Origin of the sequence: Agrobacterium sp. NPDC089420 (assembly GCF_044900305.1) — a bacterium.
Classification (GTDB): Bacteria; Pseudomonadota; Alphaproteobacteria; order Rhizobiales; family Rhizobiaceae; genus Agrobacterium.
In genome coordinates, this window is record NZ_JBJDMY010000002.1 from 1 (window position 1) to 224,175 (window position 224,175).

The 224,175-nt window shown below is 60.0% G+C and carries 222 protein-coding genes, 2 tRNA genes, 1 other RNA gene and 1 pseudogene (1 of these 226 only partly in view); 98 read left to right on the plus strand and 128 right to left on the minus strand.

All coding sequences use genetic code 11. The features are described from left to right. From pnp to rimP, 8 genes are all read right to left on the minus strand, one after another. On the minus strand, positions 1 to 1,209 hold a 1,209-nt coding region (gene pnp, locus ACI2KA_RS02550), incomplete at its 3' end, for a polyribonucleotide nucleotidyltransferase (RefSeq protein ID WP_404498944.1). 267 nt (positions 1,210 to 1,476) lie between these two features. Continuing rightward, positions 1,477 to 1,746 carry a 30S ribosomal protein S15 gene (gene rpsO, locus ACI2KA_RS02555; RefSeq protein WP_003492949.1) on the minus strand — a complete coding sequence of 90 codons (270 nt, stop codon included), beginning with the start codon at positions 1,744 to 1,746 and terminating at the stop codon, positions 1,477 to 1,479. A 224-nt stretch (positions 1,747 to 1,970) separates the two neighbouring features. Next, positions 1,971 to 2,918, minus strand: a complete 948-nt coding sequence (gene truB / locus ACI2KA_RS02560; RefSeq protein WP_404498946.1) for a tRNA pseudouridine(55) synthase TruB — start codon at positions 2,916 to 2,918, stop codon at positions 1,971 to 1,973. A gap of 3 nt (positions 2,919 to 2,921) precedes the next feature. Next, the gene (gene rbfA / locus ACI2KA_RS02565; protein ID WP_004439055.1) at positions 2,922 to 3,338 is read right to left on the minus strand and encodes a 30S ribosome-binding factor RbfA; all 417 of its coding nucleotides are present in this window, start codon (positions 3,336 to 3,338) and stop codon (positions 2,922 to 2,924) included. A 75-nt stretch (positions 3,339 to 3,413) separates the two neighbouring features. After that, a complete protein-coding gene (infB, locus tag ACI2KA_RS02570) occupies positions 3,414 to 6,146 on the minus strand; it encodes a translation initiation factor IF-2 (protein WP_404498948.1) in 2,733 nt (910 codons plus the stop codon). Between the two features lie 102 nt (positions 6,147 to 6,248). Further along, the gene (locus ACI2KA_RS02575) at positions 6,249 to 6,950 is read right to left on the minus strand and encodes an RNA-binding protein (RefSeq protein ID WP_404498950.1); all 702 of its coding nucleotides are present in this window, start codon (positions 6,948 to 6,950) and stop codon (positions 6,249 to 6,251) included. After that, on the minus strand, positions 6,947 to 8,551 hold the full coding sequence (gene nusA, locus ACI2KA_RS02580) for a transcription termination factor NusA (protein WP_404498951.1): 1,605 nt from the start codon (positions 8,549 to 8,551) through the stop codon (positions 6,947 to 6,949). The genes ACI2KA_RS02575 and nusA overlap by 4 nt, the downstream gene beginning before the upstream one ends. A 64-nt stretch (positions 8,552 to 8,615) precedes the next feature. Then, positions 8,616 to 9,212, minus strand: coding sequence for a ribosome maturation factor RimP (rimP, locus tag ACI2KA_RS02585; protein WP_404498953.1), 597 nt, complete (start codon positions 9,210 to 9,212; stop codon positions 8,616 to 8,618). Between the two features lie 286 nt (positions 9,213 to 9,498). On the opposite strand from rimP, the gene ACI2KA_RS02590 reads away from it, so the two are divergent. After that, positions 9,499 to 11,127 carry an MFS transporter gene (locus tag ACI2KA_RS02590; protein ID WP_404498955.1) on the plus strand — a complete coding sequence of 543 codons (1,629 nt, stop codon included), beginning with the start codon at positions 9,499 to 9,501 and terminating at the stop codon, positions 11,125 to 11,127. Between the two features lie 108 nt (positions 11,128 to 11,235). On the opposite strand, the gene ACI2KA_RS02595 is transcribed toward ACI2KA_RS02590, so the two are convergent. Both ACI2KA_RS02595 and recR read right to left on the minus strand, forming a co-directional pair. Further along, positions 11,236 to 12,558, minus strand: a complete 1,323-nt coding sequence (locus ACI2KA_RS02595; RefSeq protein WP_404498957.1) for a lytic murein transglycosylase — start codon at positions 12,556 to 12,558, stop codon at positions 11,236 to 11,238. Positions 12,559 to 12,596: 38 nt separating this feature from the next. Continuing rightward, positions 12,597 to 13,202 carry a recombination mediator RecR gene (gene recR / locus ACI2KA_RS02600; protein ID WP_077983270.1) on the minus strand — a complete coding sequence of 202 codons (606 nt, stop codon included), beginning with the start codon at positions 13,200 to 13,202 and terminating at the stop codon, positions 12,597 to 12,599. Between the two features lie 58 nt (positions 13,203 to 13,260). Here recR and ACI2KA_RS02605 point away from each other — a divergent pair, with 58 nt between their 5' ends. After that, positions 13,261 to 13,875: an MOSC domain-containing protein gene (locus tag ACI2KA_RS02605; RefSeq protein ID WP_404498959.1), complete on the plus strand. Its 615-nt coding sequence runs from the start codon at positions 13,261 to 13,263 to the stop codon at positions 13,873 to 13,875. A gap of 99 nt (positions 13,876 to 13,974) precedes the next feature. On the opposite strand, the gene ACI2KA_RS02610 is transcribed toward ACI2KA_RS02605, so the two are convergent. The 3 genes from ACI2KA_RS02610 to ffs all read right to left on the minus strand — a co-directional run bounded on the left by ACI2KA_RS02610 (position 13,975) and on the right by ffs (position 16,372). Beyond that, positions 13,975 to 14,298: a YbaB/EbfC family nucleoid-associated protein gene (locus tag ACI2KA_RS02610; protein ID WP_065114501.1), complete on the minus strand. Its 324-nt coding sequence runs from the start codon at positions 14,296 to 14,298 to the stop codon at positions 13,975 to 13,977. A gap of 24 nt (positions 14,299 to 14,322) precedes the next feature. After that, positions 14,323 to 16,197 (minus strand): DNA polymerase III subunit gamma/tau, encoded by a 1,875-nt coding sequence (locus ACI2KA_RS02615; protein ID WP_404498961.1) that lies wholly within the window; start codon positions 16,195 to 16,197, stop codon positions 14,323 to 14,325. 78 nt (positions 16,198 to 16,275) lie between these two features. Next, positions 16,276 to 16,372, minus strand: an RNA gene (ffs, locus tag ACI2KA_RS02620) — signal recognition particle sRNA small type. A gap of 65 nt (positions 16,373 to 16,437) precedes the next feature. Between ffs and ACI2KA_RS02625 the strand changes: the two genes are divergently transcribed. Both ACI2KA_RS02625 and nudC read left to right on the plus strand, forming a co-directional pair. Further along, positions 16,438 to 16,866, plus strand: coding sequence for an HIT domain-containing protein (locus ACI2KA_RS02625; RefSeq protein WP_404498963.1), 429 nt, complete (start codon positions 16,438 to 16,440; stop codon positions 16,864 to 16,866). Continuing rightward, entirely contained in the window at positions 16,866 to 17,828 is a 963-nt protein-coding gene (gene nudC / locus ACI2KA_RS02630) for an NAD(+) diphosphatase (RefSeq protein ID WP_404498965.1), read from the plus strand. Before ACI2KA_RS02625 ends, nudC begins: the two co-directional genes overlap by 1 nt. Positions 17,829 to 17,843: 15 nt before the next feature. Here nudC and ACI2KA_RS02635 read toward each other — a convergent pair whose 3' ends face one another. Together ACI2KA_RS02635 and ACI2KA_RS02640 are read right to left on the minus strand one after the other, a co-directional pair. Beyond that, the gene (locus ACI2KA_RS02635; RefSeq protein WP_404498967.1) at positions 17,844 to 18,707 is read right to left on the minus strand and encodes a prephenate dehydratase; all 864 of its coding nucleotides are present in this window, start codon (positions 18,705 to 18,707) and stop codon (positions 17,844 to 17,846) included. 11 nt (positions 18,708 to 18,718) lie between these two features. Beyond that, positions 18,719 to 19,474 (minus strand): 3-deoxy-manno-octulosonate cytidylyltransferase, encoded by a 756-nt coding sequence (locus ACI2KA_RS02640; RefSeq protein ID WP_404498969.1) that lies wholly within the window; start codon positions 19,472 to 19,474, stop codon positions 18,719 to 18,721. Positions 19,475 to 19,624: 150 nt separating this feature from the next. Here ACI2KA_RS02640 and ACI2KA_RS02645 point away from each other — a divergent pair, with 150 nt between their 5' ends. Further along, complete coding sequence (locus ACI2KA_RS02645) at positions 19,625 to 20,200, plus strand: c-type cytochrome (protein WP_404498971.1); 576 nt, start codon at positions 19,625 to 19,627, stop codon at positions 20,198 to 20,200. A 90-nt stretch (positions 20,201 to 20,290) separates the two neighbouring features. Here the strand turns inward: ACI2KA_RS02645 and ACI2KA_RS02650 are convergent, their stop codons facing one another. The 3 genes from ACI2KA_RS02650 to ACI2KA_RS02660 form a co-directional block, all read right to left on the minus strand. Then, on the minus strand, positions 20,291 to 21,019 hold the full coding sequence (locus ACI2KA_RS02650; protein ID WP_404498973.1) for a sugar transferase: 729 nt from the start codon (positions 21,017 to 21,019) through the stop codon (positions 20,291 to 20,293). Positions 21,020 to 21,308: 289 nt separating this feature from the next. Then, entirely contained in the window at positions 21,309 to 23,609 is a 2,301-nt protein-coding gene (locus ACI2KA_RS02655) for a transglycosylase domain-containing protein (RefSeq protein ID WP_404498975.1), read from the minus strand. Between the two features lie 143 nt (positions 23,610 to 23,752). Further along, on the minus strand, positions 23,753 to 24,211 hold the full coding sequence (locus ACI2KA_RS02660) for a YbaK/EbsC family protein (protein ID WP_404498977.1): 459 nt from the start codon (positions 24,209 to 24,211) through the stop codon (positions 23,753 to 23,755). A 477-nt stretch (positions 24,212 to 24,688) separates the two neighbouring features. On the opposite strand from ACI2KA_RS02660, the gene ACI2KA_RS02665 reads away from it, so the two are divergent. Next, complete coding sequence (locus tag ACI2KA_RS02665) at positions 24,689 to 24,898, plus strand: cold-shock protein (RefSeq protein WP_003492998.1); 210 nt, start codon at positions 24,689 to 24,691, stop codon at positions 24,896 to 24,898. 413 nt (positions 24,899 to 25,311) lie between these two features. Here ACI2KA_RS02665 and ACI2KA_RS02670 read toward each other — a convergent pair whose 3' ends face one another. Together ACI2KA_RS02670 and ACI2KA_RS02675 are read right to left on the minus strand one after the other, a co-directional pair. Then, positions 25,312 to 26,703 (minus strand): dipeptidase, encoded by a 1,392-nt coding sequence (locus tag ACI2KA_RS02670; protein ID WP_404498979.1) that lies wholly within the window; start codon positions 26,701 to 26,703, stop codon positions 25,312 to 25,314. 217 nt (positions 26,704 to 26,920) lie between these two features. Further along, positions 26,921 to 27,355: a MarR family winged helix-turn-helix transcriptional regulator gene (locus ACI2KA_RS02675; RefSeq protein WP_404498981.1), complete on the minus strand. Its 435-nt coding sequence runs from the start codon at positions 27,353 to 27,355 to the stop codon at positions 26,921 to 26,923. Between the two features lie 415 nt (positions 27,356 to 27,770). Here ACI2KA_RS02675 and polA point away from each other — a divergent pair, with 415 nt between their 5' ends. The 10 genes from polA to ACI2KA_RS02725 all read left to right on the plus strand — a co-directional run bounded on the left by polA (position 27,771) and on the right by ACI2KA_RS02725 (position 39,457). Further along, positions 27,771 to 30,770, plus strand: a complete 3,000-nt coding sequence (gene polA / locus ACI2KA_RS02680; RefSeq protein ID WP_404498982.1) for a DNA polymerase I — start codon at positions 27,771 to 27,773, stop codon at positions 30,768 to 30,770. 76 nt (positions 30,771 to 30,846) lie between these two features. Continuing rightward, entirely contained in the window at positions 30,847 to 31,566 is a 720-nt protein-coding gene (locus tag ACI2KA_RS02685; protein WP_404498984.1) for a DUF1868 domain-containing protein, read from the plus strand. 192 nt (positions 31,567 to 31,758) lie between these two features. Continuing rightward, positions 31,759 to 31,944: a 50S ribosomal protein L32 gene (rpmF, locus tag ACI2KA_RS02690; RefSeq protein WP_003507205.1), complete on the plus strand. Its 186-nt coding sequence runs from the start codon at positions 31,759 to 31,761 to the stop codon at positions 31,942 to 31,944. 184 nt (positions 31,945 to 32,128) lie between these two features. After that, on the plus strand, positions 32,129 to 33,931 hold the full coding sequence (locus ACI2KA_RS02695; RefSeq protein WP_404498986.1) for an ATP-binding protein: 1,803 nt from the start codon (positions 32,129 to 32,131) through the stop codon (positions 33,929 to 33,931). Further along, a complete protein-coding gene (locus tag ACI2KA_RS02700) occupies positions 33,928 to 35,274 on the plus strand; it encodes a sigma-54-dependent transcriptional regulator (RefSeq protein WP_404498987.1) in 1,347 nt (448 codons plus the stop codon). The genes ACI2KA_RS02695 and ACI2KA_RS02700 overlap by 4 nt, the downstream gene beginning before the upstream one ends. A 197-nt stretch (positions 35,275 to 35,471) precedes the next feature. Continuing rightward, entirely contained in the window at positions 35,472 to 36,455 is a 984-nt protein-coding gene (locus tag ACI2KA_RS02705; protein ID WP_404498989.1) for a tripartite tricarboxylate transporter substrate-binding protein, read from the plus strand. 99 nt (positions 36,456 to 36,554) lie between these two features. Beyond that, positions 36,555 to 37,016: a tripartite tricarboxylate transporter TctB family protein gene (locus ACI2KA_RS02710; RefSeq protein ID WP_404498991.1), complete on the plus strand. Its 462-nt coding sequence runs from the start codon at positions 36,555 to 36,557 to the stop codon at positions 37,014 to 37,016. A 9-nt stretch (positions 37,017 to 37,025) separates the two neighbouring features. Then, positions 37,026 to 38,531 (plus strand): tripartite tricarboxylate transporter permease, encoded by a 1,506-nt coding sequence (locus ACI2KA_RS02715; protein ID WP_404498993.1) that lies wholly within the window; start codon positions 37,026 to 37,028, stop codon positions 38,529 to 38,531. Positions 38,532 to 38,679: 148 nt separating this feature from the next. Next, entirely contained in the window at positions 38,680 to 38,892 is a 213-nt protein-coding gene (locus ACI2KA_RS02720) for a SlyX family protein (RefSeq protein ID WP_404498995.1), read from the plus strand. A 13-nt stretch (positions 38,893 to 38,905) separates the two neighbouring features. Then, positions 38,906 to 39,457 carry a DUF924 family protein gene (locus tag ACI2KA_RS02725; protein ID WP_404498997.1) on the plus strand — a complete coding sequence of 184 codons (552 nt, stop codon included), beginning with the start codon at positions 38,906 to 38,908 and terminating at the stop codon, positions 39,455 to 39,457. Positions 39,458 to 39,522: 65 nt separating this feature from the next. On the opposite strand, the gene dnaJ is transcribed toward ACI2KA_RS02725, so the two are convergent. The 3 genes from dnaJ to ACI2KA_RS02740 all read right to left on the minus strand — a co-directional run bounded on the left by dnaJ (position 39,523) and on the right by ACI2KA_RS02740 (position 43,041). Continuing rightward, positions 39,523 to 40,659 carry a molecular chaperone DnaJ gene (dnaJ, locus tag ACI2KA_RS02730; RefSeq protein ID WP_004439156.1) on the minus strand — a complete coding sequence of 379 codons (1,137 nt, stop codon included), beginning with the start codon at positions 40,657 to 40,659 and terminating at the stop codon, positions 39,523 to 39,525. A gap of 89 nt (positions 40,660 to 40,748) precedes the next feature. Further along, complete coding sequence (gene dnaK, locus ACI2KA_RS02735) at positions 40,749 to 42,653, minus strand: molecular chaperone DnaK (RefSeq protein WP_404498999.1); 1,905 nt, start codon at positions 42,651 to 42,653, stop codon at positions 40,749 to 40,751. Positions 42,654 to 42,951: 298 nt separating this feature from the next. Then, positions 42,952 to 43,041 (minus strand) — tRNA-Ser (locus tag ACI2KA_RS02740). A gap of 221 nt (positions 43,042 to 43,262) precedes the next feature. On the opposite strand from ACI2KA_RS02740, the gene ACI2KA_RS02745 reads away from it, so the two are divergent. The 10 genes from ACI2KA_RS02745 to deoA all read left to right on the plus strand — a co-directional run bounded on the left by ACI2KA_RS02745 (position 43,263) and on the right by deoA (position 52,505). Continuing rightward, on the plus strand, positions 43,263 to 43,580 hold the full coding sequence (locus ACI2KA_RS02745) for a hypothetical protein (RefSeq protein ID WP_404499000.1): 318 nt from the start codon (positions 43,263 to 43,265) through the stop codon (positions 43,578 to 43,580). Between the two features lie 75 nt (positions 43,581 to 43,655). Further along, a complete protein-coding gene (msrA, locus tag ACI2KA_RS02750; protein WP_404499711.1) occupies positions 43,656 to 44,306 on the plus strand; it encodes a peptide-methionine (S)-S-oxide reductase MsrA in 651 nt (216 codons plus the stop codon). A gap of 215 nt (positions 44,307 to 44,521) precedes the next feature. Beyond that, the gene (locus ACI2KA_RS02755) at positions 44,522 to 45,514 is read left to right on the plus strand and encodes a BMP family protein (protein ID WP_404499002.1); all 993 of its coding nucleotides are present in this window, start codon (positions 44,522 to 44,524) and stop codon (positions 45,512 to 45,514) included. Between the two features lie 83 nt (positions 45,515 to 45,597). Beyond that, positions 45,598 to 47,103 (plus strand): ABC transporter ATP-binding protein, encoded by a 1,506-nt coding sequence (locus ACI2KA_RS02760; RefSeq protein WP_404499713.1) that lies wholly within the window; start codon positions 45,598 to 45,600, stop codon positions 47,101 to 47,103. A gap of 7 nt (positions 47,104 to 47,110) precedes the next feature. Continuing rightward, positions 47,111 to 48,214, plus strand: a complete 1,104-nt coding sequence (locus ACI2KA_RS02765) for an ABC transporter permease (protein ID WP_404499004.1) — start codon at positions 47,111 to 47,113, stop codon at positions 48,212 to 48,214. A 6-nt stretch (positions 48,215 to 48,220) separates the two neighbouring features. After that, a complete protein-coding gene (locus ACI2KA_RS02770; protein ID WP_404499006.1) occupies positions 48,221 to 49,192 on the plus strand; it encodes an ABC transporter permease in 972 nt (323 codons plus the stop codon). A gap of 4 nt (positions 49,193 to 49,196) precedes the next feature. Further along, positions 49,197 to 49,616 carry a cytidine deaminase gene (locus tag ACI2KA_RS02775; protein WP_404499008.1) on the plus strand — a complete coding sequence of 140 codons (420 nt, stop codon included), beginning with the start codon at positions 49,197 to 49,199 and terminating at the stop codon, positions 49,614 to 49,616. Next, positions 49,616 to 50,416, plus strand: a complete 801-nt coding sequence (locus ACI2KA_RS02780; RefSeq protein WP_404499010.1) for a purine-nucleoside phosphorylase — start codon at positions 49,616 to 49,618, stop codon at positions 50,414 to 50,416. Before ACI2KA_RS02775 ends, ACI2KA_RS02780 begins: the two co-directional genes overlap by 1 nt. A 2-nt stretch (positions 50,417 to 50,418) precedes the next feature. Then, positions 50,419 to 51,192 carry a deoxyribose-phosphate aldolase gene (gene deoC, locus ACI2KA_RS02785; RefSeq protein ID WP_404499012.1) on the plus strand — a complete coding sequence of 258 codons (774 nt, stop codon included), beginning with the start codon at positions 50,419 to 50,421 and terminating at the stop codon, positions 51,190 to 51,192. Then, the gene (gene deoA, locus ACI2KA_RS02790) at positions 51,189 to 52,505 is read left to right on the plus strand and encodes a thymidine phosphorylase (RefSeq protein WP_404499014.1); all 1,317 of its coding nucleotides are present in this window, start codon (positions 51,189 to 51,191) and stop codon (positions 52,503 to 52,505) included. Before deoC ends, deoA begins: the two co-directional genes overlap by 4 nt. Here deoA and ACI2KA_RS02795 read toward each other — a convergent pair. From ACI2KA_RS02795 to cyoA, 9 genes are all read right to left on the minus strand, one after another. Further along, a complete protein-coding gene (locus tag ACI2KA_RS02795) occupies positions 52,498 to 53,019 on the minus strand; it encodes a TIGR02281 family clan AA aspartic protease (RefSeq protein WP_404499016.1) in 522 nt (173 codons plus the stop codon). The genes deoA and ACI2KA_RS02795 overlap by 8 nt on opposite strands. A gap of 134 nt (positions 53,020 to 53,153) precedes the next feature. Beyond that, entirely contained in the window at positions 53,154 to 53,783 is a 630-nt protein-coding gene (gene upp / locus ACI2KA_RS02800; RefSeq protein ID WP_279654594.1) for a uracil phosphoribosyltransferase, read from the minus strand. A gap of 94 nt (positions 53,784 to 53,877) precedes the next feature. Then, on the minus strand, positions 53,878 to 54,855 hold the full coding sequence (locus ACI2KA_RS02805) for an adenosine deaminase (RefSeq protein WP_404499018.1): 978 nt from the start codon (positions 54,853 to 54,855) through the stop codon (positions 53,878 to 53,880). Continuing rightward, the gene (locus tag ACI2KA_RS02810) at positions 54,852 to 56,072 is read right to left on the minus strand and encodes a phosphopentomutase (protein WP_404499020.1); all 1,221 of its coding nucleotides are present in this window, start codon (positions 56,070 to 56,072) and stop codon (positions 54,852 to 54,854) included. The genes ACI2KA_RS02805 and ACI2KA_RS02810 overlap by 4 nt, the downstream gene beginning before the upstream one ends. 114 nt (positions 56,073 to 56,186) lie before the next feature. Further along, positions 56,187 to 56,948 carry an SURF1 family protein gene (locus tag ACI2KA_RS02815; protein WP_404499022.1) on the minus strand — a complete coding sequence of 254 codons (762 nt, stop codon included), beginning with the start codon at positions 56,946 to 56,948 and terminating at the stop codon, positions 56,187 to 56,189. Between the two features lie 177 nt (positions 56,949 to 57,125). Beyond that, the gene (gene cyoD, locus ACI2KA_RS02820) at positions 57,126 to 57,521 is read right to left on the minus strand and encodes a cytochrome o ubiquinol oxidase subunit IV (protein WP_003514416.1); all 396 of its coding nucleotides are present in this window, start codon (positions 57,519 to 57,521) and stop codon (positions 57,126 to 57,128) included. Beyond that, on the minus strand, positions 57,521 to 58,147 hold the full coding sequence (cyoC, locus tag ACI2KA_RS02825; protein WP_404499025.1) for a cytochrome o ubiquinol oxidase subunit III: 627 nt from the start codon (positions 58,145 to 58,147) through the stop codon (positions 57,521 to 57,523). Before cyoC ends, cyoD begins: the two co-directional genes overlap by 1 nt. A gap of 6 nt (positions 58,148 to 58,153) precedes the next feature. Beyond that, a complete protein-coding gene (gene cyoB / locus ACI2KA_RS02830) occupies positions 58,154 to 60,157 on the minus strand; it encodes a cytochrome o ubiquinol oxidase subunit I (RefSeq protein ID WP_404499027.1) in 2,004 nt (667 codons plus the stop codon). 72 nt (positions 60,158 to 60,229) lie between these two features. Beyond that, complete coding sequence (gene cyoA, locus ACI2KA_RS02835) at positions 60,230 to 61,303, minus strand: ubiquinol oxidase subunit II (protein WP_404499029.1); 1,074 nt, start codon at positions 61,301 to 61,303, stop codon at positions 60,230 to 60,232. Between the two features lie 307 nt (positions 61,304 to 61,610). On the opposite strand from cyoA, the gene ACI2KA_RS02840 reads away from it, so the two are divergent. From ACI2KA_RS02840 to ACI2KA_RS02850, 3 genes are all read left to right on the plus strand, one after another. Further along, positions 61,611 to 62,939: an MFS transporter gene (locus ACI2KA_RS02840; RefSeq protein WP_404499031.1), complete on the plus strand. Its 1,329-nt coding sequence runs from the start codon at positions 61,611 to 61,613 to the stop codon at positions 62,937 to 62,939. Positions 62,940 to 63,347: 408 nt separating this feature from the next. Then, positions 63,348 to 68,852, plus strand: a complete 5,505-nt coding sequence (locus ACI2KA_RS02845) for a glutamate synthase-related protein (RefSeq protein ID WP_404499033.1) — start codon at positions 63,348 to 63,350, stop codon at positions 68,850 to 68,852. Beyond that, positions 68,849 to 70,618, plus strand: coding sequence for a sulfite reductase subunit alpha (locus ACI2KA_RS02850; RefSeq protein ID WP_404499035.1), 1,770 nt, complete (start codon positions 68,849 to 68,851; stop codon positions 70,616 to 70,618). Before ACI2KA_RS02845 ends, ACI2KA_RS02850 begins: the two co-directional genes overlap by 4 nt. Before the next feature lie 40 nt (positions 70,619 to 70,658). Here ACI2KA_RS02850 and ACI2KA_RS02855 read toward each other — a convergent pair whose 3' ends face one another. The 5 genes from ACI2KA_RS02855 to fabA form a co-directional block, all read right to left on the minus strand. Beyond that, complete coding sequence (locus tag ACI2KA_RS02855; protein ID WP_404499037.1) at positions 70,659 to 71,246, minus strand: TadE/TadG family type IV pilus assembly protein; 588 nt, start codon at positions 71,244 to 71,246, stop codon at positions 70,659 to 70,661. After that, on the minus strand, positions 71,246 to 71,845 hold the full coding sequence (locus ACI2KA_RS02860; RefSeq protein WP_404499039.1) for a TadE/TadG family type IV pilus assembly protein: 600 nt from the start codon (positions 71,843 to 71,845) through the stop codon (positions 71,246 to 71,248). The genes ACI2KA_RS02855 and ACI2KA_RS02860 overlap by 1 nt, the downstream gene beginning before the upstream one ends. A 182-nt stretch (positions 71,846 to 72,027) precedes the next feature. Next, positions 72,028 to 72,834, minus strand: a complete 807-nt coding sequence (gene fabI, locus ACI2KA_RS02865) for an enoyl-ACP reductase FabI (protein ID WP_404499041.1) — start codon at positions 72,832 to 72,834, stop codon at positions 72,028 to 72,030. A 6-nt stretch (positions 72,835 to 72,840) separates the two neighbouring features. Further along, the gene (gene fabB / locus ACI2KA_RS02870; protein ID WP_404499043.1) at positions 72,841 to 74,064 is read right to left on the minus strand and encodes a beta-ketoacyl-ACP synthase I; all 1,224 of its coding nucleotides are present in this window, start codon (positions 74,062 to 74,064) and stop codon (positions 72,841 to 72,843) included. Positions 74,065 to 74,139: 75 nt separating this feature from the next. Further along, positions 74,140 to 74,655, minus strand: coding sequence for a 3-hydroxyacyl-[acyl-carrier-protein] dehydratase FabA (gene fabA, locus ACI2KA_RS02875; protein ID WP_003507274.1), 516 nt, complete (start codon positions 74,653 to 74,655; stop codon positions 74,140 to 74,142). 316 nt (positions 74,656 to 74,971) lie between these two features. Between fabA and irrA the strand changes: the two genes are divergently transcribed. Then, positions 74,972 to 75,391: an iron response transcriptional regulator IrrA gene (gene irrA / locus ACI2KA_RS02880; RefSeq protein WP_003493135.1), complete on the plus strand. Its 420-nt coding sequence runs from the start codon at positions 74,972 to 74,974 to the stop codon at positions 75,389 to 75,391. Between the two features lie 75 nt (positions 75,392 to 75,466). Here irrA and ACI2KA_RS02885 read toward each other — a convergent pair whose 3' ends face one another. Further along, positions 75,467 to 76,105: a trimeric intracellular cation channel family protein gene (locus tag ACI2KA_RS02885; protein ID WP_404499045.1), complete on the minus strand. Its 639-nt coding sequence runs from the start codon at positions 76,103 to 76,105 to the stop codon at positions 75,467 to 75,469. A gap of 77 nt (positions 76,106 to 76,182) precedes the next feature. Here ACI2KA_RS02885 and ACI2KA_RS02890 point away from each other — a divergent pair, with 77 nt between their 5' ends. Next, entirely contained in the window at positions 76,183 to 76,701 is a 519-nt protein-coding gene (locus ACI2KA_RS02890; RefSeq protein ID WP_404499047.1) for a hypothetical protein, read from the plus strand. Between the two features lie 12 nt (positions 76,702 to 76,713). On the opposite strand, the gene ACI2KA_RS02895 is transcribed toward ACI2KA_RS02890, so the two are convergent. Next, a complete protein-coding gene (locus ACI2KA_RS02895; protein ID WP_404499049.1) occupies positions 76,714 to 77,424 on the minus strand; it encodes a YoaK family protein in 711 nt (236 codons plus the stop codon). 205 nt (positions 77,425 to 77,629) lie between these two features. Between ACI2KA_RS02895 and ACI2KA_RS02900 the strand changes: the two genes are divergently transcribed. The 8 genes from ACI2KA_RS02900 (at position 77,630) to ACI2KA_RS02935 (ending at position 84,980) form a co-directional block, all read left to right on the plus strand. Continuing rightward, positions 77,630 to 78,571 (plus strand): ABC transporter substrate-binding protein, encoded by a 942-nt coding sequence (locus ACI2KA_RS02900; RefSeq protein WP_404499050.1) that lies wholly within the window; start codon positions 77,630 to 77,632, stop codon positions 78,569 to 78,571. Positions 78,572 to 78,708: 137 nt separating this feature from the next. Beyond that, positions 78,709 to 79,482 (plus strand): ABC transporter permease, encoded by a 774-nt coding sequence (locus tag ACI2KA_RS02905; protein WP_404499052.1) that lies wholly within the window; start codon positions 78,709 to 78,711, stop codon positions 79,480 to 79,482. Then, a complete protein-coding gene (locus ACI2KA_RS02910) occupies positions 79,482 to 80,267 on the plus strand; it encodes an ABC transporter ATP-binding protein (RefSeq protein WP_404499054.1) in 786 nt (261 codons plus the stop codon). Before ACI2KA_RS02905 ends, ACI2KA_RS02910 begins: the two co-directional genes overlap by 1 nt. A gap of 35 nt (positions 80,268 to 80,302) precedes the next feature. After that, a complete protein-coding gene (gene hutC / locus ACI2KA_RS02915; RefSeq protein WP_404499056.1) occupies positions 80,303 to 81,040 on the plus strand; it encodes a histidine utilization repressor in 738 nt (245 codons plus the stop codon). Between the two features lie 193 nt (positions 81,041 to 81,233). After that, positions 81,234 to 82,427 carry a tonB-system energizer ExbB gene (gene exbB, locus ACI2KA_RS02920; protein ID WP_404499058.1) on the plus strand — a complete coding sequence of 398 codons (1,194 nt, stop codon included), beginning with the start codon at positions 81,234 to 81,236 and terminating at the stop codon, positions 82,425 to 82,427. A gap of 6 nt (positions 82,428 to 82,433) precedes the next feature. Next, positions 82,434 to 82,919, plus strand: coding sequence for a TonB system transport protein ExbD (gene exbD, locus ACI2KA_RS02925; protein WP_404499060.1), 486 nt, complete (start codon positions 82,434 to 82,436; stop codon positions 82,917 to 82,919). Further along, positions 82,916 to 83,839: an energy transducer TonB gene (locus tag ACI2KA_RS02930; RefSeq protein ID WP_404499062.1), complete on the plus strand. Its 924-nt coding sequence runs from the start codon at positions 82,916 to 82,918 to the stop codon at positions 83,837 to 83,839. The genes exbD and ACI2KA_RS02930 overlap by 4 nt, the downstream gene beginning before the upstream one ends. 151 nt (positions 83,840 to 83,990) lie before the next feature. Then, positions 83,991 to 84,980, plus strand: a complete 990-nt coding sequence (locus tag ACI2KA_RS02935; RefSeq protein ID WP_404499064.1) for an Ldh family oxidoreductase — start codon at positions 83,991 to 83,993, stop codon at positions 84,978 to 84,980. A gap of 315 nt (positions 84,981 to 85,295) precedes the next feature. Here the strand turns inward: ACI2KA_RS02935 and ACI2KA_RS02940 are convergent, their stop codons facing one another. The 16 genes from ACI2KA_RS02940 to phnG form a co-directional block, all read right to left on the minus strand. Further along, positions 85,296 to 85,541 carry a transcriptional regulator gene (locus ACI2KA_RS02940; RefSeq protein ID WP_404499066.1) on the minus strand — a complete coding sequence of 82 codons (246 nt, stop codon included), beginning with the start codon at positions 85,539 to 85,541 and terminating at the stop codon, positions 85,296 to 85,298. A gap of 465 nt (positions 85,542 to 86,006) precedes the next feature. After that, a complete protein-coding gene (locus tag ACI2KA_RS02945) occupies positions 86,007 to 87,047 on the minus strand; it encodes an AraC family transcriptional regulator ligand-binding domain-containing protein (protein WP_404499068.1) in 1,041 nt (346 codons plus the stop codon). An 85-nt stretch (positions 87,048 to 87,132) separates the two neighbouring features. Further along, complete coding sequence (phnN, locus tag ACI2KA_RS02950; protein ID WP_404499070.1) at positions 87,133 to 87,726, minus strand: phosphonate metabolism protein/1,5-bisphosphokinase (PRPP-forming) PhnN; 594 nt, start codon at positions 87,724 to 87,726, stop codon at positions 87,133 to 87,135. Next, complete coding sequence (locus ACI2KA_RS02955) at positions 87,723 to 88,859, minus strand: alpha-D-ribose 1-methylphosphonate 5-triphosphate diphosphatase (protein ID WP_404499072.1); 1,137 nt, start codon at positions 88,857 to 88,859, stop codon at positions 87,723 to 87,725. Before ACI2KA_RS02955 ends, phnN begins: the two co-directional genes overlap by 4 nt. Then, positions 88,856 to 89,554, minus strand: a complete 699-nt coding sequence (locus ACI2KA_RS02960; RefSeq protein ID WP_404499074.1) for a DUF1045 domain-containing protein — start codon at positions 89,552 to 89,554, stop codon at positions 88,856 to 88,858. The genes ACI2KA_RS02955 and ACI2KA_RS02960 overlap by 4 nt, the downstream gene beginning before the upstream one ends. A gap of 289 nt (positions 89,555 to 89,843) precedes the next feature. After that, a complete protein-coding gene (gene phnE, locus ACI2KA_RS02965; RefSeq protein ID WP_404499076.1) occupies positions 89,844 to 91,193 on the minus strand; it encodes a phosphonate ABC transporter, permease protein PhnE in 1,350 nt (449 codons plus the stop codon). Further along, positions 91,193 to 92,179 (minus strand): phosphonate ABC transporter, permease protein PhnE, encoded by a 987-nt coding sequence (gene phnE, locus ACI2KA_RS02970; protein ID WP_404499078.1) that lies wholly within the window; start codon positions 92,177 to 92,179, stop codon positions 91,193 to 91,195. The genes phnE (ACI2KA_RS02965) and phnE (ACI2KA_RS02970) overlap by 1 nt, the downstream gene beginning before the upstream one ends. A gap of 70 nt (positions 92,180 to 92,249) precedes the next feature. Beyond that, the gene (gene phnD / locus ACI2KA_RS02975) at positions 92,250 to 93,155 is read right to left on the minus strand and encodes a phosphonate ABC transporter substrate-binding protein (RefSeq protein ID WP_404499080.1); all 906 of its coding nucleotides are present in this window, start codon (positions 93,153 to 93,155) and stop codon (positions 92,250 to 92,252) included. Between the two features lie 85 nt (positions 93,156 to 93,240). Then, entirely contained in the window at positions 93,241 to 94,101 is an 861-nt protein-coding gene (phnC, locus tag ACI2KA_RS02980; protein ID WP_404499082.1) for a phosphonate ABC transporter ATP-binding protein, read from the minus strand. A 235-nt stretch (positions 94,102 to 94,336) separates the two neighbouring features. After that, positions 94,337 to 94,954 (minus strand): DapH/DapD/GlmU-related protein, encoded by a 618-nt coding sequence (locus ACI2KA_RS02985; RefSeq protein ID WP_404499084.1) that lies wholly within the window; start codon positions 94,952 to 94,954, stop codon positions 94,337 to 94,339. After that, on the minus strand, positions 94,951 to 95,658 hold the full coding sequence (gene phnL, locus ACI2KA_RS02990) for a phosphonate C-P lyase system protein PhnL (RefSeq protein ID WP_404499086.1): 708 nt from the start codon (positions 95,656 to 95,658) through the stop codon (positions 94,951 to 94,953). The genes ACI2KA_RS02985 and phnL overlap by 4 nt, the downstream gene beginning before the upstream one ends. A 4-nt stretch (positions 95,659 to 95,662) precedes the next feature. Continuing rightward, entirely contained in the window at positions 95,663 to 96,439 is a 777-nt protein-coding gene (gene phnK, locus ACI2KA_RS02995) for a phosphonate C-P lyase system protein PhnK (protein ID WP_035219536.1), read from the minus strand. Further along, entirely contained in the window at positions 96,436 to 97,338 is a 903-nt protein-coding gene (locus ACI2KA_RS03000; protein ID WP_404499088.1) for an alpha-D-ribose 1-methylphosphonate 5-phosphate C-P-lyase PhnJ, read from the minus strand. The genes phnK and ACI2KA_RS03000 overlap by 4 nt, the downstream gene beginning before the upstream one ends. A gap of 133 nt (positions 97,339 to 97,471) precedes the next feature. After that, positions 97,472 to 98,581 carry a carbon-phosphorus lyase complex subunit PhnI gene (locus tag ACI2KA_RS03005; protein WP_404499090.1) on the minus strand — a complete coding sequence of 370 codons (1,110 nt, stop codon included), beginning with the start codon at positions 98,579 to 98,581 and terminating at the stop codon, positions 97,472 to 97,474. Between the two features lies 1 nt (position 98,582). Beyond that, positions 98,583 to 99,191 carry a phosphonate C-P lyase system protein PhnH gene (gene phnH, locus ACI2KA_RS03010; RefSeq protein ID WP_404499092.1) on the minus strand — a complete coding sequence of 203 codons (609 nt, stop codon included), beginning with the start codon at positions 99,189 to 99,191 and terminating at the stop codon, positions 98,583 to 98,585. Next, a complete protein-coding gene (phnG, locus tag ACI2KA_RS03015) occupies positions 99,191 to 99,652 on the minus strand; it encodes a phosphonate C-P lyase system protein PhnG (RefSeq protein WP_404499094.1) in 462 nt (153 codons plus the stop codon). The genes phnH and phnG overlap by 1 nt, the downstream gene beginning before the upstream one ends. An 82-nt stretch (positions 99,653 to 99,734) precedes the next feature. On the opposite strand from phnG, the gene phnF reads away from it, so the two are divergent. Continuing rightward, positions 99,735 to 100,472 (plus strand): phosphonate metabolism transcriptional regulator PhnF, encoded by a 738-nt coding sequence (phnF, locus tag ACI2KA_RS03020; RefSeq protein ID WP_404499095.1) that lies wholly within the window; start codon positions 99,735 to 99,737, stop codon positions 100,470 to 100,472. A gap of 7 nt (positions 100,473 to 100,479) precedes the next feature. On the opposite strand, the gene dapB is transcribed toward phnF, so the two are convergent. The 4 genes from dapB to mepA form a co-directional block, all read right to left on the minus strand. Further along, positions 100,480 to 101,307 carry a 4-hydroxy-tetrahydrodipicolinate reductase gene (gene dapB / locus ACI2KA_RS03025; RefSeq protein WP_404499097.1) on the minus strand — a complete coding sequence of 276 codons (828 nt, stop codon included), beginning with the start codon at positions 101,305 to 101,307 and terminating at the stop codon, positions 100,480 to 100,482. A 126-nt stretch (positions 101,308 to 101,433) separates the two neighbouring features. Then, positions 101,434 to 102,456 (minus strand): glucokinase, encoded by a 1,023-nt coding sequence (locus tag ACI2KA_RS03030; protein ID WP_404499099.1) that lies wholly within the window; start codon positions 102,454 to 102,456, stop codon positions 101,434 to 101,436. Between the two features lie 23 nt (positions 102,457 to 102,479). Beyond that, complete coding sequence (locus tag ACI2KA_RS03035; protein WP_404499101.1) at positions 102,480 to 102,863, minus strand: methylglyoxal synthase; 384 nt, start codon at positions 102,861 to 102,863, stop codon at positions 102,480 to 102,482. Between the two features lie 101 nt (positions 102,864 to 102,964). Next, positions 102,965 to 104,020 (minus strand): penicillin-insensitive murein endopeptidase, encoded by a 1,056-nt coding sequence (gene mepA, locus ACI2KA_RS03040; protein WP_404499103.1) that lies wholly within the window; start codon positions 104,018 to 104,020, stop codon positions 102,965 to 102,967. 204 nt (positions 104,021 to 104,224) lie between these two features. On the opposite strand from mepA, the gene ACI2KA_RS03045 reads away from it, so the two are divergent. The 7 genes from ACI2KA_RS03045 (at position 104,225) to ACI2KA_RS03075 (ending at position 114,463) form a co-directional block, all read left to right on the plus strand. Then, positions 104,225 to 106,069: an extracellular solute-binding protein gene (locus tag ACI2KA_RS03045; RefSeq protein ID WP_404499105.1), complete on the plus strand. Its 1,845-nt coding sequence runs from the start codon at positions 104,225 to 104,227 to the stop codon at positions 106,067 to 106,069. A 243-nt stretch (positions 106,070 to 106,312) separates the two neighbouring features. Then, positions 106,313 to 107,407, plus strand: a complete 1,095-nt coding sequence (locus ACI2KA_RS03050; RefSeq protein WP_404499107.1) for a microcin C ABC transporter permease YejB — start codon at positions 106,313 to 106,315, stop codon at positions 107,405 to 107,407. Continuing rightward, positions 107,407 to 108,552: an ABC transporter permease gene (locus ACI2KA_RS03055; RefSeq protein WP_404499109.1), complete on the plus strand. Its 1,146-nt coding sequence runs from the start codon at positions 107,407 to 107,409 to the stop codon at positions 108,550 to 108,552. The genes ACI2KA_RS03050 and ACI2KA_RS03055 overlap by 1 nt, the downstream gene beginning before the upstream one ends. Before the next feature lie 5 nt (positions 108,553 to 108,557). Further along, positions 108,558 to 110,198 carry an ABC transporter ATP-binding protein gene (locus ACI2KA_RS03060; RefSeq protein ID WP_404499111.1) on the plus strand — a complete coding sequence of 547 codons (1,641 nt, stop codon included), beginning with the start codon at positions 108,558 to 108,560 and terminating at the stop codon, positions 110,196 to 110,198. Between the two features lie 101 nt (positions 110,199 to 110,299). Next, entirely contained in the window at positions 110,300 to 111,547 is a 1,248-nt protein-coding gene (locus ACI2KA_RS03065) for an NAD(P)/FAD-dependent oxidoreductase (protein WP_404499113.1), read from the plus strand. A 251-nt stretch (positions 111,548 to 111,798) separates the two neighbouring features. Further along, on the plus strand, positions 111,799 to 113,160 hold the full coding sequence (locus tag ACI2KA_RS03070) for a glutamine synthetase family protein (RefSeq protein WP_404499115.1): 1,362 nt from the start codon (positions 111,799 to 111,801) through the stop codon (positions 113,158 to 113,160). Between the two features lies 1 nt (position 113,161). Continuing rightward, positions 113,162 to 114,463, plus strand: a complete 1,302-nt coding sequence (locus ACI2KA_RS03075; RefSeq protein ID WP_404499117.1) for an NAD(P)/FAD-dependent oxidoreductase — start codon at positions 113,162 to 113,164, stop codon at positions 114,461 to 114,463. A gap of 54 nt (positions 114,464 to 114,517) precedes the next feature. On the opposite strand, the gene ACI2KA_RS03080 is transcribed toward ACI2KA_RS03075, so the two are convergent. From ACI2KA_RS03080 to rirA, 7 genes are all read right to left on the minus strand, one after another. Further along, entirely contained in the window at positions 114,518 to 115,006 is a 489-nt protein-coding gene (locus ACI2KA_RS03080) for a gluconokinase (protein WP_404499714.1), read from the minus strand. Between the two features lie 108 nt (positions 115,007 to 115,114). After that, positions 115,115 to 115,855: an ABC transporter permease gene (locus tag ACI2KA_RS03085; protein ID WP_404499119.1), complete on the minus strand. Its 741-nt coding sequence runs from the start codon at positions 115,853 to 115,855 to the stop codon at positions 115,115 to 115,117. Continuing rightward, positions 115,852 to 116,790, minus strand: a complete 939-nt coding sequence (locus ACI2KA_RS03090; protein WP_404499121.1) for an ABC transporter ATP-binding protein — start codon at positions 116,788 to 116,790, stop codon at positions 115,852 to 115,854. Before ACI2KA_RS03090 ends, ACI2KA_RS03085 begins: the two co-directional genes overlap by 4 nt. Next, positions 116,787 to 117,953, minus strand: a complete 1,167-nt coding sequence (locus ACI2KA_RS03095; protein ID WP_404499123.1) for an ABC transporter permease — start codon at positions 117,951 to 117,953, stop codon at positions 116,787 to 116,789. Before ACI2KA_RS03095 ends, ACI2KA_RS03090 begins: the two co-directional genes overlap by 4 nt. A gap of 82 nt (positions 117,954 to 118,035) precedes the next feature. Next, entirely contained in the window at positions 118,036 to 118,947 is a 912-nt protein-coding gene (locus ACI2KA_RS03100; protein ID WP_404499125.1) for an ABC transporter substrate-binding protein, read from the minus strand. A 130-nt stretch (positions 118,948 to 119,077) separates the two neighbouring features. Beyond that, positions 119,078 to 120,124 carry an AbrB family transcriptional regulator gene (locus ACI2KA_RS03105; protein WP_404499127.1) on the minus strand — a complete coding sequence of 349 codons (1,047 nt, stop codon included), beginning with the start codon at positions 120,122 to 120,124 and terminating at the stop codon, positions 119,078 to 119,080. A 168-nt stretch (positions 120,125 to 120,292) separates the two neighbouring features. Beyond that, positions 120,293 to 120,763, minus strand: coding sequence for an iron-responsive transcriptional regulator RirA (gene rirA / locus ACI2KA_RS03110; protein ID WP_404499129.1), 471 nt, complete (start codon positions 120,761 to 120,763; stop codon positions 120,293 to 120,295). Between the two features lie 173 nt (positions 120,764 to 120,936). Between rirA and ACI2KA_RS03115 the strand changes: the two genes are divergently transcribed. Beyond that, positions 120,937 to 121,986 carry a Fe(3+) ABC transporter substrate-binding protein gene (locus tag ACI2KA_RS03115; protein ID WP_404499131.1) on the plus strand — a complete coding sequence of 350 codons (1,050 nt, stop codon included), beginning with the start codon at positions 120,937 to 120,939 and terminating at the stop codon, positions 121,984 to 121,986. Positions 121,987 to 122,037: 51 nt separating this feature from the next. Here ACI2KA_RS03115 and ACI2KA_RS03120 read toward each other — a convergent pair whose 3' ends face one another. The 3 genes from ACI2KA_RS03120 to ACI2KA_RS03130 all read right to left on the minus strand — a co-directional run bounded on the left by ACI2KA_RS03120 (position 122,038) and on the right by ACI2KA_RS03130 (position 125,906). Further along, complete coding sequence (locus ACI2KA_RS03120) at positions 122,038 to 123,126, minus strand: M48 family metallopeptidase (protein ID WP_404499133.1); 1,089 nt, start codon at positions 123,124 to 123,126, stop codon at positions 122,038 to 122,040. Then, positions 123,116 to 124,186 carry a YjgN family protein gene (locus ACI2KA_RS03125; RefSeq protein ID WP_404499134.1) on the minus strand — a complete coding sequence of 357 codons (1,071 nt, stop codon included), beginning with the start codon at positions 124,184 to 124,186 and terminating at the stop codon, positions 123,116 to 123,118. Before ACI2KA_RS03125 ends, ACI2KA_RS03120 begins: the two co-directional genes overlap by 11 nt. Positions 124,187 to 124,409: 223 nt before the next feature. Continuing rightward, complete coding sequence (locus ACI2KA_RS03130; protein WP_404499136.1) at positions 124,410 to 125,906, minus strand: CoA-acylating methylmalonate-semialdehyde dehydrogenase; 1,497 nt, start codon at positions 125,904 to 125,906, stop codon at positions 124,410 to 124,412. 105 nt (positions 125,907 to 126,011) lie between these two features. On the opposite strand from ACI2KA_RS03130, the gene ACI2KA_RS03135 reads away from it, so the two are divergent. The 7 genes from ACI2KA_RS03135 to pncB all read left to right on the plus strand — a co-directional run bounded on the left by ACI2KA_RS03135 (position 126,012) and on the right by pncB (position 132,883). Then, positions 126,012 to 126,893 (plus strand): LysR family transcriptional regulator, encoded by an 882-nt coding sequence (locus ACI2KA_RS03135; RefSeq protein WP_404499138.1) that lies wholly within the window; start codon positions 126,012 to 126,014, stop codon positions 126,891 to 126,893. 122 nt (positions 126,894 to 127,015) lie between these two features. Beyond that, positions 127,016 to 127,933 carry a DMT family transporter gene (locus ACI2KA_RS03140; protein ID WP_404499716.1) on the plus strand — a complete coding sequence of 306 codons (918 nt, stop codon included), beginning with the start codon at positions 127,016 to 127,018 and terminating at the stop codon, positions 127,931 to 127,933. A gap of 292 nt (positions 127,934 to 128,225) precedes the next feature. Beyond that, a complete protein-coding gene (locus ACI2KA_RS03145) occupies positions 128,226 to 129,332 on the plus strand; it encodes a DUF475 domain-containing protein (protein ID WP_404499140.1) in 1,107 nt (368 codons plus the stop codon). A gap of 366 nt (positions 129,333 to 129,698) precedes the next feature. Then, positions 129,699 to 130,043, plus strand: coding sequence for a MarR family transcriptional regulator (locus ACI2KA_RS03150; protein ID WP_404499142.1), 345 nt, complete (start codon positions 129,699 to 129,701; stop codon positions 130,041 to 130,043). Between the two features lie 18 nt (positions 130,044 to 130,061). Continuing rightward, complete coding sequence (locus ACI2KA_RS03155; protein ID WP_404499144.1) at positions 130,062 to 130,913, plus strand: C40 family peptidase; 852 nt, start codon at positions 130,062 to 130,064, stop codon at positions 130,911 to 130,913. A gap of 95 nt (positions 130,914 to 131,008) precedes the next feature. Further along, complete coding sequence (locus tag ACI2KA_RS03160) at positions 131,009 to 131,368, plus strand: hypothetical protein (protein ID WP_404499146.1); 360 nt, start codon at positions 131,009 to 131,011, stop codon at positions 131,366 to 131,368. 210 nt (positions 131,369 to 131,578) lie between these two features. Continuing rightward, positions 131,579 to 132,883, plus strand: a complete 1,305-nt coding sequence (gene pncB, locus ACI2KA_RS03165) for a nicotinate phosphoribosyltransferase (RefSeq protein WP_404499148.1) — start codon at positions 131,579 to 131,581, stop codon at positions 132,881 to 132,883. A 62-nt stretch (positions 132,884 to 132,945) separates the two neighbouring features. On the opposite strand, the gene ACI2KA_RS03170 is transcribed toward pncB, so the two are convergent. After that, complete coding sequence (locus ACI2KA_RS03170) at positions 132,946 to 134,340, minus strand: leucyl aminopeptidase family protein (protein ID WP_404499150.1); 1,395 nt, start codon at positions 134,338 to 134,340, stop codon at positions 132,946 to 132,948. Between the two features lie 142 nt (positions 134,341 to 134,482). Between ACI2KA_RS03170 and ACI2KA_RS03175 the strand changes: the two genes are divergently transcribed. Next, a complete protein-coding gene (locus ACI2KA_RS03175) occupies positions 134,483 to 135,307 on the plus strand; it encodes a tetratricopeptide repeat protein (protein WP_404499152.1) in 825 nt (274 codons plus the stop codon). A gap of 63 nt (positions 135,308 to 135,370) precedes the next feature. Here ACI2KA_RS03175 and ACI2KA_RS03180 read toward each other — a convergent pair whose 3' ends face one another. The 9 genes from ACI2KA_RS03180 to ACI2KA_RS03220 all read right to left on the minus strand — a co-directional run bounded on the left by ACI2KA_RS03180 (position 135,371) and on the right by ACI2KA_RS03220 (position 144,254). Next, positions 135,371 to 136,357, minus strand: coding sequence for a type II secretion system F family protein (locus ACI2KA_RS03180; protein ID WP_404499154.1), 987 nt, complete (start codon positions 136,355 to 136,357; stop codon positions 135,371 to 135,373). A gap of 9 nt (positions 136,358 to 136,366) precedes the next feature. Beyond that, on the minus strand, positions 136,367 to 137,371 hold the full coding sequence (locus ACI2KA_RS03185; protein WP_404499156.1) for a type II secretion system F family protein: 1,005 nt from the start codon (positions 137,369 to 137,371) through the stop codon (positions 136,367 to 136,369). 15 nt (positions 137,372 to 137,386) lie between these two features. Further along, positions 137,387 to 138,850, minus strand: coding sequence for a CpaF family protein (locus ACI2KA_RS03190; RefSeq protein ID WP_404499158.1), 1,464 nt, complete (start codon positions 138,848 to 138,850; stop codon positions 137,387 to 137,389). A 33-nt stretch (positions 138,851 to 138,883) separates the two neighbouring features. Further along, positions 138,884 to 140,167 (minus strand): CpaE family protein, encoded by a 1,284-nt coding sequence (locus ACI2KA_RS03195; protein ID WP_404499160.1) that lies wholly within the window; start codon positions 140,165 to 140,167, stop codon positions 138,884 to 138,886. Positions 140,168 to 140,201: 34 nt separating this feature from the next. After that, positions 140,202 to 140,879: a CpaD family pilus assembly protein gene (locus ACI2KA_RS03200; protein ID WP_404499162.1), complete on the minus strand. Its 678-nt coding sequence runs from the start codon at positions 140,877 to 140,879 to the stop codon at positions 140,202 to 140,204. Between the two features lie 56 nt (positions 140,880 to 140,935). Continuing rightward, on the minus strand, positions 140,936 to 142,519 hold the full coding sequence (locus ACI2KA_RS03205) for a type II and III secretion system protein family protein (RefSeq protein ID WP_404499164.1): 1,584 nt from the start codon (positions 142,517 to 142,519) through the stop codon (positions 140,936 to 140,938). Beyond that, positions 142,516 to 143,322 (minus strand): Flp pilus assembly protein CpaB, encoded by an 807-nt coding sequence (gene cpaB / locus ACI2KA_RS03210; protein ID WP_404499166.1) that lies wholly within the window; start codon positions 143,320 to 143,322, stop codon positions 142,516 to 142,518. Before cpaB ends, ACI2KA_RS03205 begins: the two co-directional genes overlap by 4 nt. Positions 143,323 to 143,446: 124 nt before the next feature. Further along, complete coding sequence (locus ACI2KA_RS03215; RefSeq protein ID WP_404499168.1) at positions 143,447 to 143,959, minus strand: prepilin peptidase; 513 nt, start codon at positions 143,957 to 143,959, stop codon at positions 143,447 to 143,449. 106 nt (positions 143,960 to 144,065) lie between these two features. Continuing rightward, the gene (locus tag ACI2KA_RS03220) at positions 144,066 to 144,254 is read right to left on the minus strand and encodes a Flp family type IVb pilin (RefSeq protein WP_154961362.1); all 189 of its coding nucleotides are present in this window, start codon (positions 144,252 to 144,254) and stop codon (positions 144,066 to 144,068) included. A gap of 416 nt (positions 144,255 to 144,670) precedes the next feature. Here ACI2KA_RS03220 and ACI2KA_RS03225 point away from each other — a divergent pair, with 416 nt between their 5' ends. Beyond that, complete coding sequence (locus tag ACI2KA_RS03225) at positions 144,671 to 145,081, plus strand: pilus assembly protein N-terminal domain-containing protein (protein WP_404499170.1); 411 nt, start codon at positions 144,671 to 144,673, stop codon at positions 145,079 to 145,081. A gap of 205 nt (positions 145,082 to 145,286) precedes the next feature. Here ACI2KA_RS03225 and ACI2KA_RS03230 read toward each other — a convergent pair. Together ACI2KA_RS03230 and ACI2KA_RS03235 are read right to left on the minus strand one after the other, a co-directional pair. After that, positions 145,287 to 145,373: transfer RNA gene (locus tag ACI2KA_RS03230), tRNA-Leu, on the minus strand. A 119-nt stretch (positions 145,374 to 145,492) separates the two neighbouring features. After that, positions 145,493 to 145,798: a SelT/SelW/SelH family protein gene (locus ACI2KA_RS03235; protein WP_404499172.1), complete on the minus strand. Its 306-nt coding sequence runs from the start codon at positions 145,796 to 145,798 to the stop codon at positions 145,493 to 145,495. A 132-nt stretch (positions 145,799 to 145,930) separates the two neighbouring features. Between ACI2KA_RS03235 and ACI2KA_RS03240 the strand changes: the two genes are divergently transcribed. The 4 genes from ACI2KA_RS03240 to ACI2KA_RS03255 all read left to right on the plus strand — a co-directional run bounded on the left by ACI2KA_RS03240 (position 145,931) and on the right by ACI2KA_RS03255 (position 148,766). Further along, entirely contained in the window at positions 145,931 to 146,380 is a 450-nt protein-coding gene (locus tag ACI2KA_RS03240) for a DoxX family protein (RefSeq protein WP_404499174.1), read from the plus strand. A gap of 137 nt (positions 146,381 to 146,517) precedes the next feature. After that, positions 146,518 to 147,216, plus strand: a complete 699-nt coding sequence (locus ACI2KA_RS03245; protein ID WP_404499176.1) for a type 1 glutamine amidotransferase — start codon at positions 146,518 to 146,520, stop codon at positions 147,214 to 147,216. A gap of 83 nt (positions 147,217 to 147,299) precedes the next feature. Beyond that, a complete protein-coding gene (locus ACI2KA_RS03250; RefSeq protein ID WP_404499178.1) occupies positions 147,300 to 147,488 on the plus strand; it encodes a YegP family protein in 189 nt (62 codons plus the stop codon). Positions 147,489 to 147,668: 180 nt separating this feature from the next. Then, the gene (locus ACI2KA_RS03255; protein ID WP_404499179.1) at positions 147,669 to 148,766 is read left to right on the plus strand and encodes a GH25 family lysozyme; all 1,098 of its coding nucleotides are present in this window, start codon (positions 147,669 to 147,671) and stop codon (positions 148,764 to 148,766) included. An 11-nt stretch (positions 148,767 to 148,777) separates the two neighbouring features. Here the strand turns inward: ACI2KA_RS03255 and ACI2KA_RS03260 are convergent, their stop codons facing one another. Further along, complete coding sequence (locus tag ACI2KA_RS03260; RefSeq protein WP_404499181.1) at positions 148,778 to 149,653, minus strand: DMT family transporter; 876 nt, start codon at positions 149,651 to 149,653, stop codon at positions 148,778 to 148,780. A 146-nt stretch (positions 149,654 to 149,799) separates the two neighbouring features. Between ACI2KA_RS03260 and ACI2KA_RS03265 the strand changes: the two genes are divergently transcribed. Both ACI2KA_RS03265 and ACI2KA_RS03270 read left to right on the plus strand, forming a co-directional pair. Further along, complete coding sequence (locus ACI2KA_RS03265; protein ID WP_404499718.1) at positions 149,800 to 151,191, plus strand: PLP-dependent aminotransferase family protein; 1,392 nt, start codon at positions 149,800 to 149,802, stop codon at positions 151,189 to 151,191. Positions 151,192 to 151,271: 80 nt separating this feature from the next. Beyond that, positions 151,272 to 151,589: a hypothetical protein gene (locus ACI2KA_RS03270; protein ID WP_404499183.1), complete on the plus strand. Its 318-nt coding sequence runs from the start codon at positions 151,272 to 151,274 to the stop codon at positions 151,587 to 151,589. A gap of 78 nt (positions 151,590 to 151,667) precedes the next feature. Here ACI2KA_RS03270 and ACI2KA_RS03275 read toward each other — a convergent pair whose 3' ends face one another. Continuing rightward, complete coding sequence (locus ACI2KA_RS03275; RefSeq protein WP_404499185.1) at positions 151,668 to 152,126, minus strand: Rrf2 family transcriptional regulator; 459 nt, start codon at positions 152,124 to 152,126, stop codon at positions 151,668 to 151,670. Positions 152,127 to 152,279: 153 nt separating this feature from the next. Here ACI2KA_RS03275 and ACI2KA_RS03280 point away from each other — a divergent pair, with 153 nt between their 5' ends. Beyond that, entirely contained in the window at positions 152,280 to 153,167 is an 888-nt protein-coding gene (locus tag ACI2KA_RS03280; RefSeq protein ID WP_404499187.1) for an NAD(P)/FAD-dependent oxidoreductase, read from the plus strand. Here the strand turns inward: ACI2KA_RS03280 and ACI2KA_RS03285 are convergent, their stop codons facing one another. Continuing rightward, entirely contained in the window at positions 153,168 to 153,944 is a 777-nt protein-coding gene (locus tag ACI2KA_RS03285; protein ID WP_404499719.1) for an AraC family transcriptional regulator, read from the minus strand. Between the two features lie 94 nt (positions 153,945 to 154,038). Between ACI2KA_RS03285 and ACI2KA_RS03290 the strand changes: the two genes are divergently transcribed. Further along, positions 154,039 to 154,446, plus strand: a complete 408-nt coding sequence (locus ACI2KA_RS03290; RefSeq protein ID WP_404499189.1) for a DUF2000 family protein — start codon at positions 154,039 to 154,041, stop codon at positions 154,444 to 154,446. A 70-nt stretch (positions 154,447 to 154,516) separates the two neighbouring features. Here the strand turns inward: ACI2KA_RS03290 and lepA are convergent, their stop codons facing one another. From lepA to ACI2KA_RS03305, 3 genes are all read right to left on the minus strand, one after another. Then, complete coding sequence (lepA, locus tag ACI2KA_RS03295) at positions 154,517 to 156,355, minus strand: translation elongation factor 4 (RefSeq protein ID WP_404499721.1); 1,839 nt, start codon at positions 156,353 to 156,355, stop codon at positions 154,517 to 154,519. Between the two features lie 61 nt (positions 156,356 to 156,416). After that, the gene (locus ACI2KA_RS03300; RefSeq protein ID WP_404499191.1) at positions 156,417 to 157,286 is read right to left on the minus strand and encodes a carbon-nitrogen hydrolase family protein; all 870 of its coding nucleotides are present in this window, start codon (positions 157,284 to 157,286) and stop codon (positions 156,417 to 156,419) included. After that, a complete protein-coding gene (locus ACI2KA_RS03305) occupies positions 157,283 to 157,891 on the minus strand; it encodes a GNAT family N-acetyltransferase (RefSeq protein WP_404499193.1) in 609 nt (202 codons plus the stop codon). The genes ACI2KA_RS03300 and ACI2KA_RS03305 overlap by 4 nt, the downstream gene beginning before the upstream one ends. A gap of 73 nt (positions 157,892 to 157,964) precedes the next feature. On the opposite strand from ACI2KA_RS03305, the gene ACI2KA_RS03310 reads away from it, so the two are divergent. The 3 genes from ACI2KA_RS03310 to ACI2KA_RS03320 all read left to right on the plus strand — a co-directional run bounded on the left by ACI2KA_RS03310 (position 157,965) and on the right by ACI2KA_RS03320 (position 159,582). Further along, positions 157,965 to 158,366, plus strand: a complete 402-nt coding sequence (locus ACI2KA_RS03310; RefSeq protein ID WP_404499195.1) for a ketosteroid isomerase-related protein — start codon at positions 157,965 to 157,967, stop codon at positions 158,364 to 158,366. A 95-nt stretch (positions 158,367 to 158,461) separates the two neighbouring features. After that, on the plus strand, positions 158,462 to 159,043 hold the full coding sequence (locus ACI2KA_RS03315; RefSeq protein ID WP_404499197.1) for a helix-turn-helix domain-containing protein: 582 nt from the start codon (positions 158,462 to 158,464) through the stop codon (positions 159,041 to 159,043). A gap of 20 nt (positions 159,044 to 159,063) precedes the next feature. Further along, the gene (locus ACI2KA_RS03320; RefSeq protein ID WP_404499199.1) at positions 159,064 to 159,582 is read left to right on the plus strand and encodes a GNAT family N-acetyltransferase; all 519 of its coding nucleotides are present in this window, start codon (positions 159,064 to 159,066) and stop codon (positions 159,580 to 159,582) included. A gap of 6 nt (positions 159,583 to 159,588) precedes the next feature. Here the strand turns inward: ACI2KA_RS03320 and ACI2KA_RS03325 are convergent, their stop codons facing one another. Further along, on the minus strand, positions 159,589 to 160,662 hold the full coding sequence (locus ACI2KA_RS03325; RefSeq protein WP_404499201.1) for an alpha/beta hydrolase family protein: 1,074 nt from the start codon (positions 160,660 to 160,662) through the stop codon (positions 159,589 to 159,591). Between the two features lie 143 nt (positions 160,663 to 160,805). On the opposite strand from ACI2KA_RS03325, the gene ACI2KA_RS03330 reads away from it, so the two are divergent. Then, positions 160,806 to 161,900: a helix-turn-helix domain-containing protein gene (locus ACI2KA_RS03330; protein ID WP_404499203.1), complete on the plus strand. Its 1,095-nt coding sequence runs from the start codon at positions 160,806 to 160,808 to the stop codon at positions 161,898 to 161,900. Positions 161,901 to 161,906: 6 nt separating this feature from the next. Here the strand turns inward: ACI2KA_RS03330 and ACI2KA_RS03335 are convergent, their stop codons facing one another. Both ACI2KA_RS03335 and ACI2KA_RS03340 read right to left on the minus strand, forming a co-directional pair. Then, complete coding sequence (locus tag ACI2KA_RS03335) at positions 161,907 to 163,010, minus strand: TRAP transporter substrate-binding protein (RefSeq protein WP_404499205.1); 1,104 nt, start codon at positions 163,008 to 163,010, stop codon at positions 161,907 to 161,909. A gap of 188 nt (positions 163,011 to 163,198) precedes the next feature. Beyond that, positions 163,199 to 163,672 (minus strand): group III truncated hemoglobin, encoded by a 474-nt coding sequence (locus tag ACI2KA_RS03340; RefSeq protein WP_404499207.1) that lies wholly within the window; start codon positions 163,670 to 163,672, stop codon positions 163,199 to 163,201. A 138-nt stretch (positions 163,673 to 163,810) separates the two neighbouring features. Here ACI2KA_RS03340 and mbfA point away from each other — a divergent pair, with 138 nt between their 5' ends. After that, positions 163,811 to 164,794 carry an iron exporter MbfA gene (mbfA, locus tag ACI2KA_RS03345; protein ID WP_404499209.1) on the plus strand — a complete coding sequence of 328 codons (984 nt, stop codon included), beginning with the start codon at positions 163,811 to 163,813 and terminating at the stop codon, positions 164,792 to 164,794. A gap of 60 nt (positions 164,795 to 164,854) precedes the next feature. Here mbfA and ACI2KA_RS03350 read toward each other — a convergent pair whose 3' ends face one another. Together ACI2KA_RS03350 and ACI2KA_RS03355 are read right to left on the minus strand one after the other, a co-directional pair. Beyond that, on the minus strand, positions 164,855 to 165,469 hold the full coding sequence (locus ACI2KA_RS03350; RefSeq protein ID WP_404499211.1) for a transglutaminase-like cysteine peptidase: 615 nt from the start codon (positions 165,467 to 165,469) through the stop codon (positions 164,855 to 164,857). A 118-nt stretch (positions 165,470 to 165,587) separates the two neighbouring features. After that, positions 165,588 to 166,376: an alpha/beta hydrolase gene (locus tag ACI2KA_RS03355; protein ID WP_404499213.1), complete on the minus strand. Its 789-nt coding sequence runs from the start codon at positions 166,374 to 166,376 to the stop codon at positions 165,588 to 165,590. Between the two features lie 187 nt (positions 166,377 to 166,563). On the opposite strand from ACI2KA_RS03355, the gene infC reads away from it, so the two are divergent. From infC to pheT, 6 genes are all read left to right on the plus strand, one after another. Then, complete coding sequence (gene infC / locus ACI2KA_RS03360; protein WP_078051391.1) at positions 166,564 to 167,100, plus strand: translation initiation factor IF-3; 537 nt, start codon at positions 166,564 to 166,566, stop codon at positions 167,098 to 167,100. Positions 167,101 to 167,288: 188 nt separating this feature from the next. After that, entirely contained in the window at positions 167,289 to 167,492 is a 204-nt protein-coding gene (rpmI, locus tag ACI2KA_RS03365) for a 50S ribosomal protein L35 (protein WP_003493355.1), read from the plus strand. 40 nt (positions 167,493 to 167,532) lie between these two features. Next, positions 167,533 to 167,937: a 50S ribosomal protein L20 gene (rplT, locus tag ACI2KA_RS03370; protein ID WP_003493358.1), complete on the plus strand. Its 405-nt coding sequence runs from the start codon at positions 167,533 to 167,535 to the stop codon at positions 167,935 to 167,937. Positions 167,938 to 168,111: 174 nt separating this feature from the next. After that, positions 168,112 to 168,990 carry a phosphotransferase gene (locus ACI2KA_RS03375; protein ID WP_404499215.1) on the plus strand — a complete coding sequence of 293 codons (879 nt, stop codon included), beginning with the start codon at positions 168,112 to 168,114 and terminating at the stop codon, positions 168,988 to 168,990. Next, the gene (pheS, locus tag ACI2KA_RS03380; RefSeq protein WP_404499217.1) at positions 168,983 to 170,065 is read left to right on the plus strand and encodes a phenylalanine--tRNA ligase subunit alpha; all 1,083 of its coding nucleotides are present in this window, start codon (positions 168,983 to 168,985) and stop codon (positions 170,063 to 170,065) included. The genes ACI2KA_RS03375 and pheS overlap by 8 nt, the downstream gene beginning before the upstream one ends. A gap of 24 nt (positions 170,066 to 170,089) precedes the next feature. Then, a complete protein-coding gene (gene pheT, locus ACI2KA_RS03385) occupies positions 170,090 to 172,513 on the plus strand; it encodes a phenylalanine--tRNA ligase subunit beta (protein WP_404499219.1) in 2,424 nt (807 codons plus the stop codon). A gap of 52 nt (positions 172,514 to 172,565) precedes the next feature. On the opposite strand, the gene ACI2KA_RS03390 is transcribed toward pheT, so the two are convergent. Continuing rightward, complete coding sequence (locus ACI2KA_RS03390; protein ID WP_404499220.1) at positions 172,566 to 173,567, minus strand: aldo/keto reductase; 1,002 nt, start codon at positions 173,565 to 173,567, stop codon at positions 172,566 to 172,568. 118 nt (positions 173,568 to 173,685) lie between these two features. Here ACI2KA_RS03390 and ACI2KA_RS03395 point away from each other — a divergent pair, with 118 nt between their 5' ends. Continuing rightward, positions 173,686 to 174,576 (plus strand): LysR family transcriptional regulator, encoded by an 891-nt coding sequence (locus ACI2KA_RS03395; protein ID WP_404499222.1) that lies wholly within the window; start codon positions 173,686 to 173,688, stop codon positions 174,574 to 174,576. Here the strand turns inward: ACI2KA_RS03395 and ACI2KA_RS03400 are convergent, their stop codons facing one another. The 4 genes from ACI2KA_RS03400 to ACI2KA_RS03415 all read right to left on the minus strand — a co-directional run bounded on the left by ACI2KA_RS03400 (position 174,577) and on the right by ACI2KA_RS03415 (position 177,625). Further along, on the minus strand, positions 174,577 to 175,020 hold the full coding sequence (locus ACI2KA_RS03400) for a GNAT family N-acetyltransferase (RefSeq protein WP_404499224.1): 444 nt from the start codon (positions 175,018 to 175,020) through the stop codon (positions 174,577 to 174,579). A 1-nt stretch (position 175,021) separates the two neighbouring features. Next, positions 175,022 to 175,972, minus strand: a complete 951-nt coding sequence (locus ACI2KA_RS03405) for an aldo/keto reductase (RefSeq protein ID WP_404499226.1) — start codon at positions 175,970 to 175,972, stop codon at positions 175,022 to 175,024. Positions 175,973 to 176,081: 109 nt separating this feature from the next. Beyond that, complete coding sequence (locus ACI2KA_RS03410) at positions 176,082 to 177,065, minus strand: GlxA family transcriptional regulator (RefSeq protein ID WP_404499228.1); 984 nt, start codon at positions 177,063 to 177,065, stop codon at positions 176,082 to 176,084. After that, complete coding sequence (locus ACI2KA_RS03415; RefSeq protein ID WP_404499723.1) at positions 177,065 to 177,625, minus strand: isochorismatase family protein; 561 nt, start codon at positions 177,623 to 177,625, stop codon at positions 177,065 to 177,067. Before ACI2KA_RS03415 ends, ACI2KA_RS03410 begins: the two co-directional genes overlap by 1 nt. Before the next feature lie 179 nt (positions 177,626 to 177,804). Between ACI2KA_RS03415 and ACI2KA_RS03420 the strand changes: the two genes are divergently transcribed. After that, positions 177,805 to 178,788, plus strand: a complete 984-nt coding sequence (locus ACI2KA_RS03420) for a Gfo/Idh/MocA family protein (protein ID WP_404499230.1) — start codon at positions 177,805 to 177,807, stop codon at positions 178,786 to 178,788. Here the strand turns inward: ACI2KA_RS03420 and ACI2KA_RS03425 are convergent. Next, the gene (locus ACI2KA_RS03425; protein WP_404499232.1) at positions 178,785 to 179,156 is read right to left on the minus strand and encodes a hypothetical protein; all 372 of its coding nucleotides are present in this window, start codon (positions 179,154 to 179,156) and stop codon (positions 178,785 to 178,787) included. The genes ACI2KA_RS03420 and ACI2KA_RS03425 overlap by 4 nt on opposite strands. A gap of 12 nt (positions 179,157 to 179,168) precedes the next feature. Continuing rightward, a complete protein-coding gene (locus ACI2KA_RS03430) occupies positions 179,169 to 179,411 on the minus strand; it encodes a hypothetical protein (protein ID WP_404499234.1) in 243 nt (80 codons plus the stop codon). Between the two features lie 190 nt (positions 179,412 to 179,601). On the opposite strand from ACI2KA_RS03430, the gene xseA reads away from it, so the two are divergent. Then, positions 179,602 to 181,200 carry an exodeoxyribonuclease VII large subunit gene (gene xseA / locus ACI2KA_RS03435; protein ID WP_404499236.1) on the plus strand — a complete coding sequence of 533 codons (1,599 nt, stop codon included), beginning with the start codon at positions 179,602 to 179,604 and terminating at the stop codon, positions 181,198 to 181,200. On the opposite strand, the gene ACI2KA_RS03440 is transcribed toward xseA, so the two are convergent. From ACI2KA_RS03440 to ACI2KA_RS03450, 3 genes are all read right to left on the minus strand, one after another. Further along, complete coding sequence (locus tag ACI2KA_RS03440) at positions 181,201 to 182,403, minus strand: mandelate racemase/muconate lactonizing enzyme family protein (protein WP_404499238.1); 1,203 nt, start codon at positions 182,401 to 182,403, stop codon at positions 181,201 to 181,203. Between the two features lie 51 nt (positions 182,404 to 182,454). Beyond that, positions 182,455 to 183,162, minus strand: coding sequence for a FadR/GntR family transcriptional regulator (locus ACI2KA_RS03445; RefSeq protein WP_404499240.1), 708 nt, complete (start codon positions 183,160 to 183,162; stop codon positions 182,455 to 182,457). Between the two features lie 108 nt (positions 183,163 to 183,270). Continuing rightward, entirely contained in the window at positions 183,271 to 183,771 is a 501-nt protein-coding gene (locus ACI2KA_RS03450; RefSeq protein WP_404499242.1) for a MarR family winged helix-turn-helix transcriptional regulator, read from the minus strand. An 81-nt stretch (positions 183,772 to 183,852) separates the two neighbouring features. Between ACI2KA_RS03450 and ACI2KA_RS03455 the strand changes: the two genes are divergently transcribed. Further along, positions 183,853 to 184,713, plus strand: coding sequence for an EamA family transporter (locus tag ACI2KA_RS03455; protein ID WP_404499244.1), 861 nt, complete (start codon positions 183,853 to 183,855; stop codon positions 184,711 to 184,713). Between the two features lie 5 nt (positions 184,714 to 184,718). Here the strand turns inward: ACI2KA_RS03455 and ACI2KA_RS03460 are convergent, their stop codons facing one another. From ACI2KA_RS03460 to ACI2KA_RS03470, 3 genes are all read right to left on the minus strand, one after another. Then, positions 184,719 to 185,957, minus strand: a complete 1,239-nt coding sequence (locus ACI2KA_RS03460) for an aminopeptidase (protein ID WP_404499246.1) — start codon at positions 185,955 to 185,957, stop codon at positions 184,719 to 184,721. 89 nt (positions 185,958 to 186,046) lie between these two features. After that, on the minus strand, positions 186,047 to 186,523 hold the full coding sequence (gene ybaK / locus ACI2KA_RS03465; protein ID WP_404499248.1) for a Cys-tRNA(Pro) deacylase: 477 nt from the start codon (positions 186,521 to 186,523) through the stop codon (positions 186,047 to 186,049). 11 nt (positions 186,524 to 186,534) lie between these two features. After that, the gene (locus tag ACI2KA_RS03470; protein ID WP_404499249.1) at positions 186,535 to 186,882 is read right to left on the minus strand and encodes an ArsC family reductase; all 348 of its coding nucleotides are present in this window, start codon (positions 186,880 to 186,882) and stop codon (positions 186,535 to 186,537) included. A 235-nt stretch (positions 186,883 to 187,117) separates the two neighbouring features. On the opposite strand from ACI2KA_RS03470, the gene ACI2KA_RS03475 reads away from it, so the two are divergent. Further along, complete coding sequence (locus ACI2KA_RS03475; RefSeq protein WP_003503889.1) at positions 187,118 to 187,285, plus strand: hypothetical protein; 168 nt, start codon at positions 187,118 to 187,120, stop codon at positions 187,283 to 187,285. Positions 187,286 to 187,484: 199 nt separating this feature from the next. On the opposite strand, the gene ACI2KA_RS03480 is transcribed toward ACI2KA_RS03475, so the two are convergent. From ACI2KA_RS03480 to ACI2KA_RS03490, 3 genes are all read right to left on the minus strand, one after another. After that, positions 187,485 to 188,201, minus strand: coding sequence for a 2'-5' RNA ligase family protein (locus ACI2KA_RS03480; protein WP_404499251.1), 717 nt, complete (start codon positions 188,199 to 188,201; stop codon positions 187,485 to 187,487). Between the two features lie 305 nt (positions 188,202 to 188,506). Continuing rightward, positions 188,507 to 189,109 carry an NADPH-dependent F420 reductase gene (locus ACI2KA_RS03485; RefSeq protein ID WP_404499253.1) on the minus strand — a complete coding sequence of 201 codons (603 nt, stop codon included), beginning with the start codon at positions 189,107 to 189,109 and terminating at the stop codon, positions 188,507 to 188,509. 74 nt (positions 189,110 to 189,183) lie between these two features. Then, positions 189,184 to 189,918, minus strand: a complete 735-nt coding sequence (locus ACI2KA_RS03490) for an SDR family NAD(P)-dependent oxidoreductase (RefSeq protein ID WP_404499255.1) — start codon at positions 189,916 to 189,918, stop codon at positions 189,184 to 189,186. A gap of 88 nt (positions 189,919 to 190,006) precedes the next feature. Between ACI2KA_RS03490 and ACI2KA_RS03495 the strand changes: the two genes are divergently transcribed. Continuing rightward, positions 190,007 to 190,408 (plus strand): winged helix-turn-helix transcriptional regulator, encoded by a 402-nt coding sequence (locus ACI2KA_RS03495; protein WP_404499257.1) that lies wholly within the window; start codon positions 190,007 to 190,009, stop codon positions 190,406 to 190,408. Positions 190,409 to 190,426: 18 nt separating this feature from the next. On the opposite strand, the gene ACI2KA_RS03500 is transcribed toward ACI2KA_RS03495, so the two are convergent. After that, positions 190,427 to 191,047, minus strand: coding sequence for an NADPH-dependent F420 reductase (locus ACI2KA_RS03500; protein WP_404499259.1), 621 nt, complete (start codon positions 191,045 to 191,047; stop codon positions 190,427 to 190,429). A gap of 29 nt (positions 191,048 to 191,076) precedes the next feature. Between ACI2KA_RS03500 and ACI2KA_RS03505 the strand changes: the two genes are divergently transcribed. Then, complete coding sequence (locus tag ACI2KA_RS03505) at positions 191,077 to 191,727, plus strand: TetR/AcrR family transcriptional regulator (RefSeq protein WP_404499261.1); 651 nt, start codon at positions 191,077 to 191,079, stop codon at positions 191,725 to 191,727. Positions 191,728 to 191,840: 113 nt separating this feature from the next. Here ACI2KA_RS03505 and guaA read toward each other — a convergent pair whose 3' ends face one another. From guaA to ACI2KA_RS03570, 13 genes are all read right to left on the minus strand, one after another. Next, positions 191,841 to 193,418 (minus strand): glutamine-hydrolyzing GMP synthase, encoded by a 1,578-nt coding sequence (guaA, locus tag ACI2KA_RS03510; RefSeq protein WP_404499263.1) that lies wholly within the window; start codon positions 193,416 to 193,418, stop codon positions 191,841 to 191,843. Positions 193,419 to 193,501: 83 nt separating this feature from the next. Further along, the gene (locus ACI2KA_RS03515; protein ID WP_404499265.1) at positions 193,502 to 194,140 is read right to left on the minus strand and encodes a 5'-methylthioadenosine/S-adenosylhomocysteine nucleosidase; all 639 of its coding nucleotides are present in this window, start codon (positions 194,138 to 194,140) and stop codon (positions 193,502 to 193,504) included. Then, positions 194,137 to 194,586 (minus strand): PaaI family thioesterase, encoded by a 450-nt coding sequence (locus ACI2KA_RS03520; RefSeq protein WP_404499267.1) that lies wholly within the window; start codon positions 194,584 to 194,586, stop codon positions 194,137 to 194,139. Before ACI2KA_RS03520 ends, ACI2KA_RS03515 begins: the two co-directional genes overlap by 4 nt. A gap of 84 nt (positions 194,587 to 194,670) precedes the next feature. Continuing rightward, positions 194,671 to 195,123 (minus strand): TspO/MBR family protein, encoded by a 453-nt coding sequence (locus ACI2KA_RS03525; RefSeq protein ID WP_404499269.1) that lies wholly within the window; start codon positions 195,121 to 195,123, stop codon positions 194,671 to 194,673. A gap of 51 nt (positions 195,124 to 195,174) precedes the next feature. After that, positions 195,175 to 196,269, minus strand: a complete 1,095-nt coding sequence (locus ACI2KA_RS03530) for a DUF1513 domain-containing protein (RefSeq protein WP_404499271.1) — start codon at positions 196,267 to 196,269, stop codon at positions 195,175 to 195,177. Positions 196,270 to 196,273: 4 nt separating this feature from the next. Continuing rightward, a complete protein-coding gene (locus tag ACI2KA_RS03535) occupies positions 196,274 to 197,395 on the minus strand; it encodes an imelysin family protein (RefSeq protein ID WP_404499273.1) in 1,122 nt (373 codons plus the stop codon). Further along, a complete protein-coding gene (locus ACI2KA_RS03540; protein ID WP_404499275.1) occupies positions 197,395 to 198,918 on the minus strand; it encodes a di-heme oxidoredictase family protein in 1,524 nt (507 codons plus the stop codon). Before ACI2KA_RS03540 ends, ACI2KA_RS03535 begins: the two co-directional genes overlap by 1 nt. 57 nt (positions 198,919 to 198,975) lie before the next feature. Beyond that, on the minus strand, positions 198,976 to 200,253 hold the full coding sequence (locus tag ACI2KA_RS03545) for an imelysin family protein (protein WP_404499277.1): 1,278 nt from the start codon (positions 200,251 to 200,253) through the stop codon (positions 198,976 to 198,978). Between the two features lie 155 nt (positions 200,254 to 200,408). Then, positions 200,409 to 201,698, minus strand: coding sequence for an RsmB/NOP family class I SAM-dependent RNA methyltransferase (locus ACI2KA_RS03550; protein ID WP_404499279.1), 1,290 nt, complete (start codon positions 201,696 to 201,698; stop codon positions 200,409 to 200,411). Positions 201,699 to 201,759: 61 nt separating this feature from the next. Then, positions 201,760 to 202,128: a septal ring lytic transglycosylase RlpA family protein gene (locus ACI2KA_RS03555; protein WP_059759243.1), complete on the minus strand. Its 369-nt coding sequence runs from the start codon at positions 202,126 to 202,128 to the stop codon at positions 201,760 to 201,762. Positions 202,129 to 202,555: 427 nt separating this feature from the next. Further along, entirely contained in the window at positions 202,556 to 203,428 is an 873-nt protein-coding gene (locus ACI2KA_RS03560; protein ID WP_404499282.1) for an SDR family oxidoreductase, read from the minus strand. Positions 203,429 to 203,431: 3 nt separating this feature from the next. Then, positions 203,432 to 204,583 carry a tRNA epoxyqueuosine(34) reductase QueG gene (gene queG / locus ACI2KA_RS03565; RefSeq protein ID WP_404499725.1) on the minus strand — a complete coding sequence of 384 codons (1,152 nt, stop codon included), beginning with the start codon at positions 204,581 to 204,583 and terminating at the stop codon, positions 203,432 to 203,434. Positions 204,584 to 204,662: 79 nt separating this feature from the next. Then, positions 204,663 to 205,355 (minus strand): glutathione S-transferase family protein, encoded by a 693-nt coding sequence (locus ACI2KA_RS03570; RefSeq protein ID WP_404499283.1) that lies wholly within the window; start codon positions 205,353 to 205,355, stop codon positions 204,663 to 204,665. 159 nt (positions 205,356 to 205,514) lie between these two features. On the opposite strand from ACI2KA_RS03570, the gene ACI2KA_RS03575 reads away from it, so the two are divergent. Further along, on the plus strand, positions 205,515 to 206,321 hold the full coding sequence (locus ACI2KA_RS03575) for an undecaprenyl-diphosphate phosphatase (protein ID WP_404499285.1): 807 nt from the start codon (positions 205,515 to 205,517) through the stop codon (positions 206,319 to 206,321). 585 nt (positions 206,322 to 206,906) lie between these two features. Here the strand turns inward: ACI2KA_RS03575 and ACI2KA_RS03580 are convergent. The 6 genes from ACI2KA_RS03580 to dnaN all read right to left on the minus strand — a co-directional run bounded on the left by ACI2KA_RS03580 (position 206,907) and on the right by dnaN (position 211,628). Next, entirely contained in the window at positions 206,907 to 207,887 is a 981-nt protein-coding gene (locus tag ACI2KA_RS03580) for a complex I NDUFA9 subunit family protein (protein WP_404499287.1), read from the minus strand. 120 nt (positions 207,888 to 208,007) lie between these two features. After that, entirely contained in the window at positions 208,008 to 208,295 is a 288-nt protein-coding gene (locus tag ACI2KA_RS03585) for a DUF1330 domain-containing protein (RefSeq protein WP_404499289.1), read from the minus strand. 19 nt (positions 208,296 to 208,314) lie between these two features. Then, entirely contained in the window at positions 208,315 to 209,022 is a 708-nt protein-coding gene (gene pyrF, locus ACI2KA_RS03590) for an orotidine-5'-phosphate decarboxylase (protein ID WP_404499291.1), read from the minus strand. 4 nt (positions 209,023 to 209,026) lie between these two features. Continuing rightward, on the minus strand, positions 209,027 to 209,623 hold the full coding sequence (locus ACI2KA_RS03595; protein ID WP_404499293.1) for a histidine phosphatase family protein: 597 nt from the start codon (positions 209,621 to 209,623) through the stop codon (positions 209,027 to 209,029). 95 nt (positions 209,624 to 209,718) lie between these two features. Next, on the minus strand, positions 209,719 to 210,312 hold the full coding sequence (gene pmtA / locus ACI2KA_RS03600; RefSeq protein WP_404499295.1) for a phospholipid N-methyltransferase PmtA: 594 nt from the start codon (positions 210,310 to 210,312) through the stop codon (positions 209,719 to 209,721). A 197-nt stretch (positions 210,313 to 210,509) separates the two neighbouring features. Beyond that, the gene (gene dnaN / locus ACI2KA_RS03605; protein ID WP_031233744.1) at positions 210,510 to 211,628 is read right to left on the minus strand and encodes a DNA polymerase III subunit beta; all 1,119 of its coding nucleotides are present in this window, start codon (positions 211,626 to 211,628) and stop codon (positions 210,510 to 210,512) included. A gap of 267 nt (positions 211,629 to 211,895) precedes the next feature. Here dnaN and rsmI point away from each other — a divergent pair, with 267 nt between their 5' ends. From rsmI to ACI2KA_RS03675, 14 genes and pseudogenes are all read left to right on the plus strand, one after another. Further along, a complete protein-coding gene (gene rsmI / locus ACI2KA_RS03610) occupies positions 211,896 to 212,837 on the plus strand; it encodes a 16S rRNA (cytidine(1402)-2'-O)-methyltransferase (RefSeq protein WP_404499297.1) in 942 nt (313 codons plus the stop codon). Further along, positions 212,827 to 213,195, plus strand: coding sequence for a YraN family protein (locus ACI2KA_RS03615; RefSeq protein WP_404499299.1), 369 nt, complete (start codon positions 212,827 to 212,829; stop codon positions 213,193 to 213,195). Before rsmI ends, ACI2KA_RS03615 begins: the two co-directional genes overlap by 11 nt. A gap of 16 nt (positions 213,196 to 213,211) precedes the next feature. Continuing rightward, a complete protein-coding gene (locus ACI2KA_RS03620; RefSeq protein ID WP_404499301.1) occupies positions 213,212 to 213,772 on the plus strand; it encodes a sugar O-acetyltransferase in 561 nt (186 codons plus the stop codon). 132 nt (positions 213,773 to 213,904) lie between these two features. Continuing rightward, the gene (locus tag ACI2KA_RS03625; RefSeq protein WP_404499303.1) at positions 213,905 to 215,203 is read left to right on the plus strand and encodes an extracellular solute-binding protein; all 1,299 of its coding nucleotides are present in this window, start codon (positions 213,905 to 213,907) and stop codon (positions 215,201 to 215,203) included. 83 nt (positions 215,204 to 215,286) lie between these two features. Further along, complete coding sequence (locus ACI2KA_RS03630; protein WP_404499305.1) at positions 215,287 to 216,255, plus strand: sugar ABC transporter permease; 969 nt, start codon at positions 215,287 to 215,289, stop codon at positions 216,253 to 216,255. An 11-nt stretch (positions 216,256 to 216,266) separates the two neighbouring features. Then, complete coding sequence (gene ugpE / locus ACI2KA_RS03635; protein ID WP_404499307.1) at positions 216,267 to 217,109, plus strand: sn-glycerol-3-phosphate ABC transporter permease UgpE; 843 nt, start codon at positions 216,267 to 216,269, stop codon at positions 217,107 to 217,109. Between the two features lie 10 nt (positions 217,110 to 217,119). After that, positions 217,120 to 218,220 carry a sn-glycerol-3-phosphate import ATP-binding protein UgpC gene (locus ACI2KA_RS03640; protein ID WP_404499309.1) on the plus strand — a complete coding sequence of 367 codons (1,101 nt, stop codon included), beginning with the start codon at positions 217,120 to 217,122 and terminating at the stop codon, positions 218,218 to 218,220. A 110-nt stretch (positions 218,221 to 218,330) separates the two neighbouring features. Beyond that, positions 218,331 to 218,843, plus strand: coding sequence for a cupin domain-containing protein (locus tag ACI2KA_RS03645; RefSeq protein ID WP_404499311.1), 513 nt, complete (start codon positions 218,331 to 218,333; stop codon positions 218,841 to 218,843). Between the two features lie 244 nt (positions 218,844 to 219,087). After that, positions 219,088 to 220,047, plus strand: coding sequence for a glutathione synthase (gene gshB / locus ACI2KA_RS03650; RefSeq protein ID WP_404499313.1), 960 nt, complete (start codon positions 219,088 to 219,090; stop codon positions 220,045 to 220,047). 183 nt (positions 220,048 to 220,230) lie between these two features. Next, positions 220,231 to 220,872, plus strand: a pseudogene (locus ACI2KA_RS03655) (magnesium chelatase domain-containing protein); the annotation flags it as partial. Between the two features lie 124 nt (positions 220,873 to 220,996). Continuing rightward, the gene (locus tag ACI2KA_RS03660; RefSeq protein ID WP_404499315.1) at positions 220,997 to 221,686 is read left to right on the plus strand and encodes a phosphoribosyltransferase; all 690 of its coding nucleotides are present in this window, start codon (positions 220,997 to 220,999) and stop codon (positions 221,684 to 221,686) included. A gap of 3 nt (positions 221,687 to 221,689) precedes the next feature. Next, positions 221,690 to 222,655 (plus strand): DNA-processing protein DprA, encoded by a 966-nt coding sequence (locus ACI2KA_RS03665; protein ID WP_404499317.1) that lies wholly within the window; start codon positions 221,690 to 221,692, stop codon positions 222,653 to 222,655. Beyond that, positions 222,656 to 223,162: an HAD family hydrolase gene (locus tag ACI2KA_RS03670; protein ID WP_404499319.1), complete on the plus strand. Its 507-nt coding sequence runs from the start codon at positions 222,656 to 222,658 to the stop codon at positions 223,160 to 223,162. 171 nt (positions 223,163 to 223,333) lie between these two features. Next, positions 223,334 to 224,175, plus strand: partial view of a plasmid recombination protein gene (locus ACI2KA_RS03675; RefSeq protein ID WP_404499321.1) — the 5' portion only. The gene runs 322 nt beyond the window's last position; 842 of the gene's 1,164 nt are visible here — the first part of the coding sequence; the start codon lies at positions 223,334 to 223,336; its stop codon lies beyond the right edge, outside the window.

Below are 224,175 nucleotides of genomic sequence, written 5' to 3' on the forward strand. Positions count from 1 at the left end.
GCCGATTTCGCGGCGGCCCGGAGAGCCCATGCGGCCTGTTTCACCGACCGAGTAGGGCGGGAAGTTGTAGTGCAGCAGGAAACGTTCCTTGTACATGCCGGTGAGGCTGTCGACATACTGCTCGTCTTCGCCGGTGCCGAGGGTCGCAACAACGATTGCCTGGGTTTCACCGCGGGTGAACAGCGCCGAACCGTGGGTGCGCGGCAACAGGCCGACTTCCGAGATGATCGGACGAACGGTCGACAGGTCGCGGCCGTCGATGCGGCTCTTGGTGTCGAGAACGTTCCAGCGAACGATCTTCGCCTGAAGGTGCTTGAAGACGGCGCCGATTTCTTCCGGCGTGTACTTGGCTTCGCCTTCTTCCGGCAGGAAGTGTGCCTTCACCTTCGCCTTCACGGCGTCGACGGCAGCGTAACGGGCAGCCTTTTCGGTGATCTTGTAGGCGGTACGCAGTTCGGTTTCGGCCAGAGCCAGCATTTCGTTTTCGAGCGCGGAGAAATCTTCCGGTTCGAATTCGCGGGGTTCCTTGGCGGCAACTTCGGCGAGCTTGATGATCGCGTCGATGACCGGCTGGAAGCCCTTGTGGCCGAACATGACGGCGCCGAGCATGATCTCTTCGTTGAGTTCCTTGGCTTCCGATTCAACCATCAGAACGGCGTCGGAGGTACCGGCGACAACCAGGTCGAGCGTGGATTCGTCCATCTCGTCCAGGTGCGGGTTCAGAACATATTCGCCGTTGATGTAGCCGACGCGCGCGCCGCCGATCGGCCCCATGAACGGAATGCCGGAAAGGGTCAGCGCTGCCGAAGTGGCGACCATCGACAGAATGTCGGGGTTGTTTTCCAGATCGTGCTGGATGACGGTCACGACAACCTGCGTGTCGTTCTTGTAGCCTTCAGGGAAAAGCGGGCGGATCGGGCGGTCGATCAGGCGCGAAACGAGGGTCTCGTTTTCGCTCGGACGGCCTTCGCGCTTGAAATAGCCGCCGGGGATCTTGCCGGCTGCATAGGTCTTTTCCTGGTAGTTGACGGTGAGCGGGAAGAAGTCCTGGCCGGGCTTCGGAGACTTTGCGGAAACCACAGTCGCGAGAACCATCGTCTCGCCGTAGGTTGCGATGACGGCGCCGTCAGCCTGACGGGCAACCTTGCCGGTCTCAAGCTTCAGCGGGCGGCCTGCCCATTCGATTTCCACGGAGTGCTTATTGAACATATCTTGTCCTTGTTTGTGCGTGCCGCCAAAAGGGGCAACGAATGACGCAATCACGGGCAAGACAGCGGGAGGCTTTTAAGGTGCAAGCATCCGGCAATCCTGCCCCATGACAGGTCTGCGGTTGAAAAGGCAACCCCGGCCCATCCGGGTCTACCTCATCCGTCCGGGGGCCACATCTGCGGCAGACGCCCGGAAATTCATGTGGCCTTCAAAAGGCTCGATATAAAAACCGGCGGGTATCTTTGCGAAACCCGCCGGACACAAGTTTTAGCGGCGAATGCCGAGAGCACCGATCAGCTTGGAGTAACGGGCTTCGTCCTTCTTCTTCAGATAGTCAAGAAGCGAACGGCGGCTCGAAACCAGCGTCAGAAGGCCACGACGGGAGTGGTTGTCCTTCTTGTGGTCCTTGAAGTGACCGGTCAGGTTGTTGATCCGCTCGGTGAGGATTGCGACCTGAACTTCCGGAGAACCGGTGTCGCCTTCCTTCGTTGCATATTCCTTGATGAGGGCGGCTTTGCGCTCTGCAGTAATCGACATCGGACGATCCTTTCTGTTTTAAGGAAAATGGGACGCCAAAGAGCCGGGATGTCGTCCAGCTCTGGCCATTCAGCAGCATAGGCAAAGCCCAAGCTGGCGCTGCCTATAAACTATTCCGGGTGCAATTGAAAGAGGCGATTGACAGCGCCTCTTTGAGCGTTTCCGGGAAAAGTGTGAAGCGGTTTTCCGGGCGGAAACGCGAACAACAGATAGATGGAGCCGTTTCAGCCGAAAACGCGCTTCGGTCGAAACTCGCCTTCGCCGATCTCGCCGATGGCGACGAGCTTGCCATGCGCAGTGGCATAGGCCTCCGGATGATTGGCCGGCGCATCGCGTCCGCGCAGCAGGATGGGGTTGCCCATCTTCAGCCGGTGCGCCTGATCGTCGTTGATGATGAGGCGGGGAAGGGCGGAAAGCGCCTCTGCCGTATCGATCAGGAAGGCGTCCAGCGCCTCCAGACGCTCGTCGCGGTCCTCCACGGCTTCCAGCGCCGTCAGGGTTTCGAGCGGCACCATCATGTCTTCGCCAAACGGCGCCACCATGGTGCGGCGCAGCTCCGAAATATGGCCGAAACAGCCGAGATCGCGGCCCATGTCGCGGGCCAGAGCCCGCACATAGGTCCCCTTGCCGCATTCCACTTCGAAATGCGCGGTATCGGGGTTGGGGCAGGCCAGCAGCGTCAGGCGATGGATTTCCACTTCGCGCGCGGGGATTTCCACTGTCTCGCCGTCGCGCGCCAGATCATAGGCGCGCTCGCCGGCGATCTTGATCGCGGAAAATTGCGGCGGCGTCTGCAATATCACGCCGGTATAATTGGGCAGAATATCGCGGATCGCCTGCTCGTCCGGGCGCTGATCGGAGGATTCGACCACCTCGCCTTCCAGATCGTCAGTCGTACGCTGCTCGCCCCAGGTCACGGTGAATTCATAAATCTTCCGGCCGTCCATGACATAGGGCACGGTCTTGGTGGCATCGCCAAGCGCGATCGGCAGCATGCCGGAAGCAAGCGGATCGAGCGTGCCGGCATGGCCCGCCTTCTGGGCGTTGAACAGCCACTTGATCTTGGAAACGGCTTCGGTCGAGCCGAAATCGAGCGGCTTGTCGAGGATGAGCCAGCCGGAAATCGGGCGGCCCTTGGGTTTGCGGTTCTGCTGTTTGCGTGGTTTGGACATGCTTCAGTTCTGTTCGTCGTCTTTTTCGTTCGAAGGTCCAAGATCGCGCTGCACTTCGGGCGAGCGCAGAAGCGCGTCGATCTTCTGGTAATTGTCGAAACTCGTATCGTCGCGGAAGCGCAGTTCGGGCATGTATTTCATCTGCCGAAGCTGGGGTCCGAGACGGCCGCGCATGAACTTGGCATGGCGGTTGAGCGCGGTGATGATGTCGGTGTGATCGGCAACGCCAAGCGGCGTCACATAAGCGGTGGCGATCTTGAGATCGGGCGACATGCGCACTTCCGAAATGGAAATGACGGTGCTTTCGATCAGGTCGTCGCGGACTTCGCCGCGCTGGAGAATCTGGGTCAATGCGGCGCGCACCTGTTCGCCAACACGCAGCATGCGTTGCGAAGGGGCCGATGATGTAGCTTTTGCCATGGGTTATGCCTCAAACGGAGCGAGCGCCGGTAAGCCGGCGCCCGACAGTAAAGTCCTGTTTTGCGGCGAGAACGCTTAGAGCGTTCTCGTGATGTGTTCGACGCGGAAGCACTCGATGGTGTCGCCGGTGCGGATGTCTTCGTAGTTTTCGAAGGCCATGCCGCATTCCTGACCGACCGGCACTTCCGAGACTTCGTCCTTGAAGCGCTTGAGGGTCTTGAGCTTGCCTTCGTGGATGACGACATTGTCGCGAACCAGACGCACGCCCGCACCACGTTCCACCTTGCCTTCGATGACGCGGCAACCCGCGACCTTGCCGACCTTGGTGATGTTGAACACCTCGAGGATTTCGGCATTGCCGAGGAAGGTCTCGCGACGTTCCGGCGACAGCAGGCCCGACATCGCCGCCTTCACGTCATCCACCAGATCGTAGATGATGTTGTAATAGCGGATTTCGATACCGGCGCGTTCGGAAGCCGTACGTGCCTGTGCATTGGCGCGAACGTTGAAGCCAATGATCGCGGCGTTGGAGGCCTCGGCAAGCGAGATATCCGATTCCGTGATGGCGCCAGCGCCCGAATGAACGATACGAGCGCGGACTTCGTCGGTGCCGAGCTTGTCGAGCGAAGCGATAATGGCTTCGACCGAACCCTGCACGTCTGCCTTGATGACAAGCGGGAATTCCTTCATTCCCGAAGTCTGCAACTGGCTCATCATCTGTTCCAGCGAACCGCGCTGGCCCGTCTGACGTGCGACAGCCTTGTCGCGTGCCAGACGCTGGCGGTACTCGGAAATCTCGCGGGCACGGCTTTCATTTTCGACAACCGCGAAACGGTCGCCGGCAGATGGCGTGCCGGAAAGACCGAGAATCTCGACAGGCATAGCCGGACCGGCTTCCTTGACGTGTTCACCCTTGTCGTTGACGAGGGCACGAACGCGGCCCCACTGGTCGCCGGCCACGATGATCTGGCCAGGCTTCAGCGTACCCTTCTGTACGAGAACTGTAGCGACGGCACCGCGGCCGCGGTCGAGTTCCGCTTCGATGACGGTACCTTCTGCGGTACGGTTCGGATCTGCCTTGAGGTCGAGAATTTCAGCCTGCAGCAGGATCGCTTCAAGCAGTTTGTCGAGACCAAGCTGTTTCTTGGCGGAGACTTCCACGTCAAGCACTTCACCGCCCATCGATTCCACGAAGACTTCGTGCTGCAGGAGCTGCTGGCGAACCTTTTCAGGGTTTGCTTCGTGCTTGTCGATCTTGTTGATCGCCACGACGATCGGAACGCCCGCTGCCTTGGCATGGTTGATGGACTCGATCGTCTGCGGCATCACGCTGTCGTCAGCGGCGACCACCAGAACGGCGATATCCGTCGCCTGCGCACCACGGGCACGCATGGCCGTGAAGGCGGCGTGGCCGGGGGTGTCGATGAAGGTGATCTTCTGGCCGTTCTTTTCGACCTGATAGGCGCCGATATGCTGGGTGATACCACCGGCTTCGCCTGCGACCACGTTCGCTTGACGAATGGCGTCGAGCAGCGAGGTCTTGCCGTGGTCGACGTGGCCCATGATCGTGACAACCGGCGGACGCGGCAGCATTTCGCCTTCGTCGTCTGCCTGGTTGAAGATGCCTTCTTCCACGTCGGATTCGGAAACGCGCTTGACGGTATGGCCGAATTCGACCGCGATCAGTTCCGCCAGATCGGCGTCGATCACGTCGCCCGGCTTCATCATCTGGCCTTCCTTCATCAGGAACTTGATGACGTCGACGGCGCGTTCGGACATGCGCTGCGACAGTTCCTGAATGGTGATGGTTTCCGGCAGGATCACTTCGCGCATGACCTTTTCACGGGTTTCCTGCATCTGGCTGCGGCGGAATTTCTCCTGCCGGCGGCGCATGGATGCCATGGAGCGTCCGCGCGGCGTGCCGTCTTCATCCAGGTTGGATGAGGTGACGGTCAGCTTGCCGCGACGGCGTTCTTCTTCCGTCTTCAGGCGCGCAGCCGGCTTTGCCGGTGCGGGTGCCGCGACCTTGCCCCGAACGGGCAGGCTGCCACGGCGTGCACCGCGATCATCCTCGTCGTCGCCATCGGTACGGCGTCCGCGCGGCGCGGCGGCTTCCGGAACGGCGCGGGCAGGTGCTGCGGCTGGCTGAGGACGAGCCTCGGCGCGCGGCGCCGGCTGAGCGGCGGCAGCGGGTTTTTCAACTGCCGGTGCGGGCTTCGTTTCCACGGCAGGCTGGGTCGCCGCCACCTTGGCGGCTTCCGCCTCTTCGGCGGCGCGGCGTGCGGCCTCTTCCTTTTCGGCGGCGATGCGGCGCTCTTCTTCCACCTTGCGGCGCGCTTCGTCTTCGGCGCGCTGCTTGGCTTCGATCACGTCGCGGGCCTGCGCTTCCATCAGCGCGCGGCGACGGGCTTCCATCTCGCCTGCGGACAGGTCGTGCAGGACGTTGCCGCGTGGACGCTCAGGCTGACGCTGCTGCGGCGCGGACGAGCCCGGACGCTGCTGCGGCTGGGACGAACCCGAGCGTTGCTGCTGGCCGCCGGGCTGATGGATACGCGGCTGGGGCGCCTGCGGGCGCGGTGCTACGGGGGCAGGGGCGGCCGGCTTCGGAGCGGGCGCTGCGGCCGAATGAACCTGCTTCTCGTCTTCGGGACGCAAGGGGCGGCGCTTGCGTGTTTCCACGACAACCGCATTTGTGCGACCTCGACCCATATCCTGCCGCACGGTGCCCTGATTCATCCCGCCCGGCTTGAGGGTGAGAGTCTTCTTGGCCGGCGCGTTGAGTGTCTTGTCGTCGTTGTTGTCGGTCATTCCGTTCCCGTTCCTTCGGACGAGAACCGGATGACGTCCATCAGGTCTCGTCGTTCAATTGCTGCATCGGAACGCGGCGACCGTTCATGTCGGTTAACCGCGTCATTGTTCTGTCCGGGCAGCGTCGCGTTCCGCCTGAGATCGACCGCCAAGGCGGTACTGCTCAAGCATCGTTGCGCGCTTCACTACACCCTCACCCGCCTGCCCCGCAAGCGCGCAAGCATGGATAAAAGCATTCTGGCCCATCAACTCGTCCATTTCGGCTCCGCTGAAGAGCCGGAAGGACGGAATTTCATTGCCGGCATCGCTGCCGAGCGCCCAGGCCTTGCGGGCCTGGTCCAGTTTTCTCACGCCGTCGGCCGCAGCATCGGTCGCATGGAACACGGCAATCGCATTCCCGGATCGTACCGCAGCATCGACTTTCATCGCGCCGCTGATGAACTGGCCCGCCTTGCGCGCCATGTTCATCATTCCGGCAAGCTGCTGCGCCATCAGCCGGTCGAGAAGAGCGAGAAGCTCCGGCCCGGCCTTGACGTCGCGTTTGAGAGCCCGTGCGAAGAGCTTCTTCGCGATGGCCTTCTCGATCAGGGCGCGCTCGGGTGTCACCCAGCAGCCGCGCCCCGGCAATTGGCGTTTCAGATCCGGCACGACGCTGCCGTCCGGACCTGCGACGAAGCGGATCAACTCATCGGGCGATCCGCTCTGCCGTGTCACAATGCACATACGCCCATTGGCGTCGCCTTTAAGCCGCCCGTCATCATCCGTTTCGGGCAGATCGTCCGGCTCATGCGCCTGCGGTGTCATTCCTGTTCGGCGGTATCCGCCTCCTCGGCAGCTTCCTCTTCGGAAGCGAGATCCTCGGCGGTGATCCAGCCGGCCAGAAGACGGGCCTGCACCACCATGTTCTCGGCCTCGACGCGCGAAACATCGAGCTTGGAGAAGATGCCTTCGAACTTCTTCGTTTCGCCGTCCTTGCGCTCGCTCCAGCCGACCAGATCGTCCGCCGCGCAACCGGCAAGATCTTCGATCGTCTTGATGCCGTCTTCACCGAGCGCCACCATCATCTGCGAGGTCAGGCCGTCGATCTGGCGCAGCTCGTCGGTAACGCCGAGTTCCTTGCGCTTGGCGTCCATTTCGGCTTCCAGCCGTTCCAGATATTCGCGGGCGCGGGTCTGGATTTCATCGGCGGTGTCTTCGTCGAAACCGTCGATCGAGGAAATTTCGCCGAGATCGACATAGGCGAGTTCTTCGACCTGCGCGAAGCCTTCGGAGGCGAGAACCTGGCCGACCATTTCGTCGACGTCGAGAGCGTCCATGAAGAGTGCGGTGCGCTCGTTGAATTCCTTCTGGCGGCGCTCGGATTCTTCCTGCTCGGTCATGATGTCGATATCCCAGCCGGTCAGCTGCGATGCCAGACGCACGTTCTGGCCGCGGCGGCCGATGGCGAGCGACAGCTGCTCGTCGGGAACAACCACTTCGATGCGCTCGGACTCTTCATCCAGAACGACCTTGGCGACTTCCGCCGGCTGCAGGGCGTTGACGATGAAGGAAGCCGGTTCCTGGCTCCACGGAATGATGTCGATCTTCTCGCCCTGCAATTCGCCGACAACGGCCTGGACGCGCGAACCGCGCATACCGACGCAGGCGCCGACCGGATCGATCGACGAGTCGTTGGAGATGACCGCGATCTTGGCGCGCGAACCGGGGTCGCGGGCAACCGACTTGATCTGGATGATGCCGTCGTAGATTTCCGGCACTTCCATGGTGAAGAGCTTCACCATGAATTGCGGATGGGTACGCGACAGGAAAATCTGCGGACCGCGCTGTTCGCGGCGAACGTCGTAGACGTAGGCGCGGACGCGGTCGCCGTAACGCATGTTTTCGCGCGGGATCATCTCGTCACGGCGGATGATGCCTTCGCCACGGCCGAGATCGACGATGACATTGCCGTATTCGACGCGCTTGACGGTGCCGTTGACGATTTCGCCGATACGGTCCTTGAACTCGTCATACTGGCGGTCACGCTCGGCTTCGCGCACCTTCTGCACGATGACCTGCTTGGCGGACTGGGCGGCGATACGGCCGAAATCCATCGGCGGCAGCGGATCGGCGATGAAGTCGCCGAGCTTGGCGTCCGGGTTGCGGTCGCGGGCCAGCTCCAGCGGAATCTGGGTCGAATAATCCTCGGCCGCTTCCACCACTTCCAGAAGACGCTGCAGGCGGATTTCGCCGGTCTTGGAGTTGATGTCGGCGCGGATGTTGGTTTCCGAACCATAGCGCGAGCGGGCGGCTTTCTGGATAGCGTCGGCCATTGCGGCAAGCACGATTTCGCGGTCGATGACCTTTTCGCGCGCCACAGCATCGGCGATCTGCAGAAGCTCAAGCCGGTTAGCACTCACTGCCATTTTTCTGTCTCCGTAAGTCGCATGATTGCGGGGTTCGCCCTTTTTTTCGGGCTTTACGTTGGAATTAGTCTGCGTCTGCTTCGTTTTCGTCGTTCTGGTTTGCGGCGGCGGCCTTTGCCGCCTTGTCTGCCCGCAGCGCATCACGAATAAGGTCGTCCGTCAGAATGAGCTTCGCATCGGAAAGCGCATTGAACGGAATGATGACTGTCGGCTCCTCGCCATAGGCGATCTGGTCGCGTTCCAGCTTGAAGCCGTCCGCATTGACCTCGACGATCTTGCCGCGAAACCGCTTGCGGTTCTCGACCAGAATGGAGGTTTCGACCTTCACCAGATGACCCTGCCAGCGGGTGAAATCCGATTTGCGCACCATCGGCCGGTCGATGCCGGGCGAGGAAACTTCGAGATGATACGCTTTATCGACCGGATCTTCCACATCAAGAACCGGTGAAATCGCCATCGATACGGCTTCGCAGTCCTCGACGGTCATGGTGCCGTCTTCGCGCTCGGCCATGATCTGCAAGGTCATGCCGTTCTGGTTGGAGAGCCGCACGCGCACCAGAAGATATCCCATGCCCGTCAGAACAGGCTCGATGATCTCGGCAATACGCTGGTCGATGCCCGTTTCGGTTATCAGTCGCGGTTCATGTGCGGTGTCTGCCATCTGGCCTTCCGGTCTTTGATTTTCGCCGGGCTTTTTGCCCGTGGTTTCCGGTTCGCCTAACGAAAAAGAGCGGAGCCTTGCGGCCCCACTCTTCATCAAGCGATCAAGAATTTCAGTGGTCATATAGACCCATCGGGGCAGGATTGCAAGGTTTTCGCAGGTAGCCGCGCGTCGGTCGCAGCCTCGGCCATATTTTCACCCACACCGTGTCGGAAAGGCTGGCATGATTTCCGGCACTGTCTATAGTTGCCGTTTGATAAATCGCAGTTGCATAAGTGGACAGAGCGTGCCTGACCGTAAATCGCCACTCGCGCCTTTAAGGCATTTGACTTACAGACGAATCTGGATCGCCAGCCTTGCCTCGAATTTCGGCGGACTGATCCAGGCGGTGGGTGCTGCCTGGATGATGACCTCGCTTTCCAGTTCGGAAAACATGATCGCGCTGGTGCAGGCCTCCACCTCTTTGCCGATCATGCTGTTCTCGCTGATCTCGGGCGCGCTGGCCGACAGTTTCGACCGCCGCCGCATCATGATCTCGGCGCAGCTGCTGATGCTGACGGCCTCCGTGCTGCTGACGGTCTTTGCCTGGTCCGGCTGGCTCACGCCATGGCTTCTGCTGTTCTTCACCTTCATGATCGGTTGCGGCACGGCGCTCAACAATCCGTCCTGGCAGGCTTCTGTCGGCGAAATGGTGCCGCGTGAGGATCTGCCCGCCGCGGTGACGCTGAACAGCGTCGGCTTCAACATCACCCGCAGCGTCGGCCCGGCCATCGGCGGCATCATCGTCGCGGCGGCCGGTGCTGCGGCTGCGTTTTTCGTCAATGCGCTGAGCTATTTCACCCTGATCTACGCCCTGTTTCGCTGGCAGCCGCCCAAATATGCCTCGACCTTGCCGCGTGAACAGCTTCTGGCCGCCATCTCGGCCGGAATGCGCTATGTGGCCATGTCGCCCAATATCGGCAAGGTGCTGGTGCGCGGCTTTCTCTTTGGCCTTTCCGCCAGCGCCATCCTTGCCTTGATGCCCATCGTCGCCCGGGATCTGGTCGAGGGCGGCCCGTTGACTTACGGCGTCATGCTGGGCGCCTTCGGCGTCGGCGCCATTGGCGGCGCGCTGGTCAGCGCGCGGCTGCGCGAAGTCCTGTCCAGCGAATGGATCGTTCGCGTCGCCTTTTTGGGCTTCGCCTTCAGCGCCGGCGTGACGGCGGTCAGCACCAGTGCGATCATCACATCGCTCGTCCTCACTATTGCCGGTGCCTGCTGGGTTCTGGCGCTGTCGCTCTTCAATACCATCGTCCAGCTTTCCACGCCGCGCTGGGTGGTGGGCCGGGCGCTATCGCTTTACCAGACGCTGACTTTCGGCGGCATTGCCGTCGGCAGCTGGCTGTGGGGCGAACTGGCGGAAGATTACGGCATTTCCTATTCGCTTCTCTGTTCGTGTGTGCTGATGCTGCTCGGCGTCGTCGTCGGCCTGAAGCTCGCCATGCCGGCCTTTGCCTCGCTCAATCTCGATCCGCTCAACCGCTTCGTCGAACCGCCGCTGAGGCTGGATATCAAGCCGCGCAGCGGCCCGATCGCCATTCTCATCGATTATGAAATCCATGACGAGGATCTCGGCGAATTCCTGCCGCTGATGGCCGAGCGCCGCCGTATCAGACTGAGAGACGGCGCCCGCAACTGGAATCTGATGCGCGATCTTGAAAATCCCGACATCTGGACGGAAAGCTACCATGTGCTGACATGGGTGGAATATGTCCGCCATAACCACCGCCGCACCCAGGCGGATGCCGAGGCCTGGGACCGGCTGCTTGAGCTTCATCGCGGCAAGACTCGGCCGCGGGTGCACCGGATGATCGAGCGGCAGACCATTCCGCCGACCGACGATATCTTTCACAAGCCCCATACCGACCAGCATTGAGAGATGATGGGGCGGGAGAGTGGTGACGGGCGTCGCCGCATACGCCCCGTCATTCTCGGAATAGGCCCCAGGAAGACGGAAAAGAGTTTCGGCTTTGTCAGCGGCCTGTTATTTCAGCTTCGCCTTCAGCGTCGCATCGGGAAAACATGTCGGCGCAAGGCCGTTTTTCGCCTGCCAGTCGCCGAGCGACCGGCGCGTCTTGAAGCCCGCCAGCCCATCGGCCTTGCCGACATCGTAGCCCTTGGCCACCAGCGCCTTCTGCATGGTGAGCACATCAGAGCGCAGCATCGATCCGACATTGCCCCATTCACCCTTGAACGGTCCGGCCCCGTGGGCGATGCGGTCGGCGAGATTGCCGATGAAGAGCGCATAGAGATCGGAATTGTTATATTCCTTGATGACGTAGAAATTCGGCGTCACCACAAATTCCGGCCCGTGCCGACCGGCTGGCACCAGCATCATGCCGTCAGCGGTCAGGTCATTGGCCGGAAAGGCTTTTCCGGAAATACGGGTAATGCCCATCTTCGCCCAGTCGGCCACTGGCCGGGCAAGGTCCGGCCCTTCCTGCGCGCAGGAAACATTGGCGGGGATGGAGACCTCGAACCCCCAGTCGCGGTTTCGCTGCCAGCCGCGCTGGGAAAGATAGTTCGCTATGGACGCCAGCGCATCCGGCACGGAATTCCAGATATCGCGGTGGCCGTCACCATCGAAATCGACGGCATATTTGAGATAGCTGGATGGCATGAATTGCGGCTGGCCAAGCGCGCCGGCCCACGAGCCCATCATGCGTGATGCTGCGATATCGCCGCTTTGGACAATCTTGAGCGCGTCGATCAGCTCGGCGCGGAACATCTCCTTGCGGGTCGACATATAGGCTTTCGTGGCCAGCACATCGACCACCGAATGCGGCAGTTTGGCCCGGCCGAAACCGGATTCACGGCCCCAGATTGCCACGACGATTTCACCGGGCACACCATATTTCGCCTCGATCCTGCGAAGCGTGGCCGCATGCGTTGCCGCAAGCGAACGACCGGTGGCGGCAAGCCCCTGCAATCGCTTTTCGGAGAAATAGGCGCCCGGCGAGGAAAACTCCGCCTGGCTCTGGCTCTGTTCCTTCGGCGGCTTCCGGCCGGGAATGACGAGATCGGGCAGCGTCCAGTTGATCGAAAGACCGCTGAGCGCGGCTTCGAGCGTCTTTTGCGAAATGCCGGCCTTGCGGGCCTCAGGCCAGATTTCCTTTTTTAGCCACGTATTAAATTCGGTGTCATATCGGGCCGCCGCCGCTCCCGTCGGTACCGACTGCGCCAAAGCCGGTGTTGCTGAAAGAACGGAAAGAAGGGCAGCCAGCGCCTTGAAGCTTTTTCCGGAAAAGTGGAGCCCGGTTTTCCGTCCGGAAATGCGCCAAAATAAAGAATCAAATCGGTTTCGCATTCGGTCTCCTCTTTGGGGTGTGGGGAGTATGGCAGGCTTCAGATCGTCGTGCGTGCCCGAAGCGCCGCCGTCAATGTGCCCTCGTCGAGATAATCCAGCTCGCCGCCTACCGGCACGCCATGCGCCAGCCGGGTGATCTTGATGCCGAGATCGGAGAGGCGGTCGGTGATGTAGTGAGCGGTTGCCTGCCCCTCCACCGTCGCATTGACGGCGATGATAAGCTCGCGGATGCCGCCGGCGCTGACGCGGTCGATCAGCCCCTTGATGTTCAGGTCCTCCGGCCCGACGCCATCGAGCGGCGACAAGGTGCCGCCGAGCACGTGATAGGCCGTGTTCATCGCCCCCGCTCGCTCCAGCGCCCATAGGTCGGAAACGTCTTCCACCACAATGATGACGGACTGGTCGCGCCGGTCGTCGGCGCAGACGGTACAGGGATCGATCGTATCGACATTGCCGCAGCAAGAGCAGATTTTCACCTTGTCATAGGCCTCGCCCATGGCATGGCCCAACGGCCCGAGAAGCTGCTCCTTCTTCTTGATGAGATGCAATGCCGCCCGCCTAGCCGAGCGGGGGCCAAGCCCCGGCACCTTTGCCAGAAGCTGGATCAGTTTTTCAATTTCGGGGCCGGTGACTCGTTTTGCCATGAGCGCTTTCTACTGCATAAATCTGGAAACGGGAATCACGAAGCGTAAAGGGCGGTGCATGAAAATACGGGCGTTGTGCCGCGGCGAGGCTGAGAAACTGCCGGGAAAGACGACGAAGACCGGTATCTTCAAACATGCCGTGCACGGCCTTGTGATGGTGGATGCCGAAGGCATTGTCAGCGATGCGGTGTGCAATCGCAAACATCACGGCGGGCCGGATCAGGCCGTTTACGTCATGGGGTCCGTCGATCTCGACTTCTGGTCGCGCGCGCTCGGCTTCGTGGTGGAACCGGGATTTTTTGGTGAAAACCTGGTGATGGAGGGTGTCGACAGCGCCAGGCTCCATGTGGGAGACAGGTTTACCGCCAACGACGTCGTGCTGGAAGTGACCGCTGCCCGCATTCCCTGCGCCACCCTGTCGGCCCGCATCGGCGATCCCGATTTCGCTCCACGGTTCCGGCAGGCCGGCCAGCCGGGTTTTTATTGCCGGGTGCTGAAAGGCGGAATGATGGCGGCCGGTGAGGACCTCACATTCGAACCCTATCAAGGCACGAAACTGTCCATACCCACCATTCTGCAGCGCTTCCGGCCCATGCAGCTCGGCAGGGCCGAACGCGCGGCCTATCTCGAGACGCCGCTTGCAAGCCGGTTCCGCGCGATGCTGGAGGCTTGAGAATTGGATGCGGCACGTCGTGAGGCCGGTGATGTCCGCAATTGCCATCATTCCGGCCGAGGGCCGGAATGATGGCATGGGGAATATACAGACAGCCGATCAGAACGGCAGCTTCATGCCGGGCGGCAGCGGCAGACCGGCGGTCAGGCCCGCCATCTTTTCCTGCGCCTGCGCTTCGCCCTTTTCCTTGGCATCCTTGTGGGCCGCAACGATCAGGTCCTCGAGGATTTCCACCTCATCTTCCTTGAACAGCGACGGGTCGATTTTCAGGCCGCGCATTTCGCCCTTGCCATTGAGGATGACGGTCACGAGGCCGCCGCCGGCCCTGCCTTCGACTTCGAGGGCGGCGATTTCTTCCTGCACCTTCTCCATCTTGGACTGCATTTCCTTGACCTTGCCCATCATGCCCATGATGTCGCGCATGTGCCAATCTCCTGTTCTTTTTGTTTAAAATTCGATGTCGTCACCGGGAAGGATGTCGCCTTCGCTCGATTCGGCAACCGATGGCGGCGCGATGTCTTCGACCTCATCCTGCGCTACGGCACGGATGCGCACATCGGTGATTTTCGCGCCGGGAAACTGCGCCAGAATGGCGGCAACGTCCGGGTCCTGACGCGCATCGACAAGGCGGGCGTCGCGGGCATTGCCTTCGGCCTCGACAAGGGTCGGCTCGCCCTGTTCCTTGCTGAGGCTGACAATCCAGTGGATGCCGGTCCATTCCTTGAGCTTGACGCCAAGCTCGCCGGGCAGAGAGCCGGGCGCGCCGTCGCCGAGGCGCATGTCGAGCCGGCCCGGCTCGAGCCGCACGAGACGTATGAAGTTGCGCACCTTCGCCCGCATGACGGGATCGCGATGCTTCTGGCACAGATCGGCAATATCCTGCATCGAATTGACGGGAACCTTCGGCTCCGGCCGCTCTTCGGTTTTCGGCTGGACGACCTGCATCTCCTGCGGGCGGCTATCGGGCACGGCGCGCAGCATTGCGGATGGCTGCGGGTTTGCGGGCCTCTGGGCGGGAAGATCGACGGGTCTTCCCGCGGCCACGGTCTGTCCTGACGAATAGGCGCGTGCGCCGCCGCCATTGCCGCCGCCCGAAGGTCCGCCATTGGCGTAACCGCCGTCGCCGCTCGAAAGCTCCAGCAGGCGCCGGGCCGCATCTTCCGGCGCAGGCAGGTTGGCGGCGTGCGAAAGCCGGATCAGCACCATTTCGGCAGCACCGGCGGGCCGCGAAGCATTTTCGGTTTCCGGAATGCCCTTCAGCAGCATCTGCCAGATGCGCGATAGTGCTGTCACTGCAATGGTTTCGGCAAATTCCGCGCCACGCACGCGCTCGATCTCGGAAAGCGAGGGGTCTTCCGCCGCGTCCGGCACATATTTCATGCGGGTGACGAGATGGGTAAAATCGGCGAGGTCGTTCAATACGACGACAGGGTTCGCGCCAGCTTCATATTGCCCGTTGAATTCCGACAGGGCGGCCGCGACATCACCTTTGACGACATGCTGGAAGAGATCGACGATGCGCGCCCGGTCGGCAAGGCCGAGCATGCCGCGCACAGCTTCCGCCTCCACCCGGCCGCCGCCATGGGCAATCGCCTGATCGAGCAGGGAAAGACCGTCACGGGCGGAACCTTCGGCCGCACGCGCAATCATCGACAGTGCCTGCGGATCGGCCTCGAAACCCTCCTTGCCGGCAATGGCGGTGAACAGGCCGACGAGGTCGGCGGCGCTGATGCGGCGCAGGTCGAAACGCTGGCAGCGCGACAGAACCGTGATCGGAACCTTGCGGATTTCGGTGGTCGCGAAGATGAATTTCACATGTTCCGGCGGCTCTTCCAGGGTCTTCAGAAGACCGTTGAAAGCCTGCGTCGACAGCATGTGCACTTCGTCGATGATATAGACCTTGTAGCGCGCCGAGACCGGGCGGTAACGGACCTGCTCGATGATCTCGCGAATATCGTCGATGCCGGTATGCGAGGCGGCGTCCATTTCGATCACGTCGACATGCCGGCCTTCCATGATCGCCTGGCAATGTTCGCCGGGGATGCGAAGGTCGATGGTCGGCTTGTCGATGCTGTCGGTCTTGTAATTCAGCGCGCGGGCGAGAATGCGGGCCGTGGTCGTCTTGCCGACGCCGCGGACGCCGGTCAGCATATAGGCCTGCGCGATACGACCGGTCTCAAACGCGTTGGTCAGCGTGCGGACCATCGGTTCCTGGCCCACCATCAGATCGGAAAAATCCTTCGGACGATATTTGCGCGCCAGTACCCGGTAGCCGGTCCCGACCTGGGATTCGCTTGATGTGGTGGGTACGGTGTCGCTCATTGCCTCGCCAGTTTGTTTTGCCAGTTGTCTTGGGGCGCTGAACTGGCCCGGCGAAAGCTGAGCACGTCTTTTAAAAAGGTGGGAGGCTGGCACGGCGACCCGTGCCGGGCTCGTTAGGGCTGCTTCCTTCCGGACCTGACCCGGTTGGCGAGTGGCTCGTCCACCACCAACCTCCCGGGGCCACATATCGGCAATATCGACAGCAAATGCAAGCCAAGCCTTCAAAAAACTGCTATCACGATGAAAACAAACATGGAGGACACCTTGGAGACATTCCGGCTGGACGACCGGCTGGCGCGCGACAGCGTGCTGGTGACGCGTTTGGGACTATGTGAATTGCGTCTGCAGAATGACAGCCGCTGGCCCTGGCTGGTGCTGGTGCCGCAGCGCGACGGTGTGAGCGAATTGTTCGATCTCACCCCGCTCGATCAGGCCGTGCTGACATTCGAAACCAATCTCGTCGCCTCCGCATTGAAGGAAGTGACGGGAGCGACCAAGATCAATGTCGGCGCGCTGGGCAATATCGTCCGGCAGCTTCACGTCCATATTATCGCCCGCAACGAAGGCGACACCTGCTGGCCCGGCCCTATCTGGGGTCACGGAACGGCAGTGCCTTATGAGGCCGGCGAAAGGGAAACCTTGATGAAAAAAATCTCCGGCGCGCTCTGATGATTTCCATGACAATTTTTGAAACCGACGCCCCCCATCCCGAAGCAAGCCTGCTGACAGCCTTTTCCAAAAACGCCCTCGACCGTTTCGCTGAAAAGCGGACGGAGGAGTGCGTTGCCGATGCGCTGAAAGTCGACGGTACCCATATTTTTGCCTTTTCGGGCAACCGGCTCGTTCTGAAGCATGACGAGCAGGTCATCGATCCCCTGTTTTCGGCCTATGAGCTCGCCGAGCTGCAGCCGGATTTCGACAGTGCCGTGCTGCTAGGATATCGTGAGACCGGTGAGCCGAGAATAGCGGTGCCGGTTGCCGTGGCCGAGGACCGGCTGGCGAGCCATTACAAGCTGGCCGACGCCCGCACGCTTTATCGCGATCATCTGCTTGACGAAGAGCTGCTGAGCGAGGTTGCCCAAGCGGTCAGCCTCACGCACTGGAATGCCGATAACCGGTTCTGCGGACGCTGCGGCGGCACGATGGAACTGCGGATCGGCGGCTACAAGCGCATCTGCGCCGCTTGCAATCACACCATTTTTCCACGCACCGATCCCGTCGTCATCATGATGACCATCGATGTCGAGCGCGATCTTTGCCTGCTTGGCCGCGGCGCGCATTTTGCACCGGGCATGTATTCCTGCCTTGCCGGTTTCGTCGAGCCGGGCGAAACGATCGAGCAGGCGGTGCGCCGCGAAACGCACGAGGAATCCGGCGTTGAGATCGGCCGCGTGCGCTATCACGCCTCACAGCCCTGGCCCATGCCGCATACGTTGATGATCGGCTGTTATGCCGAGGCGCTTTCTTTCGATATTGCCCGCGACGAGATCGAACTGGAGGATTGCCGCTGGTTCACCCGGGCGGAGGTGGCGAAGATGCTGGATGCGCCTGCGGGGGAAGGCTTTTCCGCGCCTCCCGGCGGCGCAATCGCGCATCGGCTGATGCGCGACTGGGTGGAATGGACGAAATGAAACGCTGCGGCAGGCTCAGCTCTGGTTGAGCTTGCCGCGCATCGCATGACCCTTGTAGACGCCGAGAATGCGGACTTTTTCCGAGAAGAAACGCAGCTCGTCCAGCGCGTGTCGCACCGGTTCGTCATCCGGGTGGCCTTCGATGTCGGCATAAAACTGCGTGGCGACGAATTTTCCGCCGAGCTGGTAGCTTTCCAGTTTCGTCATGTTGATGCCGTTCGTCGCAAAACCGCCCATGGCCTTGTACAGCGCGGCCGGAATATTGCGGACGTTGAAGACGAAGGTGGTGACGACGATTTCGTCCTGCGATTGGCGCTTGGCCCAGTTTTCATCGCGGGACAGCACCACGAAGCGCGTGACGTTGTTTTCCGAATCCTCGACATTTTCAGCAAGAATATCGAGACCGTAGAGATCCGCGGCGAGACGCGGTGCCAGTGCCGCCATGCTGCGGTCGCCCTTTTCGGAAACCAGCCTGGCCGAGCCTGCGGTATCGCCGGCGATGACCGGCTTCCAGCCATTGGAGCGGATGATCTTGCGGCACTGGCCAAGCGCATGAATGTGGCTGTGGACGGTGCGGATCTCGTCTTTCTTCACGCCCGGCATCACCATCAGCTGGAAGCGGATCGGCATGAAATATTCGCCGATGATATGTAGGCGCGATTCGGGCAGCAGGTGGTGAATATCGGCGACACGGCCGGCCAGCGTGTTTTCGATCGGGATCATGCCGAGATCGGCCTCGCCGCTTTCAATGGCGTTGAAGGCATCCTCGAATGTCGGGCACGGCAAGGGCTCCATATCCGGAAACATGTCGCGGCAGGCCATGTCGGAATTCGCGCCGAATTCGCCCTGAAAGGCAATGCGATTTGTGCTCAAGCTCATGGGGCTTTCCGTCAGAAGGTTCTGCCTGCAAGAATTTTGCGGGCTTTTTCGAGATCGTGCGGCGTGTCGACGCCGAGCGGCACGGAACGGACGATTTCAGCATCGATGCGCATGCCCGCCTCCAGCGCACGCAGCTGTTCCAGCCGCTCGCGAGTCTCCAGCGGCGAGGGAGGCAGGCTCACGAATGTCTCAAGCGCCGCGCGGCGATAGGTGTAAAGGCCGATATGGTGATAAAGCGGCCCGTCGCCATAAGGCGCCGTGGTGCGGGTGAAATAAAGCGCGCGCAACCGGGTTTCAGACAGGGGGCTGCCGACTATTTTCACCACGTTCGGATTGGTCTTCTCTTCCTCGTCGGTGATTTCCACCGTCAGCGTGGCGATATCGACGGCGGCATTTTCCAGCGGCCGCAACGAAGCGCGGATCGTCTCCGCCTCGATGGTGGGAAGATCGCCCTGAACATTGATGACATATTCGGCCTTGCCGTAGGGGTCGGCCTTTTGCAGCGCCTCGAAAATGCGGTCCGAACCGGACTGGTGGTCGTCGCGTGTCATCATCACGTCGAAACCGGCATTTTGTACCGCCGAAAACACCTGTTCATCATCGACCGCAACGACGATCCGTTCCGCACCGGCCTCACGTGCCCGCAGCGCCACCTGCACGATCATCGGCTTGCCGCCTATATCCGCAAGCGGTTTACCCGGCAGGCGTGTGGAGGCCATCCGCGCCGGTATGAGGACGACAGCTTTCTCGAAATCCCGATTATTCATCCGACACCCTTCTAATCCCGCCCGAAAAGTGTCAAAACGTCACGGTGTGGGGAGCATTATTCAAGTTGCGCAGGCTGTGCAAAAGCCATAGCTTTCGAGCAATTTCAAGATGCCCGGTTATATCGAGCGGATGCGAGGGAGCGCATATAGATGAATTCTTATGTAAATATGGGCGTTGGGGCGTTTCTGGGCACCGTTTTCGTCCTGATGTCGGTGTCAATTGCGTCTGAGGGTATTTTTCATTCGCCTGCGCCCGAAAAGGAAGGCTACACCATTGTCGCGGAAGAAAGCGGCGGTGGAGCCGGTGGTGGCGAAGCGGCTGCCGCGGCGACGCCGATTGCGCAATTGCTTGCCAGCGCGGATGCCGCCAAGGGCGAGGCGGTGTTCAAGAAGTGTACGAGCTGTCATACCGGAGAGAGTGGTGGTGCAAACAAGGTCGGCCCCAATCTCTTCGATATCGTCAACCGGCCGATCGCCAGCCACGAAGGTTTCAGCTACTCCGCAGCGATGAAGGACTTCTCCAAGGGCGCTTCCGTGCATTGGGATTACGACCATCTCAATCACTTCCTCGAAGGCCCGAAGAAATATATCGCCGGCACCGCCATGGGCTTTGCGGGTGTGAAGAAAGAAACGGAAAGAGCCGACCTCATCGCCTATCTGCGCACTCTGTCGGCCAATCCCGCGCCGCTGCCGGATCCGGCTGCAGCTCCCGCACCGACAAACTGATCGAAACGACGATCACAATAAAAGCCCGGCATTGCTGCCGGGCTTTTATTTTCAGGTCGCTTGGTTGCGGGGTGTTTTCGGCGGCGGGTATCAGAAGCCCTTGCCGCCGCGTAATTCGGAAATCACCGTTCCGACCATGATCTTGATATCCAGCCAGACTGAAAAATTATCGACATAATAAAGATCGGAGACGATGCGCGCGCGCGCCTTGTCGCTACGGTCGGTCGGGCCGCGCAGGCCCCGCATCTGGGCAAGGCCGGTAATACCCGGTCGCATACGGTGCCGCAGATGGTAGTGCGGGACCAGTTCTTCGTAAGGCCGGCCGGCTGCCAGCATGCCAATGGCATGGCAGCGCGGGCCGACCAGGGACATATCGCCCTTCAGTACATTGATGAGCTGCGGCAGTTCGTCGATATTGGTGCGGCGAAGGACTGCCCCGATGCGGGTCACCCTCGGGTCGTTTCTCACGGTCTGTGCCACGCCGGTGGCATCGCCCAGTTCCGCCTTCATCGAGCGAAATTTATAGACGCGGATTTTCCGTCCGTTCATGCCCCAGCGGACCTGCGAGAACAGGACCGGCCCCCTGCTGTCGAGCTTCACCAGTGCCGCGACGGTCAGCAATACGGGTGCGAGTGCCACAAGGGCGATGGATGCCCCCGCTATGTCGATGGTTCTTTTGAGCGCGAACTGACCACGCAGCAATGACGATGCGTGTTCTTCAGAAATGGGAGATTGTATCTCCCGCGTTTCGAAAGTGGTGGCAGCTGAATAGGGAGCGTCGTAAAAAATGGCATGCGATGAGCCTTTAGTACCCAGCATAATATAAAGTCCTGAAAAGTTATTTTGATAGAAGAAAATTAATTTATATGAACGATTAATAATTCATTTACCCTAAAAAGTCATCCGAAATGTAGCCGCCTTTTGGCAAATATCAATCTACAGTTAACGTGGATGCACGCAAATGTTGCCGCAACTGCGTCTTCGCCGCCAGTGGCTGTCATGGCGATTGGCTCCATGCGTCTGCACTTCCGGAAAACGGGATGTGCAACGGGGCGGGGGGCGCTGCAGCCCCACCGTCCATTCTCGCCGCAATGGTCTCAAACGCCCGTCAGTTTCCCATCAGAATGTCGAGCAGGGTCGTCTGTTTCGGCCCGGACGGCGTGGATGCCTGACCGCCGATATCGGCGGGCGGAACAGGGCCGCCGCTGGCTGAGTAGCCGGGTTCCATGTCGCGGGACGGTATGCTGGCGGGAGGCATGGGGCCGCCTTGACGGGTGGGCTCGGGAGAAACGGGCGCTGCGGGATAGGCGCCGGTATCTGTTGTCCTGCCGCCCAGCGCATTGGAAATGATCTCGCCGATGGAGGACGGTGTGCTTTCCGGTGCCGGCTGCTGCATTTCCCCGAGCGGCGCCACGCCGCCTGCGCCAAGCCCGAAGAGCGGCGAGGGCGATAGCCCGGAATGGGCGGCGGTCATGAAATCTTTCCAGGCCCTTGCAGGAAGGCCGCCGCCGGTGACCTTTTTCATCGACGTGCCGTCGTCGTTGCCGAACCAGACGCCCGTGGTCAGGTTGCTTGTGTAGCCGACAAAAAGTGCATCGCGGAAGGACTGGGTCGTGCCGGACTTGCCTGCCGCCTGCCAGCCCTGCAGGCGTGCGGCCTTGCCCGTTCCTTCGGTGATGACGCGCGACAGCATGCCGTTCATCGTCGCGGCGGTCTCTTCGCTCAGCACACGCGGCGGATTGTCGTATTTGTTTTCGTAAAGCACCTTGCCATCGGGATCGGTGATGCGCCTGACGATATGCGGCGTCGCCTTGTAGCCGCCGTTCATGAAGGGGGCATAGGAGGCCGTCAGCTCCATCAGGGACACTTCCGAAGTGCCGAGCGCGATGGAGGCGTTGTTCTGCAGCTCCGATTCGATGCCCATGCGATGCGCCACCTGCGTCACCCGCTCCGGGCCGACTTCCATTACCAGCTGCGCGGCGATCGTGTTCAGCGAATTGGCGAGTGCTGTGGCGAGCGTTACCTCGCCACGGAATTTCTTCTCGTAATTTTCCGGGGTCCAGTTGCCGATGCGGACCGGCGCGTCGTTGCGGACGGTGTATGGGGTCAGTCCCGATTCGAGCGCTGCGACATAAACGAAGGGCTTGAAGGCCGAGCCAGGCTGTCTTTTTGCCTTTGTGGCGCGGTTGAACTGGCTTTCGGCATAATCCGCCCCGCCCACCACCGCCCGTATCGCGCCGGTGCCGTCGATGGAAACCAGCGCCGCCTGCGATGCGCCCTGCTTCTTGCCATCGCCCTGCAACAGATGGGTCAGCGCCTTTTCGGCGTCGCGCTCGAGATTGGGGTCGATGGTGGTATCGACGACGATGTCCTGCTTGACCTCGCCAACCAGGCCGCGCACTTCCTCCAGAACCATGTCGGCGGCGTAATGTTCAGCGCCTGACCAGAAGCGTTTCGCCTTGGTCGGCGGCTGCGACATGGCGGTCTTGATTTCATCGTCGGTGATGAAGCCGACATCGCGCATGGATTGCAGCACCACCTGCGCCCGCTCCTCCGCCGCCTGCGGATCGCGTGCGGGTGAAAGACGCGATGGAGCCTTGAGCAGCCCGGCAAGCATCGCCGCCTCACCCAGATTGACGTCGCGTGCGGACTTGTTGAAGTATCGCCGGGAAGCCGCCTCCACCCCATAGGCGTTGGAGCCGAAATAGACGCGATTGAGATACATCGCGAGAATCTGGTCCTTGGTGAATTGATGCTCCAGCCAGAAGGACAAAAGCACTTCCTGCACCTTGCGTTCCAGCGTGCGGTCGGGCGAGAGGAACAGGTTTTTCGCCAGCTGCTGCGTCAGCGTCGAGCCGCCCTGCACGGTTCGCCCTGTGAGCACATTGGTCACGATGGCGCGGCCGAGACCCAGCGGGTCGATCCCGAAATGCGAATAAAAGCGCCGGTCCTCGATCGCCATCACGGCCTGCGGAATATAGGGCGACATGTCTTCCAGCGCGAGGGCTTCGCCGCCGGTGGTGCCGCGATTGGCAAGCACGCTGCCATTGACCGAGACGATCTTCACATTCGGCGGACGTTCGGGAATGGACCAGCTGCTGGCGCTCGGCATGCGCGCGCCATAATAAAGGACAAGCCCGGCAACACCGATACCGCCCCAGATTCCGAGGACGATGCACCAGTAGACGAGGGCACGGATGAAACCCGTCGCGCCGCCGCCCGAATGGCGTGTGCGCTTTTCCTTTTTCCGTGGTTTGGCGCGGCCGGTATTGGGTTGCGGCTTTCTGGGGGACTGTTTCGTCGTTCCGCTGATGCGCTCGCTGGCGTCAAGGCGCAGGTCATCACCGGACTCGTGGAAATCCCCGAAGGAAGGCTCTACCCGTTCGCGTGATTTGCCCTTGCCTGCCATCCAGCCTAAGTCGCTCCTATTCGCGAAATCGCACATGCCCTCATGGGTCAGGCTTCTATGCCTGCGCGATCCTTAATCCAGGATGAAGAGTTTAAATGCGGCAATTTAAGGCGGGGTTAAGTCCCGGCCGGATCAAATCGGCGTCATTGGCAGACGTCGACCCATGCCGCGCCCGTCAGCTCAGCCATCACATCGGGCGAAATCTTCACCGCCGCATTGGTCGCGCCGGCCGCCGGAACCACCTCATGATAGTTTTTCAGCGATATGTCACAAAACACCGGCAGGGGCGAGGGCAGGCCAAAGGGGCAGACGCCGCCGATGGGGTGGCTGGTCACCGCAACCACCTCTTCGGGTCCGAGCATCCGTGGTTTTGCGCCGAAATGATCGCGGAATTTCCGGTTGTCGAGCCGCCGCGTGCCGGCGGATACGACGAGGAGAATGGTGTCGCCCGCCTTCAGGCAGATTGTCTTGGCGATTTGATCGGGAGCAACGCCGTGCGCTTCGGCGGCCAGTGTGACCGTTGCCGAACTGGCTTCCGTTTCGATCACGGTCACGTCGGGTGACTTCTCGGAGAAAAAGGCTCTGACGGATTCGATGGACATGCGTATTTATTAGGCGGTAAGCGCAGGGGTTTCAAGATGCCCCGAAATAGCTATGCGTTTTACGCAATGCTGCGCTGCGATGAAACGTCTGTTTTTTAAGCGGCGATCCTGTATGTTCAAACCATCGAAGCGACGCACTCCTCCTCCCAGCGTCGCCCGATTGGACTGACAATACTCCTCCTCCCAATTGTCAGTCAGTTTCAAGAACCCGGCGCACCTCCTCCCGCGCCGGGTTTTTGCTGTTTGCGGCCCTCTTTGCGGCGGCTCCGTTTTACCGTAGGTTCACAAAGATCGCCCTGTTTTTCAAAGAAACTTGACTTTCAGGCCCTTCCAACCTACGTGTTCGCCCATCGATATTTGTTTGACGACCAGAGCTTCGGTACCTTTTCGGGTGCACACGACGATCTTTCCTTCAAATTCGACAAGAGACCGCACTGCTCGCAGTGCAAATACAATTGCCAACGGAAGGAAATCGTTATGGCGACTGGTACAGTAAAGTGGTTCAACGCAACCAAGGGCTATGGCTTCATTCAGCCTGACGACGGTTCGCAGGACGTATTCGTTCACATCTCCGCTGTTGAGCGCGCGGGTCTGACCGCCCTCAACGACGGCCAGAAGCTCTCCTACGAGCTGATGCAGGACCGCCGCTCGGGCAAGATGTCCGCAGGCAACCTCGTTGCTGCCTGATAAGCGCTTTGGCCCGAAAGGGTCATTCGCATGAATGGAAAGGCCGGATTCTTCCGGCCTTTTTCTTTTGAAATACAGGGGCCAAGCGGCCGGGCCTTGAAAAGGCGCCAAGGCATACCGATATAGGTTTCAACAGTGCTTCAGGTGAAAACCGTCAGGCGGGCATTTTGAAAGTGCCGCTGTTATCGCGTTAACCAAAGATTAACCGAAACAGCCGATCCTGATGGTGAAAGCAGCGTCCGCGCAGTGGATGCTCTCTGGAACATCAGACCGTTGAACGCTTTGACCACGGATGTACTGGCATTGACGAAAAACGGATGGAAAGGTCGGGCTTGCCCGGCCTTTTTGTTTTTGATCGCCTGAAAAGCGGGAGAGGGAGGAGGAATCGGCTGGCCGACGCCTCCTCTTTTCGCTTATTTTGCGGCCAGGGCATCCAGAATCCGAACCCAGGAACGGATGCCCTTGTGGAAGGATTGCAGGTCGTATTTCTCATTCGGCGAATGAATGCGGTCGTCGGTCAGGCCGAAGCCGACAAGCAGGGAATCCATGCCCAGCATCTTCTGGAAATCACCAACGATCGGGATGGAGCCGCCCATGCCGATGACGACGGCAGGTTTCGGCCATTCTTCCGAAAGCGCGTTTTTGGCCTTGGTCAGCACGGGGGAATCGTAGGATAGCTGGATCGCCGGCGATGCGCCATGCTCGTGAAATTCCACGGCGCAGTCGGCAGGAATTTTCGCGCGCACATAAGCCCGGAAGCTGGCGCGAATGGCTGCGGGATCCTGTTCGCCGACGAGGCGGAACGACACCTTGGCGGAGGCTTTCGCGGCGATCACGGTCTTGAAACCGTCGCCGGTGTAACCGCCGATGATGCCGTTGACTTCCGCCGTCGGCCGCGCCCAGGTCTGCTCCAGCACGGAGCGGCCCTTTTCGCCCGAGGGAACAGAAAGGCCGACTTCGCCGAGGAAGGTTTCCGCCGTTCGGCCGAGCGTTTCCCAGGAGGCCTTGATATTGGCGGGGGTTTCCTCCACGCCGTCATAAAATCCGGCGAGCGTCACACGGCCGGTCTCGTCGTGCAGGCCGGCGAGAATATCGGAGAGGATGTGGATGGGGTTTGCGGCCGCCCCGCCGAAAAGGCCGGAATGCAGGTCGCGGTCGGCGGCGGTGATGACGATTTCTTCGCCGACCAGGCCACGCAGTGCGGCGGCAATGGCGGGCGTATCGCGGTCCCACATGCCGGTATCGCAGACCAGCGCGTAATCGGCCTTCAGCTCATCCGCATTGGCGTCGAGGAAAGGTTTCAACGAGGGTGAGCCGGACTCCTCTTCGCCTTCGAAAAGAATGGTGACACGCACCGGCAGGCCGCCATTGACGGCCTTGTAGGCCCGGCAGGCCTCCACGAACGTCATCAGCTGGCCTTTGTCGTCAGCCGTCCCGCGTCCGGTGATCACCTGGCGGCCGGCGCCGATATCCTTGATGGCCGGCTCAAACGGGTCATTTTCCCAAAGATCGAGCGGATCGACCGGCTGAACGTCATAATGGCCATAAAAAAGCACATGCGGCGCATCCTCGGATGTCGCATCGTGATGCGCCACCACCATCGGGTGGCCGGCCGTATCGCGCACGGAAGCCGTGAAGCCGAGCGCGGAAAGCGTTCTGACCAGCCATTCCGCCGCCTTGCGGCACTCCGCTTTATAGGCGAGGTCCGTGGAAATCGACGGAATGCGCACAAGCTCGAACAGCCGCTCGAGGCTGGAAGGAAGATTGTCGTCGGCGGTGGAGAGAATAGAGGAAACGTCTGTCATCGCTGATCCTGTCATGTCTGTCGTGACCCGGCGATAAGACGAAACATCCGGGCATCGCGCATCGCGGGAAACAAGGGGCCGTCTTGCCGTGAATCGGCAGACGCGCAGCCGCCGGAACGATAGAGCAGTTCAGGAAAACTGCGAAGTGGTTTTCATCCCAAACTGCCGGCGATGTCGGCTTCGGTGGCTGTGAAAGATCGGTTTGGCGCCCTGGGTGCTATTTCGCTTTTTTAGCGCTGTCGACCGCCCGCCGCATATATTCCAGCAGAAGCTGCCTTTCGAAACGCCGGAAATCCTTGAGCAGCATGTCTTCCGTGGCTTCGGAAGCCGCAATGGCATTCGCTTCCAGATCCCTGCCGCGTTGCGTCAGTTCGATGATCTGGGCGCGGCGATCGCTCGGATGGGATTTGCGGATGATCAGCCCGTCGCGCTCCATGCGAGAAAGCGTATTGGCGAGTGTTGCCTGTTCGACATCGATTCTATCCAGCAATTGCCGTTGCGTCAGGCCTTCCTCATGCCAGAGCTCGATGAGAATGGGGAATTGTCCCGGCGAGAAACCCAGCGCTGCGGCTCTCTTTTGCAGGGCCATGGTGAATTCCCGCGCCATTTTGGTGGCAAGATAGATCGCCGATTCGTCCCGGGAAAAGCCCATTCATCCGTCCATGAAGCATCGTGGCCAGCGCGCGCCGGCATCTCGATAGTGCGATATATATCGCATGATATGTTTATGCCAGTCCAAAGGGAGCGCAAAAGAAAACCGCCATGGCCGGGAGGGGTCGGCCATGGCGGTCATATTGGAGGACAAAGGCCCGGAGAGGGGGGAAAGGCCTTTGTCCGGTCTGACGCGGCGGGGGACGAGCCAGCTATCAGACTACGGCGTGATCAGGCGCCGTCCAGTAAGAAATGTGTCTGCAAATGCGGCTTTTCAAGGGAAGATCGGATTACAAATCGGTAACGTTCGGGTGAATTTGACACGCTCCTGCGGCGGTCCTGTTTCCTGCGCTTTGCGGTGCGTTGTGCGAAGTTTCGGTGGACGTCAAAACGGCCCCGCGCTATCCATGCTACCCATGAAAAAAGGCGATCATCTCTTCCTCGTTGACGGGTCCGGTTTCATCTTCCGGGCCTTCCATGCCATCCCGCCGCTGAACCGCAAGTCGGACGGGCTGCCGGTCAACGCCGTTTCCGGCTTCTGCAACATGTTGTGGAAGCTCCTGAAGGATGCGCGCAATACCGATGTGGGTGTGACACCCACCCATTTTGCGGTGATTTTCGACTATTCGTCGAAGACCTTCCGCAACGAGCTCTACGATCTCTACAAGGCTAACCGCACCGCGCCGCCGGAAGATCTGGTGCCGCAATTCGGCCTGATCCGCGAGGCGACGCGCGCCTTCAACCTTCCCTGCATCGAGACGGAAGGCTTCGAAGCGGACGATATCATCGCCACCTATGCCCGCCAGGCGGAAGCCATCGGCGCCGATGTCACCATCATCTCGTCCGACAAGGATCTCATGCAGCTCGTCACGGCCAACGTGCATATGTACGACGCCATGAAGGACAAGCAGATCGGCATTCCCGACGTCATCGAAAAATGGGGTGTCGGTCCGGAAAAGATGATCGACCTGCAGGCGATGACCGGCGATTCCACCGACAATGTCCCGGGCATTCCCGGCATCGGCCCGAAGACCGCGGCGCAATTGCTGGAGGAATACGGCGATCTCGATACGCTGCTGGCGCGGGCGGCTGAAATCAAGCAGCAGAAGCGCCGCGAGAACATCATCGCCAATGCCGATCTTGCCCGTCTTTCCAGGCAGCTCGTGGCGCTCAGAACCGACGTGCCGCTGGAGCAGTCCCTCGAGGCGCTGGTGCTCGAACCGCAGAACGGCCCCAAACTCATCGCCTTCCTGAAAGCGATGGAATTCACGACCCTGACCCGCCGCGTTGCGGAGGCGACCGAAACCGACGCTTCCGCCATCGACTCCGCCAATGTGCCGGTGCAATGGGGCGCCGATGCCCATGGCCCCGACCTCGATGCGCCGGCCGCTGCCGGCAAAGCTGGTGAGGTTGCCGCTGACGCAACGGGTGTTTCGGCTTCGGCGGCCGCTCCGGCACGCAAGGTGGTTGGGGAAGGCAGCACACCTGCCGATCTCGCCGCAGCGCGTCAGGCGCTTTTTTCAGCTGCCAAGATCGATACGACCGCCTATACCACGATCAGGGATATTGCCGAGCTGGATCGCTGGATTGCGGCGGCCCGTGAGACGGGCGTCGTCGCCTTTGATACGGAAACGACTTCGCTTGATCCGATGCAGGCGGAACTCGTCGGTTTTTCACTGGCGATTGCCGATAATGGCAAGGACGCCTCTGGCGCCGATATCCGTGCGGCCTATGTCCCCTTGACGCACAAGACCGGCTCCGGCGGCGATCTTTTCAGCGATGGCATCAGGCTGGCTGAAGGTCAGGTGCCGTTTGCCGAGGCGCTGCAGCGTCTGAAAAGCCTCCTGGAGGACCCGGCGGTTTTGAAAATCGCCCAGAACCTTAAATATGACTATCTGCTGATGAAACGCCAAGGTGTCGTCATGCAGGGTTTTGACGACACGATGCTGATTTCCTACGTGCTGGAAGCCGGCAAGGCCACGCATGGCATGGATTCGCTATCCGAACGCTGGCTCGGCCACACGCCGATCGCCTACAAGGACGTGGCAGGTTCGGGCAAGTCGAGCGTCACCTTCGATTTCGTCGATATCGACAAGGCGACGGCTTACGCCGCGGAAGACGCGGATGTCACCTTGAGGCTGTGGATGGCGCTGAAACCGCGGCTCGCCGCCGAGCGTCTGACCAGCGTGTATGAGCGGCTGGAGCGCCCGCTTGTGCCGGTTCTGGCCCATATGGAGGAGCGCGGCATCACCGTCGACCGGCAGATCCTCTCGCGCCTTTCCGGCGAACTCGCGCAGAAAGCCGCGTCCTTCGAAGAGGAAATCTACGAGCTGGCGGGCGAGCGTTTCAATATCGGATCGCCAAAGCAGCTTGGCGATATCCTGTTCGGCAAGATGGGCTTGCCGGGCGGCTCCAAGACCAAGACCGGCCAATGGTCGACATCGGCGCAGGTTCTGGAAGATCTGGCGGCGGAAGGTGCCGAACTGCCGCGCAAGATCGTTGACTGGCGGCAGCTGACCAAGCTGAAATCGACCTATACGGATGCGCTGCCCGGTTATATTCATCCCGATACGAAGCGGGTCCATACGTCCTACGCGCTCGCCTCCACCACCACGGGACGTCTGTCTTCCTCGGAGCCGAACCTCCAGAATATCCCGGTTCGCACGGCGGAAGGCCGCAAGATCCGCACGGCTTTCATTTCCACGCCCGGTCACAAGCTTCTGTCGGCCGACTACAGCCAGATCGAACTGCGCGTACTGGCCCATGTCGCCGATATTCCGCAGCTGCGCAACGCCTTCGAAAACGGCATCGACATTCATGCGATGACGGCATCGGAAATGTTCGGCGTGCCGGTGGAAGGCATGCCGTCGGAAGTACGCCGCCGCGCCAAGGCCATCAACTTCGGCATCATCTACGGCATTTCCGCTTTTGGTCTCGCCAACCAGCTCGGTATCGCCCGCTCGGAGGCCGGCGACTATATCAAGAAATATTTCGAGCGTTTTCCCGGCATTCGCGACTACATGGAAGCGACCAAGGCCTTCGCCCGCGAGAATGGCTATGTCGAAACGATTTTCGGCCGGCGCGCCCATTACCCGGAAATCCGTTCTTCCAACCCTTCCGTGAAGGCCTTCAACGAACGCGCCGCCATCAACGCGCCGATCCAGGGCTCGGCCGCCGATATCATCCGCCGCGCCATGGTCCGCATCGAGCCGGCGCTGGAGGCGGAAAAGCTTTCCGCCCGCATGCTTTTGCAGGTGCATGACGAACTCATCTTCGAAGTTGAGGAAGCGGAAATCGAAAAGACCCTGCCTGTCGTCGTCTCTGTCATGGAGGATGCGGCCATGCCGGCGATTTCGATGAAGGTGCCGCTGAAAGTGGATGCGCGTGCCGCCGACAATTGGGATGAGGCGCATTGACCGGCCTTTGAGCGGTCGATGTCATTGCCTTGTCGCGTGCGCGGACTAGGGGGAACGTCTCACAAGGAGTTCCCCGATGCACGCCCCGCTCGTTTCGAAAGATCTTGAGTATATTTCCGCCGCCAATCGCGATCAGCCGCCGCGCCATCTGGGCAGCCGCTTCAATGCGAATGGCGAGTTCCTGCCCGAGCCAGGTAACACCGTCGTCTGCCATCTTGTCGAAGGATCGCAGGCCGAAAAAGCGATCATTGCGACTCGCCAGCGTTTTCTGGATATGCCGGAGGCGTCGCATCTTGCCTTTACGCCTGTTTCCAGCCTGCACATGACGGTATTTCAGGGGATCATCGAGTTTCGCCGCGCTTTGCCCTATTGGCCGGAAAACATGCCGCTCGATACGCCTATCGACACGATGACCGACTATTATCGCGACCGTCTTTCCGCATTTCCGGTCCTGCCCGCGTTCAAAATGCAGGTATCGGGTCTGCGTCCCGTAGGTCTCGCAATGAAGGGCGCAACCGCTGAAGATGACCGGATCGTGGCTCTCTGGCGGAACACGTTCGCCGATTTCTTCGGCTATCGCCATCCCGATCATGATAGCTATGAGTTCCATATCACCCTGTCCTACATTGTTCGCTGGTTCGAGCCTGACTGCCTGCCGCGCTGGCAGGCGATGCTCGACGAGGAACTGGAAAAGCTGCGCGCCGCAGCGCCCGTCATAGAGATGCATCCGCCGGCTTTCTGTGAATTCAAGGATATGAACCACTTCAAGGAACTTGTCGTTTTCGATAAGAGGTAAGGTGTGATTTGCAGCCACCAGCCGTGGTTCTGCATGCCGATTCCGCTGAATCGGAAAAAATGCGCATCAGGGCTGGTCAAAGCCCGTTTGGGCATGTATAAGCGCGCCAAATTTCCGATATCGAGACATCCGACATTCGGCCTTTGGTTCTGGCCGGTTCCGTTGTTTCGCCGCTTAAGTGGAGTAACAAAAATGGCTGTACCAAAAAGAAAAACAAGCCCGTCCAAGCGCGGTATGCGCCGCTCGGCTGACGGTCTCAAGTCTGCAACCTATGTTGAAGACAAGAACTCCGGCGAACTGCGCCGTCCGCACCATATCGATCTGAAGACCGGTATGTATCGCGGCCGTCAGGTTCTGACGCCGAAGGAAAGCGCATAAGCTTTCTGAAATCATCTTTGCAAAAACCGGCCCTCGTGGCCGGTTTTTTGTTTTCTCAAGCTGATACCCGCTAAAAGCCGGTCACTTGGAAAATAGCATTACTGCTCTTACACTCCTGCCGGGAGAACAGGCTGGAGCCTGAGACGGGAGAGGAGCTTCGGTGAAATATCGCTGGATTTTGTTGATGCTTCTCAGCCTCGGCCTTGGTTATGGCGCGGTGACCAGAGGCAGCGGCATCATAGCGGAAAGTTACTTCGGTGAAGTGTCCGATCAGGGCCGCACCACCCTCAGACTGGCCGTCTCGGCGCTTGGCGGCCTTTTGAGCCGTTATGAGCCGTTGCCGGCTCTGATCGCCGATCACGATGACATAGAGGAACTGGTCGCGCATCCGAAAGATGCGGCGTTACGCCAGCGTGCCAATGTCTATCTCAAATCCATCAACACGCTGCTGGAATCCTCCGATATCTACATCATCACGCTGGATGGCGAGACCATTGCTGCGAGTAACTACGATGGTCCCGCGAGCTTCATCGGCGAGAATTTCAGCTATCGCCCCTATTTTCAGGATGCCGCCAAGGGTTTCCAGTCCCGCTTCTTTGCGCTTGGCACCACCTCCCACAAGCGCGGTTATTATTTTTCCGCGCCGATCCTCTTCAATGAGGAGATCAAGGGCGTCATCGTCTTCAAGGTCGATATTGAAGGCATAGAGGCGTCCTTCGGTGATGGCGAGAACCGTATTCTGGTATCTGACCCCGAAGGCATCATCTTCATGACCGGAACGCCGCAATGGCTTTACGCCGGCCTGATGCCGCTGACGCCGGAGAGGCTGGCACGCACGGAAGCCTCCCGCCGCTACGCCAATGCGGCCCTCAAGGAACTGCCGGTGAAAAACGGCAATTTCGGCTCGCATCAACTGATGACGATCACCCAGAATGACGGCGAGAGGGAATATCTCGTCCTGTCGCAGCCGATGCCGGATGCGGGCTGGACCGTCAGCGTGCTGATGGATACCGGTTCGCTGAGAACGCAGGTCAAGACCGCGATGATTGCCATCATCCTGTGTCTGTGCCTCGCCGCCGCGCTGATTGCGGCGATGCTGCAAAGGCGGAAGCGCCTGCGTGAACGCCTGACCCACCAGGCGGAGGCGCAGGCGGAACTGGAGCGTCGCGTGGAAGAGCGCACGGCCGATCTGGCGCGGGTCAATCAGGAGATAAAACACGAGATTGCCGAGCGCCGGCAGACGGAAAAACAGTTGCGCAAGATGCAGAACGATCTGGTGCAGGCGGGCAAGCTGGCGGCACTCGGACAGATGTCGGCCGCATTGTCGCACGAGTTCAACCAGCCGCTCGCCGCCGCCAAGAATTATGCCGAAAACGCCTCGCTTCTCGTGGAGCGCGGGCGGCTGGAGGAGGTGACGGAAAATCTCAGACGCATTTCTGGTCTCATCGATCGCATGGCGTCCATAAGCAAGCATCTCAGGAATTTCGCCCGCAAACCCAATGAAAAAATGGCGGCGGTGGGTCTGGAAACCGTGCTGCGCGATACGCTCGAAATTGTCGGCGCGCGGCTGAAGGCCGCCAATGCGGAACTGGATGTCGATCTCGGCCCGGTGCCGCTTGCGGTGAAGGCCGGGCCTGTGCGGCTGCAGCAGGTGCTTGTCAACATCATTTCCAACGCCGCCGATGCGGTGGAAGGGCGTGAGGATCGCCGCATTGCCCTGCAGGCGGTGCAGCACGGCCAGACGGTCTCGATTTTTATCCGCGACCGTGGCCCCGGCGTGCCGCCGGCGATCTCCGAGCGTATTTTCGATCCGTTTTTCACCACCAAGGGTGTGGGGCGCGGTCTCGGTCTCGGCCTGTCCATCTCCTACAACATCATCAAGGATTTTGGCGGCCAGCTGCGCGTCAGAAACCATGATGACGGCGGAGCGGAATTCGAGATCGAATTGCCGGCCGCCGCCTGGCGGGTGGAGGTGGCTGCCGAATGACCATGTCGCGGGTTCTGTTGATCGATGACGAGGAGGAGCTGCGTTTTTCCACCGCGCAGGCGCTGGAGCTTTCCGGTTTTGCCGTCACCATGCTGGCGAGCGCCGAACATGCGCTGGAACTTATCGGCTACAGTTTCGATGGCGTCGTGGTCAGCGACATCCGCATGCCCGGCATGGATGGCATGACATTGCTGCAAAAGGTGCGGGAGCTTGATGCGGAGATACCGGTCATCCTGATGACGGGCCATGGCGACGTGCAGCTTGCCGTCAATGCCATGCGCAACGGCGCTTATGATTTCATCGAAAAGCCCTTCACCCCGCAATATCTCGCCGGCATCATAAAAAGGGCCAATGACCGGCGGGCGCTGGTGCTGGAAAACCGCCGCCTGAAGGCGGTGGCCGGCAAACATGACGATCTTGAAACGCGTCTGCCCGGCAGAACCCCGATCATGGTCGATCTGCGGTATCGCATCCGCGCCATTGGTGCGACGGATGCCGATACGCTGATCGTCGGCGATACGGGCGCAGGCAAGGAGGTGGTGGCGCGGGCGCTGCATGATACCAGCGCCAGAGCCAATCGGCCCTTCGTGGCGATCAATTGCGCCGCTTTGCCTCAGACTTTGATAGAGAGTGAGCTGTTCGGCCATGAGGCCGGCGCTTTTCCCGGTGCACTGCGCCCGCGTTATGGCAAGTTCGAACATGCCCGCGGCGGCACCATCCTGCTGGACGAAATCGGCTCCATGCCCTTCGAATTGCAGAGCCGGTTCCTGCGTGTTTTGCAGGAACGGGTGATTACCCGTCTCGGCTCCAATGAAACGGTCGAGCTCGATGTCCGTTTCATCGCCACCAGCAAGGTCGATCTGGAACAGGAAGTCGCGGCTGGCCGGTTCCGCGCCGATCTTCTTTATCGCCTGAACGTGGCGACGCTTCTCGTGCCGTCGCTTTCGCAGCGCAGCGCGGACATACCGCTGCTCTTCCTGCATCTGGTGCGCGAGGCCGCTGCCCGTTACGGGCGGGAAGATACGGACGTGCCGCAGCACCTGCTGTCCGCCGTCTCCCTTCGGGAGTGGCCTGGCAATGTGCGTGAATTGCGCAATGCCGCCGACCGCTTCGTTCTCGGCCTGGAAAGCGATGTGCCCGAAGCGTCGCCGCCGTTTGAGGATGACGGCAGGGCAGCGCTCGCCGCGCGGGTCGCGGCCTATGAAAAGAGCCTGATCGCGCGGGCCATCGCCGCCCATGGCGGCAATCTGAAATCTGTCTATGAGAATCTCGGAATCTCACGCAAAACGCTCTACGAAAAAATGCAGAAATACGGGCTGCATCGCCATATGACTGAGGTGTAATGGGTGGATTTCCACCCACGCATGGCCGGTTATGGGTCGAAATCCACCCATCTCTCTTCATCATGGCGAGAAAAATGTACCTCGCGACAAGACCGCCGTTGCTGAACGGCAATCCCGGATCGCAAATGTCGTCACCCCGGTCGCCATGGAGGAGCATGTGCGGCTGAAGTGGCGAAAATTTTATTCGGGAGGAATCGATGAAAATACTGAAGACAGTCACCGGCCTTGCTGCCGCCGCTGCCGTTTCCCTGTTTGCACTGTCCGCATCCGCTCAGAATTATCCCGAGCGCAATATTACCATGGTGGTGCCCTTTGCCGCCGGCGGTCCGACGGATACGGTCGCGCGCCTTGTCGCCGAATCCATGTCGAAGGATCTCGGCCAGCAAATCATCGTCGAAAATGTCGGTGGCGCCGGTGGCACGCTGGGTGCCGGCCGTGTGGCATCGTCCGATCCGGACGGTTATACCGTCCTTCTCCACCATATCGGCATGGCCACCAGCGCGACGCTCTACCGCAAGCTCGCTTATGACACGCTGAACGCCTTCGATTATGTCGGCCTGGTCACCGAAGTGCCGATGACCATCCTGTCGCGCAAGAACCTCGAGACCACCGACCTCAAGGGCCTCATCGACTATGCCAAGGCGAACAAGGACAAGGTCACCGTCGCCAATGCCGGCATCGGTGCCGCATCGCATCTGTGCGGCATGTTGTTCATGAGCGCCATTGAAACGCCGCTGGTTACCGTTCCCTACAAGGGCACAGGTCCGGCCATGACCGATCTGCTCGGCGGCCAGGTGGATATCATGTGTGATCAGACCACCAACACCACCAAGCAGATCCAGGGCGGTACCGTGAAAGCCTATGCGGTAACCACGGCCAAGCGGCTTGATGTGCTGCCGAACGTGCCGACGGTTGTCGAAGCGGGCCTTCCGAAGCTTGAGGTGGGCATCTGGCACGGCATCTATACGCCCAAGGGGACGCCCGCCGAAATCAACGAAAAACTTTCCAAGTCGCTGCAGGTCGCGCTGAAGGACAAGAACGTTGCGGCTCGTTTTGCCGAACTCGGCACCACGCCCTCATCGGAAAGCGATGCGACGCCTGCGGCACTCAAGACCAAGCTTGAAAACGAAATCGCCCGCTGGAAGCCGGTGATCGAGGCTGCCGGCCAATATGCCGACTGATGGACGCGGATCGACCGGCGGCATCGCGCCGCCGGTCAACCGTGATCATTTTAACAGGCGGACCGGTGTGGTGCCGGCCGCGGTGGAGGGGCATCTTTCATGAAGTCGTTATTTAATGACCCTGCCGAGGCAGTCTGCGGGGCAATTTTCATGGGGCTCGGCGTCTTTTTCGCCTTGCAGTCTTATGGGCTGGAGATCGGAACCGCCTTTCGCATGGGGCCGGGCTATTTCCCGCTCGTTCTGGCAATCATCCTGATCCTGCTCGGTGGCATCATATTCCTGCGCTCAGCCCGCCCGGCCGGGGACGGTATCGGAGCGATCGCCTGGCGGGGCATATTCTTCATCCTGCCCGCGCCGATCTTCTTCGGTTTCACTGTTCGGGGTCTTGGCTTTGTGCCGGCACTTTTTTTCAGCGCTCTCATTGCAGCCTTCGCGTCGCACAAGATGAGCCCCCTCATGGCGGTCATTCTTTCCGCAGCCATCACGGTTTTTTCGGTTGCGGTTTTCAATTACGGTCTCGGCCTGCCGTTCCAGCGCTTCGGCCCCTGGCTCAAGTTTTGAGGTGCTGCGATGGATTTGCTCAATAATCTTGCTCTCGGCTTTGTCACCGCCTCGTCGCTGGCAAACCTGTTTTTCTGCCTGATCGGCGTGCTGCTCGGCACCCTGATCGGCGTGCTGCCCGGTATCGGGGCGACGGCGACCATCGCTATGCTGCTGCCGATCACCTTCCAGCTCGAGCCTGTCTCGTCGCTGATCATGCTCGCCGGCATCTATTACGGCGCGCAATATGGCGGCTCCACCACGGCCATCCTGATCAACATGCCCGGCGAATCGTCTTCTGCCGTCACCGCGATCGATGGTTACCAGATGGCGCGCAAGGGCAAGGCCGGTGCGGCGCTTGCGATTGCGGCGATCGGCTCGTTCTTTGCCGGCACGGTGTCCACCTTCCTCGTAGCGATCTTCGCGCCGCCGCTCACGGCAATCGCACTGGAATTCGGCGCGGCGGAATATTTCTCGCTGATGGTCGTCGGCCTGGTTTCGTCGATCGCGCTTGCCCATGGCTCCATCGTCAAGGCGCTGGCCATGGTCGTGCTCGGGCTGCTGCTTGGTCTGGTCGGCACCGATATCTACAGCGGCACGCCGCGCTTCACCCTCGGCATTCGCGAATATGCGGATGGCCTTAATTTCGTGGCGGTGGCGGTCGGTGTCTTTGGTATCGCCGAAATCCTGCGCAACCTCGAAAACGAGCGGACCCGCTCGGTGCTGATCGCCAAAGTCAGCAGCCTGATGCCGTCGAAGGAGGACTTCAAGGCCATGATCGGTCCGGTCCTGCGCGGCACGGCCATCGGTTCGGCACTCGGCATTCTCCCGGGTGGTGGAGCCATCCTCGCGGCATTTGCGTCCTATACGGTTGAAAAGCGCGTCTCCAAGAACCCGGAAGAATTCGGGCATGGCGCGGTGGCCGGTGTGGCCGGTCCGGAATCGGCGAACAATGCCGGCGCCCAGACCTCCTTCATTCCGCTACTCACCCTCGGCATCCCCGCCAATCCGGTGATGGCGCTGATGATCGGCGCGATGATCATTCAGGGCATCGTGCCGGGTCCCAATGTCGCGACGGAACAGCCCGCGCTGTTCTGGGGCATCATTGCCTCCATGTGGATCGGCAACCTGATGCTCGTCATCCTGAACCTGCCTTTGATCGGGCTGTGGGTGAAGTTGCTGACGGTGCCCTATTACGTCCTGTTCCCCATCATCATGGCCTTCTGCGCCATCGGGGTCTACAGCGTCAATTCCAACGTCTTCGATCTCTACGCCGTCGCCTTCTTCGGCTTCATCGGTTATGTGCTGGTGAAACTGCGCTGCGAGCCGGCGCCGCTGCTGCTGGGCTTCGTGCTTGGGCCGTTGCTGGAAGAGAACCTGCGTCGTGCGATGATCCTGTCCCGTGGCGATCCCTCCACCTTCGTCACCCGGCCGATCAGCGCCACCCTGCTTTTCATTGCGCTTGCGGTACTGATCATCGTTTTCCTGCCCAGCGTGAAGAAAAAACGCGAAGAGGTTTTCGTCGAAGAGGACTGAGACTGCCAAGAGCTTCAGATGCCGGCGATGGAGACATCGCCGGCTTTTTCGTGTCTGCTCCTGCCTTGCCGAATTCGCTTCACGAAAGCGTCATATGGTTGACTTGCGGGGCTTTAGGCCCAAGGAAGGGCGGGAAAGAGAGGTCATCATGACGTCGGAAACCGAAAAACGGATCATCGCGCTCGAGGAAACGGTCGCCCATCAGGCAAAGGTGATCGAAGAGCTATCCGATCAACTGGCGGAGCAGTGGAAGGTGGTGGAGCAGGTCCGCGCCAAGCTCGATCGCTTGACCGAGAGGTTCCTGAGCCTTGAGGAGCAGTCGCTGGAAGCGCCGTCCATTACCCGTCCACCGCATTATTGACAGGGAAGAGCAGATGAAAAACGACACAGCAGCACTGGCGGCCGAGATCGTGGATTTCTGGAAGAAGGCAGGACCGGACAAGTGGTTCGACAAGGATGCCGCCTTCGACAATCACTTTCACGACCGTTTTCGGGACGCCCATTTCGCTGCCGCACGGCGCGAACTGGATGGTTGGCTGGATGGCGCTGAAAGCAGCCTGGCGCTGATGCTTCTTCTCGATCAGTTCCCGCGCAACTGCTTTCGCGGCACCGCCCATATGTATGCCACCGATCCGCTGGCGCGGCTTTTCGCCGATGAGGCCATCCGCCGCGGCCATGATCAGGCGGTGAGCGAGGATCTGCGCGTTTTCTTCTACCTGCCTTTTTCCCATGCGGAGGATGTGGCGGCCCAGCAACGTGCCTGCGACCTGAACCAGCCGCTCGGCGGCCTTTATCTGCACCACGCCGAAGAACATCGTTATATCGTCGAGCGTTTCAGCCGCTTTCCGCATCGCAATCACATATTGCTGCGGGAAACGACACCGGAGGAACGGCAATATCTGGAAGAGGGCGGCTTTTCCGGCTGAGCCTGAAACGAAAACGCCGCCAGCCCCGAAGGATGGCGGCGTTTCCAACGGAGGACCGGCGGCGATCAGCCGTCGAAGAATTCCTTCATCCGGGCGAAGAAGCCCGTCGATTCCGGATTGTTCTCCTTGGAGGACAGCTGTTCGAACTCCTGCAACAGCTCGCGCTGGCGCTTGCTGAGTTTCTGCGGCGTTTCGATCTGAATCTGGATGTAGAGATCGCCCGTCTGCGCCGAGCGCAGCACCGGCATACCCTTGCCCTTCAGGCGGAACTGCTTGCCTGGCTGAGTGCCTTCCGGAACCGTGACGCGCGATTTCGTGCCATCCAGCGTCGTGACGTCGAAAGTGCCGCCAAGGGCGGCCGTCGTCATCGAGATCGGCACCGTGCAATAAAGATCGGCACCGTCGCGCTGGAAAAATTCATGCGGGCGTACGGACAGGAAGATATAGAGATCGCCCGCCGGGCCGCCGCGCATGCCGGCTTCGCCTTCGCCCTGCAGGCGGATGCGGGTGCCGTCTTCGATGCCCGAGGGAATGTTGACCGAAAGCGAACGCTCTTCGGTCACGCGGCCCTGACCGTGGCACTTGCCGCAGGGGTCGGAGATCGTCTGCCCGCGACCGTGGCAGGTGGGGCAGGTGCGTTCCACGGAAAAGAAGCCCTGTGCCGCGCGCACGCGGCCGGATCCCTGGCAGGTGGCGCAGGTCTTGGGCTGCGTGCCGGGCTTTGCGCCCGAGCCGGAACAGACGTCGCAGGTGATCGAGGTCGGAACCCTGATCTGCGCCGTCTTGCCGGTGAAGGCTTCTTCCAGCGTGATTTCCATATTGTAACGAAGGTCGGCCCCCCGCTCACGCCCGCCGGACGACCGCCGCGCACGGCCGCCGCCCATCATCTCGCCGAAGATGTCTTCGAAGATATCCGAGAAGCCGCCATTGGCGAAACCGCCGCCGCCAAAGCCGCCACCGCCGCCCATGCCGCCATTTTCAAAGGCGGCATGGCCGAAACGGTCATAGGCCGCGCGTTTCTGCGGGTCCTTCAGCGTTTCATAGGCTTCGTTGATTTCCTTGAATTTCCGTTCGGAATCGGCATCGTCCGGGTTCTTGTCCGGATGGTATTTCATCGCGAGTTTGCGGAAGGCGCTTTTCAGCTCTTTTTCGTCCGCGGTCTTGCTGACGCCAAGTGTTTCGTAAAAGTCTGCTTTCGCCATTAAGTTAACAAGCCCCGCAAATGGATTTCCGGCTGCACGCGGCAGCCGGATCTCTTGCATATGTTGTCAGGAGACGGAAAGTCACGCGATTATGCGGACTTCTTGTCGTCCTTGATTTCTTCATAGTCGGCGTCGACAACGTCGTCCTTGCCGCCTTCCGCGGAAGCATCACCGGCCTCGGCCTGCTGTGCTTCGTAGATGGCCTGACCGAGCTTCATGGACACTTCCATGAGGGTCTGGGTCTTGGCCTGAATGTCGTCGGCATCCGGCTCGGAAGCTTCGACGGCGGTCTTCAGGCTGGCAATGGCGTCTTCGATCGCCTTGCGGTCGGTCTCGGAAACCTTGTCGCCATATTCCTTCACCGACTTCTCGGTGGAGTGAATGAGGCTTTCGGCCTGGTTCTTGGCTTCCACGCCGGCGCGACGCTTCTTGTCGGCCTCGGCATTGGCTTCGGCGTCCTTCACCATCTTCTCGATGTCGGCGTCGGAGAGACCACCGGAGGCCTGGATGCGGATCTGCTGTTCCTTGCCCGTGCCCTTGTCCTTGGCGGAAACCTGCACGATGCCGTTGGCGTCGATATCGAAGGTCACTTCGATCTGCGGTACGCCACGCGGCGACGGCGGCAGGCCGACGAGGTCGAACTGGCCAAGCAGCTTGTTGTCCTGGGCCATTTCGCGCTCACCCTGCGAGACGCGGATGGTCACGGCCGACTGGTTGTCTTCGGCGGTGGAGAAGGTCTGGCTCTTCTTGGTCGGGATCGTCGTGTTGCGATCGATCAGACGGGTGAAGACGCCACCCAGCGTTTCGATGCCGAGCGACAGCGGGGTCACGTCGAGCAGCAGAACGTCCTTGACGTCACCTTGCAGAACGCCGGCCTGGATGGCGGCGCCCATGGCGACCACTTCATCCGGGTTCACGCCCTTGTGCGGCTCCTTGCCGAACAGCTGCTTGACGACTTCCTGAACCTTCGGCATGCGGCTCATGCCACCGACGAGAACGACTTCATCGATCTCGGACGCGGAAACGCCGGCATCCTTGAGCGCTGCCTTGCAAGGCGCGACGGTGCGCTGCACGAGGTCGTCGACCAGGCTTTCGAACTTGGCGCGGGTCAGCTTCAGCGTCAGGTGCTTCGGACCGGAAGCATCCGCCGTGATGAACGGCAGGTTGATTTCAGTCTGCTGCGAGGACGAAAGCTCGATCTTCGCCTTCTCGGCAGCTTCCTTGAGGCGCTGCAGGGCGAGCTTGTCGTTCTTCAGGTCGATGCCCTGGTCCTTCTTGAACTCGCCGGCCAGATATTCGACCAGACGCATGTCGAAGTCTTCACCGCCAAGGAAGGTGTCGCCATTCGTCGACTTCACTTCAAAGACGCCGTCGCCGATTTCCAGAACGGAAATATCGAAGGTGCCGCCGCCAAGGTCGTAAACGGCGATGGTCTTGCCGTCCTTCTTGTCGAGGCCGTAGGCGAGTGCTGCCGCAGTCGGCTCGTTGATGATGCGCAGAACGTCAAGACCGGCGATGCGGCCGGCATCCTTGGTTGCCTGGCGCTGTGCGTCGTTAAAATAGGCCGGAACGGTGATGACGGCCTTCTCGACCTTCTCGCCGAGATAGGATTCAGCCGTTTCCTTCATCTTCTGAAGGATCATCGCGGAAATCTGCGACGGGGAATAATTCTTGTCCTGCGCCTTCACCCAGGCGTCGCCATTGTCGCCCTTGACGATTTCGAACGGCACAAGGGCCTTGTCCTTTTCGACGGTCGGGTCTTCATAACGGCGGCCGATCAGGCGCTTGACCGCAAACAGGGTGTTGGTCGGGTTGGTGACCGCCTGGCGCTTGGCCGGCTGGCCGACAAGGCGTTCGCCGTCGTCGGAAAATGCCACCATGGACGGCGTGGTGCGCGCGCCTTCCGCATTCTCAATAACTTTCGTGTCCTTGCCGTCCATCACTGCGACGCAGGAATTGGTCGTGCCAAGGTCGATACCGATTACTTTTGCCATGCTCTTCTCTCCTTGAAGCGAGCCGTCGGAACCCCGTGAGGCATTCCATTGACAACTCCTTGACTTGGATTTGCAGTATTCGCTGCAGTTATGCGGCGTATATAAGGAGCGATTTTTGCCGCTGCAAGGCGCAAGAGAGGGGGAAGCGCAGCAAAAAACGCATGAAATCCCAGTCTGGGCGCATGCATGGCCACCAGTACTCGCGGAAGCGGAAAAACGCGACTCTGGCGTTTAATAAGATGTTGGTTCGCCCGCCCGCGGAACCCGGGTTTGACGATGACGGAATGAGGGGGTGAAATGGCGGACAGGGTGGGATTCGAACCCACGGTACGCTTTCACGCACACACGCGTTCCAGGCGTGCGCCTTAAACCACTCGGCCACCTGTCCTTTTTCAAATCTGCATGTTTTGAAGAAATGCAAATCACTGGAACGGCGCGATATATACCGATGAATTCGCAGGGATCAACACGAATCTGACAGTTTTTTGAAATGTCGGCAATTTCCTGCCTTCCGATGCGATTGCAAACCGGTTTTACCGCCTTTATCGATGCATTATATGTTTCAGAATGTGGCTGCCTGACCGGCAGGCCTTAAGCGAGGTATCCCGGATGAAAGCTTTTTTGCGGTTTTTGAGCTTTCTTTTCCTCGTCGCTGCGATTTTTCTGGGTGTCCTCGATTCGATCCGCTCGGTTTCCACATCCTCGGTCAGCATTGCCGGTATCCTTTCCGTCTGGAACTATCTTCTTCCCGCCTCGCGTACCATGGTGGAAGCGGCCCTGGCTCACTATATTCATCCTGAAGCGTGGCGCTTCGTCGAAACTGCGCTGGCGGCGCTGCCGGCTTTTGCCTTTTTCCTCATGCTGTCCCTGCTTTGCTGGATGGCCGGCTACAGGAAACACAAGGCGATCAGGCGTCTGTCGGTCTGATCCGTCAGCATGACGACGTTGGCGCCCGCGATGTGAACCATGAAAAGCGGCGGAACTGGCCGCATGGAGGACCGAATGTTCCTGTTCGATACGCTTTCGAAAAAGACGACGATGCCGACCGAGGAGACGGCCCTGCCCGGCCGTGAAGAGGCGCTTTTGGTACCGGAACATCATTTCGTAAACGGCCGACCCTTGAAGGGTCCCTATCCCGAAGGTCTTGAAACCATCTATCTGGGCATGGGCTGCTTCTGGGGTGCGGAGCGGCTGTTCTGGCAAACGCCGGGCGTGTGGGTGACGGCGGTAGGTTATGCCGGCGGCTTTACCCGCAACCCGACCTATCAGGAGACGACGACCGGGCAGACGGGTCATGCCGAGGTGGTGAAGGTCGTCTATGATCCGGCCGTGATCTCTCTGTCGGGGCTGCTCAAGATATTTTTCGAGGAGCACGATCCGACTCAAGGAATGCGGCAGGGCAACGATATCGGCACGACCTATCGTTCCGTCATCTATGCGACGACGGAAGGCCAGCTGCAGCAGGCGCAGAAGGCGAACGACGCTTTTCAGCAGGCTTTGGACGCGGCGGGCCATGGCCGGGCCATCACCACCGAAATCGGACCGCTTGAAACATTTTATTACGCTGAGGACTATCATCAGCAATATCTTGCCAAGAACCCCGGTGGCTACTGCGGCCTGAGGGGGACGGGTGTAAGCTGCAATATCGACTAGATTTTTTGCAGATCGCACCGGTGGAAAGACTAAAAAAACGCCAGATCAAAGTTTTTCCACCGGGTCAAAAAAACCGGATGAATTTTTCATTGAGCCATGCAAGGATATGAGGCAAGCACAGCCGGGAAAACGGCTGGCGGTTCCGCAGACATTCCCGGTCAACGGGTTTGCGGGAGGACCCTTAAAATATCAATTGCAACAAACAGGGCTGCACAATGAAAAAATCCCTTCTGACACTTTTTGCGCTTGCCGCAATGTCGGCTTCCGCGCTTGCTGCGGATATCAAGCCGGCGCTGGTCTATGGCACGGGCGGCAAGTTCGACAAGTCGTTCAACGAAGCCGCTGCGGCCGGCGCTGAAAAGTTCAAGGCGGAAACGGGCATCGAGTTCCGTGATTTCGAGCCGACCAGCGACACGCAGGGCGAACAGGCCATCCGCAATTTCGCAAGCAAGGGCTTCAACCCGGTCGTTGCCGTGTCCTTTGCCTGGACATCGGCCATGGAAAAGGTTGCCGCCGAATTCCCCGACACCAAATTCGTCATCGTCGATTCCGTCGTCGAGCTGCCGAATGTGAGATCCGTCGTCTACAAGGAGCATGAAGGCTCCTACCTCGTCGGCCTTCTGGCGGGCATGGCTTCCAAGACCGGCAAGGTCGGTTTCATCGGCGGCATGGATATTCCGCTGATCCGTAAGTTCGCCTGCGGTTATGCGCAGGGCGCCAAGGCGGCCAACGACAAGATCGAAGTCTTCCAGAACATGACCGGCACCACCGGTGCTGCCTGGAACGATCCGGTGCGCGGTGGCGAGCTCACCAAGAACCAGATCGACCAGGGCGCGGACGTGATTTATGCGGCGGCCGGTGCGACCGGCATCGGCGTGCTGCAGACCGCCGCCGACAACAAGAAGTTCTCGATCGGCGTCGATTCCAACCAGAACCACCTGCATCCCGGTTCCGTTCTGACCTCCATGGTCAAGCGCGTCGATCTGGCCGTCTACAACGCCTATAAGGATGCCAAGGACGACAAGTTCACCCCCGGCATCGTTGCGCTCGGCGTCAAGGAAGACGGCGTGGCTTACGCGCTTGACGACAACAACAAGGCCCTGATCACGCCCGAGATGATTGCCGCCGTGGACAAGGCAAAGGCCGACATCATTGCCGGCACGGTCAAGGTTCATGACTACATGACGGACAATTCCTGCCCGAAATGATATGATATGTGACTGGGGCGCATGGTGATTTTTCATCTTGCGCCCTTTTCATATCCAGCCTTCGGAGAGGTTTCGGCTTGAATATGGACCCTGCAATCGAACTCGTGGGCATCGACAAGAAATTCGGTGCCGTTCACGCCAACAAGAATATCAATCTGACTGTTGCCAAAGGTACGATCCACGGCATCATCGGGGAAAATGGGGCCGGAAAATCGACCCTGATGTCGATCCTCTACGGTTTTTACCAGGCGGATGCCGGCGAAATCCGGGTAAACGGCTCACCCGTCGCGATCCGGGACAGCCAGACGGCCATCGGCGCCGGCATCGGCATGGTGCATCAGCATTTCATGCTGGTGGAAAATTTCACCGTGCTTGAAAACGTCATGCTGGGCGCCGAGGGCGGCGCTTTGCTGGCCAGGGGCCGGGCCGGGGCGCGCAAGGAACTGAAGCGTCTGGAGGATGATTACGGGCTGGAAGTTGATCCCGATGCGGTCATCGAGGAATTGCCGGTCGGCCTGCAGCAGCGCGTCGAAATCCTCAAAGCCATGTATCGCGGTGCCGAAATCCTGATCCTCGACGAGCCGACCGGCGTTCTGACGCCGGCTGAAGCCGATCACCTGTTCAAGATCCTCGGCGTCCTGCGCGAGCAGGGCAAGACCATCATCCTCATCACCCACAAGCTGCGCGAGATCATGGCGATCACGGATTCCGTCTCCGTCATGCGCCGCGGTGAAATGGTCGCGACCCGCAAGACCTCGCAAACCAGCGTCGAGGAACTGGCCGAGCTTATGGTCGGCCGCCGGGTGCTGCTCAGGGTGGAAAAGGGCGAGACGACGCCGGGCGACGTTCTGCTGTCGATCCGTAACCTCACCGTCAAGGACGGTCGCGGCGTCACCATGGTGGATGATGTCTCGCTTGACGTCCGTGCCGGAGAAATTGTCGGCATTGCCGGTGTCGCCGGCAATGGCCAGTCGGAACTGCTGGAGGCTATCGCCGGCATCCGCAAGCCCTATTCGGGTGAGATATGGGTAGACGGCCAGAAGGTGGACCGCCCCGATCCCGCAATCCTGCGCAAGCTCGGCCTGGCACATATTCCCGAAGACCGCCACCATATGGGGCTGGTGCTGAAATTCGAGGAATATGAAAACTCCATCCTCGGTTATCACCACGACGAGCGTTATGGCAAAGGACCTTTCCTGAACCCCGAAGCCATCCGCAGGGATGCGGTCGAAAAGATCGAGAAATACGACATCCGCCCGCCGAACCCACATTTGAAGACCGCGAATTTTTCCGGCGGCAACCAGCAGAAGATCGTTGTCGCCCGCGAAATCGAGCGGGATCCGAAGATGCTGATCATCGGCCAGCCGACCCGCGGCGTGGATATCGGCGCCATCGAATTCATCCATCGCCGCATCATCGAAATGCGCGATGCCGGCAAGGCTATCCTGCTGGTTTCGGTCGAGCTCGATGAAATCCGTTCCCTTTCGGACCGGATCATGGTCATGTTCGCTGGCCGTGTCGTTGGAGAAAAAACGGCGGAAGCCGAAGAACAGACGCTGGGCCTGATGATGGCCGGCATCGCCGCATGAGGCACGAATGAGTACCGCTTCCGTTCCCCTACCAAACTGGATCAGCTATGGCCTGCTGCCATTGCTGAACGTCGTCACCGCCTTTGTGATTTCCGGCCTCGTCGTCTGGTCGATCGGTGAAAGCCCGCTCGCGGCGCTCCGCCTGCTGATCGAGGGTGCGCTCGGCCGTGGCGACGCCATCGGCTTCACGCTGTTTTATACGACGAGCTTCATCTTCACCGGTCTTTCCGTAGCCGTGGCCTTCCATGCCGGGCTGTTCAATATCGGCTCCGAAGGCCAGGCCTATATTGGCGGCCTGGGTGCTGCGCTGGTGGCGCTGGCGCTTGACCGTTACGTGCCCTGGTATGTGACGATGCCCTTCGCCGTCATCGGGGCCGCACTCTTCGGCGCGGCATGGGCTTTCATTCCGGCCTGGCTGCAGGCCAAGCGCGGCAGCCACGTCGTCATCACCACCATCATGTTCAACTTCATCGCCGCGGCGCTGATGGTTTATCTGCTGGTGAACGTGCTGATCGTGCCGGGCAAGATGGCGCCGGAAACGCGCACCTTCCTTCCGGGCGGGCAATTGCCCAAGCTCGACTGGCTGATGGCGTTGTTCGGCCTGAAGCTCGGGCCGGCGCCGTTCAACGTGTCCTTCCTCATTGCGCTGGTCATGTGTTTTCTCGTCTGGGTGCTGATCTGGCGCACCAAGCTCGGTTATGAGATGCGCACCCTCGGCATCAGCCCGTCGGCCGCCATCTATGCCGGTATTCCCTATGCGCGCACCGTCATCATCGCCATGCTCATCTCCGGCGGTCTGGCCGGCATGATGGCGTTGAACCCGGTCATGGGCGCCTCCGCCCGCCTGCAGGTGGAATTTGTCGGTGGGGCGGGTTTTGTCGGCATCGCGGTGTCGCTGATGGGACGAAGCCATCCGCTCGGCATCATCTTCTCGGCATTGCTGTTCGGCATTCTCTATCAGGGCGGCGCTGATCTTTCCTTCGAGATGCCCAACATTACCCGCGAGATGATCGTGGTCATCCAGGGTCTGGTGATCCTGTTCGCCGGCGCGCTGGAGTATATGTACCGGCCGGCGGTCGTCCGCATCTACCAGCGTTTGGCAAAGGGGTGAGCTGATATGGATTTCTTCGATATGCTGGTCAGCATCCTGGGCTCGACCGTCCGTCTCACCATCCCGCTGCTCTTCACCGCACTTGCCGGGCTGTTTTCCGAACGCGCCGGCGTGTTCGATATCGGGCTTGAAGGCAAGATGCTGGCGGCGGCCTTCGCATCCGCCTGTGTCGCCTATATCACCGCCAATCCCTGGGCAGGTCTGCTTGCCGGCATCGCCGTCTCCATTCTCTTCTCGCTGACCCATGGTTTCGCCGTCATCACCAATCGCGGCAACCAGATCGTATCGGGTGTGGCGCTCAACTTCATCGCCGCCGGCCTCACGGTGGTTCTGGGGCAGGCCTGGTTCGGGCAGGGCGGACGCACACCGCAATTGCCCGGGGAAGGACGTTTTGCGCCGATCATCCTGCCAGGCGCGGATGCGATGCGCGAGGTGCCCTTCATCGGCCCGCTTTATGCCAATGTCATTTCCGGCAACAATATCCTCACCTATCTCGCCTTTCTGGCGGTGCCGCTGTCCTGGTGGGTGCTTTACCGCAGCCGTTTCGGCCTGCGCCTGCGCGCCGTCGGTGAAAATCCGGGTGCAGTGGATACGGCGGGCATTTCGGTGACGTGGATGCGCTACCGCGCCGTCATCGTTGCCGGCTTTCTCTGTGGTTTCTCCGGTGCCTATCTCGCTGTCGCGCAGTCGGCCGCCTTCATTGCCAACATGTCGGCCGGCAAGGGTTATATTGCGCTTGCCGCACTGATCTTTGCAAAATGGAAGCCGGTGCCGGTCATGTTCGCCTGTCTGCTGTTCGGTTTTCTGGATGCCTTCGCCAATTTCATGCAGGGTAAATCCGTGCCCGGCATCGGCGAGGTGCCGGTGCAGATCTTCCAGGCCATGCCCTATATTCTGACCTGCATCCTGCTTGCCGGTTTTATCGGCGTTGCCAAGCCCCCCAAGGCCGGTGGCGTTGCCTATGCGAAGGAGCGTTGAACCCATGTCCTCCGACCCCAAATCGCCCGATCCGGCATCCCATGCCCTGTTCGAGGCGGCGGTGGAGGCCATGGCCTTCGCTTATGCGCCCTATTCGAAATTTCCGGTCGGTGCGGCGATCCGCGCCGAAGACGGCAAAATCTACAGGGGCGCCAATATCGAGAATATCTCCTTCCCACAGGGCTGGTGTGCGGAGCCTTCCGCCATCAGCGCCATGATCATGGGTGGGGCGAAGAAAATCAGTGAAGTCGCCGTCATCGCCGAAAAGCTGCCGCTATGCTCGCCCTGTGGTGGTTGCCGCCAGAAGATTGCCGAATTCGCCACGCCGCAGACGAGGATTTATCTGTGCGACGAAACCGGGGTCCAGAAGGTCATGACCATGGAAGAGCTTTTGCCCTCTGTCTTCAAGACCGAGCTGCCCTGATGACGGATGGCTTGATCGATATTCTCGTGGAACGCCTGAACGGCCTGATGCCGCGTGTCGCCATCGTTCTCGGCTCCGGCCTCGGTTCACTGGTGGAGGAAGTCAGCGATCCGATCCGCATTCCCTATGCCGAGCTTCCCGGTTTTCCGGCAAGCGGCGTTTCCGGCCATGCGGGCGAGCTGGTCGCGGGTTATCTGGGCGGCGAGCCTGTCATGATGCTGTCCGGCCGGGTACATTTTTACGAGAAAGGCGATCCCGCCGCGATGCGCGCGGTCATCGAGGCGCTCGCCGGTCTCGGCGTGCAATCGCTGATCCTTACCAATTCCGCAGGGTCGGTCAGGCAGGATATGCCGCCCGGCTCCGTCATGCAGATCACCGATCATATCAATTATTCCGGAATGAACCCGCTGATCGGCGAGGAAAGCGACCGGCGCTTCGTCGGCATGACCACGGCTTATGATCCGGACCTGATGCTGGCCATGCGCAATGCCGCGATCCGCGCGACGGTGCCCCTGTTCGGCGGCGTCTATATGTGGTTTTCCGGTCCGAGCTTCGAAACGCCGGCGGAAATCCGCATGGCGCGGGTGCTGGGTGCGGATGCCGTCGGCATGTCCACCGTGCCGGAAGTCATCCTTGCGCGCTTTTTCGGGATGCGCGTTGCCGCCGCATCGGTTATTACCAACTACGGTGCCGGCATGACCGGCGCGGAACTGAGCCATGAGGAAACCAAGGACATGGCTCCCGTGGGCGGCAAGAGGCTTGCCGCCATTCTGAAGGAAATGATCTCAGGAGGAGCGTGACCATGGAACTCCAGCGTCCGCGCGAAGCGGCTGCCCTCACTCTGTCCTTGCTGGACCTGACCAATCTCGAGGAAGACTGCACGCCGGAGCAGATCGCGGCTTTGTGCCAGCGGGCGCATACGGATTATGGCAACACCGCCGCAATCTGTATCTGGCCGCGCTTCGTCGCGCAGGCGCGCGCAGCTTTCGGAAAAGAACATGTGATCCGCATCGCCACGGTCGTCAATTTTCCGTCGGGCGATCTTGATGTCGCAACCGTGGTTGCGGAAACCGAAGCGGCGATCCGCAACGGCGCCGATGAAGTCGATCTGGTCATTCCCTATCGCAAATTCATCGCCGGCGATGAAGCGGCCGTTTCAGACATGGTGGCCGCCGTGCGCAAGGCCTGTGTCGCCCCCGCGCTGCTCAAGGTCATTCTCGAAACCGGCGAGTTGAAGGACAAGGCGCTGATCCGCCGCGCCTCCGAAATCGCCATTGCCGAAGGGGCGGATTTCATCAAGACCTCGACCGGCAAGGTCGCCATCAATGCCACGCTGGAGGCGGCCGACATCATGCTGCAAGCCATCCGGGACAGCCGACAGAAAGTCGGTTTCAAACCCGCCGGCGGTATCGGCACGGTGGAGGACGCCACGCTTTACCTGCGGCTGGCGGAAACCATCATGGCGCCCAACTGGGCCATGCCGTCCACCTTCCGTTTCGGTGCCTCGGGCATCCTCGATGATGTACTGAACGTGCTGGCCGGCGGCGAGCCGGCCAAGACCGCCAGCGGATATTGAGCTTGATCCCGCAGGAGATCATCCGCCGCAAACGCGATGGCCTGTCGCTGGCGCCGCAGGAGATTGCCGCTTTCGTCGAGGCATTGTCGAAAGACGGCATATCGGAAGGGCAGGCGGCTGCTTTTGCCATGGCCGTGTTTTTTCGCGGCATGAATCGCGACGAGACGGTGGCTTTGACGCTTGCGATGCGCGACAGCGGCGATGTCCTGTCCTGGCGTGATATTGGCAGGCCGGTGGCAGACAAGCATTCCACCGGAGGCGTGGGCGACAACGTCTCGCTGATGCTCGCGCCGATCGTTGCGGCCTGCGGTCTGGCCGTGCCGATGATTTCCGGCAGGGGCCTCGGCCACACCGGCGGTACGCTCGACAAGCTTGAAGCCATCCCCGGCTACGATGTGATGCCGGATGAAACCCTCTTTCGCCAGACGGTTCAGTCTGTCGGCTGCGCCATCATCGGCCAGACGGGTGACCTCGCCCCTGCCGACAAACGCCTCTATGCCATTCGCGACGTGACCGCGACGGTCGATTCCATCCCGCTGATCACGGCTTCCATCCTCTCGAAGAAGCTCGCGGCCGGACTTGAGACGCTCGTTCTCGACGTGAAGGTCGGCAACGGGGCTTTCATGCAAAGCGTTGACGATGCCCGCACTCTGGCGCGTGCGCTGGTGGATGTGGCAAATGGCGCGGGCCTGCCCACGACGGCGCTGATCACCGACATGAATCAGCCGCTTGGCGATGCCGCGGGCAATGCGGTCGAAATCGTCAATTGTCTGGAGTTTCTGGCCGGTCGCAAGGCCGGCACCCGTCTGGAAACGGTGGTTCTGTCCTTTGCCGCGGAAATGCTGGTGCAGGCGCGAAAGGCTGCCACGCTGGAACAGGGTGAGACGCTGGCGTCGGATGCGCTCTCCTCCGGCCGAGCGATGGACATATTTGCGCGGATGGTTTCGGCACTGGGCGGGCCGTCGGACTTCGTTGAAAACCCATCTCGCTATCTGCCGTCCGCGCCGGTCCTTCTGCCGGTCCCGGCCCCACAAAGCGGCTGGCTTGCATCCTGCGACACCCGTGATCTTGGCATGGTCGTCGTCGAACTCGGCGGCGGCAGAAGAAAGCCGTCGGACAGGGTCGATCCCGCAGTCGGTATTTCCAACATTCTGCCGCTCGGTGTAAAGGTGGACAAGGGTGAACCTGTCGCTGTCGTCCATGCGGCTTCGAAGGAAGCGGCGGAACGCGCTATCGAAAGAATAGCGGCCTGCTACGGGATCGCTGACAGCGTACCGGAGAGCGGCGCACCCATTCTCGAACGGATCACCTGACCAGCCGCATCTCGCCGCCCGAGACCTTGAACGACGATAATTGTTTGAGAAAGCTCATGCCGACCAGCATGTTGCTCAGCGCGTTGTCCTTCAGCACCATGGCGTCGACATTTTGAACGCGGATCGCGCCGATCTCCACCCGGTCCAGTTTCACATGCGCCGCCATGGTCTGGCCATTGGCCGTCGAGATCGCATATTTGAAATCGAGGCTGTTGACGCCGTAACCCAGCCGGCGGGCAATCGTCTCGTTGATGGCGACCATCGAAGCGCCGGTATCGACAAGCCCGTCGAAGGATTTGCCATTGATGCGGAAAGTGGCGTTGAAGTGGCCGCGCGCATCCGCCTTCAGGCTGACGCTGCCAAGCGAAACCGGTTGGGCCTTGGCAATTTCGGCCGTGGCATCGGGTCCTGCCGTGCCGGCTTCCGGGCGCGGCTGAAATTTTTCCATCAGCGCCGGAATTTGCGTGGCGCTGACCGAAAGACCGACAAGCAGAAAAATCGCGCGCGCCAGCAAGCCGTTGCTCCTCAAAGAGATGGGTTTTCGTTTAACAGCATAGGCGCAAAACATGCTGAAATCTTAAAAGAAAAAGCCATTCGCCGCTTATCGGGCGGCGAATGGCGCAAACGGTTAAGCGAAGGTGAACGGCCTTATTTGGTGCCGTACATACGGTCGCCGGCATCACCGAGGCCTGGAACGATATAGCCTTTTTCGTTCAGGTGGCTGTCGATCGCAGCCGTGTAGATCGGCACATCGGGATGGGCTTCACGGAAATTCCTGATGCCCTCGGGTGCCGCCAGCAGACACAGGAAGCGGATGTTCTTCGCACCGCGCTCCTTGAGCTTTTCCACGGCGGCGATGGAGGAATTGCCGGTCGCCAGCATCGGATCGACAACGATGATCAGGCGCGCATCGAGGCTTTCGGGAGCCTTGAAGTAATATTCGACGGCTTCCAGCGTATCGTGATCGCGATAGACACCGATATGGGAAACACGCGCCGAAGGCACGAGTTCGAGCATGCCTTCCAGGAGGCCGTTGCCGGCCCGCAGGATGGAGGCGAAAACCAGCTTCTTGCCTTCCAGAACCGGAGCCTGAATGGTCTCGAGCGGCGTGTCGATGGTTTCCATCGTCATTTCAAGGTCGCGCGTCACCTCATAGCAGAGCAACGTCGAGATTTCCCTGAGCAGACGGCGAAAGCCGGCCGTGGACGTTTCCTTCTTGCGCATGATGGTAAGTTTGTGCCGCACCAGCGGATGTTCGATGACTGTGACGCCGTCCATGAAACTGGCCTTTCTTTATCTTATGCCCCTGTAATTCACCGAAAGCGCGCTTTTCGCAAGCCTTCTTCGCGGTTTTACCCTGCCAACAACACCCTCAGGCGTGACCCAGTCGCGCGAGCAACCGCTCGCGCGTGGCTTCATCGACAAAGGCGCATTCCAGCGCGGTGCGGGTCATGCGGTTGATCTCGGCATCACTGAAGCCGAACGCGTCGCCGGCCAGCGCATATTCCCGGGCAAGCGAGGTGAAAAAGAACGGCGGATCGTCGGAACTGATGCAGACGCGCACTCCGGCATCGCTCAGCGCTTTTAGCGGATGGCTGGCGAAATCCGGATAGACATTGAGCGCGATATTCGAACCGGGGCAGACTTCGAGAACCGTTCCCGTCTCCACCAGCCGGGCGATGAGACCGGCATCTTCAATGGCGCGCACGCCATGACCGATACGCGAGGGTTTGACGAGATCGAGCGCGTCGGCAACGCTTTCCGGTCCGCAGACCTCACCGGCATGGATGGTCAGTCCGAGACCGGCATCGCGGGCAATATCGAAGGCGCGGGCGTAATCGGCAACCCGGCCCATGCGCTCTTCGCCCGCCATGTTGAAACCGGTCACCAGCGGATGGCGGGCACGCGCCGCATATTCCGCCGCCGCTATCACGCGTTCCGGGCCGAAATGCCTCTCGCCGGTGACGATGATACGGGTTTCGATGCCGGTCTTTTCTTTGGCTATGCGGATGCCTTCGGCGATTCCGGCAAGATAGGCGTCCGCGCCGAGCCCGATGCGGTCGCCATGGTCGGGCGAGATGATCAATTCGCTATAGATCGTGTTGGCTTCAGCAAGTTCGGTCAGATAGGTCTCGGTCAGAACGGCATAGTCCTCATCCGTCTTGAACACCTGGGCCACCGCATCGTAGCACTGGATGAATTCGGCAAAATCCGACCAGACATATTGGCCGTCCCGCAGGAAACCGCTGGTGTCGATGCCGTATTTCTCCGCCTGTTTCGCGACGAGGGCAGGCGGGGCCGCACCTTCGATGTGGCAGTGAATTTCCGCTTTCAGCAAATGCGATGTCAAATGAAGCTCCTGCCGTGTGAACCGGCCTCTATGCCAAGATGGTGGGCAATGCTTTCGCCGATATCGGCGTAGCTTGAACGAATGCCGACATCGCGCGAGCGGATGCCCGGCCCGAATGCCATGATCGGCACCCTTTCGCGCGTATGGTCCGTGCCGCGCCAGGTGGGATCGCAGCCATGATCGGCGGTGAGAATGGCGATGTCTCCCGGCTTCATCCGGCGATGGATCTCCGGAATACGCGCATCGAAAGCCTCGAGCGCCGCCGCATAACCGGCAACGTCACGGCGATGGCCATAAAGCATGTCGAAATCGACGAAATTGGTGAAGACCAGATCGCCGTTCTCGGCCTCGTCGATGGCTTGCAGCGTCGCATCCATCAGGGCCGCGTTGCCGTTTGCCTTGATGACGCGGGAGACGCCCTGATGCGCATAGATATCGCCGATCTTGCCGATCGCATGTACCTTGCGGCCCGCTTCCACCAGCCGGTCGAGCAGTGTCGGTTCGGGTGGCGGGACGGAGAAATCGCGGCGGTTGCCGGTCCGTTCGAAGGTCGCGACCGTCTCGCCGATGAAGGGACGGGCGATGACACGGCCGATATTCAGCGGATCGAGCAGCTTGCGCACCGTCTCGCACAACGAAATGAGGCGCTGCAACCCGAAATGTGTTTCATGCGCGGCGATCTGGAATACGGAATCGGAGGAGGTGTAGCAGATCGGCTTGCCGCTCCTGATATGTTCCTCGCCAAATTGCGCGATGATCTCCGTGCCGGACGCATGGCAATTGCCGAGTATGCCGGGAATATCTGCACCTTTGCAGATCGCCTCCACCAGTTCCGCAGAAAAGGCGTCGCCCTCCGTCGGGAAATATCCCCAGTCGAAGGTCACCGGCGTGCCGGCTATTTCCCAGTGGCCGGATGGCGTGTCCTTGCCCTTTGAAACTTCACTGGCGGAGCCATGCAGACCGAAAATGCGTTCCGGCGGCTCCATGCCGGCCGGAATGTCGCCGCTTGCCTGACGTGCAATCTCCAGCAGGCCGAGGGAACACATGTTCGGCAGCTTCAGCGGGCCGGATCGAAGCCCTGCTTTATCGGCTGCACCCGCGGCGCAGAATTCGGCGATGTGGCCGAGCGTGTTTGCGCCAAGATCGCCATAATGCTCTGCGTCAGGCGCACCGCCGACACCGAAGGAATCCAGAACCAGAAGAAGTGCTCTTGCCATAACTCACCGAAACGAAAATGCGCCGACGGGCAATGTCAGGCCGGATTGTCGTTATAGATCAGCAAAACGTGAAGAAGGAAGTGCTTTTGTGAACCATCCGGTAAAACCGGCCGCTCAATCCGGCTCCCGTTTCGATTTCGGTGCGTTGAGATTGCGCAGGACATACCAGCCGGCAGCCACCACCATGGCCGCCAGAATATACCAGGTAACGGCATAGGAAAGATGGTTGTTGGGAAAGGTCAGCATGGTCTTGCCGCCCACGGGCAGACCGCCGGGATTGGGCGTCGCATCGGCGTCGACATAAAAGGGCGCGACTTCTGAAAGCCCGGATGCCTGGGTGATCTGAGGGATGTTGCGGGAATACCAGCGCCCATTTGCCGGATCGTTGGTACGGAGGAAAAGCCCGCCGGTTTCCGGCGCACGCATCAGCCCGACAATTTCGACATTTCCAGCCGGCTCCCCTTGCCGGCGGGAGGACGGATCGCGCCTGTCGGAAGGAACAAAGCCGCGATTGACGATGATGCTCGAGCCGTCGTCGCGCCTGAGAGGTGTCATCACCCAGTAACCCGGGCCGAGATCGCTGACCGTATAGACCTGGACTTCCTTGTCGTTGAGGAAGGTGCCGGAGAGCTTCACGCGGCGATATTCATAATCTGCGGAATCGGTGAGTCCCGGCCATTCGCCGGCGGCGGGCGCCTCGACAGGGTCCGCATGGGCGCGCGCCTCGATGCGTTCGATCAGGTCCAGCTTCCAGGACAGGCGTTTGACCTGCCATGTCCCGAGCGCCAGCAGCAGGCCGGTCAGCACGATGGTCAGAAACAGGACGACAATGGCCGCAGGGCGGATGCGCCGGTTGTGAGATGGTATTTCGCTCATGTCAGGATCCTTGCGAAGCGATTCCGGCGGGGACATCAGCGCCCCTGGCGGGCGACGTTGCACCCGCATGCGCTTCCTCCAGCAAATGACCCCATGAATCGCACCACGATTCATGGGGTCATGTGTTGGCGCGGAAGGCGGCCTGCCGGAGTCCGGCAGGCCGTTGGTCTATGCTGCTCATGGCAGGTTCTTCACATCCTCGATGTGCAGCGGCATCATGTTCTTGTTCATGTTGTACATGACCCAGAGCGAGCCGGAGAGCGTGATCAAAAGCACCACAACGGTGAAGATCAGCGCCATGAAGGTCCAGCCGCCTTCCGACTTGGTGTCCATGTGCAGGAAGTAGATCATGTGCACGAAGATCTGGATGACGCCGAGGCCCATGATGGCGATGACCAGCAGGGTCTTGTTTTCGAGAACGTCGCCCATGACCAGCCAGAAGGGGATCGCCGTCAGGATGACCGACAGGACGAAGCCGATCATGTAGCTTTTGAACGTGCCGTGGCTGGCGCCATCATGGTGATGATGGTCGTCGCCATGCGCGTCGTGATGTGCGTGTGCTTCGGAACTCATCAAAGGACTCCCATGAGATAAACGAAGGAGAAGACGCCGATCCAGATGACGTCAAGGAAGTGCCAGAACATCGACAGGCACATCAGACGGCGCTTGTTCGCCGCGATCAGACCGTGCTTGGCGACCTGGAACATCAGCGTGACGAGCCAGATGACGCCGAAGGTGACGTGCAGACCATGCGTGCCGACCAGCGCGAAGAAAGCGGAAAGAAACGCAGACCGCTGCGGGCCGGCGCCTTCCGCAATCAGGTGATGGAACTCGTAGAGTTCGACGGCGAGGAAGGCGAGGCCAAAAAGCCCCGTCACGCCAAGCCACACCAGTGTTGCCTTCACCTTCTGCTTTTCCATTTCCAGCATGGCGAAGCCATAGGTGATGGACGAGAAAAGCAGGAAGGCGGTGTTGATCGCCACAAGCTTCAGATCGAACAGGTCGGCACCCGAAGGGCCGGCCGCATAGTTGCGGCCGACGACGGCATAGGTGGCGAACAGCGTCGCAAAGATGAGGCAGTCGCTCATCAGATAGAGCCAGAAGCCCAGCGACGTGCCGTTTTCCGGGTGGTGGTCTTCCTTCAGGTAGAAGACCGGTGGTTCAGCGCCGTCGACGCTTTGTGCAGGTGTATGAGCCATGTTCCGTTACGCCTGTTCAGCAAGCAGCTTGGTACGTTCCGCCTCGACGGTCGAAACGTCGGAAGCCGGAATGTAATAATCGCGATTGTAGTTGAAGGTATGGGCGATCGAGACCGCGATGATGGCGAGCATGGACAGAGCCGCCAGCCACCAGATGTGCCATACCAGCGCAAAACCGAGCACTACGCTGATGGCGCTGATGATGACGCCCGCGCCGGTATTCTTCGGCATATGGATCGGAATGAAGCCTTCCTTGGGACGGTTGTAACCGCGCTTCTTCATATCCGCCCAGGCGTCGACATCATGGATGACCGGCGTGAAGGCGAAGTTGTAGGCGGGCGGCGGCGACGAGGTCGACCATTCCAGCGTGCGGCCGTTATAGGGGTCGCCCGTCACGTCACGCAGCTGGTCGCGCTTCAGGAAGCTGACGATGAGCTGGACGACGAAGGAGGCGATGCCGAGCGCGATCAGGAAGGCGCCGAAGGCGGCGATGACGAACCAGATCTGCAGCGAATTGTCCTCGAACTGGCTGATACGGCGGGTCACCCCCATCAGGCCGAGAATATAGAGCGGCATGAAGGCGAAGTAGAAGCCGATGAACCAGAACCAGAAGGACAGCTTGCCCCAGAACGGATCGAGACGGTAACCGAAGGCCTTGGGGAACCAGTAGACGATGCCTGCCAGCACACCGAACACAACGCCGCCGATGATGGTGTTGTGGAAGTGGGCGATCAGGAACAGCGAGTTGTGCAGCACGAAGTCCGCCGGCGGAACGGCGAGCAGAACGCCGGTCATGCCGCCGATGACGAAGGTGATCATGAAACCGATCGTCCAGAGCATCGGCACATCGAACTTGATGCGGCCCTTGTACATGGTGAAGAGCCAGTTGAAGATCTTCGCGCCTGTCGGGATCGAGATGATCATCGTGGTGATGCCGAAGAAGGCATTGACGCTTGCACCGGAACCCATGGTGAAGAAGTGGTGCAGCCACACGATATAGGCGAGGATGGTGATGACGCCCGTGGCGTAGACCATCGAGGCATAACCGAAAAGGCGCTTGTTGGAGAAGGTCGAAACGATTTCCGAGAAGACGCCGAATGCCGGCAGCACCAGAATGTAGACTTCGGGATGGCCCCAGATCCAGATGAGGTTGACATACATCATCGGATTGCCGCCGAGATCGTTGGTGAAGAAGTTGGTGCCAACGTAGCGGTCCAGGGTAAGAAGGGCGAGCGTGCCGGTCAGGATCGGGAACGAGGCCACGATCAGGATGTTCGAACACAGCGACGTCCAGACGAAGATCGGCAGGCGCATCATGGTCATGCCCGGCGCGCGCATCTTGATGATGGTCACGATCAGGTTGATGCCCGATAGCGTCGTTCCCACACCGGCGATCTGCAGACCCCAGATGTAATAATCGACCCCGACCCCCGGGCTTCCGTCGATGCCGGAAAGCGGCGGATAGGCCAGCCAGCCGGTCTGCGCATATTCACCGATGAACAGCGAGATCATGGTGATGACGGCGCCGGCCGTGGTCATCCAGAAGGAGAAGTTGTTGAGGAAGGGGAACGAAACGTCGCGGGCGCCGATCTGCAGCGGCACGACGAAGTTCATGAGACCGGTGATCATCGGCATCGCCATGAAGAAGATCATGATGACGCCGTGGGCGGTGAAGATCTGGTCGTAATGATGCGGCGGAAGATAACCTTCCGATCCCCCGGATGCGATCGCCTGCTGGACGCGCATCATGATGGCGTCGGCGAAGCCGCGCAAGAGCATGACGAGCGCCAGAATGATGTACATGATACCGATCTTCTTGTGATCGATGCTCGTGAACCATTCGTTCCAGAGATAGCCCCACAGGCGGAAATAGGTAAGGGCGCCGACGACGGCGATGCCGCCCAGAGCCACGGCCGCGAAGGTGGCGACGAGAATGGGCTCGTGAAGCGGGATGGACTCCCATGTCAGCTTCCCGAACAGGAACGACGTTTGATCGGAATTGACGATCATTTTAGCCTCTTGCGATTCGAAAACGTAAGATCGGCGCGGACAGGCCGCGCCGCAGAATGCCGGGACGTATCGTCAGCCAGCGACTTGTTTGGTTTCCGGCAGCGCCGCAGGTTCGAAAGTCTGGCCTTCGATCGCAGCCGGAGTGGACTGGGGACCGCTGGCGACGCCATAAGGCGCAAGCGGCGTGCAGACGACGGAGTTCAGCGCCTTGGCGATGTCGATGCCTTCCTTGCCGCCGCCGCCCTTGGCGTCGATATGCATCATGTCGCGCATGCAGAGCTTGTTGGGTTCCACGCAGCGGTTGAGGATGGCGCTGTAGAGTTCCGGATCGACCGAGGCGAAATATTGCACCGGCTCACGCTCCGAAGGCTTGGCGAATTCCAGATATTCCTGCCGTCCGAAGCCCTTGCCGCCTTGCTTCGCCTTGGCCACCCACTCGTCGAAGCCCTGCTGGCTGAGACCGTGGAACTTGAAGCGCATATGCGAGAAGCCGGGGCCGGAGAAGTTGGCCGAGAAGCCGTCATAGACGCCTTCCTTGTTGATGACGGCGTGCAGCTTCGTCTGCATGCCGCCCATGGCGTAGATCTGGCCGGCGAGTGCCGGGACGAAGAAGGAGTTCATCGCGGTGGTGCCGGTGATCTTGAAATTGATCGGAACATCGACCGGCGCGGCGAATTCATTGACGCTGCCAATGCCGAGTTCGGGATAGAAGAACAGCCACTTCCAGTCCATGGCTACCACTTCGACAGTGATCGGCTTGGTATCGGCGGTGACCTGACGGTTCTCGTCGATCCGCTCGAGCGGGCGATAGGGGTCGAGACGATGGGTGGAAATCCAGGTCACGGTGCCGAGCATCAGGATGATGGCGACGGGAGCCGACCAGATCACCATTTCAAGGCGTGTGGAATGGTGCCACTCGGGATCGTAATCCTCTGCCTTGGCCGATTCACGGTATTTCCAGGCGAAGAAAAGCGTCAGGACGATGACCGGAACGATGATCAGCAGCATCAGAACCGTGGACGTGATGATGAGATCGCGCTGCTGGATGGCGACGTCGCCCGAGGGATTCATGACCACGAGGTTACAGCCGCTGAGCAGCAGCAGTACCGGGATGGCCAGAAGGGCGGATGGGATTTTTTTGATCATGCGCACGTTCTCTGAACTCGTACAGGTTTGGATTATGCCGCGATTAATTGCCGAACATCATTTTTCAAATGAGGTATATTGTCGCGGTGCAGCGAAACCTTCGCGATGCACCATGTAGCGGGCAGAGCTGCGTTTGAAGGCGGAGCGGCTGCATTATCGCATAGCCGGCCGGCTGGGCAAGCCTTTCTTATCAAACTTCAATTGACGTTACGGAGGGTGCGTGTGACAATCCGTCGCATCGTAACGCAACGGAAGAGGAGCCCGCGCGTTACAGGAAATGGTTCGTCCATGACGCAGGAGGGATATTATGAGTTACAGCAATGCTGCTCCATCTTTTGGGCAGGCGCCGGAAGCCAATGGTCATGGAACAGATCCGGTCAAGGTCGATCCGGATCGCATCACGATTGCGGTCATTCTTGCGAGAATGACGGAATTCTTCGATTTTTTCATTTATGCCATCGCCTCCGCTCTCGTCTTTCCGCATGTCTTCTTTTCCTTCGTCGATCCGCTGACGGCGACGCTTTATTCCTTCGCGGTGTTTTCGCTGGCCTTCATCGCAAGGCCGATCGGCTCGCTCATCTTCCTCCAGATCGACCGCAAGTTCGGCCGCGCCGTCAAGCTGATGGCGGCGCTCTTCACGCTCTGTGGTTCGACAATGGCGATCAGCTTTCTTCCGTCCTATGCGGAAGCCGGCATGCTTGCGCCCTGTCTTCTGGCGGTTTTCCGCATCGGCCAGGGCCTTGGTCTCGGCGGCGCCTGGGACGGTCTCGTCTCGCTGCTCGCCATGAATGCGCCGCCGAAACAGCGCGGCTGGTACGCCATGATGCCGCAGATCGGCGCTGCCATGGGCTTTGGTCTCGCCAGCGCCTTCTTCATCGTGTTCGTCACGCAGCTTTCCAATGCGGAATTCCTCGCCTGGGGCTGGCGTTTCCCGTTCTTCGTGGCGCTGGCGCTCAATGTTCTGGCGCTCTTTGCCCGCCTGCGCATGATCGTGACGCCGGAATTCCAGACCATGCTGGAACAGCATGAGCTGGAGCCGCGGCCGATGTTCAAGATGCTGCGGTCACAGTTCCCCGTCGTCGTCACCGGGGCCTTCGTGCCGCTGGCAAGCTTTGCGCTCTTCCATCTCGTCACGGTTTTCCCGTTAAGCTGGGTTTCGCTCAACACTAGCCAGCGCGTTTCCGACTTCCTGTTCGTGCAATTCGTCAGCGCCATCATCGCCGGCGGCATGATCGTGGTGTCGGGAATCCTGGCGGACCGGATCGGCCGGCGCAAGCTTCTGGCCATCGCGGCCGTGCTGATCGGTCTTTTCAGCCTCGTTGCGCCGGTTCTCCTGGGCTCGGGCGATATTGGCCGTTATCTCTTCGTCCTGATCGGCTTCTCGTTGCTGGGCCTCTCCTTCGGCCAGGCGGGCGGGGCGCTTGCCTCCCGCTTCAGCCGCGAATACCGCTATACCGGTGCGTCGCTCACTTCGGATATTTCGTGGCTCATCGGTGCCGGTTTTGCGCCGCTCGTCGCGCTCGGCTTTTCGTCCAAATTCGGACTGTTTGCGGTCGGAATCTATCTCATGTCAGGGGCGCTCTGCACGCTGATTGCCCTCTGGTTCAGCCGCACGCTGGACATGCCTTCGGAGTGAGCCGGGCAATTTAACAATCGTCGCAGCCGTCGCGCCGCGGAATCCTGTCGGATTTCGCGGCGTTTTTGTTTTTTTATTGCGCTGAGCCGTTTTTAATCTTGACTTGAGCGTTCATGAAATATTATGTAAGCAATACTGACATAATTCAGTGTGTCTCATTGCCGGAAAGCCGGCCTTCAGGGAACGCGATGCGAACGACGACAACGATTATTTGCGAGAGAGCGGCCATCGCCGCCATGCCGTTTGACGGCCGCAAAACGACCGTTCGCGCCATTAAACGCCGATAAGCAGACATGAAGAGGAGCAGCCAGGTCGCCTGCGGCTCCGCCCGCAGAGCGCCGGCTGACGCGCCGGGTTTCGGGAAAAGAGGGCGATGCCGCGCGAAATGCGCAACGAGAGGAGAGTGCCTTGAGCGTGACGGAGCAAAATTTCGGCCTTTACGATGCGGCTTTTGAAAAAAGCAGCTGTGGCGTCGGTTTCATCACCCGCAAGGACGGCGTGCAGACCCATGATGTGCTGAAGCGCGGCCACGAGGCGCTCTGTGCCGTGCCACATCGCGGCGGCATGTCGGCGGAGGGGGTGGGCGACGGCGCCGGCGTGTCGATGGATCTCTCGCTCTCCTTCTTTCGGGAATTGACCGGTGAAGACGGTTTGAAGGCAGGCCGCTTCGGCGTCGGCAATTTCTTTCTGCCGCAGAACCCGGCTTTCCATGAAGAGGCGGTTGCAATCATCGGCGGCGCGCTGGAGGAGCAGGGATTTTCGGTTCTCCTGGTCCGCGATGTTCCGGTGGATGACGCGGCCATCCGTCCTGCCGCCATTCCTTACCAGCTGCCGATCCGGCAATGGGTTTTTTCGGCTCCGGCGGAATGCGCAACCCTTGCCGAATTCGACTGGCGCATCCACAAGGCGCTCCTTGCCATCGAGGCGCTCGCCTACACCGTACCGAACCTCGCCGGTTTTTATCCGCTGTCGCTCAGCGCCCGCACGCAGGTTCTGAAAGGGCGTCTGAACTCCAACGAGGTCATGCCCTATTTCCGTGACCTCACCGATCCGCGTCATGAAGTGCATACGATGTATTTCCACACGCGCTTCTCCACCAATACCGATCCGCACCCTTCCATGGCGCAGCCCTTCCGCCTGATGGCGCATAATGGCGAGCTCAACACCGACAAGAAGAACCGGCTGTCGGAAGCGGCCGTGGCGCTGGCGAAGAATGCCAGCATCATCCGGCCGAAGGGCCAGTCGGACAGCTGCCGTCTGGACCAGACCTTGCAGGCGCGGGTGATGGAAGACGGCCTGGATCTCGTCACCGCCGTGGTCTCGATGATGCCGCCGGCCTGGGAAAACGACGACACACTGTCGCCGGGCGTGAAGGCGATGCTGGAATATTTCTCGCTCTATGAGGAGAAGAACGACGGCCCGGCCGCACTGATCTTTGGGGACGGCAGCATCATCGGCGCACGTCTCGATCGTCTTGGCCTGCGCCCGCTGCGCACCGTCGAGACGGAAGATTATCTCTGTGTCATGTCGGAGGCCGGGCAGATTGCCTTCCCGGCGGAAAGCGTCATCCGTCGCGGCCGCATCGAGGCGGGCGGCATGCTTTATTACGATCATGCCGAGCATCGCGCCTTCTCGACCGTCGAGGCGCTGGAGTTGCTGGCCTCGCGGCGGGACTATCCGTCCTTGCTGGGTGAGGCGCGCATCATGCTTGAGGATCTGCCGGAAGTGCCGGCGGAAAAACAGGGTTCGCCGCTGCGTTATAATGGTGATCTGGAACGCCACCAGCGTTATGTCGCCTATTCCCACAATCAGGAAAGCTTCAAGTTTCTGATGGACCCGATGCTGGCCTCGGGCGCGGAAAAAATATCGGCCATGGGTTATGGCAACGCCATCAATGCTCTGTCCGATCAGGAAGGCGGGGTCGCGAAATATTTCTCGCAGCGCTTCGCGCAGGTCACCAATCCGCCGCTCGACAGCATTCGCGAGGCCGATGGCATGACGTTGCGTGTGGCCCTCGGCGCCAAGCCGAACAGCGGGGCGAAGAAGGCCCGCCAGATCGTCGTGCGGTCGCCGATCCTGACCCATCTCGACATGCTGCGCATTCGCGAACAGCCCGAAACGCCGGTTCGTCGTTTCGAGATGCTTTATACGCCGGTCTTCGATGCTGCGGATGCCAATGAGGCGGCCCTGCGGCAAGCGATCGACGGCCTCTGCGATGAAGTCGTGGCCTTCGCAGCTGACGAAGGCGGCATTGCCGTCATCACCGACAGGCATGTCTCGGCACGGCGTGCGGCTTTGCCGATGATCATGGTCGTTTCCGCCATCAATCAGCGGCTGATCGAGGAAGGCCTGCGGCTGCGCATTTCCCTGATCGTCGAAAGCGGGCAGTTTTCCTCCTCGCATCACATTGCGGCCGGCCTCGGCTTCGGCGCTTCGGCGATCTATCCGCTCGGCGTGCAGTTCCGCGCTGAAGAAAAATTCGGGGCCGACGCCGACAAGGCCTTCAAGCGTTTTGCCAAGGCGGCTGAAAAGTCGCTGATGAAAACCATGGGCAAGGTGGGCCTGTGCACCGCAGAAAGCTATATAGGTGGCGAGTTCTTCGAGCCGAATTTCCTCGATACCGACGATCCGGTGCTGAAGCGTTATTTCCCGAATGTGAAGACCCCGGTCGGCGGCGTGAACTTCGCCGTTATCGCTCAGGCGGTGGCGGACTGGCACCGCAAGGCGCTGACGGTGAAGGGGGAGAACGACATTCCGCTGCTCGGTCTCTTCAAGGAGCGCGCGGAAGGTGCGGGCCATTCCTATGGCACGACGGCGGTGCGCGGTTTCGTGGACATGACGGAGGAAAAGATCGGTTTCGACAAGGGAACCGAGGATGAAGAGGTGCTGCGCCTCCTGCCGCTCAACCGGCTGGAGGATGCCTTCGGCCTCAATGACACGGCCTATTATCACAACAGTTTTGACCGGCTGACGCCCGAGGCGATCGACGCATTCGAGGTCACGCCCGGCTACCGCTCTTTCGCCCGCATGATGGCGGAAGAGAGAGCGCGCCGCCCTGCCGCCCTGCGTGATGTTCTGGAGTTGCCGGCGGATGTGACCTTCGCAAGCTCGGCAGAAGAGTTCCGCCGCGAAATGGGCCGCTTCTCGAGGCGCGGTAATAACAGCTTCATGGTGCGCGGATTGCTGTGCGAGGATGGCGGCGACGGCGCGTTCCGGCTGCAGCTCACCGGGCCGCATGCGCGCGATCTTGCCCGTCTCGCCGCCCTCGGCCAGTCTCTGCTCGATCGCTTCGGAGCGGATATTCCCGGCCATTGGCTGGAAGGCGGCGCGCTTCTGGTTCAGGCCGGGGGCGAGGCCTCCGCTTACCTCTCGCTTATCCGCACCGCGCCGCAGAGCATTCCGCTCGACACGGTGCAGTCGGCGAGCGAGATCACCAAGACGCTGGCATCGGGCGCAATGAGCCACGGCGCGCTGGTCGCGGCCGCCCATGAGGCGGTGGCCCATGGCACCAATATGGTCGGCGGCATGTCCAATTCGGGAGAGGGCGGCGAGCATATTTCCCGTTACGGCACCATCCGCGCCTCGCGCATCAAACAGTTCGCCTCCGGCCGTTTCGGTGTCTGGGCCGGTTATCTTGCCGATCCGATGCTGGAAGAAATCGAGATCAAGATCGGCCAGGGCGCAAAGCCGGGCGAGGGCGGGCAATTGCCGTCTCCCAAGGTGACGGTCGAAATCGCCGCTGCGCGTGGCGGTACGCCGGGCGTCGAGCTCGTTTCACCGCCGCCGCATCACGATACCTATTCGATTGAGGATCTGGCCCAGCTCATTCACGACGCCAAGGCGGCGCGTGTGCGCGTCATCGTCAAGCTCGTCTCGTCTGAAGGCATCGGCACCATTGCGGTCGGCGTCGCCAAGGCGGGCGCGGATGTCATCAATGTCGCCGGCAATACCGGCGGCACGGGGGCGGCGGCCGTCACCAGCCTGAAATATACCGGCCGCGCGGCGGAAATCGGCATAGCCGAGGTGCATCAGGCGCTTTGCGCCACCGGCCTGCGCGCCAAGGTGCTGCTGCGCTGCTCCGGCGCGCACCAGACGGCGAGCGACGTGGTGAAGTCGGCGTTGCTCGGCGGCGACAGCTTCGAATTCGGCACCACCGCGCTGATGATGCTGAAATGCGTCATGGCCAAGAACTGCAACATCAAGTGCCCGGCCGGCCTCACCACAAACCAGGAAGCCTTTAACGGCGATCCGCGGGCGCTGGCGCAATATCTCATGAACATCGCTCATGAAACACGCGAGATTCTGGCTGCGCTCGGCCTGCCCTCGTTGCGGGAAGCACGCGGTCGTTCCGATCTTCTTCACCTCCTCGATCATCCGGCGAGCGTCGGCCAGCTTGACCTCCGGGCAATGCTTGCCGTGGTCGAAGAGGTGAAGATCGACAATCCTGTCTACATGGAAAAGGATTTCGGCCTGGACGATGCCTTCATCGAACTCGTGCGCTCGGCCCTGGTCGACAGCAAGCGGGAAAGCATCGAGCTTGGCGGCAACCGTTTCCTCAACAATTGCAACAAGAGCGTCGGCGGCCAGCTCGCCGTCGATATCGAGCGCATGCTGAACCATGAGCTTTCCGGCAGGGAGACGGATGCGCTGCCGGCCGTGAAGCGCGACAGCCGCGGCCGCCGGTTCCTGGAGGCGGGATCGGTGCGCATCGATACGTCAGGGTCGGCCGGGCAGTCCTTCGGCGCTTTCTGCAACGACGGCATGGTCATGGTCCATACCGGCACCTGCAATGACGGCGTCGGCAAAAGCGCCTGCGGCGGCACCATCGTCGTGCGCTCCCCCGGAGGCGGTTCGCAAGAGGCAGGCGGCAACGTGCTGGTCGGCAATTTCGCGCTGTTCGGCGCCACCGGCGGCCGTACCTTTGTGGAAGGTCAGGCCGGTGACCGTTTCGCGGTGCGTAATTCCGGTGCGACGGCGGTCGTCGAAGGGGTGGGTGACTTCGCCTGCGAATACATGACCAACGGTGCGGTCTTGAACCTCGGCAGCTTCGGCAAGGGTTTCGGCAACGGCATGAGCGGCGGTTTCGTTTATCAATACGATCCCTATGGCGATCTGCCGAAGAAGGTCAGCCATGATTCGATCCTGCTCGGCTCGATCACGGGTGCGGATGAGCAGGCCGCGATCCACAATCAGGCTGTTCACCAGCTTCTGACCTGGCATGTGGTGGAAACCGGCTCGGCCAAGGCCGCATGGCTCCTCGAAAACTGGGAAAGCGAGCAGCACAATTTCGTCTATGGCATGCCGCGCGCGCTGCTGCTTTATCAGGACAGCGATGAAATTCTGAAGGCCAAGCCCCGCAAGGAGCTGCTGGAGGAACTGGCATCCGCGCTCGCCGCCCACCAGCTACGCAAGTTCAAGCTCGCCTATCGCGACCGCAAGTCCGTTTTGAACGGAACGGTGCCGGGTTATGGCGAGACGGATACGGAAGACATGTATGCGCTCATCAACAACTACACGGTGCTGAGCATGGCGCAGGCCATTGCCCTGCAAAGGGTGCCGATGGCGTCCGGCCCATCCGACCCGGCCATTGAGAAAGCCGTGCGTAATCTTATCCTGACGGAAGATTATGCGCTGATGCAGCGTCTGCTGAAATATGCGCGCGAGGCGCTTTCCGATCATAGCGACGAACAGCTTGCGGTGATGATCGCCGCCAAGCGGCTCGACGACTACAAGCAGGCGCTGGCGCGCCGCAACATCTGGTCGGTGGACAGTCCCGGGACCTATGGCTGGATCATTCAGCAGAATCGGAAAAACATCGAGAAGATCGGTCGGTTGCCGGGCTTTGAGGAGCTTTTTGCGGCCCGCGCCATTCCGGACCTCGCCACCACACCCAGCCAGAACAGGGCAGCATGATGAAGATACCTTACATTCCTGAAGACGCGCCCTTCAACGGCGACCAGCGCGCCTGGCTTGCCGGCTTTCTGGCCGGGCTGCATTCCCGGACTGCGATGGGCATGGAGACATCGGTCGCCACGGCCGCTCCCAAGGCTGCGGCCAGCGTGCTGAATATTCTCTTCGGCACCCAGACCGGCAATGCCGAGGCCTTGGCAATGGATATCGCCGCCGCCGCCCGTGCGCAGGGCATGCAGCCGGTAGTGACGGCGCTGGATGATGTCGCGATGGACAGTCTCGGTTCGATGAAACGGGTCATCGTCGTCACCTCGACCTACGGCGAGGGTGAAATGCCGGACAACGCCCAGCTTTTCTGGGAAGCGCTTGCCGCCGATGGCGCACCGCGCCTGGACGAGATGAATTTCGCCGTGCTTGCGCTTGGCGATACCGGTTATGACGGCTTCTGCCAGGCGGGCAAGCTCATCGATACGCGCTTCGAACAGCTTGGCGGCAAACGCATGAAGACGCGGATCGATTGCGATATCGACTTCGAAGATGCGGCGGCGAGCTGGATCGGCGAAACCCTGCCGCTCGCGCTGGCGATCGGTGGCGGTGATGCGGCGGCTTTGGCCACGACCGTGGGCGCCGAACCGCCGGTGCGGGCAAAACAGGGCTGGAACCGCAAGAATCCCTATTCGGCGCGGGTAAGCGTCAATCGCCGCCTTTCCGGTCCGGGCTCGTCGAAGGAAATCCGCCACTACGAATTCGATCTCAGCGAAAGCGGGCTCGATTACGAGGCGGGCGATGCCCTTGGTGTCGTTCCCCTCAACGATCCGGCACTCGCCGACGCCTTGCTCGCGCACTTTGGAGCGGATGCGGATCGCGACATTGCCGGATTGGACCGGCCGGTTGCCGATGCGCTTCTCGACATGTTCGAGATTTCGACGCCCTCACGCGAACTGGTCGCCGAAATCGGCAAGCGGGCGGGCCATGACGAGCTCAGCCACATCCTTGCCAATGGTGACCGGGAGCAGCTGGCCGCCTTTCTCTGGAGCAGGGATATTCTCGATCTGCTCAATCTCGGCGGAAGACCCGTATTTGATCTCGTCGAATTCGTGAGTTTCCTGAAGCCATTGCAGCATCGCGCCTATTCCATCTCGTCGAGCCCCCTGGTTGCGGAAAACAGCGTGCATCTGACGATCGCCAGCGTGCGTTACCGGGCCGAAGGTCGGGACCGGGGCGGCGTGTGCTCCACATATCTCGCCGACCGGGTGGAGGCAGGCCAGCGTGCCGGAATTTTCGTTTCGCCCAACAAGGCATTCCGCGTGCCGCAGGACAATGACGCGCCGATGATCATGGTCGGGCCGGGCACGGGCATTGCGCCTTTCCGGGCATTTTTGCAGGAACGGCAGGCGCGGGGCGCAAGGGGCAAAAACTGGCTGTTTTTCGGTGACCAGCACCGGCAGTCGGATTTCATCTACGAAAACGAGCTTGGCGAGATGAGCCGTGATGGCGTGCTGAGCCGTCTGGACCTCGCCTTCTCCCGCGATCAGGCGGAGAAGATCTATGTCCAGACCCGCATGCGGCAGAACGGCAAGGCGCTTTACCAATGGCTGGAAGAGGGTGGATATTTCTACGTATGCGGAGATGCGACCCGCATGGCAAAGGATGTCGACGATGCCCTGCACGGCATTGTGATGGAGGAGGCCGGCATATCCGCCGAAGCGGCAAGTGATTATGTGAACCGGCTGAAGCGCGAAAAGCGTTATCTGCGTGACGTCTACTAGATATCTTCTAAAATGGGAGCGCCATCTGTAACCGATTGGCTCAGCAATTGGTGCAGACGGTTTCCGCATCGCGCTGTTTGAAGAAATATTCGCGGCCGATCGTGATCGACTTGGCTCCGGATGAGGAGTCGGTGACGAACATCAGCAATTCATGCGGGATGGAAAGCTCGACATGGATGAGGAAACTTTCCGCCACCAGCAGGCGGGTCGGAACCACAACGGCCGATCCGACTGCGTAAGGTCGCTGGTCTTTCTCATTCCAGGACCAGGCGATTTTCGCCTGTTTCTGCTTGTCGATGGTGATCCCGCTGATCTTGAGCTGCAGGCCTTTTGTGCTGTAGGGCGCAAAAACGGCGGCAGTGACATCCTGCATGCTCTTGAGATAGGTCTTGTCGACGGAGCCGGTTTTCGAGATCAGGTCATTGATCGTCGCGGCGGCGCTGCTTGCCCGCTTATAGGTATTATAGCCGATGGTAAGTTCAAACGATGTGACGTAAAGCGCCAGCAATATCGGGAAGATGATTGCAAATTCCACCGCGCCCACGCCACGGCGATCTTTCACGAAGCGCCTGACGAGCGCCTCAAAACGCAATCTGCCCTTCGCGACGGCGGATATGAGCCCTGTCATTAAGAGCCCCCGCTTGTGGTATATTTCTCATTCATGAATGCGTCGGTCGCGACGATCAGAAAATGCGATGGCATCGATCCGTCGACCGGGCGTATTTTTGTAAGATAAGGCCGGATAATATCGGCGATCACACGCCAGCGATAATAGACACGCAGCATGTTGATCGTTTCCGGCCCGCCCGGTTTGAAGTCGAATTGCGCCGTATCGAGATCGTAATATTCGCCAAAGGCTTTCAGGGGTATCGTGGTTGGAATATCCTTGAAGGCGGTGAAGGAGCGAAGGTCGATATAAAGCTTCTGTTCTTTCTTGATCTCGTCCGTCGCCGAGCAGGTGATCATCACCGAAACTTCGTTGCAGAAGCCCTTGCGAAAATCCTCTTTCGAAATCGAACTGCTGATCTGCCCGGTGCGCAGGCGCCGCGCCATGGTCTCGGTGGCGTTGACGACAACCTGTTCGGCCATCAGGGCGATAAAGGTCTCGATGATGGCGAAGACGACAAGGAAATAGGGGATTGCGAGTATCGCGAATTCGACCGCCGCCGTCCCGTCGCGCGAGACCCCGAATTTTTCCAGCAATGGCTTCAGTCTGGCCAGTCGCATGTGTGTCGATCTTCAGAATATGCGGCGAGCGCAACCGTTGAATTTGTTGCGGACCATAACCAGCCGGTATTTAAATTCAGTTACTCCGATGAATTATACTTTAGCGATTCCCGGAAATGGCACAGCGCATATAAAAAGCCCGGCAATCTGCCGGGCTTTTGTCGAACCTGAAAAAAGCGGGCTTATTCCGCGTCCGCTTTCGACAGAACCTCAAGCGTGGGTGTCGACGTGATATTGTAGCCGCAATCCACATAATGACATTCGCCGGTCACGCCGCGCGACAGGCTGGACAGCAGATAGAGCGCCGATCCGCCGATGTCGTCGATATCCGCCGTACGTCTCAACGGCGCGTTTTTCTGATTCCACGCATAGATCGCCCGTGCATCGGAAATGCCGGCGCCTGCCAGCGTACGGACCGGGCCTGCCGAGATGGCGTTGACGCGGATGTCGCGCGGGCCGTAATCGGCGGCGAGATAACGCACGGACGCCTCAAGCGCCGCCTTGGCGACCCCCATGACGTTGTAGTTCGGAATGACGCGCTGCGAACCATTATAGGTCAGCGTCAGCATCGAGCCGCCATTGGTCATCAGTTCGGCGGCGCGCTTGGCGATTTCCGTGAAGGAGAAACAGGAAATGACCATGGTGCGGCTGAAATTCTCGCGCGTCGTGTCGGCGTAGAGACCTTTCAGCTCGTTCTTGTCGGAAAAGCCGATGGCGTGCACGACAAAATCCAGCGAACCCCATTTTTCACGGATCGTCGCAAAGAGCGCGTCGACTGAGGCGATATCCTCGACATCGCACGGCACGATGAAATCGGAGCCGAGTTCGGCGGCGAGCGGCTTCACGCGTTTGCCGAGCGCCTCTCCCTGATAGGTGAAGGCGAGCTCCGCGCCCTGTGCCGCGAGTGCCTTGGAGATACCCCAAGCGATGGAGTGATTGTTTGCGACGCCCATGATGAGGCCGCGTTTACCCTGCATGATGCCGTTCATGGGCAATTATCCGTTATGACGCTGGAAGACGAGCGTGGCGTTGGTGCCGCCGAAGCCGAAGGAATTGGAAAGGATGGTGTCGATCTTGGCATTGTCGATGCGGCTGCGAACGATCGGAACGCCCGCAAATTCCGGATCGAGCTCGGCAATATGCGCGCTTTCGCCGATGAAGCGTTCCTGCATCATCAACAGGCCGTAGATCGATTCCTGCACGCCGGCCGCCCCCAGCGAATGGCCGGTCAGTGACTTGGTCGACTGGATATGCGGGATCTTGTCGCCGAAAACTTCGCGGATCGCGCCGATTTCCTTGCTGTCGCCAACCGGCGTCGAGGTACCGTGGGTGTTGATGTAGTCGATGTCGCCCTTGACGGTGGCAAGCGCCTGCCGCATGCAGCGGATCGCGCCTTCACCCGATGGCGCCACCATGTCGTAACCGTCGGAGGTCGCACCGTAACCGACGATCTCGGCATAGATTTTGGCGCCGCGCGCCTTCGCATGTTCCAGCTCTTCGAGAACCAGAACGCCGGCACCGCCGGCGATCACGAAACCGTCGCGGTTGACGTCATAGGCGCGCGAGGCAACGCTCGGCGTCTCGTTATATTTGGACGACATGGCGCCCATGGCGTCGAAGAGGTTGGACATCGACCAGTCGAGATCCTCGTGGCCGCCCGCGAACATCACGTCCTGCTTGCCCCACTGGATCATTTCCGCTGCGTTGCCGATACAATGGGCCGAGGTGGAGCAGGCCGAAGAGATGGAGTAGTTGACGCCGTGGATCTTGAACCAGGTGGCGAGCGTGGCCGAGGCGGTGGAAGACATGGCCTTCGGCACGGCGAAGGGGCCGATGCGCTTCGGGCTGGTGTTTTTCAGCGTGATATCGGCAGCTTCGACGATGGTACGGGTGGAAGGGCCGCCCGAACCCATGATGATGCCGGTGCGCTCATTGCCGCTGATGTCGCTTTCTTCGAGGCCGGAATCGGCGATCGCCTGTTTCATCGCGACATGGTTCCACGCGCCGCCCTGCGACAGGAAGCGCATGGCGCGGCGGTCGACCAGATCGGTCGGGTCGAGAGACGGCTTGCCCCAGACCTGGCACTTGAAACCGTGTTCGGCAAAATCCGGCGAAAAGGAAATGCCTGATCTGGCTTCGCGCAGCGATGCGGTGACTTCAGCGGCATCACCGCCGATGGAAGAAACAATACCGAGGCCGGTGACAACAACTCGTCTCATGAAAGGGACCTTTTCTTAAGATTTCGGCTGGACGACCGAAGCCGCCCGGCGTTTGTCAGGACTATTCCGTCTGCCTCAGGCAGCTTTTTCCTTCGACAGCCCTACGCGCAGGTCCGTCGCCTGATAGATGGTTTCTCCGTCCGCCTTCAGCCAGCCATCGGCGGTTCCAAGCACCAGACGGCCGCGCATCACGCGCTTGAAATCGATGCCATACTGAAGAAGCTTGGTGTGCGGGCGGACCATGCCCTTGAATTTGACTTCGCCGGTGGAAAGCGCCATGCCGCGGCCCTCTTCGCCCAACCAGCCGAGGAAAAAGCCGGTCAGCTGCCACATGCCGTCAAGGCCGAGGCAGCCCGGCATGATCGGGTTGCCCTGGAAATGGCAGGGGAAATACCAGTCGTCGGGGCTGACATCGTATTCGGCGCGGATGAAACCCTTGTCGAAGGCGCCGCCGGTCTCGGAAATTTCGGTGATGCGGTGAACCATGAGCATCGGGGGCAATGGGAGCTGGGCATTTCCGGGGCCGAACAATTCGCCGCGACCGCAGGACAGGATCTCCTCGTAATTGTAACTTGATTGCCTCGTTGCCATACCGCTTTCACTTCCCCAGTTACTGGTGTTGATCGACTTCACTAGAGCAAGTTAGGTTTAAAATGAAGCGCTGCAAGGGCAGGGGCCGCTCCGCCCCCATTCTTTGTCTTCGAACCTTCTTTGCAGAAGTCATTACCTCAATATGCCGTCCGCATACAGGAACCATCCGGCTGGAACCAGAGGAAATTTGCAAGAAAGGCCGGTTTGCCGCCATTTGCCGCGCCTGACCGCGCTGAAACTATTGAAAGCATTCGCTGCAAAAGATATATGCTAATGCAATTGGTGAGTTTCATACCTCTGTTTGGAATGGGATTGCATGGCATTTGACGCCACATTGGATATCGGAACGAGGCTGCGGCGCTCGGGGTTGAGACCCACGCGCCAGCGCGTGGCTCTGGGCGATCTTCTCTTTGCAAAGGGCGATCGCCACCTGACGGTGGAGGAACTGCACGACGAGGCGGTCACCGCCGGCGTGCCCGTTTCCCTCGCCACCGTCTACAACACGCTGCACCAGTTCACCGAAGCCGGCCTTATCCGGGTTCTCGCGGTGGAAGGCGCACGCACCTATTTCGACACCAACGTCTCGGATCACCACCACTTCTTCGTGGAAGGCGAGAATGAGGTTCTCGATATTCCCGTCAATAATCTCCAGATCGGCAATCTGCCGGAAGCGCCCGAAGGCATGGAAATCGCCCATGTGGATGTGGTCATCCGCCTTCGCCGCAAGCGCGGCTGAAGCTTCGCTCCGATAGTGGATGTGAAAAAGGCGCCCATAGGCGCCTTTTCTGTTTTCGGCGGTCATTTCCCTGTGTCACTTCATGACATCTTCCGGGCGTCTGCCGGGCTTGGCCTTGTAGGGTGGGAAAGTCCAACCGAAGAGCAGTGCGCCGGATCGCACGCAGAAGGCCGTCAGGAAACCCGCCGCTGATGCGGCATAAAGCGGTGCGCCGAGGAAATAGACGATAATGAAGGTGGAAGAACCCAGAAGCGCGCAGGTGATGTAGATTTCCGGGCGCAGGAGAACGGAAGGTTCCCCCGCAAGAACATCGCGCAACACGCCACCGAAGGTTGCCGTTAAAACACCGGTGACGATGGCCACGGTGGCGGAGCCGCTTGCGGCGAGGCCCTTGGCAGCGCCCATCACGCAATAGGCGGAGAGGCCGAGCGCATCGAGCCAGATCAATACCCGATATCGGGATTCGAAAAGATGTGCGGTAAAGAACAGCAGAACCGCGACCGATACGCAGACGAGAATATAGGTGGGGTTTATCACCCAGAACACCGGCGTTCTCCCCAGTACGAGGTCGCGCACCGTGCCGCCGCCAATGCCGGTCGCAGCCGCGAAAAACAGGAAGCCGATCAGGTCGAGCTGCTTGCGCGAAGCGGCGAGCGCGCCGGTGGCGGCGAAGACGGCGACGCCGGCATAATCGAGAAAACCCAGAAGTGTCATGAAAAGGTTCCCCCCGAAATGCGGGCCGCGGACACGTCAGTGTCGCGCAAGCACTAAACTCTAGGCTGGCCGCCCGGATGATCGCAACATCCATAACCGAAACGGATGCAAAGGAAAATGCCGTGCGAATCGCTCTCGTTGCCGCTCTTCAGGCGCTGGTCCTCTTGATGTTTCCGGCGGCGCTCCTGGCGCAGCAGCAGCTGGTGAGCGATCCCGAGATCTACGAAAAGGATCATTTCCGCAAGGAATGCAAGGTGGCGGCCTTTGGCGATGATTTCGTCACGCGGCTGGATATCAATAATGACGGCCTGATGGATGCCGTCGTCAATCACGGCGTTCTCGATTGCGATGGTGAAAAAGGCCGCAGCTGCGACGATGAGGGTTGCCCCTATAATTTTTATGTCCAGGTGAAGGAGGGCGGTTATCTGATGATCGCCACGGCCCGGATTTACGGTTATGATTTCATCAAGCGTTTCGGCAACATGGTCTTCGTGCTGAAGATGCATCCCCGTTATTGCGAGCGGACGGACAACGAGCCCTGCCTGATGACGGTCAGGGTGCGCGGCACGAAATTCGTCACCATTTCGCGGAAGTAGCGGCGGAAGCTTCTAGGGCGCAATCCGTCGGATTTTGACCTTCTGATTGTACCGCTGGCGAAGCGAGCGCGGAATGACGAGGGTAGCGACGGCGACGGCGAAGACAGCGGCCGCGACGACCCAGAGGGCATCCGAGTGCAGCGTGGCGCCCAGAACGGCGCCGCAGATCGCGCCGCCGACCATGCCGAGCCAGGGCACGATCTGGATGCCCCAGTCGAGGCTCCGTTCGCCGAGAAGAAAACGGCCGATGCCGCGGCCGAAACGGGAAAGGGCGCCGGTCACATAGGTGAGGCCGATCGGCAGACCCTCAATATGCTCAACGGCCGCATTCACCATGCCCATGGCGAAAACCACAAGATAAAATTGCGCGAGACCCGACGCTTCGCCGCGCAGCAGCGCCGCAATAGCCACCAGCGACCCCACCGCCATGAGGACGGCAAAAATGCGTCGGTCGAATTTGTGCGCCACCACGATGCCGCCGGCATTGCCCGCCACGAAGGCTACGATGGCAAAGAGAAGCTTTGCGGCATGGGAATAGATGCCCGATTCCATCGAGACGGCGGCGCGCGTCGTATTGCCGGTCATGAAGGAAACGAAATCGCCGGAAATATAAAGACCCACTGCATCCGTCATCCCGGCAATGAAGGAAATGGCGGCAACCAGCGCAATGCCTGTTCCGGTGCGCCTTGCCCTGATGATATTGCGGCGTCTTTGTCTGGTCATGGACAAGCTCGATACTGAAAAACGACAAGCCTGGCGGCGGTGCCGTGTAGCCTCTGTCTAGAATGCCGCACGGCCCGTTTGCAAGCTTTCGAGAGGCGCTCGGGCGCTCTACTTTGTCTAGACAAATATAGAAACCCTGCCTACCATGCCTCAAATAAAGCGAAAAACAACATCGCATAAAAATAAATCAAAAGGGGTTCAGATCATGAAAAAAACTTGGGTTCTCGCCACCGTTGCAACGCTTGTCTCGTCCGCTGCGGCCTATGCCGAAACATCGGTGACCATCGGCATGTCCGGCTGGACCGGTTTCGCGCCGCTGACGCTCGCCAAGGAAGCCGGAATTTTCGCAAAGAACGGCCTGAAGGTCGACATCAAGAAGATACCGCAGGCCAGCCGGCATCTGGCGCTCGCCTCCGGTGATATCCAGTGCGCCGCCACCACGGTGGAGACATGGATCGCCTGGAACGCCAACGGGGTGAAGTCCACCCAGATTTTCCAGATGGACAAATCCCATGGCGCCGATGGCATTGCGGTGCGCAGTGATGTCGCGAAGGTCACCGATCTCAAGGGCAAGACGATTGCCGCTTCCGCGCCGGGCACCTCCCCCTATTTCTTCCTTGCCTGGATCCTCAAGGAGAACGGCCTGACGCTGAAGGATGTGAAGGTCGTCAATCTTGAGCCGGGACCGGCCGCACAGGCATTCGTGGCCGGTCAGAACGACGCGGCCATGACCTATGAGCCCTATCTGTCCACCGTGCGTGCCGCTCCCGACAAGGGCAAGATCCTCGCCACCACGCTCGAATATCCCGCCGTCATGGATACGTTCGGCTGCTCGCCGGATTTCCTGAAGGCCAATCCGCAGGCGGCGAAAGCCCTGGCGGACAGCTATTTCCAGGCCCTCGACCTCATCAAGGCCGATCCCGAAAAGTCCTACGCGACAATGGGGGCTGATGTGAAGCAGACCGGCGAGGCCTTTGCCGCTTCGGCAAAGTTCCTAGAATGGCAGGACAAGGCCGCCAACCAGAAATTTTTCGAGGGTGAATTCAAGACATTCTCGGAAAAATCGGCGGAGCTTCTGCTGGAAATCGGCGTGATAAAGTCGAAACCCGATCTTTCGACACTCGCGGATACGTCCTTCATCAAATAACAGAAAACGGCGGCCGCATTCCCTGCGGGGAATATTGCAGCCAAACAGAAGTTTGCGCCGATTGCGTGTCATGAAACGCGCACGGCGTTCTGATGGCGCGGCGAAAGTGCCGCGCCGGTTTTCCGGACAGGCGACAGATGCAACCACTTCAACCCATAAAAAACAGCACGAGGATCGCTTTGGGCATCCTGTTCTTCATGCTGTTTTTCTCCGCCTGGGGTCTTGCCACCTTGGGCGGCTTCGTATCGCCGACCTTTCTGGCCGACCCCATCACCATGCTGAAGGACGGCATCTATCTCATCACCGATCAGGGTTTTGCCAATGATATCGGCATGACGATCTGGCGTGTGGTGGGCGGTTTCGTGCTGGCATCTCTCGTCGCCGTGCCGCTCGGCATCGCCATGGGGGCTTACAAGCCGATCGAGGCTCTGCTTGAGCCCTTCGTCTCCTTCGCGCGCTATCTGCCGGCTTCCGCCTTCGTGCCGCTGCTCATTCTCTGGGCCGGCATCGGCGAGATGCAGAAGCTGCTGGTGATCTTCATCGGCGCGGTGTTCCAGATCATCCTGATGGTGGCCGTGGCTGTCGCCGGCACGCGGCGCGATCTGGTGGAGGCTGCCTATACGCTGGGTGCAAAAGACCGCGGTGTGGTGCGGCGTGTGCTCATTCCCGCCAATGCACCCGATATTGCCGAAATCCTCCGCCTCGTCCTTGGCTGGGCCTGGACCTATGTCATTGTTGCGGAACTGATCGGCGCGTCTTCCGGCATCGGCTACATGATCATCAACAGCCAGGCGCTGATGGCGACCGGGCAGATCATCTTCGGCATCATCGTCATCGGCATTATCGGCCTCATTTCGGATTTCGCGTTCAAATCGCTGAACCGGAAGCTTTTCGCCTGGAGGCTTGCCTGATGAACGAACTCGTTATCAAGGGTGTCAGTCGCACCTTTCCGGGCGTGCGCGGCGGCGCGCCGACACTCGCCCTGCAGCCCACCGACCTCGAAATCCCGCGCAACGATTTCGTCACCATTCTCGGCCCGTCAGGATGCGGAAAATCGACCTTGCTGCGCATCATCGCCGGGCTCGACCGTCCGACGACGGGCGAGGTTCTCCTCTCCGGCCGGGTGGTGACGGGGCCGGGGGCGGATCGCGGTATGGTGTTCCAGTCCTACACGCTGTTTCCCTGGCTGACGATCCGGGAAAACGTCGCCTTCGGCCTGCGCGAGCGCGGCGTCGCCGAGAAGGAAAAATGGGAGATCGTCGACAGCTATATCGACAAGGTCGGCCTGCGCGGTTTCGAAAACCATTGGCCCAAACAGCTGTCCGGCGGCATGCAGCAAAGAACCGCCATCGCCCGCGCTTTGGCGAACGGTCCGAAAATCCTGCTGCTCGATGAGCCTTTCGGCGCTCTCGACAACCAGACACGCGGGCTGATGCAGGAATTGCTGCTCGGCATCTGGGAGCGCGAGCAGAAGACCGTCATTTTCGTGACACACGACATCGAGGAGGCGGTTTTCATGGCCTCGCGTGTCGTCACCATGTCCGCAAGGCCGGGCCGCATCAAGTCGATCACGCCGGTCGACCTGCCGCATCCGCGTCACTATACCGTCAAGGCCAGCCCGGAATTTTCCGAATTGCGCGCCCGGCTGACGGAGGACATCCGCAGCGAGGCGATTGCCGCCGCTGCCCATGGATAGTTGATCCAGCGAACCGGGAGGATGGAAATATCGGGATGAGGAGCACAGGCGCCGATCTTCAGGAAAAATCACTGCATGAGCGCATCCGCAACGATGTCGAGCGGCATATCATGTCGGGCGAGTGGCCGCCGGGATATCGCATCCCCTTCGAACATGAGATGACGCGCCAATATGCCTGTTCGCGCATGACGGTGAACAAGGCGTTGGGCGAACTGGTGCAGCGGGGCCTGATTGAAAGACGCCGGCGTCTCGGCACTTTCGTGCGTCAGCCCCATGCGCAATCGGCCGTGCTGGAAATCCACGATATCGAGCGGGAGGTGCAGGCGCTCGGCCTCGCTTACGGATATCGTCTCGACAAGCGGCGTTTGCGCTCCGCGGGCGAAGAGGACGGTGCGGCCATGGCGCTTGCCGCAGACGCTTCGGTCCTGGAACTCACCTGCACGCATTTTGCCGGGGATGTTCCCTTTTGTCTGGAAAAGCGCATTATCAACGTCACTGCCGTTCCGCAGGCGGAACTTGCGGATTTTTCGCAGACCGGGCCGGGAACGTGGCTGTTGAAAATGGTGCCCTGGAGTGCTGCCGAACATCGCATCAGCGCCGTTTCCGCCGACCGCAAAATTGCGGCGGCCCTGGGCATCGCATCCGGTGCCGCCTGTCTGGTCATTGATCGCCGCACCTGGCACGGGATGGATTACATCACCCACGTCCGGGTCATCTATCCCGGCGACCGTCACGCCCTGGTGGCGCAGTTTTCGCCGTCACAGAGCGCGTGAAAACCGGAGATCGGTCAATTTTTTGTAAAGAAGAGTTTACGGGTCGTCTTTTGACAATATAATAGTTGTCAAAAGAACTCAGGTTTATTATCGGAACGTCAAGCTTTCACGACGGTATCCGTTCATGACCCCGGCTTTCAGGAGCCGGCCACTCTACGGATGAGTTCATCGACGGAAATCCGGGATAAAAATTATGTCAGCTGAGACCTCCACTTCTTCCGCACCCTTCAACAGGGCAAACAAAATACGGCATATCTCCCTGGCCACGGCGGTCACCCTGCTGGCAGGGTTGAGCGCCGGTGCGGTTTGGGCTCAGACAGCATCCGAACCCCAGCTTCAACCTGCACCTCAAACGCAAACCGTCCAGCCTGCCCAGCCGCCGGCGGAAGCACCCGTGACGCCGAATGCGCCGGCGATCCAGCCGGCCCAGCCCTCCGCGACCGCATCGGAACAGCCGGCTGCGGTGGCGCCTGCCCAGCCGTCGTCGAACCCGCCTGCGCCCGCGCAGTCGGCAACCGATCCCGCACCGGCACCCGAAGGCGTTGCGCCGCAGCCGGCGCAGACCGAACAGCCGGGGCAAGCGAACCAGACGGCTGTGCCGAACGAGGCTGCAACGCCGGTAGAGCCGGTGAACGCCGAGCCCGCAAGTGCTGAACACCGTGCGGACATCCCGCACAATCTGTCGCCCTGGGGCATGTTCATGGCTGCGGACTGGGTCGTGAAGGGCGTGATGATCGGTCTTGCCTTTGCGTCGCTGGTCACCTGGACGGTCTGGGTGGCGAAATCGATCGAACTTGCCGGTGCCCGGGTACGGGCCGGCTCGACGCTCAAGGTCATTCGCAGGGCAAAAACCCTGACCGAGGCCACCGAAGCCGTCGAGAAGAAGGGCGGACCGGCAGCATTGATGCTGCGCATGGCGACCCACGAAATGCAGCTTTCCGACGCGGTGGTCGAGCACACGGATGGCGGCGGCATCAAGGAGCGTGTCTCCTCGGCGCTGTCGCGCATCGAAACCCATGCCGGTCGCCGCATGTCGCGCGGAACCGGTGTTCTGGCGACCATTGGTTCCACCGCGCCCTTCGTTGGCCTGTTTGGCACCGTCTGGGGGATCATGAACTCCTTTATCAGCATTTCGGAATCGCAGACCACCAATCTTGCCGTCGTTGCGCCCGGTATTGCCGAGGCGCTCCTGGCGACCGCCATCGGTCTCGTCGCCGCCATTCCGGCGGTGGTGATCTACAACGTCTTCGCGCGCTCGATCACCGGATACCGTCACTTGCTGGCGGATGCGGCCGCCGGCGTGGAACGCCTCGTCAGCCGCGACCTCGATTTCCGCCGCATTCCCCCGGGCAGCAGCAAGCCCGCAGTGTCGCTGGTTGGACGGTGACCGGTCATGGCTGGCGGCATTCGCGAAAATAGCGGAGACGATCTCTCCGAAAACCACGAGATTAACGTCACACCCTTCATCGATGTGATGCTGGTTCTGCTCATCATCTTCATGGTGGCCGCACCGCTGGCCACGGTGGATGTGAATGTCGATCTGCCCGCATCCACCGCCAAGCCGGCGGAGCGACCGGAAGAGCCGCTTTATCTGACGGTAAAGGATGATCTTTCGCTCAACCTTGGCAATGATGCGGTCGCTCGTGAAACATTGGCGGCCGCGATCGACCGGCAGACGGGCGGCAAGAAGGATACGCGCATTTTTCTGCGGGCGGACAAGGCTGTCGACTACGGCCACTTCATGGAAATCATGAACCTGCTGAGGGATGCCGGTTATCTCAAGATTGCCCTGGTGGGACTTGAAAACGCGGCTGCCGCATCGCAGCCCGCCGCTTCTGGGCAGCCCGCCGCGCCGACGGCCGAGGGAACGGCGCCATGACAGAAAGCGGCTACCCGCACGCCCGCCATTCCCGTCTGGGGGAAGTGACGCTGTGGTCCGCCGCGGCGCTGCTCATGCTGAGCGTCCATGCCGGTTTTGCCTATTATCTGATGCAGGAGCCCGAGGAGCTGGATGCCGGCGGGCCTCCGCCTGCCGCGATCATGATCGAAATGGCGGCGATACCGGAGGCCGTCCACACCGAAGAGACGACGCAGGCGCAGGATGTCGAAGACGCTGAAGAAGTGAAGAGCGACAGCAGCGAACCGGTGGAGGAGGCTGCCCCGGAAGAGCCGCCGCCGCCCGAACCGGTTGTGGAAACGCCACCGCCGGAACCGGTTCAGCCGCCTGAACCCCCGGTCGAGGAGATTGTCGAACCTCAGGAAATTCCCGAACCGGTGGAGCCGATCGATCCCGTGCAGGAACAGATGATGGCGGAACTCGAAAATGTCGAGGTTCCTCTGCCTGTCATGCGGCCTCCGCCGCCGCCGGTCGAACAGAAGGTGGAAAAGAAAGAGCCGGAAGAGAAAAAGAAGGTCGAGCGCCAGCGTCCAAAACCGCAGCAGGCGTCGGAATTGCGGGAAACGGCGAAGGCCGAGGCTCAGCAGTCCAACCGGACGGCGGCGTCGCGCAGCAATGCCGGTTTCTTCTCGTCATCATCGATGTCAAATGCCGATTGGGGTGCGAAGGTACGCTCCGCGATGCAACGGCGACTGGTCCGTTCGGCTGGAAAATCCGGAATGACGATTACGGTTTCCTTCAAGATCGACAGCGGCGGATCGGTGGGTGGCGCAAGGATCATTTCGTCCACCGGCGACTCGGCGATGGACCAGAAACTCTTGGCCGTCATTCAAAAAGCGTCCGTCTCGCCGCCGCCGCCTGGTGCCAATACGAGTTTCACCCTGCCTATTCTTTTCAAATAGGTGTGAAACTGCCCGACTGCATAAGGGCATCCCGACCCTGGAGAGGATGGGATGCCCGATTTATTTTCTATGTTGATTTGCTGAGGCCGCATGCCGCAAAGTGGGGCCAATTCGTCCCATCGCATAAAAGCCAACAGGAATTACCACAATCATGAAATTTTCGATCGCAGAGGCGGAGGATCTCGTATCCTCTATCTTTGAGCGCAATGGCGTTCTGCCGCAAAACGCCCGTTCGGTGGCAAAGGCGCTTGTCGCCTCCGAAGCCGCGGGTCAGAGCGGTCATGGTTTTCGCCGCATCCCCGTTTATGTCCGCCAGGCGCGGGTCGGAAAGGTCGATGGCAAGGCGCGCCCGGTGTCGACACGCGTGAAGCCCGGTGTCCTGTCGATCGATGCCAATCATGGTTATGCCTATCCGGCGATCGACCGTGCGCTGGAAGAATTGCCGGGCATGGCCCGGCAGCAGGGTATTGCGCTCGCCGCGATCCATCGCTCGCATCATGCCGGCGTCATGGCGCTGACCGTCGAGCGTTTTGCCGAAATGGGTCTCGTCGCGCTCATGTTCGCCAATGCGCCGGCATCCATGGCGCCCTGGGGTGGTAGCAAACCACTCTACGGCACCAATCCGATCGCCTTCGCCACTCCCGTCGGTAACGCCGATCCCCTGGTGATCGATCTGGCGCTCTCCAAGGTCGCGCGTGGAAAGATCATGGCGGCGCGCCAGAAGGGCGAAACCATCCCTGGCGACTGGGCGCTCGACAGAAACGGCCGGCCCACGACTGATCCCGACGAGGCGATAGAGGGAACCATGGTGCCCGCAGGCGAGGCGAAGGGGGCTGCGCTGGCGCTGATGGTGGAGATCATGGCCGCTGCCATTACCGGCGGAAACTTCGCCTTCGAGGCCTCGTCCCTTCTGGATGACAAGGGCGCTCCCCCCTCTCTCGGTCATACGATCATCGCCTTAGACCCCGTTTCGTCCGGCGGCGCGGCCTTTACCGAGCGGCTGGCGCTGATTGCCGGCGAGATAGAAAAGCAGGAAAATGTGCGCCTTCCCGGCCGTCGCAGCCAGGGAATACGCAAACAGGCGCTGGAAAACGGCATCGCGATCGAGAGCGATATTCTTGCCGAGATTCGATCGCTGTGAAGCTGCTGCGTAATAATAATAAAACCCGGCGGATCGAATGGGACCCGCCGGGCAAACCGTCTGTGGCTGCTTTGCATTTGCGTCGATAAAGGCCGGACATCATGTCCGGCCCGCTTTTGGTCCGCCATCCCGCCATCGATATGGAGGGATTTCGACGCATAAAGCCGCTCATCCGGTTTTAAGCTTACGGGAAGGGGACGATTTCGCGTAAGCTTGGATGCAGTCAGGGGACAAGCCGGGCTGGCCCTCTATTTGAAACTGCGGCTGAACGAATTGCCGCAGGTTCATTGCCGATCCGGTTGCGCCAATGGTTGTTCAAGCGTCCTGCTCGATCAGGCCGCGCAGGAGAGCAATGCTGACGGCATTCAGCAAATTGGCTGCACCCAGCCTGTTGCGCACACGTTCCAGCGTATCCTTGACCTCCGCTTCGTCCGTGCCGGTGATCAAGGCGACGTGGGAAGGGTGTTTGCCCCGCGCCACCAGCCCGAGATAATGCCGTTCACGATCCGAAAGGACAATTTCACGCGTCTGGCGATGTTCATGTGGCATTTTTGAAGACATTTTTTCGGCCCCAAAAGAGATCGACCTTCCGGCACGCGATCAGGTGGTCATTTCATTTCCTGAAACCGGCGTGTCAGCTTTCTGTCTGTACGCGAACAGAAACGTTGATTTCGCCAATAGGTTTCATTTGGCATCAGGAATTATGCGATGGAATGCGGCTTCGGCAGCTGGCCGGTCCCACCTTATCGGCGCAATCCCGGGAATTTTCAGAATTGCCGTACCAATATTGCTATAAACCGCAATGGTTCTGTCCAGAACAACATGCGGATTCAAAACCTTGGAACGTTTTTCGTTAAACCTTCGGGATGGCGCCGGCTCTAATAGGCGATATCCCGTACCGATAGAATAACATCTCGCGCCAAGTTTTGCGTTTTATTGTTATGTTTCGGCACATCTATCGATCGGTGCCGACATATTTTTTAATTCTGACGCATCGTTCCGAAATATTGATGCCGTAAATAATGATCAGCCGGAGGAATGATGCGCGTGTTTCCTGCGAATATCCGTGGGCGTTGCTCCGAACCAGCGGGAAACGGAACGTGAAAATGCTACCGGTGTCGAATAACCGAGCCTGTAACTTATATCGGAAACCGGGAGATCGCTTTCCACTAGAAGCTTGAAGCCGGCATTTTTGCGAATGGCGTCCTTTATCTCGTTGAGGTTGGTTCCCAGCTCGGCAAGCCGTCGCTGAAAGCTGCGTTCTGAAAGATTGAAATGAGGGGCGATCTCGCCCAGAGAAAGCTCGGCGTCCGACAGCCGTACCTGCATGTAACGTTTCACCTGGTCGATGAAATGTGTCGCTTCCGCCGATGTTTCCGGCCGCAGCATCCGGCATTGCAAGTTCATCAATTCGAACAGACGCTCATCCGCATTCGGATTGGCTGCATCGAGAAGCGATATGGGAAGGCGCATGGTATGAATCGGCTGGGAAAAGCTGACGCGTTTGGTCATCCGTTCTTTAAATAGCTGAATATTATTCGGTTTGGTCCGCTCCAGACCAATCTCGATCTGGTTGATGCGATCGCCGAGAATATCGCGGAGACGCTGAATGAGAATGGCAAGGGAGAGATCGACATATTGATCGCGTTTGGCGATCACCGGCGCAAAGGACCAAGACAGGGTCACGTGGGCGGCATCCGTGACCATGGTAAAATTGCTGTTATTGGTCGCGTAATAAACATGGTCCTGAAGAAAACGCAGGAACGCCCGTACCGTTGGTGCGCTCATCAGGCCATATCCGAATGCGCCGGATGCGCCGGCGGGAAAGGTGGAGGCGCATTGCAGACCGAAGGTATCGTCGCCGGAAATCAGCGCACAGGTCTCCAGCAGACGGCAGAATCTGTCGAGGCTGATACGCTCCGTCAGGCTGTTGAACGTGGTCGGATCGATATCGAGAGCCTTGCAGATGGGAGCGATATCGATGCTTCGCGACAGGGCGTAATTGCTGACGCCGGCGGCCAGACCGGCCACCACAGTTATCTCGTCGCTGAGCCTCTTTTCGGGCATGCCTCGCCTTGGCGTACCATGTTTGGAAATTGTCGCCTGATGGTAAGCCCTGAGCGCGCGTTTGTCGAGCAGTCCCGTGCCGGCTTCAGGTGCGGGCGGCGCTTTGTTCCAGCACTTGCATGATGGTTTGGCCGGCATCTTCGATAGCGCCGCTATTATCCACGGTCGTTACGTCGAAGTTTCCGGCAACCGCCAGCGAACTGCGTTCCAGCCGCCGCAGAATATCCTCCCGGCTTTCCCGTCCGCGTTGCTCCAACCGTTTCGCCAACACCTCCGGCCGAGCGACGATGTTCACGACCTTGAGACGGGAAAAGGCGGTGCCGAAGTGGGGCAGGGCTGAGCGGGAACCGTTGGCGATGACCACATCCCCCGCATCGAGATGACCATGGACGGCGGCCGGAATGCCATATTTCAGCCCATGCGCCTGCCAGGAGACCGCGAATGCGCCTGCATCTTCCAGCCGGTTGAACTCATTCATCGAAACGGCGTCGTGATTTTCACCACCTGCATCGCCGCTGCGGGTGATGACGCGACGGGTGAAGTGGAAGCCGGGCCGGCCTGCCAATTGCGTTGCCGCAAAATCCATCAGCGTGTCCTTGCCGGCCCCGCTCGGGCCGACAATCACGATCATTGTCCCCGGCGATGGTGCGCGCCGGTTATCCTTCCCGTCGCCGGTCATGCCACGCGCTTGCCCTGGCGCCAGACGGAACGCGCCACCGGTACGCCATCCTCCCGGTGGACCCGGACCAGATCGGCCCGCAATCCCGTCGCGATGCGGCCACGGTCAAGAAGGCCAACCGTCTTGGCCGGTGTGGCGGTGACCATGCGGAGCGCTTCCGGCAGGCTGATCGCTTCCACCTGATCTGCAAGCAGGAAGGGCGCGAAAAGCAGGCTGAACGGGACATAGTCCGAAGAAAGGACATCCAGCACGCCGATCTCGGCGAGATCGCGGGCAGCGATGTTGCCCGAATGGGACTTGCCGCGAACGATGTTGGGGGCGCCCATCAGGACACTCATGCCGGCGCTGTGCGAGGCCTTCGCCGCCTCGACGCTGGTGGGGAATTCCGCCAGTTTCACACCGTGGCCGATCGCTTCACCGACATGTGCTTCCGTCGCATCGTCATGGCTCGCGACGGTGATGCCGCGCTCGGCGCAGCGGGCAGCCAGGTAATCGCGATGCTTGGTGGAATATTCGGCCGATGCGGCCTGCCGCCGCCGTACGAATTCGGCGAAAGCCTCGTCGCTTAGTCCGCGCTTTTTCTGGTAATAGAAGATGTACTGATCCATCGACTGGAACTGGCGCTGACCCGGGGAATGGTCCATCAGCGAAATCAGCCGCACGCGCGGATCGGTCTCGAAGTCTTCGAAATGCTCCAGCACGTCCGCCGAGGCGACTTCACAGCGCAGATGCAGCAGGTGGTCGGCGCGCAGGCGGTTCTGGTCCGCCGCCGCTTCGATGGCATCCGCCATCTCCCGCATTTCGCCCTTCTCGAAGCCGCCATCCTCATCCGAGCCGAGGCGAAGGCAGTCAAACACAGTGGTGATGCCGGAGGCCGCCACCTGCGCATCATGGGCCTGGATCGCGGCGATCTTGTCCCAGATAACGCCGGGACGGGGCGAATAATGCTGCTCCAGATGGTCGGTATGCAGTTCCACCAGGCCCGGGATCAGGAAGTCACCTTCGACATCCTCCCCCGTCTTGGATGCGCCTTCACTGATATCGGCGATCTTGCCGTCGCGGATCAGAACGGAGCCCAGAATAATATCGTCTTCCAGAACGATACGGGCGTTGGAAAGGGCGTGCTCGGTCATGGGGTCGCATCTTTCTTTGGCTGCTGGCCAAGCGGGTGCCAGCTGTGAACGGTGAAGGGGTCGCCGCGCGTTTCTTCTACGAACAAAGCGAGGCCGGAAATGGCGAGGGGCCGGTCGACAAATTCGGCAAACCGCGCCGACAGGACCTCATGCATGGCGGGCTGCTCGCTCTGGTCGATGCGCCCGGTCAGCGTCATGTGAAACCGGAAGTCATCCATGACATGCGGATAACCCCAGAGCGACAGATTCTGCCGTTGGCTTTCCGTCAGGCTTTGTGGCCGCCGGCGGGCAATATCCGTCTCCGACAGGGGCGCGCGAAACCGGTCGAAATGATCGACGATCTCGGCGGCAAAATCCTGCAGCGGTTGGTAAATCCGGTCGGGAACCAGCGCGAAAAAAGGCCCGAGCGCACCCACGACGACGCGCGGAATGTCGAAAGCGGATTGGCTGGTGGCAAAGCCTTCGACGGCCGTCACCAGCTCTGCCTCGCTATATTTTTCGGAAAGCTCGAAAGGAGCCTTCAGGGTTGCGTGGAAACCGTAACGGCGAGGCTCGTCCGTTAGCTCCGCATAATCATCGTGGTCGTCATGCAGGGTACCGGAAAACGCGTTGCGGCCGAGCCAGCGCGATGCTGCTTCCGTCAGGGGATGATCTTTAGCCGGAGAAAAATAGATGGCGTAGCGCACGGCAAGCACTCTTCAGTGTCATGGAAAACCAGGGATGAGAAGCTATTTGGCGTGACTCGCCCGCTTCCCGCAAGGTCAGGAGTGCGAGGTAATCGCTTTCCGTGACAGAATGATGATGCCAGCGAAAAAAACCGCCTTTGACATGCGGTTGGGTTTGCGAATCTGCCGGGGGTGCGCGGCAGCATGAAAAGCGATTGGCCAGACGCAGGGACGGCGCCTGCGCCCGCGTGCCCAGGCGGACGGCAGGATGGTGAAAGCGGTGCGGGTTCCGCGTGAAGTCCCGCCCCGGTTCCGTGGCTTAGTGCTGTGTTTTTCCGATCAGGCGCGAACGCAGCGAATTCGAAATATGATCGAACAGGAAAACCACGAAGAGGATGAGCAGCACCATATAGGCGACCTTGTCCCAGTCGGCATTGGTGCCCATGGCTTCCAGCAGTTTCAGGCCGATGCCGCCCGCACCCACCGCGCCGATGATCGTGGCGGAGCGGGTATTGCTTTCCCAGAAATAAAGCGACTGGGAAATGAAGACCGGCAGCACTTGCGGCAGCACGCCGAAGCGGTTGACGGCAATCGGGGAAGCGCCGACCGATTTGACGCCCTCGCGCTGCTTGTCGTCGACATTCTCCAGCGCCTCGGCATAGACCTTGCCGAGCGCCCCGGTATCGGTGAAGAAGATCGCGGCAATGCCGGGGATCGGTCCCGGGCCGAAACTGCGGGTGAAGAACAGCGCCCAGATCAACATGTCGATCGAGCGCAGGAAGTCGAATAGACGCTTCATGCCCCAGTTGGCGGCCTTGTTGGCAGTGATGTTGCGTGCAGCGATGAAGGCGAGCGGCAGGGCGACGAGCGTGCCGAACAACGTACCGACAAAGGCCATGACCAGCGTCTGCATCAGCTTTGAGAGAATATCGGCATGTTGCCAGACGCTGTTGTCGAGAAAATCGTCGGCCATATGGCTGATATTGGAACGCTCCGGATCGAGCCTCTCTCCCCAGAGCGCGAGAGCGGCCAGTTCGCCATAACCCTTGCCCCAGAATTCCGACTTGGTGTCGAACAGGAAATTCGCCCATCCGAGGAAGCGGCGCTGCACATAGACCTGGCTGGTGCGGATTTCCGCCTGACCGGCAAAACCGTAATGCACGAGAACCTTGTTGCCGTCCTGGCGGATTTCCTGCGGAACATCGTCGGGCGCCCTGGCCTGTTCGCCATTGATGATGACCGGATAGTTCCTGCCGTCGACATAGACATCAACCCGGGTCGGCGTCACGTCGAGGCGGTTTTCCATGCCCGCATACACAACGCTATATCCGCCGTCCGGCAGAGGCTGCAGCCAGTCGATCCTTGCGTCGGCGGGATATTGTCCGCGGCTCGACCATTGCGGCTCGACCTTGCCATCCTCGAAGCGCAGGCGCGGCTGGGCGCGCCAGGAATACCAGTCCTGAATATAGCTCGACGCACGGTCCCACCGGCCCTGCATGAATGCCGGTCCGACATTAAAGAAGAAAAAGCAGCCGATGAGATAGACGACGACGGCAACAATGCCGGTCAGCAGGCCGTATCGCTGCATGAAACCGCGATTGAAAATTGCCGGATGCGCGGCCGTCAGCCTCTCGCGTTCGGCGGTATTGAGAATGAAGCTGGACGACATCAGGCCGCTCCCCGTCCGAATTCGAAGGATTGATGGCCGATCAGCCTGCGGCGCAGCCAGCCGGAAAACTGGTCGACGGCGATGATGGTGATCAGCAGCAGGATGATGATGGCATAGGTCTTCGACGCGTGGTCATTGCCGATCGATAGCCGGAAGACCTCGCCGATGCCGCCGCCGCCGACGGCGCCGATGATGGTGGAGGCGCGCACGTTGATTTCGGCGCGTAGCAGCGCATAGGACACGAAATTGGGCAGAACCTGCGGCACGATGGCGAAACGCACCCGCTCCAGCCAGTTGGCGCCGGCGGCGCGCAGGCCTTCATCCGGCTTCATGTCGGCATTTTCCACCACTTCGAAGAACAGCTTGCCGAGAGCGCCGATCGTATGGACCGAAATCGCGATGATCGCCGCGATGGGACCGATCGACAGGATGGCGGTCAGCAGCCCGGCGATCACGATTTCTGGAAAGGCGCGCAGCACTTCCATCACCCGGCGTACCACCCAGCGCACGAGGCCGGCGCCGACAAGGTTGGTGGAGGCGAAGAAGCAGAGCACAAAGGCGAAGCTGGTGCCGATGATCGTCGAGACCAGGGCAATATTGAGCGTGATGATCAACTGGTAGATGAAGTGCGGGATGTAGAAGCCGTCGGTGATGTAGACGCGATCCGCGACATAGTTATATTTCAGCGAGCCGTCGGCATAGGGTGACGGCAGGTCGAACATCGCCCGGAAGATTTCCAGCGGACTGTCCGGCACGAAGGTCTTCATGAAATCGAAGAAATAGGGCAGGCGCTCGAAGAATTTGCCTGAATTGGCCGCATTGGCGAAATTCAGGGAGGCGGCGAGGATGACGAGAAAGATCACGAGCGAAATGACGGTGTAGACCCGCCGTGTCGCAAGCTGCTGTCGATAGTGGCGCATGACCGTTTGGGACGATGCGCTCAATCCCTCGGGCGAGAGGGTTCCATGGTGCAGTGTGGTCGCCATGCCGCTTTTCCTTTATTGGCAAAAGCGGCGGCGCCGCAAGGCACCGCCGCTTCCGGATATGATCTGAGGATCAGCCGCCGATAACGGACTTACGGGCGTCGATGATCGTCTGGTAGAAGGACGGATCGACCTTGATGTAAGCGGTGTTCTTGCCCTGGGTGAAGCCCTGGAAGCAGGCGAGGTCCTTCTTCGGCAGTTCCATGAAGAAGTTTTCGACCTTCTGCTTCATCGCGTCGCCGAGCTTGTTGGTGACCATCAGCGGGCCGTTCGGGATCAGCGGCGACTTCCAGACTTCGACGATATCGTCCATGTCGAGGTTGCCCTTCTTGACCATCTGGTAGAGGTTGCCGGCGGTATAGCCTTCTTCCCACTTGCCGACGCCCGAACCGAAGGTGGTGCCAACGTCGAACTTCTTGTCGAGAACGGCGAGAACGAGGTTCTCATGGCCGCCGCCGAAGCCGGTTTCGGAGAAGTATTCCTTCACCGGAACGCCGGTTTCCTTCGGGATAGCCACGTTCGGAACGAGGAAGCCGGAGGTGGAGTCAGGGTCGGCGAAGCCGATCTTCTTGCCCTTGGCGTCAGCCAGCGTCTTGATGCCGCTGTCCTTGCGGGCAACCATGATCGTGTAATAACCGGTCGAACCGTCAGCGCCGGCCGTGGTCAGGATCGGGTCAACGGCCTTCGGGTCGGCCAGAGCGATCTTGGCGTAGGAGGATGCGCCCATGGAAGCGATGTCGATGGTGCCGCCGAGCAGGCCCTGGATGACGCCGTTATAGTCCGGCGACGGGAAAACCTGAACTTCGGAAACGCCGGTTGCAGCCTTAAGGCCATCGGCAACGCACTTGGTGTTGCGGATCTGGTCGGCTTCGTTTTCAGAACCGTCGAGACCGATGCGCAGAACCTTGACGTCCTGAGCCAGGGCGGAACCGGCCAGAACGCCAAGGGCGACTGCCGAAAGAAGGATTTTCTTCAACATGGACTTTCTCCTGTTTCCCGGCGAGCCGGAGTTTGTTGTGAAGTGTCGGCCCTTGACGCGGGCGCCAACGATGCTGAGCGGTTCCTCAGAGCCCGGCGAGAGCGAGCGGTTCGGGACCGGCAGATGACTGCACCGGACGCGCGGGGAGCTGCGCGCCGGCAATATTGATGCTGGTCGAGGTCATGGTCTCGTCGATGCCGGAGCCCTGCGAATCGGTTCCGTAAATCTCGGTAACGGCAGCAGCCGTCAGTTCGGCGGGCGTTCCATCAAAGACAACGCGGCCCTGCGACATGCCGATGATGCGCTCGCAATAATTGCGCGCCGTATCCAGCGTGTGCAGGTTGGTGATGACGGTGATGCCTTCGCGCTCATTGATGTCGCGCAGCGCATCCATCACGATCTTGGCATTGAGGGGATCGAGCGAGGCAATCGGCTCGTCGGCCAGAACCATCTTGGGAGACTGCATCAGGGCGCGGGCAATGGCGACGCGCTGCTGCTGGCCGCCGGAAAGCGTGCCTGCCGCCTGCATGGCCACATGCTCGATGCCGAGCCGCTCCAGCGCGGCGATCGCCATCAGACGCTCTTCATCAGTGAAGATGTTGAACAGGCTGAGAACCGTCGAACGGTGGTTCAGACGGCCGAGCATGACATTGGTGAGCACGTCGAGGCGCGGCACCAGATTGAACTGCTGGAAGATCATGGCGCAATCGCGCTGCCAGTTGCGCAGTGCCGTACCCCTCAGCGACGAGACTTCCGTGTCGTTGAAATGAATGGAACCCGAGGACGGATCGACAAGGCGATTGATCATGCGCAGCAGCGTCGATTTTCCCGCACCGGAGCGCCCGATCACGCCGACCATCTGGCCCTGCGGAATTTCGACATTCACGGCATCGACCGCAGTGTGGTTGCCGAAACGGCGCGTGACTTGCTTCAGGTGAAAGCTCATTTCCCCGTCCAATCTTCTTTTGACGGGGTTCGGCGTAACAGCGGTGCGTGAAGTGTGGATGTCAATTTGATGAAGAAAATATTACAACATTCGCAAATATGCCGCGCCGACATTTGCCGACAAATCTTTCGCCCGGCGGGTCGCGGACTGGAAATTCCATCCGGCATTTCATGATGCGACTGACAGAAAATCCCGGGACACGGCCCGAGATCTGCATTTTGCGCGAAGGTGGATTTCAGCCGCCATATTTCGTCACGAAATCCTCGGCGGCGAGCGCGCGGAAATCGTCCAGCGCGCCGCGCAGCGTCGCATGGTCCCAATCCCACCATTTCAGATTGTCCATGCGCCGGCCGAGCTCTCCGGAGAAACGGTCGCGGATCAGCCGGGCGGGCACCCCGCCGACAACGGTATAGGGTGCGACATCTCTCGAAACGACCGCACCGGCCCCGATCACGGCGCCGTTTCCGACCGTCACACCCGGCAGGATGGTCGCGCCATGGCCGATCCAGACATCGTGGCCGATCACCACCCTTTTGGCGCGGCGGGCAGCGAAGAAGTCCTTTTCGTCCTCCGCATCGTCCCAGTAGTTGCGGGCGCGATAGGTGAAATGGTGCAAGGTCGCCCGCTGCATGGGATGATTGGTGGCGTTGATGCGGACGGAAGCGGCGATATTGACGAATTTGCCGATGGTGGCGCACCAGATCGCACCATCCTGCATGACATAGGAGTAATCGCCCATCTCGACCTCCTCGATACGGCAGCGCTCCGAAATTTCGGTGTAGCGGCCGATCGAGGAATTGGTGACACGGGCACTTTCGTGGATGACGGGTTCGAGACCGACCTTGACGCTCATGCCGCTGCCTTCCGGGGAGAGAATTGCGAAACATCGAGAATGCGGTCGGCCACGGCCTCCCGCACTTCCTCGTCATGGAAAATGCCGAGCAGCGCCGTCCCCTTGTCTTTTTTCTCCTTGATCATGTCGACGACCACGCGCCTGTTGGTCGCGTCGAGCGAGGCGGTCGGCTCGTCGAGAAGCAGGATCGCGTGATCGGTGATGAAGCCGCGGGCAATGTTGACGCGCTGTTGTTCGCCGCCCGAAAAGGTCGCCGGCGGCAAGGACCACAATTCGCGTGGCAGGTTGAGTTTGGACAGCAGCGCGGCGGCCTGCTCGCGCGCCTCTTCCGCGGCAACCCTGCGCGCCAGAAGCGGTTCAGCCACGACATCGATCGCCGCAACGCGCGGCACCGTGCGCAGGAACTGGCTGACATAACCGATGGTGTGATGGCGGATATCGAGGATCGTGCGCGGCGAGGCGTTGCCGATATCGATGACCTCACCCTTATGTCGGATGAGGATCTGCCCGCTGTCGATGGCGTAGTTGCCATAGAGCATTTTCAGGATCGAGCTTTTGCCGATGCCCGACGGACCGCCAAGCACGACGCATTCGCCGCCCGAAACGGAGAAGTTGACGTCGCGGACGACCGGCAGTTCGATGCCGTCGCGAAGATGCATGGTGAAGCTTTTGAAGACTTCCGAAACGATAAGGGGCGTCGGCATGGCGTCAGACCTGCAAGATGGAGGAAACAAGCAATTGCGTGTAGGGCTCGCGCGGATCGTCCAGCACCCGGTCCGTCAGTCCGTGCTCGATGACGTCGCCGCCCTTCATCACCATCATGCGGTGGGACAGCAGGCGCGCCACGGCGAGGTCATGGGTGACGACGACGACGGCAAGGCCGAGGTCGTTGACGAGGCCGCGGACCAGATCGAGCAGCCGCGCCTGGACCGAGACATCGAGGCCGCCCGTCGGCTCGTCCATGAAGACGAGGCGCGGCGAGGTGACGAGGTTGCGGGCGATCTGCAGGCGCTGGCGCATGCCGCCGGAAAAGGCGCGCGGCTGGTCGTCGATACGGTCGGTGCCGATTTCCACCCGCTCCAGCCATTCGCTGGCCGATTGCCGGATGTTGCCGTAATGCCGGTTGCCGACGGCCATCAGACGCTCGCCGACATTGGCGCCGGCAGACACCGCCATGCGCAGCCCGTCCGCCGGGTTCTGATGCACGAAACCCCAGTCGGTGCGCATCAGGAAACGCCGTTCGGCCTCGCCCATGTGATAGAGATCACGCACCGAGCCGTCGCGCATGCGATATTCCACACTGCCGGCCGTCGGCATCAGCCGGGTGGAAATGCAGTTGAGCAGCGTGGTCTTGCCGGAGCCGGATTCGCCGACAATGGCCAGCACTTCGCCCGGATAAAGCTCGAAGGAGACGTTGCGGCAACCGGCGCGCTCGCCGTAATATTTGGAAACGTCCCGGACTTTGAGAAGCGGTGCGTCGCTCATTCTGCGGCCTCCTTCACATCCGCCAGCATATGGCCCTTGTGGCCATGGGCGCGGCGGTCCTCGCAATGGTCGGTATCGGAGCAGACGAACATGCGTCCGCCCTTGTCGTCCAGCACCACCTCGTCCAGATAGACATTCTCCGCGCCGCACAGCGCGCAGGGCTTGTCGAAGCGCTGGATTTCGAAAGGATGATCCTCGAAATCGAGGCTTACGACGTCGGTATAGGGCGGCACGGCATAGATGCGTTTTTCACGCCCGGCGCCGAACAGCTGCAGGGCATCCGACATGTGCATTTTCGGATTGTCGAATTTCGGTGTCGGCGATGGATCCATCACGTAGCGCCCGGCAACCTTCACCGGATAGGCATAGGTGGTGGAGATGCGGCCGTTGCGGGCGATGTCCTCATAGAGCTTGACGTGCATCAGGCCATATTCCTCCAGCGCATGCATGACACGGGTCTCGGTTTCGCGCGGCTCGAGGAAGCGCAGGGGTTCGGGGATGGGAACCTGATAAACGAGCACCTGGCCCGAATGCAGCTCCTCTTCCGGAATGCGGTGCCGCGTCTGGATGATCGTCGCATCCTTCGTGCGGGTGGTGACGGCCACATCTGCCACCTTCTGGAAAAAGGCGCGGATGGAAACCGCGTTGGTCGTGTCGTCGGCGCCCTGGTCGATGACCTTCAGCACATCGTCGGGGCCGAGGATGGAGGCGGTCAGCTGTACGCCGCCGGTGCCCCAGCCGTAGGGCATGGGCATTTCACGGGAAGCGAAGGGAACCTGATAGCCGGGAATGGCGATGGCCTTGAGGATCGCCCGGCGGATCATCCGCTTGGTCTGTTCGTCCAGATAGGCGAAGTTATAGGCCGCCAGCCCGTCTTCGAATGAAACTTCTTTAAGCATTGCGCGTTAGCCTTGTGAAAAAAGGAGTACAAGCTCATGGAGATTGGAATTCTTGCAGCCGTGTTCTTTGCTGTCTTTGCAGCATCGACCGTCTTTTGCGCCTACTGGTTCGGCGAGCAGCACGGCCGCTGAGCTATTCGGCCGCATCGCCCATCCACTCCGCGCCATTGGCGTTGATCGCCTCGAAATCGGCGCGCATTTTCCGGACCAGACCGAGTTCGGCCTGAAAGTCCACATAATGCGGCAGTTTCAGATGTTCGACGAAGCCTGTGGCCTGCACATTGTCCGCATGCGAGATGACGAATTCCTCGTCCTGCGCCGGGGCGACGACATCCTCGCCGAATTCGCTGGCGCGTAGCGCCCGGTCGACCAGCGACATGGCCATCGCCTTGCGTTCGCTCTGACCGAAAACCAGACCGTAACCGCGGGTGAACTGCGGCGGCGCCTTGGCCGAACCCTTGAACTGGTTGACCATCTGGCATTCGGTGACCTTGATATCGCCGAGCGAGACGGAAAAACCAAGTTCCGGCACGTCCAGCTCTACCTCCACCTCGCCAATACGGATTTCGCCGACAAACGGATGCGTGCGGCCATAACCGCGCTGCGTCGAATAGGCGAGCGCGAGAAGGAAACCCTCGTCGCCGCGCGCCAGCGATTGCAGGCGCAGGTCGCGCGGCATCGGAAATTCCATCGGCTCGCGCGTCAGATCGCCGGCAATATGATCGTCCGGCATGTCGCCGTCGCTTTCGATCAGCCCTTCTTCGGCGAGAATGTCGGAAACACGCATGATATGATCCGGCTCGCCCTCACGCTGGGCGGCTATCTCGACAGCCTCGTCTTCGAGCAGCGAGGGGTCGAGCAGACGGTGGGTATAATCGAATGTCGGTCCCAGCAATTGTCCGCCCGGCAGATCCTTGTAGGTTGCCGAGACGCGCCGCTGCACCGTCATTTCTGCTGTATTGACCGGCGGCGAATAGCCGAACCGCGGCAGCGTGGTACGATAGGCGCGCAGCAGGAAGATGGCTTCGATCATGTCGCCGCGCGCCTGCTTGACGGCAAGGGCGGCAAGCGACTGATCGTATAGCGAGGCCTCCGCCATCACCCGGTCGACGGCGAGCGAAAGCTGCGAAACGATCTGCGCCACGGACATAGCGGGCAAGTCGCGGTCTCCCCGCCGCTGGTCGGCCAGCAGCCGGTGGGCGTTGGCAATGGCGGTCTCCCCGCCTTTGACAGCAACATACATCTTATGCCTCCACGGATTTCATGCGCGTCGTGCGCGGCAGGCAGACGAATTTATCGCCAGCCGTGAGAATGACGTCGACACCGCGCGGGAAAATGGCGTTGTTTTCCGCCCACAGCGTCGGGAATATATCCGGCAGACCGGTGGGGCTGATGATGTTGACATGGCGGATGCCGGGGCCGGACAGCAGCAATTCCCGCCCGCCATCGAGATCGGGCAGTTCGATGATGACCGTGGTGGAGCGGTCGGGATATTCCTGGCTGCCCTGGGCGAAGAGGCCGAAGGAAGCAATGGCGCTTCCCGCCTCGATAACGGCGAAATGTGCAGCGCTTTTTTCTTCCGTCGCAATTGCCCCGGTGTGAAATCCGACCCATCCCGGCACCGCCGTTTTGCGCAGCGCGCCGCTCAGCCAGACCGGCGTGTCATGGTCGCAGAGCGCCAGCAGGACCGCGCCAGTGGCCGGGGCAAGCGGCAGCGGCGGGGCGACCGCCGTGTCGATCGTCTGCGGCGTGCCCGGACGCGCCATGCCGTCCATCAGTTTCTTGAAAATACGCTGGGAATCGAAGACGGCGCTGGAAAAGCCGCCCGTCAGTGCTTCGGCCTTGACACCCATCAATCTTCTCCTCGAACCATGGTGAAGAAATCGACCCGCGTGGCGGCGGTTTCTCTTGTTTTCCGTTCCTTCTCTTCGCTCAGTCTTTTTTCGACGGGTGAAAGAAGCGCGGTCTCGATGAAGTCACGGGTCTGGCTCTCCTGCCAGAGCGCATCGAACACGGCGGCGTACCAGGCCTTCTTGCGGCCGGTGCCGAGAACATGGGCGTGGCCGACCGTTCCCGAAGCAAGCTTGACTGTCGCGCGGGTGACAGTCGTTTCACCCAGATTGAAGGGGGCACCGCCGCCGCCGATACGGCCCTTGACCATTACGAGGCCGGTTTCCGGCCCGCGCACGTTTTCCGTCTGCGGGCTGGCATCCTGCCGGTTCCAGACGGTTTCCAGTTCCTGAACGGTCGCGCGGGCAAGAAGCGCCGCCACCCGTTTCCTTTCGCCATGTATGTTCGCAGCTTCGTTATTCATCGCTTGACCTCAAATGTCTATTGATATAGACAACTATACAATATAGGCTACAATTAACGTCGATGAATGACAAGCGTGTGACATGAGCCCTGCGGCAGCGATGAAAAGAAAGAACGGCGTGGCGCTCTGGCGGCAGATCGCCGACCGGATCAGGGGCGAGATCGCGGCGGGCGATCACGATCAGGCCGGCATGTTGCCGCCAGAAATGACGCTGGCCGAAAAATTCGGCGTCAACCGCCACACGGTCAGAAGCGCCATTGCCGCGCTGGCAAGCGAAGGCATTCTCGAGCCGATGCAGGGGCGCGGCACGATGATTGCCCGCAAGGAACGGCTGAGCTTTCCGATTTCGCGACGCACGCGATTTACGGCAGGCATCGGCGATCAGGTGAAGGAGATGGAAGCGCTGCTTCTTTCCCACACGACCGAGCCGGCAAATGCCGATCTGGCCGCGCGGCTGCAATTGCCGGCCGGCACGCCGCTCGTGCGCCTGGAAACGCTGCGCAAGGCCGACAGCCGGCCGGTATCCCGCTCCACCACATGGTTTCCGGCTGATCGTTTCGCCGGTATGGGAGAGGCCTATCAGCAAAGCGGCTCGATCACGGCTGCTTTCAAATCGCTCGGCGTTGCGGATTACGTGCGCATTTCCACCGTCATTTCCGCCAGCCATGCGGATACGCAGGATCTGGCCGATCTCGAATTATCGCCGGGCGCGATCCTGCTCGTCACCCAGGCTTTGAACGCCGATATGGAGGGCGTGCCGGTACAATATGCCATCAGCCGCTTCTCGGCAGATACCGTCGAATTCACGGTCGAAAATTAGGGGAGACTTACTCCGTCTGCGAAAGCCCGAGCACGTCCAGCATGGAATAGAATCCCGGCTTTTTGTCGAAGGCCCAAAGGGCCGCGACGATCGCGCCGCGCGCGAAGATGGAGCGGTCGCCGGCATAATGGGAAAGCTCGACGCGCTCGCCTTCGCCGGCGAAAATCACCGAATGTTCGCCGATCACCGAACCGCCGCGCAGCGTGGCAAAACCGATGGTACCGGTCTCACGCGCCCCCGTATGCCCGTCGCGTACACGCACCGAAGAGGCGGTGAGATCGACCTTGCGGCCGGCGGCCACCGCTTCACCGAGCAAAAGCGCGGTCCCGGAAGGCGCATCCACCTTGTGCTTGTGGTGCATTTCCAGGATTTCGATGTCCCAGTTCTGCGCATCCAGCGCCTGCGCCGCCTGCTGCGTCAGAACGCTGAGCAGGTTGACGCCGAGGCTCATATTGCCCGATTTGACGATGCGCGCATGGCGCGACGCCGCCTTGAATTTTTCCTCGTCTTCCATTGAGCAGCCCGTGGTGCCGATGACGTGCACGATGCGCGCCTGTGCGGCGAGGCCGGCAAAGGTGACGCTGGTTGCCGGCGAGGTGAAGTCGATCACCCCTTCCGCATGCAGAAATGCCTGAAGCGGATCGCTGGTGATTTCGATGCCGATCGGACCGAGACCGGCGATTTCACCGGCATCGCGGCCGATAAAGGCCGAGCCCTCGCGCGCGACGGCGGCATGCAGCTGGACGCCCGGCGTCTGGTGAATGAGGCGGATCAGCGCCTGTCCCATGCGGCCTGCCGCGCCGACCACCACCAGTTTCATGCCGCTGCTGCCCATGTTTTTACTCACTTTTCATGTCGGGCGGATCGAAACCCGCCGGTATCGGACGTTTGATGTTTACGGCAGCGACGTTAAAGACCGTCCGCCCGCTTCGCAAGCATCAGATACGACGCGCGTGAGCGATCAGGCCCTCCAGCGCCGCCCGTCCAGCGACAGGCCGAAATCGGCTGGCGTTCTCGAATAGGTGGCGAGGCCGGAAAGGGCCGCCTGCGGATGGGTGACCACAAAGGTCGGAATGGTCCGCATCAGGGCGCTGTGCGGCGCCTTGTCCTCGAAGGCGGCCCGGAATTCCGGACTCTTCAGCGCCGGAATGATCTTCTGCGAAATGCCGCCGGCGAGATAGACGCCGCCCTTGGCCATGAAGATCAGCGCAAGATCGCCCGCCACCCGGCCAAGATAGGTGCTGAACAGTGACAGCGTTTCCTTGGCCTGGGCATTCTGTCCCGAAAGTCCCTGCGAGGTAATGTCGGCAGGATCGGAAAAGACGGGTTCGATGCCATCGGCGATACAGACGGCGCGGTAAAGATTGACCAGCCCGCGCCCGCACAGAATCTGCTCGCCGGCGACACGGCCCTCGATGGTTTCGATATGCGGAAAAACCGCGTAATCCCGTGCGCTTCTCGGACCGATGTCGATATGGCCGCCTTCGCCGGGCACCGGAAACCACATATGGCGGGCGTAAACCAGCCCGGCGACGCCAAGCCCCGTGCCCGGTCCGAGAACCACGCGTGACGCCAGCATGTCTTTTTTGCCGGAACCGATAAGGTCCCGGTTGTCGTCGTCAAGTGCCGCAATCGCCAGGGCCTGTGCCTCGAAGTCGTTGATGACGATGACGTCCTTCAGACCGAGATTGACGAGCATCTCTTTCGGCTTGACCACCCAATGGCAATTGGTGAGCGGTATCTCGTCGCCTTCGATAGGGCCGGCAATCGCAAGAATGGTCGAGACCGGCTGCAGCGAGGTCTTGTCCAGAACGGCCTGCTGGATGGCGTCGTCGATCGTCGGATATTCCGCCGTCTTCACCGTGGTGAGGTGCACGGGTTCCGCAAAGGAATCGATCAGAATGGAAAAGCGGGCATTTGTGCCGCCGATGTCGCCAAGAAGGATCGGAAAGGACAGGTATTCGGTGTCGGACGTCTTCGGCATTGCCTGTTCCATGTTGGGGAGAGTCAGTCGGCGAGGTGGAAGTCGATGAGGTTTTCGGCGGTGGCGCGGTTAAGCGCCATGGGAATGTCATAGACCGTGGCGAGCCGTGTCAGCGCCTTCACGTCAACATCATGCGGCATGGCCGTCAGCGGATCGGTGAAGAAGATCAGCATGTCCACTTCGCCGGTGGCGATCATCGCGCCGATCTGCTGGTCGCCGCCAAGCGGCCCGCTTTTGAGACGGATGACGTCAAGCCCCGGGCAGGCTTCCTGCACGCGCCCGCCGGTGGTGCCGGTCGCGACGATCCTGAAGCCGGCAAGCGCCTTTTGATGGTGACGGGCAAAATCCGCCATATCGTCCTTTTTCTCGTCGTGGGCGATGAGCGCGATACAGCGTTGTCCTTCCATGGTTCCAGCACGTCCCCGTAAAGAATTAAATCGATTTGAGGCCTTCTATAACAGCTTGCCGCCATTTGAAAAGGGAAGCTGTTGAATGCCCCATTTCTGTTTCAGTTCAATGTCGGACGCTGGACCGGAAGCGGAATATCCGATGGCGGCTGAATGGCAGGCGCATTCTGGATGACCTGTTCCACACTCCGCTGCCGAACGGCCTGGGCAGGGGCAGGCGAATAGGCCTGGGCGGCAATGCCTTCAGGATTGGCGGACGGAGCGGCCGCCACGGCGGCGCAGGCGGCGGGCAGGTCGGAGACCATGATCGGGCGCGGTTTCACCGGTTTGGCATTAGGGTCTTTTTTCGGCGGCGCCCATGGTTCCTTGGTGAACCACCAGGCGAGCGACTTGTCGCAGCCGTCGCCCTTGCCCACGGCCGCCTGCGGTTTACAGTTGGGTGCGCCGGGCGGGCATTCGAGACGGATGTGGAAATGTTCGTCATGACCGTAGATCGGCCGGATCTTGCCCATGAAGGTGCGGTCGCCGGTCCATGTCTGGCAGAGCTTCTGCTTGATGGCCGGATTGACGAAGACGCGCTCCACCTGCGGATAGCTTGCCGCCATCATCACCAGCCGGGCATTGAGCGGCGACCATTTGCGGTCATCGACCGTCAGGAACTTGCTCTTGTCGAGCATCGAGATGAAGGGCACCGTTTCGCGCTGCTCCACGGTCAGCCGGGGGGTGGGCATCGGCCGCCACCAGACGTCGACATCGAGGCCGATCTGGTGCGAGGCATGGCCGGTCAGCATCGGGCCGCCGCGCGGCTGCGAAATATCGCCGAGCAGCAGGCCCGGCCAGCCGATCTTCTGGGCATCCTGTGAAAACTGCTCGAGGAAGGAAATAAGCTGCGGCTGGCCCCAGCGCCGGTTGCGTGAAAGCCGCATGGCCTGCCAGCCGGGACCGTCGGTCGGCATGGCGATGGCGCCGGACTGGCAGCCCTTGGCATAGGAGCCGATCGGCTGGGAAGCCGCGGCGGAAGGCAGGGCCATGTGGCCAAATACCTCTTTAGCGGGCCTGTCCTCGGCCGAAGCGGTTTCCATCTGCAACTGCAGCGCGGAGACGACCGAAATCGCCAGCATGGCCGCCTTGAAAACTCTGGATGATCCCGCCGTCATATCGTCGTGCCCGTCCGATCAGATGATTCTCTTCCCCGCAGGATAAACTGGAACGGGATTTTGTTGAAACCATGTTTCGCCCCGCCTGCGCAAAGCAGGTAGATTAACGACGCCGATAAAGAGCTTGTGAGCCGGCGCATCTGTTTTTTGCCAATCTTTGTTTTATGCTCTCTCCAACAAATACCAACCAGGGACATTCGCCCGATGATATTGGCACCACTGAAATCCCGCCTTCTGGTCGCTCTTGCGGCATATGCCATGCTGATGCCGGCCGTGGCCTCCGCCCAGTCGACCGATGTGTGGAGAAAGGGGATTTCAACGGTCGGGGAACTGAAACATCCCGATGGCTTCGACCATTACGATTACGTGAACACCAACGCTCCGAAAGGCGGCGCGCTTCGCATGTCGACCACGGGAACCTTCGACACGCTCAATCCGCTGCTTGCCAAGGGTGAAGCGGCGACGGGGCTGTCGCTGGTTTTCGATACGCTGATGAAATCGTCCGAGGAGGAGCTCTCGGCGTCCTACGGGCTTCTGGCCGAGGGTGTCAGCTATCCGGACGATATCTCAAAAGCGACGTACCGGCTGCGGCTGGAGGCAAAATGGGCGGACGGCAAGCCGGTAACACCGGCGGACGTCGTCTTCAGTTTCGAGAAGGCGAAGGATCTGAGCCCGCAGCTTGCGACCTATTACACCCACGTCACCAAGGCGGAAGTGAGTGGCGAAAGAGACGTGACCTTCACCTTCGATGAAAAGAACAATCGCGAATTGCCGCAGATCGTCGGACAATTGCTGGTCGTTCCCAAGCACTGGTGGGAAGCAGCCGGTCCCGACGGCAAGCCGCGCGATATTTCCCGCGGCACGCTGGAGCCGGTCATGGGTTCGGGTCCCTACAGGATCGCATCGCTCTCCCCCGGCGCGACCGTGACCTATGAGCGCCGTGACGACTATTGGGGCAAGGACGTCAGCGTGAATGTCGGCATGAACAATTTCAAGACCATCACCTACACCTTCTTTTCCGATCAGGATGTGGAATTCCAGGCCTTCAAATCCGGCACCGTCGATTTCCGGCAGGAAGCCTCGTCCAGCCGCTGGGTCACGGGTTATGATTTTCCGGCCGTCAAGGAGGGCCGCGTCAGAAAAGAGGAATTGCCGAATATCTATCGTTCCGTCGGCATCATGCAGGCCTTCGTGCCGAACATGCGCCGCGAAAAATTCCAGAACCCGAATCTGCGCAAGGCGCTCAATTACGCCTTCGATTTCGAGGAGCTGAACCGCACGCTGGCTTACGGCCAGTTTCAGCGCATCAACAGCTTCTTCATGGGCAGCGAGCTTGCCTCTTCCGGCCTGCCGGCCGGGCGCGAGCTGGAACTCTTGCAGGAGCTGAAGGATCAGGTTCCGCCGGAAGTCTTCACCACCGAATACCGCAACCCGGTGGCAGGCGATCCCGCCAAGCAGCGCGACAATCTGCGCGAGGCGGTCAGGCTGATGAAGGAGGCCGGTTACGAGCTGCGCGGCAACCGCATGGTCAATGCGGCCACCGGGCAGCAGCTGGATATGGAGTTCCTGATCGATTCCTCCGGCATGGAAAGGACCATCCTGCCCTATGTCCAGAACCTCAAGAAGATCGGCATCAATGCCACGATCCGCACGGTTGATGCCTCGCAATATACCAACCGCACCCGCAGTTTCGATTTCGACGTTGCGGTCAAGCTCTGGGCGACCTCGGCCAATCCCGGCAACGAACAGGCGGATTTCTGGGGCTCGGCCGCAGCCGACCGGCAGGGGTCCAACAACATTGCCGGCATCAAGAACCCGGCTGTCGATGCGCTGGTGCGAAAGGTGATTTTCGCGCCCAACCGGGATGAACAGGTGGCCGCCGCGCGTGCGCTTGACCGGGTGCTTCTGGCAAACAGCTACGTCATTCCGCAATTTTACCGCGGCGAGATGTTCATCGCCTACTGGAACACGCTTGTCCACCCGGAAAACCTGCCCGAATATGGCATCGGTTTTCCGGACGCATGGTGGTCAAGCCAGGCCGGAAACTGACGCCGGCCTTGCTTTCGCGGCGAAGGCTTGATTCACATAGGGCGAGACGAATCGCTTGGAGCGCGCGGGCGGCGCTTTCACGAAAGGACCGGGTTTGACTGAGACGAAAACCGCTGACTTACAGCATTTCCAGGAAAAGTGGACCCCGATTTTCCGTCCGGAAATGCGCCAAAATAAAAAGTTAGAGCGTTTTCGCAATTCGAAGAAATGCGGAAGCGTTCTGACACCCGGGAGCAAAGGCTGATGGGCGCCTATATCCTCAGACGTCTGGCGCTGATGATCCCGACCATCATCGGCATCATGGGCATTTCGTTTCTCGTCATTCAGTTCGCGCCGGGCGGCCCGGTGGAGCAGGTCGTCGCGCAGCTTACGGGGCAGGGTGACAGCGCTTCCGACCGGCTTTCCGGCGGTGGCGACCTTATGGGCCAGTCGGGCGGTTTTGATGAAAGCGGTTCGAAATATCGCGGTGCTCAGGGTCTCGATCCGGAACTGATCGCAAAACTCGAAAAACAGTTCGGTTTCGACAAGCCGCCGCTGACCCGCTTTCTCGAAATGATGTGGAATTACATCCGCTTCGACTTTGGCGACAGCTTCTTCCGCAATTCCTCTGTCATCGATCTCATCATCGACAAGCTGCCGGTCTCTGCGTCGCTCGGCTTCTGGATCCTGATCATTTCCTACATCATCTCGATCCCACTCGGCATCAAGAAGGCCGTCTCCGACGGCTCCACCTTCGATGTCTGGACCTCGGGCGTCATCATCGTCGGTTATGCGGTGCCGAGCTTCCTCTTCGGCATCCTGCTCATCGTGCTTTTCGCCGGCGGATCCTTCTTCGACTGGTTCCCGCTGCGCGGTCTGGTTTCGGATAATTTCGACCAGCTCACCTGGTGGCAGAAGATCATCGACTATTTCTGGCACCTGACCCTGCCGCTGATCGCGCTGTCGCTTTCGGCTTTCGCGACGACGACGCTTCTCACCAAGAATTCCTTCATCGACGAGATCAAGAAGCAATATGTCATCACCGCCCGCGCCAAGGGTCTCACCGAACGCAGGGTTCTGTATGGCCATGTTTTCCGCAATGCGATGCTGATCGTGATCGCCGGTTTCCCGGGCGCCTTCATTTCGGCCTTTTTCACCGGCTCGCTGCTGATCGAGAATATCTTCTCGCTGGATGGTCTCGGCCGCCTCGGTTATCTCTCGGTCGTCAACCGTGATTATCCGATCGTGTTCGGCACGCTCTTCATCTTCTCGCTCATGGGCCTGGTCGTTGGCCTGATTTCCGACCTGATCTACACATGGATCGATCCGCGGATCGATTTCGAGCGGAGGGACGTGTGATGACGCTCGCCCATACCGCCGATAGCGAAACGCTGGTAAAGCCTACGCGCCCGTGGTTTTCGCCGACGACCAAGCGTCGCTGGCAGAATTTCAAGGCGAACCGGCGCGGATACTGGTCCTTCTGGCTGTTCCTGATCCTGTTTTTCCTGAGCCTGATGGCGGAGTTCATCGCCAATGACAAACCCATTCTCGCCTCCTACAAGGGCGAACTGCTGGTGCCGGTCATGGTCGATTATCCTGAGGAGAAGTTCGGGGGCTTCCTTGCCCAGACCGATTATAAATCCTCCTTCATCCAGGACGAGATCAACGCCAATGGCTGGATGATCTGGCCGCCGATCCGTTACTCCTACCAGACGGTCAATTCCAATATTCCGCATTCTGCGCCCACCGCGCCCTTCTGGCTGATGGATGAGAAGGATCGCTGCTCCGCTTACCCTGGGGGCAATGCCGATCCCGGCTGCACGCTCGGCAATCTCAACTGGCTCGGAACCGACAATCAGGCCCGTGATGTCACGGCGCGGATGATCTATGGTTTCCGCATCTCCGTGCTGTTCGGCCTGACACTGACCATCGCCTCGGCCCTGGTCGGCGTCACCGCCGGTGCCGTTCAGGGTTATTTCGGCGGCTGGACGGACCTGCTTCTGCAGCGTTTCATCGAAATCTGGTCGTCCATGCCGGTGCTCTATATCCTGCTCATCATCGCGGCCATTCTGCCGCCCGGCTTCTTCGTGCTGCTCGGCATCATGCTGCTCTTCTCATGGGTCGGTTTCGTCGGCATCGTGCGTGCGGAATTCCTGCGCGCCAGAAACTTCGAATATGTCCGTGCCGCCCGCGCGCTTGGCGTCGGCAACTGGACGATCATGTTCCGCCATCTTCTGCCCAACGCCATGGTGGCGACGCTGACCTTCCTGCCGTTCATCCTCTCCGGTTCGATCACGACGCTCACCTCGCTCGATTTCCTCGGCTTCGGCATGCCGCCGGGGTCGCCGTCGCTGGGCGAGATGATCGCGCAGGGCAAGAACAATCTTCAGGCCCCCTGGCTCGGCCTCACGGCCTTCTTCACCATGTCCATCATGCTCTCGCTCTTAATCTTCGTGGGTGAAGCGGTGCGCGACGCCTTCGATCCACGCAAGACGTTCCGGTGATCGCCATGACGGAAACAACCATCCAGCCGCTTCTCTCCGTCCGTGACCTCTCCGTCGCCTTCCATCAGGGCGGCGCGACCAGCATCGCTGTCGATCACGTGTCCTTCGACCTGATGCCGGGCGAAGTCGTTGCCCTTGTTGGCGAATCCGGTTCCGGCAAGTCGGTGACGGCCAATTCCATTCTCAAATTGCTGCCCTATCCGGCGGCGAGCCACCCGTCGGGCAAAATCCTGTTCGACGGCAAGGACATGCTGACTTTGCCGGAACGCTCCCTGCGTGCGGTCCGCGGCAACGACGTCACCATGATCTTCCAGGAGCCGATGACCTCGCTCAACCCGCTTCACACCATCGAGCGGCAGATCGGCGAGATACTGGAGCTGCATCAGGCGATCACCGGAGCGCAAGCGCGCGAACGCACGCTGGAGCTTCTACGCCAAGTGGGAATTCGCGAGCCGGAAAAGCGCCTGAAGGCCTACCCGCACGAATTGTCCGGCGGCCAGCGGCAGCGTGTGATGATTGCCATGGCGCTTGCCAACCGGCCGAAACTGCTGATTGCCGACGAACCGACCACGGCGCTCGACGTGACCGTGCAGGCGCAGATTCTCGAGCTTCTGAGTGATCTGAAAACGAAGCACGGCATGTCGATGCTGTTCATCACTCACGATCTCGGTATCGTCCGCAAATTCGCCGATCGCGTCTGCGTCATGACCAAGGGCAGGATCGTTGAGACCGGCACCGTGGAGCAGGTGTTTACCGATCCGCAGCACGCCTATACCCGCCATCTTCTGGCAGCCGAGCCGAAGGGCGAGCCGCCGCATTCCGATGCCAGCAAACCGGTGGTCATGCAGGGCGACGACATCAAGGTCTGGTTCCCGATCAAGGCGGGGCTGATGCGCCGGGTGGTTGATCATGTCAAGGCGGTGGACGGCATCGATATCACCCTGCGCGCCGGGCAGACGGTGGGCGTGGTGGGCGAATCCGGCTCCGGCAAGACGACGCTTGGTCTCGCGCTTTCGCGGCTGATCGCATCCGAGGGGCGCATCAGCTTCATCGGTCAGTCGATCGATCGCTATTCCTATGAAATGATGAAGCCGCTCAGGAACCGGCTGCAGGTGGTGTTTCAGGATCCCTATGGCTCGCTCAGCCCGCGTATGTCGGTCGGTGAAATCGTCGCCGAGGGCCTGAAGGTGCATGAGCGGTCTCTGTCGGCCGACGAGCGCGATACGCGGGTTGCCACAGCGCTGGAAGAGGTTGGCCTCGATCCGGCCACCCGCTGGCGGTATCCGCATGAGTTTTCCGGCGGCCAGCGCCAGCGCATCGCCATTGCCCGCGCCATGGTGCTTAAACCCCGTTTCGTCATGCTGGACGAGCCGACATCCGCGCTCGACATGAGCGTGCAGGCGCAGGTGGTCGATCTGCTGCGCGATCTCCAGGCAAAGCATGAACTCGCTTATCTCTTCATCAGTCATGATCTGAAGGTGGTGAAGGCGCTGGCCAATGACCTGATTGTCATGCGCCACGGCAAGGTGGTGGAGAGCGGCCCGGCGGCGGAGATTTTCGCCGACCCGCAGCAGGATTATACCAGGGCGCTGCTGGCTGCCGCTTTCAAGATAGAAGCGGTGGAAACGAAAGCGGTAAGCCAGTAGGCGCATCGCTGTTTCCGTTAAGGCGATGATTTTTCTGTTGCTTCGAGGAAAATGCCGACCCATGTTGCGGGGGCACGTGACGCGGAAACGGATTGATTGCGATGGCAGCGGATGTGATCGTTTTGGGAGCAGGCATCATCGGGGTCTCGGTCGCCCTGCAACTGGCCCGACGGGGAAAATCGGTGGTGCTGGTCGACCGGCGCGGGCCGGGCGAGGAAACCTCCTTCGGCAATGCCGGTCTGATCCAGAGAGAAGGCGTCGTGCCTTACGCCTTTCCGCAGGACCTGGCACTGCTGCTGCGTTATTCCCTGAACAACAGCATTGATGCCCGTTACCACCTCTCCGCCCTGCCGAAGATCGCGCCTTTCCTCGGCCGTTACTGGTATAACTCCGCAGCCACGCGGCACGCGGCGATCGCCCGCGCCTATACGCCGCTGATCGAGCATTCGGTTTCCGAACACAGCATTTTGATCGATGAAGCGAAGGCCGGCGATCTGATCGTGAAAAACGGCTGGATGGAGGCTTACAGGACCGCGGCGAGGCGGGATTCCGACTATGCCTTCGCCGAGCGTCTGGCGCGTGACCACGGCATTTCCCACACGAAACTCGATGCGCAAGAGCTAGCCTCCGCCGAACCGCATCTCAGCCGTGATTTCGTTGGCGGCCTGAAATGGAACGATCCCTGGTCGGTGCTCGATCCGCACGCATTGACGCTCGCCTATCTTAAATTGTTCGAAAGCCTCGGCGGGACATTTGTCCGGGGCGATGCCTCCACTCTCAGCCAGACGGTGAGCGGCTGGACGGTACGCACGGAAATTGGCGCGGCTGAGGCCGAGCATGGCGTCGTGGCGCTTGGCCCATGGGCCGATACCGTGACGGAAAGGCTTGGCTACCGCTTTCCGCTTGGGGTGAAGCGCGGTTACCACATGCATTATGCGCCGCAGCAGGGGACGAGGCTCAACAACTGGCTGATCGATGCCGAGCGCGGTTATTTCCTGGCGCCGATGCGCAAGGGCATCCGCCTGACGACGGGCGCTGAATTTGCCGAACGTGACGCGCCGAAATCCCCCGTGCAGATCGAGCGGGCGGAGCGGGTGGCGCGTACCGTCTTTCCCCTTGGCGGCCGGCTGGATGCGGAGCCGTGGATGGGCGCACGCCCCTGCACGCCGGACATGATGCCGATCATCGGCAGGGCGCCGCGCCACAGGACCTTGTGGTTTGCCTTTGGCCACGCCCATCACGGCCTGACGCTGGGGCCGATAACCGGGCGTGTGCTGGCGGAAACCATGCTGGGCGAAACGCCTGTTATCGCCATCGATGCCTATCGTCCGGAAAGGTTCAATCCCTGAAGCTAAATCCGCTGGCCTTCCTGTGACAGGCCACGTAACATGGTCCCATGCTTAGCGGAATGGCGAAAAATGTGAGCGGTTTTCGCCTGAAATCCCGCTCTAACTATATAGTTTAGATCATGTAGTGATCTGAGGGGAAAAGGGGCAGGCGTCATCATGGTGGCGAGGTTTCTCATCTATCAGCAGCAGGATGATTTTCGTTAGCGAAGCGCTTCTGCGCGCGAAACAGAAGAGAAACGGCCTGCTGGTGCATGATGGATGATATTGAAAACGCAAAGAAATTTTTCGCCGATAACCCCGATATCGAAATTCTCGAAGCCTTTGTCATAGACGCGAACGGCGTTCCGCGCGGCAAATGGATCCCGCGCGAACGCGCGATCGACGTGCTTGAAAAGGGAATGGCCATCCCCCGGTCGGTTTATGCGCTGGATATCTGGGGCCGGGATGTGCACGCCGCAGGTCTTGCCGAAGGCACGGGCGATCCGGACGGTTTTTGTTTCCCCGTTCCCGGCACGCTGTCGCGGGTGACGTGGCTCGGCCGTCCGACGGCGCAGGTTCTGCTGGCGATGAAAAACCCGGATGGAACCGGTTTTTATGGTGATCCGCGCCATGTTCTCGCGCAGGTTCTGAACGCCTATAAAAAGGCTGGCCTCACGCCGGTCGTGGCGACCGAACTTGAATTTTACCTGATCGACCCCGTTCGCTCGGCGCTTGATCCGGTGCGTCCGCCCCATAGCCGCGAGGGACGCTGGCACACCGGCCAGACGCAGGTTCTGTCGATTTCCGAATTGCAGGATTTCGAGGATGTCTTCCACGATATCGCAACGGCCTGCCGGGCACAGGGCGTGCTTGCCGATACGACGCTGCGCGAAAACGGGCCGGGGCAATATGAGATCAATCTCAACCATGTGCCGGATGCGTTGCAGGCCGCCGATTTCGCCGTCTTCCTGAAACGCATCGTCAAGGGCGTGGCGCGGCGGCATGACCTCGACGCCACCTTCATGGCCAAGCCTTACGGTTTGCAGGCCGGTAACGGCATGCATGTGCATTTTTCCGTTCTCGACAGGGACGGCAGGAATATCTATGCCGGGGAAAACGGCCCTTCGGATGCGTTGATGCATTCGGTCGGCGGCCTCCTGGAAAACATGGGGGAAAGCATGGCGATCTTCGCGCCCCATGCCAATTCCTATCGCCGCCTGACCCCCAGCGAACATGCGCCGACCTACGCCTCCTGGGGCATCGACAATCGCTCGGCGGCGGTGCGTGTCATCGTTGCCAGCAAGGCCGCGACACGTATCGAACATCGCGTCGCCGGCGCCGATACCAATCCCTATCTGGTTGTCGCGATGATCCTGAGTGCCGCATTGGCCGGCATGAAGGAGAAGCGCCAGCCGGGCGGCGCGATCGCGGGTGACAGCCACGCGATCAATCACGAACCGCTGCCCACCAACTGGGACTACGCGTTGCAGCGCTTCACGCGGTCGAGCTTCGCTTATGCGACGCTCGGTCAGAAGTACCGCACGTTGTTTTCCGCCTGCAAGCAGCAGGAGCTTTCCGAATTTTCCCTGCGTGTAACCGACGTCGAATATGACGCCTATATCAGGACGGTGTGAAATGGCTGAGGTAACGACTATTCCCAATCCGGGCCACACATCGTCGTGGTATGCGGCCTCCGCCAATGTCAAATCCGTGCGGCCGACGCTCGAGGGCGCGCTGGAAGCCGATGTCTGCATCATCGGCGGCGGTTTCACCGGCATTTCCGCCGCGCTGGAACTCAGTGAACGGGGCTATTCCGTCATTGTTCTGGAAGGCGTGCGGGTCGGCTTCGGCGCCTCGGGCCGCAATGGCGGCCAGATCGTCAACGGCTATAGCCGCGACCTCGAAACCATTGCCGGCCGTTACGGCCATGACAAGGCGGTAAAGCTCGGGGAAATGTCGCTGGAGGGCGGCGCGATCATCCGTGGGCGCATCGCCAAATATGCCATCGACTGCGATCTCGTCGATGGCGGCTTCTTCGCGGCCTTCACGCCGAAACAGATCCGCGAGATGGAGGCTCATAAGGCTCATTGGGAAAAACATGGCCATGGCGGCCTCGAAATGGTCTCCAAGGCCGATGTCGGCCGGTATGTGAAGACGGACCGTTATGCCGGCGGCATGATCGACCGCTTCGGCGGCCATATCCACCCGCTCAATCTGGTGCAGGGCGAAGCGGCGGCGGCCGAAAGTCTCGGTGCGCGGATTTTTGAAAATTCACGGGTCATCTCGGTAGAGCAGGGCGCAAGCCCCGTCGTGCGGACGGCAGCGGGCAGCGTGAAGGCGAAATATGTTCTGGTGTGCGGCAACGCCTATCTCGGCAAACTGCTCCCGGAAATCGGTGACCGGATGATGCCGGTCTCTAGCCAGGTCATGGCGACGGAGCCGCTCGACCCCGATCTGATTGCCGACCTTCTGCCCGCCGATTATTGCGTCGAGGATGCCAATTACATTCTCGATTATTACCGCCGCACCTCGGATAACCGGCTGCTTTATGGCGGTGGCATCGGTTATGGCGGCAGCGACCCCGCCGACCTGACCGGCGTGATCCGGCCGAATATGCTGAAGACCTTTCCGCAACTGGAAAAGACCAGGATCGAGTTTGCCTGGAGCGGCAATTTCGCGCTGACCCTGACGCGCATCCCGCATATGGGCAGGCTTTCGGACAATGTCTATTTCTCGCATGGCGACAGCGGCCACGGCGTCACGACCACGCATCTTCTCGGCAAGATACTGGGAGAGGCCGTTGCCGGCCATGCCGAACGTTTCGATATCTGGAGTTCGCTCCCGAACTATCCGTTCCCCGGCGGCAAGACATTCCGCGTACCGCTGACCGTGCTTGGCGCCTGGTGGTACGGTATGCGGGACAAGCTCGGCTTTTAGAGAATTTCCAGCAAAAGTGCGAAACGGTCTCGTGTCCGGAAATGCGACAAGGGGCTAGAACGTCACCGTTTTCAAACCGGAAAGTGCGTTTTTGGAGATATCTTCCGGCGTGGCGTCGATGCTGACGGTTACCACGCCCGGTTCGCCGGTCGGCACCTCCAGCGTGGCCAGCTGGGTCTGAAGCAGCGAGAGCGGCATGAAATGACCCTTGCGTTCACCCATGCGCCGGCTGAGAAGCTCGAGGCTGCCATCCAGATAAACAAAAGCAAGCGGGCCGCCGGTGGCCTTGCGAAGCCGGTCGCGATAGATTTTCTTCAGCGCCGAGCAGGACACGACGACACCGTTGTTGTCGCTGCCCTTGCGCAGTTCCGCGCCGATCAGGTCAAGCCAGGGCCAGCGATCTTCGTCTGTCAGGGGAATACCCTCGGACATTTTATCGACATTGGATTTCGGGTGCAGCTTGTCGCCCTCTATGAAGGCAATGCCCAGTTTTTCCGCCAGCTCCTCTGCGACCGTGGACTTGCCAGAGCCGCTCACTCCCATCACGACGATTGCCTGTGTCACCCGAACCTCGAATGTTTCTGTTTCGACGGTCAGGCCCTAGCATGTGCGGCGAGTGTCGGGAACATAAAAATGGGGTGCTTGCCCGTGTCAGTGCCCGGTTTTGCGGGCGGCTGCGCTTTCCAGCGCGGAAAAGGCAGTGTGGATGAGCACCGCCAGCGCGGCAACGATCAGTCCGCCCTGAAGGATGAAGGCGAGATTGTTGGATTGCAGGCCGGCGATGATCACCTCGCCGAGCGTGCGTGCGGCAACCGTGGAACCGATGGTGGCGGTTGAAAGGCTGATGACCGCCGAAAGCCGTATACCGGCGAGAATGGCCGGCAGGGCAAGCGGCAGCTCCACTTTGACCAGCCGCTGCCAGCCTGTCATGCCGCTGCCTCTGGCGGCATCCATCACTGCTGCGGGCAGGGTGGTCAGCCCGGTCAACGTGTTTTCGAACACCGGCAACAGCGCATAGAGAAACAGTGCGATGAGTGTCGGTTTCTCGCCGAAGCCGATCATCGGCACGGCGAGCGCCAGCACCGCCACCGGCGGAAAGGTCTGGCCGATATTGACGATGCTGCGCGACAGCGGCAGGAAATCCGCCCCGGAAGGCCGGGTGACGAGAACCGCAAGCGCGCTTGCCACCAATGTCGCCAGCCCCGTGGCAATCGCCACGATTGTCAGATGCGAGAGTGTAAGAGAAAACAGATTGGCCTGCGTGTAAATCGCCGGAGCATTGTTCTGCACCAGAGGGCGGAATATCGGCGCAAAGAGTTGCGGGACCGCGAGAAAAACGATCAGCGCCGCCACCAGCAGTCCGAGAGCGATGAAAGAAAAGACGTTTTTCATGGAGTTCCGGCGGCGCGCTGGAGGAGAACGTCACGCCGCACCCGGCCGGCGGGTTGGCCATTGTCCTTTATCACCGGCAAGACGTCGCAGCCCGCCCATAACATGGCCGACAGAGCATCGCGCTGACTGGTGTCTTCGGCAAGCGGCTCCCCTTCGGCGCTTCCCGGCTCCACGATATCCGCAACGGAGAGAACCGAAAGCAGTTTCAGCGCGCGTTCGTTTTCGCCGATCATGGTGCGGACGAAATCGGTTGCCGGTTTCAGCACCAGCTCGGCCGGGGGGCAGTCCTGCACGATTCGGCCCTTGTCCATCACGGCGATACGGTCTGCCAGACGGAAAGCCTCGTCCATATCATGCGTGACGAGGACAATGGTGACCCCAAGTTTCTTCTGGATATCGAGGAGATCGTTCTGCGCCTTGGCGCGGATCACCGGATCCAGTGCGCCGAAGGGTTCATCCATCAAGAGAATGTTCGGCTCTGCGGCAAGCGCCCGCGCCACGCCGACACGCTGCTGCTGGCCGCCTGAAAGCTCATGCGGAAAACGGTCCGCATAAAGCGCGGGATCGAGCTGGAAGAGGTGCATGAGTTCGTCAATCTTTGCCGCGATGCGCTTGCGATCCCAGCCGATCAGCTGCGGTACGGTCGCGATATTTTCCCCCACGCTTCGATGCGGAAACAGGCCGTGGCCCTGAATGGCATAACCGATCTGGCGGCGCAGTTTGAAACCCGGAATGGCGCTGACATCCTCGCCGTCGATCCGGATCGTGCCTGAGGTCGGCTCCACCAGCCGGTTGATCATGCGCAGCAGGGTGGTTTTCCCCGACCCGGATGTACCGACGATGACGGTGACGGTGCGCGGCGCTACCGCCAGCGATACCTGATCCACCACGGTCGTATCGCCATATCGTTTCGTGATGGTGTCGATCTCGATCATGCCTTTTGCTTTCCGCCTGCGCTGAAGAGGTTGCTGTCGATGAGGGCATCGAGTGTGATCGCGGCGGCAAAGCCGAGAAGAACGGTGGGCACGGTGCCGAGCAGCACGAGGTCCATCGCCGTCTGCCCGATGCCCTGAAACACGAAAACACCGAAACCGCCGCCGCCGATCAGGGCGGCAATTGTCGCCAGCCCGATATTCTGCACCAGCACGATGCGGATGCCCGTGAGAATGACCGGCATGGCCAACGGAAACTCCACCCGCAGCAGCCTTTGCAGCGGCGTCATGCCAAGCCCGCGCGCCGCTTCCCGGACCGCCTGAGACACGCCGGAGAGACCCACAACCGTATTGGAAACCACCGGCAACAGCGAATAGAGAAACAGCGCCACGAAGGCGGGTGCCATTCCGATGCCGGCAATGCCGATTTTGGCCGCGCCCGGCACTGTGGCGGCAATCCACCCGAGTGGTGCGATCAGCAGGCCGAAAAGGGCGATGGAGGGAATGGTCTGGACGATGTTGAGGCCGTTCAAGACACCTGCGCGCAACCGCTCGACCTTGTAACAGAGTATTCCCAGCGGAATACCTGCAACTGTCGCCGCGATCAGCGAACCGATGGCAAGTTCCACATGCCGCAGCGCTTCGGTCCAGAATATGTCTGCCCGGCCGTTATATTCCTTGAGGATGGAGAGATCGTTCCACAGGCCGCTTGTCAGAACCGCCGCCAGGGCGGCAATGGCCAGCAGCAACAGCAAAATCCGCACGGCGGGTGTCGGCGCAAGACGCGCAATACAATCCGTGGCAAGCAAGGCCAGCCCTGCAAATATCAGCCAGAAGCCGCTGGCCGGCGAGACGCGGGCGAAACCATTCCCCTCCGGTGTGAGGAAGGTGGCCGCCTGCCCGACAAAAACCGCCAGCGCCGCAAGACAGACCAGCGCGGCTGCGAGTTTCAGCCGTGCGGGAAAGCGGAAGAAGGCGATGAAGGCCGCAACGAGAATGATGGCGGCAAGGAATGTTGCGCAAGCGGGTGGAAGCGCGTCGAAGATCGCCCGTGCTTCGCCCTGGACGATCCGGTTGGCGCGAAACGTCATGAACGGCGATACAAAAAGCGCATAAAGCAGCAGGCCCGAAATCAGCACGCCCACCTTGTCAGGCCATTTCGTCAAATCCTGCTCCCCTGTGCCCCGGGTCAGGGCGGAACCGGAAGAACGCTCCGGTTGCCGCACCCCGCTCCAGTGTCGCGCGCGATTACTTGACGAAACCGTTCTTTGTCAGGAAGTCGAGCGCCACTGTCTTCGCCTGTTCGCCGCCCACCTGCACGCGGGCGTTCAGATCCTGCAGCGTTGCCAGATCCAGCTTCTCGAACACGGGTTTCAGCAATTCCTCGATATTGGGGTGCTTTTTCAAAACCTCTTCGCGAATGATCGGTGCGGGCTGATAGACCGGCTGCACGTGCTTGTCGTCCTCCAGCACCACAAGACCCGAAGGCGCAATGCCGCCATCCGTGCCATAGACCATGGCGGCATTGGCATTGTTGGTCTGGTTGGCGGCGGCGGCGATCGTTGCGGCCGTATCGCCGCCGGACAGCGTGATCAGCTGCTCCGGTTTCATGGTGAAACCATAGGTCGTTTGAAATGCCGGCAGGGCGGCGGCGGAATTGACGAATTCGGAAGAGGCCGCAAGAACCACGGCACCGCCATCGGCGACATATTTGCCGAAATCGGACAGCGTCTTCAGGTTGTTCTTGTCGGCGACATCCTCGCGCAGCGCAATCGCCCAGGTGTTGTTGGCCGGCGATGGCGTGAGCCAGACGATCTTGTTGGCATCGTAGTCCAGCGTCTTCGCCTCTTCGTACCCCTTGGCGGCATCCTTCCACAACGGGTCGTCCGCCTTGGAGAAAAAGAAGGCGGCGTTGCCGGTATATTCCGGATAGATATCGATCTCGCCGGCGGTGATCGCCTTTCTGACAACCGGGGTAGCGCCAAGCTGGATGCGATCCGTCGTCTCGATGTTGTTTTTGCTGAGGACGGCAAGGATGATGTTGCCGAGGACGCCGCCCTCCGTATCGATCTTCGACGACACCACCACCTGCGCCTGAGCGATGGAAACAGAAAGGGCGAACGCAAGTCCTGCGCCCGTCAACGTCATCAAGCGGTTCATGAATTTTCCTCCGATGGGTCAGCCTGCCGAACAGGTGAAAGATCGCCGCCGCAATTGCGGCCGAGTATCAACGGCCGGGAGGAAAAAAGGTTGCAGCACCGCCCGTAATTTCAGGTCCAGAGCGCCACTGTCAGGTCTCGTCATCCCGCTTGCGCGCATCCTTGCCCATGACGAGCGGCATGAGCACGGACAAAAAGAGCAGCCTGAGGACATGGTGCGAACCGACATAGGCGGTATCGGCATGCATCATCACGGCCATGGCGGCCATGGTCTCAAGGCCGCCGGGGGAATAGGCGATCATCACGGCATTGAGCGGAACGCCGGTGATGCCGGAAATCAGCCAGGCAATGCTGCCGGCGATCACCATGACGGCGACGGTGACGACGAACCCGGCCAGAAAGCCCTTGCGCACATCCATCAGCGACACGTTGGAAAAACGCGTGCCGATCAGGCAGCCGATCAGCACATAGACCGGCAGGCTGAGCCAGGTGGGAACACCACCCTCGGTAAGACCGGTAATATGGGTGCCGATGGAAATGGTCACACCACCGAGCAGCAGGGCAGCCGGAAATCGCCAGCGCAGGAAAAGCCATCCGGTCAGAAGCGACGCGGCGATGGTCAGCGCCAATGTCAACACGCCCATTGGCGGATTGGCGACCAGCGGTTCGGTGCTGACCAGATCGAAATATTCGACGATCAGCGGCACGGAAAGCGTCAGCGCCAGCACCCTCACACTTTGCACGATGCTGACGGTTGCGAGGTCGCTTTTCGTTTCTGCGCCGAGGCTGATGATGTAGCTGAGATGACCGGGAGAAGCGCCCAGCATCGCCGTTGTCCGGTCGTAACCGAAGCCGTAATGCAGGATCCAGTAGGCGACATAGAGCATGATGACGACGGCGATGAGCACGACGGCGAAGCTCAGCGGCCATGTCTTGGCCGCGTCGATGACCGAAGGCGTTACGCTCGTTCCCATCGAAATGCCGACGACGACGAAACAGGCATTGCGGATGAAGGCGGGAATTCCGAGCTTTGCACCCGCCAGTCCGGTGATCGTCACGGCGAGCGCCGGCCCCGAAAGAAAGGGGGCGGGAACATGCAGCAGGCTGGCAAGCAGTGCACCCATGCTGCCGACAAGGGCGGTAAGGGCAAATGTACGGAGTTCGGGCTTGATGATCATTGCGACGCTGATTGGTTGCTTGAAAAAGCTCGTGACCAAATGCGCCGCTTCGTCTCACCCCGTCAACCGCCAGGGTGAAAAATATTGTATTTCATGAGTATTTTATAAAAGAAAAGCCCGTGACCTTCGGGCACGGGCTCTGGCTGTCGCCGTTTGGCATTCGCATGCTCAGGCGGCGGGAAGCGCCATGGCCTTCGGCATTTCGGTATCGAGGCCGAGCAGGAAGTTGATCTGCGGGCGTGCCTTGACGAGATCGTCGATCGAATAGTCCGTCAGCACATCGAAGAAGGCATTGAGTGCCTTGCGCAGCGCCGAGTTCAGACCGCAGCTGTCCACAAGCGGACATTCGACAGCGCCATCCTCAAAGCATTCCGCCATGGCGAAGCTGTCTTCGGTGACCTTCACCACGTCGAACAGGCTGATCTTTTCCGCCGGCTTGCCCAGCCGCACGCCGCCATTGCGGCCGCGCACCGTCTCTACCAGGCCTGCCTTGTTGAGCGGCTGCAGGATCTTGAAAAGGAACAGCTCCGACACGCCATAGGCCTTGGCGATCTCCGGAATGCGGCTCAGCTTGCCTTCATTCGCGGCGCAGTACATCAACATGCGAACGGCATAGTTGGTCTGTTTGGTCAAACGCATGCTGGTCTCCTAACTCTCAATGTGGAGTTATATAGTCTCTTTTTCAGTTTAGAACAATTCCAGAAACTGAAAAAACTGGCATCCATCCGATATTTCTCGAACAGCCTTGTTGACCGCCCTGATGATTCATGAACAAACAAGTCAAGAATCGGAATGTAATGGAGGCATTCATAATGGCAAGCTTGAAATCGTATTTTTCCGCTGCCGTTTTTTCAGGGCTGACGATCCTCTCGGCCGTGCCCGCAGCTTTTGCGGAAGGCGAGGTGAATGTCTATTCCTACCGCCAGCCCGAGCTGATCCAGCCTCTGCTCGACGCCTTCACCAAGGAGACAGGTATCGAGGCGAATGTTCTTTTCCTCGACAAGGGGCTGGTGGAGCGCATTCAGGCCGAGGGCGTCAATTCGCCGGCCGATGTGCTGCTGACGGTCGATATTGCTCGTCTCGTCGAAGCGAAGGAGGGCGGCGTTACGCAGCCCGTTCTCAACGATCCCGTCATTGAAAAGGACATCCCGGCCAACCTGCGCGATCCTGAGGGCGAATGGTTCGGCCTGACGACCCGCGGCCGGGTGGTATATGCCTCGAGGGAGCGCGTGGCTCAGAAGGACATCACCTATGAGGAGCTTGCCGATCCAAAATGGAAGGGCAAGATCTGCATTCGCGACGGCCAGCATTCCTACAATATCGCGCTGATCGCCTCGATGATCGCCCATCATGGTGTCGATTACACCCGCACATGGCTCACCGGCCTGAAAAACAATCTCGCCCGTAAGCCCGATGGAACCGACCGCAGCCAGGCCAAATCGATCTTTTCCGGCGAATGCGATATCGCGCTCGGCAATACCTATTATGTCGGGCTGATGCTGACCAATGATCAGGAGCCGGACGAAAAAATATGGGCGGGGTCTGTACGGGTCATCTTCCCCAATGCCGGCGATCGCGGCACGCATGTCAATATTTCCGGCATGGCGCTCACGAAATACGCGCCGAACAAGGACAATGCATTAAAACTGATGGAATTCCTGGCCTCGCGCGAAGCACAGGAAATCTATGCCAAGCAGGTCTTCGAATATCCGGTGCTGCCGGGCGCGGAGCCGTCCGATGTCGTGAAGGGTTTCGGCCCCATTCATCCGGACAAACTGCCGTTGACGGATATTGCTGCCCATCGCAAACAGGCATCCGAACTGGTGGACGAGGTGGGTTTCAACGACGGCCCGGCCAATTGACGCCGTTTTCGCTGACTTGAAACGTCGCCGGGTGCCGGAGCGAACGGCGGATCAGTTACCCGCCGGCCTGTTGTCGAGTGACGCCTTGTTGTCAAGCGACGCATTGTAATCGAGAATGGCCTTGCGTCTCTCCGGCGTTCCGGGATGGGTGGAGATGATGCTGGTGCCGCCCTTGTCCCCCAGCTTTTCCTCCAGCAGCGCGAAGAAGCGCTCGATGGCGGTGGGGTCGAGCCCGGCCTCGCGCATCAGTTCGACGGAGCGCTGGTCCGCCTGCCGCTCGGCATCGCGCGAATGCGACAATGCCAGAAGGCCGCCGCCCTGGGTAAGAATATCCTCCATGGCCGAACCGACATCGCCGGCAATCAGCATGACGAGACCGGCGACCCCGGCCGCGCGGTAAAGCTGCCGCAGGCTGTGTTCATGTTCCACATGGCCGATTTCATGGGCGAGAACCCCGGTGATCATCTGCCTGTCGTCGCCTGCCAGTTCCACCAGCTCGTCGGTCAAGACCAGCGTGCCGTCCGGAAGCGCGAAGGCATTGGGGCCGATATATCCGCCCTTGCGGAAATTCAGCTTGTAATCCTCGGGCGATCCCTCCGCATGGGCGGCGATCCGGGCAAATTCCGCGCGAATGGCATCCTGCTTTTCCTGCGGCAGCTCGCTTGGAGAGAAGACCGCCTTGTCGAAGGCCTGCATGGTGCTGGCCGACATGATCTGCGGAACGATCGGCGGAGTTACGGCGACCGCCAGCTCCACGAGGGCCGGAAGCGCCAGCTTGTAGGTGCCGTAGGCCATAAGAACAGCCGCGGCGGTGATGCCGACCAGCCGCGGGCGGAACTGTTCCAGCCAATGCACGAAGCCCGCGCGTTTGGTGATGTGTGCGCCGAGCAGGCGGTCCACGCCGTCATTGTCACGGGTTTCGAACAGCGAACCATCGGGAAAATGCAACTCCCGCGGGATAGTGCCGACGCGGTGGCTGATCTCCACCGCTTTTATCTCGGCCTGGGTTCTGACGTGATCGTCCTTGGCGTCGAGCACGAGAAGAACCGTGCCGCCAAGTTTCAGCCTGGCGGCGCTGGAAAGGTTGGAGCGAGCGGCATGCCACTCGCCCGAGACGGTTTCTCCGGTATCAGAAACCAAATTCGAAACCTTCCATATCCATGTATTCGGCGCTGGCCGCTGCGCCTGTCGCCTCCATCGAGGAGAGAACCTCGCCCACATCGCCGTTGAAGCGGATTGCCGTGCGTTCCACGGTGTAACGCGCCTCGCGCACCGCCGCCCATGGCCGCATCAGGCCCAGCGTGAAAACGGTGACGATAAGATTGGAGATCACGATCCACAGATAGCGGCCGCGATTAAGGTCGCTGTGCAGGTCGTGCTTGCCGTCAAGCAGCATGGAGGAAATGACGACATTGCGAACGCCCGCGCGGTAGACAACGCCGGCAAGGCCATAGACCAGAAATGCGCCGAAGAGGCCGAAATAGAGGGAGGCCAGCGCCGTGACCATGGCTGCCGTCTCATCTTCAAACGCCGCGCTGTTGACCGCCAGGGCCGCAATGCCGAAAAAGCCGACCACGATACCGCCGATCACCACCATGATCGCCGGAATGATCCAGACCCGGTAAAGCGCGCCAATCCTGGGGTCGGCGCTGAAGGGCCGGTCGCCATATCGCAGGTTGCTGAAAATATAGCGGTTAGCCCAGCGGCTGGTGAGCGGGGCCAGAATGCCGAAGGAGAAGAGCGCGGCGAGACTGCCGAGCAGAATGGAAACGAAAGCGCCCCCCGCAGTGCCGACGAAATCGAAGCGGACATTGCGATAGCTCGTCACCCGCGCATTAAAGCGGATGCTGCGGGTGATCAGCCATGGAAAGAAGAGCAGAAGCAGGATTACCGGCAAGAAGACCAGGAACGGATGGATGAGGCCGACAAGCTGCGAGACGACGATGAAGGCAAAGGCGATCAACCGGCCCTTGAAGATTTGCCCGCCGGTGGCGTGGTAACCGAAAGCGCGGCCTGCCAGCACGGTGTTGCCGTTGAAATAGCGCTTGCGGCGCACTTTCGCCCAGGCGGAATAGATACCGATCGTGACGATCGTCAGCAGGATATTGACGATCCAGATTCCGAAATATTCCTTGGCATTTCCACCGAACGAGCCGCGTTCCAGTGCGCGCTGATCCGCGCTGACAGAGATATCACTCATAATAGTCCCTCACGACGTGCCCCTCTCCGGGCAGATTGAGTTGCAAGCTTCCCCGTTATCGTCAGTTGGCGGCGTCCCCACGCCGCAACGGCTCTCTTACGCGATAACAGCTTTAAGTGGAATTATTTTGACGGAAGAAACATGATTTTTTTAGTTGTCTTTATAATCAAAAAACCCCGCTGTGGTGCAGCGGGGCTTCTGTCTCGTTTACCGGTGCTCCGGCTTATTTCATCGTCGGCATGACGAATTCGGCACCGGACTTGATGCCGGACGGCCAGCGCGAGGTGATCGTCTTGGTCTTCGTCCAGAACTTGATCGAATCCGTGCCGTGCTGGTTGAGATCGCCGAAGCTCGAAGCTTTCCAGCCGCCGAAGGAGTGATAGGCGAGCGGGACCGGGATCGGCACGTTGACGCCGATCATGCCGATATTGATGCGGCTTGCGAAGTCGCGGGCGGCATCGCCGTCGCGGGTGAAGATGGCGACGCCATTGCCATATTCATGCTTCATCGGCAGCTCCAGCGCGTCTTCGTAGTTCTTGGCGCGAACCACGGAGAGGACAGGTCCGAAGATTTCCGTCTTGTAGATGTCCATATCCGGCGTGACGTGGTCGAACAGGCAGCCGCCGACGAAATAACCGTCTTCATAACCCTGCAGCTTGAAGTCGCGGCCATCGACAAGAAGCTTCGCGCCCTGTTCGACGCCGCTGTCGATCAGGCCCTTGACGCGCGCCTGGGCTTCCTTGGTGACGAGCGGACCCATATCGGCCTTGTCATCGGTATAGGGGCCAATCTTCAGCGCCTCGATCTGCGGAATGAGCTTTTCAACGAGACGGTTTGCCGTGTCTTCGCCGACCGGTACGGCAACCGAAACCGCCATGCAGCGCTCGCCGGCCGAACCGTAGCCTGCACCCATCAAGGCGTTTACCGCCTGGTCGAGATCGGCATCCGGCATGATGATCATGTGGTTTTTCGCGCCGCCGAAGCACTGTGCACGCTTGCCGTTCATGGCTGCAGTGCCGTAAACGTAGCGGGCAATCGGCGTCGAGCCGACGAAGGAGACAGCACCGATGTCGGGATCGTTGAGGATGGCGTCGACCGCGCCCTTGTCGCCGTTGACGACATTGAGAATGCCGGCCGGAAGACCGGCTTCGATCATCAGTTCGGCGAGGCGGATCGGCAGCGACGGGTCGCGCTCGGAAGGCTTGAGGATGAAGGCGTTGCCGCAGGCGATCGCCGGGGCGAACATCCACATCGGGATCATGCCGGGGAAGTTGAACGGGGTGATGCCCGCACCGATGCCGACCGGCTGGCGGATCGAATACATGTCGATGGCCGGACCGGCGCCTTCGGTGAACTCGCCCTTCTGCAGATGCGGAATGCCGCAGACGAATTCGCAGACTTCGAGGCCGCGGACGATATCGCCCTTGGAATCCTCGACTGTCTTGCCGTGCTCGCTGGAAAGCAGCACCGCCAGCTCGTTCATGTCGCGGTTCAGAAGTTCGACGAATTTGAAGAAGACGCGGGCGCGGCGCTGCGGATTGGTGGCGGCCCATTTCGGCTGCGCCGCCTTGGCGCTTTCCACCGCGGCGCGCAGCTCGGCATCGCTTGCAAGCGCGACCGTTGCCTGCACTTCGCCCGTGGCCGGGTTATAGACATTCGATGTGCGGCCGCTGGCGCCCGGCACATGCTTGCCGTTGATGAAATGACCGATTTCCTTCATGGGTGTTCCTCCAGAATGTGATGGCGCAACATTACCTTTCGATTTGCACAAATCAATCGCCTGAAATAAGCATCAATTGTGCAGAAATGAATATAAGAGGGTGCCGTGAACTGGGATGATGTGCGTTTGTTTCTCAGCGTCGCGCGAAGCGGCCAGTTTCTTTCGGCGGCCAGAAAGCTCGGTGTGAACCATGCCACCCTCAGCCGGCGGATTTCCGCGCTGGAGGCGGCGATCGGCACGCAGCTGTTCCTGCGAAGCACCAATGGTTGCGAGCTGACGGAAGAGGGCCAGCGTCTCCTTGCCGGGGCCGAGCGCATGGAAACCGAAATGCTGAATGCCCAGGCAAATCTCGGTCGCGTCGATACGATGGTGGCGGGAACGGTGCGCATCGGCGCGCCGGATGGGCTCGGCGTTTCTTTCCTCGCGCCGCGGCTCGGCAGGCTGACGGCGCGCTATCCCGATCTCAAAATCCAGCTCGTGCCGGTGCCGCGTTCCTTCTCGCTGTCGCAGCGCGAGGCCGATATCGCCATCACCATCGAAAGGCCGGAACAGGGCAGGCTGATGTTTTCGAAACTCACCGATTATTCGCTCGGACTTTATGCCTCCGCGGATTATCTGGCGGATTATGGAACGCCGGCGGATGTCGAGGCGCTGAAGCGCCACCGCCGCATCGGTTACGTGGAGGACCTGATCTTTTCACCGTCGCTCAACTATACCGGTGAGATCATGCGCGACTGGGATGCCGCCTTTGAAATCTCCAGCGCCACCGGCCAGACCGAGGCGGTCCGGTCCGGTGCCGGTATCGGCATCCTGCATAATTACATCGCCGGGCAATATCCCGAACTTCTGCGGATCATGCCGCATCTCACCATCAGCCGGGCCTACTGGACGGCCTATCACGAATCCGCCCGTCAACTGGTCCGCGTCCGCACGGTGGTCGATTTTCTTCAGGAACTCGTGGCCGAAGAACGGCGAATCTTCACCTGATATCCCTAATGCCGATGTTATTAGTACTATTAATTGCTCGGACCCGGCCATCCGGGCTTGACAAAGGATGGCTGGCTGGATGACGAATGCAGCCATTGGGAGAGATCGGAACTGACATGTCTATGATACGCAAGCTTTCGCCGACTGGCCTCGGCGTGGCCGTCATGCTGCTTGGAATGCTGCTTTTCGCATTGAACGACGCCATGGGAAAATGGCTTGTAGCCACCTATAGTCAGGGCCAGGTGATCCTTATTCGCAGCGCCGCTGCGCTTGTTATCCTCGTTCCGATCGTCTGGCGTGCCGGCCTCTCCGGCCTTGTCAGAATTGAACGCCCGGGTCTTCAGCTTGCGCGCGTCTTCTTTTCCACCGCCGAGCTTTTCTGTTTCTATTTCGCGGTTGCCGCCCTGCCGCTGGCCGATGTCATGACCTATTGGCTCGCCGCCCCCATCTACGTGGCGGCACTTTCGCCATTTCTGCTTGGCGAAAAAGTCGGCTGGCGTCGCTGGACGGCCATCGCCATCGGTTTTGTGGGTGTTCTCATCGCCCTGAAACCCAGCTCGGCCAGCCTCACCTCCGCCGCGCTGTTTTCCATTATCGGCAGCGCTGCCTTCGCCTTCATGATGTTGTCCGGCCGCCAGTTGCGCAATACGCCGGACACGGTGCTTGCCTTCTGGCAGATCATCGGCGCAGCTGTTGCGGGCATCGTCGCGGTGCTTGTCACGCCGTCGGGCTGGCTGCCGGTTCAGTCCGGTTTCGATCTCGCCTTTCTCGGCCTGCTCGGTGTCGTCGCCATGACGGCGCATGTGCTGGTCAACCGGGCTCTCAAGCTTGCCGATGCCGCCACCGTCGCGCCGCTGCAATATACGCTGCTGCTCTGGGCGGTGATCTTCGGCTGGGCATTCTTCGGCGACGTGCCGCAGGCGAGCATCGTTGTCGGCGCCGGTCTGATCGTCCTGTCCGGCCTGTATATCTTCTTCCGGGAAAATACTCTCAAACGCCGCCGCGAAACCGCCGAAGGACTGGCCGCGGAGCAGGTTTGATCTTTCTTGTTTGCTGCCGTTACAATCACGGGACTTGACGAAGACGTGATCTTCAGGGAGTAAGAAGAGGCCCTGCGATGATTTGTCTCGCAAGGGCAGAGGAAACAAAGGTGCCGGGCCCCTCTGGCGAGAGTTTTACGGCGCTCTCGCGATGTCGGTACCGCCTGCAAAAATTGGCCGGCGGATTAAAAACTATGAAAAACCTGAATGTGCTTCGCGCGCGTGCTTTCTGCGTGCGGCCTGACGCTCCGCGTCGGTCCGTGAACGTCCTCGTCATCGGAGGCGACCGGACATGAGCGCTGCCCAGAAAAACACGCTTTCCTACTTCAAGTGGGCTTTTATCGTCACCGTCGTCGGCCTGATCCTCGGCGGTTATCTCGGCTGGGAAATGACCGGCACGGTGGGCGGTACGGCGACGATCTTCTTCATCTGCGTCGTTCTTGCGGTGCTGGAAATCTCGCTCTCCTTCGACAACGCCATCGTGAATGCCAATAAGCTGAAGGACATGACGCCGGTCTGGCAGCACCGCTTCCTGACCTGGGGTATCCTGATCGCCGTTTTCGGCATGCGTATTGTCTTCCCGCTGCTCATCGTCGTCGTCGCCGCGAATGTCGGTCCCTGGACCGCGATCGTGATGGCGGCCACGCAGCCGGAGCGTTATGCGGAAATCATGCGTGACGCCCATCTGCCGATTGCGGCTTTTGGCGGCACCTTCCTGATGATGGTCGGTCTCAACTTCTTCTTCGACCATGAAAAGGACGTACATTGGGTGCGCTGGATCGAAGAAAAGGCTGCAACCTATTCTTCCGTCAAGGGCATTGAAATTGCCTTCGTGCTGGTGGTCATGCTGGTCTTTTCCCGCATCATCGGCGCAAGCGACAATCCGGAACTCGGTCCGGTCGCGGCCAACACCTTTTTCCATTCGGCGATCTGGGGTCTTTTGACCTTCCTGCTGGTGGAAGTTGTCGGCGGCATTCTCGACCGCAGCCAGGAAATGCTGGAAGGCGCGGCGAAAGGCGGCTTCGGTGCATTTCTTTATCTCGAAGTGCTGGATGCCAGCTTCTCCTTCGACGGCGTGATCGGTGCTTTCGCGCTGACGCAGAACCTCTTCATCATCGCCATCGGCCTCGGTATCGGCGCCATGTATGTGCGCTCGATGACCATCATGCTGGTGGAGAAGGGAACGCTTGCCGAGTACCGCTATCTGGAGCACGGCGCCTTTTATGCGATCCTCATTCTGTCCGTGATCATGTACGTACAGACCATGGTGCATATACCGGAGGTCATTACCGGACTTGGCGGCGCGGGCCTCATCGGCATCTCGCTCTGGTCCTCCATCCGCTATAACCGGCGGCACAATGCCGGTGCCGTCGAAGCGGCGCGCGGCGCGGAGATCTAAACCGCGACCATCCTTGCCTTCCGCTGTCGTGGCGGAAGGCAGTTTTTAAGCACTGTATTTCCGATTGCCTTTTTTTATTGCGCTTTTCTCCTTGCGGACAATTTGGCCACAAGGCCACAATTTCATCCAAGCAGCTGTTTTTGCTTGCCTTTGTGCGTCGCAGCAGAACTGGCACAGTTTCTGCATCCCTTCTTGCAAGTCCAGAGGGGACGTCGAAAGCCCGAAAAACGGGTCGATAAATACCGCCGCGCCGCGCCGCCGTTGAGGTTGACGAGGGCGCGGCGGTTTTGTTTGTGCGCCATGGTTCTTGAGTTTTTCGTTCCATTGAATGAAAACGGGAGCGTAACGACTGGAAGGTTCACCGGCTTGCCTGCACAATTGTCGCCCACGGAAGCTTTGGGGCTCTGGCATCGTGTATCCACGGCGCAGATCACCGCCGACGCGCCGGATTTGACCTTGCGTCAGACCGCCATCCTGCTGCAGATTTATCTCGTGCCGCCGCCGCATACCGTTCGCGGGCTTGCCGCCCTGCTGGGGGTGACCAAACCGGTCATCACCCGTGCGCTCGATAGTCTCGGAGCGCTGGGATTGGTCGACCGGGTCCGGGATGAGCGGGACAGGCGCAATGTCGTGATAAAACGTACGGTGGCCGGTGCGCTTTATCTGGAAAAATTCGGCGATCTGATTATTGATCAGGCGCGCAAGATCTAACCCCTGGACGTGAAACCCATGATACTCGACCGCCGCCTGAATGTCTTCCGCCCCGATCTGGCCGACGCGAAACTGCAAGGCGCGGTGCAGGCCGAACGTTTTGTCAGCGGCTCACCCGCGCAGGTTACGATACCGGTTATTGGCCTGCGGCCGACACCGGACCTTGCCGCCGGCATCGACACGGAACTGCTGTTTGGTGAAACCCTCCGAGTTTTTGACAGGGCGAATGGCTGGGCGTGGGTGCAGGCGGATTCGGATGGTTATGCCGGTTATGTGGCGGAGACGGCAATCGGCGACGTCGTGGCCGCCACCCACCGCATCGTTGCGCCCCGTACCTTTCTTTATCCTTCCGCCGAACTGCGCAAACCACCGGTCACGGCGCTCTCCATGGGCAGCCTGATCCGCATCGTCGGCGAGGCGGAAACTCGCGGCACCCGCTATCTTCTGACTGAGAAAGGCGAAGGCATCATCGCCGCCCATTGCCGGTCCGTCGATGCGGCGCTTGAGGAAGACTATGTGGCGGTGGCGCTGCGTTTTATCGAAACCCCCTATCTCTGGGGCGGCCGCTCGGGCTTCGGCATCGATTGTTCCGGTCTCGTGCAGCTTTCCATGGCGATGACGGGTCGCCGCGTTCTGCGCGACACCGACATGCAGGTGAAGTCGCTCGGCGTGGAAATTGAGCGCGATGAATTGCGGCGCGGCGATTTCGTCTTCTGGAAGGGCCATGTCGGCCTCATGGAAAACGAAGAAACGCTGCTGCACGCCAATGGCCATACGATGAATGTCGCGCGCGAAAATCTCGAGGCGGCCATCGAGCGTATCGGTTGGCTATATGAAAAACCGACGGCGTTCCGCCGGCTGGAGGGCTGAGACGGCGGCTTTCACGAAATTGTGCCCGCCCCGCCCTTTGTAGGAAGAACGCCGACGGCCTACATCCCATGAATGAGAGCACGGGACAGGCATCGATGAAGACAAGAACGGCGACACGATTGGCAGCCATACTCGCGGCGGTTCTGGCAAGCGGCGTGGCAGAGGCGCAGACTGTTTTCCAGAATGGTTTTGCCCCGGCGCCGGACGCCTATGCAAACCTGCCCGGCGTCAAGGATCCGCGGACGCTGCAGCCCAAGGTGCGTTATACCTGCCATACCGAGCTCGGAATCACCGGCTATTCCAGGGGACCATACCGCGAGGTTTTCGGCAGCCGTGGACTTCCCGTTCAGGGTTATCGCTGCACGGATGAAAACGGCATTTCCAGCTTCGGCGGCAGAAATCCGGTCTCCAAGGACTGGTATCCCGGCATCAACCCCGTTGACCCGACTTTCTGAGGGTATGCGGAGTGAGATGGCAGTCCGAAAACCCCATGCGGTTTTCGGAAAATAGATGCGCGGGCAAGAGTGTGAGGCATTTGCCCATCCGTCGCTCTGGACTTGTTGTCGCTTTTTCAGATAAATCTTCGGCAAGACAGGTTGATACCTGCATGCGTGCGGAGTGACATCGGCTATTCTGAGCTTTGGCCGATATTGGGGAATGCGAGTATGACGAAGACCGATATAGCCACCCGTGTCCACAATCATACCTGGAAACTCGATCCGATCGTGCGCAGCCTGATCGATACGGATTTCTACAAGCTCCTGATGCTGCAGATGATCTGGAAGCTTTATCCGGAAGTGGATGCGACGTTTTCCCTCATCAACCGCACGAAGACCGTGCGGCTGGCGGAGGAAATCGACGAGATGGAACTGCGCGAGCAGCTCGATCACGCGCGCACCCTGCGCCTCTCCAAGAAGGAGAATATCTGGCTTGCGGGTAACACGTTTTACGGTCGCTCGCAGATTTTCGAGCCGGAATTCCTCTCCTGGCTTTCAAGCTATCAATTGCCGGAATACGAGCTTTTCAAGCGCGACGGGCAATATGAGCTGAATTTCCATGGCCGCTGGATGGACACGACGCTGTGGGAAATTCCGGCGCTGGCAATCATCAACGAATTGCGCTCGCGCAGCGCCATGCGCTCGCTTGGGTATTTCACGCTGGACGTGCTTTATGCCCGCGCCAAGGCCAAGATGTGGGAAAAGGTCGAGCGGCTGCGCGAGCTGCCTGGTCTGCGCATTTCCGATTTCGGCACCCGCCGCCGTCATAGTTTCCTGTGGCAGCGCTGGTGCGTCGAGGCGCTGAAGGAAGGCATCGGACCTGCCTTTACCGGGACGAGCAATGTCCTGCTCGCCATGGATTCCGACCTCGAAGCCGTCGGCACCAATGCGCATGAGTTGCCGATGGTGGTTGCGGCGCTGGCGCAGACCGATGAGGAACTGGCGGCCGCGCCCTACCAGGTGCTGAAGGACTGGAACCGGCTTTATGGCGGCAACCTGCTGATCGTGCTGCCGGACGCCTTCGGCACGGCGGCCTTTCTGCGCAACGCCCCGGAATGGGTAGCGGACTGGACCGGCTTCCGCCCCGACAGCGCGCCGCCGATCGAAGGCGGTGAAAAGATCATCGAGTGGTGGCAGAAGATGGGCCGCGATCCGCGCAAGAAGATGCTGATCTTTTCCGACGGTCTCGATGTCGACGCCATTATCGACACCTACCGGCATTTTGAAGGCCGGGTGCGCATGAGCTTCGGCTGGGGCACCAATCTCACCAATGATTTTGCCGGCTGCGCGCCGAAGACCATTGCCAGCCTCAAGCCGATTTCCATCGTCTGCAAGGTCAGCGACGCCAATGGCCGCCCGGCGGTGAAGCTCTCGGATAATCCGCAAAAGGCGACCGGTGATCAGGCCGAAGTGGAGCGTTATCTGAAGTTCTTCGGCCAGGAAGACCACAAGGAACAGAAGGTTCTGGTCTGATTGAGACCGGGCGCTTCGGTTGACGAAGCGCCCGCGCGAGCCTGCTTCTTCGTATCGGCGGATTATTTCGCGAACTGATGCGCGATGTAATGGAAGAGCGCTCTGATGCCCTGTGCCTCGCCGCCGATCGATGAATGATACCGCTCGCTGAGCGACCAGCCGTAAATATCGAAATGCGCCCAGCGTCTGGTATTGGTGACGAAACGCTTGAGAAACAGCGCGGCGGTGATCGAGCCGGCCATGCCGCCTGACGGTGCATTGGTGATATCGGCCGCGCGTGAGCGGATATCCTTGTCGTATCCCATATAGAGCGGCATGCGCCACAGGGGGTCGTCCGTATCGATGCTGGCTTCAGCGATATCATGGGCCAGATCGCCGTCATCCGTGTAGAAGGGCGGCAGATCCGGGCCGAGCGCGACGCGGGCCGCACCTGTCAGCGTCGCCATGTCGATCATGAGGTCGGGCGCATCCTCATCCGCATAGGCCAGCGCATCCGCCAGAACGAGACGGCCTTCCGCATCGGTATTGTCGATCTGCACCGTCAGCCCCTTGCGGCTTCTATAGATATCGCCGGGACGGAAGGCATTGGCGGAAATGGAGTTTTCCACCGCCGGCACGAGGACCCGCAGATCGACCGGCAGCTTCGCATCCATGATCATCAAAGCGAGACCGAGAACATTGGCGGCACCGCCCATATCCTTTTTCATCAAGGCCATGGAGGCGGCGGGCTTGATGTCGAGACCGCCGGTATCGAAGCAGACGCCCTTGCCGACGAGGGTGAGGCGCGGATTGCCTTTTTTGCCCCAGTTCATCTCCAGAAGGCGCGGCGCGCTTTCGCTGGCGCGGCCGACGGCATGGATCAGCGGAAAGTTTTCCTTCAGCAGGTCATCGCCGGCGATGACGTTCACCTTCGCCTTATAATGGGCGGCAAGGGCGCGGAAGGCGATCTCGAGCTCATCCGGCCCCATGTCGTTGGCCGGAACATTGATGAGATCGCGCGCGAGGAAAACGCCCGCCAGAACGCGCTTGATCTCGCCGTCTTCCGCATCCTGCGGAATGAGCAGCTTTGCGCCGTTGGTCTTGGTCGTCTTGTATTTGTCGAAACGATAGCTGCCGAGGCCGAAACCGAGCGCCAGGCGGTTGGCGGTCAAGGGCGCGGTCTCGACATGCCACTCGCCTTCCGGCAGCTCACGGGCGAGCTTGCCGGTGATAAAGGGAATTTCGGACGGATTGCCGCCAAGACCGAGAAGCGCGCCGCCCAGCGAACCATCGGCGGAAGGAACCAGTAAGATGGCGCCTGCCTCTGCCTTGAACCCCGCCTTTTTCGCCCAGTCCAGAGCGACAGGATCGATGGCGCCCTGTTCGATGTGGGCTGGCGTGACGGCGAAAACCGGCAGAGTGCTGCCGGCTTTGGAGCTGAAAGGGGTGGGGCGTTCAATGAACTGATAGGGCGCCATGGTCTGCTTTCGTAACTGTCGTGAATCGGTGCGATTAACGCTCTGTTAGGGTTAACAGATTATTGCTTAAGTGAAAGTTGCGTCATGTGAGTCTGTCGTATGTCGGGCGCAAGATCGATCATTCTTGGGCGGGGGCGCTGCCATGACTGCTTTTTCTTTGGCCGGGACGGGCCGGATCGGGTTGCTGCGGGGAGCATGCCTTGCCGCCTTGGTTCTTGCTGTTTCCGGATGTGCGGGCACCAACAAGCCGGATCGCATGTCCACCGGCTCTATTCCCGCCGCCACACGCTCCTATGACCACATGAACATGGAGCAGCTCCGGCAGGCGGAAGAGGCGGCCGGCAAAGCCTATGAACGCAGCCCGAAAGACAAATCCGCCGGCATGAATTATGCCAACATTCTGATGATGACCGGCAAGAACACCCAGGCGCTTGCCGTCATGCAGCAGATCGCCATCTCCAATCCGGCCGACCGCGATGTCCTTGCCGCCTACGGTAAGGCGCAGGCCGCCGCCGGCCAGCTGGAACAGGCCCTGTCGACCATTCAACGGGCACAGACGCCGGATCGCCCCGACTGGCGGCTTTTTTCCGCCGAAGGCGCTGTCCTCGATCAGCTCGGACGCTCGAACGAGGCGCGCTCGCGATACCGTCAGGCGCTCGACCTGAAACCGAACGATCCAAGCGTGCTGTCCAATCTCGGCATGTCCTATGTCCTGTCGAGCGATCCGCGTACCGCCGAGACATATCTGCAATCGGCCATCACCCAGCCGGGCGCCGATAGCCGTGTCCGCCAGAACCTTGCGCTCGTGGTCGGGCTTCAGGGCCGCTTCGCCGAAGCGGAACGGATCGCCGTCCAGGAACTCTCTCCGCAACAGGCCCAGGCAAATCTCGGTTACCTGCGGGCGATGCTCTCGCAACAGAATTCCTGGCAGCAACTGGCGAAAAAAGACGGCAAGCCTGCCGGCTGATGCACGTTCAAGTCTTGCGTCGGTCGCGGCAGGCAACCCGATATGCCGCAGCGTCTTTCTCTGTCAGAACGAGTCGAGAACCCGGATGATGGCCGGGCCAAGAATGACGGCAATCAGCACCGGCAGGAAAAATACGATCATCGGCACGGTGAGTTTCGGCGGGAGTGCGGCGGCTTTTTTTTCCGCCTCGTTCATGCGCTCGTCGCGGCCCTCCTGCGCGAGAACGCGCAGCGCCTGCGCAAGCGGCGTGCCGTACCGCTCCGCCTGGATAAGCGCCTGCACGACGCTTTTGACGGCTTCGAGCTGGGTTCTCGTGCCGAAATTCTCAAGAGCGACGCGCCTGTCTTGAAGGAAGGACAGCTCGGCTGTCGTCAGCATCATTTCCTCGGCCAGCTCGGGTGACTGCTCGCCCATCTCCTCGGCCACGCGCCGCATCGCCGCCTCCATGGAGACACCGGATTCAATGCAGATCAGCATGAGGTCGAGCGCATCCGGCCAGGCCCGCTTGATCGATGCCTGCCGCTTGTTCATGCGGTTCGACACATAGATATTGGGGGCGTAAAAGCCGATATAGCCGAACAGCAGCACGGCCATCAGCCGGACGATGAAGGCCTTGTCGGAAAGATTTCCGAGAACGAAAATCCAGGTAAAGGCCACGGCCAGAAAAATGAACGGCAATACGAAGCGGGCGGCAAGAAAGGTGTTGAAGGCGTTTTGTGAACGAAGTCCGGCTGCGCGCAGCTTGTTCATCGTATTCTTGTCGGCCAGCGCTTCCTGAAGGTTGAACTTCTCCACGATCCGGCGCGCAGACTTGTTGTTGTTGCCACGCAGCGAGGTTTTGCCGTCTCTGGTGACGGCCGCCATGCGGTCGCGTTCCCGGCTGCGGATCAGATCACGTTCCGATGACACGGCTTTCATGCGCTTGGCGAAATCTTTCCGCTCGAAAACCGGCATGATGAGCGTGTAGAGGGTCGCGAAGACCGCCAGCGTCACGAGAACGGCGATGATCGTTTGCGGATCGGTCAGGCTGGAAAGGAGGTTCCCGCTCATTCCATCCCCTCAAATATCGAAATTGATCATTTGGCGCATGATGAATATCCCGATCAGCATCCAGAGCGCCGACGCTCCGAGAATGATATGGCCACGAAGATCGGTGAAAAGCACCGACAGATAATCGGGTGAGGTGAAATGCACCAACATCATGACGACGAAAGGCAATGAGCCGATGATGACGGCGGAGGCCTTCGCCTCCATCGAAAGGGCGCTTACCTTGGCGCGCATCTTCTTGCGGTCTCGCAAGACTTTCGAAAGATTGGACAGGGCTTCCGAGAGGTTGCCGCCGGCTTGCGCCTGGATGTTGATGACGGTGCTGAAAAAGCTCACTTCGAAGAGCGGCATGGTCAGCATCATGCGTTCGATCCCCTGCGGGATGCCGATGCCGACTTGCTGTGCATCGACGACACGCTGAAACTCTGTTTTCACCGGCTCCTGGCCATCCGAGGCGATCAGTCGCACGGCGTCGTTCAGCGGCAAGCCGGATTTGATCGACCGGCACATGACGTCGAGCGCATTGGGAAACTCCTCGAGAAATTTCTTCTGCCGGCGCTTGAGAACAAACGCCAGTCCCCATCGCGGCAGTCCCAGGGCCACGACAAATCCTATGAGCAGAGCGATCAGCAATGACAGGCCGTAAAGAAGTGACATGAGCGCGGAGAAAACGGCCATGCCCACGCTCAGCAGATAGAACTGGCGAACGGAAAGCGTAAGCCCCGCCTGAACCAGCTTGTCGCGCACAGTGACGTTTTTTGCTTTTTTTGCTTTCTCGCTCTGTTTCCGTTCCATTTCCCGCAGATTATCCTGCATGGATTTGCGGCGCTTGCTGAGTTCCTGGACGCGGTCGCGCGCGGCCTTGATGTTTGCGTGATCCGTTTCTGCGGCCTGAACGCGCTTGAAGCGGTTGGTGGTCTTTTTTTCGACCTCTATCTGCTGGAAAAGCAAGGCGTAAGCGAGTGCCCCTGCCGAGATGGCGACAAGTGCGGCCAGTAACAGGATTGACGGGTCCATGGCGGTCGCTTTCCCTTAGGATGTTTTTTCCATTTCATCGAGCGCGGCCGCGAGGCGTTTTTCCTCGCCGTAATAGCGGGCGCGATCCCAGAAATGGGGTTTGCTGATACCTGTCGCGACATGTTTGCCGATGAGCCTGCCGTGAGCGTCTTCGCCTTCGATTTCAAAGCGCATCAGATCCTGGGTCACGATGACGTCGCCTTCCATGCCGGTCACTTCGGTGATCTGCGTTATCCGCCGTGAACCGTCGCGCAGGCGTTGGGCCTGAATGACGATGTCGATCGACCCGGAAATGATTTCGCGCACGGTTTTGGCCGGCAGGGTGAAACCGCCCATGGCGATCATCGATTCAATACGGCTCAGGCATTCGCGCGGCGTATTGGCGTGCAGCGTTCCCATGGAGCCGTCGTGGCCGGTGTTCATGGCCTGAAGCAGGTCGAAAACTTCCGGTCCGCGCACTTCGCCGACGATGATGCGTTCAGGCCGCATGCGAAGGCAGTTCTTGACGAGATCGCGCATGGTGATCTCGCCTTCGCCCTCGATGTTTGGCGGACGTGTTTCAAGCCTCACGACATGTGGCTGCTGAAGCTGCAGTTCGGCAGTATCCTCGCAGGTGATGACGCGTTCGTCCCTGTCGATGAAACTTGTCAGGCAGTTGAGAAGCGTGGTCTTGCCGGAGCCCGTGCCGCCGGAGATGACGACGTTGCAGCGGACACGGCCGATGATCTTCAGCAATGTCGCGCCTTCGGGCGTGATCGCGCCGAAACGCACCAGCTGATCGAGTGTCAGCTTGTCCTTCTTGAATTTTCGGATCGTCAGCGCCGGCCCGTCGATCGCCAGCGGTGGCGCGATGACGTTGACACGCGAACCATCGGGCAGGCGGGCGTCGCATATCGGGCTCGATTCATCCACGCGCCGGCCGACCTGGCTGACGATGCGCTGGCAGATGGAGAGCAGCTGGGCGTTGTCGCGAAAACGGATGTCGGATTCGATGGTCTTGCCGCCGACTTCGATGAAGGTCTGGCCGGAGCCGTTGACCATGATATCGGCAATATCGTCGCGCGCCAGAAGCGGTTCCAGCGGCCCGTAGCCAAGGACGTCGTTGCAGATGTCTTCGAGCAGTTCCTCCTGCTCGGCGATGGACATGGCGAAATTCTTGATCGTGATGATGTCGTTGACGATATCACGGATTTCTTCGCGTGCGCTCTCCGCATCGAGCTTGGCGAGCTGCGAAAGGTCGATCGTATCGATGAGCGCGGAAAACACCTGGCTTTTGGTATTGTAATAGTCTTCCGTGCGTGCGCGTTTTTTCTGGGCCGGCTGCGCCGCTGCCTGTCGTGTTGCGGGCGATTGCCCGGGTTCGAGCGTGTCGATCGCGAGAGGCCGAGGCTCAGGGGCCGCCGCCTGCGTGGACACAGGCGTGACAGGATCCGGCTTTATGCTTCTGGCTGGGCCTTCAGCCCCGCGTTTTCCGAACATCGGCGTTTCCGTCTAGAGGCGCAGGGGAAACCCCTATTTGCGCTTGAGAATATTCTTGAGTTTGTCGAGGCCGCCGCGCCTGCTTTTGCGCAGGACGGTGCGGCCGGTGATGGTATGGGCAATTTGCGAGAAGGTTTCCGCGATCTGCGATTTTTCATCCATCTCGCTGATCATCCGTCCGCTGTTGGCGGCAGTGCCGAACAGCTGGGCATCGAATGGGACGATCGCGATCGGTTCGATTTCCAGCGGCTCGAGGAAATCCACCGGTGCAATTTCCGGCCGTTTGGGCATGCCCACCTGGTTGAGAATGAGGTGGGGCAGCTTGTCGTTGGGCCGCAGTTTTATCAGCGCATCGAACAGGTTTTTCGTGTTGCGCAGATTGGCGAGATCGGGAGCCGCCGTGATGACGACCTCGTCGGCTTCCGCAAGAACTGCCCGCGTCCAGTCGCACCATTGGTGGGGAAGATCGAGGATCGCGACGGGTGCGCTGCGCTGCAAAACCTCAAGGATCGGCAGAAAGGCCTGGCGATCGAGATCATAGGTCCTGTCGAGCAGCGAGGGCGCCGCCAGAAGCGACAGATGATCGGAGCATTTTGTCAGAAGACGGTCGAGAAACACCTCATCCAGCCGTTCCGGTGAAAATACCGCCTCCGCCATGCCCTGGGCGGGGTCCTGGTCGAAATCGATATTGGCCGTGCCATAGGCAAGGTCCATGTCCGCCAGAATGGTTTCGGTCGAGAAAAGCGTGGAGATGCCGAAGGCGCAATTATGTGCGATCGTCGATGAGCCCACACCACCTTTGGCGCCGATGAAGGCAATGTTGCGGCCGAGCGGCTCCGCTTCCGGATCGACAAAGATCGTCGCAATCGCGCCAAGGAGATCGGCCATATTGACCGGAGCGACGAGATATTCGGAAATGCCGTTGCGGATGAGATCGCGATAAAGCGTGATGTCATTGTGCCGTCCGACGATAATGACACGGGTGGAGGGATCGCAGACCTCCGCCAGCGGGGCGAGATCGTCCAGCAGCGAAACAGGGGCGCTCGCCGTCTCCAGGACGATGAGATTGGGTGTCGGCGAGGCGGAAAACATCGTGGCCGCCGCGTTGATGTCTCCCTTGGTCACCCGCAGGGTAACCTTGCTCATGCGACGATCGCCGGACAATGCGTCCATTACCGCCTGCATATTGTCGCTGACGCAGAAGGCGTGGACGGAAATGCGGGGCAGGGGCCGCAGATGGTCCATATCCGAAGCGCGCACCGGCTGTTCGGTGTCCGCGCCGCCGCCTGACTTGATATCGTATTCTACAGCGCTCATCGTCTTTCCTGCCGTGACAATTGTTGGAACCGCATCAGTCTATCGTCGTCGCAGCCTTGCCGCGGTAGGTCTCGATGACGACCGCGCGACGCTCGGCATCGATCGGGCTCATGCCGCGTGGGCCGACCAGATCCATGGGATTGGCAATCTGCGCCGCGAGATTGCTCTGCGAAGCGCATCCGAAATTATACCAGTTCTTGTTGCCGAAGGTATTGTCCGAAAGGTCCTCGGGCCATTGGCCGCATTGCCCGGTCATGGCGGTCACGGCGACATAGCTCAGCCGGATGGGGGCGGCGTCGCCGTTCGGGGAAGCGGCATAGCGCGTTTCCATGATCTTGCCCGATGCGACGCCCGCGCCGGAAAGCGTCGAGCGGATCTGCTTCGCCATTCGCGAGGCGGTCGCCGAATTGGCTGATCCCGATGGCGTCTGAATATTGATGACGCCTGTCGACATCGAGGCATAATTCTGGGCGAAGCCGCGGACATTGTCAGCCATCGCCATCGTCAGCCGGCTGTCGCCAGCAGAAACCGGAATATCCAGCGAATGCTCCGCCTCCGACAGGGTGATCGGGTGGCGCGTGCGATAGTCGTCGGGAATGGCGTTGGTCGTCAGCGGATCGCGCGCGCAGCCTTGCAACAGAGCGGCGGCAAGCGCCACCATGGCGACGAGACCGGCCCGTCCGGCCGGAAAAAAGGAAGAGGTTTCCTGCATGGCGTTTCCTGCCCCGACCGGGCTTGTTTTGAAGAGGGGATATCGTGCGTGTGTCGTCATTTGTAGATGAACCCCACTGATCCCTGATAGGGCGGCGCCTGAACCTGGTCCTTGCGGCCATAGACCTTGTTGACCCGGTTCATGAAATACATGGCGGCATCGTTTTCCGGGTTGAAGTTGTCATCCGGCCGGGCGATCTGGTTGCGCGCGACGGGCCGCACCAGATAGGGCGTTGCGATGATCACCAGTTCCGTTTCGTTGCGCAGGAAGTCCTTGCTGCGGAAAAGCGTGCCGAAGATCGGAATTTTCGACATGCCTGGAAGTCCGGACATGGCCTGGCGGACATTGTCCTGAACGAGACCTGCAATCACGATCGATCCGCCGGAGGGAAGCTCCACCGTCGTGGAGGTTTCACGCTTGCGCACGGACATGTAGGTCGAACCGGGAATGGTCCGCCCGAAGTTTCCGGTGACGACGTTGCCCTCGTAAGTCGGTTCGGACACATTGGTTTCGATCTTGAGACTTATTCTGCCGGGGGAAAGCACGACCGGCTTGAAGTTCAATGTGATGCCGTAGTCGACCGTTTCCACTTCGCGTTTGACGACGGCGGTATTCGTATCCTTGTCCAGCGTGACATCCTGTTCGGCGGCGATCCGGAAATCGCCACCGACATAAAACTTCGCCTGTTCGCCGGAAATTGCTGTCAGGCTCGGCTCCGCCAATGTTCGCATCACGCCCGCCTGCTCCATGGCGTTGAGATAGGAGGCAAACCGCAGCGAGCCGGAACCTATCGCACCGCTGGCGATCCGGGATGCGCCGTCGATCGCGTTCCCGAGACTGGACGGATTTCCGAATTCGAAACCATTACTGCTCGTCGAGCTGCTGATCGAGCCGTTGAAGCCGAGCTGCTTCAGAATCTGCCTGCTCACTTCGGCGACGGTGACCTTCAGCGTCACCTGGTCCTCGCCCTCGATCGTCAGCATGTTGACGATCTGCGAGACTTGCCGACGCTCCGCAAAAATCGCAGCGTCGCCGCCATTGTCGCCACCCGTCAGCGATATGTTACGGGTGGTGGCTTCACCGCCCTTGAGAAAGGCTTCCGCGAGCTGTACGGCGCGCGCAGAATCCTGCGGCGTGCGCACCGTTCCCGTCAGGACGATGTTGTCCGAAACGATTTCAACCTTGATGTCGGATTCGGGAATGAAGCGGCGAATATTGGCCTCCAGCCCGACAATATCACGCTCCACCTCGAGATCGAGGCTGACGATTTCCCGACCGCCCTCGCCGAAGATGAAAATATTGGTCTGTCCTACCGTTTTTCCGAAGAGGTAGATTCGTCTGGAGGTGCGCGTCACCGCATCGGCGAGGCTGGGGTCGGCGACGAGAATGTCATGGGCGTCCTCGGGCAGGTCGATGACCAGCGCCTTGTTGAGCCCGAGTTTCAGGCGCTTGCGGATGCCCGAGCCGCTCTCGGTGATACGCACGATGCTTGCGCTTTGCGCCTCGGCTTCGCCAATACCGATAAGGCCGGACGAATAAGGGCCGGGAATGCCTGAAAAAGCCACGCAGAACGCAAGTCCGCCCAGCATCGATGAACGCAGCTGTTGTTTGAAACGCCTTGCCATGAACCCCCCGGTCATTGTGATGCTCCTTGACCGCTCTTGACGATCGAGCCGGATTTGATCACCTGAATTTCCGGCTGCCCGGCGCCGCCGTTGAGAAGATAGCCGGCCGAAAGCGTATCGTTTTCCTGGGCGTCGGCGACGGAGCGCAACGCCAGGGTGAGGCGATCGGCCATCTGTTGTGCCACCGTTATGATCTTGGCCTGCTCCGGCGTCAGTTCCAGTGTGGCGGTCGCGCCCACCACGGCCGACGTGCCGTCTTCGCCTTCCTTGATCTGCTGGTCGATCGCCAGAACACGAACGTTGTTCAAAACATTCTCAGTCAAAAAATTGCCGTTGTCGCCCTTGCGGACCATGATCACATCGACCCGGTCATTCGGCAGCACGAAGCCGCCCGCGCCGGTCGAAACGGAAATCTCCGTCGCGACGGCACGTTTGCCGGCGGGTAAAAGCGAGGACATGATGCGGGTGCTGGAATCGACCACTTTTTCCGGCCGGATCGGTTCGCCTTCAAACAGGGGCAACCGCACGACCGCGCCGGTCAGTTCGGTGATGGCATCGGGATTTTTCACGTCGGTTATGAAACTGTCGATGACATTGCCCTGTGGCCAGGGTGTCCAGCGCACGGAGCTGTCGTTCAGACGGCTGCCGACGGGCAGGTTGACCGAGGAGACGAGTACGTTGACCGTCGGTTCTTTCTGGATGATCGTTTCCGCTTTTTCGATGACCTGCTTCGCGCCGGAAATCTGCATGGCGACAATACCGGCAAGACCGGCGGCCACCAGAGCAACGGAAAGAATGACAATGCGCGACGGTTTCATGGTCGATCCTTGAGGGAATCAGGTTTTCTCCCCTCAGGATGGCGCGCTATTGGTGTAATTATGGTTAATATTATGCTTGGATTTGTGGTTAACGGGTGTTTAACCTGCAAATTCAGCGACTGGTTCAGGAAAGACTGGCGATGGCGGCCTTTACCAGTGGTGCTTCTCCGTAGGTGACAAAACCGGCGGCGGCTATGCCGATGCCATAGGGGATCTTTTTCGCCACCATCAGGGAATCCGGAATGGGAATGCCGATGGCCATGATTTCCTGTGAGCGTGAACGCAAAAGCAGGATGCCAAGCGTCAGGATGCCGCCGAGAAAAGTGACAGCCAGCAGGAATTCTATGAGGGATATGTTGAAGCCATACCAGACGGCGGCGGCGGTCAGCAGCTTGGCATCGCCACCGCCCATCACATTGGTTGCAAAAAGTACAAAACAGGCAAGAAATACGGCGGCGGCGGCCGCGAGGCTCATCATAAAACTGTGCCAGTCCATGCCGGAAAACGGCGCGATGACGAGGAAGGACAGGAACAGGAAAACCGTTATCCTGTTGGGTATCGTCATGCTGAAAAGATCATTCAGAGCAGCAAAGGCGAGGCAAAAAGGCAATATCAGGAAAATTGCAGCGACTACCACGGCCGTCTCCTCGGGCTGCTTTTGAAAGGCAGCTACCCCATAGAAGCTATTTATAAAAAGACACGCCGCCTTTGCGGCGGCGCGTCCATGTCTCGTTCAGTAACGCTTAGTTGGTTGCGGCAGGCGCATTCGCGTTGATCCGCTGGGAAAGCGCGGTGAAGAAAGCATTGAGCCGCGTGCCAACGGCCGTGGCGCCGCCGATGATTGCAACGGAAATAAGTGCGGCGATCAGGCCATATTCAATCGCCGTGGCACCGGATTCGTCCTTGAGGAAACGAGCGAAAATCTTGGTCATGGGTCTCTCCTAACTCTTGTGTTGGTTCAGCACGCCGACAACTGTTCTCCGTTGTTCGGTTGTGTCCAAACTACAACCGAGCGATTTCCAAGCGCTTAAAAAAAACGATTAATCCAAAGTAAACGGAAGGATGAGTTTCTCTTGGTAAATAAAAGCAAAAAGTATTTCCTTCATTTTTATATTCACTGAAAAACAAATATATTCCGTGCCGCACCGTTTTTTATCGCTGGCGAAGTGTCCGCGTCAGGAAAGGGGAGTGTTCAGTTTTGAGGCGGGGTCGCGAGATGCGGAAAATACCGCTCAAGTCACGATGGTTACCATTCATATAGCGGATCTTCGCTATTTAACGCTTCATTCACTAAAACCGCGCATCCTGTGGCGTAATAAAGTGCGGGTAGTGAGCAAGGGCCAAACGCGTGTCATCCGGAAAACTGGCGAAAATTACGGTCGGCTTGTCCGTCTTCCTGTCGGGTTCGCTACAACCCGTCTTTGCCCAGGAAGACATATTGCGCGTTTCCATGAATCACGCCCGCGTCCTTCGTCTCGACCGTCCGGTCAGCAAGGTTATCGTCGGTAACTCCAAGGTTGCCGATGCCACGGTTGCCGATGCCACCACCATCGTTCTGACAGGCCGCAGTTTCGGCACGACCAACCTCGTGCTTCTCGATGAGGAAGGCAATCCAATCGTGGATGAACGCATTCTCGTCTCGATCGACGAAGGCAATACGGTTCGTGTTTTCCGTCAGACGGAACGCACCGTTCTCTCCTGTACGCCGAATTGTGAGCAGCACTCGCAAAATAGCGGCGACAAGGACACCCAGCCCTAACAAGGCACGCTCATGCCTGTCTCGCCATGCCTCATGAAGGTTGGCGGGAATTTTATCCGCCAAACAAGGATCGGGCGTTTATCTCTATCATCGATTTTCGGGAGAACCGGAAAAAACCGCAACATGCGTCCCGGCGTTGCCGGTCGGCCTGTATGTTGCTGTTTTTTCGGTTAAGTTCTTGATCTGGCTAAGATCAAAAATGGAATGGTGCCCAGAAGAGGACTCGAACCTCCACACCCTTTCGAGTACCAGCACCTGAAGCTGGCGCGTCTACCAATTCCGCCATCTGGGCGACGGAGAGCGATGTACGAGGGCAGCCGCCCGGTGTCAACAGACTTTTTGAACTTTTATGACGATCATTGATTTTAAAGGGAAAAAACTTGTCGGACGCTGTTGAAACATGTCGCCGGGTCAGCTGTCGAGCCCCTCATGCTTCGTTCTGTCGACGTGGCCGAGGTCGCGCTCCGGGTCGATGATGTCACGGATTCTCTGTTTGAGCTCCTTGGGGCCAGGAAAACCGCCATCGCGTTTGCGCTCCCATATGGTGGTTTCGTCCACGCGGATCTCGAACAGGCCGCCGGTTGCGGGGATGAGGCTGACTTCTTCCACATCTGTGGCGAAGGTCTGCAAAATCTCCTGTGCCATCCAGCCTGCGCGAAGCAGCCAGTTGCATTGCGTGCAATAGCGGATGGTTATGCGAGGCTTGGTGTCGGTCATGATCACGATTCCTTCAATATCCGGTCACGATAATGTTAACTTTAACACTCATGTTTTACCCGGTGAATGCTTGTTCTTACCATGGGGCTTTGCCAACAGATGAGCCATCGAAGTCCGAAACATGGAGATCCTATGGCCCCGTTCGACAATAATCGTCAGCGCCTTTTCGTTCCGGCGGTCGCACCGCTTTATAACGCGACTCATGATCTGGTTGAGACCATTTTGCGTGTCGCCGCCGGCCTGCTTCTCGTCACCCATGGCTTCGGCAAGATCCTCAACCCTTTCGGGGCGACGGGCATGGTGGAGAGCCTGGGCTTTTATCCGGGCGTCTTCTGGTCGCCGTTGCTCGCGGCCACCGAGTTTTTCGGCGGCATACTGGTTGCCATAGGGCTGTTCACGCGGCCAGCATCCTTTGCCGCCATGATCGTTCTTTTGGTGACAGTCTATTTTCACGGCATCGTCAAGGCGGAAGGCCTTGGGGGTGCGGAAAAATCGATTCTCTGGGCGGCGATATTCCTGTTCTTTGCCGTTCGCGGCGGTAACAGGCATTCCGTCGATGCCAAACTTTCCCGGGAATTCTGAAACCCGTCAGGGCGTTTTGTCACCTGTCGCCGCGCTGACGGTGTGATGCCTCTTGAAAATCGGTTTTGCTCGTGATGAATCTGGATTCAGTCGGTGACTTCAGCCGATTGAATCCAGTCTCGTCGCCAAGGGGCCTCATGCGCGTTGCAATTATCGAAAACATGGCGGGTACGCCGCATGGCCAACTCGGTGTCGCGCTGAAAGAAGCGGCGGCGCAAGTGCATGTCATCCGCGCCTATGCCGGAGATCCTCTTCCCGCCGACGCCCGCGATCATGATGCACTCATCGTTCTGGGCGGCGAGCAGAACGCCCTGGATGACGCGCTCTATCCGTATTTCCCCGATCTCGCGCTGCTCATGAAAGCGTTTGGAGATGCCGACAAGGCGGTGATGGGTGTTTGCCTCGGCAGCCAGTTGCTCGCGCGCGCCTATGGCGGAGAAAATATTCTTTCCGGGCCGCCGGAATTCGGCTGGCAAGACGTGTCACTCACCCAAGACGGGGTGGCGGACCCGCTTTTGGCCGGGTTGAACAGGGTATTCCCGATTTTTCAATGGCATTGCGACACATTCACGCTTCCGCCGGGGGCGACGCGGCTTGCAACCAATGATGCGACGCGCAATCAGGCCTTTCGTGTCGGGCGGGCCGTCTATGGCACGCAATTCCACTTCGAGGCTTCGGCCACCGTTGTCGAAGGCTGGTGCCGGGCGCTTCCCGCTTCCGTGGAAAAAATGGCTCCCGGCTGGCTCGAGAATGACAGCCACCAGCGCGGCATGCGCGCGCGAACGGCGGATGCGGCCGGTCTGGAAATTGCCCGCGCCTGGGTGCGGCTCGTCTGAAAAAGCGGTTTTCCGTTCCATATGGGGCCGGGCGGGTCAAAGTCGCGACCGGCTATTCTCAGGGGCGCCGAGGTGCAGGGAACATGTACAAATTCGAAGTCTATCAGGACAAGGCCGGGGAGTACCGCTTCCGTTTCAAGGCATCCAACGGGGAGACGCTGTTTTCGTCGGAAGGATACAAGGCGAAGGCGTCGGCCATTCATGCGATCGAATCGATCAAGAGAAATTCACCCGGTGCGGATACCGTTGATCTCACCGCAATGACCGCCTGAACCTCGCCGCCTGCGTGAGAACTTGAAACATGTCGCCTGCCAGGAAATGACGGGCGCATCGGCAGGTGCCGGCGTAAAGATAAGATTCAGTCTTTTTTGATAATCTTCCGTTAGCATTTGTATTTCGAGGTTTCCGGGCGGCGTCAGAGCGTCCCCGATTTGTTTTGCGTACGGGTTCTCATGCGTTCATCGGCTGTGCCAGCACTTGTTTTCGGTTGCCTTCTGCTCGGCGGCTGCACGTCCAGTTCCGGGCCGGAAAGCCTGGTGGCCGGCTTGCCCTCGAAGGAAACCACGAGTTCCGTCACGCCGTCCGCGCCGGTGCCGCACGCGAGCGTCGGCAGCCAGCCCATCACGGCCCAGCCACGGCAGGAAGTTCTGGCGTGGGGCGGGCCGGTGCCCGAAGAACCCAGAGCCTTTTCCGCCGTCACGCCTCGGGCGTCCCTGCCGCAGAATGCGCCGGAAATCCGTTTGCCGGTCCCGTCGCAGGCCGAAATGATGCGCCCGGCCGAACGCCCGATGGAGCGCCCGGTGCAATTGGCCATGGCTGCCGCTCCAGCGGCGAGTGCCGGCGCCCAGATCCGCTCCCGCATCTTCCGCTCCAGCTTCAGCGACGCCAAACCGATCAATTTCGGCCGGGTTCAGCCGCGCCATTTCCAGGTTCACGGGGTGGATGTTTCCCGCTGGCAGGCAAATATAGACTGGCCCTTGCTGCGCACCCGCGGCGCGAACTTCGCCTTCATCAAGGCAACGGATGGCGGTGACCATCTTGACCCGATGTTCCGCACCAACTGGCAGCGTTCAAAGGAAGCGGGCATTCGCCGTGGCGCCTATCACTTCTTCTATTGGTGCCGCAACGCCAGCGAACAGGCAGACTGGTTCATTCGCAACGTGCCGCGCGATCCGGACGCGCTGCCGCCGGTGATCGACGTGGAATATAACGGTGAATCCAGCTGCAAGATGCGCCATTCCCGCGAACGCGTCCTGGAGAAGATGCGCGTGTTCATGAACAAGCTGGAGCGTCATTACGGCCAGCGGCCGATCATCTATACGGCGCCCGATTTTTATAAGGACAACCTGAGCGGCGAGTTCCAGGATTATCCATTCTGGCTGCGCGCCGTCGCCCAGCATCCGTCGGTGGTCTATCCCGGCCGGAAGTGGCTGTTCTGGCAATATTCCGGCTCCGGCCTGTCACATGGCGTCGATGGCCGCATCGATCTCAATGTCTTCAACGGCAGCGAGGACGCATGGCACCGCTGGGTGGATCGCCGCTCAAGCTGACCCGGGTGGGGTCAGCGCGCGAATTTCCGGGCGCCCGCCACACACAGCACCACCACGAGCGTCACGGCGATCATCGCCGGGCTTACCTCCTCGTGCAGCAGGGTCGCAGCAAGCACCAGTCCAAAGAAGGGCTGTAGCAATTGCAGCTGTCCCACCGCTGCGATCCCGCCGAGCGCCAGCCCCCGATACCAGAAGATGAAGCCGATCAGCATGCTGAACAGCGAGACATAGGCAAGGCCGCCCCAGGCCTGCAGATCGATGCCGGCAAAGGTTTCAGGCCCGGTGAAAAAGGCGAGCGGCAGCATCACCGGCAGCGAAAGAACAAGCGCCCAGGAAATGACCTGCCAGCCGCCCAGCTTGCGCGAAAGGGCGGCGCCTTCCGCATAACCCAACCCGCAGACGATGATTGCGCCCAGCATCAGGAGATCGCCGGCAAACGAGGCCCCGAGCCCGGCTGCAAGCGAGTTCGACAGGGAAAAACCGGCGACCAGAGCGCTGCCCAGACAGGAAAAGAGCCAGAAGGCGGGGCGCGGGCGTTCGCCGCCGCGCAGCACCGCAAAAATTGCGGTTGCCAGCGGCAGCAGCCCGACAAAGACGATGGAATGCGCGGAGGTGACATGCCGCAGCGCCAGCGCCGTCAACAGCGGAAAGCCCACCACGACGCCAAGCGAGACGATGAAAAGTGATGTCAGCTCATCGCGCGCCGGGCGTCTTTGCCTGAACAGAATGAGCAGCGCGAGCGCCAACAGGCCGGCAATGCTGGCACGGGCAAGCGTGAGGAACACCGGATCGAAACCCGTCACCGCAACGCGTGTGGCCGGCAGCGAGCCGCTGAATATCACCACGCCTGTCAGACCGCTCAACCAGCCGCTTGTCGTCTTGTCCATTCTCGTCTCCTGCATTTTGTTTTTCTTGGTCCGGAATGGCTGGCGGGAACAGCGACAGTCATATACAATTTCAAGAAACTGTTATGGTTGTTTATCCGGTACGGATGGAGAGTGATTTGAACGGGCAGGTTTTTCCCATCACACGCATGGAACCCGGCACCCGCATTGAAAAGGTAATGGCCAGCATTCGCCTGCGCATCGCTTCCCGCAGCCTTGTTCCCGGCGCACGGTTGCCCTCGGTCCGGGCGTTGGCGAAGACCATGCAGCTCTCCACCTCCACCGTCGTCGAAGCTTATGACCGTCTGGTGGCCGATGGCACGATAAGCTCGCGTCCGGGTTCCGGATTTTTTGTGGCGGGTCCGCTTGCGCCGCTGTCGCTGGCCGATATCGAGCCACGGCTCGACAGGGCGGTGGATCCCCTCTGGGTGTCGCGGCAGGCGCTGGATGAAGGCACGGTGCTTGCCAAGCCCGGTTGCGGCTGGCTTCCCGCATCGTGGATGCCAGAAGAGGCGCTGCGGCGGGCGACACGCGCTCTTGCCCGGGCGGATGCTGCCTTGCTGACGGATTATGCGAGCCCCATGGGGTTGCTGCCGCTGCGCCAGCTTCTGTCACGCAGGCTCGCCGAACATGGGGTGCAGGCGGGTGCCGCCCAGATCATGCTCACCGATTCCGGCACGCAGGCGATTGATCTTCTCTGCCGTTTCCTGTTGCAGCCGGGGGATGCGGTGATTGTCGACGATCCGTGTTATTTCAATTTCCATGCGCTGCTGCGCGCGCACCGCGTCAAGGTCGTCGGTGTGCCCTACACGCCGACCGGACCGGACCTGCCGCTTTTCGAGCAGGCGCTGAAAGAGCACCAGCCGCGACTTTATATCACCAATTCGGCGATCCATAATCCCACCGGCGCAAGGCTATCGGCCGTGACCGCCCATCGCCTGCTGATGCTGGCCGAACAGGCGGGGCTGACCGTCATCGAGGATGATATCTTTGCGGATTTCGAAACGCAGGCTGCGCCGCGGCTGGCCGCTTTCGATGGTCTGAACCGCGTCGTCCAGATCGGCAGCTTTTCAAAAACCCTGTCCGCTTCCGTGCGGTGCGGTTTCATTGCTGCCCCTCCCGCATGGGTGGAAGCTCTGACCGATCTCAAGATCGCCACCGCTTTTGGCGGGGCGCATTTTTCCGCGGCGCTCGTTTTGTCGCTATTGACGGATGGCAGTTACCGCAAGCACGTTGAGGCGCTCCGGCAGCGTCTCGCAGCGACGATGCCGGAGGTTGCGGCGCGTCTGAGGTCGATTGGATGTGCGCCATGGATCGAGCCGCAGGCGGGCATGTTCTTATGGTGCCGCCTGCCGGACGGAGTTGATGCCGCCGATGTGGCGCGCCGGGCGCTGTTGCGGCAGGTGGTTCTGGCGCCCGGCAATGTTTTCAGTTCCGCCCGGAACGCATCGGGTTTCATGCGTTTCAACGTGTCGCAAATGGTTGGTCCGCAAGTCATGACGGTGCTTGCGGATGCCTTTCGACCCGGGGAGGATGGCTGACCGTCCTGAGCCTCCTGGACGAAATCGGAACAAAATCGCGTGAACGCCGTTTTCTCCGCAGAGTGAAGAGGAGGAATACCATGACATTCGATCCCAACAACCCGCGCCCGGACCGCGATCTTCGTCCGGAGGTGAATATCGGCAATGAACCCCGTGCACGCACATCGTCGTCCTGGGTGCCGTGGCTGGCGATCATCGTTGTTGTTCTGGTGGGCGTTTTCGCCTGGTCGCAGATGAGCGGCCCGACCACCGATCCGGCAACGACATCCTCCACCACGCCGCCCGCGGCAACGGATCAGGCGCCGGCGCCGATGACACCGACCGTTCCGGCAACGCCGCCTGCCAACAATGCAGCCCCGGCAAGCCCGAATACGGGCGGCACCCAGACCCAGCCGTAACGGATGACCCGATGCCTCAAAACCGTCTGCCTCCGGGCAGGCGGTTTTTTCGTGGGCGCAGCCGTCCTCCTTTTGCCCTTAGAGATGCTCCATCGCGGAGGGATTGTTGGACACCATGGACCAGCGGGCGATCGATTCTTCCGCTAGTGCCGCAAGTGTTATGCTTCCGAAGCGGGACAGGAGAATGGCTTCCGCCTCGTGCATGGCATCGTAAAGAGCCTCATTGACAGCTTGCTCGATGACGCAGTTCGGGTTGTCACCCGCCAGCCCGATCGAAAACAGTTCGGGCGTGCCGAGCGCCCGGTAAATATCGAGCAACGTGATTTCGCCGAGCGGCCGCGCCAGGACCCATCCGCCGCCATGGCCTTTTTCGGACGAGACATAACCATGCTCCCGCAGGCCCGCCATTGTTCTGCGCACCACCACCGGGTTGGTCTGCAGCATGGCCGCGATGCTTTCGGACGTTGCCGCCCCTTCGTGTTTTTCCATATGGATCAGAATATGCAGCACCCTTGAAAGGCGCGTGTCGTGTCTCATCGCTCAGCCCGTCTGTTTTTGGCGACGCTATCAGTTTCGAGATGACGTAACAATATAAGTTGCGTGACCCTTGACTCGAAAAATCACGTAACAATATAAGTATCATGAAAATGGACGGGCGCTTTCCGCCCGGTCTCGAAGGGCAGGTGCTTCATGAAATTCGACGTCATCATCATCGGCGGCAGCTACGCCGGTCTTTCCGCCGCCTTGCAGCTTGGCCGCGCCAGAAAAAACGTTCTCGTGGTGGATGCCAGTGAACGCAGAAATCGTTTTGCCAGCCATTCCCAGGGCTTTCTCGGCCAGGATGGCAAGGCGCCGGGCGAGATCGTCGCCGAAGCGCGCCGGCAGATCGCGCGTTACGCAACGATAGAGTGGGCGAAGGGCAGGGTGACCGATGCCGAAGGGGCTTTTGGCGATTTCGTCATCGAGATAGACGGTCGCCGCCGCGAAAGTGCAGCCCGGCTCATCCTTGCCATGGGCGTTACCGATGAACTGCCGGACATAATCGGGCTGAAAGAGCGCTGGGGTTCTTCAGTCTTTCATTGCCCCTATTGCCATGGCTACGAATTGAACCAGCAAAAAATCGGCGTCATTGCGGCGTCGCCCTTGGCGATCCACCATGCCCTTATGCTGCCCGACTGGGGTGAGACGACCTTCTTTACCAATGGTGCCTTCGTGCCGGATGAGGATCAGGCAGCACTTCTGTCCGCCCGCCGCGTTCGGGTGGAAAAAGACCGTATTGCGGAAATTGCCGGACATGCGGATGTCGTTCTGGCCGACGGCCGCCATATCGCGTTGGCCGGTCTTTTCACCCAGCCGAAATTGCGGATCGCTGCGCACTGGGTCGGAAAACTCGGCTGCGCCATGGAGGAGGGACCCATGGGGGCGAGCATTGTGACTGACGCGATGAAGCAGACGAGCGCGCGCGGCATCTTCGCCTGTGGTGATGTGGCAAGACCCGCCGGCTCTGTCGCCCTTGCGGTGGGCGACGGCGCCATGGCGGGGGCTGCGGCTCACCGGTCGATCCTGTTTCCGGAATGATCAGCACGAGATAAGGGTCAGCCAGCGCCCGGGAGGCATGCCGAAGGCATTCTTGAAATGCCGGGTGAAATGCGCCTGATCGGCAAACCCGCAGGCAAAGGCCGTTTCAGCAAGGCTGGCGCCGGCCCGCATCATCTCCTTGCATTTTTGCAGCCGCCGCATGATGAGATAACGATGCGGGCTGGTTCCCAATAGGCTGCGGAAATGCCGGAAGAGCGTGAAGCGGTCGAGCCCGCTTATTCGCTCAAGTTCCTCTGAAGCGACAGCGTCGGTACTGTTTTCCAGCAGATAGTCCCGACACCGCAGGATGGCGGCCCGGTCAATCCGCTTGATGGTTCTGGTGCTATTGTTCGCATGTTTGGAAAGCAGATCCGCCAGCCGCGATTGCCAGTCAGTCAGGAGCAGATTGTCCGGCTGGATTTCAAGATTGCCGAGCGCTTCGATCAGACATTGCTTAAACGCATCGTCCTCGATGACGGGATTTCTGGCAAAGGGGAGCGTCTGATATCCCGCCTGCGCCATTTTTTCAGGCGGAAGATAAAGCATGCGATAGCGCAGGCCTTCATCCGTACCTGCGCCGCCATCGTGAACTTCGTCGGGATGCAGCACGATGACATTTCCCGGCAGGCTGAAATGCGAGGTGCCGCGATAGGAAAAGGTCTGGACGCCGGAAAGCGTGACGCCCAGCGCGTAGGTATCATGGCGGTGCGGCGCATAGGCGTTGCCACGAAAACGCGCTTCTATGCGTTCGATGCCGTCGCTCGCCGGGGCCTGCACGATCCCCTCGAATTTGCACGAACGTTCAAGATCGCTGGTGTGCAAAGCCTTTAGGATCGCGTCTCTTTCGTAACCACAGCCAGATTGAGTTCGCATGTTTGATACCAAGATCGCCGTCATCCTTCGTGATGACCTTGCCGTATGGCAAAAACTGAACGTTACCGCATTTCTCATGTCGGGGATCGTTGCCCAGACCGGAGAGATCATCGGGGAACCATACCGCGATGGTGCGGGCAACGTCTATAATCCCCTGTCCATCCAGCCGGTGGTCGTCATGGCCACGGATCAGGAGGCGCTACGCAAAATTCATCTGCGATCCCTCGAGCGCAATGTCACGACATCGCTCTATATCGAGGAAATGTTCTCTACCGGCCATGATGTCGCCAACCGTCAGGTGTTCTCGGAATTTTCTCCGGACAATGCCAGGGTGGTCGGCATGGCGCTGAGGGCCGACAAGAAGATCGTCGACAAGATCACCAAGGGTGCGAAGCTGCACGCTTGAGGATGGCCTTCAAACACAAAAGGGAGGCTGTGAGCCTCCCTCCAATAGCCATGGCAATATGATTTGCCGCTTATTCGTCGTTCATCTTCAGGGCGGCGATGAAGGCTTCCTGCGGAATTTCCACCTTGCCGAACTGGCGCATGCGCTTCTTGCCTTCCTTCTGCTTGTCCAGAAGCTTGCGTTTGCGCGTTGCGTCGCCGCCGTAACACTTCGCCGTCACGTCCTTGCGCAGGGCGCGCACGGTCTCGCGGGCAATGACCTTGCCGCCAATGGCCGCCTGGATCGGGATCTGGAACATGTGCGGCGGAATGAGTTCCTTCAGCTTTTCGCACATGCCGCGCCCGCGCCGGTCTGCCGCCGAGCGGTGCACCAGCATGGACAGCGCATCGACGGGATCGCCATTGACGAGGATCGACATCTTGACGAGATCGCCCGCACGGTAATCGATGATGTTGTAATCGAACGAGGCGTAACCCTTGGAGATGGATTTCAGCCGGTCGTAGAAATCGAACACCACTTCGTTGAGCGGCAGTTCATAGGTGATCATCGCACGGTTGCCGACATAGGTCAGCTCCGTCTGCAGGCCGCGCCGGTCCTGACAGAGTTTCAGGATGCCACCGAGATATTCGTCCGGCGTCATGATCGTCGCCTTGATCCACGGCTCGCGGATTTCCTTGATCTTCACGACATCAGGCATGTCTGCCGGGTTGTGAAGTTCCTTTTCCGTGCCATCGGTCAACGTCATTTCATAAACGACCGAAGGTGCCGTGGCGACGAGATCGAGATTGAACTCGCGCTCGAGGCGCTCCTGAATGATTTCGAGGTGCAGCAGGCCGAGGAAGCCGCAGCGGAAACCGAAACCGAGGGCGGCAGACGATTCCATTTCGAAGGAGAAGGAGGCGTCGTTGAGGCGAAGCTTGCCCACTGCCGCGCGCAGGTCTTCGAAGTCGGCCGCATCGACCGGGAAGAGGCCGCAGAACACCACGGGCTGCGCGGGCTTGAAGCCGGGCAGGGCCTGCGCCGTCGGACGCTTGTCGTCGGTGATCGTATCGCCGACGCGGGTATCGGCGACTTCCTTGATCGAGGCGGTGATGAAGCCGATCTCGCCGGGGCCGAGGCTGTCGACATTGACCATCTTCGGGGTCAGCACGCCGACGCGCTCGATGCCGTATTTCGCGCCAGAACCCATCATGCGGATCTGCTGGCCCTTACTCAGCACGCCGTCGATGACACGCACCAGAACCATGACGCCGAGATAGGTATCATACCAGCTGTCGACCAGCAGTGCCTTCAGCGGCCCGTTTTCGCCGACCTCGCTCTTCGGCGGCGGCAGACGGTTGACGATGGCTTCCAGCACATCGGGAATGCCAAGACCGGTCTTGGCCGAGATCATCACGGCATCGGAGGCGTCGATGCCGATCACCTCTTCGATCTGTTCCTTGATGCGGTCGGGTTCGGCCGCCGGCAGATCGATCTTGTTGAGCACCGTCACCAGCTCGTGATCATTGTCGATCGCCTGATAAACGTTGGCGAGCGTCTGCGCTTCCACACCCTGTGATGCGTCGACCACCAGCAACGAGCCTTCGCAGGCCGAAAGCGAACGGGACACTTCATAGGCGAAGTCGACGTGGCCGGGCGTGTCGATGAGGTTCAGCACATAGGTCTCGCCATTATTCGCCTTGTAGTGCAGGCGCACCGTCTGGGCCTTGATGGTGATGCCGCGCTCGCGCTCGATATCCATCGAATCGAGAACCTGTTCCGACATGTCGCGTTCGGCAAGGCCGCCCGTCGACTGGATCAACCGGTCGGCCAGCGTCGATTTGCCGTGATCGATGTGGGCAACGATCGAGAAGTTGCGGATATGGTCCAGGGGCGTGCGGGTCGAATTTGTGCTCATGTCCCGCGCTATAGCAGGGGCTTCTCATGCCGCAAAGCGGGAATTTGGTTAAAAGCCCTTTAAAATGGGCTTTTCAGATCGCAAATTGCTCCGGCCAGTCGCGGCGGGTGGCCACTTGTCCTTCAGTCCTGAGCCTTGCGACAGTGGCAAGATCGATATCGGCGATCAGCAGCGTGCTTTGCGTCACCGCATCGCTTTCACTTTCCGCTATGATGCCGGATGCCGGCATGCCGTAGTCGGACGGCACGTAAAGGGCAGCGCGGCCGCGATTTTCATCGACGGCGGGCGACCATGGGGCTTCGCCTGCGGTGGGGGAGGAGAGGACGGCATATTGATTTTCCAGCGCCCGCGCCTGCGCGCCGATGCGCACCCGGTAAGCACCGGCCAGCGTGTCGGTACAGCTGGGAGCGAGCACCAGTTCCGCGCCGAGCTCCGCCAGCCTGCGGCCGAGCATCGGAAACTCGTTGTCGTAACAGATGAGAATGCCGAGCCTGCCGATGCCCGTCTCGAAGGCCCTCAAACCCTCGATACCGGCATGGATATTCCATTGCTCGCGCTCGAAGCGGGTCATGATCTGCTTGTCCTGATAACCGATCAAGCCGTCCGGCCCGAACAGCCACGCCCGGTTGCGAAACTTGCCGTCCGGGTCCTTCACCGGCGCGCTGCCCGGCTGGAACAGGATCTGATGTTGCCGCGCGAGTTCTTCACCAAGTTCCACCCAGGAAGGGATGAGCGGCTGTATCTCTTCGATGGAACGGTGCAGATCGGAACGAATATCCGACGGCAGCTGCCCGGCCAGCACCATGGCCGAATATTCCGGCAGAAGCAGCAGTTCCGCGCCCTTTGCTTTCGCCTCGCGCACGATGGCCGCAAGATGCGCCGCATAGGCTTCCCATGTCTCGATCAGTTCGATGGCATATTGGCTGGCGGCCACTCGGGTCATCTGTTTTCGTCTCCTGTGGCGATGGTCTTCATCCAGAACGACAGCGGCTTCGGGCTTTCAGTACTCTCGTCGATATCCTGCCAGATAAAGCTGGTCCGCAGTTCGGGGCGGTGGCGATAGCCCCGCTTTTCCCAGAAGGCATTCAACGGCACGTAATCCGCAGGCCGGCGCGGGTGGTCGGCGGGCCGCTCGACGGCGCAGAAGGTGCACCGGTCGAAGCCCAGACGTTTGGCATGGGCCTCGCGTTCCTCAAAGAACCGCACGCCGACGCCGTGACCGCGATAGTCCGGCAACAGCACGCTTTCGCCGAAATAAAACAGCTGCGAAGGATCGTAATCCGCCGCCAGGAAAGGCGATTTCACCTCATCGGTTTCCGCCGCCATGGGCATGCCGGTGGACATGCCGACAACCTGCGCGCCATCGAGCGCCAGCACGAAAACCGCGCCTTGCGTATCGGCATAGGTGGCCAGATATTTGCGCTCATATTCCACCGAACCATCATAGAGATAGGGGAAGGCGCGGAACACAGTGATCCGCAGCCGCGCGAGATCATCGAAATAGGGGGCGGCGTCAATGCCGGAAAGAGACTTGATTTCGACGGTCATGGGCATTTTCACTTTCGGTTCCGCTGGTTATACCGTCATGGAGAACCCGCGCAAGCATTGAACGGAGAAGACGATGACCGCTGCCGAGACCATCCGCGCCTATTACGATGCCTTCAACCGTCAGGACATGGATGCCTTTCTGGCGCTTCTGCATGACGAGGTGGTCCATGACATCAATCAGGGCGAGCGCCAGACCGGCAAGGTCGCTTTTGCCTCCTTCATGGACCACATGAACCGTTGCTACCGCGAAAATCTCACCGACATGGTGATCATGGCCAGCGCTGACGGCAAGCGCGCCTCCGCCGAATTCATCGTGAACGGTGAATATCTTGCCACCGATGAGGGCCTGCCGGAAGCCGATGGCCAGAAATACGTCCTGCCCGCCGGCGCTTTTTTCGATCTGAAGGATGGGAAAGTTAGCCGAGTAACAAACTACTATAATCTGAACGACTGGATTGCCCAGGTCGGCGCCTGAGCCTTCCCTTTCTCACCACAAAGGGGGATCGACCGGGAATCGTCGTTTCCACCATCATGGATATTGACTCCATCATATGAGAATTATAATCTCATATGATGGAAAACGAAGATCAGAGACTCGAACGTTCGATCGGTGAGCGGATTAAAATCCTGAGGGCTGAGAACGGCCTGACGCTGGACGGGCTCGCCTCTCAATCCGGCGTCAGCCGTGCCATGATTTCCCGCATCGAACGTGGTGAGGCGAGCCCCACGGCGTCTCTGCTCGCCCGCATCTGCGCGGCCCTTGGCCTGTCGCTCTCTGGCTTCTTCGCGGGCAATGAAGAGGCGGTTTCCCCTCTTGTGAAAAGGCGCGACCAGCAGCTCTGGAAAGATCCCGAGACCGGTTATGTCCGCCGCGCCATCTCCCCGCCGCGTGTCGGTTCCGATGTCGATATTGTCGAGGTCGAGTTTCCGGCCGGCGCGCGCGTCGGTTTTCCGCCACATGCGGCAAGCCGGGGCATGACGCAATATGTCTGGCTTTTCGAAGGGGTTCTGGAGATGACAAGCGGTGGTGTGGTGCACCGGCTGGAGCCCGGAGATTGCCTTTTCATGCCGGTCGGTGAAGGACATGTCTTTTACAATCCCTCCGAAAAACCCGCCCGTTATGCAGTCGTGCTGGATCAAAGACAGCGCTGATTTTCCCCAGAGGAGTTTTTATGGCCACCATCCGCGTGCTGAACGGGCAAGAGACGCTCGACGTCCTGCCGGAACTCTGCGAAGTCCTTTCCGCCTGCGTCAATGGTGGCGCATCCGTTGGTTTCATGTTGCCCTTCTCTCCGCGGGATGCGGAGCCCTTCTGGCGCGCCGTGGCGGAAACCGTGGATGAGGGCGGTACGATCCATGTGGCGGCGGAAGTGGACGGCAAGATTGTCGGCACCGTGCAGGTCGCTCTTGCTTCCAAACCCAATCAGCCGCATCGCGGCGATCTGATGAAGCTTCTCGTGCATCCATCGGCGCGCGGACTGGGACTCGCCCGCAAACTCATGCAGAAGGTTGAGGAGGAAGCGGCAAAACGTGGCCGTACCCTGCTGGTGCTGGATACGGCCACGGGTAGCGATGCGGAGGCGATCTATCCCCGCCTCGGCTGGGAGCGGGCCGGGGTCATTCCGGATTACGCGCTGTTTCCCGATGGGCGTTATTGCGGCACGACCCTGTTCTATAAACGTATCGGTTAGGTCGCCCTATTGGCCGGGCTTCAGGGTCTGGCTGAAGGCGGCAACGATTTTCTTTTCCAGTTCGGCATGAATGTCCGCCCGGTCGCGCGGCCCGGCGGGTTCGCAGATCGGATCACGCTCGCCAACGGATTTGAGAAATGCGTCGGCATCCGGTTTGCAAAGGGGCAGGAAGCTGAAATGGTTGGCCCCGTCGACCTGCTGATAGGTTGCGCCGGGCGCCTCCGCCGCCAGCTTGTCCGCCAGCACGGCCGGCGGTATTTTTCCCTTGCTGCCGAGATTGATGAAGGTCAGCGGAATATCGATCGCCTTCACGCTGTCCGGCTGGAAGGCGAGCGCCAGGCCAGGATCGACCAGCACCGCGGAACGGATGCGGGGATCGCGGTTCTGCTGCTCGAAGCGCGTCTTGTCGATGGTTCTGAGATCGAGTTTCGGCACGTCGACTGGCCCGCCATCGACGTAACCACGGCCGCCGGCAAACCACCGGCAATCCATCATTGTGGCATAGTCCTCGCAATAGCGCGCATATCCATCGAGATCGGCGCGTGCGCCGGCAATCTCCAGCGCCGCACTGCCGCCCAGCGAAAATCCAAGAACGCCGATCCTGCCCGTGTCGATTGAGCCGGACCATCTACCCTGTGCTGTCAGCGCCGTGATGATGGTGGAGAGATCGCCGGTGCGCTCCCAGATCTTCGGCGTATCGGCAGGTGTGGAATCACCGCTGGTGGTGCCGGGATGATTGGCGCCGGCGACGATGAAGCCTTCGCTGGCAAGCTTCGCGGCGATCCAGGCCATGCCGCTCGCCCGCGAACCCGAGCCATGCGACAGAAGCACCAGCGGCAGCCGGCCCGGTCGCACCGTGCTGTCCTTGAAGACAGGCGTGCCTTGAAAAATCCGGTCTTCGCCGGAAAGGGTCCGTGTGCCGTTGCCCTGCGAAGGATACCAGACGGTGACGGCAAGATCCTTGCCGCGTTCGGGAGAATGAATGGCGATTTCGCTGACGCCGGCAGCCTCATCCGCAAAAGCCGGGTGGGTGATGACAACGGAAAAAAGCATGGTTGTGATGGTGACGATGGGGCGCATGAAAAACCTCTTGCGGTGGGAAAGAACGGGACCCACTCTGCGCCGTCACCTGTTTTCCGCGTCCTTGATCGTGTTTAAGGTCGTACCGAAACGCGATCTGGTCCATGAAAGGGTAACTGGTCATCGCTCCGGGATATTCGTCCGTGCTTTTCATTCCCCTGCCATTCGTTGTGGCGCTTCTGCTGGCCGTCATGTTCATCGTCTTCTTTCGAAGCGGAGACGATGTGCGGGCGAACCGCGCCTTTCTGGCCCTGATCGCGCTCTGCGCCGTGCAGTCGGTTCTTGTCGGCCTGCGCTGGGGATATGGCGTCAATGCGGTGCGTTATGTCCTGCCGGTTCTGGCCGCATGCCTGCCGCCGCTTGTCTATATCGCCTTTCGCGGTCTGATGAGGGTTGGTGCGGACAGCAGAAGAGCAATGCTGGCGAGCCTCGTACTCTCGCCGCTGTTGATCGTGGTTCTGGAATTCGCCTCCCCCGTCGTGATCGACCTTGCGCTGCTCGTCATCTTTGTCGGCCATGCGGCCGCGCTGCTGCTTCTCGGAAGAAAAGGGCCGGATGGGCTGGATGAGGCGCAATTCGCCAGCGTTGCCTCGGCGCACAGGGCGCTGATCATTGCCGCTGCGGCGCTTTGTGTTTCGGCGCTGTTCGATCTCCTGGTGTTCCTCGATTTCGAATGGGCGCACGGGGAAAATGTCGCCGCGCTTGTCAGCAATGCCAATCTTTTGGGGCTGTTGCTGATCGGTCTGATGGCGGCTCTGGCCGGAAAAAGCAAAGCACCGCAAACGGCTGCGGAGCCGGCCGAGGAACTGCCGCCTCCTTCCGAGCCATCGCAGCAGGACCGGGAAATCATCGCGAGCCTCGACTGCCTGATGGCGGCGCATGCGCTTTATCGTGACGAGAACCTCAACCTGACCCGGCTTGCGAGGCGACTCGGCCTGCCGAGCCGGCAGATTTCCGGCGCGATCAATCGCTCTCTCGGCGTCAACGTCTCGCAATATGTCAACCAGCTCCGTATCCGCGAAGCCTGCCGTCTGCTGGAGGAGACCGAGCAATCGGTGACCGCGATCATGTTTTCCTCCGGTTTTCAGACCAAGTCGAACTTCAACCGGGAATTTCGTCGTGTCACCGGCATGAGCCCGGTGGACTGGCGTGAACGGGAGGTGTGGAAACTGGTTTCACCAAACAAAACGGCCACCCGGCCCGCGCCGGATGACCGCCTGAAGATGGTCGGCAAATGATGGGGATCAGAGCGTACCGTTGCGCTGCTGGATCATCATATAGGTGTCGTAGGTATATTCGGCGATCTGCGCCCAGAGATAGGCGTCTTTCTTGAAGGCCTGCTGGCTCTCGTAAATCTTCTTGAAGCTCTCGTTCTTGGCCGAAATCTCCGCATAGGTTTCCTGCGCTGCCTTGTGGCAGACGTCGAGGATTTCCTGGCTGAAGGGGCGAAGGATGGCGCCCTGCGCCACAAGTTCCTTCAGCGCCTTCGGGTTGCGGGCGTCATAACGCTCCAGCATGCTGGCGCTGCCGGCGGCGCAGGCGTCCTTCAGGATGCGCTTGTAGTTTTCCGGCAGCTCGTTGAACTTCTGCAGGTTCACGAATGCATGCACGGCCGGGCCGCCTTCCCACCAAGCCGGGTAGTAATAGTACTTTGCGACCTTGTAGAAGCCGAGCTTCTGGTCGTCATAGGGGCCGACAAATTCGGTGGCGTCGATCGTGCCCTTTTCCAGCGCGGCATAGACATCACCGCCGGCGATCTGCTGCGGTGTCACGCCAACCTTCTGCATCACCTGGCCGGTGAGGCCGGCAATGCGCATCTTCAGGCCCTTCAGGTCGTCGATGGTGTTGATTTCCTTGCGGAACCAACCGCCCATCTGGGCGCCGGTATTGCCGAGCAGGATCGAGTAGATATTATGTTGGGCAAGGAATTCGTTGAGCAGTTCATTGCCGCCGGCCTGGTTGAACCAGGCATTCGTCTGGCGCGCGTTAAGGCCGAAGGGAACCGAGGTTCCAAGTGCGAATGTCGGGTCCTTGCCGACGTAATAATACGAGCAGGTATGGGCCATTTCGACGGTTCCGGCCGTCACCGCATCAGCTGCCTGCAGTGCCGGCACGATTTCGCCGCCGGCGAAATGCTGGATGACGAAATTGCCGCCGGAAGCTTCCTTGACGTGGTCAGCAACCATCTGGCCCGCGCCGAAAAGGATGTCGAGGCCCTTGGTGAAGGACGACGTCATCCGCCAGGTGATCTTGGGATTTTCCTGGGCAATGGCCGGGGCGGCCAGCGCGGTTGCGGTAACACCGGCGCCAAGAGCACCCGCGTTGCGAATAAATGATCTGCGATCCATGTCGATAAGCCCTGATACGTCTGCATACTACAGGCGAACCGCACGGTACGCCTCCCGCAGGCTACTAAACATTTATCCCTGCGGCCATCAAGGGGAATGTTTCAAACTCGCGCGCTCTTCTGCAACGCCTGCCGACTGTTGCTTTGGCGTCTTATTGCGTCCTTCTTATGGCCATGCCCCAGATGTGTTTATGGGTGCGTCCGTTTTAACGTCGGATCATCCAGCGCAGGGTTGTAAAACAGCGAAAGCATCAGGCTTCGGGCGATGCGCCCGGCCGTTTCCATGAACCAGTCATGGGCTTGTCTGCTTGGCGCTATATCGTCAAGCGTCGCCGAAAACAGTGCGAGCCATTGGGGGAAAAGCTCGGCGGACATGTTTTCGACGCCGAGATGGGCCTGCACCGGCTTGCCGCCATAGCCGCCGTTCTTGAAGGCGACGGCCGCCCAGAACTGTTTCATTTTGGCCATATGGTCCGGCCAGCGCCCGGCCAGCCGCGCATCGAAGACCGGCCCCAGTGTCGGATGTTCCAGAACGCGGCCGTAAAATGTCTCCACCAGCTGATCGATGAAACCGGCATCGACACCGATCGCCGCCATGGCGCTTTCCGCCCTGTGCTGGATATCTGCGGCATGGGCCGCTCTTGCTGCGATTGGGTCCTGCATCTTACGTCCTTTTCCGTGAATTTACGCCGGCCGGCGGCACTGCGCAATGCGACGCTTTGCCATATTAGAATAATTCTAAAGACCTTGATTGTGACGATGTGTCATTGTATTTAGAATTATTCTAAAAAGGTTTCAGCCATGTTTAGCAGTCTCTTTTCCCTCTCCAAACGGCCATTCGCCTCGCTTGACGAACAGGAAATCCTCGCTCTGGCCATCTCTTCGGAAGAGGATGATGCCCGCCTCTATCGTTCCTATGCCGATCACCTGCGTGCGCAATATCCACAATCGGCAAAGGTTTTTGATGACATCGCCGAAGTCGAGCAGCAGCATCGAAATGTGCTGATCGACATGCATCGCCGCCGTTTCGGGGAAACCATTCCGTTGATCCGCCGCGAACATGTGCGCGGATTTTACGAGCGCACCCCGGACTGGCTGGTGAAGAACCTGTCACTGGAGAAGATTCGCGCCCAGGCCGAATTGATGGAAAGCCAGGCGATCCGGTTTTACGATGAAGCCGTCAAACGAACCGCTGATGCCTCGACGCGCAAGCTGCTGGGTGATCTTGCCGAGGCGGAACGGGGGCACGAAGACATTGCGCAACGGCTGGAAGAGAAACATCTTGATGAAGACGGCAAGACCGAGGAAGCGGAAACCGCCAAACGGCAATTTCTCCTGACCTATGTACAGCCAGGCCTTGCCGGCCTGATGGATGGCTCCGTTTCGACGCTCGCGCCGATCTTCGCAGCCGCTTTTGCCACCCAGGATACCTGGCAGACCTTCCTGATCGGCCTTTCAGCTTCCGTCGGTGCGGGCATTTCCATGGGCTTTACCGAGGCCGCCCATGACGATGGCAAGCTTTCTGGCCGTGGTTCACCGGTAAAGAGGGGGTTTGCCTCGGGCATCATGACGGCCATAGGCGGCCTGGGTCATGCTTTACCCTATCTCATTCCACATTTCTGGACCGCCACGGCGATTGCCGCCATCGTCGTTTTCGTGGAACTCTGGGCCATCGCCTTCATTCAGAACCGCTTCATGGAAACGCCATTCCTGCGGGCGGTGTTTCAGGTGGTGCTGGGTGGCTCGCTGGTGCTGGCGGCCGGCATTATCATCGGCAATGGCTGATGGATGAAAAAGCCCGCAGCGCCTGCTGCGGGCTTTTTCATTGAACCCATGTCCCATCGGTCAGCGCAAGGCGCCGACCAGAACGTCGCGACCATCCTCGATGGAGACCCAGCGGCCGGTATTGAAGGACGCCTGCCGCTTCAGATAGGTATAGTTGGTGTCGGTCCAGAGCTTCACGTCGTCGGTGAGATTGTCGAGAATATAGTCACCGTCAGTGGTGCGCAGCGTCAGCACGGCATGGCCTTCGCCATCCGGCTTGCGCACGACGGTGATCAGGAGATCGGCCACGGAAAAGCCGCGCTCGATCAGCTTCTTGCGCTTCAGCAGCACGAAATCTTCGCAATCGCCGGCGGTCGTCGGATATTCCCAGACTTCGTCCTTGCCGTAGATTTCCTGGTCGGTCATTGCCACGATGGTGGTGTTGACAGAGGTATTGACCTCACGAACGACACCCCAGCCATAGTCGGTTACCCGCGGCGGCGGCGTGGCCTTGCTGCGGATGTTGCATTCATCGACATATTTCTGACAGAACTCGTAATGGCCGATCGGCTGGGAGGTAATCCCGCCCGTCACCATGGAAGGGCTTCCCTTGGTTTCCGCGATGGCGGACGCAGCAGTCATTAGCCCGGCGGCAACTGCAAACAGCAGCGCACGCGCCAGCGGTGTGTTCATCATGAAACCCGTCCCTTAATTCTTAACGAAAAGTTAAGAGGGTTGGGGGGCAGGAGTCAATCATTAGCAATCGGCAGTACGCAAGACTCGTTGAATATGGTTAAGAGCGTTGCGGAAATGCCTACAGCGCAAGGGTTTTGACGGCCGAGAGCATCCTGTCGATATCCTGTGGCCGGGAAAGCCTGTGGTCGCCGTCGCGGATAAGCGTCAGCACGACATCGTCGGCGGGCAGGTGTTCGAGAAGTTTCAGCGCGTGCTGATAGGGGACGTCGGGATCCTGCATGCCCTGCAGGATATGAACCGGGCATCCGGTGGTGATGATGCCGTTCAGCACCCGGTTCCGTTTGCCGTCTTCCATCAGGGCGCGGGTAAAGATATTGGGCTCTGGGCTATATTCAGAATGCTCTTCGAAATAGCCCTTTTCCAAAAGCGACGCCTTTTCCGCCTCCGTCAGGCTGGGTTCTATCAGGTCCACGGTAAAATCGGGCGCCGGCGCAATGAGAACGAGACCGGCGACGGAAGGCGCGTCAGCTGCCTTGCGCAGTTCCTCGGCCATGCGTAATGCGATCCATCCACCCATTGACGAGCCAACCAGAACGACGCGCGAGGGCGATGTTGCGCGGACCACGGCAAGCGCCTCTTCCAGCCATCGCGAGATGGTGCCTTTCTTGAAGTCGCCGCCGGATGCGCCATGGCCGGAATAATCGAGCCGCAGGCAGGCAAGGCCGTTCTCCGCTGCGAAGCGATCAAGTTCGATTGCCTTGGTTCCGGTCATGTCGGAACGATAGCCGCCGAGCCATACCAGCATCGGGGTGCGCGCTCCCGCAGCCGCCGGCCGATGAAAGAAAGCGATATCACGGGTGTCGTTGTCCGGGCCTACGGACAGGAATTTGGCGGCATGTTCGCTCATGTATATGCAGTTCTCCTGATTTTCGTGCAATATCGGCGACGTATTTGCAAAAACCGTGACAAGAGGTGATCTTTTCGGGCAGATATGCTATTGACTTCGCCACAGCAATAACGACATTTCCGCCGCTTGTACCAAACAAGCTGTTTTTTGCTGACGTGATCCAGAAACAGATCAGGAGAATACGACCATTCGCAGACCTTTCAAAGCCGATGCCCCCGTCAAGGAGGGGCCGCGCTCCAACCGGGAAATTCGGGTTCCCAGAGTTCAGCTTATTGATGAAGAGGGCCAGAACCTCGGTAGCATGCCGACGGATCAGGCTTTGAAACTGGCGGAGGAGGCCGGTCTCGATCTCGTTGAGATTTCGCCGAACGCTGAACCGCCGGTGTGCAAGATCCTCGATCTCGGCAAGCTGAAGTACTCGACCCAGAAAAAGGCCGCTGAAGCGCGCAAGAAACAGAAGATCGTCGAAGTCAAAGAAATCAAGATGCGCCCCAACATTGACACGCATGACTATGACGTGAAGATGAAGGCGATGGGCCGTTTCTTTGACGATGGCGACAAGGTGAAGGTAACGCTGAAGTTCCGCGGCCGCGAAATGGCCCACCAGGAACTCGGCATGAAGCTTCTCCTCCAGGTGAAGGAAGACACCCAGGCGATTGCCAAGGTGGAGGCCGAGCCGAAGCTGGAAGGCCGTCAGATGATGATGGTTCTCGCCCCGAAATAATTTTACGCGGCCGCAGCACCGGTGCGTATCCCATCCGCAAGGGGAAGTTATCATTCCCCGTTGCGCTTTTAGCCGACTGCGGTTATAAGCGCGCGTCCGAACGGTCCGGCAGGGCATGCCGTGGCCGTTCCTGAATAGCTTGAAATAGGCCTCGTCTGCCTGTTTCGATACAAAAACGGAGTAGCAAAATGCCCAAGATGAAGACGAAGTCCGCTGCAAAAAAGCGGTTCAAGATCACTGCGACCGGTAAGGTCGTTGCAGCCGCCGCCGGCAAGCGCCACGGCATGATCAAGCGTACCAACAAGTTCATTCGCGACGCGCGCGGAACCATGGTTCTGGCCGAAGCTGACGGCAAGAAGGTCGTCAAGAACTATCTGCCGAACGGTCTCTGAGACTTTTCCGCACATTTGGACACTTTAAGGAGATCATGACATGGCACGCGTAAAACGTGGCGTAACTTCCCGCGCCAAGCACACCAAGACACTCAAGGCAGCCAAGGGCTTCTACGGCCGCCGCAAGAACACCATCCGCGCAGCAAAGGCTGCCGTGGATCGTTCCAAGCAGTACGCTTACCGCGACCGCAAGGTCAACAAGCGCAACTTCCGCGCTCTGTGGATCCAGCGTATCAACGCTGCTGTTCGCGAATTCGGCCTGACCTATGGCCGCTTCATCGACGGTCTGAACAAGGCTGGCATCGAAGTCGACCGCAAGGTTCTGTCCGACATGGCTATCCATGAGCCGGCAGCATTCGGCGCGCTCGTCGAAGCAGCGAAGAAGGCGCTTGAGTACCTCAAGGATGCTGGTACGGCCAATGAGTTTGAAACCGCTGTAAAGTAATTACGGCGCGGACAATCTGTTGTTCATTTGAAACCCGCGCCGGTTCTCCGGCGCGGGTTTTCGTTTTTTTGGAATTCATGGCAGTTTCGGCAAAGGCTTGCAGCGCCTTTGCACTGGGATTGCCAAAGGGTGGGGCATCCGGCTTTCAGCCGGCAGGCTCCATTGGGGGCAAAAATGCTGGTTGCCGCAAGCGAGGCGGAAAAGGCGAAGGGTTTCCATGTCCATCTTGAGGATGGCGATATTGCAGCCTTGATGCGGGCTTTGCTGAAAAGCGAGCGCCGCGTGCAGAAACTCGAGCTTTCCGCAACCACCGTCTGGATCAAGCGCCAAGGCACGGAAACGCCGTCGTGGTGGATGAAGCTGCAGGCCTTTCTGGCAAAGCTGCTGCCCTATACCTTCATGCGCCCATCGCCGCCGCTCGACGGCGCAGGCCTGATGCGCCGGGAACTCGAGACGCTGGAAGCCTTCAAGGCCCGCGGGTTCCCTGTTCCCCCGGTTATCTATTCCTCGTTGACGGCCGTTGTCCTTGGCGATGTCGGTCCCACCATCATGGAGCGCATGGACGCAATAAAGGGCGCGAAGCCGGGGGAGCACGACGCCTTGCTCGTGAAATCCGCCGAAGCGCTCGGCGAATTGCATGCGGCGGGTCTCTGCCACGGACGTCCGCATGTGCGTGATTTCTTTCTCGAAGGCGACCGTGTCGGGTTCATGGACTTCGAGGAGCGCCCGCAGGAGGTCATGCCGCTGGAAACGGCGCAGGCGCGCGATATCTGGCTGCTGTTTCTCCAGGTCGCGACACGCGCCTGCGACATGCCGAAAACCTGCGATGCGGCGTTTTCCCGCTGGCGCGAAAACGCCCCGCCGCGGGCGCTGGAAGAATTGTGCCGCCTGACCGGCATTCTCGGGCGATTTTTACCGCTTGCCCGGTTGATCGGGCGCGTGCGGATGGGTAGTGATCTGCGACGCTTTATCATGGCGACCGACTATCTGATGAATGCTGTGAACCCCGAAGCCGCTGTTGAAAAGACCGGCAAGGCAGGAAAAGATGACTGAACTTGATACCTTGAAATCGCAATTGATGTCGGAGATCGCCGCCGCTGCCGATGAGCCGGCTATCGAAGCCGTGCGCGTTTCCGCGCTTGGCAAGAAGGGCTCGGTTTCGGAGCTTCTGAAGACGCTTGGCAGCATGACCCCGGAAGAGCGCCAGACCCGGGGTGCGGCCATCAACCAGCTCAAGACCGAAATCACCGACCTCATCGGCGAGCGCAAGAATGCGCTGAAGGATGCCGCCATCGCCGCCCGGCTGAAAGCCGAAACGGTGGATGTCAGCCTGCCGGTGCGCCAGTCGCCGGCAGAGCGCGGCCGCATTCACCCGATCAGCCAGATCGTCGATGAAATCACCGCCATTTTCGCAGATATGGGGTTCTCCATCGCCGAAGGTCCGGATATCGAGACCGACTATTACAACTTCACGGCGCTGAATTTCCCCGAAGGCCATCCGGCCCGCGAAATGCACGACACGTTTTTCTTCCAGCCGGATGAAAAGGGCGAGCGCAAGGTGCTGCGCACCCACACCTCGCCGGTGCAGATCCGCACCATGGAAAGCCAGAAGCCGCCGATCCGCATCGTCATTCCCGGCAAGACCTATCGCCAGGATTCCGACGCCACCCATTCGCCGATGTTCCATCAGGTCGAGGGCCTCGTCATCGACAAGAAGGCGCATGTCGGCAATCTGCGCTGGATTCTGGAAGAATTCTGCAAGACCTTCTTCGAGGTCGATAGCGTGGTCATGCGCTTCCGCCCGTCCTTCTTCCCCTTCACCGAGCCGAGCTTCGAGGTGGATATCCAGTGCGATCGCTCCGGTCCCATCGTCAAGTTCGGCGAGGGCAAGGACTGGATGGAGATCCTCGGCTGCGGCATGGTACACCCGAACGTGCTGCGCGCCGGCGGGCTGGACCCGGATGAATATCAGGGCTTTGCCTGGGGCATGGGCCTCGACCGCATCGCCATGCTGAAATACGGCATGCCGGACCTGCGCGATTTCTTCAACGCCGATGTCCGCTGGATGAACCATTATGGCTTCCGCCCGCTCGACATGCCGACTCTGTTCGGCGGTTTGAGCGTTTAATCCGGTTAGCCAAGGAGCAAAGACATGAAATTCACTCTTTCCTGGCTGAAGGAGCATCTCGATACGGATGCGACGCTGGATGAGATTTGCGAGCGGCTGACGGCGATTGGCCTCGAGGTCGAGGATGTTGATGACAAGTCGGCCTATAAGCCGTTCACGATCGCCAAGGTGGTTTCCGCCGAAAAACACCCCGAGGCTGACCGTCTCAAGGTTCTGATGGTGGATGCCGGTGACGGCAAGCCGGTGCAGATCGTCTGCGGCGCGCCGAATGCGCGTGCGGGTCTCGTCGGCGCGCTGGCGCGTCCGGGCACCTATGTTCCGGGCATCGATGTGACGCTCGCCGTCGGCAAGATCCGCGGCGTCGAAAGCCATGGCATGATGTGCTCCGAAAAGGAGCTCAACATTTCCGATGACCATGACGGCATCATCGACCTGCCGCAGGATGCCCCTGTCGGCACGTCTTTCGCCACCTATGCCGGTCTCGACGATCCGGTCATCGAGATCAACCTTACGCCGAACCGCCCGGATTGCACCTCCATTTACGGCATCGCCCGCGATCTTGCGGCTTCCGGTCTCGGTAAGCTGAAGACGAAGCCGGCGCCGTCCTTCAAGGTCGAAGGCGCAACCCCGGTTACGGTGAAGCTGGAGCTGGACGATGCGGCGCTCTGCCCCGGCTTTTCGCTACGCATCGTGCGCGGCGTCAAGAACGGCCCGAGCCCGAAATGGATGCAGCAGCGCCTGATGGCGATTGGCCTGCGTCCCATCAATGCGCTTGTCGACATCACCAACTACATGACATTCGATCAGGGCCGGCCGATGCACGTCTTCGACGCCGCCAAGGTCAAGGGCGATCTCACGGTTCGCCGCGCGAAAGAGGGCGAGACCATTCTTGCGCTCGACCAGCGTGAATACAAGCTCGGCCCGAACAATGTCGTCATCGCCGATGAAAAGGGCCTTGAGTCCATCGGCGGGGTCATGGGCGGCGAACATTCCGGCTGCGACGACAACACCGTCGACGTGCTGATCGAATCCGCACTCTGGGATCCGATCAACATTGCCAAGACCGGCCGCTCGCTCGGCATCATCACCGATGCGCGTTATCGTTTCGAGCGCGGCGTCGATCCGGACTATATGGTTCCGGGCCTGGAACGCACCACCGAGCTGGTTCTGGAACTGTGCGGTGGCGTCGCTGGCGAAGCCAGGGTCGTCGGCTACAAGGGCCATCAGCCCAAGGTCGTGGATTTCCCGCTCGCGGAAGTGAAGCGCCTGACAGGTCTGGAGGTTTCGGCGCAAGAGAGCCTCGCCATTCTCAAAGGCCTCGGCTTTGGCGTCGAGGGAACGGGCGAGCACGTCTCCGTCACCGTTCCGTCCTGGCGTCCGGACATCGACGGCAAGGCCGATCTGGTGGAAGAAGTCATGCGCATCCATGGCGTCGACAACATCAAGCCGGAACCGCTGGAAAGTTTTGGGGCCGTCAACGGCCGTATCCTGACCACGTTGCAGATCCGCACCCGCACCGCACGCCGTGCCCTGGCAAGCCGTGGCATGCTCGAAGCCGTCACGTGGTCCTTCATTCCGGAAGCGCAGGCGAAGCTGTTCGGTGGCGGTTTGCCGGCGTTGAAACTCGCCAACCCGATTGCGGCCGATATGTCGGACATGCGGCCCTCATTGCTGCCCGGCCTTCTCACCGCTGCGCAGCGCAATGCCGACAAGGGCTATGGTGACGTCGCGATCTTCGAGGTTTCCGGCACCTATGAGGGCGATACGCCGGACGCGCAGCGTCGTGTCGCCGGCGGCGTCCGCCGTGGCACGGCCTCGCTCGCAGGCAGCGGCCGCATGTGGTCCAATGCTGTGAAGGGCGGCGGCAAGCCGGTGGATGTTTATGACGCCAAGGCGGATGCGCTTGCGGTGCTTGAAGCCTGCGGCCTGCCCATGGCCAATGTGCAGATCGAAGCCGGTGGTCCCGCCTGGTATCATCCCGGCCGCTCCGGCACCATCAAGATGGGGCCGAAGGTCGTTCTCGGCTACTTCGGCGAGTTCCATCCGAAGACATTGTCCGAATTGGATGTTTCAGGCGCCTATAGCGGTTTCGAGATTTACCTCGACGCCATGCAGGAGCCGAAGAAAAAGGCGACCCGCACCAAGCCTGCGCTGGAGCTTTCGCCCTTCCAGGCGGTCAAACGCGACTTCGCTTTTGTGGTCGACAGGTCGGTGGAAGCGGGCGCCATCATCAAGGCTGCAACCAGCGCCGACCGCAAGCTGATCACCGGCGTCAATGTCTTCGATATTTTCGAAGGCGCATCGCTTGGCGAAAACCGCAAGTCGGTGGCCATCGAGGTGCAGATCCAGCCGGTCGACAAGACCCTGACCGATGAGGATTTCGAGGCGCTCACGGCCAAGATCGTCGGCAATGTCGAGAAGTCGACAGGCGGCGTTCTGCGCGCCTGAAGGCAGCTGAAGGAATGAAAGAAGCCGCGGCAACTGCCGCGGCTTTTTGTTTTTAGCGGTTGGCCATCTGCGACATGCGCTCGGGATATCGTTCCCCCGCAACCTTTGCCGGCGAGAGCAGGGCACCGAGGCTGGCGACTTCTTCCGCCGTCAGCGCGACATCCGCTGCAGCCACGTTTTTTTCCAGATTGGCGATTTTTGTGGTGCCGGGGATCGGAACGATGAAATCGCCCTGCGCCAGAACCCAGGCGAGCGCCAGTTGCCCGGCGGTCACGCCCTTGTCGGCCGCCATGTCTTCCAGAAGCCGGATGAGCGCCAGATTGGCATCGAAGTTTTCGCTTTGGAAGCGTGGCAGGCTGCGGCGGAGATCGTCGGATGCAAGTCCGTCGAGCGACTTCAGCGCGCCCGTCAACGCACCACGGCCGAGCGGGCTGAACGGCACGAAACCGATGCCGAGCTCACGGCAGGTCGCCAGCACGCCATTTTCCTCGGGATCACGGGTCCACAGCGAATATTCGCTTTGGATGGCGGTAATCGGATGAACGGCATGCGCCTTGCGGATGGTTGCCGCACTCGCCTCTGAAAGGCCAAGGGCCTTCACCTTGCCTTCCCGCACCAGCTCGGCCATTGCGCCCACCGTTTCTTCCACCGGCACATCGGGGTCGACGCGATGCTGATAATAGAGGTCGATGACATCCACACCAAGCCGTTTCAGCGAGGCTTCGGCGACAGCGCGGACATTTGCGGGCGAACCGTCAACGCCCTGGATCATCTCCGCGGAAGGTTTGCCGGCATCGATGCGGAAACCGAATTTGGTGGCGATGATCACCTTGTCGCGATACGGCTTCAATGCCTTGCCGACAAGGATTTCGTTTTTGAATGGGCCGTAGATTTCGGCCGTGTCGAAAAGGGTGACCCCAAGTTCGACGGCGCGATGCAGCGTGGCGATGGCGCCGCTTTCATCGTCCGAAGGGCCATAGGCATGGCTCATGCCCATGCAGCCAAGCCCGAGCGCGGAAACGGAGAGGTTTTTTCCGAGAATTCTATGTTTCATCTGACTGTCCTCTTAAGAAGAAGATGCCTCTGGGAAAAGGCACGGGCAAAACATAACGTCCGGCGGCAGTAAAAATAATCGCTGCAAATCCGCGTGGCTTGTTCTATTATTTAGAACAATGAACCGTGTGCAACTTTCCCAGCTGGCCGTTCTTGCGGCCGTCGCCGAAGGCCGCAGCTTCCGCAAGGCCGCGGCGGAATTGGCCATCGCGCCCTCTGCCGTCAGTCATGCGGTATCGTCGCTGGAGGCAAGCCTTGGTCTGCGCCTGCTCCATCGTACCACCCGCAGCGTTTCGCCGACAGAGGAAGGCCGGCGGCTTCTGGAAACGTTGGGACCGGCGCTTGCCGATATCGGCGCGGTCATCGAGACGTTGGCGGAACACGGCGGAAGACCGGCCGGCCCCCTGCGCATCACCTTGCCGAGACTGGCCGCCGAGGATCTCATCGTACCCCGGCTGGGCGCGTTCCTTGGGCTCTATCCGGATATTTCACTCGAAATCTCGACGGATGACCGCTTCGAGGACATTGTCGCGAAAGGTTTCGATGCCGGTCTGCGGCTTGGGGAGCACCTCGATGCGGATATGATTGCGGTCAAGGCCAGCGGCGCGTGGCGCGGCGCGATTGTTGGCTCCCCGTCCTATTTTGCGGAAAATTCTCCACCCCGTGATCCCAGGGATCTCATCCGGCATCGCTGCATCCGCCGTCGTTTCGCCAGTGGCCTGATCTATCGCTGGGAACTGGAGAAAAACGGCAAGCCGCTGGTGGTCGATGTCCAGGGGCCGCTGATCCTGTCGGATCAGAGCCTCATCCGCCGGGCGGCGATCGACGGCGCAGGGCTTGCCTTTGTTTTCGAGCAGCGTGTCGAGGACGATATCAGAGAAGGCAGGCTCATCCGCGTATTGGAGGACTGGTGCGCACCCTTCGACGGCTTTTATATCTATTACCCCTCGCGCCGGCAGATGCGCCCGGCGCTGAGGGCTTTCGTGGATTTCTTCCGCTTTCGCGGATGATCAGAATGTGATGCGATAGCGGATATGACCGTCGCTTTTCACGTAGCTGTCGTAAAGCTTCTGGGCGCGGTGGTTGTCTTCACCCGTGTTCCAGTAAAGCCGGGACCAGCCCTTCTCCTTGCAGATGGCGATAAGATCGTCCATCAGTGCCCGTCCGGTCCCTTTGCCGCGGATTTCGCCATCGACGAACAAATCCTCCAGATAGCAGTCGGGGTTTTTCACCCAGGTGGAATCGTGGAAGTGATGGATGGCGAAACCGGCCATCCTGTCGCCAAGCAGGGCGACACGCATTGAAACGCGGGACGCGGGATCGAGGATACGCGCCCAGGTGTGGTCGGTGACGTCATCGGCAAGATCGACGTCATAAAAGGCGAGATAGTCGTTCCAGAGGCGCAGCCATTCCGCCCGGTCAGCCGGCTGTGCGTCGCGAATTGTGAGCTCCATGTCACGCGCCCGCCTTGTCGAGAAGGCTCATCATCTCGTCCGTCAGCTTCAGGTCGACGGCGCGTTTGAAGCTTTCAAGCTGAGACAGGCTGGTGGCGCTGGCAATCGGCGCGGTTACCGCTTTTTTCCGCAACAGCCATGCCAGCGCGATATCCGCGAGTTTGGCGCCGGTTTCCACCGCCACCGCATCCATTGCCCCCAGAACGGCAAGGCCGCGCGTATTGACATACTCACCCACCCGATAGCTGCGGGCGACGCCTTCCGTATCGGCCTTGGCGCGGTACTTCCCGGTCAGGAAGCCGGCAGCGAGACTGTAGTAGTTGATGACGCCAATCTCTTCTTTCACACAAAGATCGGCAAGCGGACCTTCGAAATCCGCGCGGTTGTAGAGATTATATTCCGGCTGCAGCACGTCGTAACGCGGAAGATTGTTCTTCGCAGCCGTATCCAGCGCATCCTGAAGCTGGCTCGCAGAGTAGTTGGAGCAGCCGATGGCGCGGATTTTCCCCTGTTCCTTCAGCTTTGCGAAGGCGGCCAGCGTCTCTTCCAGCGGCACGTCCACATCCGGCTTATGGGCGAGATAGAGGTCGATATAGTCGGTTTGCAGCCGCTTCAGCGAAGCGTCGACAGCCTCGGCTACCCATTTGGCGCTGAGGCCGGTCTTCTGGCCGCGATTGTCGAAACCAACCTTGGTGACGATCACCGCATCCTCACGCTTCACGCCAGACTGTTTCAGCCATTTGCCGATGATCGCCTCGGACTCGCCACCCACATGTCCGTCCACCCATGCGGAATAGACATCCGCCGTATCGATGGCGTTGAACCCGGCGTCGAAAAAGGCATCGAGCAGGGCAAAGGAAGTCTTCTCATCCGCTGTCCAGCCGAACACGTTGCCGCCGAAGACGATCGGGGCGATGGAGAGGCCGGTACGGCCGAGGCTTCGTTTTTGCACGGGAATGCTCCTCTTGCTGACTTTGCGCCCAGGTTAGCAACTGCTCACCGGCATAACCATTCAATTCCTTTGATGGCACTCATCAGGCAACGGAGTGAGGCGGTGAAAATCAGGCCTGAAGACCGCGATAATGGCTGGGCGGATAGTGGTTATGCTGTTGCCACACCCGTCTTAGATGGCGGGCGGAAGCGAACCCCGCGCGCTCGGCGATGGCTTCCATATCGAGGCGGCTGTTTGCGAGAATGTCACGCGCCAAATTGACCCGCATCAGATTGACGTAGTCGATGACGCTGATGCCGGCATGTTCACGAAACAGGCGCGACAGATGCCTTTCGCTGAGGGCCGCGATATCGGCCAGGCCTTCCAGCGACCAGTTACGGGCCGGCTCGGCCATCACCCGGTCCTGCACGCGGTGAATGGCTGGGTGCATATGGTTGCGGCCAGTCAGCCAGGGCGAAATTTGCGGATCGCTGCCGTTGCGCCGCAGATACACAACCATGGTCTTGGCAATGCGCGCCGCGACGGACGGGGATGTCAGCCGCGAAACCACATGCAGCATGAGATCGATGCCCGTGGAGATTCCCGCGCTTGAAAAGCGGTTTCCATCTTCGACGAACAGTCGGTTTTCGGCCACCTGGGACAATGGCGCGAGACGTCGCAGTGCGTCGATGCAATCGGCATGCGTCGTGCAGCTCCGCCCGTCGAAGAGGCCGGCTTCACCCGCCAGTAACGCCCCGGAACAGATGGAAATGACCGTCGTGTCGCGGCGTACGGCATGGCGCAACCATGCTGCCAGCGCCTGCCGTTCCCGCCGAGTCTCGACTTCATTGTCGGAACGGGAGGTGCTGCCGGAGATCAGGAGAAACGCATTTTCCGGGAGCGCGGCAGGCAGGGGCTCCAATCCGCAAAGATCGAGGCCGATCGACGATTCCTGCCTGTCTTTGGCGGCGATATAGCGGCAGTCGAAAAAAATGTCGCTTTGCTCGTCATTGGCATAACGGATCACCTGCAGCGGGCCGGCAATGTCGAGCAGCAGCGCATGCGGCGGCACAAGGGTATAAAAGGGAATGATGCGCGTGCCGCCCTTATCCATCAGGCCGCGTCTTTCAGGCCTGCAAGCGCATCGTTCACCGTGGCGATGCGCGCGAAGCGGCCGGCCAGCACCAGTTCTGTCCGTTTGCGGATATCGTCGGCACTGAACACCGTGCCGGAGGCGTGTGTCATCGGAAAGGTCAATGTCGCCTCGGTGACGTAGTCGACGCCGTAGCCGAGATCGGAAGCGTGTCGGGTGGTGGTTTCGCAGCATTGTTCAGTGCGGATGCCGGAGACGATCAGCCGGTTGATGCCTCTTTGTGTCAGCCAGATTTCAAGGCCGGTGCCGGCAAAGGCCGAGTGGCGGTTCTTGTGGAAGATCGCGTCGGGAACGATCGTCACACCCTCCAGCGCGCGGATATAACCGCTGTCTTTCGAGAAGGCCTTGTCGCCATCGACATGGAAAATCTGCACGACGGGTATCCCTGCAACTCTGGCGCCGTCGATCAATGCCTGCTGTTTCTCCAGATAGGCGGCAAGCCCGCTTTCCTCGAAATAAGGGGCGTGCCGAAAGGATTCCTGAACGTCGATGACGAGCAATGCGGTATGGGAAGAGGACACTTCCGGTTTCTCCATTGGGTTATGCATATCATAATTTCCCTTTAAGAATGGAGATAAAAGCAACCGGACCGACAAAGGCAGGACAAATCCGGCCATTCTTCATTCATGAAGCGCCTGCGCGCTTGCCAGGCCGTGTCACAGTGGTAAGTTTCTGCTCGATGGCAGAGTGGGAGAATGGAATGCTGCGCTTTGGAATAATCTCAACCGCTAAAATAGCTCAGGATCACGTCATTCCGGCAATACAGGATGCGCAGAACTGCGTGGTCAGCGCCATCGCCAGCCGCGATCATGCCAAGGCGCGCGCGGTTGCCGAGCGTTTTTCCGTGCCCCATGCCTTCGGCTCCTATGAGGAGATGCTGGCTTCGGATGTGATCGATGCGGTGTATATTCCGCTTCCCACCTCGCAGCATGTGGAATGGACCATCAAGGCGGCGGATGCCGGCAAACATGTACTCTGCGAAAAGCCGATTGCCCTGAAAGCAGAAGAGATCGACACGCTTATCGCCGCACGCGACCGCAACGGCGTCATCGTGTCCGAGGCCTTCATGGTCACCTATGCGCCGGTCTGGGCCAAGGTGAAGGAATTGCTGGCATCGGGCGCCATCGGCGCGCTCAAACATGTGCAGGGCGCTTTCAGCTATTTCAATCGCGATCCCGGCAACATGCGCAATATTCCCGAACTGGGCGGCGGCGCCTTGCCGGATATCGGTGTCTACCCGACGATCGTGACCCGTTTTGCCACCGGCGCCGAGCCCAGGCGCGTGCAGGCGACCGTCGAGCGCGACAGGGAATTCGGCACCGATATCTATTCCAGCGTCAGGGCGGATTTCGGCAGTTTCGAACTGAGCTTTTATCTGGCGACGCAACTTGCCGCCCGTCAGCTCATGGTCTTCCACGGCACCGACGGTTACATAGAGGTCAAGTCTCCTTTCAACGCCAATCGCTGGGGTGCGGAAGAGATCGAACTGACGAACCAAGCTCATAACCAGTCACAAATCTTCCGGTTTCAGGACAGTCGTCAGTACAAGCTGGAGGCGGAGGCCTTTGCCCGGGCGGCGAAGGGCGAGGGCGACGTCGTCACCCTGGAAAGCTCGCGAAAGAACCAGCTTTTCATCGACGCCATCTACCGGGCGGCGCAAAAGGACGGTTGGGAAACGGTTTAATCCTGATCCCGTTGCTGTTTTTGCAGCCGCCGGTAACCGTAAAGCGCCAGCACCAGCGCCGCGAATGCTGAAAACACAAGCGGGATCAGCGGCTGGACCAGGGGATTGCGCCATTGCAGCAGCATAAACAGCCCGACCCCGACGAGGCGGGAGGTGAGCGTGACGGCATTCCTCAGAAAACCGCTCAGCGTGCCCTGTTCACCGCCATCGGAACGGTTCAGCTGCCAACTCGTGGTGACGCCTGCGGCTGCGCCCGGAAGGCGGGCGGCCAGCGGATCGACACCGAGATACAAAATAAGCAGGCAGGTCACGGAAAGATCAACGGCCAATCCGCAAATCTCGGTCAGCGCGATGCGCGGAAATCTCAAGGCCTCGGGCTTTTAAAGCGTAGGCTGCGTGGAACGCGGGCGTTGCAGCACGACAAGGCCGATGACGATACCCACCACACCGAAATTATAACCGGCGAGCGCCAGAAGCAGCGACATCAGGGGTACGGCGGCGGAAGAAAGCACCGTTGCCAGACCATACGCGCCAATAATCATCATGCAGATAAAAACGATTCCGAAAACGGAACGCAACGCGACTGCGGATACGCCGAGTACTGTGGCGGTAAGAAAAATCACGGATGCCGCCTCCTCTTTAGTTGCCGGGCCATGGGACAAGACGTAGCCTCGTCTTCCCTAACGAACCCTTGTGTTCTCCTCCATTCCCCGTTTTCCTAACTCGTTAGTTGAGGATATGGTTTCATCGACGTTAAAATAGGGCCGTGAGCGCCGGCATTTCCGAATCGGCGGCTTTTGGTTAGAAACGGGCATGAGCGATATCTTCTCCCACGCCGCATTGAGCAATCTTGCCGAGTTCTCGGTGTCCGAACTGTCGGGTTCCATCAAGCGCACGGTGGAGACGGCTTTCGAGCAGGTGCGGGTGCGCGGCGAAATTTCCGGTTATCGCGGCCCGCATTCTTCGGGTCACGCCTATTTTTCGTTGAAGGACGATCGCGCCCGTATCGACGCGGTGATCTGGAAAGGCACGTTCTCACGGCTGAAATTCCGCCCGGAAGAGGGCATGGAAGTGGTCGCCACCGGCAAGATCACCACTTTTCCCGGTTCCTCGAAATACCAGATCGTCATTGAAAGTCTCGAACCGGCGGGCGCCGGCGCGCTGATGGCGCTTCTGGAAGATCGCCGCCGTCGTCTTGCGGCGGAAGGGCTGTTCGATGCCGCACGCAAGCGTCGCCTGCCGTTCATGCCGCGCGTCATCGGTGTCGTGACGTCGCCGACAGGCGCGGTCATCCGCGATATTCTTCACCGTATTTCGGATCGTTTTCCGGTCCATGTCGTCGTCTGGCCGGTCAAGGTGCAGGGCGAAGGTTCGGGCGAGGAGGTGGCGAACGCCATTCGCGGTTTCAACGCGCTTCAGCCCGGTGGTGAAATCGCGCGGCCGGACGTGTTGATCGTTGCGCGCGGCGGCGGCAGCCTTGAAGATCTCTGGAGCTTCAACGACGAAATCGTGGTGCGCGCCGCAGCCGAAAGCGAAATCCCGCTGATTTCGGCCGTAGGACACGAGACCGATACGACATTGATCGATTATGCCGCCGACGTCCGCGCTCCGACACCGACGGGCGCTGCCGAAATGGCCGTGCCGGTGCGTGCCGAATTGGAGGCGCAGCTTTCCGGCCTCGCGGCCCGTCTGTCAGGCTCTGTCTTGCGGCAGATGGATAATCGCCGTCAGGGCCTGCGGGCGCTGGTGCGAGCGCTGCCGTCGCTCGACCAGCTTCTGGCCCTGCCGCGCCGCCGGTTTGACGAGGCTGCGGGCGGTCTTGGCCGCGGGCTGGAAATGACGACGCTGAACAAGCGCCGCGCCTTCGAACGTTCCGCTTCGGGCCTCAGGCCGGAAACGCTGCTGAACGGTCTCAAACACCAAAGGCAGAGGATTGACGAGCGCCTGCACCGGGCCGAGACGCTGGTGGAGCGCCGGCTGTTGCAGGGCAGGGGCCGCGTCGATTCCTTCGATTCTGCGCTCCGTTCTCTGCCCGCCCGCCTGCTCGGCCAGCTGGAACGGCAGAAGGAAAGGGTCGTCACCGCCGCGCGCCGGGCCGATACCGCTGTGCTGCATCGCATGGCGCAGAACCGCTCGGGCCTTGCGGCGCATGATCGCATCCTGCAATCGCTGTCTTACAAAAATGTGCTCAAGCGCGGTTATGCGGTTGTCCGCGATGAGGAAAACCGGCCGCTGACCCGTGCCGCCGCCATCGCCTCTGGCGCTGTGGTGTCGATGGAATTTGCCGACGGCCGCGTTTCCGCCATTACAACGGGCGAGGGAAGGCCATCCCCGGATGCCGCCGCCGCGCCGAAAAAGAAGCCGGCGAAACCGGCTTCTTCCGACCCGGGTAATCAGGGCAGCCTGTTTTGATCAGATCGATGCCGCATCCGAGAAATGGCGGCTGACGGTGAAGCGCTTTTCGATGTCGGGATGCAGTTCCATGCCGAGACCCGCCCCCGGCGGCACGGTGATCATGCCGTTTTTCACCTCCGGCAATGCGGTGACGAGATCGCGATACCAGGTCTTGTAAAAAGCGCGCACGCTTTCCTGCACCAGCGCGTTTGGCGCGTTGAGCGACAGATGCGTGGAGGCGCAGAGCACCACCGGTCCGGTGCAATCATGCGGCGCGACCGGCAGATGCCAGGCCTCCGCCATGGACGCGATCTTGCGTGCTTCCGAAAGCCCGCCGCACCAGCTGATATCCAGCATCACCACGCCTGCCGCACCCGTTTCCAGAAGGTCGCGGAAGGCCCAGCGGGAACCCAGCGTTTCCGATGCGGAAATCGGTGCCGGCGAAACGGCGGCATACCGCGTCAGGCTGGAAAGACTGTCCATCTTGATCGGGTCTTCATGCCAGAAGGTCTGGTAAGGGGTAAGCGCCCTGGCGATCTGCATGGCGGGCAGAAGCTGCCACATGGAGTGAAACTCCACCATGATATCCATCTTGTCGCCCACCGCCTTGCGAATCTTCTCGAAAGGCTCAAGCGCGGTTTTCAGGTCGGGCATCGAGATATATTGCCCGCGCGTCTTTTCCGCCGCCGCATCGAAGGGCCAGATCTTCATGGCGGTGATCCCGTCCTCCAGCAGCGAATGGGCAAGCTCGTCCGCCCGGTGCAGGAATCCGTTCAGATCGTCATAATCCTTGCTGTCGGAAAGGCCGTAATTGGTCGTCTGCTGGCCGGTCGCCTTCTTGATATAATCCGTACCGGCGCAGGTATTGTAGGTGCGAATTTCCCTGCGGCTGAAACCGCCGAGCAGCTGGGCGATGGGCTGGTTGGTGGCCTTGCCGAAAATATCCCACAGCGCGATATCGAAGGCGGAATTGCCGCGCACTTCCGCGCCGGATGAGCGGAAGCCGAGATAACCGACAAGGTCCTGCGCCAGGAGATCGATCTGCAACGGATCGCGGCCGATGACGCGCGGTGCGATATATTCATGCACATAGGTTTCAACCGTCTCCGCGCCGAAGAAGGTTTCGCCCAGCCCGGTAATGCCCTCATCCGTATGAACCAGAATCCAGAGCAGGTTTGCCCGTTCCGCCACGCGGACGGTCTCGAGTTTTGTAATTTTCATGAAGTCTCTCCTCCAGAGGTTGGCTTTTCCGTCTGGAACTGCGTTGAAAACTCAGGCGATGCCGGCTGCCAGAAGCGCATGCACGCTTTCATCGAAATGCCGCGCCATCAGTGTCGAGGCGATTTGCGGATCTCCCGCGGCAATGGCCTGTCCGATTGCGACGTGCAGTTCGACAGCGGTATGGCGCTGCGCGTCGGATGTCCGGCTTTTCCAGCCGATCGGCCATGTCTGGCGCGTCACATTCTGGAAGGCGCCAAGAATGAGTTCGAAAACCGGGTTCCTGGAGGCTCTGGCGATGGCAAGGTGAAACGCCAGATCATGCTCCATGACCCTGTCATTGTCGCCGAAGTCCCGCTCCATATGGTTGGCATGCTCAAGGATGGTAAGCGCTTCGGCATCCGTGCGCCTGAGCGCCGCCAGCGTTACGGTTCTGACTTCGATGGTGCGGCGCACGTCGTAGATTTGCTGGATATTGATCTGCTCGGTGTGAATGCCATGCTCGAACATCAGCGACATGGCGCCATGATCCAGCGTTGCCACGGTGGCGCGCTTGCCGGCGCTGACGTCGATCAGCCGCATCGCCGACAGGGACCGGAAGGCCTCGCGAACGACGGTGCGCGAGACGCCGAGTTGTTGCGAGAGCGACAACTCACTGGGCAGCTTCGCGCCGGGGACGAGCTCGTTTTCGCGAATATGGCGGGTGATGGCGCCGATCGTGCTGCTGACGAGGCCGGATTCATGCGGGATGGCGTTGTACATTTTTCCTCCAACCTGTAGGACAGGTTTATTGGAAATTGCTTATAGGATTTTCTGTGCCAAAACAAGTGCAGTCGTCGACGCCGTTGCACCCCCCAAGATCCGCAAGGACTATTCCTCGAAATCCCGCAAAAAGCGCTTCAGCAAGCCGTCAAGCGCTGCGCGTTCGCCTTCGCTGAGGCCGGCCACCAGACGATGCTGGTTTTCGACATGTGCGCCGACGGCCTTCTCGACAGCGGCCAGGCCGTGTTCCGTCAGCGATATCAAGACACTGCGCCGGTCCTGCGGATTGTGAATGCGCTCCACCAGCCCGGCTTTTTCCAGCTGGTCGATCCGGTTTGTCATGGTGCCGGAACTTACCATGGTCATGGCCAGAAGATCGCCGGGGGAGAGCCGGTAGGGCGCGCCTGCGCGTCGCAATGTCGCCAGCACATCGAAAGCGGAAGAGGAAAGGCCGTGTTTCAGAAGTGCTGCTTCAACCTCGCGGCCGAGATGCGTGCTGAGCCGGTTCAAGCGTCCGAGCAGCCCCATGGGGCCGACATCGAGATCGGGCCGTTCCTTGCGCCACTGCGCGAGAATATGATCGACATGGTCCAGCGGTTCGTTGCTCATCACCAAGGCATAACAAGTGATATCTTGACGTCAAGATAAAATCGACTAAGCTGAATTTATCTTGATATAGAGATTCTTGAAATGAAGAAAAATACGACCTACGCCGCCGATGTGCTGGTGACCGCGCTTGCTCCCGCCATCTGGGGAACCACCTATTTCGTCACGACGGAATTTCTGCCACAGGGCTATCCCCTTCACATCGCCATGCTGCGCGCATTGCCGGCCGGCCTGCTGATGCTTCTCGTCCGGAAGCTGCCGCAGGGCGTCTGGTGGCCGCGCAGCTTCATTCTCGGCGCGCTGAATTTCTCTTTTTTCTGGGCGATGCTTTTCGTTTCGGCCTATCGGCTGCCGGGCGGCGTGGCTGCCACGGTGGGCGCGGTGCAGCCGCTCATCGTCATTGGCCTTTCCCGGCTGTTTCTGGCTGTGCCGGTCAGGCCGCTCGCCATCGTTGCCGGGTTATTGGGCATTGCGGGCGTGGCGCTTCTGGTGTTGACACCCGGTGCGGGGCTGGACGGTATCGGGGTTGCCGCAGGCCTTGCCGGTGCCGTATCCATGGCCTTCGGCACGGTGCTGACCCGCAAATGGCGCCCGCCGGTTTCCAATCTCACCTTCACGGCCTGGCAATTGACGGCGGGCGGAATTCTCCTGCTGCCTGTCGCCTATGCCTTGGAACCAGCCCTGCCGTCGCCCACTGCGGCCAATATTTTCGGCATGGCCTATCTCGGCCTCATTGGTGCGGCGCTGACCTATCTTCTGTGGTTTCGCGGGCTTGCCCGCATCGAACCTTCCGCCGTCGCGTCGCTCGGTTTTCTAAGCCCTGTCGTGGCGACGTTGCTGGGCTGGCTGGCGCTCGGCCAAAGCCTTGCGCCAGCGCAAATCGCGGGTTTCGTCGCGGTGCTCTTCAGCATCTGGCTCAGTCAGCGCAGCCAGTTGCCGAGATAGGTAAGTCAGGCCCACTCGCCCTCGCGCATCACCGGAACCGTGGAGCCATCCGGCTTCACGCCATCAATGTCCACCTTATCGGAACCGATCATCCAGTCGATATGGATCAGGCTGGAATTGCCGCCCTGCGCCTTGATCTGGTCCTGCGACAGCGAAGCGCCATCAAGGAAACATTTCGAGTAGCATTGGCCAAGTGCGATGTGGCACGACGCGTTTTCATCGAACAGCGTGTTGTAGAACAGGATGCCGCTTGCCGAGATCGGCGAGGAATGCGGCACCAGCGCCACTTCGCCGAGACGCCGTGCGCCCTCATCTGTATCGAGAACCTTGTTCAGCACCGCTTCGCCCTTCGAAGCCTTGGCTTCGACAATGCGGCCGCCCTCGAACCTCACCTGAATATCGTCGATCAGCGTTCCCTGATGCGACAGCGGCTTGGTGCTGGAAACGTAGCCATCCACGCGCAGCGCATGCGGCGTGGTGAATACTTCCTCCGTCGGAATATTCGGGTTGCAGGTCACGCCGTTCTTGGCGACCGAGGCGCCGCCATGCCATTCATGGCCATCCGCCAGCCCGATCGTCACATCCGTGCCGGGGCCGGTGAAATGCAGCGATGCGAAGCGCTCGCCATTCAGCCATGCCGAGCGTTTGGCGAGATTGGCATTGTGTTGCGCCCAGGCGGTGACCGGATCGGCCACATCCACCCGTGATGCGGCGAAGATGGCATCGGCAAGCTTGCGAACGGCCTCGTCCTCGGGGAGGTCGGGAAAGACCTGTTTCGCCCAGGAGGGGTTCGGATAGGAGATGATGTTCCAGTTGATGTCGAAGTTGGAAATCTTCTCCAGCGCTGGCTTGTAGGCGGTGGAATTGGCCTTGTTGGCGCGCGCCACCTTGGCCGGGTCCTGCTCGGCCAGCAGCATCGGGTTGTCGCCGGCAATCGCCAGCCGTGCCGCGCCATTGGCATAGGCCTTCGCCATGCCTTCATAAAGCCAGCCGGAAGCCCGGTCGAAATTCGCGTCGCTGGCGTGGCGGTAGCGCGAAAGCGTGGTTTCTTCGTCGGAATAGAAGGTGGTGACCAGCCCACTGCCCGCCATATAGGCGTGTTTGGTCAAAAGCCGAACCAGCGGCAACGCCGCCAGCGGCGCGGTGATCACCAGATCCTGATCCTTCTGCAATTGCAGGCCGACCTTGACGGCAACTTCGGCCAGTTTTTCGAGTTTGACGGGATCGATAGGGGAAGCGGTCATGATCTGCCTTCGTCTATTTCAACAGGAGGCGCCGACCATAGCCCATTCCTTTCGAAAGCCAAATGCTTTCAGAAACGGTCGTCGAGCTTTCAGTCGGCGACCAGGGGCGCGACAATCGCCTTCAGCGCCGCCTGGGCGTCGCGGGGTGAAAGCCTCACCTGCAGGCCGCGCTGTCCGCCATTCATGTAGACATGGTCATGCGCCAAGGCTCCGGCCTCGATGGCCGTCGGCACCTGCTTCTTCTGTCCGAAAGGGCTGATGCCGCCGACATGATAACCGGTTGCCCGCTCCGCATCGGCAGGTTTCATCATGCTGGCGGATTTGCCCCCGAAGGCGGCGGCAAGCTTCTTCATGCTGACTTCACGGTCGGACGGCACGACGACGCAGACCGGTTTGCCGTCCAGTTCCGCCATCAGCGTCTTCAGCACCAGATGCGGCGGTTCGCCGATCGCCTCGGCCGCCTGCAGGCCGATGCGGTCGGCATTCGGATCGTAGTCGTAGGTAACGGTGGTGAAGGCAACGCCGGCCTTGGTCAGCATCTGGGTGGCGCGGGTCGTTTTGGACATGGCGGCTTGGGTCAGGCAAAAAGTGTCTGGTAGGTTTCCGGCTTGAAACCGACGGTTATCTTGCCCTTGGCGTCCAGCACCGGGCGCTTGATCATCGAGGGCTGTTCCAGCATCAATCCGATGGCCTTGTCACGGGTAAGATCGGCCTTCCGAGCATCGTCGAGTTTCTTGAAGGTCGTGCCGGCTCGGTTGAGGACCGTTTCCCAGCCCACGGCATCGCACCACGTCTCCAGATGGGCACGGTCGATGCCGGCCGTCTTGTAGTCATGGAAAGAATAATCGACGCCATGGGTTTCCAGCCAGCTTCTGGCCTTCTTCATCGTGTCGCAGTTCTTGATGCCGTAAATGGTAATGGTCATGCTGCCAGCCTCTTTGTCTTCAAGCTCTCCGGCATAACAAAATATCCGCCTTATTCAACCCGCCCGGCGAAGCGCCTCGCATCGTTTCAAGAGGCGTGCCGCCTGAGCCATGCAAAATCGCATGGGCTGATATCCAAACGAGCGCGAGCAAAGCTGCATGGCTTCCCTGCTACATCATGAGTTGTAGAACGGGCCGGAAATGCCCATTATCTGGGCATCAAAGATGGAGAGAAAAATGCGTCAGGTTGCAAAGACATCGCGTAACTTCTTCGGTGAAACTTTCGCCGTTCTCGGTGCAGCGCTCTCGGTTTCGGCCGCTGTTCGCGCACATCGCAAGCCCGCCCGCGCCGATCTCGAAGCTCTCGGTATCGATGGCAAGGCTTTCGACAAGGTACAGCTCTAAGCTGCTATCGTTTGCAGCGAGGCGGGATCGCCTCGCCTGTGCCCGGAATTGAAACCAGCATCGGTTTTCTACGGGCGCGGTGGATGTACGGGTGACCCGAAAAGCGTCCCGTGTTCACGCAGAAAAGTTGCCGCATCGCTCTTAATCGGCGGATGCGGAGTAATTTCGGCATGGAATGCCATGCCATCAAGGGCGCACCTCATTGCGCTGCTGCCCTTTGTTTCGGCCGGTTCGACGGACCGATCACTTTTTCCGGCAGATAGAGCTGACTCTCGGGCTGCTCGTAGCGGTCAGCTTTTGCGGAGAGCGCGAAGCGCCCCAGGGATTCGTGCCGTGTCTCGCCATGATGGCTGAAGATGAGTTCGAAACTGCCGGCCAGCCAGCTATAGGGTTTTCCTGTCGGCATCGGTTCGATTTTCCCGCAGCCGTAAATCATGGTGAGATGTGGCGTCAGGGACGATGCCGCGATGTAGGGAAGGTTCGCCCGCCAGAGCGTCCGCTGCAATATCTTCGACAAGGCGTTGATCTCTGGCATGCCGCGGCTGCTTCGCAGCACCAGACTGTTACGGTTACCGAAAAGCGATGTTCCATCGAAAGTGACCGGAACGGGCCGCGCCTTGATTTCCCCAAGTGCTGCCTTAAGCCTGCCTGTCAAGCCATGTGGCACCGTTTCAAAACATCCGATACACAGCAGGGTTATATGCAGAAGCTCAGGCGGATAGGCCGCACGCCTTGTCCGTCCTTGTGCGTGGTGTGACGCATCGGCAAAGATTCTCTCCGCAAGCGCCGCTGGCGGTTTCAGCACGACCAGGACCTTGCTGCTGAAGCGTCCACTGGACCGGCGCATCTTGTGCGGCCCCAGCCCCTCAAGGCAAAGCTGCTTTAAAGCTGCTTCATCCGTCAACTCTAAACCCACGACGATGCTCCACGGCCTTTGCCAAGGCCGCGATATTATCATCACAAGTGAAAATTAAAAGAACAAAAGATGAACGAACATATGTGTCGATCAGCAGGTAGCTGGTTTTTTTCCGATGGCGGAACAAGAGGAGGTGGACCTGCGAAACCGTATGAAGTTTGGTAAAGCGTCTATAGAGATGATCCCATTGGATGCGATAACAGTCTGCCCGTTGAGTGTCAGACATCTCTCCAGCCCTTCGCCCGACGCGGCTGTTTGTGGTGAATAACGGCAGCCATGAGCGCAAGCGGGTCAGCGCCCGACAGTCAACCGTCGAACTTGACCAAGTCGTTGAAGATGAGTTGACCCCAGCTGTTGCCCCGCGCTTGTATAAGTAGCCCGCCTTCCGAAAGCCCGCCGAGCTTGATGGGTGCGAAACCCAGCTTATCCGCAAGGACACCAATCTCCGTCGCGGCGGTGTCGTCGTCGCTTGCGAGGAACACGACCCTCCTGCCACCATGACCGGCCGGATCTTGTGCAAGGGTGGCAGCGATCAGATGGTTGAAGCCCTTGACCAGTCTTGCGCCAGTGAATGCTTGCGCGACGAACCTGGAAGAAGGCTGTCCGCCCAGTTCCTCGGGCGGCACGCCATAGGCATTGGTCACATCAATGACGGTCTTCCCCAACCAGCTGGGGAGCGCCTTCGCGACTTCCGGATGCACCTCGAAGCGGACAGCCAAAAAGATGACGTCTGCCTTGATGGCGTCCGCAAGGGTCTTGGCTGTAACGGTGGGGCCGATCGCGGCCGCAGCGGACGCAATGTTTTCCGGATCGCGCCCCGTTGCGACGGATACTTCGATGCCGCTCCGGGCAAAGGCTTTGGCCAGGGCCTGACCGATATTGCCGAAGCCGATGATTGCGTAATGCATGTGTTCTCCTTGTGTTTAACCTTGCGCCACGGAGTTCCAAATACTCGAATGACGAAGCGCAAGGGCGCCGGGCGTCAGAGTTGCGCCAGACCGCCGTCAACGGCGACTTCGCTGGCTGTCATGAAGCTGCTGTCCGGCGATGCGAGAAAGGCAGCCGCCGCTCCGATCTCCGCCGGATCGGCCATGCGTTGGAGCGGGGTCATCGCGCCATAGGCCTTCTGGCCCTCCTCGCCCAGCGCCGCCTTGGCGAGTTCGGTCGCCGTTGCGCCGGGCGACAGCACGTTTACCCGGATGCCGGTGCCCTTCAGGTCCTCCGCCCAGGTTCGCGCAAGATTGCGCACCGCAGCCTTGCTCGCGCTATAGGCCGTGAAGGCGGGCGCGCCGGTGGTGCCGGCGCTCGATCCGGTCAGGATGATCGAACCGCCCGTGCCCATCAGCGGCAGCGCTTTCTGAACCGTGAAGATCGTGCCTTTCACATTGGTGTCGAAGGTTTCGTCAATATGTGCGGCGGTGATCTGGCCGAGCGGAAGCGGGCTTCCCGCCCCCGCATTGGCGAAGACGATATCGAGGGTTCCACGTTCAGCCTTAACGGCTGTATAGAGCCTGTCGAGGTCGGCCTCGTCGAAGACCGAGCCCTTTACCGCCCGGGAATTGGGGCCGAGTATTGTCACAGCGGCGTCGAGCGCCTCCTGCCGCCGACCGAAGATGAAGACGAACGCGCCTTCCTCTATGAAACGCCTTGCGGCGGCAAGCCCGATGCCGGTCGCACCCCCGGTAATGACCGCGGTCTTTCCATTCAGTCTGGTCATGATGTGTATCCCTCGTTTCGCTTGCATTGAAGCTAAGATGATGGTTACCTGACCTCAAGTATGCACCTTTTGGTAAGTATGGAAAAAAATGCCGAAACCGTCTGACGATTGCGAAACTTCACCCAACTGCGGCATGGGCTATTCCCATGGTCTCGCCGTCACGCTTCGCATCATCGCGGGCAAGTGGAAGCCGCTGATCCTGTATTTTCTGCTCGACGGCCCGAAGCGCTATGGCGAACTCAAGCGCACCATCGAGGGTGTCAGCGACAAGGTGCTGATCCAGCAATTGAAGGAACTGGAGGCCGACCGCGTGCTGACGCGGACGGATTACAAGGAGGTCCCGCCCCGTGTGGATTACGCTCTGACCGACCTTGGCCGCAGCCTGGCAGCCGCGATCGTCCCGTTATGCACCTGGGGAACCCGCAACAGGGCTGAAATGGAAGGTATTTTTGCCGACCGTGACGGTTTGGACGACGTGGTGGGCGGATAGCGGCGAGCAACTCCGTATTCAGCAGCGATCGATGTTCAGAGCAAAGTCCCAGGTGCCAGCACCGTTCTTGGCCAAGCCGATCATCATCAGGCCGGCCGCCTCCAGCGTCTGGGCCATCTGCAAACCTCCGACGTGGAAGGGACGAAGCCCGAGACTTTCCAGAAAGATGGAGACGCGTGCTTTTGCGTCCGCATCATCGGCTGCGATGAATGCGTCGAGGCATCCGCCCTTGGCGAGCACGTGGCCGAAGATCGTGTTGAACGCCTTCACGAGATGTGCGCCGGCGGGGAGGCTTTGAGCAATCTCCTGCGCGCCGGAACTGCCAAAGGGCGTGACAAGGCCGGAAAGATCGGGGGCGATCGGGTTCGTAATGTCGACGACGACCTTGCCGTCGAGCGCCTCCCCGAAGTCGGCCACGACCGCCGCCGCACCGGAATACGGCACAGCGAGGATTACGATGTCGCCCGTCGGCACGGCACCGTAGGTTCCTGTGGTCGCGCGTGAGCCGAGCTTTTCTGTCAGCGCCAGCGCCTTTGCGGAGTCGCGGTTTACCACCTCGATCGTGTGTCCGGCCTTGGCAATGCGGCCCGAGATTGCGGTCGCCATTGTCCCGGCGCCAATCATGCTGATAGTGCTCATGCCGGTCGCCTCTGTTTTCAAGCGCATTCATGCGCTATGCCTTGTGGATCGCTGATCCGAATGCCTTAAATGGATCGGTGATCCAAATATACGGATCGGCGATCCATTTATCAAGGGAAGCCATGCGCGCCGACGCCAGAAAAAATTACAGCCATATCCTCGGGGTTGCGCGTGAGGCGGTCAGCGAACATGGCGCCGACATATCTATGCGTGATATCGCGCGCCGATCCGAAGTAGGGCTGGCCACGCTGTTGCGTCATTTCCCGACAAGAGAAGCCCTCTTCGAAGCGTTGCTGTGTACGAAGCTGGACGCGCTGACGCACAAGGCGGGCGAGCTTGAAAGGTCGAATGCACCTGGCGAAGCGCTCGTAATATGGTGTCGTGAGTGGCTGGTATTCGCCCAAAGCTATCGGGGCGTTGTTGCGATGATGGCGGCCGCTCATACAAATCCGGACTCCGCGCTTTATGCGTCATGTGCAGCGGTGCATTCAGCGACCGCGCGCCTGCTGGTAAGAGCCCAGGCCGGAGGTGCGGCGCGCGCAGATATGAATGGGGACGACCTTTTCGCTTTGATGACGGCGCTCGGCTGGGCGGTTGATCAACCCTCGTTCGCGCCGCGGGCCGATCATCTCGTTCGTCTTGTTACAAGCACCATCCTGACAAATAAGTCTGGAGGCTGAAATGCCTTGTGCAAGCTGCAGTGTTACCCAATCGGGACCGGAAAACCGACACGATTTTCAGTGGGTTTTCCGTATCGCGACTTATTTTTGGATATTGATCGAGAGTGTAAAGATCACTCCCACTCGATCGTGCCTGGCGGCTTGCTGGTCACGTCGTAGACGACACGGTTGATGCCGCGCACCTCGTTGATGATGCGGGTTGCCGCGCGGCCGAGGAAATTCATGTCGTAGGGATAGAAATCCGCCGTCATGCCATCCACGGACGTCACCGCGCGTAGCGCGCAGACGAAATCATAGGTGCGGTAGTCGCCCATCACGCCCACGGTCTGCACCGGCAGAAGCACGGCGAAGGCCTGCCAGATGGTGTCATAGAGACCGGCCTTGCGGATTTCGTCGAGATAGATCGCATCCGCCTTGCGCAGGATATCGAGCTTCTCCCGGGTGATCGCACCGGGGCAGCGGATCGCCAGACCCGGACCGGGGAAGGGATGGCGGCCGATGAAGCTGTCCGGCAGGCCGAGTTCGCGGCCAAGGGTGCGCACTTCATCCTTGAAGAGCTCGCGCAGCGGCTCGACGAGCTGCATGTTCATGCGCTCGGGAAGACCGCCGACATTGTGGTGGCTCTTGATGGTGACGGAAGGGCCGCCGGAGAAGGAAACGCTTTCGATGACGTCCGGGTAAAGCGTGCCCTGCGCCAGGAAATTCGGCGCACCCTTGCCATCGGCGGCGATCTTGGCCGCTTCGGCTTCGAAAACCTCGATGAACAGGCGGCCGATGGTCTTGCGTTTCACTTCCGGATCGGAAACGCCCGACAATTCCCCAAGGAACAGGTCGGCGGCGTCAACATGAACAAGCGGAATATTGTAGTGGTCGCGGAACATGCCGACCACCTGCTCGCTTTCGCCAAGCCGCATCAGGCCATGGTCGACGTAAACGCAGGTCAGCTGGTCGCCGATCGCTTCATGGATAAGGATGGCCGCAACCGAGGAATCGACGCCGCCGGAAAGCGCGCAGAGCACGCGGCCGGTACCGACCTGCTCGCGGATCTTGCGGATCATCTCGGCACGATAGGCCGCCATCGTCCAGTCGGATTTCAGCCCGACGATCTTGTGAACGAAGTTGGACAGCAGCTTGCCGCCGTCCGGCGTGTGCACCACTTCCGGGTGGAACATGGTGGTGTAATAGTGACGCGTCTCATCGGCTGCGATGGCGAACGGTGCGTTTTCGGACGTTGCGATAACCTCGAAACCTTCCGGCAGTTTCGTCACGCGGTCGCCATGGCTCATCCAGACCGGATAGCTTTTGCCCTGTTCCCAGAAGCCGTCAAACAGCGGGCTCGCCTTCTTGATGTCGATATCGGCACGGCCGAATTCCGCCGCATGGCCGCCCTCGACGACGCCGCCCAATTGCGTGCAGAGTGTCTGCTGACCATAGCAGATGCCGAGGATCGGAACCTTGCTGTCGAACACCGCCTGCGGCGCGCGCGGGCTGCCTTCCGCCGTTACGGATGCGGGGCCGCCGGAGAAGATCACGCCCTTGGGCTGAAGCTTCTCAAACGCCTCTGCGGCATTCTGGAATGGATGGATTTCGCAATAGACCCCGGCTTCGCGGATGCGGCGCGCAATAAGCTGCGTCACCTGGCTGCCGAAATCGATGATGAGAATGCTGTCGGGATGGGCTATCTGGGTCATGGCGAGCCTTTAAAGAAAACCGGGGCTTTAGGCAACCCGGAAGCGGGCGTCAAACAGCGGAAATTTGCGAAAACCGCAAGGTTTCAAAGGGCGATCACGCCCTCTTCAATGGCGCGGCAGAGCCGGTCGACGGCATCTGCCAGCTTTTCATCGATGATGTGCAGATACTCCGTCCAGTCGTCCACATGGTTCACATCGGCCTTGCCGTCGGAAATACCGCGCAGGCCGATGAGGGGCACGCCGAAGCGCTGGCAGGCCCTCAAAACGGCATAGGTTTCCATTTCCACCATATCGGCGTCAATCGAGCCATAGGCTGCACCGGAAACCACATTGCCGCCGGTGGAAAGCCGCGCCTCGGAAACATCGGGTATCCGGAAGGGCAGGGCCACCTCGGCCGGCAGGTCGAGAAACGGCGTGCGCCCCTTGTCAAAACCGAAAGCCGAGGCATCCATGTCGCGATAGGACACTGAAATCGCCTGATAGATGCCGGTCTGTTCCAGCGTACGGGAACCGGCCGAACCGAGACAAACCACGAGGTCCGGCAGATGGTCCGCCGTATCGAGACCGGCAAGAACGGCCGTGACCGCAATCGCCGCTTCAACCGGCCCAACGCCGGTCATCAGCGGCGTAATGCGTGCCTGCAGGTGGGGACCATATTCGGCGGAAGCAGCCATGACGAAAAGAACGGATTTATCCGCAACATGCAAAAGCCGGTAGCTCATCCGGTAATATCCTCGCGCCCCTTCACCACCATCATCGTTCCCGTCATGGAGGCGATCAGCTTTGCCGGTCCGTCGGTCAGCGCATAGGCACGGCCATCGGCGACGATCAGGTTGTTGCCGGGCTTGATGATTTCGCCACGAAACAGGAACCGCTCACCGCGGCCCGGCGACATGAGATTGACCTTGAACTCGATGGTCAGCAGCGAGGCTTCCGGCTCGATGATCGTATAGGCGGCGTAAGTGCAGGCGGTGTCGAGACCGGCGGCGATGACGCCGGCATGCAATATGCCGTGCTGCTGGGTCAGCTTTTCATGGAAGGGCAGTTCGATTTCCACCAGCCGGTGTTCGATACGGCTTATTTCGGCATTGATGGCCTGCACCACGCCCTGTCGTGCAAAGCTTCTTTCTATCCGCTGACGAAAATCGCCGGGATCCGTGATCTCCATGGCCTACCTGCCTGCTTTAAATCCAATCCCAAACTGACATGGCGCGTGGCGGCGGGCAAGGCAAGGGCGGTGCGGCGAAAAGGCTTAATTCAGCATGCCGATACTTGCATTGAGGACCGTGGCAAAGGCGACCCACAGGGCATAGGGCACAAAAAGCCACATGGATATGCGGTCGCGGCGATAGGTCAATGCTATGAAAGCAAGAATGCAGACCAGCATCGGTAGGATGATGACCAGTGCGCCTGCCGGGCTTTGCATGCCGAAAAAGATCGGCGACCACAGGAAATTCAGCACCATCTGTGTGAACCAGAGCCGCATGCGCGTTCCCATGCGTTTTCTGATCCATGTGCGTGCGCCGGCGATGCCGATCAGCACATAGAGCGTTGTCCAGACCGGCCCGAAGATCCAGTTGGGTGGATTGAAGAACGGTTTCTGCAGCGATTGATACCATTCGCCCGGCACATTGTTGACGCCGATCAGCGCCCCGATGGCAACAACGACAACCACAAAAACAACGTACACGGTCAGGTTTTTCATGACCCATCCAATGCGCCTGCCGGGCTTTTGTTCCCGTGCCTTTTCAGTATTTTAGCTGGATACGCGCACGATATGCTGGTCCCATGCCACGTCGCTGCGCAGCGTCTCGAAAAATCCGTCATAGGATGAAACCGCAATGCCCTTGGCGGCAGGGGCGACGCCCGCTGCTTCCCGCACGCTCATCTCTGAAACCACCCGCCCGGTTTTCGCACTGAGCGTCACGGCGGCATTGCCATTGGGCGATGTCAGGCCCACCAGCCCCTCGCGACGGTTGACGGCGATGGCCCCGACATAATTGGCAAGGCGCACCGTCGTTTCCTCCGGCAGATCGACGAAAGCCACATCCTCGCCTTCGGCGAAATGGCCGACCAGCGGCGGCAGATCGTTGCGTGGCCCCTCATATTGGCAGGCGAACCAGATGCGGCCGTCATCGCCAAGGTCGACATGACGGGTGGAAAGCTGCCGCAGCCGGTCCGGCATCGCGTGTTTCTGGATCAACTGACCCGTTGCGGCATCCAGCAGCACGAGGGATGGTTGCATGTTGTCGATATTGAGTTTTGTGCGGCCAAAATCCGGGTGGGTTTCGATGCCGCCATTGGCGATCACGATCAGCCGCCCGTCATCGCTCACCGTCATGTCATGGGTGCCGACGCCATATGCGTCATATTCGCCGATGCGGGTAAATCCGTTTCGGGCGTCGTAGAGCCCGACAACGCCGCGATTGCCGTCGAAGTCATTTTCGCTGGCATAAAGCACGGCGCCATCGGGGGAGAATTGGCCGTGACCGTAAAAATGGCGGTTCGCCGGCGTATGCATCACGATTGGTTCGCGGTGCCGCGCGGGATCGAAGGCCATGAAGAAGGTGCCGGGCCGGCGCGCAAAGGCCACTGTCATGCCCGTCACGTGGCTTGTCGCCATTCCATGGGCGCGGGCGGGAAGCGCAACACGGTCGATGATCTCGCCGCGCTCGCTTACTGTCGCAATGCCGTAGGAGCCGTCACGGGCGCGGAAGGCGGAGGCGAAGACCGCGTCTGCCTGTTCAAGCGCGTAAAGTGAATGGGGAGCCAGAGCGGCAAGGAAGGGAACGCCAGCCGCCTTGATGAAGCTGCGCCGATCTATCAGCATCCGTTTGGTGCCGGACGTCATCGGTTTAGTCCCCATCGGCGAAGGAAAAACCGGAACTGAGGCCGATGGCGCCGCCATACTGGTCGTTAAGGCGATAGATCAGGTCTTTGCCGTTGAGCAGCAGGTAATCGACCTTGGCGCGCTGATCATCCTTGTCCAGCGCCTTCTCGACGTCCGTATCGATCGTGCCGGCAATGCGGATCATCGATTTGGCGATGAAGTCGATGGAATTGACGATGGAGCGCTGGTCGGGCGGCACGAGTTTGACCATATCGGCTGTATGCAACAGGGTCTGAACGGCCTTGATATTGGCAGAGATGCTCTTCCAGGTCAGGCCGGAGCGCCAGTAAATGGCAGTGCGGGGAAATCTCGCTTTGTCCGGCCCCTTGTAGAAGGTCTCGATCCGCTGGTCGCGGATCGCCTCGGAACCGTGCACGAGAATGCCGAGCAGGGCAACCAGCGCCTCGCGCTCGTCGCGAAAGACGGGATTGTCCGCTCCGGGCTGGGTCCAGTTTTTCTGAGCGCCATCGGGCGCGTTCCAGCTGTCGGAAAGCTCTACCGCCACATTGGCGATATTGCCGGCGATGGCCGCGCCGAAGCGGCAGCGGAAATCGCCCTTTTTATCAAGCAGCTCGTCCGCGCCCGTGCCGTAAAGCACAAATTCCAGTGCGCCAAGGCCTTGTGCGGCGACGCTCTTGCCCCTCAGGCCATCGGCACTGGTCACGCTCTCGTCTTTTTCCGAGAGGTAACGTTGTACCTGTTTCAGACCGAGACCCTTCTTGTCGGGATAATAAAGCACACGTTCGAAGCGGTTCTGTTCGATGACAGGGCCGACCCGCACGATCTCGATGGTGGACCAGTTCAGCACCGTGTCGGCAAAGGCCGCTTTGGCCGCCTCATTCGTCGTTTTGGAGGGTGCGGCGCAGAAAGCCTTCATGCTGTCTTCCAGCCTGTCTGCCGATTGCCGGAAGTGGTCATAGCCGGGGCGGATGAAGCCGTTGACCGCCTTTTCCATCACGCCCCGCACCTGTACGGGATCGAGCGGCGGCGGCGGCATCAGTTCCACATCCTGCGCCATTGCGGGCGGCGTGGTCAAAAGCAGCAGCACGGAAAAGAGGCCGGAGATTTTTCGCATGGCATGTCTCATCAAAGGGACTCCAGAAAGGCCAGCAAAGCCTGCCGGTCGGATTTTTGCAAGGCGGCAAAGACGTCGCGCGCTTTTTGTCCTTCACCGCCGTGCCACAATATCGCTTCCGTCAGGCTGCGCGCGCGCCCGTCATGCAGGTAAAAGCCGTTGCCGTTCACCCTCTGCGTCAGGCCGATGCCCCAGAGCGGCTGGGTGCGCCACTGTCTGCCGTTTGCTTCGCCCACCTGCTGGCCATCGGCAAGCTCCTCTCCCATGTCATGCAAGAGAAAATCCGAATAGGGCCAGATCAGCTGGAAAGAGTGCATCGGGTCGCCGGCATCGCGGCGCGTGACGAATTTCGGCGTATGGCAGGCGGTGCAGCCGGATGTGTAAAAAAGCTGCTTGCCCTTGAGAACGGCCGGGTCGCCGGCATTGCGTCGCTGTGGCACGGCGAGGTTTTCGGTGTAGAAGGTCACGAGATCGAGAACCGGGTCCGGGGCTTCGACCGGTCCCAGCCGCGGCTGCACGCCTGTCGGCATGGCCAGACAGTCCTTCTGGGCATCGGTGCAATCGCCATAGGCGTTCGGTGCGTCCGGTGTGGAGATGCCGATATCGTGGGAGAAGGCGCTGGCGCTCTGGTCGCGAACACTTGCATTCTGGGCTTTCCAGCCAAACCGTCCGAGTTTTATCTCGCCGGTGCGATGGTCCCTCACCCATGCCGGACGCCCGGCAATACCGTCGCCATCTTTGTCATCGGGGTCGGCTTTGGCCAGAATGTCGGCCTCGCTGATCGCTTCGATCAGGCCAAGCCCGAGAGTGGGCATGGCGATCCGCGCCGAAAGCGTCGTATCGGCTTCAAGCGGGCCATATCTCAGGTCCGCCACGGTATAGGCGGGCTTGCGCAGCATCACCACCTCTCCGTCCGAAAGGCGCACCGCCATTTCGGTGTAGGTAATGACCGGTCTGCCCTCGGCTGCGAGACCGGGAATGGCAAGGTTCTGTAGCTGCCGGCCATAGGTCTCGTCGGGAAAATTCAGTACCTCATGGCGCGCGATTGCGGCACGTTCCGCCTCGTCGCGAGCCGGCCGCGCCAGCCGCAGAAACAGGGAGACGGCATCTTCTCCGGCAAGAGGCGGGCGGCCCCTGCCGTCTTTCACGTGGCAGGTCTGGCAGGAGCGGGCATTATAAAGCGGCCCCAGCCCGTCCGAGGCCTGGGTGGAGGAAGGAGAGGAGACCCAGAGCTTCTGGAACAACGCGTTGCCGAGCTTGAAATCCTGCTGCCGTTCAACGGGCATCGTGGCGGAAGGATGGGAAAATGCGCCATTGTCGGGTTTGTCGGTGCTGGTCGTTCCGCCGCCGGACATGGCCTCGAAGGGCTCCGGCTTCGTGAAATCCGTGGTCGGCGCGGTCACGGCGCGAACGCGGCTTCTGTCCTTCTCCGTCAGATCATCGCGAAGCGGTGCGGCAAGCGCTGCCGATGCCAGAAGACAGGCTGCCCCGGCGAAGAAGAATGGCTTGCGGATCGGCGGCAGTGACAATTGCATGGCAGTCAGGCGCGCATGGTAAACGGGCCGCAGTGAAGTTGCGGCCCGTCTTGCCGTTTATTTGAAGACGGCGTTCGGATTGTCGAGGCTGTCGGAACCCTCGAGATCGATCTTGCCAAGATCGAGTGCGGCGATGATGCGTTCAACGGTCTTCGTCTGGTCGATGAGACCGTCGATGGCGGCCTGAACCACGGCGTTGCCTTCCTTGTTGCCTTCGCCGATCATCTGGTCATAGGCCTCGACTGTCTGGGCGCGCTTTTCCATCACGTGCATGGCGTCGAGCGTCTTGTTCAGCTTCGCCGTCATTTCATCGTTCAGTGCCTTGTCCTTGGCGCCGACCAGTTCCGACAGCGAGGCGCCGGTCATCTTCGTGCCGTCCACGCGGGTATATTCGCCGGTATAGGCGGAAGCGATGCCGATGGCGTCGTTGAGATGGGAATTATAGGTATTGTCGGAGAAGCAATCATGCTCCTCTTCCGGATCGTGCAGCAGAAGGCCGAGCTTCATGCGCTCACCCGCGAGCTCACCATAAGAGAGCGAGCCCATGCCGGTGAGAATGGCGGTGAGGCCCGCCTTCGGATCGGCTTCCACCGTCTTCGTGGCTTCACCTTCCGGCGCCCAGGCATCCACCATCTCCTGCAGATCCTTGATCAGCAAAGTGGATGCGGATTTCAGGTAATCGGCGCGGCGGTCGCAATTGCCGTTGGTGCATTTCGCCTTGTCGTAATCGGTATAGGGGCGGTTGCCGGCGCCGGGTCCGGTGCCGTTCAGATCCTGGCCCCAGAGCAGGAATTCGATTGCGTGGTAACCGGTGGTCACATTGGCTTCGACATCGCCCGCCTCGTGCAGGCTCTCGATCAGCTCAGGAGTGATCTTGGAGGCATCGACCTCTTCACCGCTGATCTTGATCTTCGGATTGGCGATGATGTTTGCGACATAAAGTTCATTCTCGTCGCTTTCCGTGCCATAGGAAGCGTCGACATAGTCGATAAGTCCCTCATCCAGCGGCCAGGCGTTCACCTTGCCTTCCCACTCATCGACAATCGGATTGCCGAAACGGTAGACTTCCGATTGCTGATAGGGAACACGCGCCTTGATCCAGGCTTCGCGGGCGGCCTTCAGGGTTTCTTCGCTCGGGGTTGCGATCAAAGCGTCGATCGCCTTGTCCAACGTCTTCGCCGTGGTCAGCGAATCCTCGTATTTCGCGTGCGCGACATCGGCATAATGCTTGACGACAGCGGCAGCGTCAGTGGCGGCCTGGGCGGGAAGCGCGGTGAAGGCCGCCGATGCGGCAAGAAACGCGAAAGACGCGCCGAGAATGGTTTTGCGGATCATGATCCCTCTCCTTGGGCAGACATGAAAAGACTTCACGCTGCGGCCAGCGAGTTCTGACCCAATCACAAACTTGTGTCAAACATTCTAGTTTAGAATGCTTTGAAACAAGCCAATGGGGTATTTCCCAAGTAAAATCACTGCGTGCAAATCGGCTTTTACGCTTTGCGTTTCATCAAGCAGAAGAAGAAACCGTCGGTATCTGTGGTTGCAGGCGTCAACGTCACTGTCTTTCCGTCCGATGAGTGCGGCTTGTTCGCATTTGCGCCGAAAATCGTCTGCCAGCGTTCCAGGGCGGAACCGATGGAAAATTCGGAATTTTCCTCGCAGAAACGCCTGACCTGCCGTTCGTTTTCTTCCGGCAGAACGGAACAGGTGACATAAAGCAGCTCGCCGCCCGGGCGCACGAAACCCTTGGCCTGCGAAAGCGCTTCGCCCTGCTGCTGCACGCGCTCTTCCAGATTGCGTGCCGTCAGCCGCCATTTGGTGTCGGGGCGGCGGCGCCATGTTCCGGTGCCGGTGCAGGGCGCGTCGACCAGAACGCGGTCGAATTTTTCCTGAAACGGCGTAAGGCCCGCTGCACGGTCATGAACCTGCACGTTGCGCGTACCGGCCCGCTTCAGCCGCTCGATGATCGGCGCAAGCCGCTTGCGGTCGGCATCGAAGGCGTGAACCTGACCCTTGTTGTTCATGCTGGCCGCCATGGCCAGCGTCTTGCCGCCGCCACCGGCGCAATAATCGAGAATCTGTTCGCCCTCATGCGCGCCGGCAAGATCGGCGACGATCTGCGAACCCTCGTCCTGTACCTCGAACCAGCCTTTCTGGAAGGAGAGTTCGGCGGTCACATTCGGCAGGCGGGAAGCGCCTTCGCCGGCGGGAATACGCACGCCCTGGCGGGCGATCCGGGTGGCTTCCGCGCCGCTGTCCTCAAGTGCCTTCAAAACCTTGTCACGGCTTGCCTTCAGCGTGTTGGCGCGCAGGTCCAGCGTCGGCCGCTCGTTCAGCGCCTGTGCCTCGGCGAGCCAACGCTCTCCGAACGCCGCTTCGAAGGAAGCTTGCACCCATTCGGGAATATCGCCCTGAATATGGGCCGGTGCATCACCGAGGGAACGGGAGAGAAAGGCCCGCTGCCTGTCCGCATCGGGTGCGGCGGGGGCGAACCTGTCGCCATCGAATTCCGCCGCCAGCTCCGAAAAGCCTTTGCCCCATTGTCGCAACAGTACGGCATAACCAAGCGAGGCGGCGCTGTCGTCATCCATCATCCAGGCGTGCGACAGTTTCATACGCAGGGCGTCGTAGACGATGTTGCCGATTGCCGCCCTGTCACCGGATCCGGCAAAACGATGGGCAAGGCCCCAATCCTTCAGAGCATCGGCGACAGGACGCCTGCGCCCCTCGATATCCGCCAATACTTCGATTGCTCCGGCCAAACGCCCGCCCAAACGCATTGTCTACCTCATTTTGCTGATAAGCCCGGTAGGTAGACGCGAATGGCGGCGAGGGCAAGGCTCAATCGGCCTTGACGACCTCGTAGCAGACCTTGGCGGTGCCGGAATTGATCATACCGATATTCTTGGCGGCTGCCTTCGAAAGATCGAGAACGCGGCCCTTGATGAACGGCCCGCGGTCATTGATGCGCACCACAACGGCCTTGCCGTTGCGCGCATTGGTCACCTTGACCTTGGTGCCGAACCGCAAGGAGCGGTGAGCCGCGGTCAGGTTGGCGGCGTTCATGCGCTCGCCCGAAGCAGTCTTGGAGGTCAACGCATACCACGATGCGCCTCCGCAACCATTTGCCGCATTCGCCTGAAGAGGCGCGATGATGGAACAGGCGGCGATGGTTGCAGCGGTGAAAGTTATACGACGGATATTCAACAAACTGTACTTCCCTGAAAATCGGCCCCGCGCCGATTGATTGTGCCCTTGCTAAACGACCATGAACTGGCCTGAACGCCTTTTGATGCGAGATTGTAGGGCGAGGGAAAAATGGCGAAAAAAAGCTGATCTCAAATCACGAACTGTTACAGCTTGTAATATTTGTGATCTTTAGCCGGAAAGGCGTCGCTCTGGCAGGAACGTCAGAAAATGGAAAAAATAACGCAGAATCAATGAGCAATCGAAATGCTGTTGCAGGTCACGGCTTCGTGAATTCACTTCACGAAATGTGAGTGAAATATTTTTCTAATTGCTATGATTTTAGCGAATTTTGTTTGGTTAATAAAATCCTAATTGGCTGAAATAAGACGAAAACCATCCGCGAAAGCGGCTTTGGAAGGATTTTTCATCGCTTTTGGCGACGCGGTTTTCAGCCGCGCCAAAGGCCGTTTTCCCATAGTTGCCGAAGGGAGTTTTTATACTCCGGAAAACCGAAATCGAAGCCGAGGCGGCGTATCCTGGCATTGGAAACGCGCTTGTTTTCGCCATAGAAGGAACGCGCCATCGGCGTCAGATCGGCGGTCTCGAACGCCTGTTCGGGCGGAGGTTCCACACCCATCAGCGTCGCGGCGAAGCTCACTACGTCCTGCGGCGGGCAGGGTTCGTCATCGGTCACGTTGAAGATGCCGCGTTCATTTTTCCGCATGAGAAAGGCAAGCGCCGCACCGATATCCTCGACCCGGATGCGATTGAACACCTGGTCCTTCTTCACCAGCCGTCGCGCCGTTCCCTTTTCGAAATTCATGAAAGCATTGCGTCCGGGGCCATAAATTCCGGATAGTCGCAATATGGAAAGCGGTACGTCCGCCTTTTGGGTCGCGGCTGCCCAGGCGGTTTCCGCCGCCACCCGCTCCACGGATCGCGCGGAAACCGGGCGGCAGGGCGTCGTTTCATCCACCCAGGCGCCGTCATGGTCGCCATAAACGCCGACGGTGGAAAGATAGGCCATCCATGTGAGATTGGGCAGCAGCCTTTTCAGATCCTCGCCCGCAAGCGCAAGCAGCGGATCACCTTCCTTGCCCGGTGCGATGGATTGCACGATATGCGTCACATGACCCATTGCGGCAAGGAGATCTTCATTGAGATGGACGCCATCGAAAAGGAACGGTGTCATGCCCGCGGCGGTGAGGCTCTCGAACTTGTCTTCACTGCGCGTGGTGCCGGAGATAGCCACAGTTTCGGTTTTCAACGCGTTTGAAATCGCCTTGCCGGAATATCCCGCGCCGAAAATCATCACCTGCATGCGTCACGCCTCTGCCAGTTGCCATTCCATTTCCGCCTCCGGATCGGGCTCCGGGGCACGACCGGCAGAGTATGTACGGAATTCCTCCCTGTCCATAAGCCGTGACAAGGCCCATGCGGCCATGCCGCGCACCTCCGGTGAAGGATCGGTTTCGGCGAGCGCCTTGCATCGTTCCACGAATTGCCGGTCTGCGGAGTTGCCCGCCGCGATCAGTACATTGCGGATGAAACGATTGCGGCCGATGCGCTTGACGGGCGAGCCGCTGAAAAAACTGCGAAAGGTGGTATCGTCCAGCGTCAGCAGGAAGGCGATGGCGGGTTCCTTCAGATCCTCGCGCGCCTGTAACTTCATCTCTGAGGCGCTGGCCGCGAATTTGTTCCACGGGCAGGCGGCAAGGCAATCGTCGCAGCCATAGATACGATTGCCGATCATCGGCCGGAATTCGTGCGGGATCGGCCCTTTGTGCTCAATGGTAAGATAGGAGATACAGCGGCGCGCATCCAGCTGATAGGGCGCGGGGAAGGCCGCTGTCGGACAGGCATCGAGGCAGGCGCGGCAGGAGCCGCAATGATCCTTCTCTGCCTCGTCAAGACAGAGGTCGGCGGTGGTGAACATGCTGCCGAGAAACAGCCAGGACCCATGCGTTCGGCTGACGAGATTGGTGTGCTTGCCCTGCCATCCAAGCCCAGCGGCGGCGGCGAGAGGCTTTTCCATCACCGGCGCCGTGTCGACGAAGACTTTCACATCCTCGCCGGCGCGGGCGGCAAAACGCGTGGCGATTTCCTTCAGCCGCCCCTTGATGATGTCGTGATAATCGCGATTGCGGGCATAGACCGAAATGGCGGCCTTGTCCGGTTTGGAAAGCAGATCGCGTGGGTCTTCCTCCGGGCCGTAATTGAGACCGAACATGACGATGGAGCGCACGTCGCCCCACAGCGTTTTCGGCTCTGCCCGGCGGGCTTCCGTTTCCTCCATCCACGCCATCGTGCCGTGGTAACCCCTGTCGAGAAACAGCCTCAGCCGTTCCGGTGCCAGAGGAATGCTGTCGGGCGTGGTGATGCGACAGAGATCGAAGCCAAGCGAAAGCGCCTCCCGACGAACGAAATCCGTCAGCTTGCGCGCGCGTATCCGCTGCTTGTCGCTGGCAACGTCGATGGTTGTGTCTCCTGCCGGTTATTCTGCGACATATATAGGCTGAGCCGCAGTCTGCGGCAAATAACCGGCAGATGGAGATTTAAAAATCCAGGTCGGCGTAGTGGGAGGAGGGGGCGAGGCGCGGAATGCGTTCGCTCAGGAAAGGGCGGAAGGAGGGGCGGGACTTGACCCGCTGATACCATTCCTTGGCAATCGGCGCTTCGAGCCAGTTGATCTCGCCGAGATAATCCAGAACCGAGACGGCGGCGGCGGCGGCAAGATCGGCATAGCTCAGCCGGTCTCCGGCCAGCCATGTGCGCGACCCCGCCAGCCATTCCAGATATTTGATGTGCTGGCGGATATTGTTGCGGGCGGTGCGCAGCAGCTTGGAATCCGGCGGCCCGCCGCCCTGCGCGGTCGTCATCTGCAATTTATAAACCCGCTCGCGCACCAGCGGCCGGGTCACGTCATTTTCCATCTTCTGCAGAAACCATTCCGTCAGGCGGCGGATTTCGGCCCGTTGAAACGGGTCTTCCGCCAGAAGCCGCCGATCGCGCTTCAAAACCCCATGCGTTTCGTCAAGAAACTCGGCAAGCACGTAAGGCCCGCTCAGCGAGCGCATATTGTCGTCGACATAGACCGGCAGGGTGCCGGCTGGATTGAGCGCCAGAAACTCCCGTCGTCTTTCCCACGGCTGCTCTTCCACGAGATCGGTCTGGAAACCGTATTCCGCAAGGATCAGACGAACGAACCGGGATGCGGTCGACATCGGAGAATGGTAGAGAGTGGGCATGGGTACTCAATTTTTACGATTGGTTGTCATGATCGGCATTTGCCGGAAAACTTTTTCAGTTTCGCTTCATCAAGACGCTATAAGAGCTTGGCTACTTTAAAACAAGTTTAACGCAATTGCCTTCCATTGCCACTTTCCCCCTGAAAATAAGGATACCTCATGGGTGACCAATCGATCATCAGCGCGCTTCTGCTGGGCATTATCGAAGGTCTGACGGAGTTCATTCCCGTTTCCTCGACGGCGCATGTGCTGCTGGCCGGGCATTTCCTCGGCTTCAAATCCCCCGGCAATACCTTCGCCGTGCTTATTCAGCTCGGTGCGATCCTCGCGATCCTTCTGGTTTATTTTCAAAAGCTTGTATCGATCGCCGTGGCGATGCCGACAAGTGCGAAGGCGCGCCGTTTCGTGCTGGCTGTTCTCGTCGCCTTCCTGCCGGCAGCGGTGATCGGTGCCCTCGCGCATGACTTCATCAAGACGGTCCTGTTCGAAACGCCGATGCTCATTTGTGTCGTGCTGATTGTTGGCGGCTTCATATTGCTCGCGGTCGACCGCATGCCGCTGAAACCGAAATATACCGACATCATGGACTATCCGCCGTCGCTCGCCTTCAAGATCGGCCTTTTCCAGTGCCTTGCGATGATTCCCGGCACCTCGCGGTCTGGCGCCACCATTGTCGGTGCGTTGCTGATGGGCACGGACAAGCGCTCCGCCGCCGAGTTCTCGTTTTTTCTGGCGATGCCGACCATGCTTGGCGCATTTGTGCTCGACCTCTACAAGAACCGCGATGCGCTGAGCTTCGATGACAGCGCGCTGATTGCCGTAGGCTTCATCGCTGCCTTCGTCTCCGGCCTCTTCGTTGTGCGTTCGCTGCTGGATTTCGTCTCGCGGCGTGGGTTTGCGCCGTTCGCCTGGTGGCGCATCGTCATCGGTGCGCTGGGTCTCGTCGCGCTTCTGGTCATAGGCTGAGCCGCAGTTTCATATCGGACCGAAAAACAAAAAGCGCCCCGGAAACCCGCGGCGCTTTTTGTTTGAAATTTGTGAAAGGCTGATCAGTTGGCGCTGATAGAAGCCGTTGCGCAGGGGTCGACGCCATATGCGGGAGCGCAACCGCTCTTGCCCGCTGCCACCGTTCCCGGCGCCATGAAAGAACCCGCCAGAACCACCAAAGCCGCACACGCAAAAAAGAGTGCGATAGATCTGCCCATTTTATGATTGCCTTTCAGACGTTCGTTCGCGCGGATCATGCCGCCGTGTGTGAATTGAGGGTTCGGGATATGTTTGGAATGTGGCGAATATCAATAAAGCAGCTTGTTGAATACCGGGTTAATACGAAGTCTTTTCCACAGTTGCGCTTGTGCCACGCTTGTGGAATGCGGCCTCATGGCCGTTAACTTTTACCCGGCTTTTTATTGCCCCCTATCGATGCTGCACATCCCCTTCAGTTGGGTGGAAATGCGCTAATAGCGGTTTGGTTGCAATTGAATCGCGCAAAAATAAAAAGCGGGAATGATCCCGCTTCCGTTTTGGACGAGGAGCTCCGAAGATGAGGCTTCAGGCTGCCTTTCCGGCGTTGGAGAACTGGCCGTGCGGACGGTATTGCACCATGTAGGACGGCAGAACCGAAGCGACGCGAACGGGAGTAATACCGATGCCCTCCAGGGTCAGACCGTTCTTTTCTGCGTCGGCGGAAACGACATTGTCTTTTTTCAGCATGGTCACCTGGTCGGCCGTCAGCGGCGGCGCAATCAGCGGCACCAGCGATGCGATCTTGCCGATCGTCGAGGCGATGCCGAAAGGCAGATTGACGAAAGGACGCTGACGATAGGTCGCGGCAAGAACCGCCTCAAGACAGTCGCGGAACGTCATCACGTCCTGGCCGCCGAGTTCATAGATGGCACCGGGCTTCAGCTTGCCATCGACACTGCGGGCGACCGCTTCCGCGACATCCTCGACATAGACCGGCTGGAACCTGGTTTTTCCACCACCGATCAGCGGCAGGAACGGCAGGCTGCGGGCCATCTTGGCGAATTTGTTGAAAAAATCGTCTTCCGGTCCGAAAATGATGGACGGACGCAGGATGACGGCGCCGGGCAGAACCGAATGGATGGCGGCTTCGGCGCGGCCCTTGGTGCGGCCATAACCGGTTGGTGAATTGGCGTCCGCGCCGATGGCGGAGATATGCGTCAGCGTGGCGCCAGCGTCGCGGGCCGCCTCGGCAATGGCTTTCGCGCCGAATTCCTGCACGGCGTCAAAGGTGTTGCGGCCGCTTTCCGTCAGTATGCCAACGCAATTGACCACATGGTCCGCGTCTTCGACGGCTTTGACGATGGAATCGCGATAACGCAGGTTCGCCTGGGCGAAGGAAATCTGGCCGACATTGCCGAGCGGCTGCAGGAAACCGGCGAGATCGGGGCGGCGCACGGCGACGCGGATGCGATAACCGCGCTTGGCGAGCATTCTCACGACATGCCGCCCGACAAAACCCGAACCGCCAAAAACGGTGACGAGGGGTGGAAGGTTGGCCAAGGTCATGGGAGGCTCCTCAGAAGCTGTCGATAAAGCGTTTTTCAGTCTCTTAGCCCAAAGCCGCGTGCGCGTGAAGACATGTTGTCGCGGCGCGGGGGCCGGTTTTGCAAATGCGGTTGACGGTGGTCAAATTCCTTCGACGATCATCAGCTCGGCATCGGCGATTTCCTGACGGATTTTGGCTGCGGCCTGATATTCGGGTGAATTGTAGCAATCGATGGCGTGCTGCACGGACGGAAACTCGATGACGACGTTGCGTGCGCGTGCCTTGCCCTCCAGCTCGGTCAATGCGCCGCCACGGGCCAGAAAATTGGCGCCGAACCGCTCGAAGGCGGGCTTGGCCGTCGCGACATAGTCCTTGTAGCGCTCATTGTCGCGCGCATCGACGCGGGCGATCCAATATCCCTTGGGCATGTTGTCTCCTCCTGTGTCCCTATTGATTGGCCGGAAAGCTGGCGCGCAGCATGTCATCCAGAATGGCGCGGGCCGCCGCCTTCGGGTCGTCCGCTCTGACGATCGGGCGGGCGACGACCAGATGGCTCGAGCCGGCCTTGATGGCGTCGTAGGGTGTCATCACCCGCTTCTGATCGCCGAGATCTGCGCCGGCGGGGCGAATGCCGGGGGTTACGACAGCAAGGTCCGGGCCGAGAATCGCGCGCACGGCGGTCGATTCTTCCGCGGAACAGACGATGCCGCCCATGCCCGCCTCGCGCGCCTGTTCCGCCCGGCGCAGCACCAGCGAACGGGCGTCGGAGGCGTAACCGGCCTCGGCAAGATCGCTATCGTCCATGGAGGTCAGCACGGTGACGCCGAGCAGGCAGAGCCCGGAGCCTTCGGCGGCCTTGACGGCAGCACGCATCGCTTTCGGATAGGCATGCAGGGTCAGCATCGACATGCCCATGCGGGCGATGTTTTCGACGCCGGAGGCGACGGTATTGTCGATATCGAGCAGCTTCATGTCGAGAAAGACCTTCTTGCCGCTCTGGACGAGGTCACGCGCGAATTCGAGACCGCCTGCGAATACCAGCTGGTAACCGATCTTGTAGAACAGTACCTCGTCGCCGATTTTCGAAACGATGTCTTCGGCCTGCTGCACAGTCGGAACATCAAGCCCGACGATGAGTTTTTCGCGCGCGGTCATTGTCTTATCCCTGCCATGTTTCCATTGCCGTCCAGTCGCATGTGGGCGACGCGGCTGCAAGTGAAAACTCGGATATGGAAAAGTGGAAAACATTGCCGCCGCCGGGGGGCTGGTCCTTGGCGCGGCTGATGCCGCGGCCTTCAACATGGCATTTCAAAAGTGTGCCCACGCCGCCATGGCCGACAAAAGCGATCGGCTGCTGCGGGTCGTGCCGGTCGAGAACGGCTTTGACCGCGTCGACGATCCGCGCCTGCGCGTCGATAGCCCGCTCCCAGCCGTGAAAACTCTCTTCAGGATTGGCGAAGAACCAGTCCGCCGCCTTTTCGAACTCCGGCGGCGGCAGGAAGCCGGTGGCGGACCGGTCGTTTTCATGCATCGCCTCGATAATTTCTATTTTCGCGCCGGAGGTTTCCGCCAGGATGCGGGCGGTTTCGATCGCCTTGGTTTCAGCACTGGAAACGATGCGGCGCAGCAGCCGCGCCCAGGGCAGGCGGCTCGCTTCCCGCGCCCGCTCGGCGCCCCTGTCAGAAAGTCCCCATTGCGGGACGGGGACCATTGGATCGATCTTGACCTGGGGATGGGTGATGTAGAGCGCATGCATGACAATCGGTCCTCAGGGCGATGGAAAGGGCAATTCGAAACCCTAACCATCCGCTGCGACCGCGAAATGACGGTCTCGCCCATTCTGCCGGGTGATCAGGCCCGCGTATAGGTCCACAATTGTGCCGGCGGAATATTGCGCACGATGAAATCGAAATGGCGGATATGGTAGAGATGCGGCTGCGCCACGATCGGGGAAATCGGACCGTAGGATATCTGCACCACGGGGCGGCCGTGCGGCACGCGCTTCAGCAAGTCGTCAAGAAGCTTGATACGGGCGGCCATGGGGAAATTCAGCATCGGCACGGCGGAAATGACGCTGTCGAACATCTGGCCGTTGTGTTCGCCAAGCGTCGCATCGAGATCGAAGGCGTCTCCATTGACGAAGTTGACGCCGGGATAGCTTCTGAGCAGCTGGTTGTAGAAATCGGTCGAATATTCGATGGCCGTCAGGCTCTCCGGCTTGATGCCGCGCGCCAGGATTGCCTTGGTGATGACGCCGGTGCCGGGACCGAGTTCGAGAACCGGCAGGCCGGAATGGGGATTGATGACGCTCGCCATTTTTTTTGCGGTGATGGACGATGTCGGCACAATGGCGCCGACTTTTTTCGGCTGGCTGACCATACCTTTGAAAAAACGGATTTCTTCCTCAAATTTCTGTTCAAGGCGTTGCTTCAGGTTGAGTGCCATAATTCCCCTCGGATGCATTTGGTCATTGTCAAAAAACTGTTACCGCAATGTTGAACCCATTTGGCGCAAAAACAAGGCAAAATGTCGTAACTAGAAAAATTCGCTTGCGGTTTGAAACGGATGGCACCCGAATCAAAAAAACGCCGGTGGAGCAATCCACCGGCGTTTTTGATGAGATAGAAGGAAAAAGGGTGGTCTCAGACGCGCATCGGCATTAGAACATAGAGCGCATCGTCACCGGCCGTGTCGCGAACGAGCGTCGGCGAGCCGGCATCCGCCAGCAGGAAAATCGCGTCGTCGCCGGAAAGCTGCGAGGTGATGTCGAGGAGATATTTGGCGTTGAAGCCGATTTCCATCGAATCATTGTCGTAACCGACAGCCACTTCTTCCGTCGCACTGCCTGAATCAGGGTTGTTGACGGTCAGGGTCAGCTGGCCGTTGGTCAGCGCCAGCTTCACGGCGCGGCCGCGTTCGGACGAAATGGTCGAGACGCGGTCGACGGCCTGCGCGAAGGTCTGGCAATCGACGCGCATCTCCTTGTCGTTGCCGGTCGGGATTACACGCTGATAGTCGGGGAAGGTGCCGTCGATCAGCTTCGAGGTCAGGACGACCGAGCCGATGGTGAGGCGGATTTTCGCATCCGAGACTTCGACGGTGACTTCCAGTTCCGGATTGTCCATCAGCTTCTGCAATTCGCCGACGGTCTTGCGCGGAATGATGATGCCCGGCATGCCTTCGGAACCGGAGGGCGCATCCACATCGGCGCGTGCCAGGCGGTGGCCGTCGGTCGCGACGGCCCGCAGCTTCAGGTCGCCATTGCTTTCGATGGTGTGGAAGAAGATGCCGTTCAGATAATAACGCGTTTCTTCGGTGGAGATCGCGAATTGTGTCCGGTCGATCAGCATTTTCAGATCGGTTGCCTTCAGTTTGAAGGTGTGGCTGAAGGTGCCGGCGGTCAGATCGGGGAAATCCGTTTCAGGCAGGCATTGCAGCGAGAACTTCGAACGGCCGGAAGCCACCGTCATCGAGGAGCCGTCCGGGTTGGTTGCCAGCAGCACCTCGGAACCGTCCGGCAGCTTGCGTACGATTTCATAAAGCAGGTGCGCCGGTACGGTGGTGGCGCCTGCCTGTTCCACCATGGCCGGTGTCGCTTCGGTGATTTCGAGGTCGAGGTCGGTCGCCTTCATGTCCAGGTTGGCGCCGGAGGCGCGCAACAGGACGTTGGACAGGATCGGGATCGTGTTGCGACGCTCGACGACCCGGTGGACGTGGTTCAGCGATTTCAGAAGGTTCGACCGCTCAAGAGTAATACGCATGGACGCTACCGCTTTCAACCGTTGCGAACCGGCCACCGCCGGATCGGCAAGAAGAGTCTTCACCGGCAAAAAGCCGGATAATGTGGACGGGCAAAATGGCAGAGTTATTGCAGAAAATGCAAGAGCCGAGTGCATCTGCCGCGGCTCATTTTGCTGCTATACAGCATGATCCACAGGCTGGGGCCGCCCGTGGACCTTGTTCACCGGTTTTCTATTGCTCATAAAGGGGAAAAAACCGGAGTGACCGGCCGGCGATGATCGGCCAGAATGATTGGAAGCCGCGTGACGCAGGAAACATCGAGCAGCGATGCCAGACAGGCAGTGAAGGAATTCAGGATCGGCACGGCCACCATTCCGGCCCGGCCGCTGGAGCCGGCGCTTTACCTCGTGGCCACCCCCATCGGCAATCTCGGCGACATCACCATCCGTGCGCTGGAAACGCTGGCCTCGGCCGATGTTCTCGCCTGCGAGGATACCCGCGTCACCCGCATCCTGCTGGAGCGTTACGGCATCCGCACGCGCCCGCTCGCCTATCACGAACACAATGCCAATGAAGCAGGGCCTAAGCTCATCGCCGCGCTGGAGGCCGGAAAATCCGTGGCGCTGGTATCGGACGCCGGAACGCCGCTCGTCTCCGATCCGGGTTATCGCCTCGGTCAGCTGGCACTCGAGGCTGGCCATCGTGTTGTGCCGGTGCCGGGTGCCTCCGCGCCTCTCGCCGCCCTCGTCGGGTCGGGCATGCCCAGCGACGCCTTTCTGTTTGCAGGTTTCCTGCCGGTGAAGGATCGCGGCAAGCGCGACCGTTTGGCCGAGCTGGCGAAAATCCCCGCAACCCTGATCTTCTTTGAATCGCCGCACCGCATCGGCGCTTCCGTGAAGGTGGCATCGGAAGTGCTCGGCCGCGACCGCCGCGCCGTCGTCTGCCGCGAACTGACCAAGACCTTCGAGGAATTTCGCCGTGGCACGCTCGGTGAGCTTGCCGATTATTACGATGGCGACCGTGTGGTGAAGGGCGAGATCGTGCTGCTGGTGGAGCCGCCCTCCTATGACGAGATTCCGGATATCGAGGATGTGGAGAAACTTCTGAAGGATCTCGTCGCCACCATGCCCGCCGCCAGGGCCGCGGGCGAAGCGGCGAAGCTGACGGGCCTGCCGCGCAAGGAGCTTTATCAAAGGCTGCTGGATATGAAGGAAGCGGATGGTCGCTGACGGGCGAAACAATAAACGGCGGAAAGCCGAGCGGCGCGGTCATGCCGCGGAATATTGGGCAGCGCTTTATCTGCTGCTGAAGGGATATCGTATCCTCGCCATTCGTTATCGCACCCGGCTGGGGGAAATCGATCTCATCGCCCGCAAGAAGGACCTCGTCGCCATCGTCGAGGTGAAGGCGCGGCCATCGGGCGGCAGCGCGGTTGATGCTGTCGGTTTCCATTCGCAGCAGCGCATCCGGGCCGCCGCCGACCTCTGGCTCTCCCGCCGCAAGGATGCCGCGCGGTTTTCGCTGCGCTTCGATATCATCGCCATTCTGCCGCGACGTCTGCCGCAGCATTTCATCGACGCGTTTTGAGGGGAAGAGGAAGGCAATGTCCACCGAGCGGGAAAAAATGGCTGCAGGCGAGTGGTACAGCTGCATGGATGCCGAGCTGGATGGGCTGCGCTGGCGTGCCCGCCGGGCGGTTCACCAGCACAATACCGCGCCGCCGGATGAGCGCGGAACCATCGCGCCGCTGCTGCGGGGGCTATTGTCCTTCGTAGGAGAAGGCGCATTTATCGAAGCGCCGTTTCATTGCGCCTATGGTTTCAACGTCACACTGGGCGCCAATGTCTATCTCAATACCGGCTGCGTCATTCTCGATTCCGCGAAGGTGACGATAGGGGACGGCGCAATGCTCGGCCCTGCCGTGCAGATCTATTGTGCGGAACACCATCTCGACCCGGTTCCGCGCGCACAAGGTATTGAAATCGCAAAGCCGGTGACGATCGGTCGTGATGTCTGGATCGGCGGCGGGGCAATCCTGCTGGCGGGCGTGACGGTGGGCGATGGCGCGATCGTCGGCGCCGGTTCGGTGGTGACGCGTGATGTGCCGCCGGGTACGACGGTGGTTGGAAATCCGGCCCGTGCGATAAAACGCAGCAACATCTGAGATATGCGTTTTTGAAGCAACGCAGTCTATTAGCAGGTGCTGTAACAAATATGACATGAAACTGTTAAAGAGGCGTCACGGAACGTCTCTATTCGCATCCTCATCCCAATAAATGGTGGAGAGGAATTAGTAATGTTGAAGAAGATTTCCATGGCCGCCGTGGCCATCAGCATGTCGGCGACGTCTTCCATGGCCGCGACCAACATCACCTGGTGGCACGGCATGGGTGGCCGCAACGGCGAAGTCATCAACGAAGTTTCCCAGAAGTTCAACGAAGCCCAGAAGGAATGCGCCCTGACGCCGGTTTCCAAGGGCTCCTACGAAGAAGCACTGGCCAGCGGCATCGCCGCTTTCCGTTCGGGCGAACAGCCGAACATCCTCCAGGTTTTCGATGCCGGCGCCGCCACCATCATCAATGCCAAGGGCGCGGTCATTCCTGCCGAAGACCTGATCAACAAGGCCGGTTACAAGTTCGACCGCGAAGCCTTCATCAACGGCGTGCGTTATTTCTACGCTGCCGCCGACGGCAAGTTCGTCGGCATGCCGTTCAACTCCTCCGCTCCGATCATGTACATCAACGACGAAGCCCTGAAGAAGGCCGGCGTTGAAGCGCCGAAGACCTGGGAAGAGTTCGAGCAGGTCGCGCCGAAGCTGAAGGAAGCCGGTTACATTCCGCTCGTCCAGTCGCAGCTGACCTGGCAGTTCACGGAGAACTTCTTCTCCCGCAACAACATCCAGTTCGCCACCAACAACAACGGTTATGACAGCGTCACCGACACCAAGCTCAAGGTCACCGACCCGAACCTCGTCATGATGTTCGACAAGCTGAAGGACTGGAAAGACAAGGGCCTGTTCGCCTATTACGGCGCTGGCTGGAACGACAACCAGAAGCCCTTCGAAGAAGGCAAGGTTGCTCTCTGGATCGGTTCTTCGGGTTCGTTCGGCGGCCTGCAGAAGACGGCGACCATGCCGTTCTCGGCAACCTTCCTGCCCTATTGGGGCTCCATCAAGGGTGCCGGCACCAACTCCTTCATCGGCGGCGCCGCTCTCTTTGCAATGTCGGGCAAGTCCGAAGCGGAAAACAAGTGCGTGGCCGACTTCTTCCAGTTCCTGACCTCGCCGGACATCCAGGTCTTCTACCACAAGGCAACCGGTTACGTCGCCATCACCAAGGCTGCCTACGAAAAGGCCAAGGCCGAAGGCTTCTACAAGGAAAAGCCGGTCGCCGAAGTTGGCATTCAGCAGCTGTCGCTGCCGGGCGGCGAATGGTCCAAGGGTTACCGCCTCGGCTTCTACCCGCAGATCCGCGCCGTCATGGAACGCGAATATAACCGCATCTTCTCCGGCGAAGTCACGCCGAAGGCTGCTTTCGAGATCATCGAGAAGGAAGGCAACGACCTTCTGGCCCGTTTCGCCAAGACGGCCGGCTGATCGGTCTTTTCGAAACCAATGATCGTTGTCGAGCCTCCTTTCCGATGGAAGGGAGGCTCGCTTCTGGATAAGGAGGCGCAAGCGTGGCCTACATATCGTCTCAACCGCGCCGGTTTTTATCCGGCTGGTCCGCAAAGGCTGGAAAACCCGCCAAGCCCGCTGAAGCCGGCATGAAGCGTGTGCAGTTCTCCTCGTCCTTCGTGCCCTATCTGTTTCTGGCGCCGCAGCTTGCGGTGATTTTCATCTTCTTCTACTGGCCGTCCGTCCAGGCCATCCAGTCTTCGTTCTACCTGGAAGACCCTTTCGGCTTCGGAGCCTCGTTCGTGGGCCTGGCCAATTATTCGGATGCGATATTCAATCCGGAATATCTCAACATCGCCAAATTCACGGTTGTTTTCACCGTGCTGGTCACTTTCTTTTCGCTGGCGCTCGGCCTTTTGCTCGCCGTCAAGGCCGACGCGGTCATTCGCGGCAGCTCGGCATACAAGACCCTGCTGATTTCCGTCTATGCCATCGCGCCGCCGGTCGCGGGCCTCATCGGCATGATGTTTTTCGACCAACATATCGGCCCCTTCGTCAAGATGGCCGCGTTTTTCGGCTGGGACATGAAGGTCGGCCTCAATTATTTCGATACGGCCTTCGCGATGGTCGTTGTCGCGGTCTGGAAGCAGATTCCGTATAATTTCATCTTCTTCCTCTCCGGTCTGCAGGGCGTGCCCGTTTCCGTGCGCGAGGCCGCCGCCATCGACTGCCGCTCGGGCTTTCGCCGGTTCTGGACGGTCATCATGCCGCTTCTGGCGCCCACGGCCTTCTTCCTGCTGATCATCAACATCACCTATGCGCTGTTCGACACCTTCGGCGTCATCGACGTGATGGTGAAGGACAAGGCGGCCAACAACCCGATCACGCTGGTCTACAAGGTGTTTCTCGACGGTTTCCGCGGCAATGACATCGGTGGTTCTTCGGCCCAGTCCGTCATCCTGATGCTGGTCGTCTTCGTCCTCACCATCATCCAGTTCCGCTTCATCGAGAAGCGCATCCATTACAATTGAGGGAAAAGACGATGTACAAGACAAAACCCCTCGATCATCTGGTGCTGATCATCGGCGCGTTGTTTCTGATCTTGCCTGTTGTCGTGGCTTTCATGACGTCCACGCATACGGCGGCGGAAATTCACCGCAGCGGTCTCGCAATCGTTCCGGGCGACAATTTCGTCGAGACCTATGAAAAGGTCCTGACCCAGAAGGGCGGTTTCACCGGGCAGATCACCGGTCTCAACATGGTGATCAATTCGCTGATCCTCGGCATTGGTTTTGCCGTCGGCAAGATCGTCCTGTCGATGACGGCGGCCTATGCGATCGTCTATTTCCGCTTCCGTTTTGCCACGCTTGCCTTCTGGATCATTTTCACGACGCTGCTGTTGCCGCTCGAAGTGCGCATCATGCCGTCCTACGAGGTGATGAGCAAACTCGGTCTCCTGAACTCCTATACCGGCTTGATCGTGCCGCTTCTCGCCTCTGCGACGGGCACCTTCTATTTCCGCCAGTTCTTCAAGTCCATTCCGGAAGAATTGCTTGAGGCCGCCCGTATCGACGGGGCAGGGCCATTCAAGTTCTTCATCGATGTCATCATTCCGCTGTCGCGCACCATGATGGCGGCGATCTTCATCATCATGTTCGTGTATGGCTGGAACCAGTATCTCTGGCCCATGCTGATGACGACGGATGAAAGTTTCTTCACCCTGATGCGCGGCATCAAGTCGATCCTGCAGGTCTGGGTCGGTTCGCAAATTCCCGATTACAACGAAGCTTTCGCGCTTGCCGTTCTGGCCATGCTGCCGCCGGTGCTGATCGTCGTCATTTTCCAGCGCTGGTTCATCAAGGGCCTCACCGAGAGCGATAAATAAGGAGACCGAAATGGCCGCGATAGAAATCAGTCAGGTCTGCAAGGATTATCATGGCGGCGTGCGCGCCGTGCATCACGTCGATATTGACATCAAGGACGGCGAGTTCATCGTTCTCGTTGGTCCGTCCGGCTGCGGCAAGTCCACGCTTCTGCGCATGGTCGCCGGCCTTGAGGACATTTCCGAAGGCACGGTGAAGATCGGGGCGCGGGTGGTGAACGAGGCCGATCCCGCCGACCGCGATATCGCCATGGTGTTCCAGAATTACGCGCTTTACCCGCATATGTCGGTGCGCCAGAACCTCGAATACGGGCTGAAGAACCGCAAGACGCCAAAGGCGGAGATCGATGCGCGTGTGGCCGAAGCCGCCCGCATGCTGCAGCTCGAACCATATCTGGATCGCAAGCCGCGCGCCCTTTCCGGCGGCCAGCGGCAGCGTGTCGCCATGGGCCGCGCCATTGTGCGCAAACCGGCGGCCTTCCTGTTCGACGAGCCCTTGTCCAACCTCGATGCCAAGCTGCGTGTCTCCATGCGCGGCGAAATCAAGCGCCTGCAAAAACGCCTCGGCACCACCTCGATCTATGTCACCCACGATCAGCTCGAGGCCATGACGCTGGCCGATCGTCTCGTGGTGCTGAATGGTGGCCGTATCGAGCAGATCGGCGCGCCGCTCGATGTCTATCACACGCCCGCCTCCACCTTCGTTGCGAGCTTCATCGGCTCTCCCGCCATGAACCTGCTGAATGGCGAGCTGCATGGCGATAGCCTCGCCATCGGTCCGTCGCTGTTTGCGCTGAACGGTTTTGCGCCTGCCTCCGGGCCGGTGACGGTTGGCATGCGCGCGGAGGATTTCCGTCTCGCTGCGGCGGATGAGCAGGGTTTCGTGCTGCGGGTCGATTATATCGAGGAACTGGGTTCGCAGCGCCTGGTGCATGGTATGATCGGTGATCAGGGTCTGACGGTGGCTTTCCCGCCGGATGTGGACGTTCCCGCTGTGCTCTCGATCGCGATCGCCCCGGAAAAACTGCATTTCTTCTCCAGCGAAACCGGCAAGCGCATTGCCGGCAGGGCGGAACAGCCCGGCATACAGTCCGCGCAACTGGCGACGGCTTGAGCGCGTGACATGAAATCGGCGCGATAACTAAAATTGCGCCGATGGTCAGAACCGCTTTGTTAGGAACCCGCTGGTAGAAGACCTCTTATATTTCACGGGGGTTTTCTCATATGTCGTTCAAAATGATGTTCGCGGCGGCTGCAACCATGGCAATCCGTACGGTGCCGATATTGCCGGCCTATCTGCGTCGGGCAAAAGACGACGCCGTTGTCAGCGCGTCCTGCGCCGATCTGCGGCTGCAATCGGCACCGATCAATCCGGAATGGATCATTTCCGGCAACCCTGAGGCGCGGGCTGCGGATCACTCCCGAAGCGGCGACCGCGCTTCCAGCACCGCCATGTGGGATTGCACGGCGGGCGAATTCCGCTGGTTTTTCGGCTGGGACGAAACCGTCTACATTCTTGAAGGCGAGGTGCATGTGACGGCGGAAGATGGTTCGGTCAGCATCCTGCGGGCTGGCGATGTCGCTTATTTCCGGGCGGGAACATGGGCCACCTGGCGGGTCGATGAATATGTCCGCAAGGTTGCCTTCATGCGCCGTCCGTTCCCCCGGGCGCTGGCGCTGGCCTATCGTATCAAGAACAAGCTGTTTTCCGGCAGCTCCTACAAGCTGGCGGCCTGAGCCGGCAAAGAATTTGCTGCCGGCGGAGCCCGCGCGGCGGCGCCGGCAGAATTGTGAAGGTTCAATAAAACTCACGCAAGGCACCGCTTGCAGCAGTTGCGTTTGAATGGTCGCTGCCCTACATCTTTCGGGTTTTCTGAAGCATTTCCGGCCTGTCCTCCGGTCCTGCCGGAAAGCTTGAAACACGTGACAATGGGTATTGTGGGCCGATAAGGCGTCCGCATGCTGCAAGAGGAACATGCGCATGGCGAAGATCAAGAACGTCGCGATCCAGATGGATCATGTCTCCGGCATCAATATTGCCGGTGATTCCACTTTCGCCATGAGCCTCGAGGCGCAGGCACGCGGATACCGGCTGTTCCATTATACGCCAGAGCGCCTTTCCATGCGTGATGGCAAGATTTACGCCACTGTCGAACAGATGGAGCTGCGCGACATCAAGGGCGACCATTTCTCGCTGTCGGAACCGGAGCGTGTCGATCTCTCCACGATGGATGTCATCCATCTGCGTCAGGATCCGCCCTTCGACATGGCCTATATTACCTCCACCCATCTCCTGGAGCGTATTCATCCCAGGACATTGGTGGTCAACGATCCCGCCTGGGTGCGCAATTCGCCGGAGAAGATTTTCGTCACCGAATTTGCCGATCTGATGCCAAAGACGCTGATCACCAAGGATGTGGCTGAAATCGCCCGTTTTCGCAATGAAATGGGTGATATCATTCTGAAGCCGCTTTATGGCAATGGCGGCGCCGGGGTCTTCCACTCGGCGCGGGATGACCGCAATTTCTCCTCGCTGTTGGAAATGTTCGGCCAGATGTTCCGTGAGCCCTATATCGCCCAGCAATATTTGCCGGATGTCCGCAAGGGCGACAAGCGCATCCTGCTGGTGGATGGCGAGCCGGTGGGCGCAATCAACCGCGTGCCGGCGGAAAACGACGCCCGCTCCAACATGCATGCCGGCGGCCGGCCGGAACCGACGGAATTGACGGCGCGGGAGAAGGAAATCTGCCGCCGCATCGGCCCTGCCTTGCGCGAGCGCGGGTTCCTTTTCGTTGGCATCGACGTGATCGGCGATTATCTCACGGAAATCAATGTCACCTCGCCGACCGGCATCCGTGAGGTACGGAAATTCGGCGGCGCCGATGTGGCGAGCCTTTTGTGGGATGCGATCGAAAAAAAGCGCGAGGCGCAGGATTTCTAAGGCGAGGTCAGTCGCTCCCGCTTTGTTCCATCGATACAACTAGATACAACTGAAATACATCGCAGGCGAGAAATTGTTCGCTGGATGTTCTTGTTTTATTCTTTGCACTGTGGCACGTTGCTTGCGGGTGGCCGCCACGGTGCATGAAGCTCCGAGGATGCGGCCGGTTTGCGGGGGCAGGCCATGGTGGCACGGGTCAATACGGTTGCATTTCAGGGCATAGAGGGTGTGCCCGTCGAGGTGCAGGTCATGATCGCACCCGGGAAGGTCGGCATCCAGATTGTCGGCCTGCCGGACAAGGCGGTGGCGGAAAGCCGCGAGCGGGTTCAGGCCGCCCTGCATGCCTCGGGTCTGGCTTTGCCGGCGAAAAAAGTCACCGTCAATCTCGCGCCTGCCGACCTGCCGAAAGAAGGGTCGCATTTCGATCTTCCCATCGCTCTGGGTCTCATGGCCGCTCTGGGCGCCATACCGGCGGAGGCGCTGGGGCGCTATGTTGTCCTGGGCGAACTCAATCTCGATGGCACCATCGGCGTGGTCTCGGGCGCGTTACCGGCGGCCATCGGTGCCAATGCGCTCGGCAGAGGACTGATCTGCCCGGCTGAAAGCGGACCGGAGGCGGCTTGGGCCGGTGCCGGCATCGATATTCTCGCGCCGCGCAGCCTGATTGCCCTCGCCAATCATTTTCGCGGAACGCAATTGCTTGCGCGGCCCACGCCCGCCATCCGCGCCAATCCCGTCAATCTGCCGGATCTTGCCGAAATCAAGGGGCAGGAAAGCGCTCGGCGCGCGCTGGAGGTGGCCGCGGCCGGCGGGCACAATCTGCTAACGTTGTGCTACATTAATTGAATCCATCTCTAGCGTTATCTAACCGACAATCATTTCGCCCTGTAGTTGAAACGTGCCCCAGCCTTCCCTACATTCTTCGTCGGCTGAACAAGGGGAAGGGCTAATGATGATTTACTACAACATGGTCGCGGGATGGATGGGGTTTCCGTACCTGAGCATTAATAACGGCCTGACGTATTCCTATGCGATCGGCTACAAGCTGAAGGATAAGACAGGAGAACACTGGACCGCTCGTTTTATACGCTTCAAAGATAAGAGCAATAAGGCTGAATGGGGTGGTGCAACCATGTTCTATGAAGCTGTTCCAGCTCTTATCAAGCACTTGGGCGTTGATCCAAAGCGGACAGCGTTTATTCCCGCTCTGTCATCCAGTGAGACGACGGCAAACCCTGATCGATCGATTTGCTGGATCGCTAAAGCCTGTGCTGGGATTTGCGGAACTCAGTACACCGATGCGGCGCTGTCGAAGCAAGTTCATCAGAAAATTCATACGATATTCAATGGCGACGGACGATCCGCTGAACTCGACAAAGCAAATTACCAGTCCACGAAAATCGATGCGGATCATGTCTTTGTTTTTGATGATTTCATCACTCGTGGTGATACACTGTCGCGCATCGCTCAAGCGGTGCTTGCTACAAATCCAAATTGCAAAGTCTACGGTGTAGCGTTTGCAAAGGCTGAGAGTGTAGCCTACTGCCCGAATCCTGATAATGATCAAGTTCCTGCTCGCTGGGACGATCTCTGGAAGCAGGGTGAACAGGAGCACGACGCAAAATTTAAGAAGGGCTAGACCATGCCTGCATCGTCCATATCATCGGCCTCTGTGGCTCTCACTGCCCTGATGAAACTCAAGGGGGTAGGGCGGCGTGCTGCCCTTCGCCTCGTGTATGGCCCAATTCCAGATAGCGACGCGAAGGAAATCATCGCGGACCGAGCGATGCGTGCCAAACTGCCGGAAATCGATCTGTTCAACGCTTGGGACCGCGCTGAAGTCGAACTGGAAAACACCAAAGCGAGCGGTGTTACATTCTACTCGTTCCATGACGAAGGGTATCCAGAGAGGCTTAGAAACATCCCCGATCCTCCGGCCGTCCTGTACGTGAAGGGTGATGTGTCGGGCCTGCATGCAGCTAAGTGCCTTGCGGTCGTGGGAACGCGAGAGCCAACCTCTTATGGTGAGGCTGTCGCCCGAAAATCAGCCGCAACTGCCGCCGAAGCAGGTTTCACCATCATCAGCGGCCTAGCGCATGGCTGCGACACCCTCGGGCATGAAGGTTGCTTAGATGCCCACGGTGTCGGTGTCGCGGTTATGGCGCACGGTCTCGATAAGGTTTATCCGGCCGCCAATCGTGGACTTGCTGCGCGCCTACTCGAAAATGGTGGCTGCCTCGTCAGTGAATATCCGCTCGGCGTGACACCAATGAGAACAGCCTTTGCCGAACGCGACCGTATCCAGAGTGGCCTATCCGATGCTGTGCTCGTTGTAGAAACGGACGTTAAAGGTGGGACCATGCACACCGTCCGTTTCTCGCGTGAGCAAAGACGTCTTCTGGCGTGCATTGACCACCCGGCGAAGTGGAAGCAAGAGGAAAAGACGAAGGGAAATCAAATGATGATCGCGGAACGATGGGCGCGCGGCATTTCCGACGGCCCCGCTCTTACTCAGTTCCTAATGGACGTCGCGAAGATGAAGCCTTCTACAGAGCCATCCCCGACGAAGCCGGAAAATGACGACCCTCAAACTTCGATGGCTTTCTAAATGATCATTTTTGATTTCGACCAAACTCTTGTTGATACGTCTTCAGTCGAGCGGCTTCGTGCAGATCGCAACTGGAAAGCCGTCATGGCACGGGCGTCAAATCTTCCCGTCTACGAGGGAATCAATGAACTGATCCAAGAACTGCACGACGCTGGCCAGACGATAGCCATCGTGACCAAGAGCCCGGACATGGTTCCGAGGGCGTTCATAGAGGCTCACGGCTGGCCGATAGATATTGTTGTCGGTTATCACCACGTAAAGAACCGTAAGCCCCACCCTGAAGGGTTGCTGCTTGCCATGTCCAAGGCAGGAGTTGCGCCGGGCGGTACATATCACGTGGGGGACCAGCCCCAAGACACCGAAGCCTCACGCGGTGCAAAAGTGATCGCGGTAGGTGCGGCATGGGGGTGCGATGATAGATCGGAGCTCGAAGCCTCAAAGCCAGACGTTCTGTTTTCGTCGGTCGCAGAACTCCGGGAATACTTTAAGTCCGAGTTGGGAATCTAGGCATCGTAGCCTGATGGGTTGCCGGAATTGCAAATGGCCCCTGCCGGGTCTCCATGAAATGGCCGATGCTTAGAACGCAGTGATAAGCTATATTCGGTCTATATAGTACACTTTTCTGTTGTCCTGATCTTCGCCGGTAGGCACGCTTTGGGTATTTCTCCGAGCGCCGCAATGGCCTACCAATTCGCCCGCATCGAAATTTTTGCCCGTTCCGATAAGGCGGGGCGAACCACGGATTTCATTTTTGATGAGGTGACGCGGGTTCCCTCGGCATCGGTGCATGTCCAATCGCCGAAGCCCCCAGAAGCCGTGTACGGCCTCGACGTGGACGCGCTGCGCACGCTGCACGACGAACGGGCGGCGGCAGCGAAGACACCTCGGACGGACAAGAATGGCAAGACGACGTTCAAGGCAATCCGGAAGGGGCAGAATACCCTGGCTGCCGTCGTCTTCAGCCACCCCGCGACCATGGATGAATACCGCGCCAGCGTCGACGTTCGCCGCGACGTCCAGAAATGGGAGCGGGCCTCGATCAACTGGCTTCGGGAACAGTATGGCGATCTGCTGGTGTCCGTCGTGCGGCACACCGACGAAAGCCACCCGCATGTGCATGCGTACCTGCTTCCCGACGACACGGAGATGCGGGCTGGGCGGCTGCATCCCGGCTATGTCGCGAAGAATGCTGTTATCGACGGTGGAATGCTTCCGGATGAGAACAAGAAGGCCTTGGATAAGCGGGCGAACCGCGCATACGTCGGGGGTCTGCGGGCGTGGTTGGACGATTACCACCAGCGGGTTGCCGTTCCTGCTGGCCTGACTCGCCTCGGTGCCGGGAAGCGCCGCCTGACACGGGCGCAATGGCACCAGGAGAAGGCCCAGGCGGCGGCACTCAAGCAGGCCGTCGAGCGGGCTGCCGTCGTAGAAGCGAAGGGCCGCGCCTATGTTGAGCGCACCAAGCGGAAAGCTGCGGCGATCAAGGCGGACGCCGAGAAAGCGAAAGTATCGGCGGATCG

Excerpts from the sequence above, each read along its gene's own strand:
- ACI2KA_RS03185 (WP_404499156.1), bottom strand. The coding sequence starts at position 137,371 with ATGGACCCGTCAATCCTGTTACTGGCCGCACTTGTCGCCATCTCGGCA.
- rpmF (WP_003507205.1), top strand. The coding sequence starts at position 31,759 with ATGGCTGTACCAAAAAGAAAAACAAGCCCGTCCAAGCGCGGTATGCGC.
- pncB (WP_404499148.1), top strand. The coding sequence starts at position 131,579 with ATGACGAAGACCGATATAGCCACCCGTGTCCACAATCATACCTGGAAA.
- pmtA (WP_404499295.1), bottom strand. The coding sequence starts at position 210,312 with ATGGCACTCAACCTGAAGCAACGCCTTGAACAGAAATTTGAGGAAGAA.
- ACI2KA_RS03265 (WP_404499718.1), top strand. The coding sequence starts at position 149,800 with ATGGAACCCGGCACCCGCATTGAAAAGGTAATGGCCAGCATTCGCCTG.
- ACI2KA_RS02910 (WP_404499054.1), top strand. The coding sequence starts at position 79,482 with ATGAACGAACTCGTTATCAAGGGTGTCAGTCGCACCTTTCCGGGCGTG.
- ACI2KA_RS03530 (WP_404499271.1), bottom strand. The coding sequence starts at position 196,269 with ATGACGTCCGGCACCAAACGGATGCTGATAGATCGGCGCAGCTTCATC.
- ACI2KA_RS03520 (WP_404499267.1), bottom strand. The coding sequence starts at position 194,586 with ATGGAGATCACGGATCCCGGCGATTTTCGTCAGCGGATAGAAAGAAGC.
- ACI2KA_RS03085 (WP_404499119.1), bottom strand. The coding sequence starts at position 115,855 with ATGAAAAACGTCTTTTCTTTCATCGCTCTCGGACTGCTGGTGGCGGCG.
- dnaJ (WP_004439156.1), bottom strand. The coding sequence starts at position 40,659 with ATGGCGAAAGCAGACTTTTACGAAACACTTGGCGTCAGCAAGACCGCG.
- ACI2KA_RS02675 (WP_404498981.1), bottom strand. The coding sequence starts at position 27,355 with ATGGGCTTTTCCCGGGACGAATCGGCGATCTATCTTGCCACCAAAATG.
- ACI2KA_RS03070 (WP_404499115.1), top strand. The coding sequence starts at position 111,799 with ATGATGGATGATATTGAAAACGCAAAGAAATTTTTCGCCGATAACCCC.
- hutC (WP_404499056.1), top strand. The coding sequence starts at position 80,303 with ATGAGGAGCACAGGCGCCGATCTTCAGGAAAAATCACTGCATGAGCGC.
- ACI2KA_RS03060 (WP_404499111.1), top strand. The coding sequence starts at position 108,558 with ATGACGGAAACAACCATCCAGCCGCTTCTCTCCGTCCGTGACCTCTCC.
- ACI2KA_RS03030 (WP_404499099.1), bottom strand. The coding sequence starts at position 102,456 with ATGCCGAAGACGTCCGACACCGAATACCTGTCCTTTCCGATCCTTCTT.
- ACI2KA_RS02810 (WP_404499020.1), bottom strand. The coding sequence starts at position 56,072 with ATGGCAAGAGCACTTCTTCTGGTTCTGGATTCCTTCGGTGTCGGCGGT.
- ACI2KA_RS02670 (WP_404498979.1), bottom strand. The coding sequence starts at position 26,703 with ATGACAGACGTTTCCTCTATTCTCTCCACCGCCGACGACAATCTTCCT.
- ACI2KA_RS03260 (WP_404499181.1), bottom strand. The coding sequence starts at position 149,653 with ATGGACAAGACGACAAGCGGCTGGTTGAGCGGTCTGACAGGCGTGGTG.
- ACI2KA_RS02595 (WP_404498957.1), bottom strand. The coding sequence starts at position 12,558 with ATGCGAAACCGATTTGATTCTTTATTTTGGCGCATTTCCGGACGGAAA.
- ACI2KA_RS02615 (WP_404498961.1), bottom strand. The coding sequence starts at position 16,197 with ATGAGCGACACCGTACCCACCACATCAAGCGAATCCCAGGTCGGGACC.
- ACI2KA_RS03340 (WP_404499207.1), bottom strand. The coding sequence starts at position 163,672 with ATGCAGGACCCAATCGCAGCAAGAGCGGCCCATGCCGCAGATATCCAG.
- ACI2KA_RS02940 (WP_404499066.1), bottom strand. The coding sequence starts at position 85,541 with ATGTCTTCAAAAATGCCACATGAACATCGCCAGACGCGTGAAATTGTC.
- phnK (WP_035219536.1), bottom strand. The coding sequence starts at position 96,439 with ATGAGCGACGCACCGCTTCTCAAAGTCCGGGACGTTTCCAAATATTAC.
- ACI2KA_RS03240 (WP_404499174.1), top strand. The coding sequence starts at position 145,931 with ATGGCCCCGTTCGACAATAATCGTCAGCGCCTTTTCGTTCCGGCGGTC.
- ACI2KA_RS03490 (WP_404499255.1), bottom strand. The coding sequence starts at position 189,918 with ATGACCAGACTGAATGGAAAGACCGCGGTCATTACCGGGGGTGCGACC.
- recR (WP_077983270.1), bottom strand. The coding sequence starts at position 13,202 with ATGGCAAAACGAGTCACCGGCCCCGAAATTGAAAAACTGATCCAGCTT.
- ACI2KA_RS03255 (WP_404499179.1), top strand. The coding sequence starts at position 147,669 with ATGCGTTCATCGGCTGTGCCAGCACTTGTTTTCGGTTGCCTTCTGCTC.
- ACI2KA_RS02765 (WP_404499004.1), top strand. The coding sequence starts at position 47,111 with ATGAGTACCGCTTCCGTTCCCCTACCAAACTGGATCAGCTATGGCCTG.
- ACI2KA_RS03395 (WP_404499222.1), top strand. The coding sequence starts at position 173,686 with ATGAACCGTGTGCAACTTTCCCAGCTGGCCGTTCTTGCGGCCGTCGCC.
- ACI2KA_RS03455 (WP_404499244.1), top strand. The coding sequence starts at position 183,853 with ATGAAGAAAAATACGACCTACGCCGCCGATGTGCTGGTGACCGCGCTT.
- ACI2KA_RS03445 (WP_404499240.1), bottom strand. The coding sequence starts at position 183,162 with ATGTACAACGCCATCCCGCATGAATCCGGCCTCGTCAGCAGCACGATC.
- ACI2KA_RS02695 (WP_404498986.1), top strand. The coding sequence starts at position 32,129 with ATGCTTCTCAGCCTCGGCCTTGGTTATGGCGCGGTGACCAGAGGCAGC.
- ACI2KA_RS02650 (WP_404498973.1), bottom strand. The coding sequence starts at position 21,019 with ATGCTGGGTACTAAAGGCTCATCGCATGCCATTTTTTACGACGCTCCC.
- ACI2KA_RS02705 (WP_404498989.1), top strand. The coding sequence starts at position 35,472 with ATGAAAATACTGAAGACAGTCACCGGCCTTGCTGCCGCCGCTGCCGTT.
- ACI2KA_RS02745 (WP_404499000.1), top strand. The coding sequence starts at position 43,263 with ATGAAAGCTTTTTTGCGGTTTTTGAGCTTTCTTTTCCTCGTCGCTGCG.
- ACI2KA_RS03170 (WP_404499150.1), bottom strand. The coding sequence starts at position 134,340 with ATGGCGCCCTATCAGTTCATTGAACGCCCCACCCCTTTCAGCTCCAAA.
- ugpE (WP_404499307.1), top strand. The coding sequence starts at position 216,267 with ATGTACAAGACAAAACCCCTCGATCATCTGGTGCTGATCATCGGCGCG.
- ACI2KA_RS02625 (WP_404498963.1), top strand. The coding sequence starts at position 16,438 with ATGAAAACAAACATGGAGGACACCTTGGAGACATTCCGGCTGGACGAC.
- ACI2KA_RS03055 (WP_404499109.1), top strand. The coding sequence starts at position 107,407 with ATGACGCTCGCCCATACCGCCGATAGCGAAACGCTGGTAAAGCCTACG.
- ACI2KA_RS03485 (WP_404499253.1), bottom strand. The coding sequence starts at position 189,109 with ATGCATTACGCAATCATCGGCTTCGGCAATATCGGTCAGGCCCTGGCC.
- fabA (WP_003507274.1), bottom strand. The coding sequence starts at position 74,655 with ATGGCAACGAGGCAATCAAGTTACAATTACGAGGAGATCCTGTCCTGC.
- pheT (WP_404499219.1), top strand. The coding sequence starts at position 170,090 with ATGAAATTCACTCTTTCCTGGCTGAAGGAGCATCTCGATACGGATGCG.
- ACI2KA_RS02840 (WP_404499031.1), top strand. The coding sequence starts at position 61,611 with ATGAGTTACAGCAATGCTGCTCCATCTTTTGGGCAGGCGCCGGAAGCC.
- ACI2KA_RS02645 (WP_404498971.1), top strand. The coding sequence starts at position 19,625 with ATGAATTCTTATGTAAATATGGGCGTTGGGGCGTTTCTGGGCACCGTT.
- rsmI (WP_404499297.1), top strand. The coding sequence starts at position 211,896 with ATGATTGGAAGCCGCGTGACGCAGGAAACATCGAGCAGCGATGCCAGA.
- ACI2KA_RS02905 (WP_404499052.1), top strand. The coding sequence starts at position 78,709 with ATGCAACCACTTCAACCCATAAAAAACAGCACGAGGATCGCTTTGGGC.
- ACI2KA_RS03575 (WP_404499285.1), top strand. The coding sequence starts at position 205,515 with ATGGGTGACCAATCGATCATCAGCGCGCTTCTGCTGGGCATTATCGAA.
- ACI2KA_RS03335 (WP_404499205.1), bottom strand. The coding sequence starts at position 163,010 with ATGGATCGCAGATCATTTATTCGCAACGCGGGTGCTCTTGGCGCCGGT.
- ACI2KA_RS03180 (WP_404499154.1), bottom strand. The coding sequence starts at position 136,357 with ATGAGCGGGAACCTCCTTTCCAGCCTGACCGATCCGCAAACGATCATC.
- ACI2KA_RS03515 (WP_404499265.1), bottom strand. The coding sequence starts at position 194,140 with ATGAGCTACCGGCTTTTGCATGTTGCGGATAAATCCGTTCTTTTCGTC.
- rplT (WP_003493358.1), top strand. The coding sequence starts at position 167,533 with ATGGCACGCGTAAAACGTGGCGTAACTTCCCGCGCCAAGCACACCAAG.
- ACI2KA_RS03145 (WP_404499140.1), top strand. The coding sequence starts at position 128,226 with ATGAGCGCTGCCCAGAAAAACACGCTTTCCTACTTCAAGTGGGCTTTT.
- ACI2KA_RS03205 (WP_404499164.1), bottom strand. The coding sequence starts at position 142,519 with ATGACCGGGGGGTTCATGGCAAGGCGTTTCAAACAACAGCTGCGTTCA.
- msrA (WP_404499711.1), top strand. The coding sequence starts at position 43,656 with ATGTTCCTGTTCGATACGCTTTCGAAAAAGACGACGATGCCGACCGAG.
- ACI2KA_RS02710 (WP_404498991.1), top strand. The coding sequence starts at position 36,555 with ATGAAGTCGTTATTTAATGACCCTGCCGAGGCAGTCTGCGGGGCAATT.
- ACI2KA_RS03475 (WP_003503889.1), top strand. The coding sequence starts at position 187,118 with ATGCGTCAGGTTGCAAAGACATCGCGTAACTTCTTCGGTGAAACTTTC.
- ACI2KA_RS03305 (WP_404499193.1), bottom strand. The coding sequence starts at position 157,891 with ATGACCGTCGAAATCAAGTCTCTTTCCGGCATTGACGCCGCCCCCTAT.
- ACI2KA_RS03065 (WP_404499113.1), top strand. The coding sequence starts at position 110,300 with ATGGCAGCGGATGTGATCGTTTTGGGAGCAGGCATCATCGGGGTCTCG.
- ACI2KA_RS03090 (WP_404499121.1), bottom strand. The coding sequence starts at position 116,790 with ATGATCGAGATCGACACCATCACGAAACGATATGGCGATACGACCGTG.
- ACI2KA_RS02575 (WP_404498950.1), bottom strand. The coding sequence starts at position 6,950 with ATGACACCGCAGGCGCATGAGCCGGACGATCTGCCCGAAACGGATGAT.
- ACI2KA_RS03620 (WP_404499301.1), top strand. The coding sequence starts at position 213,212 with ATGTCCACCGAGCGGGAAAAAATGGCTGCAGGCGAGTGGTACAGCTGC.
- ACI2KA_RS03000 (WP_404499088.1), bottom strand. The coding sequence starts at position 97,338 with ATGCTTAAAGAAGTTTCATTCGAAGACGGGCTGGCGGCCTATAACTTC.
- ACI2KA_RS03160 (WP_404499146.1), top strand. The coding sequence starts at position 131,009 with ATGAAGACAAGAACGGCGACACGATTGGCAGCCATACTCGCGGCGGTT.
- phnL (WP_404499086.1), bottom strand. The coding sequence starts at position 95,658 with ATGCCGACGCCCCTTATCGTTTCGGAAGTCTTCAAAAGCTTCACCATG.
- ACI2KA_RS03235 (WP_404499172.1), bottom strand. The coding sequence starts at position 145,798 with ATGACCGACACCAAGCCTCGCATAACCATCCGCTATTGCACGCAATGC.
- guaA (WP_404499263.1), bottom strand. The coding sequence starts at position 193,418 with ATGACCCAGATAGCCCATCCCGACAGCATTCTCATCATCGATTTCGGC.
- pyrF (WP_404499291.1), bottom strand. The coding sequence starts at position 209,022 with ATGACCGCGCGCGAAAAACTCATCGTCGGGCTTGATGTTCCGACTGTG.
- ACI2KA_RS02760 (WP_404499713.1), top strand. The coding sequence starts at position 45,598 with ATGGACCCTGCAATCGAACTCGTGGGCATCGACAAGAAATTCGGTGCC.
- ACI2KA_RS03155 (WP_404499144.1), top strand. The coding sequence starts at position 130,062 with ATGATACTCGACCGCCGCCTGAATGTCTTCCGCCCCGATCTGGCCGAC.
- ACI2KA_RS03640 (WP_404499309.1), top strand. The coding sequence starts at position 217,120 with ATGGCCGCGATAGAAATCAGTCAGGTCTGCAAGGATTATCATGGCGGC.
- dnaN (WP_031233744.1), bottom strand. The coding sequence starts at position 211,628 with ATGCGTATTACTCTTGAGCGGTCGAACCTTCTGAAATCGCTGAACCAC.
- ACI2KA_RS03540 (WP_404499275.1), bottom strand. The coding sequence starts at position 198,918 with ATGCAATTGTCACTGCCGCCGATCCGCAAGCCATTCTTCTTCGCCGGG.
- ACI2KA_RS02720 (WP_404498995.1), top strand. The coding sequence starts at position 38,680 with ATGACGTCGGAAACCGAAAAACGGATCATCGCGCTCGAGGAAACGGTC.
- ACI2KA_RS02775 (WP_404499008.1), top strand. The coding sequence starts at position 49,197 with ATGTCCTCCGACCCCAAATCGCCCGATCCGGCATCCCATGCCCTGTTC.
- ACI2KA_RS03270 (WP_404499183.1), top strand. The coding sequence starts at position 151,272 with ATGACATTCGATCCCAACAACCCGCGCCCGGACCGCGATCTTCGTCCG.
- dnaK (WP_404498999.1), bottom strand. The coding sequence starts at position 42,653 with ATGGCAAAAGTAATCGGTATCGACCTTGGCACGACCAATTCCTGCGTC.
- ACI2KA_RS03460 (WP_404499246.1), bottom strand. The coding sequence starts at position 185,957 with ATGACCGCTTCCCCTATCGATCCCGTCAAACTCGAAAAACTGGCCGAA.
- ACI2KA_RS02685 (WP_404498984.1), top strand. The coding sequence starts at position 30,847 with ATGCACGCCCCGCTCGTTTCGAAAGATCTTGAGTATATTTCCGCCGCC.
- rpmI (WP_003493355.1), top strand. The coding sequence starts at position 167,289 with ATGCCCAAGATGAAGACGAAGTCCGCTGCAAAAAAGCGGTTCAAGATC.
- ACI2KA_RS03175 (WP_404499152.1), top strand. The coding sequence starts at position 134,483 with ATGACTGCTTTTTCTTTGGCCGGGACGGGCCGGATCGGGTTGCTGCGG.
- ACI2KA_RS03080 (WP_404499714.1), bottom strand. The coding sequence starts at position 115,006 with ATGGGAGTGAGCGGCTCTGGCAAGTCCACGGTCGCAGAGGAGCTGGCG.
- fabB (WP_404499043.1), bottom strand. The coding sequence starts at position 74,064 with ATGAGACGAGTTGTTGTCACCGGCCTCGGTATTGTTTCTTCCATCGGC.
- ACI2KA_RS03580 (WP_404499287.1), bottom strand. The coding sequence starts at position 207,887 with ATGACCTTGGCCAACCTTCCACCCCTCGTCACCGTTTTTGGCGGTTCG.
- ACI2KA_RS03500 (WP_404499259.1), bottom strand. The coding sequence starts at position 191,047 with ATGAGCACTATCAGCATGATTGGCGCCGGGACAATGGCGACCGCAATC.
- ACI2KA_RS02780 (WP_404499010.1), top strand. The coding sequence starts at position 49,616 with ATGACGGATGGCTTGATCGATATTCTCGTGGAACGCCTGAACGGCCTG.
- ACI2KA_RS03190 (WP_404499158.1), bottom strand. The coding sequence starts at position 138,850 with ATGTTCGGAAAACGCGGGGCTGAAGGCCCAGCCAGAAGCATAAAGCCG.
- ACI2KA_RS03505 (WP_404499261.1), top strand. The coding sequence starts at position 191,077 with ATGCGCTATGCCTTGTGGATCGCTGATCCGAATGCCTTAAATGGATCG.
- ACI2KA_RS03470 (WP_404499249.1), bottom strand. The coding sequence starts at position 186,882 with ATGACCATTACCATTTACGGCATCAAGAACTGCGACACGATGAAGAAG.
- ACI2KA_RS02635 (WP_404498967.1), bottom strand. The coding sequence starts at position 18,707 with ATGAGCTTGAGCACAAATCGCATTGCCTTTCAGGGCGAATTCGGCGCG.
- phnG (WP_404499094.1), bottom strand. The coding sequence starts at position 99,652 with ATGAATAACGAAGCTGCGAACATACATGGCGAAAGGAAACGGGTGGCG.
- rirA (WP_404499129.1), bottom strand. The coding sequence starts at position 120,763 with ATGCGTTTGACCAAACAGACCAACTATGCCGTTCGCATGTTGATGTAC.
- cyoD (WP_003514416.1), bottom strand. The coding sequence starts at position 57,521 with ATGAGTTCCGAAGCACACGCACATCACGACGCGCATGGCGACGACCAT.
- ACI2KA_RS03140 (WP_404499716.1), top strand. The coding sequence starts at position 127,016 with ATGATACGCAAGCTTTCGCCGACTGGCCTCGGCGTGGCCGTCATGCTG.
- ACI2KA_RS02935 (WP_404499064.1), top strand. The coding sequence starts at position 83,991 with ATGAAATTTTCGATCGCAGAGGCGGAGGATCTCGTATCCTCTATCTTT.
- ACI2KA_RS02900 (WP_404499050.1), top strand. The coding sequence starts at position 77,630 with ATGAAAAAAACTTGGGTTCTCGCCACCGTTGCAACGCTTGTCTCGTCC.
- ACI2KA_RS03545 (WP_404499277.1), bottom strand. The coding sequence starts at position 200,253 with ATGATCCGCAAAACCATTCTCGGCGCGTCTTTCGCGTTTCTTGCCGCA.
- ACI2KA_RS03670 (WP_404499319.1), top strand. The coding sequence starts at position 222,656 with ATGATCATTTTTGATTTCGACCAAACTCTTGTTGATACGTCTTCAGTC.
- ACI2KA_RS03645 (WP_404499311.1), top strand. The coding sequence starts at position 218,331 with ATGTCGTTCAAAATGATGTTCGCGGCGGCTGCAACCATGGCAATCCGT.
- ACI2KA_RS03495 (WP_404499257.1), top strand. The coding sequence starts at position 190,007 with ATGCCGAAACCGTCTGACGATTGCGAAACTTCACCCAACTGCGGCATG.
- cyoB (WP_404499027.1), bottom strand. The coding sequence starts at position 60,157 with ATGATCGTCAATTCCGATCAAACGTCGTTCCTGTTCGGGAAGCTGACA.
- phnE (WP_404499078.1), bottom strand. The coding sequence starts at position 92,179 with ATGGCGACCACACTGCACCATGGAACCCTCTCGCCCGAGGGATTGAGC.
- phnF (WP_404499095.1), top strand. The coding sequence starts at position 99,735 with ATGAGCCCTGCGGCAGCGATGAAAAGAAAGAACGGCGTGGCGCTCTGG.
- dapB (WP_404499097.1), bottom strand. The coding sequence starts at position 101,307 with ATGGGCAGCAGCGGCATGAAACTGGTGGTGGTCGGCGCGGCAGGCCGC.
- ACI2KA_RS03625 (WP_404499303.1), top strand. The coding sequence starts at position 213,905 with ATGTTGAAGAAGATTTCCATGGCCGCCGTGGCCATCAGCATGTCGGCG.
- ACI2KA_RS03075 (WP_404499117.1), top strand. The coding sequence starts at position 113,162 with ATGGCTGAGGTAACGACTATTCCCAATCCGGGCCACACATCGTCGTGG.
- ACI2KA_RS02605 (WP_404498959.1), top strand. The coding sequence starts at position 13,261 with ATGAAAATACGGGCGTTGTGCCGCGGCGAGGCTGAGAAACTGCCGGGA.
- ACI2KA_RS03005 (WP_404499090.1), bottom strand. The coding sequence starts at position 98,581 with ATGTATGTTGCTGTCAAAGGCGGGGAGACCGCCATTGCCAACGCCCAC.
- ACI2KA_RS03450 (WP_404499242.1), bottom strand. The coding sequence starts at position 183,771 with ATGAGCAACGAACCGCTGGACCATGTCGATCATATTCTCGCGCAGTGG.
- ACI2KA_RS02610 (WP_065114501.1), bottom strand. The coding sequence starts at position 14,298 with ATGCGCGACATCATGGGCATGATGGGCAAGGTCAAGGAAATGCAGTCC.
- ACI2KA_RS02890 (WP_404499047.1), top strand. The coding sequence starts at position 76,183 with ATGATCGCAACATCCATAACCGAAACGGATGCAAAGGAAAATGCCGTG.
- pheS (WP_404499217.1), top strand. The coding sequence starts at position 168,983 with ATGACTGAACTTGATACCTTGAAATCGCAATTGATGTCGGAGATCGCC.
- ACI2KA_RS02985 (WP_404499084.1), bottom strand. The coding sequence starts at position 94,954 with ATGAGCGTCAAGGTCGGTCTCGAACCCGTCATCCACGAAAGTGCCCGT.
- ybaK (WP_404499248.1), bottom strand. The coding sequence starts at position 186,523 with ATGTCCAAAACGACCCGCGCCACCCAGATGCTGACCAAGGCCGGCGTT.
- cpaB (WP_404499166.1), bottom strand. The coding sequence starts at position 143,322 with ATGAAACCGTCGCGCATTGTCATTCTTTCCGTTGCTCTGGTGGCCGCC.
- ACI2KA_RS03245 (WP_404499176.1), top strand. The coding sequence starts at position 146,518 with ATGCGCGTTGCAATTATCGAAAACATGGCGGGTACGCCGCATGGCCAA.
- ACI2KA_RS02955 (WP_404499072.1), bottom strand. The coding sequence starts at position 88,859 with ATGACCGAGCACGCCCTTTCCAACGCCCGTATCGTTCTGGAAGACGAT.
- ACI2KA_RS03535 (WP_404499273.1), bottom strand. The coding sequence starts at position 197,395 with ATGAGACATGCCATGCGAAAAATCTCCGGCCTCTTTTCCGTGCTGCTG.
- ACI2KA_RS03390 (WP_404499220.1), bottom strand. The coding sequence starts at position 173,567 with ATGAAACATAGAATTCTCGGAAAAAACCTCTCCGTTTCCGCGCTCGGG.
- ACI2KA_RS03585 (WP_404499289.1), bottom strand. The coding sequence starts at position 208,295 with ATGCCCAAGGGATATTGGATCGCCCGCGTCGATGCGCGCGACAATGAG.
- cyoC (WP_404499025.1), bottom strand. The coding sequence starts at position 58,147 with ATGGCTCATACACCTGCACAAAGCGTCGACGGCGCTGAACCACCGGTC.
- mepA (WP_404499103.1), bottom strand. The coding sequence starts at position 104,020 with ATGACGGCGGGATCATCCAGAGTTTTCAAGGCGGCCATGCTGGCGATT.
- ACI2KA_RS03325 (WP_404499201.1), bottom strand. The coding sequence starts at position 160,662 with ATGCGCCCCATCGTCACCATCACAACCATGCTTTTTTCCGTTGTCATC.
- ACI2KA_RS03350 (WP_404499211.1), bottom strand. The coding sequence starts at position 165,469 with ATGATGAACACACCGCTGGCGCGTGCGCTGCTGTTTGCAGTTGCCGCC.
- ACI2KA_RS02770 (WP_404499006.1), top strand. The coding sequence starts at position 48,221 with ATGGATTTCTTCGATATGCTGGTCAGCATCCTGGGCTCGACCGTCCGT.
- irrA (WP_003493135.1), top strand. The coding sequence starts at position 74,972 with ATGGCATTTGACGCCACATTGGATATCGGAACGAGGCTGCGGCGCTCG.
- phnH (WP_404499092.1), bottom strand. The coding sequence starts at position 99,191 with ATGGGTGTCAAGGCCGAAGCACTGACGGGCGGCTTTTCCAGCGCCGTC.
- xseA (WP_404499236.1), top strand. The coding sequence starts at position 179,602 with ATGAGCGATATCTTCTCCCACGCCGCATTGAGCAATCTTGCCGAGTTC.
- ACI2KA_RS03280 (WP_404499187.1), top strand. The coding sequence starts at position 152,280 with ATGAAATTCGACGTCATCATCATCGGCGGCAGCTACGCCGGTCTTTCC.
- upp (WP_279654594.1), bottom strand. The coding sequence starts at position 53,783 with ATGGACGGCGTCACAGTCATCGAACATCCGCTGGTGCGGCACAAACTT.
- ACI2KA_RS03100 (WP_404499125.1), bottom strand. The coding sequence starts at position 118,947 with ATGAACCGCTTGATGACGTTGACGGGCGCAGGACTTGCGTTCGCCCTT.
- ACI2KA_RS03035 (WP_404499101.1), bottom strand. The coding sequence starts at position 102,863 with ATGGAAGGACAACGCTGTATCGCGCTCATCGCCCACGACGAGAAAAAG.
- ACI2KA_RS02665 (WP_003492998.1), top strand. The coding sequence starts at position 24,689 with ATGGCGACTGGTACAGTAAAGTGGTTCAACGCAACCAAGGGCTATGGC.
- ACI2KA_RS02855 (WP_404499037.1), bottom strand. The coding sequence starts at position 71,246 with ATGACAGGGCTCATATCCGCCGTCGCGAAGGGCAGATTGCGTTTTGAG.
- ACI2KA_RS03660 (WP_404499315.1), top strand. The coding sequence starts at position 220,997 with ATGATGATTTACTACAACATGGTCGCGGGATGGATGGGGTTTCCGTAC.
- exbB (WP_404499058.1), top strand. The coding sequence starts at position 81,234 with ATGTCAGCTGAGACCTCCACTTCTTCCGCACCCTTCAACAGGGCAAAC.
- ACI2KA_RS03125 (WP_404499134.1), bottom strand. The coding sequence starts at position 124,186 with ATGAGTGATATCTCTGTCAGCGCGGATCAGCGCGCACTGGAACGCGGC.
- phnD (WP_404499080.1), bottom strand. The coding sequence starts at position 93,155 with ATGTTGAAGAAAATCCTTCTTTCGGCAGTCGCCCTTGGCGTTCTGGCC.
- ACI2KA_RS03420 (WP_404499230.1), top strand. The coding sequence starts at position 177,805 with ATGCTGCGCTTTGGAATAATCTCAACCGCTAAAATAGCTCAGGATCAC.
- ACI2KA_RS02945 (WP_404499068.1), bottom strand. The coding sequence starts at position 87,047 with ATGCCCGAAAAGAGGCTCAGCGACGAGATAACTGTGGTGGCCGGTCTG.
- ACI2KA_RS03045 (WP_404499105.1), top strand. The coding sequence starts at position 104,225 with ATGATATTGGCACCACTGAAATCCCGCCTTCTGGTCGCTCTTGCGGCA.
- ACI2KA_RS03105 (WP_404499127.1), bottom strand. The coding sequence starts at position 120,124 with ATGATCATCAAGCCCGAACTCCGTACATTTGCCCTTACCGCCCTTGTC.
- ACI2KA_RS02755 (WP_404499002.1), top strand. The coding sequence starts at position 44,522 with ATGAAAAAATCCCTTCTGACACTTTTTGCGCTTGCCGCAATGTCGGCT.
- ACI2KA_RS03195 (WP_404499160.1), bottom strand. The coding sequence starts at position 140,167 with ATGAGCGCTGTAGAATACGATATCAAGTCAGGCGGCGGCGCGGACACC.
- ACI2KA_RS03130 (WP_404499136.1), bottom strand. The coding sequence starts at position 125,906 with ATGAAGGAAATCGGTCATTTCATCAACGGCAAGCATGTGCCGGGCGCC.
- ACI2KA_RS03250 (WP_404499178.1), top strand. The coding sequence starts at position 147,300 with ATGTACAAATTCGAAGTCTATCAGGACAAGGCCGGGGAGTACCGCTTC.
- ACI2KA_RS02885 (WP_404499045.1), bottom strand. The coding sequence starts at position 76,105 with ATGACACTTCTGGGTTTTCTCGATTATGCCGGCGTCGCCGTCTTCGCC.
- rimP (WP_404498953.1), bottom strand. The coding sequence starts at position 9,212 with ATGGCAGACACCGCACATGAACCGCGACTGATAACCGAAACGGGCATC.
- ACI2KA_RS02640 (WP_404498969.1), bottom strand. The coding sequence starts at position 19,474 with ATGAATAATCGGGATTTCGAGAAAGCTGTCGTCCTCATACCGGCGCGG.
- infB (WP_404498948.1), bottom strand. The coding sequence starts at position 6,146 with ATGACCGACAACAACGACGACAAGACACTCAACGCGCCGGCCAAGAAG.
- ACI2KA_RS03375 (WP_404499215.1), top strand. The coding sequence starts at position 168,112 with ATGCTGGTTGCCGCAAGCGAGGCGGAAAAGGCGAAGGGTTTCCATGTC.
- ACI2KA_RS03275 (WP_404499185.1), bottom strand. The coding sequence starts at position 152,126 with ATGAGACACGACACGCGCCTTTCAAGGGTGCTGCATATTCTGATCCAT.
- phnN (WP_404499070.1), bottom strand. The coding sequence starts at position 87,726 with ATGACCGGCGACGGGAAGGATAACCGGCGCGCACCATCGCCGGGGACA.
- ACI2KA_RS02895 (WP_404499049.1), bottom strand. The coding sequence starts at position 77,424 with ATGACCAGACAAAGACGCCGCAATATCATCAGGGCAAGGCGCACCGGA.
- nusA (WP_404498951.1), bottom strand. The coding sequence starts at position 8,551 with ATGGCAGTGAGTGCTAACCGGCTTGAGCTTCTGCAGATCGCCGATGCT.
- ACI2KA_RS03570 (WP_404499283.1), bottom strand. The coding sequence starts at position 205,355 with ATGCCCACTCTCTACCATTCTCCGATGTCGACCGCATCCCGGTTCGTT.
- rbfA (WP_004439055.1), bottom strand. The coding sequence starts at position 3,338 with ATGGCAAAAGCTACATCATCGGCCCCTTCGCAACGCATGCTGCGTGTT.
- gshB (WP_404499313.1), top strand. The coding sequence starts at position 219,088 with ATGGCGAAGATCAAGAACGTCGCGATCCAGATGGATCATGTCTCCGGC.
- ACI2KA_RS02660 (WP_404498977.1), bottom strand. The coding sequence starts at position 24,211 with ATGTCCATCGAATCCGTCAGAGCCTTTTTCTCCGAGAAGTCACCCGAC.
- fabI (WP_404499041.1), bottom strand. The coding sequence starts at position 72,834 with ATGAACGGCATCATGCAGGGTAAACGCGGCCTCATCATGGGCGTCGCA.
- ACI2KA_RS02930 (WP_404499062.1), top strand. The coding sequence starts at position 82,916 with ATGACAGAAAGCGGCTACCCGCACGCCCGCCATTCCCGTCTGGGGGAA.
- ACI2KA_RS02815 (WP_404499022.1), bottom strand. The coding sequence starts at position 56,948 with ATGAGCGAAATACCATCTCACAACCGGCGCATCCGCCCTGCGGCCATT.
- ACI2KA_RS03050 (WP_404499107.1), top strand. The coding sequence starts at position 106,313 with ATGGGCGCCTATATCCTCAGACGTCTGGCGCTGATGATCCCGACCATC.
- ACI2KA_RS03560 (WP_404499282.1), bottom strand. The coding sequence starts at position 203,428 with ATGCAGGTGATGATTTTCGGCGCGGGATATTCCGGCAAGGCGATTTCA.
- ACI2KA_RS03400 (WP_404499224.1), bottom strand. The coding sequence starts at position 175,020 with ATGGAGCTCACAATTCGCGACGCACAGCCGGCTGACCGGGCGGAATGG.
- polA (WP_404498982.1), top strand. The coding sequence starts at position 27,771 with ATGAAAAAAGGCGATCATCTCTTCCTCGTTGACGGGTCCGGTTTCATC.
- ACI2KA_RS03550 (WP_404499279.1), bottom strand. The coding sequence starts at position 201,698 with ATGCGTTTGGGCGGGCGTTTGGCCGGAGCAATCGAAGTATTGGCGGAT.
- ACI2KA_RS03300 (WP_404499191.1), bottom strand. The coding sequence starts at position 157,286 with ATGACCCGAGTGGCCGCCAGCCAATATGCCATCGAACTGATCGAGACA.
- ACI2KA_RS03615 (WP_404499299.1), top strand. The coding sequence starts at position 212,827 with ATGGTCGCTGACGGGCGAAACAATAAACGGCGGAAAGCCGAGCGGCGC.
- cyoA (WP_404499029.1), bottom strand. The coding sequence starts at position 61,303 with ATGATCAAAAAAATCCCATCCGCCCTTCTGGCCATCCCGGTACTGCTG.
- ACI2KA_RS03315 (WP_404499197.1), top strand. The coding sequence starts at position 158,462 with ATGATGGAAAACGAAGATCAGAGACTCGAACGTTCGATCGGTGAGCGG.
- ACI2KA_RS03355 (WP_404499213.1), bottom strand. The coding sequence starts at position 166,376 with ATGAGCGAACATGCCGCCAAATTCCTGTCCGTAGGCCCGGACAACGAC.
- ACI2KA_RS03525 (WP_404499269.1), bottom strand. The coding sequence starts at position 195,123 with ATGAAAAACCTGACCGTGTACGTTGTTTTTGTGGTTGTCGTTGTTGCC.
- ACI2KA_RS02860 (WP_404499039.1), bottom strand. The coding sequence starts at position 71,845 with ATGCGACTGGCCAGACTGAAGCCATTGCTGGAAAAATTCGGGGTCTCG.
- deoC (WP_404499012.1), top strand. The coding sequence starts at position 50,419 with ATGGAACTCCAGCGTCCGCGCGAAGCGGCTGCCCTCACTCTGTCCTTG.
- ACI2KA_RS02700 (WP_404498987.1), top strand. The coding sequence starts at position 33,928 with ATGACCATGTCGCGGGTTCTGTTGATCGATGACGAGGAGGAGCTGCGT.
- ACI2KA_RS03290 (WP_404499189.1), top strand. The coding sequence starts at position 154,039 with ATGTTTGATACCAAGATCGCCGTCATCCTTCGTGATGACCTTGCCGTA.
- ACI2KA_RS03115 (WP_404499131.1), top strand. The coding sequence starts at position 120,937 with ATGGCAAGCTTGAAATCGTATTTTTCCGCTGCCGTTTTTTCAGGGCTG.
- ACI2KA_RS03310 (WP_404499195.1), top strand. The coding sequence starts at position 157,965 with ATGACCGCTGCCGAGACCATCCGCGCCTATTACGATGCCTTCAACCGT.
- ACI2KA_RS02725 (WP_404498997.1), top strand. The coding sequence starts at position 38,906 with ATGAAAAACGACACAGCAGCACTGGCGGCCGAGATCGTGGATTTCTGG.
- ACI2KA_RS03410 (WP_404499228.1), bottom strand. The coding sequence starts at position 177,065 with ATGGATAAGGGCGGCACGCGCATCATTCCCTTTTATACCCTTGTGCCG.
- ACI2KA_RS03440 (WP_404499238.1), bottom strand. The coding sequence starts at position 182,403 with ATGAAAATTACAAAACTCGAGACCGTCCGCGTGGCGGAACGGGCAAAC.
- ACI2KA_RS02715 (WP_404498993.1), top strand. The coding sequence starts at position 37,026 with ATGGATTTGCTCAATAATCTTGCTCTCGGCTTTGTCACCGCCTCGTCG.
- ACI2KA_RS02850 (WP_404499035.1), top strand. The coding sequence starts at position 68,849 with ATGATGAAGATACCTTACATTCCTGAAGACGCGCCCTTCAACGGCGAC.
- phnE (WP_404499076.1), bottom strand. The coding sequence starts at position 91,193 with ATGTCGTCCAGCTTCATTCTCAATACCGCCGAACGCGAGAGGCTGACG.
- ACI2KA_RS03665 (WP_404499317.1), top strand. The coding sequence starts at position 221,690 with ATGCCTGCATCGTCCATATCATCGGCCTCTGTGGCTCTCACTGCCCTG.
- ACI2KA_RS03200 (WP_404499162.1), bottom strand. The coding sequence starts at position 140,879 with ATGCAGGAAACCTCTTCCTTTTTTCCGGCCGGACGGGCCGGTCTCGTC.
- rpsO (WP_003492949.1), bottom strand. The coding sequence starts at position 1,746 with ATGTCGATTACTGCAGAGCGCAAAGCCGCCCTCATCAAGGAATATGCA.
- nudC (WP_404498965.1), top strand. The coding sequence starts at position 16,866 with ATGATTTCCATGACAATTTTTGAAACCGACGCCCCCCATCCCGAAGCA.
- truB (WP_404498946.1), bottom strand. The coding sequence starts at position 2,918 with ATGTCCAAACCACGCAAACAGCAGAACCGCAAACCCAAGGGCCGCCCG.
- ACI2KA_RS03220 (WP_154961362.1), bottom strand. The coding sequence starts at position 144,254 with ATGACCAAGATTTTCGCTCGTTTCCTCAAGGACGAATCCGGTGCCACG.
- exbD (WP_404499060.1), top strand. The coding sequence starts at position 82,434 with ATGGCTGGCGGCATTCGCGAAAATAGCGGAGACGATCTCTCCGAAAAC.
- phnC (WP_404499082.1), bottom strand. The coding sequence starts at position 94,101 with ATGAGCTTTCACCTGAAGCAAGTCACGCGCCGTTTCGGCAACCACACT.
- ACI2KA_RS03320 (WP_404499199.1), top strand. The coding sequence starts at position 159,064 with ATGGCCACCATCCGCGTGCTGAACGGGCAAGAGACGCTCGACGTCCTG.
- ACI2KA_RS02655 (WP_404498975.1), bottom strand. The coding sequence starts at position 23,609 with ATGGCAGGCAAGGGCAAATCACGCGAACGGGTAGAGCCTTCCTTCGGG.
- ACI2KA_RS03595 (WP_404499293.1), bottom strand. The coding sequence starts at position 209,623 with ATGCATGCGCTCTACATCACCCATCCCCAGGTCAAGATCGATCCAATG.
- mbfA (WP_404499209.1), top strand. The coding sequence starts at position 163,811 with ATGTTTAGCAGTCTCTTTTCCCTCTCCAAACGGCCATTCGCCTCGCTT.